Below are 227,692 nucleotides of genomic sequence, written 5' to 3' on the forward strand. Positions count from 1 at the left end.
GCTGAAGCCACTGCGGACAGCGCCCTCCATCGTGGCGGGCCAGCCGGTGGCGGTCCATGCCCCCGCCAGGTGGAGGCCGGGGGCGCGGGTGCCCGCGCCCGGCCTCAGGCGTCCCACTCCCGGGGCGGGTGCGAAGGTCGCGGTGCGCTCCCGGGTGACGAAGAAGTCGCGGATCCCCGCGCCGCGGGCGGCCGGGAGGAGTCGCTCGAGCTCGGGCAGGTAGCGCTTGCGCAGCTCGGCGACGGGCAGGTCGATCTCGTCCTGGGCCGCGGACTGGGAGAGTGCGAGGTACTGCCCCTCACCCTGGAGTCCCGACTGCTCGGTACGGTCGAAGACCCATTGCACGGGCGAGCCGATGGCTGCGAAGAACGGCCGGCGCAGCACCTTGCGGTCGTAGACGACGTGAACGTTGAGGATCGGCGCGTCGGCGATGTCCAGGAGGCGCCGGGGAGAGTCGATCGACCCGTCGGGCAGCAGCCCGTGGGCCTCGCCCTGGGGCACGGCGAGGACGACGGTCTCCGCCTCGATCACCTCGCTGTCCGTCCCGACGGCCCATCGGCCGTCGTCCGTCCGGGTGAGCGAGCCGACCCGGGTGCGCAGCTGGGTCCTGACGCCGGCCGAGTCGAGCGCCTTGCGGGCGAGGGTGTCGTGCAGCTCGCCCAGCGGGACCGCGGCCCAGCCGATGTCCGCGGCGCCCGCTTCGGAGAGCAGCCCCGTCTTGAAGACCATGGCGGCCAGTGCCATGGAGGCGTTCGGCGCCGTCGCGTTGAGCGTGGCGACGCCGACGAGGTCCCAGAGCGCCTCGATGGCCCGCTCGGACTGCCCGTGCCGTTGCAGCCAGGTCGCGAAGTCGATGCCGTCGAGCGCGGGGTCGGCCGGGTCGAGGCGGCCGAGTGCCAGTGCGGCCCGCGCGACGCCCGCCTTCTCCGCGAGCGAGAGGTGCGGGTACGCGGCGAGTCCGGCGGCGAGGTGCAGGGGTACGGGAAGTCCGGTGCGGCGCAGCCGCCCGAGCCGCGGTCCGGCCTTCCTTCCGACGTCGAGTACGGGCACGTCGAGGCGGTCCTGGAGCGGGGCGAGGTGGGCGCCGTCGATCCGGTCCAGGAACCAGCGGTAGCCGGTGCAGCAGCGCAGGTAGACGTGCTGGCCGTTGTCGACGGACAGCTCGCCGCGGCGGAAGGAGAAGGCCAGCCCGCCGAGCCTGGGGCGGCCTTCGAGCAGGGTCACGTCAAGCCCGGCGTCGGCGAGGCGGAGGGCCGAGGTGACTCCGGCCAGGCCGCCGCCGACGACGACCGCACGTGAACGGTTCGGGCCACTCATGCGTCCCCCTTTCGCCGGGCTGCGGGAGTCCGGGCCGTCCGGGCCCGGATCACGGAGATCGGAGACATCGCATTCAGGGACGCAGCAGACAGGTGGAGGGTTGCCCGCCCGGTACCGCTCGCGGGGCACATCAGACCCGCCCCCTGGCCGTCCGGCGGGAGATGTACCGCGCGTCCAGGCCCGACAGGCCGCGCACCGCGACGTAGGCCTTCTCGTGCCCGGGCAGGGAGACCCTTCCGCGCAGTACGGCCTCGGGATCGCGTTCGATCCGGTCGAGGAGGCGACGGTAGATGCCCGCCATGGCGGCGACACAGGCGCCGCTGCGCCGGTCCAGCATCGGCAGCAGCCGGTAGCCCTCGGCGAACAGGGCCCGGGCGCGCCGGACCTCGAAGTGCACCAGGCCGGCGAAGTCCGAGCCGGGCGGCGGGGTCGCCCGGTGGAATCCGGCGGAGCAACCGAACTTGGCGAGATCGTCCGCGGGCAGGTACGTGCGCCCGTTGCCCGCGTCCTCGCGGACGTCGCGGAGGATGTTGGTGAGCTGGAGCGCCAGGCCGAGCGTGTCCGCGTACTCCGCGGCACGGTCCGCACCCGGTGCACCCGGTTCCGTCCCGAAAACGCCGAGGCTGAGCCGTCCGATGGCACCCGCGACACAGCGGCAGTAGGTCCTGAGGTCGTCCCAGGTCTCGTAGCTCGCGCCGCGCACGTCCATCAGCACACCGTCGATGAGCTCGTCGAGCCCGCCGAGGGGCAGGGGGAACCGGCGCGCCGCGTCGGCGAGCGCGACGGCCACCGGGTCGGTGTCGTCCTCGTCGACCGCGCCGCTCCTGACCCGGTCGAGCAGGGCGCGGGTGCTCTCCAGCCGGGACCGCTTGGTCTCCGGGGCCAGGCCTCCGTCGCCGATGTCGTCGACCCGACGGGAGAAGGCGTACAGCGCCGACATGGCCTGCCGCTTGTCGTACGGCAGCAGCCTGATGCCGTACGCGAAGTTACGGGCCTGCTGTCCGGTGACGGCCTCGCAGTAGCTGTACGCGGCCTGTACCGGTGCCGACATGTACGTCGTCTGTCCCTCCACGGTCCGGCTCACCCCTCTCTGTGCGCTCTTCGCAGGACAACTCCCACTTCGCGCAGCAGTCTGGGCGCGGTGGGCCTGGGCGGTCCGGGCAGTACGTCGAACCCGGCGGCCGAGATCGCGGTGAGGGCGGCTCGCCCTCCGGCGACGAATCCGGCGAGCAGCAGCTTGAGCCTGCCGTTGACACTACCCACCAGGGGAATGCCTTCGTCCAGCAGGTCATGAGCGCGTTCCGCCTCGAACGCGACCAGGGCGCGCAGCGATGCGCCCCCGGACGGTACGGCCAGGTCTGATTCACGGACATGGAAGCGGGCCATGTCGTCGGCGGGGAGGTAGATCCGGTCGCGGCCGAGGTCCTCGGCGACGTCCTGCAGGTGCTCGGCGATCTGCAGCGCGGTGCAGACGGCGTCCGAGCGCCGGATCCGTTCGGGGCTCGAGGTGCCGGTGATCTGCAGGACCAGCCGGCCGACGGGGTTGGCGGAGAGCTCACAGTAGGCCTGGAGCTCCGCGTACGTCCCGTAGCGGCGGATCTTCTGGTCCTGCCGGTTGGCCTCGATGAGGCCGAGGAAGGGTTCGGGGGTGAGCGCGCAGCCTCGCACGGTGGGGCGCAGGGCGCGCAGCAGGGGGTGGCGCGGCACTTCGGCCGAGCCGGCGAAGACCCGGTGCAGATCGGCCTCGAGGGCGTCGAGCATGGCGAGCCGGTCCTCGGTCTGTCCGGGCTCGAGGCCGAGGTGGCGCGCGTCGGCGCCGCCGGGGGCGAGGTCGCCGTCACCGATGTCGTCGACGAGGCGGGCGAAGCCGTAGACCGCCATCAGGTCGTCGCGCCAGGCGCGGGGCAGGAAGAAGGGGGCCACGGGGAAGTTCTCGTCCGCGGCCTTGTCGAGCGTGCCGGTTGCGGCGGCGTCGGTACGCGCCTGCTGGGTACGGATCACTGCGTACCGCCCGACGCGGGGACGGCGAAACCACGTCGGAGCTGGAGATTTTCCATCGTTGCCGTCATATCTCCCGTTCTACACTGCCGACCCAAAACATCCCTTTTCGGACACGCCGCTCATTCTCCCGAGTGCGACGGGCTCACCAGGAGCGATGGGCGGGGGGCGTATCCCCCCACATTGCCGCGAATCAGCACCGGTACAGCTTACGTTGTACAGCGCACAAGCCTGCGCAGGGGTGCGACGCACCCCTGTACAACGCTTCGATCTCCGCCAACCTTCCCCGGATTCAGGGCAATTGACGTCATCCGCCGGGAGGAGATGGCCCCGCGAGCCGTCGCACGTCTCCGCTGCCCCGGAGCCGGACGCCGCAGTGGCCCCCGCCGCTGCACTCCGGCGAGGGCCACTCGGTCCTGCGGGACTACTTGCCGGTCTCCCGCTCATAGGCCTTGAGGACCTCGTCGGTGGAGCCGTCCATCAGGAGCTCGCCCTTCTCCAGCCACAGCACCCGGTCGCAGGTCTCCCTGATGGTGGTGTTGTTGTGGCTGACCAGGAAGACGGTGCCCGCTTCCTTGCGCAGCTCACGGATCCGCGCCTCCGAGCGGACCCGGAACTTGCGGTCACCGGTGGCGAGGGCCTCGTCGATCATGAGGACATCGTGGTTCTTGGCCGCGGCGATGGAGAAACGCAGCCGCGCCGCCATACCCGAGGAGTACGTCCGCATCGGCAGGGTGATGAAGTCGCCCTTCTCGTTGATCCCGGAGAACTCCACGATGTCGTCGTACCGCTCGTGGATCTCCTCACGGCTCATGCCCATCGCGAGACCGCCGAGCACGACGTTGCGCTCACCGGTCAGATCGCTCATGAGCGCGGCGTTGACACCCAGCAACGACGGCTGACCGTCCGTGTACACCTTGCCGTGCTCCGTGGGCAGGAGTCCGGCGATGGCCCGAAGCAGGGTGGACTTGCCTGAGCCGTTGGTGCCGATGAGGCCGATCGCCTGGCCCCGGTACGCGGTGAAGGAGACACCCCGCACCGCGTGCACCTTGCGGACGCCGCGCGGCTCGCCCTTGCCCCGGCGCATGATCCGGCTCAGCGCCGCGGTGGCGCTGCCCTTGCCGCCGCCCGTGCCGTTGACCCGGTACACGATGTGCACGTCGTCGGCGATGACGGTGGGGATGTGCCCCTGGGACGTTTCCTCAGCCACGGCCGTACCGTTCCTCTGCCTTCCAGAAGTACACAAAGCCGGCGACGCCCACCAGGAGCGACCAGGCGAGCCCGACGGCCCAGACGTGCTGCGGCAGGTTCTCGGAGCCGTAGCCGTCGATGAGCGCGAAGCGGACCAGGTCCATGTAGATGGCCGCCGGGTTGTACTGCAGCACGTCGGCGATCCACTGCGGCTTGCCCGCCAGCATGACCGGGATGGAGAACATGACGCCCGAGGCGTACATCCAGGTCCGCATGACGAACGGCATCAGCTGCGCCAGGTCGGGAGTCTTGCTGCCCAGCCGGGCCATGACCAGGGCCAGGCCCATGTTGAACAGGAACTGCATCGCCAGCGCCGGGATCACCAGCAGCCACGAGAGCGAGGGGTAACTGCCGAATCCCACCGTCACGGCCAGCAGCACGATCATCGAGTACATCAGCTGCTGGAGCTGCTGCAGCGAGAAGGAGATGGGCAGTGAGGCACGGGGGAAGTGCAGGGCGCGGACGAGGCCGAGGTTGCCGGCGATGGACCGCACCCCAGCCATGACCGAGCTCTGGGTGAACGTGAAGACGAAGACCCCTGTCACCAGGAACGGGATGAAGACCTCCTGGCTCATCCCCCTCGCGGTGCCCAGGATGAGTCCGAAGATCAGGAAGTAGACCAGCGCGTTCAGCAGGGGCGTGGCCACCTGCCACAGCTGGCCGAGCTTGGCCTGGCTGTACTGCGCGGTCAGCTTCGCCCTGGAGAACGCCAGGATGAAGTGACGGCGGCCCCAGAGCTGACGGATGTATTCGAACAGCCCGGGCCGGGCGCCGCTCACAGTCAGGCCGTACTTGGCGGCCACCTGGGACGCGCTGAGCCCCTCGTCGGCGGACGGTGGGGTGCTCAACGCGACCCCACCGTCGTGGGTTGTCTCACTCACAAGTTGAAACTCTCGTCTTCACAATGCGCAGCCGGTCGCGGGCGCGGCCAAGGCGGACAGGGTCCCGTACGAAAAATACGCCTCATGGTCTCAGAGAAGAGCTTCTCAGATCACAGGTGGTCGGCCCAGTCTGGTCAGCCGCCAGACTGTACGCCATTTCATGGGGCGCCGGGGACCGCAGGGCTTCGCCCAGCCTTCCCGGAAACCGCCGAACCACGCCTTGAGCGCGGGCATGGACGGCCTGCGGACCAGGGTGAGCAGCAGCCAGACACCGACGTACACGGGCACGAGCGGCGCGGGCAGGTTCCGGCGGGCGAGCCAGACCCGGTTGCGGGCCACCATGCGGTGATACACCGCATGCCGCGAGGGAGCGGTCGTGGGGTGGTTGAGCACCATGTCCGCGCGGTAGTCGATCATCCAGCCGGCGTCCAGGGCACGCCAGGCCAGATCGGTCTCCTCGTGCGCGTAGAAGAACTCGTCCGGCAGTCCGCCGACCTCGGCGATCACCTGGGTGCGTACGGCGTTCGCACCGCCCAGGAACGTCGTCACCCGGGACGAGCGCATCGGGTCGGAGGCACGCAGTCGCGGCACGTGCCGGCGCTGGGTGACCCCGGTGTCCGGGTCCGCGATACGGAAGGTGACGATGCCGAGTTCCGGATCCGTCCCGAAGGCCTGCCGGCACAGCTCGGCGGTGTCCGTGTTCGGCAGCAGCCCGTCGTCGTCGAGGAACAGCAGTGCGTCCACGTCGGCGCCGGAAGGGCCGAACGCCTCGATGCCGACGTTGCGGCCACCGGGAATGCCGAGGTTCTCGGGCAGTTCCACGGTCCGCACGCCCGCGGGGACGTCGGGGACCGAGGCGCCGTTGCCGACCACGACCACCTCGATCCGGTCGCCGTCCTGCTTGGCGACCGAGTCGAGGAGGGCGCGCAGCTCGTCCGGACGGTTGCCCATGGTGATGATGACTGCGCCGAGTTTCATGGGGGAGCTCACTTCAGCCTGCTGGACGCGAGGATCGACACCAGGTGCAGGACGGTCTGGAGAAGGGCGATGCCCGCCATGACGGCGACCGCGAGGCGGCTGAAGAAGAGGTCGTCCCTGACCGTGTCGAGGACGGCGACCACCAGGATGACCAGCGACGCCTCGATGCCGAGGATGAGCCGGTGGAACTTGAGCGCGCCGGCGGCCCGTCGGGCGAGCGCCATGCCGGAGGAGCGCGGCTCGGACGCGGACTCCTTGACGGGCGGCAGCCCGCCCTGGTGGCGCGCGACGCCGACGAGGTCGGTCTCGGCCTTGATCAGGATGGCGCCGAGCGCGGCGAGCGTGCCCAGGAAGGCCCACAGCCAGTCGACGCGCCCCGGGCCCCACAGGTCGGCGGCACGCAGGCCGAAGCCGACCAGCACCGCCGCGTCGCACAGATAGGCGGCCACCCGGTCCAGGTAGACCCCGCCCAGCGAGAACTGCTTCTTCCAGCGGGCCACTTCGCCGTCGACACAGTCGAACAGAAGGTAGAGCTGGACGGCGAGCACGCCGAGCAGGGCCCCGGGGATGCCCGGGACCAGCAGGGCGGGTGCCGCGAGCACGCCGGCGACGGTCATCACGTAGGTCAGCTGGTTGGGCGTGACCTTGGTGGTCACCAGGTGCCGGGTGATGCGCAGCGAGATCTCGCGCATGTAGAGCCGACCTGCCCAGTGCTCGCCACTGCGCCGGTCCTTCACGCCCGGAGGGTGCACGACCGGGCGGAGTTCAGCTATGGATGGCTTTTGCATAGTCGGCGTACGCGTCCCTGATCTGGTCGGTGGACAGGTTGAGGTGTTCCAGGATCGTGAAGCGTCCCGGGCGCGTCTGAGGGGCGTACTCGACGGCCCGCACGAACTCTTCGGCGGTGAAGCCGATGTCGTCGGGCAGCACGGGCAGCCCGTGGCGCCGCAGTACGGACGCCATGTGCAGCGACTCCTCGCGTGCGCCCCGAAGGTGCATGGCGAAGCAGGCGCCGAGGCCGACCTGCTCGCCGTGGCTGGCGGCACGCTTCGGGTACAGCAGGTCGAAGGCGTGGTTGATCTCGTGGCAGCCGCCCGAGGCGGGCCGGGAGTCCCCGGCGACCGACATCGAGATGCCGGTCAGGACGAGTCCCTCGGCCAGCACCTTGAGGAAGGCGTCGTCGCCGACGGTGCCGGGGTGGCGCAGTACGGCTTCGCCCGCCTGACGTGCCATGGCCGCCGCGAGTCCGTCGATCTCCTCGCCCTGGATCTCGTGGGCGAGTTCCCAGTCGGCGACGCAGGAGATGTTGGAGACCGCGTCGCCGATGCCCGAGCGCACGTAGCGTGCGGGGGCCTGGCGGATCACGTCGAGGTCGATGACCACCGCGATCGGGGTGGGGACTCCGTAGGAGCCGCGCCCGTTGTCGTTGTCCAGGGTCGCGACCGGGGAACAGAGCCCGTCGTGGGACAGGTTCGTCGCCACGGCGACCATGGGCATGCCGACCCGTGCCGCGGCGTACTTCGCCACGTCGATGATCTTGCCGCCGCCGAGGCCGACGACGGCGTCGTAGCGGTTGCCCTTGATGCCGTCGGCGAGCCGCACCGCGGAGTCGATCGTGCCGTCGGCGACCGGGTACCAGTCGGCCCCCGGCAGCACCGGAGCGAGCCGCTCGCGCAGGGCGCGCCCGGAACCGTCGCTGATCGCGATGGCGAGCTTGCCCGACGCGGAGATCCGCTGGTCGGCGAGGAGACCGGCCAGATCGTCCATCGCGCCGCGCCGGATGTCGACGACGACCGGGGACGGGATGAGGCGGGTCAGTACCGGCACGCGATCTCCCTGCCGCGGGCGAGGTCGTCGTGGTTGTCGATCTCGACCCAGGTGACCTCGCCGATGGGGGCCACGTCGACGGTGAAGCCGCGGTTCACGAGCTCCTGGTAGCCGTCCTCGTAGTAGAGGTCGGGGTCGCGCTCGAAGGTGACCTTCAGCGCGTCGGCGAGCTCCTCGGCGGCCTCGGGCTCGATCAGCGTGACGCCGATGTACTCGCCGGTCGCGGTGGCCGGGTCCATCAGCTTGGTGATCCGCCGCACACCCTTCTCGCCGTCCGTGATGACCTTCATCTCCTCGTCGGCGAGGTTCTTCACCGTGTCGAGGGCGAGGATGATCTTCTGGCCCTTGCCGCGGGCGTCCAGGAGGGTCTTCTCGACGGAGACCGGGTGCACGGTGTCGCCGTTGGCGAGGATGACGCCCTTCTTCAGGACGTCACGGGCGCACCAGAGGGAGTAGGCGTTGTTCCACTCCTCGGCCTTGTCGTTGTCGATGAGCGTCAGGCTCACGCCGTACGTCGCCTCGAACTCGGCCTTGCGGGCGTAGACGGCTTCCTTGCGGTAGCCGACGACGATCGCGACCTCGGTGAGTCCGACCTCGGCGAAGTTGGCCAGCGTCAGGTCCAGGACCGTCTTCTCGCCGTCCACGGGCACCAGGGCCTTGGGCAGCGTGTCCGTGTACGGACGCAGACGTCGTCCTGCACCGGCTGCCAGTACGAGGCCGATCATGCGAGTTCTCCTTCGTCGTGTACAGCGGGGGCCGAGGAGGACACCCAGAAGCGGATGGACTCCACGAGCACCACCAGAGCCACGGCCGCCGCGAGCGCGGTGAGAGCCGTGGTAAATCCTGAACTCCGGGTCAGTACGGCGGCGAGTACGGCCACGACCAGGGTCCGGCCCTCGTGCCCGCCGATGGTGCGCACCAGCCACCGGGGCGGTGCGCCGGTACCACCTCGGATGCGGTACACCGTGTCGTAGTGATGGTAGGCGACGGCCGAAACCAGGCCGAATGCCGCGGGAACGGCGTGCGGCACATCACTGCGGGCAGCCAGCACCAGAATCGTGCAGTACTCCGCGGCACGGAAGACCGGGGGTACGAGCCAGTCGAGCGCGCCCTTGAGCGGCCGCGAGACCGCGAGACCGGAGACGACCGCGTACACCGCTGCCGCGCCGACGGTCAGCCGGCTGCCGTACGGAGCGAACAGGGCTGCGGCGACGATCACCAGTGCGCCGACGAGGGCCAGCAGCGGGGCGATGAAGCCCCCGCGCGGGCGGCGGACCGCGCCGGCCACGGCCTGCGCGAGCGGTCCCGAGTCGGCGAGGTCGGCCAGTGCGACGGCGGCCCGGTCGGTGCGCTGCGCCTTGCGGGTCAGCGAGCGCAGCAGCCGTCCGGCCGTGGTGTAGCAGGCGGCCAGCGCGCATCCGACGAGCAGGGCGTAGAAGACGACACGGGGGGTGGTCACCGCGGTGAGCACGGCGATCATGGCCCAGCGTTCGCCGATGGGCAGGACTATCATCCGGCGCAGCCAGACGGTCCAGCCGACGCTGTCGAGCCGGTCCGAGAGCGCGGCGGTGGGGCTCGTGTTGGAGACCGCGTCGTGATTGGCCTCGTTGAACGAGAAGTCGACGACATGCCGGCAGGCCTGGAGCACCATCGCGCCGAGCGCGAGGACCCATACGTCGTCGCCGCCGCGGGCGGCACCGAGGGCGAGGCCCGCGTAGTACGCGTACTCCTTGGCCCGGTCGAAGGTGGCGTCCAGCCAGGCGCCCATCGTCGAGTACTGCAGTGAGTAGCGGGCGAGCTGCCCGTCGGTGCAGTCCAGGACGAAGGAGAGGAGCAGCAGTACCCCGGCCGCGACGTAGCCCGCGCGGGTGCCCGTCGCCGCGCTGCCGGCCGCGATGAGTGCGGTGATCAGCGAGGCGGTGGTGACCTGGTTCGGGGTGAAGCCCCGGCGGGCGCACCAGCGGGCGATGTAGCGCGAGTACGGGCTGATGAAGAACGTCGTGAAGAAGCCGTCGTGGGCCTTCACCGCGCTGCGCAGCCGTACGGCCTCGTCGTCGACGGCGTCGACGGCGGCCTGAGCGGCACTCCGGTCCTCGGGACCGGTGGGTACCTCGGCGGTGAGCGAGCCGAGCTCGGGGCGCTGCACGGCGGTGCCCTCGGCGTCCAGGGCGACGGCGAGCCGGCCGGGGACCGTGCGGTCCTCGGCGACGGTTTCGGCGCCGGTGGGCGCGACGGGGCTTCCCGCGCCCACGGCTGCCACGGCCCCGCGCAGGGCTCGGAGCAGCGCGTCCCGTGCCTCGGGCTGCGCGGTGAGCGCTCCGGGGACGGTGGCGGCGGCGAAGCGGGGGTCGGTCAGTCCGAGCCTGAGGGCATGGACGTGGCCGACGAAGCGTGGGTCCACGAGCGCGACGCGACGGCTCGCGGGGACCGCGGCGAGCAGTTCGGCGGCCTCGGAGGCGTCGGCTGCTGCCCGTACGTCAAAGCCGAGTGACCGCAGATCGTCCTCGAGCGACGATCCGGGTACCGGCGCACCGGTGAGGATGGCGGTCGACAGACGAACTCACTCCTTGGTGCTGACGGGAAAGGCGCGCGACAGTGCGGCCCTCGGGCGGGCCTGCGGCACGTCGGCTGAGGCTATCGGATGAACGGAAGACCGAGTTCACCGCCCGTTTGTGCTCCGTTCGGGCGAACCGGCCATCATGCGGCGCTGTTCGCGATCATCATCGTCGATCAGCACCTCGCCCCACAAACCGCGCAGGGCCAGCGCATAAGCTGACGCGTATGACGTGGTTGATCACAGGCGGGGCCGGTTACATCGGAGCACATGTGGCGAAGGCCATGACGGGGGCGGGCGAGAGAGTCGTGGTGCTCGACGACATCTCGACGGGCATCGAGGGGCGACTGCCCGCGGACGTTCCTCTGGTGCGCGGCTCGGCCTCCGACCGTGCGCTGCTGGACCGGGTGCTGGCCGAGCACGAGGTGACCGGTGTGGTGCACCTCGCGGCGAAGAAGCAGGTCGGCGAGTCCGTCGAGAAGCCCCTCGTCTACTACCGGGAGAACGTGACCGGGCTCGCCGTGCTGCTGGAGGCGGTGGTCGCGGCCGGTGTGCGGCGTTTCCTCTTCTCCTCCTCGGCCGCGGTGTACGGGGTTCCGGACACGGAGCTCATCACCGAGGAGACTCCGTGCGCCCCGATCAACCCCTACGGCGAGACCAAGCTGGCCGGTGAATGGCTGGTGCGGGCGACGGGCCGGGCGCACTCGGTCTCGACCGCCTGTCTGCGCTACTTCAACGTGGCCGGGGCCGCGGAGCCCGAACTGTCGGACACGGGGGTCTACAACGTCGTGCCCATGATCTTCGACCGGCTGACGCGCGGCGAGGCCCCGCGGATCTTCGGTGACGACTACCCGACGCCCGACGGCACCTGCGTCCGCGACTACATCCACGTCGCCGACCTCGCCGACGCGCACCTCGCGGTGGCCCGGAGACTGTCGGAGCCCGGCTTCGCCGGCGACCTGACCGTGAACATCGGCCGCGGTGAAGGCGTCTCGGTGCGTGAGCTCGCCGATCTGGTGAGCGAGGTCAGCGGCCTGCCCACGGAGCCCGTGATCGAACCGCGCAGGCCCGGTGACGCGGCCAGGGCCGTCGCCTCTGCCGCGCGGATGACCGAGGAACTGGGCTGGACGGCCCGGCGCGGGGTGCGCGAGATGGTCGAGTCGGCCTGGGAGGGCTGGTGCCTGCGCCACCCCGAGGCCCGCGCGAAGTAGCCCGCAGCACTCGGCCGACGCCCTGACCTGCGAACGTTTCCGCAGGTCAGGGCACATGACAACGGTGTTCAGTGCCGTGTTGCCCGGTACCCCCCGCCCGTAGTTCACTGGCCACATCGGGCGATCGCCGCCCGAGTGGTACGACGCGTTGCGGAGGCGTTCCCATGGGGGCTGGCCACGATCACGGGCACGCGCACGGAGGGCCGCCCCCGACGGGCACGGCCGCCGCCGCGTACAAGGGCCGGCTCAAGGTCGCCCTGGGCATCACGCTCGGCGTCATGGTCATGGAAATCGTGGGCGGGCTGCTCGCCGACTCGCTCGCGCTGATCGCGGACGCGGCCCACATGGCCACGGACGCACTCGGACTCGGCATGGCCCTGCTCGCGATCCACTTCGCCAACAGGCCCTCGGGACCCAACCGCACCTTCGGCTTCGCCCGCGCGGAGATCCTCGCGGCGCTGGCCAACTGCCTGCTGCTCCTGGGAGTCGGCGGCTACCTGGTCTTCGAAGCCGTGGACCGTTTCGTCACCCCGGCCGAGACCAGGGGCGGTCTGGCCATCGTGTTCGCCTCCGTCGGTCTGGTCGCCAACGTCGTCTCGCTGTCCCTGCTGATGCGCGGGCAGAAGGACAGCCTCAATGTGCGGGGGGCCTATCTCGAGGTCGTCGCGGACACCCTCGGCTCGGTCACCGTCCTGGTGTCGGCGGGCATCATCATGGCCACGGGCTGGCAGGCCGCCGACCCGATCGCCTCGTTGCTGATCGGCCTCATGATCGTCCCCCGTACGGTGAAGCTCCTGCGCGAGACGCTCGACGTGCTTCTGGAATCGGCGCCCAAGGGTGTCGACATGGCGGAGGTGCGCGCCCACATCACCGCCCTTCCCGGGGTGCTGGACGTCCACGACCTGCACGCCTGGACGATCACCTCCGGGATGCCGGTGCTCTCCGCGCACGTGGTCGTGCACCAGGAGATGCTGGACTCGATCGGCCACGAGAAGCTCCTGCACGACCTGCAGGGCTGTCTCGGTCATCACTTCGACGTGGAGCACTGCACCTTCCAGCTGGAGCCGAGCGGCCATGCGGAGCACGAGGCGAAGCTCTGCCACTGACCGGCACCGGGACCGGGACCGGGTGTTAGGGTCTCCGGCGTACGTTCGCGTGCGAAGCCCGTGAGAGTGAAGGAGCTGAGGTTGATGACTGTCGTGACGGCGGCTGCCCCGCGCAGCAATCGGTCCTTCCTCATCTCCCGGGTTCCGGGCTAGCGCCTCGGCTGTCTCCTCGTCGCCGCGTCGGCCGGAGCCCTCTCACCCAAGGGTTTCCCACGTTGACCGACCACCCGTTCCACGCTTTCTTCGCACTGCACCACCGGCTGCCCCGGCAGAGTCCGGGCTCCGACGCGACCACCCGGCGGCTGCTCGCCCTCGCGGGCCCGCAGCCTCGCCGCCCGCGCGTCCTGGACCTGGGCTGCGGTCCGGGCAGGGCCGCCCTGCTGCTCGCCGCCGAGGCGGGTGCCGAGGTGACCGCGGTCGATGTGCACCAGCCGTTCCTCGACGAACTGCGCGAGGCGGCCGAGGCACGTGGCCTCGGCGACCGGATCCACACCGTCCGGGCCGACATGGCGGACCTCGGCGGTCCCGGGTTCACGGACGGCACCTTCGACCTGGTCTGGGCCGAGGGTTCCGCGTACATCATCGGGTTCGACACGGCGCTTCGTGACTGGCAGCGCCTGCTCTCCCCCGGTGGCTCGATGGTGATCACCGAGTGTGTCTGGACCACGGACGCGCCGGCCGGCGAGGCCCGTGCGTTCTGGGAGCGGCACGGCTCCCTGCGCCCGGTCGCGGCCCACACGGCCGCCGCCGTGGCGGCGGGCTGCCATGTGCTCGGGGTGCTGCTGCAACCCGGGAGCGACTGGGACGAGTACTACGTCCCCCTCGCCGAACGGGCCGCGGCCGTCGATCCCTCGGCTCCCGGTATGGCGCAGGCCCTCGCGGCCACCGCCGAGGAGCTGGCGATGCGCCGCGACCACGGCACGGAGTACGGCTACGCCGGCTACGTCCTGCGGCCTGCCGACTCCCGGTGGCGGACCCGTCCGGAGACCGCGGCGGACCGCGATGCCGTGCACGCCGTCAACACGGCGGCGTTCCCGACGCGGGCCGAGGCCGATCTGGTCGATGCCCTGCGCCTGGATCCCGGCGCCTGGCTGCCCGGTCTCTCGTACGTGGCCGAGGCGCCGGACGGATCCGTCGCCGCACACGCGCTGCTGACCCGGTGCCGGGTCGGGGACGCGCCGGCGCTGGCGCTGGCCCCGGTGGCGACCGCGCCCCCGCATCAGCGCAGGGGTGCGGGCCGTGCGGTCGTGCGTGCCGTGCTGGACGCGGCCCGGCTGCGGGGTGAGCCGCTCGTGCTGGTGCTGGGCCATCCGCAGTACTACCCGGCGTTCGGCTTCGTACCGGCGTCGCGGTTCGGGATCGGAGTCGCTTTCGATGTTCCCGACGAGGCCCTGATGGCTCTGCGGCTCGACGATTCCGCCCCGGTGCCCACGGGCAGCATCCAGTATCCGGACGCCTTCGGGGTCTGACGCGGTGTCCGGTCCGCCGCGCCGTCAGGGTGCGTCGGACCGGACATGCCAGCACCCGAAGTACGGACAAGCGGCTTTTGTGCGGCAGACTTGTCCGGACTCGAGGGGTCCGGCGCACGAGGCCGGGAACCAAAGCGAAGGATGGGTATGCCGACCACACCAGCCACCGCGGCGCACAACTCGTCGAACGGCACAGCAGAAGCGATCATGCTCGAACTGGTCGACGAGGACGGCACCACCATCGGCATCGCGGAGAAACTCGCCGCCCACCAGGCACCGGGCCAGCTGCACCGGGCGTTCTCCGTGTTCCTCTTCGACGAACAGGGACGGTTGCTGCTGCAGCGCCGCGCGCTCGGCAAGTACCACTCCCCCGGCGTGTGGTCCAACACCTGCTGCGGTCATCCGTACCCCGGTGAGGCGCCCTTCGCGGCCGCCGCCCGGCGTACGTACGAGGAGCTCGGCATCTCGCCCTCGCTGCTCGCGGCCGCGGGCACGGTCCGCTACAACCATCCGGACCCCGTCTCGGGCCTGGTGGAGCAGGAGTTCAACCACCTGTTCGTCGGGATGGCGCAGGAGCGGCTGCGGCCGGATACGGAGGAGGTCGGCGAGACGGCTTTCGTGACCGCGGGTGAGCTCGCGGAGCGGCACGCCGCCGCGCCGTTCTCGGCCTGGTTCATGACGGTGCTGGACGCCGCGCGGCCCGCGATCAGGGAGCTGACGGGGCCTTCCGCGGGCTGGTGAGCGGCCGTCCGGCGGGGGCGGTCAGAACGGGGCCTTCAGCGGCAGCGCCGCCCAGATGATCTTTCCGCCACCCGCCGTGTGCTCCACGTCACAGGTGCCGCCCGCCTCCGCCGTGACCTCACGGACCAGCAGCAGGCCTCGGCCGCCCGTCTGCGCGTAGTCGGTCACCAGGGCGGTGGGGCGGTAGGGGTGGTTGTCCTCGACGGACACCCTGATCCATTCCGCCCCGATGGCCACCTCGACCGCGAGTTCGGGCGAGAGCAGTGCGGCGTGCTTCACGGCGTTGGTGACCAGTTCCGAGACGATCAGCAGCAGGCCCTGAAGGACGTCGTCCTCCACGGGCACCCCCTGCCGGTTCAGCAGGTCCCGCACCGCGTGCCGGGCTTGCGGCACCGAGACGTCGACGGCGGGGGCGGTGAAACGCCACACTCCCTCGTACGACACGGGATGGGCCGGTACACTCCCGCGGCTCTCCATAGACCGGCACCCGCTCTCGACTCGCACGTCACTGACTATCGAGTAATGAGTGTCGGGAACAGCTTGGTCCGGACCGAGCTTCTGACCACAAGTAGTCACTTATCGATGCAATGTGACCGAGCGGGTATGACAGCGTCAGGTGATTGGACTACTTCTCGTCCTCTTCGGGCGTCATCTGGTCCGTCACCAGGCTGACGATCCGTCGCCCGCCGATCCCGATCGCGATCAGCCCCAGCCCGTCGAACAGTAGGGCGAGTCCGCCGAAACGGCGGTGGAGCCTCCTGCCCTCGGTCGTGGGACCGGCCATCGACAGCTCCTCACGGTGCGTGCCCGCTTCGCGACCCCTTCTTGATCATGGGTACGGACCGTACGGATAGCATCCGGCGCATGGATCCCCGGGAGCAGGCGCGGCTGGTACACACCGTTGCCGACGGCGTCGCCACCGTCGTCATCAGCAACTCCGCCAAGCGGAACGCGATGAGCGCGGACATGTGGCGGTCGCTGCCCGGACTCCTGGAGCGGCTGGCCGCCGACCCGGCCGTACGGGTGCTGGTGCTCACCGGCGCCGGGGACACCTTCTGCGCCGGCGCCGACATCACCTCGCTCCGGGAGCCGGGCAGCCGTGCGCAGGAGCTCGCCGTGCGGGCCGAGGAGGCGCTGGCCGCCTTTCCCCGGCCCACGCTGGCCGCCGTGCGCGGATACTGCGTGGGCGGCGGCAGCCAGCTCGCGGCCGCCTGTGATCTGCGGTTCGCCGAGGAGGGGGCGTCGTTCGGGGTGACACCGGCCAAGCTCGGGATCGTCTACGCCGCGTCGTCGACCCGGCGGCTGGTCGCGCTGGTCGGCCCGGCGGCCGCGAAGTTCCTGCTCTTCTCCGGCGAGCTGATCGGCACGGAACGGGCCCTGCGCACGGGGCTGGTGGACGAGGTGCTGCCGACGGGCGGACTCGACGCCCGGGTGCTGGCGTTCGCGCAGGTACTGGCGTCGCGTTCGCAGCTGACCCAGGCGGCCGCGAAGGAGTTCGCCGACGGACGCGAGGACCGGGACGCGTACTGGGCGGAGCAGGCGCGCGGAAGCGGCGACACCGCTGAGGGTGTCGCCGCCTTCATGGAGCGCCGTACGCCCCGCTTCAGCTGGGTCACGGGACCTGGCCGGGCGGCTTCTACCGGAGGCTGAACCGGCTGCTCGTACGGAACTTCTCGACCAGGGCGGCCGGGGCCTTCTCGGGGGATCCGGCGTCGTAGGGCGGCTGGGGGTCGTACTCGGTGAGCAGTTGGACGGCCTGGGCGTGCTCGTCGCCGGCGATCCGGCCGAGCAGGGTGAGGCCCATGTCGATGCCGGACGACACCCCTGCGGCCGTGACGTACTTGCCGTCGAGGACGACGCGCTCACCGGTCGGCTCGGCGCCGTACTTCTTGAGGATGTCGAGGGCGAGCCAGTGCGAGGTGGCTCGACGGCCGTCGAGCAGTCCGGCCGCGGCGAGCAGCAGCGACCCGGTACACACCGAGGTCGTCCAGGTGCTGGTGGCATCGGCCGTGCGCAGCCATTCCAGCAGCGTCTCGTTCTCCATCTGGGCGCTCTGCCCGGGACCGCCGGGCACGATCACCAGGTCGGGCGCGGAGACTTCGGCGAGCGTACGGTCGGCGTGGAGCGCGAGGCTCCCGCTGTCGTTGCGTACGGCCCCGGTCCGCTCGGCGACGAAGACGGTCTCGGCGCCGGGGGCGCGGCTGAGGATCTCGTAGGGGCCCACGGCGTCGAGGGCGGTGAAGCGTTCGAAGAGCACGATGGCGATCTGCACGGTGTTCCTTACGTTGCGGGCGGGCTGCGCGTGCGTTGCTCAGGCGGGCTGGGAGTGGAAGCGGCGGCGGTATTCGGCGGGCGCCGTACCGAGTGCCTTGACGAAGGCGCGGCGCATGGCCTCCGGGGTGCCGTAGCCGCTGGCGCGGGAGATTCCCGCGACACCGTCGGTGGTGTCCTCCAGGAGCCGGCGTGCCTGTTCGAGGCGGACGCGCTCGACGTACCGGCCCGGGGTGAGGCCGGTCTCGGCCTGGAAGGCACGGGCGAAGTGACGGGGTGAGAGCCTGGCCCGGGCCGCCAGCGCCTCCACGCAGAGGTCGGCGTCCGGGTGCTCGGTGATCCAGTGCTGAACGGCCCGGAGGGGTTCACGGACGGCCGTCTGGGCGGTGAGCTGGGCGCTGAACTGGGCCTGGTTCCCCGGGCGCCGCAGGAACACGACGAGGTGGCGGGCCACCGCGAGCGCCACGTCGCGGCCGTGGTCCTCCTCGACGAGGGCCAGGGCGAGATCGATGCCGGCGGTGACACCGGCCGAGGTGGCCAGCCTTCCGTCGCGCACGAAGATCGGGTCAGGGTCCACCTCGACCGCCGGATGGTCACGGGCGAGCGTCTCGCAGACGGACCAGTGGGTGGTCACGCGGTGGCCGTCGAGCTGCCCCGCCTCCGCGAGCAGCAGGGCACCGGAACAGACGGAGACCAACTGCCCGGCGCGCGGGGCGTTCTCACGCAGCCAGTCGACCAGCGCCGGGTCGGGGGTGCGGGTCCCGGAGCCGCCGGGGACGAGGAGCATGTCGGGCACGTCCGCGTCGGCGAGAGCGCCGTCGGGGACCAGGGTGAGGCCGTTGGAGCAGCGGACCGGCGCACCGGTCAGGGAGGCGGTGCGCAGCTCGTAGGAGACACCAGGGGTACGGGACGCCCCGGCGAAGACCTCCATCGGGCCGCTCACATCGAGGCTCAGGACGTCCTCGAAGAGGACGACGAGTACGGATCGCTGCTTCATGTCTGCCATCCTGGGCGACCGGGCCCGATGGCTGCAATGACGAGTTCCCCACCTTTCCTGCCATACCGGGGGCGTGGGCCATGTCACTGCGGCGCCGGGGTTTTACGACGTACTGACCAGTCGGTAACGTGCAGGCATGAGTACTCTTCCGCCCCGCGCCGGGCGTCGCTGCCACAATTCGGTCAACCCCCTGCACTCCTGCGTCTACTTCTCCCCCGACCTGGGTGAGGAGTTCGGCAAGCTCGGCATCGACGACGCGCGGGCGGCCTACTTCGCCGCTCGCGGCGCCGCGCTGGGCGCCGTCGGGGCCGGGGCGGTCACGTCCACCTTCTACAACTTCAACCACGAGCTGGTGTCCCGCCACCTGCCCGCCGTGTGGTCCGTCGCCTCGCCCCAGGCGGCGCTCGACGCGCGGCTGCGCGCCGCCGACTCGACACTGCGCCGGTTGCTCGGCGAGGAGGCCGTCGCCTCCCCCGAGATGGCGGAGGCCGCCGGGCTGGCCCTGCGCGCCGCGGAGGCCTGCACCCGCCACGCCCGGCCGCTGTACGCCGCGCACGCCGACCTGCCGGTGCCGGACGAACCGCACCTGGCGTTCTGGCACGCGGCGACGCTGCTGCGCGAGCACCGGGGCGACGCCCACCTCGCCGCCCTGCTCGCGGCCGGTCTCGACCCGGTCGAGGCCCTGGTCAGCCACACCGCGACCGGCAAGGGCATGGCGCCCCGCTGGAACCTCGGCACCCGCGGCTGGCGGCGCACCGACTGGGAGGCGGCGGTGGAGCGGCTGCGCGGACGCGGCCTGCTGGACGACGCGGGCGAGCTGACGGATGCGGGCACCGCCCTCAGGGCCGGCCTGGAGGAGGCGACGGACCGGATGGACGCCGCGCCGTACGAGCACCTGGGCGCAAAGGGCGTGGAGCGGCTGACCGAGTTGGGGCGCGGATACCTGTTCGCCGCGGCGGCAGCCGGAGCGTTCCCGGACGGCCTCTTCGGAAAGGTCTGAGTCCCGGAACGTTTACGGGCCGTCGTCGGGGTCAGGCGCACAGCACACACAGACACCCCGACGAAGGAGAACACCATGCGCACGATCGCAGACGTCTTCCGCACCATCGGCTCCGCCGTGGGCACCGTGGTGACGCTCCCCTTCCGGCTGGTGGCCAAGGTCTTCGGCGGCGCGTCGCGCGGCGGCCGGACCCGGCGCGCCTGAGCGGGCGGTCCACGGCACCGCCCGACGAGGTCACGCGACACGGCACCCGGCCACCCGGCACAATGCAGGCGAAGGGGACCACACCGGATGTGGACCACTCCGTGGCACACAGCCAGCACAGCCAGTACGAGAAGGCGAGTCGGGAAAACCGTGACGACGTCCATCGAAGGCAGGATCGCCGAGGAACTCGGCGTACGTGAGCGTCAGGTGAAGGCGGCCGTCGAGCTGCTCGACGGCGGGTCGACCGTGCCGTTCATCGCGCGCTACCGCAAGGAAGCGACCGAGATGCTCGACGATGCGCAGTTGCGCACGCTCGAGGAACGACTGCGGTATCTGCGGGAATTGGAGGACCGTCGTGCGGCGGTCCTCGATTCCGTACGCGAGCAGGGCAAGCTCGACGCCGCCCTGGAGGCGCAGATCCGCGCGGCCGACACCAAGGCGCGGCTGGAGGACATCTATCTGCCCTTCAAGCCGAAGCGCCGTACGAAGGCGCAGATCGCGCGCGAGGCGGGTCTGGAGCCTCTGGCGGACGGACTGCTCGGTGACCCGTCGAAGGACCCGCTCGCCGCGGCCGCCGCTTTCGTCGACGCGGACAAGGGCGTGGCGGACCCGGCGGCGGCCCTGGACGGTGCCCGCTCGATCCTGACCGAGCGGTTCTCCGAGGACGCCGATCTGACCGGTGAGCTGCGTGAGCGCATGTGGTCCCGCGGCCGGCTGGCCGCGAAGGTCCGCGAGGGCAAGGAGGAGGCCGGTGCGAAGTTCGCCGACTACTTCGACTTCGCGGAGCCGTTCACCGCACTGCCCTCGCACCGGGCCCTCGCGATGCTCCGGGGCGAGAAGGAGGACGTGCTCGACCTGGTCCTCGAGCCCGAGGAGCCCACGGGCACCGAGCAGCCGGGCCCGTCGACGTACGAGAACATGATCGCCCGCCGTTTCGGTGTCGCCGACCGCGGCAGGCCCGGTGACAAGTGGCTGGGCGACACGGTGCGCTGGGCCTGGCGGACGCGGATCCTCGTCCATCTCGGGATCGATCTTCGGCTGCGGCTGCGTACGGCGGCGGAGGACGAGGCGGTACGCGTGTTCGCGTCGAACCTGCGTGATCTGCTGCTCGCGGCACCGGCCGGTACCCGGGCGACGCTGGGGCTCGACCCCGGCTTCCGCACGGGCGTGAAGGTCGCCGTGGTGGACGCCACCGGCAAGGTCGTCGCCACCGACGTCATCTACCCGCACGTTCCGGCGAACAAGTGGGACCAGTCGCTGGCCGCGCTCGAACGGCTGGCGAGGGAGCACGACGTCGATCTGATCGCGATCGGCAACGGCACCGCGTCCCGCGAGACGGACAAGCTCGCCGGTGAACTGTGCGACAAACACCCGGAGCTGAAGCTCACCAAGGTGATGGTGTCCGAGGCGGGCGCGTCGGTGTACTCGGCGTCGGCCTTCGCTTCGCAGGAACTCCCGGACATGGACGTGTCGTTGCGCGGCGCGGTCTCGATCGCGCGACGCCTGCAGGACCCGCTCGCCGAGCTCGTGAAGATCGATCCGAAGTCGATCGGCGTCGGCCAGTACCAGCACGACCTGTCCGAGGTGAAGCTGTCGCGCTCGCTGGACGCGGTGGTCGAGGACTGCGTGAACGGTGTCGGTGTCGACGTCAACACCGCGTCGGCGCCGCTGCTCTCGCGGGTGTCGGGCATCGGCTCCGGGCTCGCCGAGAACATCGTGGCGCACCGGGACACCAACGGCCCGTTCCGGTCCCGCCGGGCGCTGAAGGATGTGGCACGGCTGGGCCCGAAGGCGTACGAGCAGTGCGCGGGCTTCCTCCGGATCCGGGGCGACGACCCCCTGGACGCGTCGAGTGTGCACCCCGAGGCCTACCCCGTGGTGCGGACGATGGCGAAGACGACGGGCGGGGACGTCGCCTCGCTGATCGGCAACACCGGTGTGCTGCGCTCGCTGCGGGCCGACGACTTCGTGGACGAGAAGTTCGGCCTGCCGACGGTCACGGACATCCTCAAGGAGCTGGAGAAGCCGGGCCGTGATCCGCGACCCGCCTTCAAGACGGCCACGTTCAAGGAGGGCGTCGAGAAGATCGGCGATCTGGCCTCCGGCATGGTGCTCGAGGGTGTCGTCACGAATGTCGCGGCCTTCGGCGCGTTCGTGGACATCGGCGTCCACCAGGACGGCCTGGTACACGTGTCGGCGATGTCGCGGATGTTCGTCAAGGATCCGAGGGATGTCGTCAAGCCGGGCGACGTCGTGAAGGTGAAGGTCATGGAGGTCGACATCCCGCGCAAGCGCATCTCGCTGACGCTGCGGCTGGACGACGAGGCCTCGGGCGCGCAGGGCGGTGGGCAGGGCCCGCGGCGCGAGAGGAACGGGCAGGGCGACGGCGAGCGGCCGCCGCGCCAGCGGCAGGGCAGCCAGGGACAGCGCCAGGGCCAGGGCCAGCGGCAGGCGCAGGGTGGCCGTCAGGGTGGTGGCGGCCAAGGCCGCGACCGGCGTGGCGACGGCCAGGGCGCTGCCCCGCGTCCGGCCGCCGCACCGGCCAACAGCGCGATGGCCGACGCGTTGCGGCGTGCGGGGCTGACGGGTCCCGACCGGGACGGCCGTAAGCGCTGACGCGACGGAGCGGGCGGGCAGGAGCTCTTCCTGTCCGCCCGTTTCCTTTGCCTTCGTCCAGGGCCGCCCTGCTGCCGGGAACAAGACCGTTACATCCGACGGGTGTTGCACGAAGCATTGACATGTTCAGGACCCACCGCCACGCTGATGGCCAAGCGGAATGCAACCGGTTGCATTCCGACAGCCTGAGCCGCACACGTGGGAGCGAGACACCGAGCCCAGCGCCTCGCGCCCCCCACCGATTCCACCTGTTGAGAGGACTACTCATGTCCGGCACGCCGCGCTCCCCCACCCGCTCCGGTCCTGCCTGCACCGTCAAGGCCGAGCCGACCCCTGACGCCTGCCCAGTTGTGCAACCGGTTGCATAACTCCGGGGCCGCCCCCTGAACCGCACGGGCCGGACCGCGCGGACTAGGCTGAGGATCCTGGGGAGAAGTGTCGACCGGTACGCGGCGGGTGACCGAGCGGGCGGCGGCGCAGGGCGGGCAAGGGGAGAACCGTGGCCATGACCATCCGTGACGTCGCCCAGGCAGCCGGGGTTCATGTCTCGACCGTCTCCCGGGCGTTCTCGGCCTCCCACCTGGTCAAGCGGGAGACCCGGGACCGGGTGCTCGCCATCGCCGCGGAACTGGGTTACCAGCCCAACGAGACCGCACGCGCCCTGACCACGGGGCGCACCCGGAATCTGGGACTGATCGTCTCCGATATCGCCAACCCCTTCTACCCGCCGCTCATCAAGGCCGCCCAGGCGTACGCCAGGGTCCGCGGATACCAGGTCTTCGTGGCCGACACCGACGAGGACGTGGCTGCCGAGGAGGAACTGATCCAGACCCTGGCCCGCCAGGTGGACGGAGTGGTCCTGGTCAGCCCCAGGCTGGCCAACGACGTCATCGGCCGACTGAGCGGGGAACTGCCGTTCGTCCTGGTCAACCGGTCCGTGACGGGGCTGTCCGCCGTACTGATGGACGTGGCGCACGGCGCGACGCTCGCGGTGGAACACCTGGCCGGGCTGGGCCACGAGCACCTGGCCCTGGTCGGCGGCCCCCGTGGCTCGTGGACCAGCGCACAGATGCGCAGGGCCGCCGGCAGGGCGGCCGCGGACCAGGGGGTCAGACTGGACGTACTCGGCCCCAACCGGCCGACGCAGCACGGCGGCATCGCGGCGACGCCCGCCGTCCTGAGGACGGGAGCCACCGGGGTGATCGCCTACAACGACCTGGTCGCCATCGGACTCATCGAAGGGTTCGACGACCGGAACGTACGGGTACCGGAGGACATCAGCGTGATCGGCGTGGACGACACCGTGGCAGGCCGGCTGAACCGCCCCCGGCTCACCACGGTCGCCATGCCCACGGCCGCGGCGGGGCGGACCGCGGTCGATCTGCTCATCCAGACCGTGGAGACATCGGGCGGCGGACCGGCCACGGCACAGACGACCCTGGCGACCTCCCTGGTCGTCCGGGACTCCACAGCAGCCCCGGCGCACCCTGCCGACTGATACTCCGTACCAACTTCTTGACCGCTCGAAGTGGGTGACGTACCGTCACCTCAGTTCACATACACGAACCTGATTCACGTACTGAATTTTCTTTCGGAATCGGGAACGGCCTTCACCACCGCACCACACCACCGACAGGTGCCTGCGGACAATGCCGCAGGCGGTGAAAGGAATACCTAGTGCGCACAAAGAATCAGCACGTCAGGAGACGTGGCGGCCGCGCGGCCGCCTCCCTCGTGGCCACCGTCTCCGTGATCGCCGCAGGCCTCACGGCGCTGTTCGCGACGGGCTCGGCGACAGCCGCACCGGCGACCGGCTCGTACACACTGAAGAACGCGGCCAGCGGACTGTGTCTGGGCGTGCCCGGATCGAGCACCTCCGCCGGCGTACAGCTCGCGCAGAGCGCCTGCAACGCGGCCACCAGCCAGACCTGGAAGCTGACCGCTTCCGGAAGCGGCTACACGCTGGCCGCCGCGCACAGCTCCAAGTGCGCCGGGGTGAAGGATGCCTCCACCAGTGCAGGCAAGGCGGTGGAACAGCAGACCTGCAGCGGTGCTGCGACCCAGGTCTGGACGCTGACGGCGGTCAGCGGCAGCACCTACCGGGTGGTCAACAGCAACGGCGGCAAGTGCCTCAACGTGAAGGACAGTTCGACCGCGTCGGGCGCGCTGGTCCAGCAGAACTCCTGCGACTCGGTGACCAGCAAGAACTGGACCTTCACCGCCTCGGGCACGGTTCCCACGGACCCGCCCACCGACCCGACCGACCCGCCGACCGACCCGGGCTCCCGGCCGTCGTGGCCGACAGCCAACGGCAGCCAGGCCGTCTCCGCGACCATCGAGGTCTCGGGTACGTACGACGGTGGTCTGAAGCGCCTCTACGGCAGTGGTGACCTGGGCAGCGGCGGCCAGGACGAGGACCAGCCCCCGATCATCAAGCTGGCGGACGGCGCCACCCTGCAGAACGTCATCCTCGGCGCTCCGGCCGCGGACGGTGTGCACTGCGCCGGCACCTGCACCCTCAAGAACGTCTGGTGGGAGGACGTGGGCGAGGACGCGGCGACCTTCCGCGGCGGCTCCTCCTCGACGGTCCGTACGATCGACGGCGGCGGTGCGAAGCTGGCCGAGGACAAGGTCTTCCAGCACAACGGCGTCGGCACGCTGGTCGTCAAGAACTTCCAGGTCGACGACTTCGGCAAGCTGGTCCGCTCCTGCGGCAACTGCTCCACGCAGAACGCCCGGCACATCCAGCTCCAGAACATCTGGGCGACGGCTCCGGGCACCAGCCTGGTCGGCATCAACACCAACTACGGTGACACGGCACGGATCTCGGGCGTCACGATCTACGAGGACGGCGACCGTGACATGAAGATCTGCACCAAGTACAAGGGCACGACCAGCGGCGAGCCGAGCGAGATCGGCTCGGGCGCGGATGGCACGAACTGCATCTACTCCTCGTCCGACATCACCTACGTCGACTGAGGCGGCCCGTTCCGGGCCGACCGAAGCCGCCCCTCCGCGGGGCACATGACGGACCCGCCCTTCCCGGCAGCGACCGGGAGGGGCGGGTCCCTCGCCGTCAGCCGACCTCGACGACCTTGCCGTCGGCGACCTCGACCCGCCGGGTCGTGTGGACGGCTTCGAGCATCCGCCGGTCGTGCGTGACCAGGAGCAGCGTCCCGGTGTACGCGTCGAGCGCCGACTCCAGCTGCTCGATCGCGGGCAGGTCGAGGTGGTTCGTCGGCTCGTCCAGGACCAGCAGGTTGACACCCCTGCCCTGAAGGAGGGCGAGAGCGGCCCGGGTGCGTTCGCCCGGGGAGAGCGTCGTGGCCGGCCGCAGCACATGGTCGGCGCGCAGGCCGAACTTGGCGAGCAGCGTACGGACCTCGGCCGGTTCCGTATCGGGGACGGCCGCGCAGAAGGCGTCCAGCAGGCTCTCCGTACCGTGGAACAGCTTGCGCGCCTGGTCGACCTCGCCCACCACGACTCCCGAGCCGAGGGACGCGTGGCCGGAGCCGAGCGGGAGCCGGCCGAGCAGTGCGGCGAGCAGCGTCGACTTGCCCGCCCCGTTGGCGCCGGTGATGGCGACCCGGTCGGCCCAGTCGATCTGCAGGGTGGCCGGACCGAAGGAGAAGTCGCCGAGGACGACCGTGGCGTCGCGGAGGGTGGCGACGACGGAGCCGGAGCGCGGGGCGGAGGCGATCTCCATCCGCAGCTCCCACTCCTTGCGCGGCTCGTCGACGACGTCGAGACGCTCGATCATGCGCTGCGTCTGGCGGGCCTTCGCGGCCTGCTTCTCACTGGCCTCGCTACGGAACTTGCGGCCGATCTTGTCGTTGTCGGTGGCCTTGCGGCGGGCGTTCTTGACGCCCTTGTCCATCCACCCGCGCTGCATCTGTGCGCGGCCTTCGAGCGCGGAGCGCTTGTCCGCGTACTCCTCGAACTCCTCACGGGCGTGGGAACGGGCCCGCTCGCGCTCCTCCAGATAGGAGGCGTAGCCGCCGCCGTAGAGGTTGATCTCCTGCTGGGCGAGGTCGAGCTCGAGGACCTTGGTCACCGTACGCATCAGGAACTCGCGGTCGTGGCTGACGACGACGGTGCCCGCGCGCAGGCCGGACACGAAGCGCTCGAGCCGCTCCAGGCCGTCGAGGTCCAGGTCGTTGGTGGGCTCGTCGAGCAGGAAGACGTCGTAGCGCGACAGGAGCAGCGAGGCCAGTCCGGCGCGGGCCGCCTGGCCGCCGGAGAGCGCCGTCATCGGAAGGTCGAGACCGATCCTCAGTCCGAGGTCGGCAGCCACTTCCTCCGCCCGTTCGTCGAGGTCGGCGCCGCCGAGGGCGAGCCAGCGCTCCAAGGTTTCGGAGTACGCGTCGTCGGCACCGGGCGCGCCGTCCACGAGGGCCTGGGTAGCTGCGTCCATCGCGGTCTGCGCTTCGGCGACCCCGGTGCGGCGGGCGAGGAACTCCCGCACGGACTCGCCGGCGCGGCGCTCGGGCTCCTGCGGGAGGTGTCCGACGGTGGCGGTGGGCGGGGAGAGGCGCAGTTCGCCCTCCTCCGGGCGGTCCAGCCCGGCGAGGAGACGGAGCAGCGACGATTTTCCGGCGCCGTTGGCTCCGACGAGACCGATCACGTCGCCGGGCGCGACGACGAGGTCGAGTCCGGCGAAGAGTGTGCGGTCGCCGTGCCCGGCGGCGAGTTCCTTGGCGACGAGAGTGGCAGTCATCAGGGTGCCGATCCTAACGAACCGCGGCGGGTGCGGTCCCGGCGGACGACGGGTGCGGCTCCCGGTGCGGGGGGCGCGACGGCCTCAGGGGTCGACGGTCGCGATCAGCACACTCCCCGCACTGCGCGCCACGAGGGCGGAGCGCCCCTCCGCCACCCGTGCTCCCAGGGGAATCCGGTGCTCGCCGGCGGCGAGGACGCCGTCGAAGACCTCGTCGGTCCGCGTGCGGTGCAGCAGGTCGAGGCGGTACGCGACCAGGCTCACCCGGCAGGTCGAGCTGACCTCCAGGCAGGCCGTGCCGTCCGTGACGGTGAGCCCGAGCAGCCGCCTCCCGGAGGGTGGGGTACGGTCCAGCGCGTTCTCGATCCGGGCGACGAGGAGCGGGATCACGGGGGCGGTGCCGTCCACGTACGCGACGTCCGCGCCCGCCCGGCCGAACGCCTCGCGCACCGCGGTGCGCTCCGCGTCGGTGACGGCCCGGCCGAAGACCACGGCACCGTACCCGCGCAGTTCGGCGGCCGGCACCCCGGCGGCGTCCTGGGTGATGTCGGCACCGGTACCGATGGTGCGCAGGGCGGCCGCGAGCTTGGCGAGGACCGCGACGCGGGCCCCGATGAGCAGGACGCGACGCCGGGCGGCGGGCCCGTCCCGCTGTGCGTCCGTCGTGTCGTCCGCGGGGAGCAGTTGTTCGAGCTCGGTGCGGTACTGCTCGCCGTCGAAGCGGAACGGGCCGATCCCGTGGTAGCCGCCTCGTTCCAGGTCGACGGTCCCGTACGTCTGCCAGGCGAAGTCCCGCCACACGACATCCGTGCCGTCCCGTTCGATGACGGCGGTGACCGCCCCGCATGCGAGGCTCTCGCACTCGGGGCAGCCGTAGATCACATAGCGGCCGTCGGCCAGCGGGGCGTCGGCGTCGAGCAGCAGGCGCCGTACATGCGTGGCGAATATCGCCGGCGGTACGTCGGAGGCGAGCGGCGAGACCGCGTCGAGGTCGGACAGCTGGAACAGCAGCGGTCTGCCGTCGACGATGAAATCCATGAAATCGCGGTGCGCCTGGTAGCCACCGTCGGCCAGGACTCCCCCGGCCCGTATCGCCGGCGCAAGGCCGAACGTCGAGTACTGGGCTGACATGACAGGAGTGTTCCCACCGTGAGGCCGATGTGAGCACGGCTCGGGGATTCCGTTAGCGTCCGCCCAGGAGCGCGGCCGCCCCGAGGCCGCGGAAGTGGCAGGGGTGAGCGGTGTGACGGACGTGATCGTGGTGGGCGGCGGAGTCAGCGGGCTGACCACGGCAGTGGTGCTGGCGGAGCGCGGTCACCGGGTACGGCTCTGGTCACGGGACGCGGCCTCGGCCACGACGTCGGCGGTGGCGGGCGCCCTGTGGTGGCCGTACCGGATCGAGCCGGAGGCACTGGTCGGCGACTGGTCGCTGCAGTCGCTGCGGGTGTACGAGGAACTGGCCGCCGCTCCGGACGAGACCGGCGTCCGGCTGGTCCCCGGGGTGCACGGGGGAGAGCGGCTGACGGCGCTGGGACCCTGGGCACGCAGCCTGCGGAACGTGTCCGAGGTCGGCCAGGGACTGCGGGTGACCCTGCCCCTGATCGACATGCCGGTCCACCTGGACTGGCTGCAGGGGCGGCTGTCCGCGGCCGGAGGTGTGACCGAGCGGCGCACGGTGCGCGGCTTCGACGAGGCCGCCGCCGAGGCCCCCGTCGTGGTCAACTGCACAGGACTGGGCGCCCGCGGCCTGGTCCCGGATCCGGGGATGCGGCCGGTGCGGGGCCAGTTGGTGGTGGTGGAGAACCCGGGCATCGACGAGTGGTTCACCCTGGCCGACCCTGCTTCGAGCGCGACGACGTACTTCTTCCCCCAGCCGGGCGGGCTGCTGCTGGGCGGGACCGCCGAGACGGACGACTGGCGCACGGAGCCCGACCTCCGCACGGCCGAGGAGATCGTGGCACGGTGCGCGCGGGTGCGGCCGGAGATCGCCGGGGCCCGGATCACGGGGCACCGGGTCGGGCTGCGGCCTGCCCGGGACGGCGGGGTGCGGATCGAGGCCGAGGAGCGGCCCGGAGGTCGTCTGCTGGTGCACAACTACGGGCACGGCGGCGCCGGGGTGACGGTGGCCTGGGGCTGCGCGCGGGCTGCGGCCCAGCTGGTGGGCTGAGCCGCAGCGCCGGTCAGGCGGACGGGGCGTCCTTGTGCCGTTCGTCGCTGATGACCTCGGAGCCGGGGCCGATCCGGATCTCGAAGTCGCCGTCGTACTTGGCGTGGCCCTCGATCACCGCGGACTCGACGGCCTCCACACCGAACTCCTGGCGGACGATCTGCGGGTCCTGCCGCAGGTCCCGCATCAGGGCCACACACATGCCGATCATGACGATGGTGAAGGGCGCTGCCACCAGGATGGTCAGATTCTGCAGGCCGGCCAGGGCGTCGCCCTTGCCGTTGCCGATGAGCAGCATGACCGCGGCCACGGCGCCGGTGACGATGCCCCAGAAGATCACGACCCACTTGGCCGGTTCGCGCACGCCCTTCTGGGAGAGCGTGCCCATCACGATCGAGGCGGCGTCCGCGCCGGAGACGAAGAAGATGCCGACCAGGACCATCACCAGGATGCTCATCACCGTGGGGATCGGGAACTCCTGGAGGACGCCGAAGAGCTGCGCCTCCGGAGTGTCCCCGACGCCCTTGAGCCGCCCGGCCTCCTCCAGCCTGATCGCGGAACCGCCGAAGACGGCGAACCAGACCAGGCTGACCGTGCTCGGCACCAGGATGACTCCGCCGACGAACTGACGGATCGTCCGGCCCCGGCTGATCCTCGCGATGAACATGCCGACGAAGGGCGTCCACGAGATCCACCACGCCCAGTAGAAGACGGTCCAGCTCGAGAGCCAGTCGGCCACCTCGCCCTCGCCGGTCGCCTCGGTGCGCCCGGCGAGCTGGGCGAGGTCACCGAAGTACGCGGCGAGGGACGTGGGCAGCAGGTCCAGCACGATGATGGTGGGGCCGGCGACGAAGACGAACACCACCAGGATCAGGGCCAGCACCATGTTGATGTTGGACAGCCACTGGATGCCCTTCTCGACGCCGGACACGGCGGAGGCGACGAAGGCCGCCGTCAGGACGGCGATGATCGCCACGAGAAGTCCGGTGCCGGTCTGCTCCATCCAGTTGAGCTCCTGGAAACCACTGCCGATCTGGAGGGTTCCGAGCCCGAGCGAGGCAGCCGAACCGAAGAGCGTCGCGAAGATGGCGAGAATGTCGATGAACCGGCCACCGCCGCCGTGGGCGTGACGGGCCCCGATGAGCGGCTCGAACACCGCGCTGATCGTCTGCCGCCTGCGCCGCCGATAGGTGCTGTACGCGATGGCGAGACCGACCACCGCGTAGATCGCCCAGGGATGCAGTGTCCAGTGGAAGAGGGTCGTGGCCATGGCCGTCTGCATCGCTTCGGCGGCGTCGGCGGGGCGCGTGCCGGGAGGCGGATTGACGAAGTGGGCCAGTGGCTCACTCACCCCGTAGAACATCAGGCCGATTCCCATGCCGGCGCTGAACATCATCGCGACCCAGGAGACCGTACGGAATTCGGGCTTCTCGCCCTCCTGGCCGAGCGAGATCTTCCCGTACCGGCTGATCGCGAGCCAGAGGGCGAAGACGACGAACCCCGAGGCGGCCAGCATGAAGGCCCAACCACCGTTGTGGATGAGTCCGTTGAGCAGCCTGCTGGAGACGTCCTCCAGCGAGTCGGTGGCAATGGAGCCCCAGACCACGAAGGCTACGGTGAGCACCGCCGTGACGCCGAAGACCACCCTGTCGGTCGTGGGGCGCCGGCCGTCGTGCTGCTCAGCGGGAAGATCAGCCGTGACCGGCAGGTACTCCCCCCGCCCATCCGTTCTCTGCTCGTCGTGTGACACAAATGGCACCTTTCACGCAGTGCGAAAATTTCGCTCTCCGTAGGCAGTACCACACGCAACGTGCATCCCCGGGGTCAACAAGCCGTATCGGCTTGTCCATTTACGAGGTGATATGTGGCCCGCTCGTCCAGCAGGAGCGGGATCAGTTTGCGGGCCGGCTGGCGCAGCGACACGTACGCTCCGTCACCGTCGCGGCGAGAAGCCACACCGTGCAGGGCCAGTTCGTCCCCGACGTCCGCGTACTGGGCCGCGTCCAGCCGGTAGCCGCAGGGCGGGTCCTGGAGGGTCTCCCCCGGTTCCGCAGGATCGTTGTCGGCGCCGCCGAGGAAGACGGGACCCCGGTCGGCGAGACCCGCCAGACGGGCCGCGGCGGTGACCGTGGTGATACGCCCGTGGCGCTCCCCGGCGAACGAGAACAGACCACCGAGTGCCGCCTGCTGTGACTCGACCCTGCGCCGCTTGTTGAGTGCCGGGTCGGAGCGCTCGGCCTCGGTGAGCGCGTCGGTCCGCGACTCGATGAGCAGGCCGACCGCGTGCTTGATGCCCGCGGTGTTGCGCAGGATCCGTTCCTGGCCGTCGCCCGCGGTCTGCTTGATCGGGTCTCCGGTGACCGGGTCCGTCCAGATCCCGTAGAGGCCGCTGCTGTAGCCCGCTGCCGCGGCGGCGGGCCTGACGTACTGGTCGGCAAGGCTCCGGGCGGCGTCGTACACCCCGTCCGCCGCGTTGAGATTGCGCGACCACAGGACGAAGAGGTCCTTGTCGTAGTACGGCGGGGTGGCACCGTACTCGTGCAAGTCGTAGATGACATCCGGCTGTTGATCACGGATGACGCGCGCAACGGCCCGGCCCTCGGCCGTCCGCAGGGCGATGTGGTCACGGTTGATGTCGACGCCGTCGGAGTTGCCGCGGGTGTCCGCCGCACGTCCGTCAGGATTGGCGGTGGGCAGCACCAGTACACGCGTACGGGACAGGAGTGCTCGGGTCGCCCGGTCCTCGGCCAGGGCGAGATCACGGACGGCGGACAGACAGGCCTCACGGCCGGCCGGTTCGTCGCCGTGCTGGCTGCAGATCAGCAGTACGGTGCCCGCCGCCGGAGTGCGCTCTCCGATGTGGACGAGCCGCAGGGGGCGGCCCTCCTTCGTCGTGCCGATCCGTTCGACGAAGGTTCTCCCGCTCGCCCGGTCGACCTCGGCGAGGAAGGACTGCTCCTCCGCCTGCCCTGTCCACCGCTCACCCTCGCTGATCTCGAATCCGGTACGGGGCGCGAGGTGCGAGGCCTCCGCCGGCACGGTGGCGAACGGCACGGCCAGCGCGGCTGCCGCCACGATCACGCCCGAGTGACGCCGCAGCACGCGGCGGTCCGGGGAGCGGTGACGGAGTGCACGAGCGGGTCGGGGGATCACGAGCAACTGCCTCCCGGGTCCGGCTGGGCCGGGCCGCGGCGGGCCCGCCCGCGTAGCGGCGTGTGCGGAACGTACACCGGTCAACTCCCGGGCAACAGGGGGCGATCACCTGTCCGGCTGAAACAGCCGTGCGGCTAGGGTGGCCGCGTTCGTGTTCAGCCCGCCGGTGCCGGCCCCCTCCCCTCGCCGGGCACGCGTGTACGAGGAGCTTGCCTTGCCCGATCCGACCCGCGATCCGCAGCGTGACGCCCGGCCCACCCTGGAGGCCGTGGCGGCCCGCGCGGGCGTGTCCCGGGCGACGGCGTCCCGTGTCGTCAACGGCGGTGCAGGAGTGCGGCAGCCGCTGGTGGACCAGGTGCGCAAGGCGGTCGACGAGCTCGGCTACATCCCGAACCACGCCGCACGCACCCTGGTCACCCGGCGCAACGGTGCGGTCGCCGTGATCATCGACGAACCCGAGGTCAGGATCTTCTCCGACCCGTTCTTCTCCCGCCAGATCCGTGGGATCAGCCGCGAACTGACTGCGCACGACGCCCAGCTGGTGCTGCTCCTGGTGGAGGGCAGCGGCGACTTCGACCGCGTGACCCGCTATCTGGCCGGTGGTCATGTGGACGGCGCACTGGCCTTCTCACTGCACACGGACGACGAGCTGCCGTCGATCATCCGGCGGTTCGGTGTGCCGACGGTCTACGGCGGCCGCCCCGAGCGCCCGTCGCCGGGCACGGAAGCCGCCGCGCCGCCCGTGCCGTACGTCGACTGCGACAACCGGGGCGGCGCCCGTGAGGCCGTACGTCATCTGGTCTCGCTCGGCCGGCGACGGATCGCCCACATCGCCGGACCGCGCGACCAGACCTCCGCGCTCGACCGGATCGCCGGCTATCAGGATGTACTGCCCGACGCCGATCCTGCGCTGGTGGCGCGCGGCGACTTCACCACCGAGGGTGGCGCGCGGGCGATGGAGGAACTGCTGGCGGCCTGTCCGGATCTGGATGCCGTCTTCGCCTCCAACGACCTGATGGCTTCGGGGGCCCTGCGGGTGCTCCACGACCGGGGGATCCGGGTGCCGGAGGACGTGGCACTCGTCGGTTTCGACGACCTGGAGTCGGTGGCGGGGACCACCGAACCTCCCCTGACGACGGTCCGTCAGGACATCGAAGGAATGGGACGGTTGATGGTCCGGCTGCTCATGGAGCGGCTGAACAGCGGTACGGGCGAGTGGCCGGCGTCCGTGATCACCCCGACCGAACTGGTCCGTCGCGCCTCGGCCTGAACCCCCTGCCCCCGCGCTCCGCGTGCCAGGCGGCACGCGCGGTCCGGGCACGGGGCAGGTAGCGCAGCCGCTCGGGAAGCAGGGGCACCACCAGCCGGACCACGGCGCACAGCCGCCGGAGGTGCCGCTCCTGGGCCGCGGTCCAGTCGAGCCCGATCGCCTCGCGGGCGTCCGGCGGCATGAGCCCCACGGTGATGAAGCTGCGGAACCGGGCGAGCGGCGGGAGCAGGACCGGCCACATCGCTGCCAGCAGCAGCCGCACGGGCCACGGACCGCGGTCGGGTGGGGGTACGGGGCTGTCGACGGCGACCAGTTCCCGTACGACGGTGGTCGCCTCGATCTCGTCGGCCAGCATCTTGCGGTAGTACGGCCAGAACTCCTCGATCGTCTGCGGCATGTCCCGGTCATGGATACCGAGGATCCGGCCGACCTGGAGCCACTCGCGGTACAGGGCCCGCTCCTGCGCCCCGGTGAGCGGGCGGACCAGATAGCGCGCCGCGTGCTGGTAGACGGGGAAGCCGGTCGCATGCACCCACGCGTAGTTCGCGGGCGCGAGCGCGTGGTAGCGGCGGCCGCGGGTGTCGGTGCCCTGGATGGTGCGGTGCAGCTTCCTGAGCCTGCGCCCCTCCGCGGCCGCCTCCTCTCCCCCGTACACCCAGAGCTGGAGCGAGCGCAGGGACCGCTCGCCGCGCCCCCACGGGTCCGTACGGAAGACCGAGTGCTCGTCGACGCCCGCCCCGACCGCAGGGTGGGCGACCTGGAGGGTCAGGGCGGCGGGCAGCATGAGCAGCCCCCGGATGTCGCCGGCGAGGCTCCACAGGACGCCGCCCGGCGGGGGCGGGGCGGGGTCTCCTGCGCTGCTCATGCGGGGGCTCCCAGAGGTCGGCGGGTGCTCGGATCGGTGCCCGGGCCGTGTGTGTTCCAGTATGCGATCGCGAGCGCCCCGGCGGGCGGCGGGCGGCGGGCGGGGCACCGAGGGTGACCGGCCGGGCACCGTGCGCTGCCCTGAGGTCTTCGAATCTGTGTCAGCAGTGTTGACGCACCTCATGAAACAAGTCAATAGTATTTGTAACTTTGACTCTCCGGGTGAGAGGAACCCTCAAATGACCGACCCAGTACGCGATTTGAGGCTCACAGCAACCTGAACCGGCTCCACCCACAGAGGAGGTTGACCGCCATGGGCCGCTACAGCCGACTGCGCGAGATCCGCCGGATGGATCCCGCCCGCGACTGCGCCGAGATACTCCGGCTGATGTCGCAGTACGAATTCCCGTGGGACTACCGGCAGGGCATCAGCGTCGCCTTCCTGCGCGACTACGGCGTCCCGAGAATCTCCGTACTGCTCGACCGCACCCAGGAGTTCGAACGCAACGGCCAGAAACGCTACGACGACACCGTCCTGTTCGGATACGAGATGGCGGCCGAAGGCTTCGACTCCGAGCGCGCCCGCGCTGCCGCCCGGCATCTCAACCGCATCCACGGCAAGTACCGCATCCCGAACGAGGACTACCTCTACGTGCTGGCCACGACCGTCGTCGGCCCCAAACGCTGGATCGACCGCTTCGGATGGCGTCCCCTGTGCGCGCAGGAGTCCGGGGCGCTGGCGGAATCAGGGCGGCGGGTGGCCGTCATGATGGGCATCGAGGGCGCTCCCGACACGTACGAAGGGTTCGAGGAGCTGCTCGACTCCTTCGAGGACCGGATGTTCGCGTACGACCCGGCGAACCGCAGGGTCGCCAACGCCACCTTCCGGGTCATGGCCGCCTGGTACCCGGGCCCGCTGCGCCCCCTGGTGGCCAGACTCTCGCTCGCCCTGCTGGACGAGCCGCTGCTGAGGGCGCTCGGTTTCCCGGTCCAGCCCCGGTGGTTACGGGCGACGGCCACGCGGTTGGTGCGCACCCGGTCGCACGGGGTGCGTCTGCTGCCCGCCCGGCCGCGCTGGCTTCCTTCCCGTCCCAGGCCACGCAGTTACCCCTTCGGATACCAGCTCGACGACCTCGGCCCGCACTGGGCACAGAGCCGCCCGCTGGAACCCCTGCCCATGGAGAAGACATGACGACCCCGACGGACCATCACGTCCACGGCATCGAGGACATCCGCGCCGCGGTGGCACGGGCCAGGAACGCCGGCCGGAGCTGGGCCGCGCGCGGACCCCGTGAGCGGCGCACCGTCGTGGTGAATCCGGTGCGCGACATGGACGAGGCCGTCGAACGGGTCAACGCGTCGGCGTACTCGCTGGGTGCCGCCGTCTTCACCCGCTCCCGTGCGGCCGGGCTCGCGGTGGCCGGACGCCTCGACTCCGGTGCGGTGTCGGTCAATTCGGTGCTCGGCTTCGCCGCGATTCCCGCACTCCCGTTCGGTGGCGCGGGCGAGTCGGGGTACGGACGGATCCATGGCGAGGAGGGGCTGCGGGCCTTCGCGGCGCCGCACTCGGTCACCGTACGGCGGTTCGCACCGGCGGTGGACCTGACCTCGTTCACGACGCCCAGGGCGAAGGCCGCCCGGGCGGTCGAGCTCGGCAGGAAACTGCACGCCCGGTTCTGAGCGCGGTCACCCGGTGCTGAGGAGCGGCACCAGATAACGGCGGGCGAAGGCACGCACCTGCTCGTCGTCGTCGAGCTCGAAGCAGCTGACCGGATTGAGGAGGAAGGAGACGGTGATCCGCACCATCAGCTCGGCGACCGGCGTCGGATCCGTCTCCGGCCGGCCTTCCGCGCGCTGCGCATGGCGCAGCCGGTCGGTGAGATATCCGCGCATCGCGAGGAAGGCCGGACCGCTCTCCAGGGTGAGGAAGGGCAGCATGATCTCCGGCTCCAACCTCAACAGCCCGCCGACCAGCGGATGTTCGCGAATGTGCTGGAGGACGGCGACGAAGCCGGCGACGAGCCGGTCCTCCATGGTGGGCAGGGCGGCCACGGCGTCGTCGACGTCCATGACGAAGCGGCGGTACTCGCGCAGCAGGCAGGCCGAGACCAGGCTGTCCTTGTTGCCGATCCTCCGGTACACCGTCACCCGCGAGACCTTGGCCCGCTTGGCCACGTCGTCGACGGTCGAGCGGCGCAGCCCGAAGGTCATGAACTGCTCGCGTGCCGCGTCGAGGATCTGCTCGCTCAGCGCATCCGACGGCGGCGACTCGATCAGCGCGCGGGCCAGCATTGCCTCGTTCGTGCTCCGTGCCGACATGGGCCCTCCCCGTTCCACCGTGACCACTCAACCACAACGGCGACGGAACACAGATACCCAGAACGTCACTTTGTAACTTTCTCCCCTTCAGGAGGTACTCCGTGTCCATCGATCACGCACTCCCCCGCTCCCTCTCCGCCGAACAGAGGGCTTTCGTCGCCGCGTTGCGGGACTTCGCCCGGCGCGAATGCGGTACGCGCGAGCAGCGCGACGCCCTGACGGCCGAGACGGGCGGGCCGCATGCCCCGTCGCTCTACGCCCGGCTTGCGTCCGCGATCCGGAGTTCGAGCCCTTCCAGCGGCCGGCCCACCGATCCGAGCCGGAAGGCCGACGGGCTGTTGGTGGTGAACACCCCGACGGTCTCGGTGAGCCCCAGGCGTCCATGACGACGATGCCGAAGCCCGCCCAGAAGCGGACCACGTCCAGCGGCATCGGCGCGGAGGCGCTGGCCGTCCAGACCAGCCGGTCGAAGCCCGCGAGGGCGAGGATCGGGTCCAGGACCTCCGCCTTGGCCCGCCGGTACGCGGCCTCCAGCCCCGCGGGCGGCTCCTCGCCCCGTTCCCGGTACGAGACGTGTTCACGCGCCGTCCCGCCCGCGGCCTCGATCACCGCCCGCCGTTCCGCCGGTAGTCCGGCCAGGGCGGCCCGTACGCTTGCGGCGAGCTTCTCCCACACCCTCGGAACCCCGAAGAACTGAGCCCGACGCAGGGCGCCCGCGGTGGCCGCCACCGCCGCCGTGTCGGCGCACAGATGGACGTGCGAGGCCCGGAAGACCGGCAGGTAGATGCCCAGCATCCGCTCGGCGATATGGGCGAACGGCAGTAGCAGATGTGCTCGACGTGGTCGGGGAGCTCCACCACCTGGTCCAGGGCCAGCGCGTTGGCCACGACGCTGCGGTGCGTGATCGGGACGGCCTTCGGGTCACCGGTGGTGCCCGAGGTGTAGACGACCGTCAGGGGATCGTCCGCGCGTGACTCCCGCCAGGCCTTCTCGAAGGCGTCGGCCGTGTGCAGCCGCGCGCCCCGGTGTCGTGCAGGGACGTGTAGGCCGTGTGCGCCCCGGCCGCGTCCGGCTCCACCACGACGAGCTTCTCCAGCGGTACCGCCGGGTCCGCCAGCAGGGGCTCCCAGCGTCCCCGCTCCCGTGCGCCCTCGATGACCGCGAAGCGGGCCCGGCTGTGCCGGGCGATGTGCGCGGTCTGTTCGGGAGCGGCGGTGCCGTACACCGTCACGGGGACGGCTCCGAGGTGGGTGAGGGCCAGGTCGCTCAGCCAGTGTTCGGGCCGGTTGCCCATCATCATGAGGACCTGCTCGCCGCGCTCCACTCCGAGGGCGGCGTAACCGGCGGCGAGCACCGCGGTCTCCCGGCGCACTTCCTGCCAGGTGAGGGTGGTCCATCCCGCGTCGTCGCCCGCGGCGCGCCAGGACAGGGCGGGAAGCCCGCCGTGGTCCCCGGCGTTGCGCAGCAGCAGGGCCGGGAGGGTGAGTTGATCGGGTTCGGTGGGAAGTCGCAGGATCGTGGTCACGGCCGCCTCCTGTCGCCATCGGCCGGACCGCACGGTCCGTACCGGGGGGTGAGACTGTGCTTCGATGGTGCCGGACACTTTCACAACAGTGGTGAGACAGCAATACTGTTGCACCTGATTGGTGCGCAGGCACCGCAGCCGAGCGACCGGCGACAAGGAGCAGACATGGCGACCGGGACCGACGAGCCGACGCTCACCGTCGACGAACTGGCTGCGCGCGCCGGAGTCACCGTGCGCACCGTGCGTTTCTACAGCACCAGAGGGCTGCTGCCGCCCCCGGAAATCGGGCCGCGCAGGGTCGGGCACTACGGACCCGGCCATCTCTCGCGGCTCGCCCTGATCGAGGAGCTCCAGCACCAGGGCATGACGCTCGCCGCGATCGAGCGGTATCTGGAACAGTTGCCGCCGGACCTGAGCGCGCACGACCTGGCCATCCACCGGGCCCTGGTGGCCTCCTGGGCGCCGGACTCCGCGGAGGACATGCCGCGGGCGGAGCTGGAGCGGCGCGCCGGCCGGGCGCTCAGCGGCTCGGACGTGGACCGGCTGTCGGCGATGGGGGTGCTCGAGCGGCCCGGCGGTCCCGATGACGACACCTGCCGGGTGGATATCGGGCTGCTGCGGCTCGGGGTGGAACTTCTGGACGTGCCGATCGCGCACGAGACGATCCTGGCCGCGCGCACGGTCCTGATGGAGCACACCCGGTCGGCCGCCCATGAACTGTCACGGCTGTTCCGGGACGAGGTGTGGAATCCGTACCGGGAGCGGGAGCAGGACCCGCAGCACCTGAAGGCGATGAAGTCGCTGTCCGCCCATATGCAGCCGATGGTGCTGCAGGCACTGGTGACGGCGTTCCAGCGGTCGTTGAAGGAGGAGCTGCGGGCCGCGTTCACCGCGGAGTGAACGCGGCCCGTGCCGGTTGTCAGTCGTGGAAGGTCTCGCCCTTCTCCGCCTTCTCCAGGAGCAGGGCGGGGGGCAGGAAGCGGTCACCGTAGCGCTCGGCGAGCTGCCGGGCGCGCGCCACGAAGCCGGGCAGGCCGCCCTCGTACCCGTTGATGTACTGGAGCACGCCGCCGGTCCAGGCCGGGAAGCCGATGCCCATGATGGAGCCGATGTTGGCGTCGGCGACGGTGACCAGGACGTTCTCCTCCAGGCAGCGGACACTGTCCAGAGCCTCGGAGAAGAGCATCCGCTCCTGCATGTCGGCGAATGGGACGTCCGTGTCCGGCTTCACGAAGTGCTCGCGCAGACCGGGCCAGAGGCGTGCGCGCCTGCCGTCCTCGTCGTACTCGTAGAAGCCCGCGCCTCCGCTGCGTCCGGGGCGCTCGAACTCGTCGACCATCCGGTCGATGACGGCGTCCGACGGGTGCGGGGTCCACGTGCCGCCCGCCTCCTCGACGGCGCGCCGGGTCTCGTTGCGGATCTTGCGGGGCAGGGTGAGCGTCAGCTCGTCCATCAGCGAGAGGACCTTGGCCGGGTAGCCGGCCTGGGCCGCCGCCTGCTCGACGGACGCGGGCTCGACGCCCTCGCCGACCATCGCGACGCCCTCGTTGATGAAGTGACCGATGACGCGCGAGGTGAAGAAGCCGCGTGAGTCGTTGACGACGATCGGTGTCTTCTTGATCCGGCGCACCAGGTCGAAGGCACGGGCCAGTGCCTCGTCGCCGGTCTTCTCGCCCTTGATGATCTCGACCAGCGGCATCTTGTCGACGGGCGAGAAGAAGTGCAGGCCGATGAAGTCGACCGGCCGGCTGACACCCTCGGCGAGCACGGTGATCGGCAGGGTCGAGGTGTTGGAGCAGAGGAGCGCGTCGGGCTCGACGATGTCCTGGATCTCCTGGAACACCTTGTGCTTGAGCGCGGTGTCCTCGAAGACGGCCTCGATCACCGCGTCGCAGCCCGCGAGGTCGGCCGGGTCGCCGGTCGGGGTGATGCGGGCCAGCAGCTCGTCGCGCTTCGCCTCGGTCGTACGGCCCCGGGACAGCGCCTTGGCGAGCAGCTTCTCGCTGTACGCCTTGCCCTTGGCGGCCGCCTCGGTGGAGACGTCCTTGAGGACGACGTCGATACCCGCGCGGGCGCAGGAGTACGCGATGCCCGCGCCCATCATCCCGGCGCCGAGGACGGCGACCTTGCGGATCGGGCGCTCCGCGATGCCCTTGGGGCGGCTGGCACCGGAGTTGACGGCCTGGAGGTCGAAGAAGAAGGCCTGGATCATGTTCTTCGAGACCTGGCCGGTGACCAGCTCGGTGAAGTAGCGCGCCTCGATGGTCAGCGCGGTCTCGAAGTCGACCTGCGAACCCTCGACCGCCGCGGCGAGGATGTTGCGGGGCGCGGGCATGGGTGCGCCCGCGAGCTGCTTCTTCAGGTTGGCCGGGAAGGCGGGCAGGTTGGCCGCGAACTTCGGGTTGGACGGGGTGCCGCCGGGGATCCGGTAGCCCTTGACGTCCCAGGGCTGCTGCGACTCGGGGTGGGCGTCGATGAAGGCGCGGGCCTTGTCGAGCATCTCCTCGGGTGTGGCGGCGACCTCGTGGATCAGGCCGTTCTCCAGGGCACGCTGCGGGGTGTACTGGGTGCCCTGGAGGAGGACCTTGAGCAGCGCGTCGGCGATGCCCATCAGCCGTACGGTGCGGGTGACACCGCCGCCCGCGGGCAGCAGGCCGAGGGTGACCTCGGGCAGCCCGATCCGGGAGCCGGGGGCGTCCAGGGCGACGCGGTGGTGGGCGGAGAGGGCGATCTCGTAACCGCCGCCGAGCGCGGCACCGTTGATCGCGGCGACCACGGGCTTGCCGAGGGTCTCGATGCGGCGCAGGGACCTCTTGATCGCGGTGCCCGCGTCGAACGCGTCCTGCGCGTTCTCGGGACCGATTTTGATCATGTCCTTGAGGTCACCGCCGGCGAAGAAGGTCTTCTTGGCGGAGGCGTAGATGATGCCCCGGATGGAGTCCTTCTCGGCCTCGGCCCGGTCGGCGATGGCCTCGATGGAGTCCCTGAAGGCCCGGTTCATGGTGTTGGCCGACTGGTTGGGGTCGTCGAGTACGAGGGTGACGACGCCGGTCTCGTCCTGTTCCCAGCGGATGGTCGTGCTCTCGGTCATGTCTGTTCTTCTCCGTAAGCAGGGGTGGCCGGGGGACGGTCAGAGACGCTCGACGACGGTGGCGACACCCATGCCGCCGCCGACGCAGAGGGTCACGAGGCCGTAGCGCTTGTCACGCCGCTCCAGTTCGTCGATGAGCGTGCCCAGGATCATCGCGCCGGTCGCGCCGAGCGGATGGCCCAGCGCGATGGCGCCGCCGTTGACGTTGACCTTGTCGAGGGAGAGACCCATGTCCCGCACGAAGCGCAGGACGACACCGGCGAACGCCTCGTTGATCTCGACGAGGTCGATGTCGTCGATGGTGAGCCCGGCCTTGGCCAGCGCCTTGCGGGTGGCCGGTGCCGGTCCGGTCAGCATGATGGTGGGCTCGGATCCGGAGACGGCTGCGGAGACGATCCGGGCGCGCGGGGTGAGGCCGTAGCGCTCACCGACCTCCTTCGAGCCGATGGCGACGAGGGCGGCGCCGTCCACGATGCCGGAGGAGTTGCCCGCGTGGTGGACGTGGTCGATCTTCTCGACCCAGTGGTACTTCTGGAGGGCGACGGCGTCGAAACCGCCCATCTCGCCGATCGCGGCGAAGGACGGCTTGAGGGAGGCGAGCGAGTCGGCGGTGGTGCCGGGCCGCATGTGCTCGTCGTGGTCGAGGACGAGCAGGCCGTTGCGGTCCCTGACGGGTACGACGGAGCGGGCGAAGCGCTCGTCCTTCCAGGCCGCGGCGGCGCGCTCCTGGGACAGTGCGGCGTACTCGTCGACGTCCCTGCGGGAGAAGCCCTCGACAGTCGCGATGAGGTCGGCACCGATGCCCTGCGGGGCGAAGCCGGTCTCGAAGCTGGTCATCGGGTCCATGGCCCAGGCACCGCCGTCGGAGCCCATCGGCACGCGGGACATCGACTCGACGCCACCGGCCAGGACGAGGTCCTCCCAGCCCGAACGGACCTTCGCGGCCGCGAGGTTGACGGCTTCCAGGCCGGATGCGCAGAAGCGGTTCTCCTGGACACCCGCGACGGAGTCCGGAAGTCCGGCCGCGATCGCGGCGATACGGGCGATGTCGGAGCCCTGGTCGCCGAGCGGGCTGACCACGCCGAGGACGATGTCGTCGATGGCCGCGGGGTCGAGGTCCGGGAAGCGGGCCCGGATCTCGTGGATGAGGCCGACGACGAGGTCGATCGGCTTGGTTCCGTGCAGGGCGCCATTGGCCTTGCCGCGACCGCGCGGGGTGCGGATCGCGTCGTAGACGAACGCTTCGGTACTCAAGACAGCAGCCTTTCGAGGGTGGTTGCGCAACAGGGTCGGCGGGAGCCGGGTCAGCCGAGCAGCGAGCGGCCGATGATCTCCTTCATGATCTCGGTCGTACCGCCGTAGATGGTCTGGATGCGGCCGTCGGTGAACGCCTTCGCGACCCGGTACTCGGTCATGTAGCCGTATCCGCCGTGGAGTTGGAGACAGCGGTCGGCGACGCGCTTCTGCAGTTCGGTGGCCCACCACTTGGCCATCGAGGCGTGTACGGCGTCGAGCGTCCCTGCCGAGTGGTCGACGATGCACCGGTCGAGGAAGGCCCTGGTGACGGCGCACTCGGTGGCCATCTCGGCGATCTCGAACCTGATGTGCTGGAGCTTGGAGAGCGGGCGTCCGAAGGCTTCGCGCTCCTTGACGTACTGGGTGGTGATCTCCAGGAGGTACTCGGCCGCGGCGATCCCGGCGACCGCTATGCCCATCCGTTCCTGGGCCAGGTTGGTCATGAGGTGGATGAAGGCGCCGTCGAGCTCGCCGAGCAGGTTCTCCTTGGGCACGCGCACGTCGTTGAAGAACAACTCGGCGGTGTCCTGGGACTTCTGGCCGATCTTGTCGAGGTTGCGGCCGCGCTCGAAGCCTTCCGCCCCTCGTTCGACGACGAGCAGCGAGAGGCCCTTCGCACCGCCCTCCGGCGAGGTCTTGGCGACGACGATCACCAGGTCGGCGAGGATGCCGTTGGAGATGAAGGTCTTCGAGCCGTTGAGCAGCCAGTGGTCGCCCTTGTCCTCGGCGGTGGTGCGGATGCCCTGGAGGTCGGAGCCCGCACCCGGTTCGGTCATGGCGATGGCCGTGATGGTCTCGCCGGAGCAGAAGCCGGGCAGCCAGCGCCGCTTCTGCTCCTCGGTGCCGAGCCCGGTGAGATAGGGACCGATGATGTCGTTGTGCAGGCCGAGCGCCAGCCCCGCGACTCCGGCCCGGGTGAACTCCTCGGCCAGCACGGCGCTGTAGCGGAAGTCGGCGTTGCCGCCGCCCCCGTACTCCTCGGGTACGGCGAGGCCGAGCAGTCCCTGCCGGCCGGCCGCGAGCCATGCCTCGCGCGAGACGATGCCGTCCTTCTCCCACTGTTCGTAGTGCGGGAGTGCCTCCTTCGTCAGGAAGGTGCGGACGGTCTCGCGGAACGCGTGGTGCTCTTCGGTGAAGATCTGCCGCTGCACTTCAAGCCCCCTGGAGCCAGTTCTTGACGGTGGAGATCAGGCGGGCCGGCTCGGGGCCGACGGGCGTGACGTTGAGCATGGTGACGCCGGCCTCGCGGAAGGCCTCGATGCGGTCGCGTACGTACCCCTCGGGCCCGCAGAGCGACATGAGCTCGCAGAATTCGTCCGGGACGGCGGCCTCGGCCTCCTTCTTCTTCCCCGAGAGGTAGAGCTCCTGGATCGTGGCGGCCTCCTTCTCGTACCCGTAGGCGACGGCGAGGTCGTTGTAGAAGTTCTTGCCCCTCGCGCCCATCCCTCCGACGTACAGCGCGATCTGGGGGCGGGCGAGGTCCCTGAGGGCCGCGGCGTCGTCGCCGATGGCGAGCAGGCCTCCTGCGACGGTCTGCAGCGGGCCGAGTGCCGGATCGCGCTTCGCCGCCCCTTCGGCCAGGGCGCCGCCCCAGACCTGGCGGGCCTTCTCCGGGATGTAGAGGGTGGGCAGCCAGCCGTCGGCGATCTCGGCGGTCAGTGCCACGTTGGCGGGGCCGAGGGAGGCGATGTAGAGCGGAATGTTCTCGCGGACCGGCCGGGTGAGGATCTTCAGCGGCTTGCCGAGCCTGCCGCCCTTCTCCTTGGGCAGCGGCATGTCGGTGATGCCGTGGTGGTCGATGACCTCGCGGCGCCAGATCCGCCGGCAGAGCTCGACGGTCTCGCGGGTCCGGCCGAGCGGCTTGTCGTACGGCTTGCCGTGCCAGCCCTCCACGACCTGCGGGCCGGACGCGCCGAGCCCGAGCAGGGCCCGGCCGCCGGAGACCGCGTCGAGTCCGGCTCCGGTCTGGGCGATGAGGGCGGGGGTGCGGGAGTAGACGTTGAGGATCGCCGCGCCGATCTTCATGCGCTCGGTGCGGGCGGCCAGATATCCCATGATCGAGGGCGAGTCGAAGCCGTACGCCTCGGCGACCCATACGGCGTCGAGTCCGGCGGATTCCAGTGCGGCGACCTGGTCGCAGGCGGCGCGCGGGTCGCCCGCGTAGTTCAGCGGGAGGGAGAGTTCCATCAGTCGGTGCCGTCCTTCTTCGGGAGGGCCCGCAGGCTCGTCACGTCCCATTCGCGGGCCACGTCCTCGGTGTCCGCGCCGGGCCGGGCGGGCCCGCTGCGCACACGGGAGGGGGTGGCGGAGAACCGGGGAGCGGGCGCGGGCTGGGTGAGGCCGCCGTGCTCGACGTAGGTGGAGCGGGCGGCGAGGTGCGGGTGGTGGGGCGCCTCGCGGAGCGAGAGGACCGGGGCGACGCAGGCGTCCGTGCCTTCGAAGGTCTCGGTCCACTCGGCGCGGGTACGGACCCTGAAGCGGTCGGCGACGAGGGTGCGCAGATCCGCCCAGCGGCTGAAGTCGTTGCGGTCGGGGGCCTCGTCGACGATCCCGAGCAGCTTGCCGAACTGCTCGTAGAACTGCGGCTCCAGCGGTCCGACCGCCATGTACTCGCCGTCGGACGTCTCATAGCAGCCGTAGAAGGGGCAGCCGCCGTCGAGGAGGTTGGAGCCGCGCCGGTCCTGCCAGCTGCCGGCCGCCAGCATCCCGTGGATCATCGTGGCGAGGTGGGCGGCACCGTCGACGATGGCGGCGTCCACCACCTGGCCCGTGCCGCCGGGTGTGCGGGCGTGCTGGAGGGCGGCGAGCACACCGACGACGAGGTAGAGCGAACCGCCCGCGTAGTCGCCGACCAGATTGGCGGGAACCGTGGGCGGCTCCCCGGGTCTGCCGATCATGGAAAGGGTGCCGCTGAGTGCGATGTAGGCGATGTCGTGTCCGGCCCGTTCGGCCAGCGGCCCGTCCTGGCCCCAGCCGGTCATCCGCCCGTAGACGAGCTGCGGATTGCGGTCCAGACATGCGGCCGGCCCCACGCCGAGGCGTTCGGCGACGCCCGGGCGGTAGCCCTCGATCAGGATGTCAGCGCGCTCCACGAGGTCCAGGACCTGCCCCGCGCCGCCTTCGGCCTTGAGGTCGACGAGGACCGAGCGCTTGTTGCGGTTGGTGAGGTCGTACGCGGGATCGATCCCCAGCGCCGCGCCGCCGGGCCGGTCGACGCGCACCACGTCGGCGCCGAGATCGGCCAGGAGCATCGCGGCGAACGGTCCCGGGCCGATGCCCGCCAGTTCGACGACACGCACCCCGGCCAGTGGACCCTGCCCTGTCGTTGCCATCAAGCCCCCAGCGGTATGACACAACTGATGTAACATCGACGATGTTAAGAAGGCTCGGCGCTCCGCACAACCCTTTTGGCCGAGCAAGCGCTTAGTTCCTTCTCAGGGATCCTCTCGCACCGAGGCCCTCCCGGCTGCACAGCGCCACGAACCCCTCCGCTACCCTCTGCCTGCTACATCGGCGCCGGCCCCTGCGGAGGCACTCATGAACAGGCAGAACGGGGCAGAACGCCCCTATGACGTCATCCTTTTCGGCGCCACCGGCTTCGTGGGGACACTCACCGCCGAATATCTGGCGGAGCACGCACCGGACGGCTTCCGCTGGGCCGCGGCGGGCCGCAGCCGGGCCAAGCTCGAAAAGCTGCGCGACGACCTCGCCGCGATCGACCCGCGCTGCGCGGAGCTGCCCCTGCTGACAGCCGATGCCGACGACCCCGGCACGCTGCGCGAACTCGCCGAGTCCGCACATGTGGTGGCGTCGACGGTGGGCCCGTACGTCTGGTACGGCGAAGGGCTGGTGGCGGCCTGCGCCGAGGCGGGGACCGACTACGCCGACCTCACCGGCGAGGCGGAGTTCGTCGACCGGATGTTCCTGGAGCACGACACGAGGGCCCGCGAGACGGGTGCCCGGATCGTGCACGCCTGCGGCTTCGACTCCGTACCGCACGACCTCGGCGTCTACTTCACCGTCCAGCAGCTCCCCGAGGACGTGCCGCTGACCGTCGACGGCTACGTCCGCAGCAACGCCGTCTTCTCGGGCGGCACGTTCGCCTCGGCGCTCACCGCGATCGGCCGCGGCCCGCAGATGATCCGGGCCGCGAAGGAACGCCGTCTGCACGAGCCGCGCCTGGTCGGCCGCCGGGCCCGCGCCCCGCAGGGCTCAGCCCACTTCAGTCCGGCGACCGGAACGTGGGCACTGCCGCTTCCGACCCTGGACCCCCGTGTCGTGGAGCGGTCGGCGCGGGCGCTGGCGCGTTACGGCCCCGACTTCCGCTACCGGCACTTCGCCTCCGTGAAACACCTTCCGGTGGCGCTCGGCGGCACCGCGGCTCTGGGTGTGCTGACGGCGGCCGCCCAGATCCCCGCCGTGCGCGGCTGGCTGATGGACCGATACGAACCCGGCACCGGCCCCGGCAAGGAGCGCAGGGACCGCAGCTGGTTCACGGTGCGCTTCGTCGGCGAGGGCGGTGGCCGCCGGGTCTTCACCGAGGTGTCGGGCGGCGACCCGGGCTACGACGAGACCGCGAAGATGCTGGCCGAGGCCGCCATCTGCCTCGCCCTCGACGACCTGCCGAAGACATCGGGGCAGGTCACGACCGCCGTGGCGATGGGCGACGCGCTCCTGGAACGGCTGACGACCGCGGGTCTGGGCTTCCGCGTCGCGGCGGTGCTCTGAGGCGGGGCTCGGTTCCCTGGGCGTACGGGAGGGCGCCGGCCGGGTCAGAGCATCCAGGAGGCGAGGGTGCAGACCATGGAAACGGTCCAGGCGGCTCCCGCGACAACGCCCAGGGTCATACCCACGGCAACGCCGCGCTGGGACAGACGTACGGTTCCTGCGTTCATGGGGGGTGCGTGGTGGTCGATCATGTGTACCAGCCTGCCCCTGATGTTCGACGAACAACATCCGTTCATGTACTCAGATGGAAACAATCCCGGCGGCCGGGATCGGGCCGGCCGGGCCTTGGCAGCCGTGCCGGGGCGGACCGGCGGCGGCGGTCAGGCGACGGCCTCCCGCAGGGCCGCCCGGCACAGGGCGTCGGCCCGGCGCGTGGTCTCCGGCTGACGGAAGTCGCGCGCCAGCAGCAGTGTGTGGGCGCAGGCGTTGTCCAGGCCGGTGCGGTGGCCGACGGAGACGAAGACGGGCTTGGTGTCGTCCTGGGTGCGCAACGCCCGGCCGACCACCTCGTCCCCGTCCATGAGCGGGGTGGAGTCCCCGCGCCGGGGCCCCGGTGGCTCGTGGCGGAAGGTGAACGGATTCTTGGCGACGCCGATGACAGCGAGGCCGGTGAGGACGCCCAGATGGCTGGCGAGTCCGAACCTGCGCGGATGCGCCCGACCGTAGCCGTCGCAGACGACGAGCCCGGGGTCGACGGGCAGCGCCTCCAGCGCGGCGAGCACGGTCGGGATCTCCCTGAAGGCCAGGAGCCCGGGGACGTACGGGAAGGTCACCCGGCCCCGCGCGGTCGACTCGGCCACCACCTCCAGTGTCGCGGCGTCGAGGACGACGGCGGCCGCCACGACGACGTCCCGCTCGTCGTCGTAGGCGACGTCGACGCCGGTCACCCGGCCGGTGCCGGGCCGCGGCCCCGGTTCGTCGAGCACCACCCGGGTGCGCAGTGTGTCCTGGACGGCGCGTGCTTCGGCCTCGTCGGCGGGCATGGTGAAAGTCGTCATGGTGCGGTTGAGTCTAGGGACCCCGGGGCTTCCGCCGGTCCCGTAACCTGGCGATCATGTTCGTACTCGAGTTGACCTACACCGCACCGGTCGAGCGCGTCGACGCACTCCTGCAGGAACATGTCGCCTGGCTCGACACCCATTACACGGCCGGGGTGTTCATCGCCTCCGGGCGCAAGAACCCGCGTGACGGCGGCGTGATTCTCGCTGTCGGGGACGATCGCGCGCGGATCGAGGAGATCGCGGCGACCGACCCCTTCGCGACGCACGGGGTGTGCGCGTACCGGATCACGGAGTTCCTCGCGACGAAGACGTCCGAGGAACTGGCCCCCTACCGGCAGCAACTGCCCGCATAGGCGCGGTTATCCGAGCCGGGCGACGCGTCCCTTCTCGCCCGCGGCCCAGCAGCCGCCGTCGGCCACGCAGTTCACCGTGTCGTACGAGCCGGTGTCGACCGTCCTCCAGGTGCGTCCGCCGTCCAGGGTCAGATCCGTGCCGGTCGGGCCGACCGCAAGCGCCGCCGCCCTGCTGTGCGGGAGCCAGGTGACGCCCGAACGGTAGGCCGGTGGCGGGGTGCTGGCGGTCCGCCAGGTACGACCGCCGTTGCCGGTGACGGCCGCGGCGTCCGGCGAGGCCTGGTCCGCGCGGTAGTCGCCGCCGACCGCGATGCCGTGCGTGCGGTCGCGGAAGGCGAGGCCGAAGACTCCGCGCGCGGGGTCCCCGGCCGGGATGGGCGACGCGGTCTCGGACCAGGTCAGACCGCGGTCACCGGAGTGCAGCACCCGGGCGGTGTCCGCACCGCCGGTGGCGAGCCACACGTCCTTGGCGCCCGAGCTGACGAGGCACTGGCCGCTCGCCGCGAAACCGGCCTCGCCGGGGCGGGCGACGGGCATGCCCGCGTCGGGCAGCACCTTCCAGTTCCGTCCGCCGTCGGAGGTCGACAGGATGCGGAACTTCCCGTCCACCGGGTCGCTCATCGCCAGCCCGTTGCGGCTGTCGAAGAAGGTCAGGCAGTCGTAGAAGGCACGGGAGTCGCTGTTGCGGAAGGACTCGGTCCAGGTCGCGCCGCCGTCATCGGTGCGCAGGACCCTGGACGCCTCGCCCTCACCGATGGCCAGGACCACCGCCCGCCGCCGGTCGAAGGCCTCGATGTCGCGGAACTCCAGGTCCGCCGCTCCGGGCGGCGAGACGTCCCGCCAGTGCCGGCCCCCGTCGGCCGTACGCAGCACCGTGCCCCCGGACCCCGCGACCCAGGCGTCGTCGCGGCTGACCGCGGCGAGGCCACGGAAGCGCGCGTCCGTGCCCGTGTCGGTGAGCTCCCAGGCCGGCCGGTGGCCCCGTTCACGCTGCTCCGCGGGTGCGGCCTGCACCGACGGTACGGCCAGAGCTGCGGTCACAGCCGCACCGCACAGGCCCAGTGACATCAGTCGTCTCGTCTTCCCCATGGCCATCATGGCGCTGGAAGCTAGTCCACGGGCGGACCGCCGTCCAGGGCGCATCGGACGAAACGGGGCAGGAGGACGGAAGCCGACCGGCGGTGACGCAGCTCACGCCCCCTGCCAGTGCACGGATCGTGGAGTTCCGTCGTCTACTCCATTGCCGGGAACCGTTCATCCGACGCGAGAGGGAGCAGGTCTTGTCCAGCGTTATCGAGCAGTCCGTGCAGGCCCGCATGGTCGCATCCGCTCCGCGGATGGAAACCCTGCCCGCCACCCTGAGTTACGACCGCAAGGACCCTTTCGCCGTCCGCATGGCCTTCCCGGCTCCTGCGACCCTCGAGGGCACCGAGGTGGCCTGGGAGTTCTCCCGTGAGCTGCTCACGGCCGGGATGGACGGACCGGCCGGCGTCGGTGACGTCCGGGTGCGGCCTTTCGGCTACGACCGCACGGTCCTGGAGTTCCACGCCGTGGAGGGCATCGCCATGGTGCACGTCCGCACGTCGGAACTGCGCCGCTTCCTGAAGCGGGCCCAGTTGCTCGTCCCGGTGGGCGACGAGTACCGCTTCCTCGACCTCGACCGCGATCTTACGGATCTGCTCGGCGGGTCCTGACCCACGCGGCAGCGGTGGGTCCTGACGCACCGGGGCACGGCGGTTCCTGACCCACCGGGCCGCTGCCCCCGGGAAATGCGGTTGCGGAGCCGCAGGACCCGCTCGTAGCGTGAGTGCTGCCCTGTTGTCGTCGGATCGGAGAAGGACGTTGCTCCACATCTGAGGTGTCCGTACACCGTGCCGCGCGCGTGCTGTTCCGTGCGCGGGCCCGAGTGCGACCTCATGTGTACGAGCCGTTCTCCGAGTTTCTCCGACGCAGCCGGGAGACCTTCATGCCTGCACCCACGACACACATCACCTGTTCGTCCCTCTCCTTCGCCTGGCCCGACGGCGGCGACGTCTTCGAGGACTTCCAACTGGCGGTCGGTACTGGACGGACCGGTCTCATCGGCCTCAACGGCTGCGGCAAATCGACCCTGTTGCGTCTGATCGCCGGTGAACTCACTCCCACGGGCGGCCACATCACAACGGCCGGCGACATCGGCTACCTCCCGCAGAACGTCGTCCTGGACACCGCCCTGCGGGTCGACGCGGTGCTGGGCATCGCCGGGAAACGGAACGCTCTGCAAGCCATCGAGTCGGGCGATGTCCGCGAGGAGCACTTCACCGTGGTCGGTGACGACTGGGACGTTGAGGAACACGCCCGTGCCACGCTCGACCAACTGGGCCTCGCAGGTGTCGGGCTGGACCGGACCATCGGCGAGATGTCGGGCGGCGAGTGCGTGCTGCTGCGGCTGGCCGCGCTGCTGCTGGCACGTCCGCCGGTCCTGCTGCTGGACGAGCCGACGAACAACCTCGACCTGCGCGCCCGGGGGCGGCTGTACGACGCCGTCGACGCATGGACCGGTGTCCTGGTCGTCGTCAGTCACGACCGGGAGCTGCTGGAGCGGCTGGACCGGATCGCCGAACTGAGGGACGGCACGGTCACCTGGTACGGCGGCAGCCTGACGGCGTACGAGGAGGCGCTCGCCGTGGAGCAGAAGGCCGCCGAGCGGATGGTGCGGGCCGCGGAAGCCGATGTGCGGCGACAGAAGCGTGAACTGTCCTACGCGCACATCAAGTTGGCCCGGCGCAAACGGTACGGACAGAAGATGTGGGACACCAAGCGCGAGCCGAAGGCCGTCATGGGCCAGCGCAAGCAGACGGCACAGGAGTCGGCCGGCAAGCACCGCGTCCTGCATGCGGAGCGGCTGGCCGACGCGGAGGAGCGGCTCGGGGAAGCCGTCGAGGCCGTGCGGGACGACGACGAGATCCGCATCGAACTCCCGCACACCCAGGTGCATCCGGGTGGCGGGGTACTGGTGCTGCGCGATCTCGAACTGGCCCACGGCGCCCGGGTGCGCGGGGAGTTCGACCTGCGCGGCCCGGAGCGGATCGCGTTGGTCGGCCGCAACGGCTCGGGCAAGACGACGTTGCTGCGCACGATCGCCGGTGAGCTGGCGCCGCGGTCCGGAGAGGCGGTCGTCCATGTGCCGGTGGGCTTTCTGCCTCAGCGTCTGGACGTGCTCGACGACGGGCTGTCCCTCGTGGACAACGTGGCGCGGTACGCGCCGGGCGCCTCGGCCAACCGCATCCGGGCGAAGCTTGCGCACTTCCTGTTCAAGGGGGCCCGGGCGGACCTGCCCGCGGCGACGCTGTCGGGCGGGGAGAGGCTCCGGGCGACCCTGGCCGCACTGCTGCTCGCCGACCCGGCACCCCGGCTGCTGATGCTGGACGAACCGACGAACAGCCTCGACCTGTCCGGCGTGCACCGTCTCACCGCCGCGCTGGCGAACTACGAGGGGGCGCTGATCGTGGCGAGCCACGATCTGGCGTTCCTGCAGTCACTGGGGGTCACCCGGTGGCTGCTGCTGGACGCGGGCGAGCTGAGCGGAATCTCCCCCGCAGACCTATCCCGGATCCAGGGCGGTGAGGTATGACTTACCCCTCACCATCCGGCCCCGACCTGCGGATATAACGGTACGTAAACGGGCACCGCGAGGACCGGGCTTGGCTACGGCCTTACCGTCGCCTTAACCTACGGTCACGTAACCTACGAAGCCGTAGGTAATTCTCCCGTCCCCAGGAGCCCCCGTGACGATCACCTCTCCCCAACTCGGCAGTTCGAAGGCGTGGACCGACGCCCAGCTGCTGTACGCGCTGGAAGAGGTGGTGGAGAAGGAACTCAACCGCCATCTCAAGGTCGCCAAGGACTGGATGCCCCACGAGTACGTACCGTTCTCCGACGGCCGGAACTTCACCGGCGTCTTCGAGGACGGCGAAGCGTGGGAGACCAGCCAGTCCAAGGTCACCGACATCGGCAGGATCGCGCTCGTCGTGAACCTGCTGACCGAGGACAACCTCCCCAGCTACCACCACGAGATCGCCTCCCTCTTCGGCCGTGACGGCGCCTGGGGCACCTGGGTGCACCGCTGGACCGCGGAGGAGGGCCGCCACGGCATCGTGATGCGCGACTACCTGCTCACCTCGCGCGCCGTCGACCCGGACAAGCTCGAGGAGTTCCGCATGATGCACATGGCGGAGGGCTTCGAGTCCGACAACCGCCACTCCATGCTGCACTCCGTGGCCTACGTAGCCTTCCAGGAGCTCGCGACCCGCGTCTCGCACCGCAACACCGGCCACCAGTCGGGCGACCCCGTCTGCGACCGGATGCTGGCCCGGATCGCGACCGACGAGAACCTGCACATGGTCTTCTACCGCAACCTGCTGGGTGCCGCCTTCGAGCTCGCCCCGGACCTCACGATGCAGTCCGTGCGCGACGTGGTCGTCAACTTCCGGATGCCCGGTCACGGCATGCCCGGCTTCGAGCGCGCCGCCGCACAGATGGCCATCGGCGAGATCTACAACATGCGCATCCACCACGACGACGTGATCCAGCCCGTGCTGCGCTACCTCAAGGTCCTCGACATCGACGGACTCGGCCCCGAGGGCCTCAAGGCGCAGGAGGAGCTGGGTCTGTACATGAGCGGGCTGGACAGCGAGGCGTCGAAGTTCGACGAGAAGCTGGCCCTGCGCAAGGCGCGGATGGCGGCCCGCGCGAACGCCTGATCCCGCAGGACGGTGACGGCGCTCACTCGGGCGCCGTCACTTCCGCGTAAGCGGCGTCGCGCACTGCGCCACCGGGTGCTGGCGCAGTGCGCGCAGCTGGGTCCGCCAGGGCCCGGTCCAGTCGGTGCGCCGTCCCGCCGCCGCGGTGATCGCGGTGGCGAACAGCCCTTCGGCCGGACCGCCGCTCCCGGTGAGCCGGCCGGCGACGGCGAGCAGGACGTCCGTGTCACGGGCCGGTCGGCGAGGTCCCGTTCCGCCGCGTCGAGGAACGGGCCGGGATGGTGGCGTCCGAGCGCGGCCCAGCGGTCACCGAGGGGAAGAGGCCGGGCAGGAGCCTGTTCACGGTCGCGGTGGAGCGGCCCCGGAGCAGCCGGGCCGCCTCCGCGTCGCCCCCACCTCTCGCGCAGTGGCTCGATCGGCCGGTCGGCGAGCTCGGTACGGCCGTCGGTGACGACGGCCTGCAGGAGCCGGCGGCGTACGTCGGCCGGGGCGTCGGGCAGCGCCGTCTCGTACGCCGTGTCCGGTACGCCCGCGGAGAGTGCCGCCCGCAGGGCGTGTCCCCGCACGAACGCGTCCTCGTCTGCGATGCGGGCGGCCAGCCAGTCGCGGTCGCCGCCCACGGACGCGGCGACGACGGCGAGCCCGCGTTCGTACGGTCCCCCGGTCTCCAGCTCCTCCAGGACGGGACGCAGCACCCCGTCCGCGGTGAACCGCCGGGCGTGTGCCGCCACTTCTCTCCTGCGCTGTGGATGGGCGAGGGAATCCACGGCGTCGAGGAGAGCGCGGACGAGGGCGACTGGCCCGGCATCGGTCATGCGGCGATTCTGCCGTGCGAGGCCGGGCTGACCCCACAGGTTTACGGAACGTACTCTGTGCCGGGTGAAGCCAGTGACGCGTCTTGTTCTTTTCGGTGCACCTATCGCCATCGCCGTTTCTATTCTGTTCAGCAGCGGCGACTCCGAGCTGCCCCCGAGCTCCCCGCAGCCGACCGAGGCCGCTGAGGCCGCCGCACAGGCGGAGAGCCCCGGCCGGAGCGCCGAGAACGACGAGAAGATTGCCGGGCTGCCGCCCGGGCTGGCCGCTCCGGCCATGAAGGAGATCGCCTCCCAGCTGGTGGGCAGCGCGGAGGCCTCGACCCTGGACTGGCGCAGCCAGTACGGGGCGATCGAGGACGTCGGTGACGGAACCGGCTACACCGCGGGGATCATCGGTTTCTGCTCCGGCACGAACGACATGCTGCAGCTGGTCGAGGCGTACACGAAGGACCATCCGGACAATCCGCTCGCCCCGTTCCTCGAGGCGCTGCGCGAGGTGGACGGCACGGACTCGCACGAGGGTCTGGACCCCGGCTTCACCGACGCGTGGAAAGCGGCCGCCGAGGACCCGGCGTTCCGCACGGCTCAGAACACGATGCGGGACAGGCTCTACTTCGAACCCGCGGTGCGACTGGCGAAGCTGGACGGTCTCGGCACCCTGGGGCAGTTCATCTACTACGACGCGATGGTGCTCCACGGGCCCGGCGTCGAGGCGGACGGTTTCTACGGCATCCGGGACGCCGCGATGGCCTCGGTGGACACGGCGGCGGAGGGCGGCGACGAGGCGCAGTACCTCGGCGCGTTCCTCGACGAGAGCCGGTCCGCGATCCTGGCGCGAAAGGTCCAGCGCGACACCACCCGGATCGACACCGCGCAGCGGGTGTTCCTGCGGGAGGGCAACCTCGAGCTGAAGAAGCCGCTCGTGTGGCAGGTGTACGGCGAGACGTTCCGCATCCCGTAGGCGCACGGGCTCCGCGACAACCGCACGCGCGTCAGCGGCTGTCCGGCCGGTGCCGTAGCGGCTGTCCGGCCGGTACCGTCAGCCGCTGCTTCGCGCCGGGACGTCAGCCCTCGGCGCGGCGGCCCCTGCGGAGCCGGTCCCGCTCCTTCTCCGAGAGCCCGCCCCACACGCCGAAACGCTCGTCATGGGCGAGGGCGTACTCCAGACACGCCAGCCGTCCCTCGCAGGCGTTGCACAACTGCTTGGCCTCGCGGGTCGAGCTGCCGGGAGCCGGAAAGAAGAACTCGGGTCCGGCCTGGGCGCACAGTGCCGTCTCCTGCCAGGCGAGTGCGTCGTCGGTCATCATGGTGTTCATCGGCATGCGGCACACGGTGCCCCATGCCGATAAACAAGTGATCAACGAACCGTCAACGCACTCCGCGCCGATCGCGTCCGGTCAGCTCGACGGCATCGGCGCGGGCTTGATCACCGCGAACGCCGCGCCCGCGGAATCGGCGAGATTGGCGATCCTGCCGACGTTCTCCACGTCCATGGGGGCCAGGGTCACGCGGCCGCCCAGCCGTGTCGCATCGGCGAGCGTCGCGTCGACGTCCTCCACCGCGAAGTACGGAAGCCAGTGCGGCCCGGCAGCCGCCTCGCTGGGCACCTCGTCGATCTGGACGAGCCCGCCGAAGGAGGAGTCGGCGCCCGCGCTGCCTGCGGGCCGGACCATCGTGTAGGTGCCCCCGGGGTACGTCATGCCCTCGGTCTCCCATCCGAAGACCGTCCGGAAGAACGCGGCGGCCGCGGGCACGTCCGGGGTGTAGAGCTCGGACCAGATCAGCGAACCCGGCTCCATGATCATGCCCAGGCCTGTGTTCGTGCCCGGCTGCCACACGCCGAAGTACGCGTCGGCATTGTCCTTGAAGCCGCCCATGCGCCCGTAGTCGAGCACATCCATCGGAGGGAACGCCGCGGACCCGCCGGCCTTCTCCACCGCCCGCACGGTGGCATCCGCGTCGGGAGTCTGGAAGTAGACGGACCAGGAGGGCTTGCCCTGGTCCTCGGGCACCGTCATGACGCCGGCGACCGTCTTGCCCCGCAGTTGGTACGTCCCGTACCCACCGGTCTCGGGGCCGCCGGGCACCAGCTCCCACCCGAAGAGGCCCTGGTAGAAGGCCGTGGCCGCTTCGATGTCGGGTGTGCCGAGGTCGGTCCAGTTGGGGGCGCCGGTGACGAAACTGGGGTCGAGCATGGTGTGCTCCTCGGGCGAGTCGTAGGTCTCGCTCGCTCATCGTGCGGGCATTTCCCTGACCCACCGAGTCTTGCACCGGGCACTGACAACCGCAGCCCGCGCGGGGCGACCGGGTTCCCGCCACCCTGTGTCCCCGGGCCCGATGCGTGCCCGGCCGGACCGGCCGTGTGCGGCTTCGGTCCGGCCGGGCAGGGTGGACGTCAGCGTGTGACGCCCAGCGCCGGAAGCACCGTTTCCGCCACCCGGTAGGCCTCCTCCAGCAGCGGGTTCCCGGACAGGATGAAGGTGTCGACGCCGAGGTCCTCGAACTCCTTGAGGCGTTCGACGACCTGGGCCGTCGAACCGACCACGGCCGTGCCGGGGCCCGGCCGGAACAGGCTCATGCCCGGCCACATGTTGGGGTGCGTCTCCAGTTCCCGCGCCCTCGCCGGGACCTTGCCGCCGTGCTGGCGGAACTGGCGCTGCCAGCCCACGCCGTCCTCGCCCACCCGGTCGCCGAGCTGACGGGCGTACGTCGCCTCGCTCGTGACGTCCAGCAGTCGGTCGACCGCCGCCCATGCCTGGTCCTCCGTGTCGCGGACGATCAGGTGGAGACGCAGCCCGATGCGCAGGGTGCGGCCGTACGCGGCGGCCCGCGCCCGTACCCGCTCCAGCTTCTCCTTCAGCAGGTGCGGCGGTTCGCCCCAGGTGAGGAAGACGTCGACGTGCTCGGCCGCCATCTCGATGCCGGGGGCGGACGAGCCGCCGAACCAGAGCGGGATGTGCGGGTCCTGGACGGGCTTCAGCTCACGGAACGAGGCGCCCGCGTTCTTCAGGTCGTAGAAGCGGCCCTTGTGGTCGAAGACCTCTCCGGCCGTCAACCGCTTGACGATCGACCAGTACTCGGCGCTGAGTTCGTAGCGTTCGTCGTGCTCCACGTGGAGTCCGTACTCCTGGAGCGATTTCGTGGAGCCGTTGACGACGTTGAAGCGCAGCCGGCCGCCGAAGAGCTGGTCGAAACTCAGCGCCATCTTGGCCAGCAGCGTGGGCGAGACGAGACCCGGGTGAACCGCGAGCAGCGGTTTGAAGCGGGTGCTGGTGGAGGCGGCGAGGGCGCTGCCCAGCGGCCAGACGTCGTACAGGTCGGTGGCGAGCAGGGCGCCGCTGTAACCGAGCTGCTCCACGGTTCCGGCGAGCCGGCTGAGGTAGCCGAGGTCGGCCGGCCGCCGCCCCTCCGGCTCCCAGGGGTAGGCGCCTTCGCGCGGGATGATGTACCAGAGGACTTCGGTCGCCATGCCGCTCAGGCCGCCTTCGGGCCGGAGGCGGAAACGGCGCCGGCGGCCGCGGTGCCCGCGTGTGCCCGGGCGGTGGCGACCTCGACCGGCCGGTCGATGAACCCGGTGCGGTGGAAGATGTCCGCGGCTTCCTGCTGTTCGGCGATGAACGCGTCGCTGACGGACTCGATCTTCCACGGCAGGGCGCGCAGGGCGGTCTCCCAGTCGTCGGCGCTCCCGCCCAGGTCGGCGGCGGCGATCTCGGCGGCGGCACGTGGGTTGGCGGCTGCCCAGTCGTCGGCGCGCTGGAGGGCGCGGGTGAGCGCGTCGATGATCTCCGGCCGGTTCTCGGCGAGTTCGCGCCGGGTGAAGAAGACGGACCGGTCGGTGATCACGTCGCCGGTGGCGACGAGGGTGCGCAGCCCGCCGGTCCTGCGCGCGGCCGCCAGCTGCGGTCCCTGGGCGACCCATGCGGCGATGTCCCCGGAGCGCAGCAGCTGTTCGCTGTCGTCGGTGCTGCGGACCGCGGTGATGTCGTCGGCGTACGAGAGTCCGGCCTCGTCCAGGGCCTTGGCGATCAGATGGGTCTGCCAGGACCCGATGGCGAGGTGGACGGTGGTGCCCCTGAGGTCGGCGACCGTACGGACGGGGCTGTCCACCGGGACGAGGAGCGCGCCGTGCTCGGGGCGCGGGGCGGACACGGCGGTGTAGACGAGGTCGTGGCCGGCCGCCTGGGCGGTGACCGGCGGGGTGGATCCGGTGCCGCCGAAGTCGATGACGCCCTGGGCGAGGAGCTCACCGGTGCGGACCCCGTTGGTGTACGGGTGGAAAGCGACCGTCTCACCGAGAGCGGCCAGTTCCTCCTGGGCGATGCCGAGGCGGGAGAGGTGGTACAGGTGGAAGAGGGACGGGTTGCTGCTGTGGACACCGATGGTGATGGTCATTCAGATCACTCCGACTTCGGCAGTTTCGACGGGGGCGGGGGCAGGGGACGGTGAGGGGGCAGGGGCGGCATCGACGCCGAGGTCGTTCAGCAGCCGGCGGCGCAGGGCCGCGAACGCGGGGTCGCCGGGGTCCCGCGGCCGGTCGACGGCGACGGTCTCGTCGGTGACGAGCTTCCCGTCGCGCAGCACGGCGACGCGGTCCGCGAGCCGTACCGCCTCGTCGACGTCGTGGGTGACCAGGAGGACGGCAGGGCGGTGCTTGCGGCACAGCTCCCCCACCAGGTCCTGCATCTTCAGCCGGGTCAGGGCGTCCAGGGCAGCGAACGGCTCGTCCAGCAGGAGCAGTTCGGGCTCACGCACCAGCGCCCGGGCGAGTGCCACACGCTGTGCCTCGCCGCCGGAGAGCGTGGTCGGCCAGGCGTCGGCGTGCCGTTCCAGGCCCACTTCGGCGAGTGCTCTGAGTCCGTGGGCGGATCGGCTGCGCGGAAGGGCGACGGTCACATTGGCGAGGACCTTCTTGGACGGTACGAGGCGGGGCTCCTGGAAGACGATGGTGCGGGCCTCGGGGACGAGCACCTCTCCCCCGTCGGCTCCGTCCAGTGCTCCCAGGATGCGGAGCAGGGTGGTCTTGCCGCTGCCGCTGGCACCCAGCAGGGCGACGAACTCGCCCCGGGCGATGTCGAGCCGGAGACCGTCGAGCACGGCCCGGGTGCCGAAGACCCGGCGCAGTCCGCGTACCCGTACAGCGGGCCGCTGCGTTCGGTCGGTCATCGTGTCCCTCCTTGCGGGGACCGCCAGGGCATCAGGACGCGTTCCAGCAGTCGTACGAGGATGTCGGCGGCCAGGCCCAGGAGGCCGTAGATCAGGATGCAGACGGCGAGGATGTCGGTGCGTGCGTAGCTCTGCGCCTGCGACATCAGATAGCCGATGCCCGCGGTGGCGTTGATCTCCTCGGCGGCGATGAGGGCGATCACGCTGAGCGTCATGGACAGCCGCAGGCCGGCCAGGAGGGACGGCAGGGCTCCGGGCAGGACGACCTCCCGCACGATGGCGAGCCTGCTCATCCCGAAGCTGCGCATGGCCTCGACGAGCTTGGGGTCGGTGTTACGCACACCGCTCGACGTGGACACGTACATGGGGAAGGTGGTGGCGACGGCGATGAGCAGGATCTTGGCCGTCTCGTTGATCCCGAACCAGACCATGAACAGGGGGACCAGTGCGAGGAAGGGGATGGTGCGCAGGGTCTGGAGCGAGGAGTCGAGGAGCTCGTCGCCGATCCGGGTGAATCCGGTGGTGATGCCGAGGACCAGCCCGGCGGCGAGCCCGAAGAGCAGGCCGATCCCGGACCGGGTCAGGGAGGTGGTGAGCGCGTCGGGCAGCTGCCCGTTCCCCCACAGTTCCCCCACGGCCCGCAGGACCTCCGCGGGCGACGCCAGCACATCGGGGGTGAGCAGCCCGGTGGCGGAGGCCGCCCACCACAGCAGGAGCAGGGCCACCGGGCCCAGCGCGCGGACGGTCAGGGCGAACGGACGGCCGCGCGGCTTGCGGAGTTGGGGCCGGGGGGCGACGAGGCCGTCCGTGGCGGTCCCTTCGGAGACCGCGCTCATGTCAGCTTCTCGACGTCGAGGAGGTGAGCCGCGACATCGACCTGTCCCTTGGTGACCTTCTGTTCCGCGTAGAAGGCGGCGACGGCCTCGAAGCGTTCGATGTCCTCGGGGCCGATCGGGTCGACCGTGCCCCCCTTGGCGATGATCGCGGTCTGCACCTCTTCGGCCTTGCCGGTGACGGCGGTGGGACCGACGTCGGTGAAGACGTTCAGATAGGCGGCGGGATTCTTCTTCTGGCGGGCGCTGGCGTCGTGGAGGTACGCGTAGAGGGCCTTGACGATCTCGGGGTGCTTCTCGGCGAAGCCCGTACGCACCGCGTTCAGGCTGTAGTTGTCGGAGCCGATGGCGGCGCCGTCGGCGAGGAAGTGGGCCTTGCCGCTGCCGATCTCGGCCACGGCGTAGGTGGCCCAGACGGCCCAGGCATCGACCTTGCCCGCGTTGAACACGGCGGCGGTCTGGTCGGGGCGCAGATAGACCCGCTCGACCTTGTCCGCCGGGATGCCGGCCTTGGCGAGCGCCTTGAGCAGCAGGTACTCCCCGGTGCCCCCCTGGTTGACGGCGACCTTCTTCCCCACGAGACCGGCGACGGAGTCGATGCCCGAACCGTTCTGGACCAGGATTCCCTCGCCCGTCGCGTCGGGGTCGACGGCGGTGAAGAACTTGAAGCCGGGGCGCTGGGCGAGGGAGGTGACGCCCGAGGTGATGGAGCCGGTGGCGAAGTCGAGCTGGTCGGCGTTCATGGCCTGGGCGGCGGGCGCGAAGGGGCCCGCGCTGCCGGTCCACTCCACCTCGGCACCGGCCTTGCCGAGGGCCTTGTCGAGGCTGCCGTCCTTCTTGCCGACGGCGAGGACTCCGGAGTTGCCGGGGTCGGGAATGCGCACGGTGACGGTGCTCGCGGCGCCCGTTCCGCTGTCGGCCTCGGACGTGGCGCAGGCGCTGAGGGCCAGGAGCGCGGTGGCCGTGAGGAGTGCGGGGGCCAGGGCCGTGCGGCCCGGAAGGTGCGGGTTCATGGTGACAGTGGTCCTCGGGGTTCGGGGATGGACGTGGGGACGGGGTGGAGCCGTGCGAGGGCGGCTGCCCTGCGCAGCGGTGCGGGGTCGGCCCACGCCGCGACGTCGACCGGCTCCGGGAGGAAGCCGTGGGCGCGCAGCGCGGTCTCCTGCTCGGCGAGCAGGCCGAGCCGCTCGGCCGACAGGTCGGGGTGCAGGGTGAGATGGGTACCGGGGCGGTAGGCGCCCGCGACTCCGTCGGCGCCGGCTCCGGTCTCGGCTCCGAGGATGCGGTCGACCTCGGCGGGCTGTCCGGTGGCCCAGTCGGCCGCTCGGAGCAGGACGGCGAGGAAGCGGTCGACGAGCCCGGGGTGGTCGTCCAGCAACTGCTGGTGGACGGTGATGGGGCGGGGCGTTCCGTTGTTGACGCGGAACCGGCGGTCGGGCAGTTCGTCCAGTTCCACGGCGACCTCGGCGCCTGCCCTGCGAGCCGCCTCGACGGCGAGCGCACCCTTGACGTACACCGCGTCGACGTCGCCGCGCCGCAGCGCGTCGAGTTCGGCGGCCCACTGGCCGTGGTGCGCGTCGGCGGGCACGTCGACGAGTGCTGCGTCATCCAGGGTCAGACCGGCCGACCCGAGAGCGCCCTCGAATCCGCGCAGCGCCATGGCCCGCCAGAAGTCGATGGCCAGGGTGTGCGAGGGCACGGCGAGCCGCAGTCCGCGCAGGGCGTCGGCGCCCCTGATCCCGGATCCGGGAGCTACCAGTACGGCCTGGCGCTCCTCGATCCAGGTCAGACCGATCAGCCGGGTCCGCTCACCGCGTGAACGGGCCCACAGGGCGGGCACGTTGCCGCCCTCGCGGAACAGTCCCGGCAGGGCGTGGGTGAAGTGGGCGCCACGGTCGGCGTCGGGGTCGGCGTCCTGGAGGGAGCGCACGGCGATGCCGTCGGGGGCGAACTCGTCGCTGAGCCACCGCCGGTCGGCGGCGATGCCGGTCGCGGTGGGTACGGGACAGCGGGTGAACCAGAGGGTCCTGGGCAGGACGGCGGAGCGCGTCATGGAGTCTTCCCGAAGGGTCGGCGAAGCAGGAGGGGCGTACGGGCGCGGCGTCCGGCACCGGAACGGGCCGCGACCCGCGGGGACGCTCCGGAGGGATCACCGGATGCGGCAGGGCGGGGAGAGCGGCCGGCCCGGTCGGCGGGAGCGTCGGCGAAGAGGTGAAGGGGCTGCGGGGGTTCAGCGACAGGAGGCGCTGGAAACGCGTGCCAGGTCGATGTGGCGGCGCAGCGTGAGGGCGAGCCGGACCGGAGCTGTGGTGCCCGGGGTGGTGGCGCGGGGGCCTGCCATGGCACTGCTCCTTTCCGTTCACCGGTGGTGAGGGCTGAAGCCTGCCACGGGCCGACCCGTGCTCACAACTGGCTTCCCATCATGTGGGATTGACTATGAACGGAGTGTTTCACCGTCCCGCTCATCCCTCTCTTCCCTCCCGTAATGTGGCAACCATGGGAGCCTCGTTGGTCCCGTCCCCCCACGCGAGCGGAGAGTGGAACGACATGACCGAGGCCGCGGCGGTGCCCGCACCCGGCGGAGCCCAGGCAGTGCTGCGTGCGCTGGACGTCCTGCACTGCTTCCACGACAACGGCCCCGACCTGAGCGCCTCCGACCTTGCCCGGCGGCTGGAGCTCTCCGTCTCCACGGCCCACCGCCTGGCCCGCACCCTCCTCGGTGCGGGTTTCCTGGAGCAGGACGCGCGCACATCGCGCTACCGGCTCGGCCCCGCGGTGACCGAATTGGGCCGGCTCTCGTACCACCAGCGGGGGCTCCATCTGGCCGCCCCCGAACTGACCGACCTGGCGGAGCGCACGGGTGCGACGGCCGACCTGGCGCTGCGCAGCGGCCCGCACGCGGTGATCGTCGCCGGCGGCTCGGTCACCCCGCACTCGGGGCTGCGCAGGCCGCTGCACTCGACGGCGCTGGGCAAGGTCCTGCTGGCCTGGGCCCGGTCGGGCGAGGGCGGGCCTGCCGGGCTCCCGCCCCTGCGCGCCTTCACCGACCGTACGATCGTGGAACCCTCTCTGCTGCAGGCGGAGTTGGAGCGGGTACGGACCGAGGCGTACGCGCTCAACGACGGAGAGTCGGCGCTCGGGGTGCGCACCCTGGCCGTCCCCGTGCTGGACGGCTCCGGCTACGCGCGTTTCGCGCTCGCCGTGCGCGCCACCCCGTCCGTGATCACGGACGAACGGACGGACTGGTTCCTCGAACAGGCCCGGTCCTGTGCGCGCGCCCTGGAGGTGCTGCTGCTGACGCCGGCCGAACGCCGCCCGCCCGCCCCGTGATGGACGGCTCCGACGCATGCCCGTGCGACGATGTACCCCGCCCGGGAAGGTGACGGGCGCTCGGTCACCGAGAGGGCTGCGGGACAGAAGGACGCACATGACACAGGCCGGACCCTCGGGCGCGGACGCACCCACGGGGAGAGCCGCCCGTGAGCTGCTCGAGGAAGCGGACCGGCTCGTCACGACGGCCCGCGCCGTCCTGGACGACCACGCCCGGGCCGTCGACGGCGCACGCACCGCACTGGCCCCCCTTCTCGACTCCCTCGTCGGCCGGGAGCTGGCCGCCATCCCCCTCGCCCGGCTCGGGGACGTCACCGAGGGCCGGCTGCGGCTCGGCGCGCTGGAGCAGGCCGGTTACCTGACGGTGGGCCAGGTCCACGACACCGGGCGCTACGAGCTCCGCCAGATCCCCGGTGTCGGGGCGCAGACGGCGGACCGGGCACTGGCAGCCACCCGGCAGATCGCGCACGCGGTCCGGGACACCGTCGCCGTACGGATAGACGTGGACGGCTCGGACACTGCCACGACCGCGCTGCTCATCGCCCTGCACCGGCTCGTCGAGGCGGGCCCAGACGCACGCCGGGCCACGACCCTCGCCCGGCGGCTCGTCACGGACCTGGAACCGCCGCTCGCCGCCGCCGCACCGGCCCGCAGCCGGCTGCGCATGCTGTTCGCGGGACGGGCGGCCCGTGCGCAGGTGCTGGCCGCCGTCGCCTCCGTACGGTCCGCCGTCGAAGCGGCGGCCGCGCGCGAACTGCGGCTGCTGTTCGGCCAGGTCTCCGTCGATCTGCTGCGGGGACCCGCGTCCGGGGCAGCGGCGTGGGTCGACTTCGAGCTGCGGTCGGCCGAGTACTACAGCCTGCTCGCGGAGATGTCCGCCGTCGGACCCGACCGGGACGCCACCGAGGGCTTCCTGCCCGCCGGGATCGCGGACCGGGTGCGTGGACTGCGGCTCGACGACACACACCTGAGGGTGTCGCTGCGCGGCTACCAGTCCTTCGGCGCACGCTTCGCCCTCGCCCAGAAACGGGTGATCCTCGGGGACGAGATGGGGCTCGGCAAGACCGTCCAGGCCATCGCGGCGCTGGCCCACCTCGCGGCACGGGACGAGACCCACTTCCTGGTGGTGTGCCCGGCGAGCGTACTGATCAACTGGAGCCGGGAGATCCGTGCCCGCTCCACTCTGCGCGCCGTGCCGGTGCACGGCCCCGAGCGCCAGGACGCGTTCGCCGAGTGGCGCGAGAAGGGCGGCGTCGCCCTGACGACGTTCGACGCGCTGTACACCCTGCCCGGGGGGCCGGCCTGCGGGATCCGGCCCGGCATGGTGGTGGTCGACGAGGCGCACTTCGTGAAGAACCCCGGCACCCGGCGCTCCCGTGCCGTGACCGGCTGGACGGGCCACACCGAACGGGTTCTCTTCCTCACCGGTACCCCGATGGAGAACCGGGTGGAGGAGTTCCGGAGCCTCGTGCGCCAACTGCGTCCCGAACTGGCGCCGTCCGTCACCACCACGCACGGCGTCGCCGGATCGCACGCCTTCCGCAGGGCCGTCGCTCCCGCCTACCTGCGGCGGAATCAGGAGGACGTGCTGAGCGAACTCCCCGCAGTGGTACAGGCCGACGAGTGGGAGGAGTTCTCGGCAGGTGATCTCGAGGCCTACCGCGAGGCGGTCGCCGCCGGGCACTTCATGCGGATGCGCCGGGCCGCGTACGCGCGTCCTGAGACCTCGGCGAAGCTGAACAGGCTGTGCGAGCTGGTCACGGAGGCCGAGGACAACGGGCTCAAGGTCGTCGTGTTCTCGTACTTCCGCGAAGTTCTCCGGACCGTCGGGGAGGCTCTGGGCGAAGGTGTGTTCGGTCCGGTCTCCGGGAGTGTCCCGGCCGCGCGCCGACAGGGGCTGGTCGACGCGTTCGGCGCGGCCGACGGGCACGCCGTCCTGCTGAGCCAGATCCAGGCCGGCGGCGTCGGGCTGAACATGCAGGCGGCCTCGGTGGTCATCCTGTGCGAACCGCAGATCAAGCCCACGATGGAGCACCAGGCCGTGGCCCGGGCCCATCGCATGGGGCAGATACGGACGGTCCAGGTGCACCGGCTGCTCGCCGCCGACAGCGTCGACCAGCGCATGCTGGAGATCCTCGCGCGCAAGGACCGCCTCTTCGACGCGTACGCGCGGCGCAGCGATGTCGCCGAGGCGACGCCCGACGCCGTCGACGTGTCGGACGGGGCGCTCGCCCGGATCGTCGTCGAGGAGGAGCAGCGGCGGCTGACGGCCTGAGAGGCTGTCGGGTGACGTCCGTGGCTCAGTGCTCGTGGGCGTCCGCCGCGCCGGCCGCGTGGTGCGGCGGGTCGTAGCCGGGGACCGTGCCGTCGGCCTTGGCGACCAGGAACAGTCCGGCCATCCCCATGTCGGAGTGGCTCTGGACGTGGCAGTGGTACATCCAGGCGCCGGCTCCCACGTGTTCGCCCGCGATGACCTGGAAGCCGAACGAGTCGGCGGGTCCGCAGATCTTCGTGTCGACGACCCTGCTCGGGTCCTCGGGGCCGGCGAGCAGCCCGGTCCTGTTGTCCGCCCAGCGATGACCGTGGATGTGGAACGTGTGGTAGTACTCGCCGTGCGTGATCATCACGACTTCGACCCGGTCTCCCACCGTGGCCTCGAAGTTCGGGCTCTCGTGGGCGGCCTTGTTGTTGATCGTCATGTCGTTGAAGACGATCGTGAGCGTCTTGTCCGGCAGGATGTCCCCCTTGCGCCGGACGACGAGGGGCCCGTAGAGCCCCTTGCGGATGCCGCCCGTGCCGTGGTCCGTGCCGACGACATGGTCGTGGTAGTGCCAGTAGCCCGCGCTGCCCGCCCGCCAGGTGCCGTCCTTCCGGCGGCCCGGCGTGTGGGTGCGCCAGGTGTACGTACGGGTGCCGCCCGGTTCGACGTGGCTCCGGTTCATGCGGGTGCCGTCGCTCGCGATGTCGTAGTCGACGCCGTGGACATGGAGGCTGGCGTCGACGTCCGTGGTGTTCTGGAACTCGATGTGCAGGGTGTCGCCCTCGGTGATCTCGATGAGGGGTCCCGGAATCGACGCCTTGCCCTTCTCGAAGCCGTAGCCCATCGAGCCGTCCGCCAACTTCTCGGCGTACAGCTTGAGGTGGCGGACGGCTCCTCCCGCCGGGGCGGTCCTCGGCGGGTTCTCCGCCGAACTCGCCTGCACCGCGCCGAGTGACATCGATGTCACGCCGGTCGCCGCCGCCACACCGCCGCCCACCAGCATCCGCCGGTTGAAGGTCCTTCGGTCCATGTCGAACTCCCCACTGCGATACGGAAACTGACGCACTGTTCCCCGGGACGGCCCACACCGTAGCTGCGGGAACCATGTTTATCCACACTCAGGACAAAGTTCGTCCGATTGCTGCCATACCTATTGGCGAGTCGCGAAAAGAGGTCTAGCTTCATGCGCTGTTGCAGTGACCACACAGTTGCAGCGACCAGAGCAGTGACCAGAGAGGGGTGGGTGACCACATGCAGCGCACACCACATCACAGGTCCAGATCGCGGCGGGGCCTCGCGGCAGCGGTGGCGGCCGGCGCGCTGACCGCGTCCCTGCTGGGCGGCAACGCGGCCAGTGCCAGACCCTATCCGGATCCAGGACTCGTGGAACGGATGGCGACAACGTTGTCTCTCCCCTCGCCGCCGGGCGGGGCCGACGTCAAGGTGCTGGTCTTCCACGCCTCGGCGGGCGAGGAGTCGCCGACCGTGGACGCGGGGATCGCGGCCATCGAGAAGATCGGGCTCAGCGGCCCGGAGGCCGGACGCTTCAGGACCGTCGCCACCGACGACGCCGGGGTCTTCACCAAGGGCAAGCAGCTCGGCACGTACAACGCGGTCGTTTTCCTCACCGGCGGGGGCGACGTCCTCGACCCGGAGCAGGAAGCGGGCCTCGAGGCGTACATGGAGGCGGGCGGCGGTTTCCTCGGCATCCATGACGCGGCGCGCACCGAGCCGTACTCCGACTGGTTCACCGGCCTGGTGGGCGCCCGCCCCTCGGCGGACAGCCCGGCGAACGTCCAGCGGGCCACGGTCGAGATCGGGGACCGTCGACACCCGGCGACGAAGAACCTCCCGCTGGAGTGGAAGCGTCCCGACAAGTGGCTGAGCTGGAAGGACAATCCGTCCGGCGACGTGCACACCGTGGCCCGCGTCCGTGAGATCACGTACGCGCCGGGAGCGAGCGCCAACGGCTGGGACCACCCGGTCTCCTGGTGCCGCGACTACGACGGCGGCCGGTCCTTCTACACGGGCATGGGCGGTACGGTCAGCAGTTTCGCGGAGACGGACTTCCGCGACCACCTGCGGGGCGCGCTCGCCTGGACGAGCCGCATCTCCCAGGCCGACTGCAAGGCGACCATCGACGCCAACTACACGGCCGAGCGTCTCACCCAGCCCAACCAGCCCGGCCGGAACGACCAGATCGGCGAGCCGCACGGCCTCGTCACCGCCGGGGACGGCCGGGTCTTCTACATCGGGCGCGGCGGCGCCGACGGTGACCAGCCGGTCGTCACGGACTGGAACAACCCTGACATCGGCAAGGGCCAGGGCGAGATCCACGTCTACGACCCGGCGACCAAGAAGGTCACCCTCGCCGGCAAGCTGACCGTCTTCGGCAACAAGGGCGGCGGCGACGAGCTCGTCAAGGTGGAGGAGGGCCTGCTCGGCATCGAGCTGGACCCGGACTTCGCCACCAACGGCTGGGTGTACCTGCACTACACGCCGCACGCGAAGATCGACCGCGACAAGCAGATGGCGGTGCGTCAGGTCTCGCGCTTCACCTTCGACCCGGCCACGAACGAGCTGGACCTGGCGTCCGAGAAGGTGCTGCTGCACTGGCCGGTCCAGATCCACAGCTGCTGCCACGCGGGCGGCGGGCTGGCCTGGGACTCGAAGGAGAACCTCTACATCGCCACCGGGGACAACAACTCCTCGGGTTTCAGCGACGGTTACTCCGGAAACAACCCCCAGCCGAACTACAAGGGCGTCTCGTTCGCCGATGCCCGCCGCACTGCGGGCAACACCAACAACCTCAACGGGAAGATCCTGCGGATCCACCCCGAGGACGACGGCACCTACACCCTGCCGGAGGGCAACCTCTTCACGGGCGAGGAGCCGGACGAGGGCGGCGGCAGGACCCGCGGCGAGATCTATGTGATGGGTGTACGCAACCCCGCCCGGATCTCCGTCGACAAGGCCACCGACACACTGTACGCGGGCTGGGTCGGCCCCGACGCGGGCTCCCCCAGCACCACGTGGGGCCCCGCCAAGTACGACACGTTCGCCGCCATCACCAAGGCCGGCAACCACGGCTGGCCGTACTGCATGGGCAACAAGCAGCCCTACCGGGACCGCAATCTGCCCGATCCCACCAAGCCGCTGGGCTGGTACGACTGCGACGCCCCCAGGAACGAGTCGCCGAACAACGACGGCCTCGTGAAGCTGCCGCCGATCACGTCCAACACCATCTGGTACTCGCCCCAGGGCGGCGGCGTGGACTACCCGCGCGACGCCAACGGCATCCCGAGCTACAAGGTGGCCGACCAGAAGCAGCTCCTCCCCTGGCTCAAGGGCGGCGGCCAGGCCACGATGAACGGCCCGGTGTACCGCTACGACGCGACGAGCACGAGCGAGGCCAAGTGGCCCTCGTACTGGGACGGCAAGTGGTTCGTCGGTGACTTCTACGACGACACCCAGCCGCGGCACGCCGTGCTCACCGACCCGAGGACGGTCGGCAAGGGCGGCACGCCCACGCACGCCGAGTCCCTGAAGAAGATCATTCCGGTCGGTGCCGAAGGCATCCGCAACCTCATGGACTGGAAGTTCGCCCCCGACGGTTCGCTGTACGTCCTGGACTACGGGCGCGGCTTCTTCACCTCCGACTCCAAGTCCGCGCTGTGGCGCGTGACGTACAAGGGCGGCGGCCCGACCCCGGCCGCCTCCGACCTGGCCAGGAAGGCGGCAGCGCAGTGAGAGACCGTTCACTCCTCGCGCGACAGCGTTACGGACCCGCCCGGTTGTGGCTGGCCCTGCTCGGCTCGTTCCTGATGGTCCTGGGGCTGACGTCGACGGCCGCGTACGGGCGCGAGGACGACCGTCCCGCGGCCGCGGCCGACCAGGTACTCAACTGGACCGCGGGCGATCCCATCGACCACTACCTTTCGGCGCCCAGGACCGCGGTGGCCGGCCCGGCGACCATCGTCTTCGAGAACAGCACGGCCACGGGCAACACGACGGGCATGCCGCACACCCTGACCTTCAGCGTGTCGGACGTGGAGTTCAACAACGACGTCCCGCTGAACATCCTGGCCAACCCGAGTGACAGTTCGGGCGGCAAGCACAGCGTCGAGGTCACCCTCACGCCCGGCCGGTACTTCTACCACTGCACCATTCCCGGCCACGGCTCGATGCAGGGCATTCTCACCGTGACCGAGGGCGGCGGCGGTGAGGACACCACCGCGCCCGAGACCTCGGCGACGGTGGACGGCGACAGGAACGCCGACGGCGCGTACATCGGTCAGGCGACCGTCACCGTGGCGGCGACCGACGCCGGTTCGGGCGTGGACACCGTCGAGTACGCGATCGGGGCCGACGGCGCCTGGCAGCCGTACACGGCGCCCGTCGTGGTGAACGAGGTGGGGACGCACACGGTCCGCTACCGCGCCACCGACACGTCCGGCAACGCGGCCGCCGAGAAGTCCGTCGACTTCACGGTCGCTGCACCACCCACGGACGACGGGACTCCGCCGGAGACCTCGGCGACCGTCTCGGGCGAGAAGGACGACGCGGGCGCCTACCTGGGCATGGCCACGGTCACCGTGACCGCGTCCGACACCGGGTCCGGCGTCAACACCATCGAGTACGCGATCGGGGCGGACGGCGCCTGGCAGGCGTACACCGCACCCGTGATGGTGCACGAGGTGGGGACGCACACGCTCCGCTACCGCGCCACCGACACGTCCGGCAACGCGGCCGCCGAGAAGTCCGTCGACTTCACGGTCGTCGAGCCGCCGTCGCAGGATCGGACACCGCCGGTGACCTCCGTGGCGGTGGAGGGCGACAAGAACTCGGACGGCGCGTTCATCACCAGCGCCGAGGCCACGGTGACCGCCACCGACGCCGACTCGGGCGTGGAGAAGACCGAGTACTCGCTGGACGGGGGCCCGTACCTCGCGTACACCGCGCCCGTCATCGTGGACCGGGTCGGCTACCACACCTTCGCCCACCGGGCGACGGACAAGGCGGGCAACACCTCCGAGGCGAAGCAGGCGTCGTTCACGATCGCCGAGAGCGGCGGGGTGCCGGCGCCCAACTGCCCCGAGTTCGACGAGCGGCTCACCGTCATCGTCGGCACGGTCGACACGGGTGTCCCCAACCGGGTCACCGGGAACCGCTGCACGATCAACGAGCTGATCGAGGACGAGAAGGACTGGTCCTCGCACGCGCTGTTCCTCAAGCACGTCGACAAGGTCCTCGACAAGCTGCTCGCCGACGGGGCGATCGACGCCCGTGAACACAAGAAGATCTACCGGGCGGCCAAGCAGTCCGGCATCGGCCGGCCGGGCCAGGACGAGGGCTACCGCAAGCTGTTCGACGGCACCGCGGAGTCCCTCTCCGCGTGGCAGCACGTGGGCGGCGGGAAGTTCGGGCTCAACGCGGAGGAGGGGTCCATCACCAGCTCCACCTCGGTGGACGGGATGGGAATGCTGTGGTTCCCGGCCCGCCAGTACGGCGACTTCTCGCTGAAGCTCCAGTGGCGTGACGACGCGCCCGGTGCGGGCAACGCCAACGGCGGGGTCTTCGTACGCTTCCCGGACGTCCACGACCACCCGGAGGAGTCGCGCCCGGAGTGGGTCGCCATCAAGTACGGCCATGAGATCCAGGTCAACGACCGGCCCGACGGCGACATGTACAAGACCGGGTCCGTCTACGGCTTCGACCGCGTGGGCCTCGGCGGCGCCGGAGTCACACCCAAGGGCACCTGGAACGACTACGAGATACGGGTGGTGGACCAGCACTACTCGGTCTACCGCAACGGTGTCCTGCTGAACGAGTTCGACAACAACGGCGGTCAGCTCTTCGAGCCGCCGCGGGGCGACGACCCGGGTACCGACGGCCGGCGGTTCAGCACCGGCTACATCGGGCTCCAGGTCCACAGCACCACGGACGTCATCTCCTACCGCGACATCCGCATCCAGGAGCTCTAGCACCGGACAGCTCTCAGGAGGCCGCGGCCGCGTGCTCAGGCATGTGGCTGCGGCCTCCGGGGTGCCGGTGGCGCCACACCCAGAACACCGTGCAGGACACCAACGACCAGGCCGCGAGCACCAGGTACGGGAAGACGAACTGGTGGCCCTGGTAGTAGACCGCCGTGTGCTGGGCGTTGACCGAGGCACCCGGCGGCAGCCAGCGGCCGATGTGCCCGAGCAGTGAGGGCAGCAGCGGCCAGGACACCGCGCCGCCCGACGAGGGATTGCCGATCAGCACCATGACGCCCCAGGTGGGAATCATCGCCCAGCGCCCCATGAGGGTGTTGAACATGGTGAAGACCATGCCCGAAGTGAACATCGTGAGCGACAGGATCAGCCAGGACTGGACGAACGGCAGATCCACCGCGCCGAGTCCCCAGTCCACGACGGCCGCGATGGCGAAGCCGCCGAGGAGCGCGTAGCCGACTGTGAACGCGATGCGCTCCAGCGGGAGCAGCTCACGGGCGTGCACGCTGAGCTGGATCGCCCCGACGAAGCCGATGATGACGGCGGCGAGCGAGATGTAGAAGAGAGCCAGGCCGCGCGGGTCACCCCTCTGCAGGGGTTTGACGTTCTTGACCGTGAGGGGGATGCCGAGGGTGTCCGCGACCTTCACACCGGTCTCGGCGAGCAGTTCCGCGACGGTGGCGCCGGACGCCGCGGCGACATCCATCGCCACCCCGTCGCCGACCGTCCGAAGGATCACGAAGACCTTCTGTTCGTCCAGCGCCTGGCGTGCCTCGGCCCGGGTCCCGTACCTGTGCAGTTCCAGGGAGGTGTCGAGCGCCTTCTCCATGCCGTCGACGAACGCCCTGCCGCGCGGCACGTCGGCGCCGCTGAGCACCGCGGCCGGAATCCGGTGCGGGGTGGGGTTGGCCATCGCATAGGTGTAGGAGCCCGCGAAGAGCCCGGCCGCGGCGGCCAGGATGAAGAGCAGCACCAGCGCCGGGAAGTACGGCGACTGCTTGTACGCCTCCCACTTCTCGCGCCGTGTCGGGGGCCTGCCGTGCGCTCCGTGCTCAGCCGTCTGTCCGGCGTTCATGCCTCGTTGCCGTCGTCGTGCCGGGCGCGACTGGGCTGCACCCGCTTCGGTTCGCCGGGCATCTTCGGGTACTCCGGTGGATAGGGCAGATCGCCGAGCTTGTGCTCCTGCTCGTCACGCGTGGCCAGCTCCAGCAGCAGGTCCAGCCGGAAGGCGTGGTCGTCCATGTCGGCGTGCAGGTCCCCCACCTCGGCGTACCGCACGGGCATGGTCCGGATGTCGAAGTCGCGCGGCTCGGCGTCGTCGATCTCCTCCCAGCGCAGCGGAGCGGAGACCGGGGCGTACGGACGGGGGCGTACGGAGTAGGCCGAGGCGATGGTCCGGTCGCGGGCCGTCTGGTTGTAGTCGACGAAGATCCGCTCGCCGCGCTCCTCCTTCCACCACGCGGTGGTGACCCGGTCCGGCATACGGCGTTCGAGTTCCCGGCCCACGGCGATCGCGGCACGCCGGACCTGCGTGAAGGTCCACTCGGGCACGATGGGCACGAAGACGTGGATGCCGCGCCCGCCCGAGGTCTTGGGCCAGCCGCGCAGCCCGTGGTCGTCCAGGACGGACCGCAGTTCGTGGGCGGCCGTCACCGCATCGGCGTAGTCGGTGCCGGGTTGCGGGTCGAGGTCGATGCGCAGCTCGTCTGGGTGGTCGGTGTCGGCCCTGCGTACCGGCCAGGGGTGGAAGGTCAGAGTGCCCAGGTTGGCCGCCCAGAGGACGGCGCCGAGCTCGGTGGGGCACATCTCGTCGGCGTGACGGCCGCTCGGGAACTCGATGCGGGCTGTGGGGGTCCAGTCGGGGAGGTTCTTCGGCGCACGCTTCTGGTAGAAGAAGTCGCCCTCCACGCCGTCGACGAAGCGCTGGAGGGTGGTCGGCCGCTCGCGCAGGGCGCGGAGGATGCCGGGCCCCACGGCCAGGAAGTACTCGGCCACGTCCCTCTTGGTGTAGCCCTTCTCGGGGAAGTACACCTTGTCCGGGTTGGACAGCCGTACGGCCCGTCCGTCTGCTTCCAGCTCCACCGCTGCTCCCATGTCGGCCACCGTAGGCCGGGCCCACATATGCCGCATATCGGGAGACGCATTCCGCGGGACGGTCCAGAATCGGTTCATGGACCTGCCCGTGATGCCTCCCGTGAAACCGATGCTCGCCAAGTCCGTGTCCGCCATTCCCCCGGGTATGCAGTACGAGGCGAAGTGGGACGGCTTCCGGGCGATCGTGCACCGGGACGGCGACGAGGTGGTGATCGGCAGCCGGACCGGAAAGCCGCTCACCCGCTACTTCCCCGAGCTGGTCACGGCGTTGCGGGAGAACCTCCCGCCCCGCTGTGTGATCGACGGGGAGATCGTGGTGGCGCACGGGGGGCGGCTGGACTTCGACCGGCTGAGCGAACGCATTCATCCGGCCGATTCGCGGGTGCTGATGCTGTCCGAGCAGACTCCGTCCAGCCTGGTGGCCTTCGACATCCTCGCGCTGGACGACCGGTCCCTGCTGAGCACGGTGCAGACCGAACGGCGGGCCCTGCTGGAGACGGCGCTCTCCGGTGCGTCCGCCCCCGTCCACCTCGCTCCGGCGACGACGGATCCCGTCGTCGCCCAGGAGTGGTTCGAGCAGTACGAGGGCGCGGGGCTCGACGGGGTGGTCGCCAAGCCGCTCGACCTGCCCTACAAGCCCGACGTCCGGGCGATGTACAAGATCAAGCATGCCCGGACCGCCGACTGCGTGGTGGCGGGCTACCGCTTCCACAAGAGCGGCCCCGTGGTGGGATCCCTGCTGCTGGGGCTGTACGACTCCGAGGGCGTGCTCCAGCACGTGGGGGTCTGCGCGGCCTTCCCGATGAAGCGGCGCGCCGAACTCGTCGAGGAGCTGGAACCCCTGCGGATCGATCCCGCCGAGCACCCCTGGGCGGCCTGGGCGGACGCGACCGCGCACGAGGGGTCACGGCTGCCGGGGGCACCGAGCCGCTGGTCGGGAAAGAAGGACCTGTCCTGGGTGGCGATCGGCCCCGAGCGGGTCTGCGAGGTGGCATACGACCACATGGAGGGCGACCGTTTCCGCCACACCACCCAGTTCCGGCGGTGGCGGCCGGACCGCACCCCCTCCGGCTGCACCTACGGGCAGCTGGAGGAAGTGGTTCGGTACGACCTGTCCGAGGTGCTCCCGGCCGGCTGACGTTTCAGGCGGCGGGGGTGGCGCAGGGATCGTCCGTGGGTGCGTCGGAGGGCGACGTGGAGGGCGACGGGGTGGAGGGCGACGGGCCGGGCTCCGCGGACTCGGTCGGGCAGCCCGGCTGGGAGGTGCTGGGGTCCGGGTCCGGTGACGTGCTGGGGTCGGTGGTCGGGTCGGGCGACGTGCTGGGATCCGGATCCGTGGTCGGGTCCGTGGGCCCGGTGCCGGTGGGGTCGGGGCTGGGGCCCGGGTCCGTCGGGGAGCCGCTGGGATCCGGGGTGGCGGAGTCCGAGGGTGAGGGGCCGGGCGAGGTCGAGGGACCGGGTGTCCGGGTGGGCTGCGGGCCGATGACGATGCCGCCGTCGTCCGGCCGGCCGGGGCCGCCGACCGGGGCCTCGGGCGGAGTCCGGCCGCCCGCACCGGGGCTCCTCGGGAGCACGCCGCTGCCGTCGGCGACGGGGTGGGTGCCCTTGCGGTAGAACTCCAGCCAGGACAGCACCGTGCGCAGGTAGGTGTCCGAGTGGTTGTAGCTGAGGATCGCCCGGTCGAGGTCGCCCCGCACCGACAGGTTGCGCGCCCCCGCACACAGGTAGTGCCCGGCGGCGAGTGCGGCGTCGAAGATGTTGTTGGGGTCCTTGCGCCCGTCGCCGTTGCCGTCCTTCCGCCAGTGCGCCCAGGTGGAGGGGATGAACTGCATCGGTCCGACGGCACGGTCGTAGCGGGTGTCGCCGTCGTACGCACCGCCGTCGGTGTCCCGGATGTCGGCGAAGCCCGCACCGTTGAGGACGGGGCCGAGGATCGGGGCGAGTGTGGTGCCCGCGGCGTCGACCTGTCCCCCGCGCGCCTGCCCCGACTCGACCTTGCCGATCGCCGCGAGCAGCTGCCAGGGGAGCCGGCAGCCGGGGTCGGTACGGCCCAGCGCGTTCTCGGCCTTGTGGTACGCGGAGAGGACCGTCGCCGGAATGCCCGCTTCGGCCCAGGCCGGTGCGACGACAGGGTTCGGCTTCGTGCCGGACGTCGGCGGCTCGGGTGTCTTCAGCGGCGGCAGCTCCGTGTGGTAGCTGTCGTCGTTGGGCACCTGCGTCCAGACCACGTCGTCCGCTGCCGCGGCCTTCTTGTCGTCGGACCCGCCGACGAGCCCGGGTGCCTGGGACGCGGTGAGCGCGGCCATGGCGGCAACGGCCGTGGCCGTGCCGGTGAGTCCGCGGCGCATTGTTCCGTTGAACCTCATGCGTGCTCCCTCTCCCCCCGGGTCACTGGGTGAACGTGTCGATGGCGGAGATCCGCCAGGTGTCGCCGCGACGAACGGCGTCCACTGCGAACATGGCCGCCGCATAGGTCGTCTCGTCCGCCCTGCCCGTACGCGTGTTGCTCTGGTCGGCGAAGACCAGGAGCCGGGCCCGGTCGCCGTCGAGCCGTTCGACGCCGCTCTGGGTGACGGTCGTGGTGAGCACGAGCTTCTGCTTCGGCGCCTGCGCGCGTACCTCGGCGAGCATGTCCTTGTGCTGCTGCACCGCCCGGCCGACCAGATGGGTCCGTGCCGCCCGGTCGGACTTCGCGGGCGAGGCGTAGTTGTACGAGAACACGGCGCCGACCGCTTCGGTGATCTGGCCCTTCACCTCGCTGGTCCGGCTGATGTCGGTGAGGGCGGTGTTCTGCCGGCTCGGGTCGTCGCGCAGTGTGCCGGCGGAGGCGAACGCCCAGGCGGCGAAGGCGCCGAGGAGCACGGTGGCGGCACAGAGGACGGCGGGGAGCCGGATGCGGAGCCGGGGCGGGCGCCTGCGCAGGATCCCGGGGTCCTCGCCCGCGGACGTCTGTGCCGTATCGGCATCCTCAACGGCCTTTTCTTCCAGCTCGGTTGGACCTATAGCTGTGGCATCCGTGGCCGTATCGTCCGTGTCCGTGTCTGTGTCTGTGTCTGTGTCTGTGCCATTCCGTACGGGCTGCCGGTCGGGGGTGGCACGCCCGCGGGGCGGGGCGCCCGCCGTCGCGGCGGAGGCCAACCGTCGCTGGCGGTTGACGAGGTGACGGGTCGTCGACATCTCTCGGGTCCTCTCGAAGGCGGTGCGTTCCGGGGCGGCGGTGTCAGCCGGCGGTGTTGCCGACGGGCGCCTGGCCGAGGGCGCTGAGTTTCCACCCCTCGGAGGTACGGGTGAGCTGCCCGAGCATCCGGCTCTCCTTCACCGCGGGCTTGCCTTCCGGCGCGGTCACGGTGACCCGCAGTGCGACCATCACTCCGGCCTTCCCGGCCCGTTCGTCCAGCTCGGTCACCGCTCCCGACAGCACCTCGGCCGTGCTGACGGTCCGGGCCGCCTCGATCTGCTCGGCGAACCCGTCGCGTCCGTCCACGAGTTGCTTGTGGAGGTCGCCCGTCGTCGAGTCCTCCCAACTGTCGAGACCCTGATCGAGCTGCGCGTGGTCGAGCGTGTTCATGTTCTGCACGGCCTGCTCCCCCGCGGCCAGCGCGTCGTCGCGGGCCTGTGCGTAGGCCGCCGAGTCGTCGTGAGCGGCGTCGTACCGGGACCAGCCGCCCCAGCCCGCCGCGACCGCCGCCACGGCGGTCAGCGCGATCGCTGCCGCCACCAGCGGATTCCTCGTCGTCCGTACCCGTGCCATCGGTGCCTCTCCCCTACCTGGAGGTGATCTCGACGATCTGCCAGCGTCCGTCCCGCAGTTCGGCGGTGACGGACAGCTGGGCTGCCGCGGTGGTGGCGGCCTTCCCCTCACGCTCGTACACCTGGTCGAGAAAGACGAGCAGGTGGGCGCTGCTGCCGCTGAGTCGGGTCACTCCGGCCCGTACGACGTGGGTGGTGAGCGTCAGCTTCTGGTCGGTGGCCTGCTTCTCCACCTGGCCGAACAGTGCCGCGTACTGCTGGAGCGCCTTGCCCGCCAGCAGTTGCTTCGCCGACTCCTTCGTCACGGCGGTGGCCTGCGGGCTGTACGAGAAGACCTTTCCCAGCGCGTTGCTGACATCCCCCGCGACCCGGGTGGTCGCCGCCGTGTCGGTCAGCGCGCGGTTGGATGTGGCGGGGGTGTCACGGAGTTGCTGCCCGGCGACGAAGAACGCACCGCCGGCCACGAGCAGGGCGACGACCAGGACGGCGGCGACGGTTCGGGCCGGGCGTCCGCGGTTCGGTGCTGCCTTCTCGTCGGCCCGGGGCTCCGCCGTCCCCGCATCCGGGCCGGTGTCGATCGTGGTGCTCGGTACGGTGGTCCCTCCGGTCTGCCTCATGTGCCGCTCCCGACGGGTATCGCCTCGAGCGCCTTGATCTTCCAGCCGTCGCCGGTCCGGGCGAGGTTCGCCTCGAAGCGCTTGCGCTCCGTGCCGCCCTTTCCGGTGCGCGGGGTGACCTCGACGTCGACGGTCGCGATCATTGCGGCGGTCCCGGCGCGTTCGTCGAGCGCGGTGAGCGCGGCGTCGGTGACCTTCCCGCGTGCCGTGGCACCGGATTTCGTGAGCTCGCTCGCATCCTTCTTGCGGCTGCTCCTCAGCCCGTCGTGCAGAGGACCCGTCGAGGAGGCGAGCCAGGCGTCGAGCCCCGACGCGACGGTCGTGCCGTCCTTGCCGTCCATGGTGTTCAGCCGGGCGAGGTGCCGCTTCCCGTCGCCGAGAGCGGCGTCGCGGCTCTTCGCGTACGAGAGGGTGTCGTCGCCCCGCGCCTGCGCGTACGACCAGCCGCCGAGCGCGCAGATCAGTACGGCGGCGACGAGCACGGCCCAGCCGCTCAGGCGCTTCGTCCGGGCGTTCACTGGCCACCTCCGAGGCCCAGCAGACCGGCCATGCCCTGAGGCGCCGGCGACGTGTCGCCGGCGGTGCCGAACGTACCCGGGAGCCGGTCCCCGTCGGTGCCGGTGAGGAGCGGGCCGGGCACGGCCGGCTCGGGCACGGGCCCACCCCTGGGGGCGTTGGCGCTGCCGCGGACGTTGATCCCGGTGCCGGGCGAGGAGGCGCAGCGGGCCTTGGTGTTGACGGCGGGCGCCGGCGAGAGGTCGGTGCCCTCGCGGTAGGTCGTGGAGCCGTATCCGGCGGTGCAGGGCAGTGGTTCGAAGAAGGTGACCGACATACCGAACCGGGCACCGTCCTCGTCGACCGCACTCGCTCCCGCTGCGGCGACCGCGGGGACCTTCACCAGGAGTTCCTCCAGTCCGCGCTGCCGGGTGACGGCGACCTCGGAGGTGGTGAGGAGGTTGGCGACGACGACGCCGAAGCCTGGTTCCACGTCACGCAGCAGCCCGCTGATCTGTGCGGTCGCGTCGGGGGCGGTGGCGATCAGCCGGCGCAGATCGCTGTCCGATCCCTTGAGTTCCGCGGCAAGTTCCTCGGCGCCCGACGCGAAGCCCTTGAGGGCGTCGCCCTGTTCGGCCTGGGTACGCAGCACGGTCTCGCCGTCGGCCATGAGCTTCGTGGTCGTCGGCAGTGCCTCGTCCGCCGCTTCGACGAACTCGCTGCCGGTGTCGAGCAGGACCTGGAGGTCGTCGCCGCGCCCGTTGAAGGCCGCACCGAATTCCTCGACGACGGTGCGCAGCGCTTCCGCGTCGACGGACGCCGTCAGGTCGTTGACGCTGGTGAGGACGTTGGTGACGGGGGCGGGGATCGTGGTGTCGGCCTGGTCGATGACCGAGCCGTGCTCCAGGAAGGGACCGTCCGCGCGGGTGGGCCGCAGGTCGATGTACTGCTCGCCGACGGCGGAGAGGTTGGCGACGACTGCCTCCAGGCTGTCCGGGATGCGCGGTGCGTCGTTCTCGATGCGCAGCTCGGCCTCGACACCGTCGTCGGTGAGTTCGATCGGGCCGACCCTGCCGACGGACACGCCCCGGTAGGAGACGTTGGAGTGGGTGTACAGGCCGCCGGTCTGCGGCAGTTGGACCGTCACGGTGTAGTAGCTGCGCAGGCCGACATAGTGGCCGAGGTCGGCGTACCGCACACCGAGGTAGCCGAGTACGAGCACCGCGATGACGAGGAAGGCGATGTTCTTGAGGCGGGTGGCGAGCGTGATCATCGGCTGCTGCCCTCCGTGCCCGGTGTCGTGATCGAGGGAAGGGGCAGGGGAAGCGCCGCCTTCTGCCGGGCAGGTGGCGCGGTGGCGTCCGGGGTGAGAGCCGGGATGATCTGGGTACCGGGCATGGCCGTCACATCCAGGTAGACGTTGAGGTAGTCGCCCTTCACTCCGCGCAGCACCTCGTCGGTGAACGGGTAGGTGAGCAGCACCTGGAGGGAGTCGGGCAGGTCCTGGCCGGAGTCGGCGAGGGCCCGGAGCGTGGGGGCGATCGCCTTGAGGTCGGCGATCGTGTCGGCCTTGCTCTTGTTGATCGTCCCGACGGCGACGGTGGAGAGCGTGTCGAGCGAGCGCAGCATGGTCAGGAGCGAACCGCGTTGCTTCTCCAGGACCTTCATTCCGGGGCTCAGCCCGGTGAGGACGGTGCCGACGTCCTGTTTGCGGGTGGCGAGGGTGGCGGCGAGGCGGTTGACGCCGTCGAGCGCCTCGGTGATGTCTTCCTTGTGGTCGTCCAGGTTGGTGACGAGCGTGTCGACGCGGCTGAGCATCGAACGGATCTGGGGTTCCTGTCCGGCCAGTGCCTTGTTGAGTTCGGTGGTGATGGTCTTGAGCTGGTCGATGCCCCCGCCGTTGAGGAGCATCGACAGGGCGCCGAAGACCTCTTCGACCTCGGGGTTGCGGTTGGTGCGCGTGAGCGGGATCCGGTCGCCGTCCGCAAGGGCGCCCTCGGCCGTGCCGGCGGCGGGAGGTGAGAGCTGGACGTACTTCTCGCCGAGGAGGCTGGACTGTTCGAGGTGGGCGTACGCGTTGGCGGGCATCCTGATCTTCCCGTTGACCCGCATGGTGACCTTCGCGGTCCAGCCGCCGGGAGTGAGGGAGATCTTGGTGACCCTGCCGACTGCGACGTCGTTGACCTTGACCGAGGACTGCGGCGCGAGGCTGAGGACGTCCCCGAACTCGGCGGTGATCTCGTACGGGTCGTCGCCGAGGTCGGCGCCGCCGGGCAGCGGCACCTGGTCGATGCCGGAGAAGGAGGGCGTGTCGACGCCGGCGACGACGAGTGCGAGGCCGACGCCGACGGAGAGCAGGGCGGCGAGGCCCGTGGTCGCGCGCGCTCCGGGTCTGCGCAGGGCACGGCTCATCGGTTCGCCTCCTTCTTCTTGTCCGTCCCGGTCTTCCCCGGGGTGCCGTAGACGGTGCCGATCGCGGGCAGCGGCAGCACGGGCAGCGCCTTCTGCCGGGTGGCGTCCACCGGTGCCAGCCCTTCCAGGCCCGCTGCCTCGGCCTCGGTGAGCGGTCCGCCCATGGACAGCTCGTTGAGGTTCGTACGGCCGTTGAGAGTGCGGTTCGCCGGGTCGTAGGCGTTGAGTACGTTGGTCGCCGCGAGCGGCAGCGTGTCGAGGGACTCCGCGAGCGAGGCGCGCTGGTCGACCAGGGTCTGGGTGAGCGGCACCAGGAGGTCCACGTTTTCCTTGAGCGCGCCGCGGTGCTTCTGGATGAAGCCCTTGACCTGGCCGAGCGCCTTGCCGAGCTCCTTCAGGGCCGCACCCAGGTTCTTCTTGTCGTCGGCGAGGAATCCGGTGACGGAGTTGAGCTGCTGCTCGGCGGCGCGCACGTTGCCGTCGTTCTCCTTCAGCATCGTGGTGAAGGTCTGCAGGTAGGAGAGGGTGTCGAAGAGGTTCCCGCTGCTCCTGTCCAGCGTCTTCGTCGCTTTGCCGAACTGCTCGATGGAGTCCCCGATGGCCTTTCCGTTGCCGTCGAGGTTCTTCGCGCCGGTCTCCAGCAGTCCGGCCAGGGCTCCGTCCGCGTTGGCCCCGTCCGGACCGAGCGCCGTGGAGAGCTCCGTGATCGACTCGTACAGCTGGTCGACCTCGATCGGTGTCGCGTTGTTCGCGGCGGGCAGTACGGCGTGGTCCTCGATCTGCGCCCCTCCGCTGTACGCGGGGGCGAGCTGGACGTAGCGGTCGGCGACCAGGCTGGGGGCGACGACGACGGCGTGGGCCTCCTTGGGGACCTTGACGCCCTCGTCGAGCCGCAGGGTGACCGCGACCTCCTCGCCCCTCGGTTCCACGGATTCGACGGTGCCGACCTTCACACCCAGGATCCGCAGGTCCGAGCCGGCGTACACCCCGGTGGCCTGGTCGAAGTAGGCGGTGACCGTCGTCCTTCCGGCGTCGTCCATGGCCATCACACCGGAGGTGGCGGCCACGGCGACGACGGCGAGTCCGGCGCCGATGCCGATGATGCGTGCGGGTCTCATGTCAGCGGCCCCCTTGCTTCGGCGGCATGCAGTCGTCCTCGGGAAGGGTGTCGGCGGGCAGGTAGTCCTTCGGGACGACTCCGCACACGTAGTTGTCGAACCAGCGGCCGTTGCCGAGTGTGTTGCCTACGAGCCGGTTGTAGGCGCCGGCCATCGAGAGCACCTTGTCGAGGCTCTTTCGGTTCTTCACCAGGACGGCGGTGACCCGGCCGAGCGAGTCCAGCGTGGGTTTCAGCTGCTTGTTGTTGTCCGTGACGAGCCCGGTGAGCTGGGTGCCGAGGTTCCGGGTTCCTGTGAGCAGCAGATGGATGGAGTCGCGGCGGGCCTGGATCTCGCCGAGGAGCAGGTTGCCGTCCTCAAGCAGTGTCTCGAAGCTGCTCTTCTTGTCGGCGAGGGTCCTGGTGAGCTGCTTGCTGCCCTTGAGCAGGGTGGCGAGCTGCGCGTCGCGTTCGGAGACGGTCCTGGAGAGTGCGGAGAGCCCGTTCGCCGCGCTGCGCACGTCGGGTGGGGAGTCCTTGAAGGTCTCGGAGATCGTCTCGAAGCTCTGGGCGAGCTGGGCGGTGTCGATCTCCCCGATGGTCTCGCCGAGTCCGTTGAACGCCTGGGTGACGTCGTACGGGGAGGTGGTGCGGCTCGCGGTGATGCGGGAGCCGGGGTCCTGCGGGGCGTCGCCGAGCGGGTCGACTGCGAGGTATTTCTCACCGAGGAGGGTCTTGATGGCGATGCCGACGGTGGAGGCGTTGCCGATCCAGGCGTCCTTCACCTTGAAGTCGACCTTCACCTTGGCGCCGTCGAGCGAGACGCCGGTGACCTCTCCGACCTTCACGCCGGCGATCCGCACCTCGTCGCCGCTGTCGAGTCCGGCCGACTCGGTGAAGTCGGCGCTGTAGGTGGTTCCGCCGCCGATGAAGGGCAGCGCGTCGGCGCGGTAGGCGGCCAGCCCCAGGAGGGTCAGAACGAGGAGTCCGACGACGCCGACGGCCACGGGGTTGCGTTCCCGTACGGGCTTGATTCTCATGCCAGGCACCTCGGTTGGGTGATCGCGATGCCGGTGGGCGGGGCGCTGCCGTCCTCGGTGCTCACTCCGGAGATCTTGGCCTCGCACAGGTAGAGGTTGAGCCACGAGCCGTACGAGGTGAGGCGGGTGATCGCCTCCATCTTGGCGGGGGTCTTCGCGAGGAAGCTCTCGATCTGCGGCTGCCCCTTCTCCAACTGACCGGTGAGACGCCCCAGTTGCTTGATGTCCTCCTTGAGCGGCTTGCGTCCGTCCTCGAGGAGACCGGCGGTGACGGTCGTGAGCGCGCCCATGGCCGTGACCGCTTCGCCGAGCGGCTTGCGGTCGCCGGAGAACCCGGTGACGAGCTTCTGGAGGGTGACGACGAGGTCGTTGAAGCCCGCCTCACGGTCGTTGACGGTCTTCAGGACCGTGTTGAGGTTCTTGATCACCTCGCCGATCACCTTGTCCTTGGCCGCTACGGTGCCGGTCAGTGATCCGACGTGGGAGAGGATGCTGTCGACGGTGCCGCCCTCGCCCTGGAGCACCTGGACGATGGAGCCCGCGAGCTGGTTGACGTCCGGCGGGGACAGCCCTTCGAAGAGCGGCTGGAATCCGTTGAAGAGCTGGGTGAGGTCGAGCGCAGGGGTCGTACGGGAGAGCGGGATGGTCGCCCCCGCGGCGAAGCTCCTGCCGACGGGACCGGCGCCCTGGTCCAGGTCGACGTAGCGCTGGCCGACCATGTTGAGGTACTTGATCGACGCGGTCACGGAGGCGGGCAGCTTGCGGCCCTTACGGACGGCGAAGGCGACCTCGGCCAGGCGCTTGTCGGCCACCTCGATGGATTCGACCTGTCCGACCTTGACTCCGGCGATCCGGACGCTGTCACCGACGACGAGTCCGGTGGCGTCGGTGAACCTCGCCCGGTACGTCGTCGTGTCGCCGACGCCCGTATTGGCGATGGAGAGGGCCAGGACGGTGGTGGCCAGGACGGTCACCACGACGAAGACGATGGATTTCGCGAGCGGTCCCGCGAGGGAGCGGCGCTTCACTTGAGCTTCACCTCCGCACCGCGGAAGGCCGGACCGATGAGCACGCTGCTCCAGTCGGGCAGGGACTGCGGCTGCACTTTCAGTGAGGGGGCGATGAGTTCGTTGACGAGCCGGCTCTCCTGGGGGGAGTTGGGAATGCCCAGCGCGCTGTCGGCGGCGGGCGCGGTGGCGTCCGCCCCCGCTGCCGGGCCGGTGTCCGTGTCGGTGGCGGCGCGGGCGTCGGCGGTCGGGACCGTCCTGCCCACGTAGGGAACCGAGTAGCAGTGCGGGCCGCCGGTCGCGCTGTAGACCGGGGCATCCTTGCCCGCCACGTACTTTCCCTTCGACTTCACGGCCTTGAGGGTGACGTGGAGGCCGGGCTGATCGGTGCCCTTGCCGAGCGCCTTGTCCATGGCGGGGACGAATCCCGCCATCGTGCGCAGGGTGCAGGGGAACGCGTCCGAGTACTCGGCGAGGAGTTCCAGCGTCGGCCGGCCCGCGGCGGAGAGCCGGATGAGGTTGTCCTTGTTCCGCCGCAGGAACGACGTGACGTCCTGGGCGGAAGCTGTGGTGGAGCCGTACAGATCGGCGAGTTCCGCCTGCTGTTCGGCGATGGTGCCGCTGGTGGTGGTGAAGTCGGTGAGCGCGTCCAGGACGTCGGGGGCGGCGTCCGCGTAGAGGGTGCTCACCTTGACGAGCTCCTTGATGTCCGCGTTGAGCGTGGGCAGTTGGGGGTTGAACTCCTTGAGGTGGGCGTCGAGGGTGACCAGCGTGTCGCCGAGTTTGTCGCCGCGTCCCTCCAGTGCCTGGGAGACGGCGTTGAGCGTGGCGGCGAGCTTCTCCGGTTTCACCGCGGTCAGCATCGGCAGGACGTTGTCGAGGACTTCCTCCAGCTCGATGGCGTTGCTGGAGCGGTCCTGCGGGATCACTGAACCCGCTCGCAGAGTCTGTGCGGAGGGGACGGGCGGCGGTACGAGGGCGACGAACCGCTCCCCGAAGAGGGTGGTCGGCAGCATCTGTGCGGTGACGTCGGCCGGTATCTGCCCGAGCCTGTCGGGCTCGATGGCGAGGGTCAGGCGCGCCCCGTCGCCGTCGGCCTCGATGTCGCGCACCTGCCCGATGACGACCCCGCGCAGCTTCACATCGGCGTTGTCATGCATCTCGTTGCCGACGCTCCCGGTGCGTACGGTCACGGTGGCGTCGTCGCTGAAGTCCTTCTCGTACACCGAGACCGACACCCACACGAGCACGGCGGGCACGAGCACGAAGGCCACGCCGGCCATTCTGCGGCGCACCGTCTGCGCCTTGGACGAGGGCATCAGCCGGCCACCTTCACCGTTGTCGTCGCGCCCCAGATGGCGAGCGAGAGGAAGAAGTCGGTGACGCTGATGAGCACGATGGCGTTGCGTACCGACCGGCCCACGGCCACGCCGACCCCGGCGGGGCCGCCCGTGGCGTGGAAGCCGTAGTAGCAGTGGGCGAGGATCACCAGCACGCTGAAGATCAGCACTTTGAGCACCGACAGGAGCACGTCGTCCGGGGAGAGGAAGAGATTGAAGTAGTGGTCGTAGGTGCCCGCGGACTGACCGTTGAACAGGATCGTGATGTAGCGGGAGGCGAGGTAGGAGGAGAGCAGCCCGATCGCGTACAGGGGGATGATCGCGACGACGCCGGCGATGATCCGGGTGGTGACGAGGTAGGGCATGGACCGCACACCCATCGCTTCGAGCGCGTCGACCTCCTCGTTGATCCGCATCGCGCCGAGCTGGGCGGTGAAGCCCGCGCCGACGGTCGCGGAGAGGGCCAGCCCGGCCACGAGCGGGGCGATCTCACGGGTGTTGAAGTACGCGGAGATGAAGCCGGTGAACGCGGAGGTGCCGATCTGGTCGAGGGCCGCGTAGCCCTGGAGGCCGACGACCGAACCGGTGGCGAGGGTCATCGCGATCATCACACCGATGGTGCCGCCGATGACACCCAGGCCGCCGCTGCCGAAGGCGACCTCGGCGAGGAGCCGCTGGACCTCCTTGAGATAGCGGCGCAGGGTCCTGGGAATCCAGATGAGAGCCCGTACGTAGAAGGTGAGCTGGTCACCCGCCCGATCGAGCCGGCTGAGCATCGACACCGGTCAGCCCCCCTTCGGGGGGACGATCTGGAGGTAGATCGCCGTGAGGACCATGTTCACGAAGAACAGCAGCATGAAGGTGATGACGACGGACTGGTTGACCGCGTCACCCACTCCCTTGGGGCCGCCGCGCGGGTTCAGCCCGCGGTAGGCGGCGACGATGCCGGCGATGAAGCCGAAGATCAGCGCCTTGAGTTCGCCTATGTACAGGTCGGGCAGCTGCGCGAGGGCGGAGAAGCTGGCGAGGTAGGCGCCCGGTGTGCCGTCCTGCATGATCACGTTGAAGAAATAGCCGCCGAGCGTGCCGACCACGGACACCAGGCCGTTGAGCAGGACGGCGACGAGCATGGTGGCCAGGACCCGCGGGACGACGAGCCGCTGGATGGGCGAGACGCCCATGACCTCCATCGCGTCGAGCTCCTCCCGGATCTTCCGCGATCCGAGGTCGGCGCAGATGGCCGAGCCGGCGGCTCCGGAGATCAGCAGTGCCACGATGAGCGGGCTGGCCTGCTGGATGACGGCGAGGACGCTGGCGCCGCCGGTGAAGGACTGTGCGCCGAGCTGCTCGGTGAGCGAGCCGACCTGGAGTGCGATGACGGCGCCGAACGGGATCGAGACGAGAGCGGCGGGCAGGATCGTGACGCTGGCGACGAACCAGAACTGTTCGATGAACTCCCGCATCTGGAAGGGCCGGCGGAAGATCGCCCGGGATACCGCGACAGCGAGCGCGAACAGTTTCCCGGTCTCGCGCAGCGGGGCGACCAACCGTGAGGGCTGTCGCTGCCGCGGCGCCCTGTCCTCGGGTACCGGTGTCGTCGCGGGTGGCTCGGGCGGCCGCACGGGCAGCGGGGCCGTCACAGGCGCCCACCGCCCAGGGTCGGCGTGTAGCTGTTCATGATGGCCGTACGGGCGGCCTCCGGCAGCTGGCCCATCATGGAGACGACCCGCTCCCGGCGACGCAGCGCACCCTGCCGCACGGGCATTCCGGGTGAGGGCTCCAGCTGCGGTACGACGGTGCGCGGCACCGGGGCGTAGTGGTAGCCGTTCACCTGTTCCGCGGCGAGGGTGGCCGCGTCCTTCTCCTCGGACATGCCGATGGGTCCTTCGCGGCGTCCGGAGAGGAACTGGGAGACGACGGGCGTGTCACTGGTGAGCAGGACCTCGCGCGGACCGAAGGTGACGAGTTTGCGGCAGAAGAGCATGCCCATGTTGTCGGGAACGGTGGCCGCGATGTCGAGGTTGTGGGTGACGATCAGCATCGTCGCGTCGATCTGCGCGTTGAGGTCGATGAGCAACTGGGAGAGGTACGCGGTGCGGACCGGGTCGAGTCCGGAGTCCGGTTCGTCGCAGAGGATGATCTGCGGGTCCAGGACGAGGGCGCGGGCGAGGCCCGCACGCTTGCGCATTCCGCCGGATATCTCGCCGGGGAGCTTTTCCTCCGCACCGAGCAGTCCGACGATGTCGATCCGCTCCATGACGATGCGGCGGATTTCGGATTCCTTCTTGCGGGTGTGTTCACGCAAGGGGAAGGCGATGTTGTCGAAGAGTGAAAGTGAGCCGAAGAGAGCGCCGTCCTGGAACATGAGGCCGAAGAGCTTCCGGGTCTCCATGATCTCCCGCTCGGGACTGTTGACCATATCGACGCCGTTGATGAGGACGCGTCCCTTTTCGGGCTTCAGCAGACCGATGATGGATTTCAGGAAGACGGTCTTCCCGGTTCCGGAAGGACCGAGCATCACGCTCACCTCGCCGGCCGGCAACGTAAGACTGACGTCCTGCCAGATGTTCTGCTTGCCGAAGGACTTCGTCAGGCCCTCGACGACCACTTCGATTCCCATCGGCCCTCCTTCGAAGGTGCGGTGAACGACGTCATCTGTCAGCACTCCGGCTCTGAGAAATGCAAGGGCGGCTCGTCACACATGCACCGGGAGGCGCACGTTATGTCCGCCGAAACCGCCAGGACAAGCCGTTGAACAGCGGAAATCGTCGGACGTTGATCTCTGGGTGGATCACTTGTCACCGGATGACAAACCCACGTCCCGGGTTTGTCGGATTCTGCGCAAGCACTCCGAGTACGCCGGGGCCCCGCAGCCCCGGGGGGCCGGCACCACGAGACCCCGGCAGCGGGAGAACCTGGCCCCGGCGGGAGGGTTCGATGCCGGAGGAACTCCCGGAGGAGTCCGGGGCGAGGGGGCGCGACCAGGACTCCACGTACGTCGAACGAGCAGGCACGGACACGTTTCCGAGCTGCTCAACGGGGACGCTACGGGCCGGTAACCTGACTGCGCAATAGTGGTTCATAAAGTTTCTTCGCTCCGATTCCCCACCCAGAATTTCTTGTAGTCGACTGAGTAATCGGCCTGCCAAACCTGTCGGAAAGTGAGGCCTTCCGAGCGGGATGTCGGCATGGACCACGCCACTCCTGGCATGCCGAAGCCCGCCCCGATCAGGAATGATCCGGCCGGAGCGGGCCTGGAAAAGCACCGTGCGACAACCACGCGGGAACTGACGAACGGAGTGTGCCGCAGATCGGGCCTTCGGCGGACTACTTGACCGCTGAGTGCCAGTTCTGCGCGAGCACCTTGCCCGCATCGGGCAGGAAGAGGCCTGGGGCGGTGAGAGCGGCGTTGTAGGTCGACGCGTTGTTCAGCACGAGGCTGTTGTTCCCCGCGGCCGACGGGAGGCCGGTCTTCAGGTTCACGGCCCAGCTCAGACTCCCCAGGAGGCCGCAGCCGGTCGCCTTCGGCACGGCGAAGGCACTGTCACCCTGCTGGTTGTCGGTGAGTGCGAACCGGAGCATGTCCCCCTCATCGTTGCGCGTGCCGTTCCCGTCGAACCGCTGCACGGCGACGGCCGGGGCGGTGGTGTTCTGCGGACGCAGGACGACAGGGTCGGAAGCCGATCCGATGTAGCAGTGGGAGCCGAGAAGCGGGTTCTCCAGGTGGATCCGGATGGGCAGCTTCACGATCGGCACGCCGGTGGTGAGACCCGCCATGAGGTTGAACTCCGTGGGCGTGCCGGCCGACTCCACCGTTGCCGTGATCTTGTTCAGGCTCGCGTTCGTGATCTGGTTGCAGATGACCGAGATCACTGGGGTGTCGTCGCACATCAGCCCGAGCAGTCCACCGGGGATCTCCGTCGGTGCGCCCACCAGGGCGCCGCCCGCCGGCGGGACGACGGTGAAGGTCCCCGCCGTCGTGTCCTGGACGACCCCGAACTGCATGTCGTTGAACCCGGTGGTGGCCTCGGTGTTGCCGAGCTTTATGGAACCGCCGGGCGAGTAGGAGGACACACAGGAGGCGACCAGGTCCTGTCCGTCGGCCGCGAGCATGGCCGGGGCGTCGACCGGACAGCGGGAGAAGGGGGCCCAGTCCCCGTTGAGACTTGCCGAGGCTGACGCAGCCGAGGCGGGTGTGGTGCTCAGCGGAAGGGCGACCGCGATCGCGGTGACGGCGAGCCCGGCACGCCATCTCTTCGGGACAGATCTCATTGGTTCCTCAATTCATGGTCGAATATGCGGAGTTGCTGAATCGGCACTTGGCCGGGTGCAGTGCTGTACGGCATAAGGGTTGTCAGCGTTCCGCCACGGGAACGTTCAGCGGCTGCCGGTCCGCGGTGCACAGGGTCTCGTCGTTCACCATGGCTGCGCAGGGCGGGCCCTGGATCTGCTTCACATATCCGGACTTCCCCGAAATGGAGGTGGTGAAGAGGTCGTCGAGGTCCTCCCCGACACCGCAGCCGGAGAACGGCGGCACAGTGACCGACGAGGTGAGCGGCCCCCCTCCGGTGAGGGTGTACCCGGTGAAAATGAAGTCCTTGAAGAACACCTTCCCCAACAAGGTCAGCCGGAAGGGCTTACTGGTACGGCAGTTGGGGCCGACTTCCAGCGCCACTCCATTGACCTTGACGTCACGGAGACGAAGCGAGAGGTCCATGGTGATGACGGTGGACCCGAAGGTGTCGAGGCCGTTGAGGGTCAGATCCGAATGCACGTTGTAGATCGGCAGACCGTCGGCGTCCTTCTCCAAAGGCTGTTGGGTCATTTCCATCGTGGCCGTCGTGGGCATGAAGCCGAAGGTCAGAAAGGTCGTGGTGGCGGGTGGCAGCTGCGGTCGGCCGAGGTGGTCGACCATGGCGGTGGAGTCCTGGATCAGATGCGCCAGTCCGTCCGGGGATTCCTCGGGTGGCACGATGCCCTGTGGCCCCTGCAGGATCTTCGCGCAGGCCACCGGAAACTTCGCCGCACCCTTGAGCTTGGTGACGTTCGCGTATCCAGTGATGTAGGCGACCAGGTGGGACTCGTTCTCCGGATCGCCCAGACACTCCGGCGCCTCGGCGGCGGGTGCAGCGTCCCGGGCTCCTACCCTCGGCGCCGCCAGGTCGCTTTCACCACCGCCCTCACCCTGCCCCTCACCCGTCTCGGACGGCCAGGGCGCGGTCTCCTCGCCGCCGATGTTCACGCTCGCCAGCAGCAGATCCTGGTCGGCCACCGGCGTGCAGGTGAGGTCCAGAGGCGAGGACCTGGTCGGGGCTCCGTCGGCACTGACCGGAGTGAGTTTCACCGCCAGCTGCCCGGCGGTGAAGGTCAGACCGCCGGAGGCGGCGGCTGTCACCGAGGGGACCGCACCGGAGGCCGCCAGCGTGAGATCTCCCTTGCCGGGGACCGCCGACGGACCCTGGGTGTTGCCGATCCACACGGCCTCGGCAGAGTGGCCTTCCTGCGCCACGTCGACCGATAGACGTGTCTCCGCCACGACGCCCTTCGATCCGGCTCCGGGTACGGTGGTGGATTCGGCCCCGGCGGTGGGTTCGACCGGGGCCGGTGAGTCATTTCCGCCGGGGTCCTTCACCAGATCTGCCACGGCATCGGCAGGCAGGGCCAGCTCCGTCTTCACCTCACTCAACTGCACGGCTTCGCCGGCCTGCCCCCTCTCGGGGACGACCGCCGAGACCCGCGCCTCGATCTCCCTCTCTCCTGAGGGAAAGGCACAGGCATAGGCCAGCTCGACATCGATTTCGCGGTTACCCGCGGAGGCCTGTGCACCCGGGATCATTCCCGCCATCAGGACCCCGGCCAGAACGGCTCCGCCCCGTGCGGCCGCACGCCCACGACCCCGCCTCGATGTGCCGCGCATCGTCATCCTTCATGGATCCCTTCCCTCGATGGTGCGGTCGCACGGCGGGGGCCCCCGCCGTGCGACCGGCCGGCATCAGGGCTGCCGGACTGACCTCAGGTGCCGATGATGCTGGTGATGCCGTTCACCGAATAGGTGGCGTTGAACGTCGGGATCATCCCGACGGCGACGAGACCGGCGCAGGGCGCGGTCGCTGTGGTCACCTTCAGCTGACGCGTCGGCTGGGTCGAGATGATCTTGGTGCTCGTGGCCTTGAGCTTCTTGGTGCTGTTGACGTAGGAGGCGTAGACCGAGCCCTCCACGGTGAACTCGCAGGTGAGGACCTTGAGCTTCGCCTTGATGTTGCTGATGTAGCCGACGGTCGTGCCCGTGGCGGTGTTGTAGTCCTCGGCCCAGATCGCCCACGGCATCGTGGTGACCGGGGTGACGGGACCGAGGCCGCTCGTGCAGGGGGCGGTCGGCGGGTTCCCGAACGACGCCGCGTTGATGCTGGCGATGTTGGCCGGGTTGCCCGTCGCGCTGGACGCGACGCCGCTCGCCGTGGCCGTCGTACACGTCATCGGAATGCTGTTCACCGAGAGGACCACACTGGTCGACGAGGCCGTGAACGAGGCGGGGTTGGGCGAGACCGTCCACGTGGTTGCGGGGAAGGCCATGGCCTGGGTCGCGCTGAGCGCGAGGGCGGCGGAAGCGACACCGGTGGTGACGGCAAGCTTCTTGAGGGTGTTACGCACAGTTAGTTCCTCCGATTCGACAATGCGAGTGCACTGTTGCGGGGATTCGCGCGACTGGTCCTGCACAGGCACAGGAAGCGCGGCAGTGAACCGAGTTGCGTGGGGGCCGTGCTGTTGATTCAGCCACATACATTCTGTGACAGGGCGTGACGTTACTTGCGGGAAACTTGGAGCACAATCCCGGCGTCGAAATTGACTCCGGACATTCTTTTTCCTCGTCCGCAGGTCACTAATCGGGCCGGACCACTTGTCACTTGGTGCGCAATATTGGTCGCCGGAGGTCCGGTCGCTGCCGCGATCTCCATCCGGGCAGCCGCGGCTCCGGGCGCGTACGAGGCGAAGCATTCCCACCGTCGAGCAGTGCTCGCGATATCAACAACCCGCCGGCCGGCAACACGCACACACCCGTTACCCAGGGTTACTTTCTTGTCTCCAGGAGAGCATGCGTCCGAAAACATTGTCCGGAAGTGAGCAATGCCGCCCCCACCTGCACCGAAGCCCCACGATGAGGCGAAAGTAAGTGCCCCCTGCACTTCGATCTTGTGCAAATGGTGTGCACGTAGCCCGACTTGGTCTACCTTCGTCGCCGAAGTTGGTATACACCAGGCGGTCCGTGGGAGCGCTTCCCCCATTGCCCCACCCACACGGGCACCGGAGAGCAAGGGGACAGTCATGCCGAGACTCATTCAGCCGTTGGACACCGGCGACCCCCTGGGGCCGCTCCCTCAGGAATTCGCCGCGATCATGCGACCCGAACTGCCGAGCCTGATCAAAGAGATCGGCATGGAAGTCACCCGCGCCTATCCCGAATACGCGCAACTGCTGAACGGGCCCAATGGACAGACCATCAGGGTCGGCGTGGAACAGAGCCTGTCCTCGTTCGTCGACCTGGTCGCCGAGCCGTCCTCCTCGACGACGCTCCGCGACGACATGTGCCGGAGATTCGGGCGGTTCGAGGCGTACGAGGGCCGCACCATGGACGCCCTCCAGGGCGCCTACCGGCTGGGGGCGCGCATCGCTCTGCGCCGGGCGAAGAAGGTAGGCCGGAGCTACAACTTCTCCCCGACCCTGATGCTCAGCTTCGCCGACGCACTGTTCGCCTACGTCGACGAGCTTGAGTCACTGTCCCGCGAGGGCTATCTGGAAGTACAGGCCCGGTCCGACCAGCAGAGCGAAGCCATGCGCCGCCGGCTCCTGCACCTGATCCTGGCCGGCCGCCCGGTGCCGCGGACCGCCATCTCCGAGCTGTGCGAGCAGACCGGTTGGGCGCTGCCCGAGCAGGTGACGCTGGTCGCCGTACGCGCGCCCGCGGGCGTGGACCCCGCCGACCTCCCCCGTGACGTACTGGCCGATCTCGGCGACCCGCAGCCGCACTTACTGGTTCCGGGGCCGATGGACGACGCGCGGCGGCAGATGCTCGAACGCGCACTGATCGGCGCCCGCGCCGTCATCGGGCTGACCGTGCCGACGGCTTTCGCGTCCGACTCGATCCGGTGGGCCCGCCGCGTCGTCGAACTCATCGACACGGGCGTCATCGACGACACACCGGTAGTCCCGTGCGAGGACCACCTCATCACCCTGTGGCTCCTGTCCGACCCGGCTCTCCTCGACCAGCTCGCCCAGCGTGAACTGGCCCCGGTCTCCGGGATCAGCTCCACCCGGCGCGAGCGGCTGGTCGAGACCTTGCGGATCTGGCTCGACACCCGGGGCACCGCGGCGCAGATGGGCGAGCTCCTGGACGTCCACCCCCAGACGGTCCGCTACCGCATGCGCAATCTGGAGTCCATCTTCGGCGAGCAGCTGACCGATCCCCGGAGCAGGTTCTCCACCGAAGCCGTACTGCGGGCACTCCAGTTGCGCTCGCGCGGCGAGGAGACCCTCAACTGACGCGGCGAAGAGTCCTGATCACAGCCTTCCGTACGAGTCAACTTACCTGCAGGTAAAGCGAAATAGACGGTCAGTCCCAAACGGTTGCTACACGGAGACGTTCTCAACGAGAAACCCGGAACTGCGTCCCGTACACATGGAGGAGCAGGCAGCCCACCCGGCAGCCGCCCGCGCACCGCCTCCTGGCCGACCATCCGAGAGGGAACCCCCGATGACCGCCTCACACCTGCTCGTCCCCGTACCGATCCCGGACCGGGTCGCCGTGCTGATCGGGTCCTGCATCCCGCCGCACATCCTGCAGGCGGAGTTCGACGCCGACTGCGCGGCCCGCGAGGTCCGCAGGTTCCGTGGGCCGCGACTGGGGATCGAGGACCAGGCCGACCGTGAGCAGGCACTGTCCGAACTGGCTCGGGCCAACAAGGTGCTCGCCGCCCATCACCCCCGGCTCGCGGTGCTGCCGGGCGGCGCCTGGTAGTGCTTGCGAAGAGGCGACGACACCCTTACCTTACTCAAAAGTAAGTTTACTCTGGAGTAAGGAACTGGCGTGCCCGACGACACCAGCGGCAACCTCACCGACGACCTGGCCGGGCTCGACTTCGCGGCCGTCTCCCCCGAGGAGTTCGCGCGGATCATCAAGGGCCTGTCCGTCAAGCAGCTCGGCGAGGTCATGCGCGGAGAACTGCGCACCCGTGTACTGAGCGAGGTCTTCGGCCGGATGCGGCAGCAGTTCCGGCCCGAGACGGCCGGTGGGCTCAAGGCCCTGATCCGCTGGAAGATCACCGGTGAGACCGACGAGGTGTACGAGACCTCGATAGCCGACGGCCGGTGCGCCGTGAGCGAGGGCCGCTCCGACGGTGAGCCCCGTACGACGCTGGTGCTGGGCGATGCGGAGTTCCTCAAGCTCGTCTCCGGCAACGCCAACCCCGTGACGATGTTCATGACGCGCAAACTGAAGATCGCCGGTGACGTCGGTCTGGCTTCGGGACTCACCCGTTACTTCGACATCCCGAAGGCCTGAGCCCATGAGCTACTTCTCCCTCGCCCTCACCGAGGAACAGCAGGATCTCCGCAACTGGGTACACGGCTTCGCCGCCCAGGTGGTGCGCCCGGCGGCCGCCGAATGGGACGCCCGGGAGGAGACCCCGTGGCCCGTCATCCAGGAAGCGGCCCGGATCGGTCTGTACGGATTCGAGTCGCTGGCGGACATGTACGGGGACCCCAGCGGCCTCTCCCTCCAGATCGCCAACGAGGAGCTGTTCTGGGGCGACGCCGGAATAGGCATGGCGCTCTTCGGCACCTCGCTCGCCGTCGCCGGGATCTTCGCCTCCGGCACTCCTGACCAGCTCGCCGAGTGGGTCCCGCAGTGTTTCGGCGACGAGGACGACCCGAAGGTCGCGGCTTTCTGCGTCTCCGAGCCACAGGCCGGATCGGACGTCTCCGCCATGGCCACGAAGGCCCGTTACGACGAGGCCAAGGACGAGTGGGTGCTCTCCGGCCAGAAGGCGTGGATCACCAACGGCGGGATCGCCGAGATCCATGTGGTCGTCGCCTCGGTCGACCCCTCGCTCGGAGCCCGCGGACAGGCGGCGTTCATCGTGCCGCCCGGCACCGCGGGCCTGGAGGCGAGCCGCACCATCAAGAAGCTCGGCCTGCGCGCCTCGCACACCGCGGACGTCTTCCTCGACGACGTCCGCGTGCCGGGCCACTGTCTGCTGGGCGGCAAGGAGAAGCTCGACGCGCGCCTCGCCCGCGCCCGCGAGGGCGGCAACGCCAAGGGGCAGGCGGCGATGGCGACCTTCGAGGTGAGCCGTCCCACCGTGGGCGCCCAGGCGCTGGGCATCGCGCGGGCCGCGTACGAGTACGCGCTGGAGTACGCGGGACAGCGGGAGGCTTTCGGCCGGCCGATCATCGAGAACCAGTCGATCGCGTTCGCGCTCGCCGACATCCGTACCGAGATCGAGTCCGTACGTCTGCTGATCTGGCAGGCGGCCTGGATGGCCCGCAACGACCGGACCTTCGATGCGGGCCAGGGCTCCATGTCGAAGCTGCGCGCGGGTGAACTCGCCGTGTCCGCGACGGAGAAGGCCGTCCAGATCCTCGGCGGCGCCGGGTACAGCAGGGAACACCCCGTGGAGCGGATGTACCGCGATGCCAAGATCTACACGATCTTCGAAGGGACCAGCGAGATCCAGCGCCTGGTCATCGCACGGGCCATCTCCGGGCGCCACATCCGCTGAGCCCTTGCCGCTCAGTCGCCGACCGGGGTGAAGCGCACCGGGAGCGATCCCGGGCCCCTGGTGAACACTCCCTGCTCGGCCGGTACGAAGCCGTCGGCGAGCCGGAGGTCCGGCATCGCGTCGAGCAGCTGGTTCACCCCGGTCCCCACCTCCGCCCTGGCCAGCAGCGCGCCCACGCAGAAGTGCCGGCCGAGTGCGAACGCCAGGTGGTCGGCCGCGGCGGAGAACGCGGTGGTGCTGGTCAGGTCGGTGCGGAAGATGTCGAAGCGGTCCGGTTCGCGGTAGCGATCGGTGTCGCGGTTGGCCGACCCGATCAGGCAGGTGACAGTGGCTCCTGCGGGAACGGTGCCGCCGGTCAGCTTCACCTCGTGCGCCGTCTGCCGCATGATCATGTGGACCGGCGGGGTGTAGCGCAGGGTCTCGGCGAAGGCCCGGTCGATCAGTGACCGGTCCGCGCGGACTGCGGCGAGCTGCTCGGGGTGGGCCAGCAGATTGGCGAAGATCGAGGCGATGGCCTTGTCGGTGGTCTCCCCGCCCGCCGCGAGGAGCAGGCTGCAGAAGGCCTTGATGTCCTCGTCGCTCATCCGGACGCCGTCGACCTCGGCGGCGCAGAGCGCGGAGAGCAGGTCGTCGCCGGGTGCCTGCCTGCGCTCCTGGATGACCGGGATCATGTAGGCGGCGAACTCCTGGCGGGTCCGTTCGCCGCCCGCCCTGACATCGGGGTCGCCCGCGAGGTTGCCGAGGAAGGCGATGACGGTGGTGTACCAGCCGTGGAAGCGTTCGTGGTCCGTCCTGTCCAGGCCGAGCATGTCCGCGATCACCAGGACCGGGAAGCGCGTGGCGAAGGACTCCACGAGATCCGTCTCGCCGCTGTCCCGGAACGCGTCGATCAGCTCGCGGGCGTTGCGCTCGATGACGGGCAGGAACTTCTCCTGGAGGTCCGCGCCACGGAAGGCGGGGGCGACCAGGGCCCGGCGCACGGCGTGCTCCCGGCCGCTGAGCTGGAGGATCGTCCGGCCGTGGACGGGTTCGAGCTGCCAGTCGTAGTTCTCGGTGGTGAACTCCTGGGCCTTGTCCTTGAAGATCCGCTCGACGTCCTCGTACCGGGAGACGAGGTAACTGTCGGTGGCCTCGTGCCGGAGGAGCGGAGCGCTCTCGCGCATCGTGCGGTAGGCCCCGTAGGGGTCGGCGGCGAAGGCAGGAGAGAGAATATCGGGCAGTGGCAACGCTTGGGACACGTGTGACTCCTGTGGGGGCAGACATCATGACGTTCCAGGGTCGTGAACGAGCTTGCCCGACAAGGCTATTGACCGGCTGCCCGATCCACACCCCCCGGGGGAACGCCATGCACACCTCATCCACCGGGCCACGCGCGTCCGTGCTGTTCGTCACCGACCTCGCCTACGAGGCGCGCGGCCGCCGCTACTGCGACGAGGACATCTTCCTGACGTCCAGGCTGCGCGAGGAGTTCGATGTCGCGCTCTGTCACCCCCGGGACGCGGAGGCGCTGCTGGACGGGTTCGACGCGGTGGTCGTGCGCAACAGCGGCCCGGTGCTGCACTACCAGGAGTCGTACGACGCGTTCTGTGCGCGGGCACGGGAGAGCGGGTCCCTGGTCTACAACACGCTGGACGGCCGCGGAGACATGGGTGGCAAGCAGTATCTGGTCGATCTGAGCCGTGCCGGATTCCCGGTGATCCCCACCGTGGACCGTGCGGCCGATCTCGGGCTCCTGCCCGAGGCCGCCGAGTACGTGGTCAAACCGAAGCTCGGGGCGGACTCGGTGGGCCTGCGGTTCACCCGGGACCCGGAGCTGCCTGCGGGAACCGACGGCACACTGCTCGTCCAGCCGAGGATCGACTTCCGCTACGAGGTGTCCTTCTACTTCGTCGACCGGGACTTCCAGTACGCGCTCAACGCGCCGCACCCCGATCGGCGCTGGGTACTGGAGCCGTACACCCCGAGCCCGGCGGATCTGGACTTCGCGCGTCGCTTCGTGGAGTGGAACAGCCTCACGCACGGCATCCAGCGGGTAGACGCCTGCCGGACGGCGGAGGGCGAGCTGCTGCTCGTCGAGCTCGAGGACCTCAATCCGTACCTCTCGCTCGACCGTGTCACGGAGTCGGTCCGGGAGGCGTTCGTGGCGCGGATGAAGGCCTCCGTACGGGAGCTGCTCGCCTGACCCGTCCGGCCTTCGCCCGCATGCGTGGGACGGGCACCGGTGTGAGGGTGCAAGCGTGACCACTGCCAGCGAGACCGCCCCCGCCGTGCAGAGTGCCGCCGCTCCGCCCGTACTCGATCCCCGCCGCAGGAACATCGTCTTCGCGACGATCGTGCTCGGGATTCTCCTGGCGGCCCTGGACCAGACGATCGTGGGGACGGCGCTCCCCACCATCGTCTCGGACCTCGGCGGCGCGGCACACATGTCATGGGTCGTCACCGCCTATCTGCTGGCGGAGACCGTGGCGACGGTCCTGGTCGGCAAGTTCGGTGACATGTTCGGCCGGAAGCTGATCTTCCAGATCTCGGCGATCATCTTCATCACCGGCTCGTTCCTCTGCGGCCTGGCGTCGAACATGCTGCTGCTGATCATCTGGCGCGGCCTGCAGGGGATCGGCGCGGGCGGCCTCATGGTCACGTCGATGGCGCTCATCGCCGATGTCATCCCGCTGCGCGACCGGGGCAAGTACCAGGGGGCGATCGGGGCGGTCTTCGGTGTGGCCACGGTGGTCGGGCCGTTGCTGGGAGGGCTGTTCACCGACCATCTGACCTGGCGCTGGGCGTTCTACGTCAATGTGCCGATCGCGATCGCGGTCGTCATCGCCGCCGCCCGCAACATCCCGGCGGTGAGGGCGGCCGGACGGCCCGTCATCGACTACCTGGGCATCGCGCTGGTCGCGGTCGGTGCCAGCGCGCTGATCCTGGCGACGAGCTGGGGCGGCAACGAGTACGCCTGGGGGTCCCCGGTCATCATCGGCCTGTTCGTCTGCGGTCTCGTCGCGCTGGCCCTGTTCTGTGTGGTGGAGGTGCGGGCGAAGGAGCCGATGCTGCCGATGCGGCTGTTCCGGAACCCGGTGTTCACGGTCTGCTCCATCCTGAGCTTCATCGTGGGCTTCGCGATGCTCGGCGCGATGATCTTCCTGCCGACGTATCTGCAGTACGTGGACGGCGACTCGGCCACGCTGTCCGGGGTGCGGACCCTGCCCATGGTGATCGGGCTGCTGGTGGCCTCGATCTTCAGCGGCAACGTGGTCAGCAGGACCGGCCACTACCGGATCTTCCCCATCGTGGGTTCGCTCGTCATGGCGGTCGGTCTCTTCCTGCTCTCCCGGATGGGCCCGGACAGCGGGGTGTGGCTGGAGTCGCTGTACATGCTGGTCCTGGGCGCGGGCATCGGCCTGTCGATGCAGGTGCTGACGATCGCGGTGCAGAACACCGTCGACTACTCGGATCTGGGCACGGCGACCTCCGGCGTCACCTTCTTCCGTACCCTCGGCAGCTCGTTCGGTACGGCGGTGTTCGGCACGATCTACTCCAACGCGCTGACGCCGAACCTGGCGGAGGGGATCACCGAGGCCGCACAGGCAGGCGGTGACCCGGCGGTGCTGGCGCGGGCGGCGGAAAGCCCTCAGGCCGTGCACGCGCTGCCCGCAGAGCAGTCGGCTCCGCTGGCCCAGGCGTACGCGGACACGCTCCACACGGTCTTCCTGTGGACGGTCCCGGTCGCCCTCATCGGATTCGTCGTATCGCTCTTCCTGAAGCAGGTGAAGCTGCGCGACACCGCGCGGGCGAACTCGACCGACATGGGCGACGGCTTCGCCCAGCCGAGCACCGGGGACTCGGCGAAGGTGCTCGAGTTCGCCGTGGCCAGGATCCTGCACGAGGCAGGTCCTGACACGGCCCGGCGGATCGTCGCCGACTCCGACACACGCCTCGACATGGCGGGGGCCTGGGCGGTGATGCAGGTCGACCTCTTCACCCGGATGGTCGGCCACGCCGGCCTGCGCCTGATCGCCACCCGGCACCGGATCCCGCCGGAGGTGCTGGTGCCCGTCTTCGACCGGATGATCGAGGAGGGGTACCTGACCGGGAACGGCCCCCTCTTCACCCACACGGCGGCAGGCCGGCGGGAGGCCGCAACCATCTCCGACGCCTGGGGGCGCTGGCTCAACGAACGTCTGGCCGAGGACGGCGCCCGGCCCGACGACGGGCAGTTGCGGGCGGCGGTCGATGTGATCGCCAAGCGGCTGCTGGCGGAGGACCTGGCGCAGGAGCTGGCACCGGGACAGCGCGCGGTGGCGACGGTCTGATCCGGGCGAGGAGCTGCTCAGAGCTCCCAGGACCGGAGGCGGTCGCGGGCCTCCCACTCGGGGCGGAGCAGCGCGAGGGCCGCCAGGTCGCGGCGTCGGCCACGGTGCAGGCAGGCCGAGCGGCGTACGCCCTCATGGACGAAGCCCGCTGCGGTGAGCACGGAGAGGGCCCGGGTGTTGTCGGTGTGGGTGAACGCCTCGACCCGGTGCGTCGGCAGTTCGCCGAATGCCAGGTCGGTGAGCGCGTCGAGGGCGGCCACGCCGTGGCCCTTGGCCCGGTGCTCGGGGGCGAGCATCAGGTAGGCCTCGGCGGTGCTGTCGGCGGGCTGCTGGTCGTGCAGGGCTATGAGGCCGATCGGGGTGCCGTCCGGGAGGAGAACCAGGAAGTCGTCACGCGAGTCGTCGTCGAGGTTGCGCTCGATGCGCTCGCGGAGCCCGTACAGCGAAGTGGGCCAGGCCCCCGTCTCATGTGCGGCCGACGGGTCGGAGCGCCAGTGCTGGATGAGCTCGGCGTCCTCGATCTCCAGCGGGGTGAAGGCGAGGCCCCGGCCGCGCCAGCAGCGTGCTCGGTCGTCGTCCGGGTCCGGCGTGTCGTCGCTCATGCGCGGATCGTACGGGCGGCGGCGCGGCCGCGTACAACGGGTTTCTCAGTCGACGAAGACCGCCGCCGAGTAGACCCACAGCCCCTCGTGGCGGACGAAACGGCTCTGCTCGTGGAGCGAGTCGGGAGTGCCGTCGTAGGTGTAGCGGGCGCGGAAGGTGACCGTGCCCGTGGAGTGGAAGGCGCTGCCCTCGGTCGTGTCCAGGATGTCCAGGCCCACCCAGCGCATCGCCGGGTCGAAGTCGACGGCGGGCGGACGGGTGTCGGGGTGCCAGGTGCGCAGCAGGTACGCGGCGTCCCGGACGACGAACGCCGCGTACCGGCTGCGCATCAGTTCCTCGCAGGACCGGGCCTTGGCCGTGCCTGCGTGCAGGCGGCCGCAGCAGTCCCCGTAGGTGGCCCGGAGGCCGCACGGGCACGGGGACGCGGGGGTGATCTCCGGGGCACTCGCTCCGGGGGCGACCGTTCGCCGCGGGCGTGAGGGGCGTCGTGACATGCCTCCATTGTGACCCGCGTTCCGGAGTCCTTCGCGGACCGGGCGGCGGGTCCGGCCGTCAGGTCTTGCGTGCCACGCCCGCGTAGCCGGGGATCGGCTCGTCGCCCGGGACGTCGATGACCTCGCCGAGTTCCGGATGCCAGTCGGCGGAGAGCGAGACGCCCGGCTCGACGAGCTCGAGCCCGTGGAAGAACTCGGTGAGTTCGGCGCGCGAGCGGGGCCGCAGGGTCATGCCGCGTGCCTTGTACATGGCACGGGCCTGGGCGGCGCCCTCCGGGTCGAAGTCGCCGGTGGTCTGCGACAGCACCAGGTAGCTGCCGGAGGGGAGCTGTTCCACCAGCCTGTCGACGAGTTCGGCGGCGCCGTCCTCGTCGTCCAGGAAGTGGAGCAGCGCGAGCAGGGACAGGGCGATCGGCTCGGTGAAGTCGAGGACCTTGCCGGCCGCTTCCAGGATGGACTCGGGCCGGCGGGCGTCGGCCTGGATGTATTCGGTGGCGCCCTCTGGGGTGGAGCGCAGCAGGGCCGCCGCGTGCGCGAGCACGATCGGGTCGTTGTCGCAGTAGACGACGCGCGCGGCCGGGACGGCCCGCTGGGCGATCTGGTGGAGGTTCGGCTCGGTGGGTATGCCCGATCCGATGTCGAGGAACTGGTGGACGCCGTTCTCGGCGAGCCAGCGGGTGGCGCGGTGCATGAAGGCCCGGTTGACCCGGGCCATGTCGCGGCCGCGGGAGTCCAGCGCGAGCAGTTGCTCGGCCATCTGTTCGTCGACCGGGTAGTTGTCCTTGCCGCCGAGGAACCAGTCGTACATTCGCGCGGGATGCGGTTTGCTGGTGTCGATCTCGACGACTGAGGGGTCAATCCCGGTCATGGCGCGCTCCGTTGGTCGGCGGTAACGGCGAACAGCGTGTCGTGCGAAAATATATGGCGCTATGTCAGGTGAGAAGGAAGTCGGCCTGACCTGCCTTGGCCCCCTGGATGAAGGCGGCGATCTCGCCGTTGGAGTAGATGAGGGCGGGGCCGTCGGGATCCGCGGACTGGCGGACCGCCACTCTGCCGTCGGCCAGCTTCATGGCCTCGATGCAGTTGCCCCCGTTACCACCGCTCCACGGCTTGTACCAGCCTTCGGAGCCGAGATCGGCGGCCGGCATGCCGTTGTATATGTGGTTCATCACAGCTCCTTGCGGAAGTCCCTGAGGATTTCCTTCGTGCGTTGTGCAGTTGCGGCCTGAGCCGCCATACGGTCCATGACCTCGAGGTAGGAAGCCACCTCGGGGCGCGCGTCGAAGTACACGGCGCCGGTCAGGTACTCGCTGTACACCATGTCGGGCAGTTCGGGGACGGCGAAGCGGAAGAGGACGAACGGCCCGTAGGTGCCCGGGTGGTGGCCGGTCGCGAACTCCGCGATCTGCAGCGTCACGTTGGGCAGGGCCGTCGCCTCGAGCAGCCGGTCGACCTGACCCCGCATGGCGTCGGGACTGCCGACGGGACGGCGCAGGACGGTCTCGTCCATGACCACCCACAGTTTCGGCGCGTCCTCCCTGGTGAGCAGTGACTGCCGCTCCATCCGCAGCGCCACATGGCGCTCGATGTCCTCGGGCCTGGTCTGACCCACAGCCCCGGTACGCATCACGGAGCGCGCGTAGTCCTCGGTCTGGAGCAGACCGGGAACGAAGTGCGGCTCGTAGGTGCGCAGGAGGCTCGCGGCGCCCTCCAGGCTGACGTACATGCTGAACCAGTCGGGCAGCACATCGTGGAAGCGCTGCCACCAGCCCGGCCTGTTGGCCTCCTCCGCGAGTTCGACGAAGGCGTCGGCCTCCTCGTCCGAGATCCCGTAGGCCTTCAGGAGGACCTGGACGTAGGGGATCTTCAGCCCGACCTCGGCCGTCTCCATCCTGCGGATCGTCCCGGGAGCGACACGAAGCACCTTGGCAGCCTGGTCGCGGCTCAGACCGACGCGCTCCCGCAGATCCTGCAGACGCTTGCCGAGAACGACCTGGCCCACGGTCGGGGCGGACCGCGGTTCGCTCACTTCAGACCTCCCGATGCGCTGTTTGCGAGCAGTGTGCCATGCGCATGGCTCCATGGACACAGGCACTCTGAATTTTTCAGAGTGCCTCTTGCCAAGTGTTCATGTCAGAGAGAGAGTTGGGGGTGAACCAGTTCACGTAGTCGCGCCCGACCTCGTTTCACCACGGTGCGAAGCGTGACGCAGCCCCCACTGTGAGGAATTGGTCGTGGCACCTGGCAGTGCGCTCATCCCCCGGCTCATGGACCTCAGCCCCGGGACGGAAGCGCTCCGTTACTGCTTCGCGCTGTCGGCGCACCCCGAATCGGTGGCGGGTGCGCGGCGGCTGACACGGGCCCGGCTGGCCGAGTGGCGGCTGAACGGCGACGCCTACGACGCGGCGGTCCTGATCGTCTCCGAGCTGGTCACCAACGCCGTGGTGCACACCGCCAGCGCGCGCGTCGTGTGCGAGCTCCGCTGCTCCGACGGCCGGTTGCGCATATCCGTGCAGGACCAGGGACACCAGCCGGGCGGGCCACGGCTGTCCCTGCAGGCCGACGACGAGCACGGGCGAGGGCTGCTGCTGGTCGATTCCATGAGCGCCGCCTGGGGTTCCTACGACACGGGGAACGCATCGGGCCGCATCGTGTGGGCGGAACTGCCGCACCGCTCGGAGCAGCCATGCTGAAGAACGCCCTGTCCCAGCTGCTCGGAGCCCGTAGGTCCCGGACCCGTGAGAGCGCCGACGGACGTGTGAGGCTGCCGCTGCCGCCCTCACTCTCGGCGAGCCTCGGCTACGACGCCGTGGGTGTTCCCGCGCGGTACGGATTCCGGTTGATGTCACATCTGCCCCGTGCCGGATGCGTGTTCGCCGATGCGGACCAGTGGTGGTGGATCGTGCCGTCGGGTTCGGACCTCGATCTGGACTGGCCGGAACAGGCTTCGTACGCCACCGGCGCCTACGTTCCGGCCGGCCACCCCCGGCTGATCCACGCGCCGGACAGCCGCACGCCCTATACCCCGCCCATTCCGCTTTTCCTCATGGTGTGCCAGGTCACCGGGGTCGCACCGTCCTGGGCAGCGGCCGGCCGGCCGAGGGCCGTACCCGCTCCCTGAGCCCTGGAGTCCTTGGAAGGGGGGCCGAACGGTCAAGGGCGGTCGAGGTACGCGAGCCCCGGGTGGACCTGGGTGTATCCGTCGACGAGGCGGCGGGCCACCGATACGGAGTCGACCAGCGGATGCAGTGCGAACGCCCGCACGGCCGCGGCACGCGAACCGGTCTCCGCCGCCTCGAGGACCGCGCGTTCCACGGCCTTGACCGCCGTGACCAGGCCGACCGCGTGGTACGGGAGCGGGTCGACGGCGACGGGGTGTGCGCCGTTGGCGTCGACCAGGCAGGGCACCTCGATGACGGCGTCCGCGTCGAGCACCGAAAGGGTCCCGCGGTTGCGGACGTCGAGGATCAGCGAGGTCCGTTCGTTACGGGCGACGGCCCGCATGAGGGCGAGCGCGACCTGTTCGTAGCCGCCGGACTCCAGATCGCTCTCCTCGCGTTCACCGGCCCCTGCCACGTCCCGGTTCTCCGCCATGTACGTCGCCTCGCGTTCGGCACGCGTGCGGTCCCAGGTGGCCAGCGCCGGTGCGGCCGGGTCCTTCATCCGCGCGTAGAAGCCCTCCTGCTGGTCGCGGAGGAACGCGCCGCGGGTCTGGTCGGCGTCCTGATAGGCGCGAACCGCTTCCCGGTTGAAGTAGTAGTAGTGCAGGTACTCGTTGGGAACGGCGCCGAGGGAGCGCAGCCAGTCCGTGCCGAAGAGCCTGCCCTCCTCGAACGAACCGAGCAGCGCCGGATCGGCGAGCAGCCGGGGGAGCTCGTCGCGGCCCTCGATGTGCAGCCCGCGGACCCACCCGAGGTGGTTGAGCCCCACGTAGTCGATCCACGCCCGGTCCGGGTCGGCGCCGAGGACCCGGGCGATCCGGCGGCCGAGGCCCACCGGCGAGTCGCAGATCCCGATGACCCGGTCGCCGAGGTGCCGTGACATGGCCTCGGTGACCAGGCCCGCCGGATTGGTGAAGTTGATGACCCACGCGTGCGGTGCGAGCCGGGCGATGCGCCGGGCGAGCTCGACCGCGACGGGGACGGTGCGGAGCCCGAACGCGATGCCGCCGGCTCCGACCGTCTCCTGGCCCAGGACGCCCTCGTCGAGCGCGACGCGTTCGTCGGCGGCGCGGCCTTCCAGACCACCGACCCGGATGGCCGAGAAGACGAAGTCCGCGCCGCGCAGGGCCTCGTCGAGGTCGTCGGTCGCGACGACCGCGGGTGCGTCATGGATGCCGCGGGCCTGTTCGGCGAGGACCCTGGCGACGGCGGTGAGCCGACCGGTGTCCGTGTCGTACAGGGTCACCCGGGACACGCGGCCCTCGGCGTGATCGCCGAGCAGCGCCCCGTACACGAGAGGCACCCGGAATCCGCCACCGCCAAGAATTGTCAGCTTCACGCTGCTCGATGGTACGGGGGCGGCTGCGGCCGGGGGCGCGACGCCCCGGGCCCGGAGGCCCGGGGCGTCCGGTGCGTCAGTAGCCGTTCCACCAGCGGGTCACGGCCTGCCAGATCCTCGCGGGCCCGCTCCGCTGTGCGGGAATCGCGGGGGCGGTGACCTGTGCGGCCGACGGATCCTCCCGGCGCGCGGCGGCCGGTGCGGCAACCGGGCCCGCGCCGGGTGCGTAGCCGGGTCGCGGTCCCGGCCCGCCGGCCGTCGCGGGCCTCGGCACGGCCGGCGACGACACCTCCCGGTCGGTGCGGGGCCGCGGCCGTGCCGACATCGATGTCCGCGGGTCCGCGTCGACCTCCTGCTGCGGGCTCGGCGCGAACTTCACCGGCAGGTCCACCAGATGGCGGCCCATGATGTTGCCGATCCAGTCCAGCTCGCTCTCGTCGACGGCGAGCTCGAGGTCCGGCAGCCGCATCAGCAGTGCGTCGACCCCGACATCCGCGATGGCACGCCCGATGTCCTGGCCGGGGCATTCGTGCGGGCCGCCACTGAAGGCGAGGTGGGCGCGGTTGCCCTCCATGTTCGCGGTGAGGTCGGGCCGTACCGACGGATCGGTGTTGGCCGGCGCGATCCCGACGAGGAGCGCGTCACCCGCCTTGATCTGCTGGCCTCCGAGCTCCGTGTCGCCCACGGCCCAGCGGCCGAAGACGGCGGTGAACGGCGGCTCGTCCCACAGGGTCTGCTCCACCGCTTCGGGCACGGTCATGTGGCCACCGCTGAGCCGGGCGCGGAAGCGTGGGTCGGTCAGCACCATGCGTACGACGTTGGCGATCAGGTTCGCGGTCGATTCGTACGCGGCGATGAGGATGAGCCGAAGGTGCTCCGCGACCTCCACGTCGCTGAGCCCCGCGGGATGCTCGACGAGCCAGCCGGCGAAGTCATGGGCGGGGGCGGCGCGCCGTCGCTCGACGAGCCTCGTCAGCGCGGAGAGCACGTAGGCGTTGCTCTGCACGGCCGTGGCGGTGCCCCGGGTCATGTCGCGGGCGGCCTGCACCAGCCGGTCGTTGTACTCCTCGGGCATGCCGAAGATCGCGCACATCACCATCATCGGCAGATGGTCGGCGAACTGGCCGACGAGCTCGGCGGAGCCCTTCTGGCAGAAGTCGTTGACGAGGCGGTTGCTGAAGCGGTTGACGTGCCGGCGGACACCGCGGGTGTCGATCCGCGCCATGCTGTCCGTGACCGCGCCGCGCAGTCGCTCATGGGCGTCGCCGTCGGCGAACACGCAGACCGGCTGCCAGGTGAAGATCGGGGCGAGCGGGTGGTCCGGAGCGACACTGCCGTCCTGCAGCGCGCTCCAGCGCCGGGAGTCCCGGGAGAACTGCGAGGGCGTCCTGGTCATGTGGAGGTTCTCGCCGTGGCCGAGCACGAGCCAGGCGGGTACGTCTCCGTGCAGCAGCACCGGTGCCACCGTGCCGTGTTCGGCACGCAGCTTGTCGTAGAGGCCCGCGGGGTCGTTCTCCGCCTCGGGCCCGTAGAACCGGCGCAGTCCGCCCGGGCCTCGGCCCGTCCCGTGGGCCGGGCACTCCGGCGGGGGCACCGGCCCCGTGGCCGCTCCGGGTTCGTAGTGGAAGGGGGTTGTCACAGTCGCTCCAGGGATCGGGCTTCCAAGGTCGGGCGGGGGGGGTGCGGGGCGGGGTGCGCACAGGTGGGGGCCTGGGCAGCCCGCGTCCCGCCGTCAGGCGAGGGGAACGGCCAGGCTGTGCAGATAGCGCATCAGGGTCATCAGCACATCGCGGCTGGAGGCACGCAGGCGGGCGTCGCAGTCGATTATCGGGACCTCGTCCGGCAGGTCGAGGGCGTTGCGCAGTGCCTCGACCGGGTGGTGGGGCGCGTCGGGGAAGGTGTTGACGGCCACGACGAAGGGCACACCGCGCTCCTCCAGCCGGCCGATCACGTCGAAGCTGACCTGGAGCCTGCGGGTGTCGATCAGGACGACGGCTCCGAGAGCTCCTTCGAACAGTCCGTTCCACAGGAACCAGAAGCGTTCCTGGCCGGGGGTGCCGAACAGATAGAGGATCAGTTCCTCGCTGAGGCTGATCCGTCCGAAGTCCATGGCGACGGTCGTCGCCGTCTTGCTCTCCACCCCGACGTTGTCGTCCACTCCGACGCCGGCCTGGGTCATGGTCTCTTCGGTCGTCAGGGGCCGGATCTCGCTCACCGAGCCGACCATGGTCGTCTTGCCGACCCCGAAACCGCCGACGATGACGACCTTCACCGCAGCCGTGGCCGTGGTGGGAAGGACGTCCTCGCTGCGGGGGCCCGTGATCGTGTCAGAGCTTCTGAAGTCCATGCATCACCGCTTCGAGGAGGGACCGGTCCGGAAGTGCGGCGCGGACGATGGGCGCGCGCGATTCGATCAGTTCGGTCGCCAGGAGTTCCGTGAGGAGCGAGGTGACCACGCTGAAGGGCAGGCTCAGATAGGCCGAGATCTCGGCGACGGACAACGGCGCCCTGCAGAGCCGCAGGATCGCGGCCTGCTCGGGCTGGACCGTGGGCGACGGTTCGGCCTGCGCGACGACCATCGTGACCAGGTCGAGCGCCGCCCTCTCACCGTCGGTGTCACCGGTGATCACATACAGCCGTTCCGGGTCGTTCAGTGCCGGATCGGCCTTTCGGCGTTCTCGTCGGGGAGCACTCATCCGGCCTGCCTGTCATGTCGGGGCGGGCTCGTCAGGTGGGCTCCGATCCGGACGACCATGTCCCGCATGCGGGCTCCGACCAGTCCGGCATCGACGGTCTCGCCGGCCAGCACCGCGAGGTACGCGCCGGTGCCGGCGGCCATCAGGTAGAAGAACCCCCCGGTGACCTCGATGACGACGAGCTTCATCAGCCCGTCGCTGTAGGGGATTTCGGTGGCGACCGCGGCGGCCAGACTCTGCAGTCCGGCGCAGGCCGCGGCGAGGCGGTCGGCGACATCGGGGTCGCAGCCGTGCCGGGCGATGCGCAGGCCGTCCGAGGAGAGCACCACGATCTGGTGGATGCTCGGTACGTCGTCGGCCAGTTCCTTGAGCATCCAGTCCATGTTTCCCCGCTGCTGGATCACTTCAGGTCTCCCTTGTCCCACGCATCGTCAGAGTCTTCGCCGGTCTTCGGTTCCTGAGGCACGCCGTTGACGGCCTGGGTGAAGGCCTCCAGCCAGAGACCGGGCGGCGGTTCCTGGCCGCCAGGCCGTCCGCCGCCGTGCCCGCCCGATCCGTTGTGCACTCCGGCTGCGGGCTCTGCGGCCGGGGCCGCGTGCTGCTGCGGGAGGTTGTGCGAGCCGAGCGGGGCGCGACCGCGGCTGCGGCGCTGGGGGAGCCCGCCCTCGGTCCACTCCGTGACCACGATTTCGTCGTCACCCGTGGCGGACGCCGCGGCGGCGGGACGCGAGGAGGAGGCGGAGGAGGTTCCCGGTGCGGATACCGGCGCGGACGCGGACCCTGCCAGGGGCGCACCGACCGACGGTACGGGGCCGGTGGCCGCGGGGCGTGTCCTGCGCTTGCCGGGCGGCGGTACGACGTGCTGGAGCTGCGACATGTCGAGCGAGCTCTGGGGCCGGGAGGTGGCGCCGATGCCGTGCGCGATGCCGGGAGCGGGCCCGGTGGTGATCATGTCGCGCGGAACGATGAGAACGGCACGGACACCGCCGTACGCGGACTGCCGCAGGGATACCTGGAGTTGGTACATCCTGGAGAGTCGGCCGACGACGGCCATGCCCAGTCGGGGGGACTCCCCCAGGTCGTTCATGTTGATGCCGGCCTGGGCCTGGGCGAGCATGTTCTCGGCCCTGGCGCGGGCCTCCTCGCTGAGGCTGACGCCACCGTCCTCGATCTCGATGGCGATGCCGGTCTGCACCTCGACCGCGGTGACGTGCACCCGGGTCTGGGGCGGTGAGTAGCGTGTCGCGTTGTCGAGGAGTTCCGCACAGGCGTGGATGAGCGGTTCGACGGACGTGCCGACGATGGCGACCTTGGCGATCGAGTGCAGGTCGACGCGCTGGTACTCGAGGATCCGGGACATGGCGCCGCGCAGCACGCTGAACAGCGGTACGGGCTTGGGCCACTGGCGGCTGGGGCGGGCACCGCCGAGCACGGCGATGGAGTCGGCGAGACGCCCGATCAGCGCGGTGCCGTGGTCGATGCGGAGCAGGTCGTCGAAGACCTCGGGGTTGCGCCCGTGATGGTCCTCCATCTCCCGCAGCTCACTGGCCTGGCGGTGGACGATCGCCTGGACGCGGCGGGCGACACTGACGAAGGCGCGCTGCGCGGAGTCACGCATCGCCTCTTCGTTGTCGATGATGTCCAGGACCTGGAGGACCAGGGCGCGTTGCGCCTTGGAGAGGTTGCGGTAGGTCTCGTCGGCGTCGACGACGTCGCGCATCACCTCCTGCGGCGAGTTGCTCGCGCGCAGCCGGCGGATCGCGGCGGGCAGGAGCTCCTTGGTCAGCCGTACGGTCTCCTGGTCGTGGGCCGCGAGGCGGTGTTCCAGGAAGGCGATGCGCTGTTCGTACGCCGCGCGCTGGACGCGCATCGCGCGGCGGCGGCGGTTGAGTTGGACGGCGAGCACGGCGACCACGACCGTGGCGGCCGCACCGCACCAGACGACTGCCGTCCGCGCGTCCCCGGTCAGCGGCACCGCACCGGCGGCGGTGGCGCAGGCCATCAGCAGTACGGGCAACAGCGCGGCGCGGACAACGGGAATGTCTCTGCTTGTCGGCGGTTCTTCAACACGAACCATCTAAACCCTCTGGCGGTTGATTCGGGAGGTATCCGCACGTGCGCGGACAGTTATGAACAAGTGCTCGAATTCATATCAACTCGACTTCACTGAGCGTGAGCCTAGCCAGATCAGAACAGGGCTTCGGCACATTCACCCAACCCCCTGCACGAGCACTCCGGCGGTAATACACTCACCAGGTTTTGCACTCAACGCCGTCATGCGTGCGCAGGGAGTAACGGAATACAGGAATCGACTGAAAGCAGACCCCTGCGTCCTTCCGTGCGGGACAAGCTGCAGACCGGCCGGCCGCGTGGTGGACGCCGGAAAGCCGAAGTCCCGCATTCGAAAGGCACATGTGGGCGAATATTCGAGACGCACACGAAACCCTGAACACCGCAGGACGGGACAAGGGCACATGCGATCGAATCGGATCGAAAGGAGCAGATTCGTGATCGACGGACGGATGTACGGGGAGGTCTCCGCGGCAGTACCGACGGCACGGGGCTACACCATCGAATCGCTGGACAGCGGTCTCCGGCTGATGCAGCTGTTCCTCACGCAGGACAGCCTCACCGTCTCCGAAGCCGCCCGCCGCCTGGGCATCGGGAGGTCCACCGCGCACCGCGTGCTCAGCACACTGGAGGGCCGCGGCTTCGCGGTCCGCGACCCGTCGGGGCGGGGGTACGAGGCAGGGCCCGAGCTGTTCCGTCTGGGCCAACCGGCCGGCTTCGGCACGGAGGTGCGCGCACATCTCGGAGCCGTACTCGACGAAGCCGTGCGGCGCACCGGGGAGACCGTGCAGAGCGCCGCTCTGATCGGGGATCAGGTGATCGTCACCGACGGCCGCGAGTCCCCGCACCCGGTGCGCGTGATGCTGGAGACGGGGAGGGCCCACCCCGCCCACGCCACCGCCGCCGGAAAGGTGCTGCTCTCCCGGATGACCGTCGACCAGGTCTGCGCCCTCTACCCGCAGGAGCGGCTGCCCGCGCTCACCGCGCACACCCTCGTCTCCCGGACCGGGCTGCTGGACGAACTGGCGGAGGTCCGTGAGCTCGGCCGGGCCTTCAGCCGGGGCGAGTCGGTCCCGGGCCTGGCCGCCGTCGCGGTGCCCCTGGCCGTAGCGGGTCGGCGCGACCGGCTCGCCCTGAGCGCGTCCGCACCCGCCGACCGCGGCGGCGACGCGGCACTCGCCGAACGGGCGGCGCAGCTGCGGCAGTCGGTCGCGCTGACGACGGAGACGACCTGACCGGCCCACGCGTGGTCGGTGGCGATCACCGGTGCGGCTACCGCGCCCGGGTCGGCGGCGTGACCGCCCGGGTCAGCGGCGGGATCCGCCGATGCGGCCTTCCAGCTGCACGAGCAGCTCGCTGAGCTGCCCGCTGAGCCGCGTACGGGTCCGCTCGTCGAGGCCGGAGAGGACGGTGCGTTCGTAGGCGAGCTGTTGGGGTAGCAGCCGGTCGACCAGCTCGCGGCCCTCGCCGGTCAGCCGGACGTGTGCGACCCGGCGGTCCCGGTCGTCGCCGCGGCGGTCGACGAGGCCGCCCTCCTGCAGGGCGCGGAGCCGCTTGGTCACCGCGGCGCCGGAGGAGAAGGTCTCGCGGGCCAGGTCACCGGGGGTGAGCTCGCGGTCGGTGCGGCGCAGCGCGCCCAGCAGGTCGAATTCGGCGCGGGTCAGCCCCGCGGCGCGCAACGGCGCGTCCTCCGCCTGCTGGAGGAGGGCGGCGCATCGGTTGATGCGGCCGATGAGTTCCATCGGTCCGGTGTCGAGCTCCGGATTGACGGCGTGCCACTGCCGTACCACCGAGGCCACGATGTCGTCGGTCACACCGCTCCGTTCTCCGGGGGCGGGGTGCTCACTCCCCGCCGTTGTGCTGTCGCCGCGAGCGTACGGTGTCCCGCGTGCTCCGCCGCCAGCATCTCCTCCTCGGGCAGGGCGCGCTGCCACCACTCCCCTGCCGCGATGTCACCGGCGTCGCGCAGTTCGACGAGGGAGGACGTCAGCCGCCTGCGGGCCAGGTCGAGCGCGAGGGCGTCGGAGTCCGGGTGGGCGATCAGGTCCTCGGCACGGCCGCGCGCCTCCGCGGTTGCGGTGAGGGCCTGTTCGACGCGGCCCGCGGCACGGCGGTTGGGGACGGCGATCGCGACGAGCAGTCCGACCGCCGCTCCCAAGAGCGTGTCCAGGGCGCGGTCGGCGATGAGCCCTCCGGCCGGGTGGGTGTCCGCGAATTCCATGACGAGCAGGGCCATCGGAGTGACGGCGATGGAACCGAGCCAGTAGTTCCGGGTGATCAGGGCCTCGGCGGCGAAGTTGAACGCCAGGACGCACATGATGAGGGCGAGCGGGCCGATCCTTGCGACCGGGATGACGGCGGCGAGGACGAGGACGCCGACGAGGTTCCCCACGGTGCGCTGCACGGCCCGGCTCCAGGTGAGCGTCACGTTGGGCTGGTACACGGACGCCGCGGTGACGACGGCCCAGTACGGGTGGCCCACACCGAGAGCCGAGGACGCGTAGCCGGCGAGTGCGCAGCCGATCAGCGTACGGAGGGCGATCGGCAGGACCGGGGAGCCGGGGGCGAGTGCGCGCAGGAGCGCGCGCCGGGCCTCGCGCCTCCCCCGCCCGGTCCGCCGCGCAGCCCGTTCGGCGTCGATCCCGAAGAGGTGCCCGACGGTGCCGGGGGCGGGCGGAGGGTTCGGCACCGGCCCGCGTGCCCGCGTCATCGTCGCCCAAGCAGTCAGTTGCCCGGGGCCGGGCACGGGGCCGGGAGCGCCGGCGAGGGTCCGCTCCGCGTGGACCACGAGGCGTTCGAGTTCCTGTCGTACGGGGGTGGGGCGCCCGGCGGCGAGCAGCGCCTGCCAGGCGGCGTGGACGGCGGCGACCGCGGCATGACGGGTGCGCGGGCCGGGCTCGGCCGCGTAGGCCGCGGCGGCGTCGAGTGCGCGGGCGGTGGCGCGTCGCTCCGGGCCTTCCCTGCGCCACAGGGCCGGCCCGACGGTGACCAGCCAGGAGAAGGCTCCCGCCGCCAGCGCCAGGGCGAGGTGCCCCGGGATCCGTCCGGGTTGCTGCGGGGCGAAGAGCGAGGCCGAGGTGACGAAGGTGAAGATCAGGTTGCCGGGCGGGCCGATGCGCGAGGCGTCGCAGAAGGTCTTCTGTACGGCCGCGAGCAGCGCGCCGACGGTGATCAGCACGGCGGTCGAGTCGGTGGCCGAGGCGGCGAGCAGGGCGACGGCGAGGCCGGCGACCATGCCGAGGACCACGCGAACGACGGTGTGCGCCCTGCGCGCGTACGGCAGGTTGTGCCCGTACAGCGCACACAGCGAGCCGGCCATCGTGTACATCACGAGGTCGAGGCGGTCCATCGCGTACAGCAGCAGATTCGGCACCGCGGAGGCGACGACCACGCTCAGTGCGGGCTTGAACCAGATCTCCGCGGGGCTGTTCAGCCGCAGGGTGCCGGTTACCGGCAGCCTGCGGACGGACGGCTTCCGGGGGCGCACTGCTGTATCACTCACCTAAATACGTTAACAGGTATTACACCAGTAAACGACAATCGTCCGGTAGCCCCTCCACCCGTGCGGCCATAGCGTTCTGCACAACAGCTGTGAACGCGCCCTGCCGCTCGCCCCTGGAGGAATGCGCATGACGCTCGTCGAACCGGTCCCCGGTCGCCCCTGCTGGGTCGAGCTGAGCACCTCGGACGTTCCTGCCGCCCAGGCGTTCTACGCCGCACTGTTCGGCTGGCGGTCCGAGACCGACCCGCGCCCCGAAGCGGGCGGGTACACGATGGCGCGCCTCGGCGAGGACGCCGTCGCCGCGCTCACCCCTTCCTACCGACCGGACCAGACGCCCGCCTGGGCCGTGTCCTTCGCGACCGAGGACGTCGACGCCACGGTCGACGCCGTGCGCTCGGCCGGCGGCACACTGCTCGTCGGGCCGATGGACGTGTTCGAACAGGGCAGGTTCGCGGTGGTCGCCGATCCCTCGGGCGCGGTGTTCTCGCTCTGGCAGGCACGCGCCTTCGCCGGCACGTCCCGCTTCAACGAGCCGGGCACGCTGGGCTGGGCCGAGCTCCGCACTCCCGATCCGGCCGGCGCGCTCGCCTTCTACCCGACCGTGTTCGGCTGGACGGTCAACGCCTCGGAGCAGTACACGCATTGGGGTGTGGACGGTGACGACTTCGGCGGCATGACGGCGATGAGCGGGGACGAGGCGCAGGAGACGCCGCCGCGCTGGATGCCCTACTTCGCGGTCCCGGACGTCGGGACGACGGCCGCCACCGCCCTGAGCGCGCGCGGCGACCAGCTCATGCCGCCGAGGCGCCTGCCGGGCGGGCGGTGGATCGCCGTGCTCCGCGATCCGCAGGAGGCGGCGTTCGGCATCCATACGCCGTAACCGCGTGCCCCTGCCGGCCGACATCCACACGCCGTCACCGCGTACCCCTGCCGGCCTGCACGCGTCCTCAGCGGCCGGCGGTCCGGACGTCCTCCGGCACCCGCAGGCTCTCCGCCGCGTCCGACACCCTCCGCATCAGGTCGAAGAGCACCTGCTGCTCATCGGCGGAGAGCGGGCCGAGGAAGACCTGGTTCATCCGCGCCGTGCGCACCGCGAGTCTCCGGTGCGTACGGACACCGTCGTCGGTGAGCCGCAGGAGGAAGCGCCGCCCGTCGTGCGGGTCCCTGACCTTGTCCAGCAGTTCCCGGCGCAGCAGCCGGGTGATCACCTCGGCGACGGTGGACCGGTCGAGCCCGACGCGCTCCCCCACCGTCCGCTGGTCCAGCCCCGGCTCGGCGGTCAGGGCGTTGAGCACGGCGAACTGGGGAGAGGTGATCTCCTCCGAGACGATGGTGTTCCACAGCAGATGGTGCGCCTGCTGAAGTCGCCGGGCCAGATGCCCGGGATGGCTGCTCAGGTCGACCGCGGACACGGCACCGTCCTCTTCTGCGCTTCTGTTCCTCACTGAGATAAGCAGTGTACTGAGCCTCTTGACTTCAGCAACATGCCATGCGTAGCTTCACTTCCATCGCATATTAATCAGTACACTGAGCATTATCGGCCGAGCCGCAACTCTCACGGAGCCGTGACATGACCGCACGTGACACCGCCCACCCGTTGCCCGACGGGCTGAGCCAGCAACAGATCGACTTCGAGGTGGCCCGGGTCCAGGCCGCCGCCCCGGCGGGTGCGCACCATCCGCCGCGCGACTACCCCCCGTACCGCAGCAGCCACCACCGCCATCCGCACCGGCCGCCGGTCCCCGTACGCGACCCCGAGGCGGTCGAGCTGTCCGGACCCGCCTTCGGTGTCACCGACGTGACCGCGCTGGACCGCGATCTGACCGCGCAGCACCCGGGCGAACCGCTCGGCGAGCGCATCACCGTCCAGGGCCGGGTCCTGGACCGCGCGGGGCGCCCCGTGCGCGGGCAGCTCGTCGAGCTGTGGCAGGCCAACGCCTCCGGGAGGTACGCCCACCAGCTCGACCGGCACCCTGCTCCGCTCGACCCCAACTTCACCGGCTTCGGACGCTGTCTGACCGATGACGAGGGCGGCTACGCGTTCACGACGATCAAGCCGGGCGCCTACCCCTGGCGCAACCACGTCAACGCCTGGCGCCCCGCGCACATCCACTTCTCGCTGTTCGGCACGGCGTTCAGCCAGCGGCTGATCACCCAGATGTACTTCCCGGGCGATCCGCTCTTCCGTTACGACCCGGTACTCCGCTCGGTCACGGACCCCGATGCCCGTGAGCGGCTCGTCGCGTCGTACGACCACGATCTGTCCGTCCCCGAGTGGTCGCTCGGCTACCGCTGGGACATCGTCCTCGACGGTCCGGGCGCCACCTGGGCCGAGGAAGGCCGCGACCGATGACGTATCTCCCCCCGACACCGTCCCAGACCGTGGGCCCCTTCTACGGATACGCGCTGCCCTTCACCGGAGGCGGCGAGATCGCTCCGGTCGGCCACCCGGACACGGTCACCGTGCACGGGGTCGTACGCGACGGCAGCGGGGCCCCCGTTCCCGACGCCGTCGTGGAGACGTGGCAGCCCGCTCCGGACGGATCGCGCACCGGGCGCCCCGGGTCGCTCCGCCGTGACGCGGCCGCGGGCCGGGTCGTCGGGCGCAACGGTGTGGACTTCACCGGTTTCGGCCGGGTGCCGACCGACGCGGACGGGCACTGGGCTGTGCGGACCCTGCCGCCCGGCGGCGTCCCGTACCTCTGTGTCGCGCTCTTCGCCCGTGGGCTGCTGCACCACGTCCACACCCGCGTCTACCTCCCGGACCTGCTCGAACGGGGCACGGGGACCGCGGACCCGCTGCTGGAGTCGCTGGAGCCCGAGCGCCGGGCCACACTGATCGCGACACACACGGACCCGCGTACCTACCGCTTCGACATCCGTCTCCAGGGCGAGGGCGAGACGGTCTTCCTGGAGTTCAGCTGATGTACGAGAGCGATGCCGGGCTCCTCGCCCCCGGCCGGGCCGGCTCCCCCGCCGAGACCGCCACCGGCGACCGCGCCTTCCTGCAGGCGATGCTGGACGCCGAGGCGGCGCTCACCCGCGCCCAGGCGGTCTGCGGCCTCGCTCCTGCCGGGGCGGGTCGGGCGGTGACCGCCGCAGCCGACGCGGACCGCTTCGACGTACGGGATCTGGCGCTGCGGGCCCGGTCCGGCGGCAACCCGGTGATCCCCCTGGTCGCCGATCTCACCGCGGCCGTCGAGAAGGACGTCCAGCCGTACGTGCACCGGGGCGCGACCAGTCAGGACATCCTCGACACGGCCGCGATGCTGGTGGCGGTCCGGACGCTGGCACTCGTCGTCGACGACCTGCGACGTACGGCCGACACACTGGAGGAGCTGTCCGCCGCACACCGCGACACGCCCATGCCGGGCCGCACCCTGACCCAGCACGCCGTGCCCACGACGTTCGGCCTCAAGGCGGCGGGCTGGCGGTCGCTGGTGCTCGACGCACGGGACCGGCTGACGGCGGTACGCGACTCGCTGCCCGTCCAACTCGGCGGCGCGGCAGGCACCCTGGCCGCCTTCGGGGCCTTCTCCCCGGACGGCCGCAGCGATGCGGGGCTGCCGCTCGTCACCGCGTACTCACGGGAACTGGGCCTGGCCGAACCACTGTTGCCCTGGCACACGCTCCGCACCCCGATCGCCGATCTCGCGGGCGCGCTCGCCTTCACCGCGGGCGCTCTCGGCAAGGCGGCAGCCGATGTCCTCGTCCTGTCCCGTACCGAGATCGGTGAAGTCGCCGAAGGACGGGGCGGGGGCTCGTCCGCCATGCCGCACAAGGCCAACCCGGTCCGGGCCACCCTGATCGCCGCCGCGGCCCGGCGCGCGCCCGGACCGGCCGCCACCCTCTACGGTTCGCTCGCCGCGGAGGACGAACGGCCGGCCGGCGCCTGGCACGCCGAGTGGGAACCGTTGCGGGACCTGCTGCGGCTGGTCGGCGGGGCCGCCCGCGATGCCGCGGCACTCGCCGAAGGGCTCAGGGTCTCCCCCGCCGTGATGCGGGACCATCTGCCGGTCACCGGCGGGCTGATCGTCTCGGAGCGGCTGGCCGCGGTCGCCGCCGGCCGAGTGGGCCGGGCCCGCGCCGGGGAGATCCTGGCCGGAGCGGCCCGGCGCTCGCGGGACGAGGGCAGACCCCTCGCGGACGTGCTGGCCGGCGAGCCCGCGTTCGCCGGTCTGGACCTCGCCGCACTCACCGACCCGGACCGGTACACCGGCGCCGCCGGCCCGCTCACCGACCGCGCCCTGGAGCGCCGATGACCACGACTCCCGCCCGCCTTCCGCACCACCGCGCCGAGGGGTCCCCCTCGGCGCCCCCGCTCCTCCTCGGCCCGTCCCTCGGCACGTCCACGGCGCTCTGGGACGGCGTGGCGCCGGAACTCTCCGCGGGCCACCGCGTCGTGCGGTGGGACCTGCCCGGGCACGGAGGGTCGCCCGCCGGGCTGATCGGCCCCGGCGCCGACGTCGCGGATCTGGCCGGACTGGTCCTCGCCCTCGCCGACTCGCTGTCCCTGGACCGCTTCTCGTACGCCGGGGTCTCGCTCGGCGGCGCCGTGGGGCTCTGGCTCGCCGTCCACCGTCCTGAGCGGATCGACCGGCTGGCCGTGGTCTGCTCCTCCGCCCGCTTCGGCGACCCCGGCGCCTGGCGTGAGCGGGCTGCCCGCGTGCGCGCCGAGGGCATCGGCCCGGTCGCGGAGGGCGCCGCGGCCCGCTGGTTCACCCCCGGGTTCACCGCGCCGGAGCTGCTCGACGACCTCCTGGGCACCGACCCGGCGGCGTACGCCGCGTGCTGCGACGCGCTCGCCTCGTACGATCTGCGCTCCCGGCTCTCACAGGTGCGGGCGCCGATTCTGGTGATCGCGGGCCGCGAGGACCCCGCGACCCCGCCCGCGCACGCCCGGGAGATCGCCGACGCTGTTGCGGGGGCGATGCTCGTCGAGCTGCCGCGCGCCTCGCACCTGGCGCCGGCCGAGCGCCCCCAGGCCGTACGGGAGGCCCTGCGCGCCCACTTCGCTCCCGCGGAGCGCGGAAGCGGGACGGAGGTGCGGCGCGAGGTGCTCGGCGATGCGCACGTCGACCGGGCGCAGGCCGCCACGACGCCGTTCACCGCCCGGTTCCAGGACTTCATCACCCGCTACGCCTGGGGCGAGATCTGGACCGACCCGACACTGTCCCGGCGCGAGCGCAGCCTGATCACGCTCACGGCACTCGTCGCGCACGGGCACCACGACGAGCTGGCGATGCACGTCCGCGCGGCCGTGCGCAACGGGCTCGGCCCGGAGGAGATCGGTGCGGCGCTCCTGCAGACCGCGGTCTACTGCGGGGTTCCCGCGGCGAATTCGGCGTTCGCCGTCGCCAAGCGGGTGCTGGAGGACATGGAGGGCCCGGACGACGTCCGGGCCTGACACGAGACGGCAGAACGCCCCGTCCCGCACCGGGTGTGCGCGGGCGGGGCGTTCCGTGCCTGCTCAGCCGAAGCCGCGGGCGTCCTGCTTGAGTGCGGTGTCGACGGTCAGGGCGGTCGCCACGACGAGGCTCAGCAGCGGTTCGGGCAGCTGGTAGTGGATCTGCAGCACGTAGTTGTCCGCCGTGGTGAACATCGTCTTCGCGAGGCCTTCCCAGGTCTTGGTGATCCGGGCGATCTCGGCGTCGTTGTGGTCGACGATGGCGAAGTTCCAGGCGCGCCAGTTCTCCGCCTTGATGGCGCCGACCTTCTGGCCGTTGACCATCATGGCAAAGTTGATCTTGCCGATGGCGTTCTGCTGGACGATCTCACCGACGGGCTGTCCGTCCGGACGCTGCACGACGACCCGGGACTTGATGAACTTCGCCGGGCGGGTCAGGAGCAGCTGCGGCTGACCGTAGGCGTCGCGGATCTCCAGCCGGTGCGTCAGGTACTGGTCGATGCTGGAGACGAACCTGAGCACCTTGCGGAACGCGCTCTGTCCGACCTGGATGACGGAACCGACGGTGTTGCCCTGCTGGTCGAAGACGCGGTACTCGTTCGTGACCTCGATCAGCTTGGCCTTCTGGTTCACGACCAGGACCTGCTGGTTGAACAGCGACCCGGCGCCGGGAGCACCCTGCTGAGGGGCCGCCTGCTGCTGGGGGACCTGCTGCTGCGGGGCCATCTGCTGCTGGGAAACCTGCTGCTGCGGGGCCATCTGCTGCTGGGAAACCTGCTGCTGCGGGGCCATCTGCTGCTGGGAAACCTGCTGCTGCGGCACCGCGGCCTGGGGCTGCACGGGGGCCTGGCCGGCGGCGGGAGCCTGGGCCGGATGCGTGTGTTCGGTCCACTGCGAGCCGTCCCAGTAACGCAGCAGTTGGGGTGCGCCATGGGGATCCGGATGCCAACCCGCAGGTATGTTCGATTGCGTCGTCACCGGGGCACACTATCCTGCCAAGCTGTGGACCACACTCATTGAGATCTCACGCACCCGTACGATGGCGGCGATGACCAGACGGACTGAGCGGACGGACCGGCGACGGGGCGGGGTCACCCCGTCCGTCGTGCTGGGCTGGGTGCTCGTCCTCATGGCCGTGTTCTTCTGCTGCTCGCCGTCCGTCGCGGCCGCGCCCCGCGCCGACGTACCTGCCGCGTCCGCCGTCCGGGCCTTCACCCCGGTGCCTGCCGCGTCCCTGTCGGTCGTCACGGCCTACGCCCCGGGCGAGCGCGGGCTCGGCAGCTCCTGTCACGGCGTGACGGACCACTCGACGGCCGTCGTGCTCCCGTGCCCGGGCGCTCCCGCCGCTCTCCCCTGCACCTCGGCCCTGCCCCTGGCCGGTCCCCTCACCGGCGCCGCGGTCATCCGGGGGCCCTCCAACGACGGTGCGGGCGCCGTCGATCATCTCCGTCTTCAGGTCCAACGGATCTAGGAGCCTGGCTCCTCCCGGTCGCCGCGTACGGCGCCGAGGGGGGCCGCCCATGCCTCGTTCCCCCGCATCGCGCGCTTCCAGCGCCTGCGTTGTTCCGTTCCCCGTGAACCCGATGAACCCGAGGACCCGAGATGGCTTCCGCCAAGAACCAGAACAGCCCTGCCTCAGCCCGCCGCGCCAAGCTCGAGGAGGCCCGCCGCAAGGAGCGGGCCCGCGAGCGCCGCAGCCGCATCATCACCATCAGCGCCGCCGTCGTCGTCGTCGCCGGACTCGTGGCGGGTGGCGGGTATCTGATGACCGCCGCCGACGAGCAGGACAAGGCCGAGGAGCAGGCCAGGACCTCCCCCGTCACGGGTGAGCGGTCCTGGGACAAGCTGAAGCAGAACCACGTCCAGAAGCCTGTCGACTACCCGATGAACCCGCCGGTCGGCGGTGACCACAACCCGGTCTGGATGAACTGCGACGCCGACGTCTACACCGAGGCGATACCGAAGGAGAACGCGGTCCACTCCCTGGAGCACGGCGCCGTCTGGGTCACGTACAACGAGAAGGCGAAGGACGCCGACATCAAGGCGCTCGCCGAGCGCGTGTCCAAGACCCCGTACTCCCTGATGAGCCCCGTGGCCGACCAGAAGGATCCGCTGATTCTCAGCGCCTGGGGCAAGCAGGTCACGGTGAAGAGCGCCACCGACGCACGCGTCGGGCAGTTCTTCACCAAGTACGTCCAGGGTGCGCAGACCCCGGAGCCGGGTGCCGCCTGCAGCGGCGGGATCGCGAAGTGACCTCACCCGTGCGCGCCCCCCGCTCGCTGGTGGCGGCGGGCGCCGTGGTGTTCCTCGTGGCCGTGGGGCTGGTGCTGCTGATGGTCGTACGGCCGTCCTCGGCGTCCCCGTCGGGACAGCCCTCGTCGGGTTCCGGGGCGTCCGCCCCCGCGGAGGACTCTGCCGATGTGGGATTCGCCCGGGACATGTCGATCCACCATCAGCAGGCGGTGGAGATGGCGTTCGTCGTCCGGGACCGCACGGACGACGAGGACGTACGGCGGCTCGCGTACGACATCATCAACACACAGGCCAACCAGCGCGGCATGATGCTCGGCTGGCTGGAGACCTGGGGCCGGCCCAAGAGTTCGGACCGACCGCCGATGGGGTGGATGGGGCACGCCGCCGCACCCGGTGCCGACGGCGCTCTGATGCCCGGCATGGCCACCGACACCGCACTCGACCGGCTGCGCGCGGCCGGGGGCAGGGACGCCGAAGTGCTGTTCCTCCGGCTGATGACCGTCCACCACCGTGCGGGCGCCGAGATGGCCCGGGCCGCGGCGGACGCGGCGGGCACGGAGGAGATCAGGAACCTGGCGGCGGGCATGGCCCGCGCCCAGGAGTCGGAGATCGCGCTCATGGCGGACATGCTGAAGGCCAGGGGCGCACGGCCCTGAGCCCGCGGACAGCGACGGCCGGGGCACGGTGGCGCACCACCACCGGGCCCCGGCCGTCGCACGGCCCGTCGCGAATTCACCTCCCGCCCACGCCCCGCTCACCAACCCGACACCGGAGCACCGCCCCGTCACCCGACACTTCCTGACGAGTCATGGACATGTCCCTCTCACGACAGGAAGCATTCGTGCGCATGCACCGCTCCTCGCGTCTGACCGTCACCGCCCTCCTGGGTACGGCACTGATCACCCTCGCCCCGCTGTCCCCCGCGCAGGCACGGTCGCTGCCGGCCGTCGGGGCGTCGTCGGAGACGACGGCACTGTACGACGACGAGGCGGGCGGCAACGCCAACGCCGACGACCCGGCGATCTGGCGCAACCCGGCCGACCCTGGGCGCAGTCTGGTCGTCGCCACCGCCAAGGAGGGCGGGCTCCGGGTCTACGGGCTCGACGCCGCCCTCGTCCAGTCGATTCCGGCGCCGGCGCCCGCGACCGAGGACGACGCACCGGGCAGGTTCAACAACGTCGACCTCGTCACGGGGCTGCGCACCCCGGCCGGCCGAGCCGACGTGGCCGTGGTGAGCGACCGGGGCAACGACCGCCTCCGCATCTACCGCATCGACCCCTCGCGCCCCGGGAAGCCGCTGACCGACATCACGGACCCGGCCGCCGCCCCGGTCTTCTCGGCGGACCAGGCCGAGATCAACGACCAGCGCACCGCGTACGGTCTGGCCGCCTGGCAGGACCGCCGCACGGGCCGTTCGTACGCCGTCGTCAGCCGCCGCAACGCCACCGAGCTCGCGCTGCTGGAGCTGCGGCCGACGGCCGCGGGCACGGTCGGCTACCGCACGGTGCGCACCCTCACCCTTCCTTCGTCCTTCCGGCTCCCCGACGGCACCTCGTGGACCCCGTGCGGTGAGCCGGGCGAGCTGCCGCAGGTGGAGGGCATGGTCATCGACCCGGCGAACGGTGTGCTCTACGCCGGCCAGGAGGACGTCGGCATCTGGCGTGTCCCGGCCGGTCTCGACGGGCGCCCGGTCCTGGTCGACAAGGTCCGGGAGTACGGCGTCCCCGGGACGTACGACCCCGCGACCGAGGACTGCACGCCCGGAACCGACCCCGGTTTCGGCGGCGAGCGACTGGCCGCTGACGTGGAGGGTCTGACTCTCTTCCGGGAGGCGGACGGCGACGGCTACCTCATGGCGTCCAGCCAGGGCGACAACACCTTCGCCCTGTACGACCGCGAGGTCTCCGAGCACAACGAGTACGAGGGCGGGTTCCGCGTCACCTCCGTGTCGGCCGACCTCGACGGCAGCGAGGAGTGCGACGGTGCCGCCGTGCTGAACGAGCCGCTGGGCGCCCGCTACCCGCGCGGCCTGCTGGTGGTCCAGGACGGGCACGAGACATCCGCGTCGGGCGGCGAGGAAGGCCGGGAGAGCACGGGGTTCAAGTTCGTCGACCTCGGTGCGGTGACCGACGCGGCGGACATGTAGGACCGCCCGGCATCAATGGTGGGACGCGCCGGCGGGAGCCGTCGCGTCCCACCATGCCGCCCGGCCCGACGGGAACCGGGGGCCTCACGTCTCCCCCCGCTTCGCCGCCTGGATCTGCTCGTACACATGGGTGCGCAGCTCCGCGAAGCGGGGCAGTACACGGGTGGTCAACTGGTCCCGCTCGTCAGGGAGATCGATCTTCACCTGCTCCCGCACCACCGTCGGTGCCCCGGAGAGGACCAGCACCCGCTGCCCCGGGTACACCGCCTCGTCGATGTCGTGCGTCACGAAGAGGACGGTGATCCCGAGTTCCTGCCAGAGCCCACGCACCAGGTCCTCCAGATCGGCGCGGGTCTGGGCGTCCACGGCGGCGAACGGCTCGTCCATCAGCAGGACTTCCGGCTCGTAGGCGATGGCCCGCGCGATCGCCACGCGCTGCTGCATACCGCCGGAGAGCTGCCAGGGGTAGGCGCCGCCCGCGTCCGCGAGACCGACGGCGGCGAGGGAGCGCTCGACGAGCTCGTGCCGCCGCGCCCTGTCCAGGGTTCTCTTCTGCCGAAGCGGGAGGCCGACGTTGTCCCGTACCCGCATCCACGGGAACAGGCTGCGCCCGTACTCCTGGAAGACCACGGCCATTCCGGGCGGCGGCCCCGTGACGCGGGTGCCGTTCAGGTGCATCTCACCGGACGTGGGCGTGAGCAGCCCGCCGACGCACTTGAGCAGGGTCGTCTTGCCGCAGCCGGACGGGCCGACCAGGCAGACCAGTTCGCCCGGTGCGAGGGTGAAGGTCAGATCGCGCACTGCTTCCACCCGCCGCTCCTGGCCACGGCCGCCCGGATCGAGGCGGACCTCAGGGTCGTACCGCAGGGTGCCGCGCGCACACGCTGACCGCGGCCCGCCACCCGCGGGCCGGACGGGCCTTCCTGAGGTCCGTACACGCGTACGCCATCGCATAGGCTCGTCGACGATATGAAGAGCTACCTCACACCACTGGGGTCCAAGGCGGACAAGGACACGGTGCGACGGCACAACCTGAGCCTCGTGCTGCGCGCGGTACGGGACGAGGGCGAGGCCGGCGAGGCGACCAGGGCCGGGGTGTCGGCCCGGGTGGGGCTCACCAGGGCCGCGGTGTCCTCCCTCGTCGAGCAGCTGCTGGACAGCGGTTTCGTCACCGAGTCGGGCAAGACGTTCAGCGGGCAGGCGGGACGCCCCGGCACCGCGCTGAAGGTGGCCCGTACCGGCCCCGCGGGCCTCGGCGTGGAGATCAACATCGACTATGTGTCGGTGTGCGTCGTGGACCTCGCGGGAACAGGCCGGGTCCGGCAGACCGAGCACCTGGACAACCGCGGCGCCCCGCCCGGCGAGGTGCTGGCGAGGGCCGCCGCGATCGCCGCCCGCACCCTGGACTCGGCGCGGGAGCAGGATCTGTACCCGGTCGGGGCGACGCTCGCGCTGCCGGGACTCGTCTCGGGCGGTTCGGTCCGCCAGGCGCCCAACCTGGGCTGGAACCGGGTCGCGGCGGAGGACCTGTTCGCCGAGGCCCTGGGCGGGCTGCGCCCCGGTGCGCCCGAGCTGCCGGTGCGCTCGGAGAACGAGGCGAATCTGGCGGCGCTGGCGGAGCTGTGGTTCGGCGGGCTCGGTTCGGTCCGCACCTTCCTGTATCTGACGGGCGAGATCGGTGTCGGTGGCGCCCTCGTGCTCGACGGCGAACTCCTGCGCGGTGCGCACGGGTTCGCCGGGGAGATCGGGCATGTGGTCCTGGACCCGGCCGGTCCGGAGTGCCGGTGCGGCTCGCGCGGCTGCCTCGAGCAGTACGCCGGGCAGACGGCGCTGCTCCGCTCGGCAGGGATCGAGGAGGCCGTCGGTGGGGCCGCCGGGGTGATGGAGCTGGAGCGCCGTGCGCAGGCCGGCGAGGTCCGGGCGCTCACCGCCATCGCCGAGGCGGGCCGGATGCTGGGCCGCGTCCTGTCCGGCGCGGTGAATCTGTTCGACCCGGACGCGGTGGTGCTCGGCGGGATCTACCGGGGCCTGATGCCATGGCTCTCGCCGCCGGCCGACGATGAGCTCACGGGCCGCGTGGTGTCGGGCCTCTGGTCGCGGGGCGGCGGCCGGCTGCGCGCGTCGTCCGTGGCGGGTGACGCGGCACGGGGCGCGGCGGCGCTGGTGGTGCAGGACGTGCTGGCGGATCCGGTGGCGTACGCAGGGCCCGCCCGGCTGGAGGCCTGACCCGCTGTACGGGGCCGGGCCCCCGTACAGGATTGCTTCACCTGTACGGGGTCGAGGAGCCCCGTCCGGCAGGGCCCGCTCCGGGTCAGGACGTGCCCGCCCCCGTGCCCGGCATCCGTCAGCGCACGCCCAGCAGGTGGTCCATCGCGAGCTGGTCCAGGGCCTCGAACGCCATGCCGCGCTCGGCCGCGGCGGTGACGTCGAACTCCTCGTACGCCGATCGGTCCGCGAGCAGCCCCGCGACGCCGTCGGCAGCGGTGGGCAGGGCCAGCTCGTCCAGGCGGGAGGCGGTCAGGGCCTCCTGCACGGCCGGGTCGGCACGGAAGGCCGCGGCGCGCTCCTTGAGGATCAGGTAGTTGCGCATGCAGCCCGCTGCGGAGGCCCAGACACCGTGGTGGTCCTCGGTGCGCGGCGGCTTGAAGTCGAAGTGGCGCGGACCCTCGTAGCCGCTCTCCAGCAGGTCGACGAGCCAGAACGCCTGGCGCAGGTCGCCCGCGCCGAAGCGCAGGTCCTGGTCGTACTTGATGCCGGACTGGCCGTTGAGGTCGATGTGGAAGAGCTTGCCCGCCCACAGGGCCTGGGCGATGCCGTGCGGGAAGTTGAGGCCGGCCATCTGCTCGTGGCCGGTCTCCGGGTTGACGCCGACCAGCTCGGGGCGCTCCAGGCGCTCGATGAAGGCCAGGGCGTGCCCGATGGTCGGCAGGAGGATGTCGCCGCGGGGCTCGTTCGGCTTCGGCTCGATCGCGAAGCGGAGGTCGTAGCCCTGCTCGGTGACGTAGTCGCCCAGCAGGTCGAAGGCCTCCTTCATGCGGTCCAGCGCCACCCGGACATCCTTGGCGGCACCGGACTCCGCGCCCTCGCGACCGCCCCAGGCCACATAGGTGGTGGCGCCCAGCTCGACGGCCAGGTCGATGTTGCGCAGGGTCTTGCGCAGTGCGTAGCGGCGTACGCCCCGATCGTTCGCGGTGAACGCGCCGTCCTTGAACACCGGGTGTGTGAAGAGGTTGGTGGTGGCCATCGGCACGATGAGGCCGGTGGCGTCCAGAGCCTGGCGGAACCTCTTGACGTGGCCCTCGCGCTCCGTGTCCGTGGAGCCGAAGGGGATGAGGTCGTCGTCGTGGAACGTCACACCGTAGGCGCCGAGCTCCGCCAGCCGCTGGACGGATTCGACCGGGTCGAGCGCGGGACGGGTGGCGTCACCGAACGGGTCGCGGCCCTGCCAGCCCACGGTCCACAGGCCGAAGCTGAACTTGTCCGCAGGGGTGGGCGTGAAGCGTTCCGTCATCGTCTGTCCGCCTTCGCATGCGTCGGGTCCGGCACCGGCCTCCCCGGCCGGATCAATTTGTTCAGTCGCATGACTAATCATGCACGGGGCACCCCGCCGACGTAACCCCTCGGACGACGAAACGGGGGCCGCCTCTGTTCCCCGCAGCGTCGATCACGTAATTTGTTTGTCGCACAACCAAAATCTGCGCGACCCCTTGCGTACGACCGGAACCCCTGCACGAGAAGAGGTAGCCCATGCCGCCGCGTACCGTCGTCATCGGCGTGGACAGCTCCACCCAGTCCACCAAGGCGGCCGTCACCGACGCCGAGACGGGCGAGCTGCTCGCCGTAGGCCGCGCCCCGCACGTGGTCACCGGCGAGGGCGGGGCGCGCGAGAGCGACCCCGAGGTCTGGTGGCGGGCGCTGTGCGACGCCGTCGCCGCCGGGCTCAAGGAGTCCGGGCTCTCCGCGTCCGCCGTCACCGGCATCGCCGTGGCCGGACAGCAGCACGGCCTGGTCGTGCTCGACGAGACCGGCCGCCCGCTCCGCCCGGCCCTGCTGTGGAACGACACCCGCTCCGCCCCGCAGGCCACCGCCCTCACCGCCGCACTCGGCGGACCCGAGGCCTGGACCGCCCGCACCGGCTCCGTGCCGGTCGCGGCGATGACCGCGTCCAAGTGGCAGTGGCTGCGCGAGAACGATCCGGCGAACGCCGCCGCGGCCGCAGCCGTGCGGCTGCCCCACGACTTCCTGACCGAGCGGCTCGCGGGCACGGCGGCGACGGACCCGGGCGACGCCTCGGGCACCCTCTGGTACTCGACCGCCACCGGCGCCTACGACGCCGAGCTGCTCGACCTGCTCGGCCTGGACGCCTCACTGCTGCCCCCGGTCGCCGCCACCGGCGCGACCCGGATCGGCTCGCTGACCGCTGCCGCTGCCGAGTCCCTGGGCCTGCCGGCGGGGATCGCCGTCGCAGCCGGTACCGGTGACAACATGGCCGCCGCGGTCGGCCTGGGCCTCGGCGGCGCCGGCCTCCTGGACCACCCCGTCCTCAGCCTCGGCACCTCCGGTACGGTCTTCGCCGCGTCCCGGGCCAGGCCCGCCTCCACGGCCCTCTCCGGGTTCGCCGCGGCGGACGGCACGTACCTCCCGCTGGCCTGCACGCTCAACTGCACCCTCGCCGTCGACAAGGTCGCCACCCTGCTCGGCCTGCACCGCGACGACGCGACGCCGGGCGGCGCGGCGGTGCTCCTCCCCTATCTGGACGGCGAACGCACCCCGGACCTGCCCACGGCGTCCGGCCTCCTCACGGGACTCCGGCACGACACCACCCCGCAGCAGCTGCTGGGCGCCGCCTACGAGGGTGCGGCCTTCACCGTGCTGCGCGCGCTCGACGAACTGCTGCGGTCGTGCGGTCTGGACCCGGCCGACCCCGATGTCGCCGGCCGGCCGCTGCGGCTCATCGGCGGCGGCGCCCAGGGCCGCACCTGGGTGGAGACCGTGCGCCGTCTCTCGGGGCGGCCCCTGATCGTGCCGGGCAACGGCGAACTGGTCGCACTCGGCGCCGCGGCTCTCGCCGCGTCGGCGGCCGGCGGCGGGGACCCGGTCGCGGTGGCGACCCGCTGGAACGAGAAGGCCGAGGACACGCAACTCCCGCCCGTGGAAAGGGACACGGAGACGTGGGAGCGGGTCGGCTCGGTGCTGGAACGAGCGTCCGGGCCGCTGCTCGGCGGCTGAGTCCGGGTAGTGAACAGGCGTCCCGCGTACTGCTTTTGGGGATGACCGCGGATCTTCAATAGGATCCGGCGATGATCACAAGAAAACGGCTGACGGCCGGGGTGTGCGTGCTGCTCGCCACCTTGGCCGCCGGGCTCGGCACCGCGCTCCCGGCCGCCGCCGACGAACCCTCCTCCTCCGCATCGCCCAAGGTCGAACTGGTCCTTGACGTCAGCGGTTCCATGCGCGCCCGTGACATCGACGGCCAGTCCCGGATATCCGCCGCCAAGCAGGCGTTCAACGACGTGCTCGACGCGGTTCCCGAGGAGGTGCAGCTCGGCATCCGGACGCTCGGCGCCGACTACCCGGGCGACGACCGGAAGACCGGCTGCAAGGACACCAAGCAGCTCTACCCGGTCGGGCCCCTGGACCGCACCGAGGCCAAGGCCGCGGTCGCCACACTGGCGCCGACCGGCTGGACCCCGATCGGCCCCGCCCTCCTCGGCGCGGCCGACGACCTCGAAGGCGGTGACTCCACCCGGCGGATCGTCCTGATCACCGACGGCGAGGACACCTGCGGCCCGCTCGACCCGTGCGAGGTCGCGCGCGACATCGCGGCCCGTGGGATCCACCTGGTCATCGACACGCTGGGCCTGGTGCCCGACGCCAAGATCAGGCAGCAGCTGACCTGCATCGCCGAGGCCACCGGCGGAACCTACACAGCCGTCCAGCACACCGACGAACTCTCCGGTCGCGTCAAACAGTTGGTGGACCGGGCCGCCGAGCCCGTCGTCGTCCCGGTGGCGACCGAGGGCGCGGGCAGCTGCTCCGAGGCACCCCAGCTGAAGGCCGGTCTGTTCACCGACCGCCAGGAGTTCGGGAAGCACCGCTGGTACCGGGTGGACGTGCTCCCCGGTGAGGAGCTGCGCGCCTCGGTGAGCGTGGCCGCGGACCGCGCCGTCAACAACGACTACGGCGTGCTGCTGCGGGCGGTGACCGCGCACGGGCGCGAGATCGTCCGGGGCGCGGAGTCCGGCACCGGACGTACGGATGTCATCTCTTCCGGTCTGCGCTACCCGAAGGCCGAACAGGACGACACGGACAGCGACATGAAGCCCGCCGCAGAGACCGTCTGCCTCCAGCTGAGCAACTCCTTCTCGGCGCCCGCGTCCGTGAAGACCACCCCCGGCATGCCCGTCGAGCTGACCATCGACCTGGTGGCCGCGCCCGACGACACCGCCGACGCGGCCGCGTTCGGACTCGGCCGTGGCTGGTGGCTGCTGGGCGTCCTGGTCCTGACCGGGCTGGTCGCCGGCCTGCTGACCGGCTGGATCTCACGCTGGCGCGTCGCCGTATGGAGGACCAACTGATGCGTACCCCCCGCAGGAACACCGTGATGCACGCCTGTGCGGTCGCACTGCTCGCCGGAGTCACCCTGTTCACCTCGACGGGCGGTGCTGTCGCAGACGACCCGTCGGCGAGCGCGAGCCCCGCCGGGGACGGCAAGGCCGGACCGACCGAGGCGGGCACCACCTTCCGTACCGCCACCGCGATCCAGCAGGACATGACCGCCACGGCGGACGCCTCCACGGGTGACTACCTGTACTGGGTGTTCCCCGCCGACACCGGTCAGCGCCCCACCGTCCGGGCGAAGGTCACCCTGCCCGAAAGTGCGGCCAGGCACGGTGCGTCGACCTGGCAGGTCGACGTGTACGACGGGCTGCGCCGCCGCCAGGCCTGCATGTACGGCCACCAGACCAGGAAGGCAGCGGCGGACGCGGAATCCGTCGAGCTGTCCTGTGTGCTGCGCACGGTGCGGGCCTGGTCCGAGCCCTGGGCGGACGACCCCCTGCCCGGCAGCTACTACGTACGCCTGACGGTCGTCGGCGCGGCCGAGGAGGACCTGGGCCTGCCGGTCCACGCCGAGACCGAGGTGACCTCCGTCGACAGCGGCGGCGCGCACGACGTGGGCGGCGAGCTCGCCGAACCTCTCGTGCCGGGCGCGTCCTCCATCGAACAGGCCGTCGACACGGGCGAGGGCACGGACAGGCCCCGGGTCTCGCTCGGCAGCGAGCCGGAGGACGGCTGGGCCTCCGGCTGGTGGACCGACCGCTGGCTGTGGACGGTGGGCGGCGGCGTACTCGCGGCGCTGGCAGCCGTGTTCGGCTACGGCCTGACCCGCGGCGGCGGCCGTCCTTCCCGGGTCCCGCCGGGCGTCTGACGCGTTTCGCAGCCGGAGGGCCGCCGACCGGGCTCTAGGCCCCGGTCGGCGGCCCTCCGGCGTGTGCGGGCATCACCTGGCGGAGTCCGCCGAGGAGATGGGCCCGGAAGGCCGCGTCGCGGTACGCCTCGCGGGTGTGCCCGAGAGCGGTGTAGAAGACCCGGGCGCCGCCGTACTCATGGGTCCAGACGAGCGGGTGGTCCGCACCCATGCCCCCTCCGTCGTACGAGGACTCGTCGGCGGAGGCGAGCACCCGCACGGTGTCGCGCGGGAGCGTCCGGAAGTCGTACCACTCGTCGGTGAAGTCCCAGCGGGGCCCGAGGTGCCGGGTCGCCGGGTGGTTCCGGTCCGCCACGAGGACGGTGCCCGGCTGGAGCGCGGGGTGGCGTGCGAAGCGGGCGCCGAGGAGCTCGCCGTAGAACGGCCAGCCGTACTCGGTGCAGGCCGCGGCGTGCACGCCCATGAATCCGCCGCCCGCCGCACAGTGGGCGCGGAGCCCCTCGCGGCCCTCGGGGGTGAGGACGTCGCCGCTGGTGGAGAGGAACACCACGGCCCCGTAGGCCGCGAGGCCGTTCTCGAACACCTCCGGGCTCTCCGTCGCGTCGACGGCGAAACCGTGGTCCGCGCCCAGCTCCCGGAACGCGGCGATGCCGTCGGGTATCGATTCGTGCCGGTAGTCGGTGGTGCGGGTGTACACCAGGACACCCGGCAGGCCGGTGGTGGGCATCGACGGCTCCTCGGACGAACGGACACGGCAGGCCCTGCGGCCCCGGTGCGCCACGATGCGAAACGGTCTTGCACGGTGGGACCGACCGGGTTTGGCTGATCGTATGCAGCAACCGCTTTCTCTGACACGGCAGCTCTCCGCCCTCGACCACCGCTACCGGGGCGAACACCCCATCCGCACCCTCGGCTACCTCCTGCGCCCCGACCGGCGCAGGCTCGCCCTCGGCGTGGCCGCGTTCATCGTCAAGCACAGTCCCATCTGGCTGCTGCCGCTGATCACCGCGAACATCATCGACGTCGTCGTCCAGCACCGCCCGGAGCGGGAGCTGTGGGCGAACGCGGGCGCCCTGCTCTTCGTGCTCGTGCTCAACTACCCGCTGCACCTGCTGTACGTGCGCTGCCTGAACGGCAGTGTGCGGCGCATGGGCACCTCGCTGCGCGACGCGCTCTGCCGCCGGATGCAGCAGCTGTCCATCGGCTACCACTCCAGGACGAGCGCCGGGGTCCTGCAGGCCAAGGTGGTGCGCGATGTGGAGACCGTCGAGCAGATGGTCCAGCAGTCCGCCGACATGGGGCTGGCCGGCATCGTCACGCTGACCGGCGGTCTCGTCGTCATCGCCGTACGGGTGCCGTCCTTCCTTCCGGTGTTCCTGGTGGTCGTCCCGCTCGCCGCCCTCCTGGTCATGAAGCTGCGGTCCCGGCTGCGCAGTCACAACGAATCGTTCCGCCAGGAGGTCGAGCAGCTGTCGGCACGGGTCAGCGAGATGACGAGCCTGATCCCCATCACCCGGGCCCATGGCCTGGAGCACGCGGCGCTGGGCCGTGTCGACGGCTCGCTCCGTCAGGTGCTGCTCGCAGGTCTGCGCCTCGACCTGCTCAACGGCCGCTTCGGCGCGCTCGCCTGGATCCTCCTGAACTCCCTGGGTGTGGCCTGCCTCGCGGGCTCGGCCCTCGTCGCGTACCACGGCTGGCTGCCGATCACCGCGGGCGACGTCGTCATGCTGAGTGCCTTCTTCACCACGCTCACCGGGTCGATGTCCACATTGCTGAGCCTGGCCCCGGTCATCAGCAAGGGCCTGGAGTCGGTCCGTTCGGCCGGCGAGGTGCTCGAGGCACCCGACCTGGAGAACAACGCGGGCAAGGACCTGGTGGACCGGGTCGAGGGCCGCATCGACTTCGAGCAGGTCGGATTCGCGTACGAGGGCTCGGGCGGCGCCGCCGTGGAGGACTTCACCCTGTCCGCCCGCCCGGGCGAGACGGTGGCGCTGGTCGGAGCGTCCGGCGCGGGCAAGTCGACCGTTCTGAACCTCCTCATCGGCTTCATCCGGCCAACATCGGGGCGGATCCTGCTCGACGGCACGGACATGGCGACGCTCGATCTGCGCAGCTACCGGCAGTTCCTGTCCGTGGTCCCCCAGGAGTCGATCCTGTTCGAGGGCACCATCAGGGACAACGTCACCTACGGCATGGGCGATACGGACGAGGGGGCGGTCCGCCGCGCGCTCGCGGACGCCAACGCGCTGGAGTTCGTCGAGTCACTGCCCGACGGCATCCACACGGTCGTGGGTGAGCGCGGCGCACGGCTCTCGGGCGGGCAGAAGCAGCGCCTCGCCATTGCCCGGGCCCTGATCCGCGATCCGCGGGTGCTGATCCTGGACGAGGCGACGTCCGCCCTGGACACCCGGTCGGAGGCACTGGTCCAGGAGGCGCTGGCCCGGCTGGTGCACGGCCGCACGGTGTTCGTGGTGGCGCACCGGCTCTCCACGATCCGGGCGGCGGACCGCCTCGTGGCGATGGACCGGGGCCGCGTGGCCGAGGTGGGTACGCACGAGGAGCTGGTGCGCGGGGGCGGGGTGTACGCGGGGCTCCAGCCGAAGCGGCCGGCATAGGACCGTCGCGTTCGAACACCTGTCAGGCTGAGGGCTACGCTCAGCAACTCACGTACTCCATAAGGCAGATGACGGGAGTCCCTCATGTCCACGGAAACCGGTGCGGCTGTCGATGCCGAGCCGCGCCGTCATACGCTCGTACCGGGTCCGAAGGGCCTGCCCCTCCTGGGGAGTCTGCCGCAGTTCGGGAAGGACCCGCTCGCCTTCTTCGAGCGGCTGCGCGGCTGCGGGTCCATGGTGAGCTGGCGCTTCGGCCGCAACGACTGCGTGTTCATCTCCGACCCCGACTGCATAGGCGAGCTGCTCACGGAGACGGAACGCACCTTCGACCAACCGCTGCTGGGGATCGCGTTCCGCACGGTGATGGGCAACGGCGTGGTGGTCGCGCGCGGTCCGGACTGGCGGCGCAAGCGTTCGCTGGTGCAGCCGTCGGTCCGTCCCAAGCAGGTGAAGTCGTACGCGTCGACGATGACGGCCTGCACGGTGGACCTCGCGGACACCTGGTCCGGGGGCGAACGCATCGACATCAAGAGGGAGATGGCGGCCCTCACCCAGAAGATCGCGGTCCGCACGATCTTCGGCGTGGACACCCCGGCGGACGCCGAGTCGATGGGCCGGGCGATGGACATCGCACAGCAGGAGATCGGCAAGGAGTTCAGCGGCCTCGGCGCGATCCTGCCCGACTGGGTGCCGACGCCCGGCCGGGCCAGGATCAAGAAGGCCGCTGCGGTGATCGACGCCGAGGTCGGCCGGGTGGTGGCCCGCCACCGTGACGGGGACGGCGAGCGCCCCGACCTGCTGAGCCGGCTGCTCACCGCGGTGGACGAGACCGGCGCGCACCTCACCGACGAGGAGATACGCGACGAGACGGTCACCCTGTACATCGGCGGGCACGAGACGACCAGCTCGACGCTCGTGTGGGCGTGGTACCTGCTGTCCCGCAACCCCGAGGCACGGGCGGCGCTCGCCGAGGAGCTGGACCGGGTGCTGGGCGACCGGGAGCCCGGCATCGACGACTACGCGCAACTGACCTACGCCCAGGCGGTGGTGAAGGAGACCCTGCGGCTGTATCCGACGATCTGGCTCGTCACGGGCATCGCGAAGGAGGGGGCCCGGATCGGCGGCGTCCCGATGCCGGAAGGCACCCGGGTGTGGAGCAGCCAGTGGGCGACGCACCGGGACGAGCGCTGGTTCCCCCGGCCGGAGGCGTTCCGTCCGGAGCGCTGGGACCCGGAGCACGGGGACGAGATCCCGGAGTACGCCTGGTATCCGTTCGGCGGCGGCCCACGGGTCTGCCTCGGCACGCGCTTCGCGATGGTCGAGGCGGTTCTGGTCCTCGCCGTCCTGGCGCGCCGTTTCGAACTGGAGGTGGACCCGGGCGTGATCAATCCCATGCCGACACTGACGCTGCAGCCGGACCGGGAGGTCTTGGCGACGGTACGGGCGCGCCGAGCCCCTCAGGGTTGACCTGAAGCTTACTTGAGGTCATAGCGTTCCATGCACAGGACCCGACTCCGGAGGCACTCGCATGGACATGGAAGTCACGGCGTGGACATCGCTGCACAGCACGATGAACGCGCAACAGGACCGCAGGCCCTTCTCCCGGGCGACGCTGCGCCGCATCGCGGCGTTCGCCCGGCCGCACCGGGGGCGGATCCAGCGCTTCCTTCTCCTCAGTGTGGCCACCGCGCTGCTCGCGGTGGCCACACCCGTGCTCGCCGGACGCGTCGTCGACGCGATCGTGCAGGGCAGGGACACCGGTACGGTCACGCGGCTCGCGCTGCTCATCGCCCTGATCGCCGTTTCGGAGGCAGGGCTCGGTCTCCTCACCCGGTGGCTCTCCGCCACGCTCGGCGAGGGGCTGATCCTCGATCTGCGCACCGCCGTGTTCGACCATGTGCAGCGGATGCCGGTCGCCTTCTTCACCCGGACCCGGACCGGTGCGCTGGTCAGCCGGCTCAACAATGATGTGATCGGCGCCCAGCGGGCCTTCAGCAGCACCCTCTCCGGCGTCGTCTCCAATTCCGTCACCCTGCTGCTGACCCTGGCCGTGATGCTCACGATCTCCTGGCAGATCACCCTGCTCGCCCTGGTCCTGCTGCCGGTGTTCGTCGTGCCGGCCCGCCGGATGGGTTCCCGGATGGCGGCGCTGCAGCGGGAGGCCGCCGGTCACAACGCGACCATGGGCACGCAGATGACCGAGCGCTTCTCGGCGCCGGGCGCGACCCTCGTCAAGCTCTTCGGCCGCCCCGCCGACGAGTCCACCGCGTTCGCCGCCCGCGCGGGCCGGGTCCGCGACATCGGCATCCGTACGGCCATGCTCCAGTCCACGTTCATCACGGCGCTCACCCTGGTGTCCGCCCTGGCCCTCGCGCTGGTCTACGGACTCGGCGGCTACTACGCGCTGCGCGGCAGCCTCGAGCCCGGAGCGGTCGTCGCCCTGGCCCTGCTGCTCACCCGTCTCTACGCCCCGCTGACGGCACTGGCCGGTGCGCGCGTCGAGGTGATGAGCGCTCTGGTGAGCTTCGAGCGGGTCTTCGAGATCCTCGATCTGAAGCCGCTCATCGCCGAGAAGCCGGATGCCCGCCGGGTGCCGGACGGGCCGGTGTCCGTGGAGTTCGACGGGGTGTCCTTCGGCTATCCGTCGGCCGACAAGGTCTCCCTCGCCTCGCTGGAGGAGGTCGCCACGCTCGACTCACGGGGCGGTACGCAGGTGCTGCACGACGTCTCCTTCACCGCCCGGCCCGGACGGATGGTCGCACTCGTCGGTTCGTCCGGCGCGGGCAAGTCGACGATCGCGCAGCTGCTGCCGCGGCTGTACGACGCCGATGCGGGCTCCGTACGGCTGAACGGCGTCGACGTACGCGATCTGACCGCCGACTCCATCCGCGAGACCCTCGGCATGGTCACCCAGGACGGGCACCTCTTCCACGAGTCGGTGCGCGCCAATCTGCTCCTGGCCCGGCCGGAGGCGACGGAGGACGACATCTGGGACGCACTGCGCCGGTCCCGTCTGGACGGCCTCGTGGCGTCCCTGCCCGAGGGCCTGGACACCGTGGTCGGCGAGCGCGGCTACCGGCTCTCCGGTGGCGAACGGCAACGGCTCACCATCGCACGACTGCTGCTGGCCCGTCAGCGGGTCGTCATCCTCGACGAGGCGACCGCACACCTGGACTCGACGTCCGAGGCGGCGGTGCAGGAGGCCCTCGCCGAGGCCTTGGAGGGCCGCACCGCACTGGTGATCGCCCACCGGCTCTCCACGGTGCGGGCCGCCGACCTGATCCTGGTCATCGAGGAGGGCCGGGTCGCCGAACGGGGCACGCACGAGGAGCTGCTGGCCGTCGGAGGACGGTACGAGGAGCTGTACCGCACCCAGTTCGAGCGGCCGGGGAGCGAGGAGGCGGCCCGGTCGATTGCCTGACCGCCGCATCCCACGGACTCCGGTCGGTGCCCCACCGTGCGGCAGGGAACTCGCAGTGGCCGGGGCCTGATCGCTGCCCTCGGCTCCGGTCCTTCACCGCTCACCGGGGGGCACGCTCATGGCCAGGAGCGCGGCGTCGTCGTCGAGTCCCTCGCCGAACGAGTCCAGGAGCGCGGTGAGGGCTTCGACGGCACCGGGGGCCGAGGTGGGTGCGAGGGACCACGCGAAGTCCAGGAGCGCTTCGTCGCCGTAGCGTTCACCTGCGTTCCCCGTACGCGCCTCGGTCAGACCGTCGGTGTAGAGCAGCAGCGTGTCACCGGGGCCCAGGCCCATGGTGGTTGTGGTGAACTGCGCGTCCGGCACGACGCCTACCAGCTGGCCGCCCGGCGTCGGCAGGTAGTCGGCGCCGCCGTCGGCACGCAGCAGCACGGCAGGGGGGTGGCCGCCGCCGGCCAGGACGACATGGAATCCCACGTCGTTCCCCAAAGGTGTGAGCAGGCCGAAGATCACCGTGCAGAAGGTCGGTTCGTCTTCATGGAAGTGCTGGTCGAGCGCGGTGTTGAGGTTGCCCAGGACCGTGGCCGGTACCGGATCGGAGACCGCTGCGGCTCGCAGGGTGTAGCGCACCAAGGACGTCACCACTGCCGCCCCCGCACCCTTGCCGCGCACGTCCCCCATGAAGAAACCCCAGCGTCCGGCGGCCAGCGGGAACAGGTCGTAGAAGTCACCGCCCACCTCGTCGGGGGAGGCGAACTGGTAGTGCGCGGCAACGTCCAGGCCCGGAACCGGTTCGAGAGCCGGCGGGATCAGGGTGCGCTGCAGGGTCGTGGCAAGGCGCTGGAGGCGTTCGCGGTCGTGCTCGGCCTCCTGCCGGGCTCGCAGGAGTTCACGCTCGTAGGCACGCCTGTCCCGGGCGTCCAGGAGGGTGGTGCGGATCAGCAGGGGTTCGCCGTCGCTGTCCCGCTTGACGGTGGAGGTGACCAGGACGGGCAGTCGGCTGCCATCGGCGGCCTTGAGTTCCAGGGCGATACCGTTGACCTCGCCCTGCATCCGCAGCAGCGGTGAGAAGTGCGTCTCGTGGTACAGCCTGCCGCCGATGGTCAGCAGGTCGGAGAACTGCCTGTGGCCGACCAGTTCATCGCGACGGTAGCCGAGCCATTTCAGCAGGGTTCCGTTGACCTTGGCGATCCGCCCGTCCATCAGCGTGGAGAGGTAGCCGCACGGCGCGTTCTCGTACAGGTCCTCGACGCTGTCCTCCAGCAGAGCGGAGAACGACAGCTGCTCCTGGTCCCGGTCCCCCGCCGCCCACAGCCCATCGGTCCCGTCGTCGCCCGGGGACACCGTCACCGCCCCTGCACGAAGGCGATGATCGCCTCGGCCGTCTCCTCGGGGGCGCTCAGCTGGGGGCAATGGCCCGTCGAGTCCAGAGTCACCAGTTCACTGCCGGGGATCTGTGCGTGGACGAAGGCCCCCACCTCGCGGGGGGCGATCGTGTCGTGCGCGCTCTCGGCGATGAGCGTCGGCACGGTCACCTTGGCGAGATCCGCCCGGTTGTCGGACAGGAAGGTCGCTCTCGCGAAGACCCGGGCGATCTCCGGATCCGTTCGGCAGAAGCTGTTGGTCAGCTCCTCGCCCAGTTCGGGACGCTCCGGGTTTCCCATGATCACCGGTGCCATCGTCGCGGACCAGCCCAGGTAGTTGCTGTCCAGCGACTCGAGCAACTCGTCGATGTCCTGCTCGCTGAAACCGCCCCGGTAGTCGCCGTCATCGATGTACGACGGCGAGGGGGTGAGGAGGACCAGCCCGTCGAAAAGCCCGGGCTCCTGCACGGCGGCGAGAACACCGATCATGGAACTGACCGAATGCCCGACGAAGGTCAGGGGACCGAGGCCGAGCTCCTGGCAGATCTCGATCACGTCCTGCGCATAGCCGTCCAGGGTGGAGTACCGCTCGGGGCTCCATGCGGACACATCGGAATGCCCGGCCCCCACATGATCGAAGCGGACCACCCGGAAGTGCTTGTCCAGTGCGGGCGCGACAAGACGCCACAGGTTCTGATCGCATCCGAATCCGTGGGCGAGCATCACCACCGGGCCGCTCTCCCGGCCCGTCACCAGTACCCGGTTCCTCTTCCGCACGTCCATGAGACCATCCTGGCACCCCCGGCACATGACGGCCTGGTCTGCCGGAGGAAGGCCGCCCACCCGCGTGGATCACGCTGAGTGACCGCGTGGGCACGTACGTCGGGAGCGCGGTTTCACTGCTGCCCCGGTCACCGCCCGGATCACGCTGCGCGAGGGCGGCCGCCGACGAGTGTTCCTGCGATCACCGAGACTCGGCCCGTTGGCCTGCGCCACTAGGTGGAGCGGAGCTCCGCCGGGTGCGTCGCAGGAGCGGCAGCGACGTCGCCGCGGCCGGCAGGCAGGCAGGCCGCGTAGACGGCCACGGGGACGAGGAGCGGGAGCAGCGGCGGGGAGCCCGCGCCCACGAAGCCTGCGTACGCCAGGTACACCGCCGTGCCCCCGACGCCCGCGAGCAGGAGCGCCGGTGCCAGTGGGAGCGCGGTCTCCAGGAGCGCGGCCCTGGCCAGGACCGTGCGCGGCACCCCGGCGGCGGCCTGGACGGCGAGGCCCCTGGGGCACGCGAAAGGGCCTCAGCCGTTCGCGACGTGTGCCGCGGCGGCTGAGGCCCCGTCCGGAAGGAGGCACCCGGCTCAGGTCACCGGACCAGCCACTTCTTCCACACGTCGGGGTTCTCCTCGATCCAGCGCTCGGCTGCCTCACCGGGCGCCAGCCGCTCGGAGGCGATCATCTCGGAGACCTCGTTCTGGTCCTTCTCCGACCAGTTGAACTTCTTCAGGAAGGCCGCGGCCTCGCCGCCCCGCCGGGAGAAGTCCGCGTTGAGGTACTTCTGCAGCGGCGTCTGCGGGTACGCGCAGTCGATGTCGGCCGGGTCCTTGGCGCCGCACGCATCGGTGTACTCGGGGAGCTTCACCTCGACCATCGGCACCTCGTTGAACAGCCACTGCGGCTGGTACCAGTAGCTGAGGAAGGGCTTCTTCTCCTTGGCGAACTGCTGGATCTGGGTGATCTGCGCGGCCTCGGAGCCGGCGAAGACGACCTTGTAGTCCAGGCCGAGGTTCTTCACCAGGGCTTTGTCGTTGGTGACGTAGGACGGTGAACCGTCCATCAGCTGGCCCTTGTCACCGCTCTCCGGCGTGCGCAGCTCGTCGGCGTACTTGTCGAGGTTCTTCCACTCGGTGACGTCGGGGTGCTCGTCCGCCCAGTACGTGGGCACGTACCAGCCGATGTGCCCCGTGACGCCGAGGTCGCCCCCGGGGACGATGGTCTTCTTGTCCTGGACGTACAGCTTCTCCTGGTCGGGGTGGCCCCAGTCCTCCAGGATGGCGTCCACCCGGCCCTGGCTGAGGGCGTCCCAGGCGGGGACCTCGTCGGTCTGGACGAGGTCGACGCGGTAGCCCAGTTCGTCCTCCAGGAGCTTCTGGGCGACGGCCACGTTGGCCTGGGCGCCGACCCAGGACTGCACGGAGAGCGTGACGGTCTTGATGTCGGCGGGGGCGGCGAACGGGGACGCCTGCTTCGTCATGTCCGCGGCACCGCAGCCGGTGACGGCCAGCAGGGCTGCGGCCGAGGCGACGATCGCGGATGTGCGCAGGTGTGCGCGGGTACGGGTGCGAGCCATGTCAGCTCTCCTTCCGGCGGCGTCGGGTGGTGGGCTGGGTGACCCGGTCCAGCATCAGCCCGAGGCAGACGATGGCCGCACCGGCGACGAGGCCGGTGGCCAGGTCGCCCTGGGCGAGGCCGAACACGACGTCGTACCCGAGTGCGCCGGAACCCACGAGACCGCCGATGATGACCACCGCGAGGACCAGGACGACGCCCTGGTTGACGGCGAGCAGCAGGGCGGGCCTGGCCAGCGGGAGCTGGACCTGGCGCAGTTGCTGTCCGGGGGTGGCGCCGAGCGAGCGGGCGCACTCCATCGCGGCGGGGTCGACGCCCCGCAGCCCCTGGGTGGTGATGCGGACGACGGCGGGCAGCGCGTAGACGACGGCTGCCGCGGCGGCGGGGGCGCGGCCGACGCCGAAGAGGGCGACGACCGGGATGAGGTAGACGAACTGCGGCATGGTCTGGAAGACGTCGAGGACGGGGCGCAGCAGCCGTTCGAGGCGTTCGCTGCGTGCGGCGCCGATGGCGATGGCGAAGCCGAGGACCAGGGTGACCGCGACGGCGGCGAGGACCTGGCTGAGCGTGTCCATCGACGGCTCCCAGACGCCGAGGACCCCGATGGCGGCCATGGCCAGCACGGCCGTCAGCGCGGTGCGCCAGGTGCCGATGGTCCAGGCGAGCGCGGCGACGACCAGCAGGACGGACCACCAGGGCAGGCCCTGCAGTCCGCTGCGCAGCGGGTTGAGGATCCAGTCGGTGAAGTGGGCGGCCCAGTCGGCGGTGCCGCCGATGACGGGGACGCCGGTGTACAGGTGGTCGACCATCCAGTCCTTGGCGGTGTTGACGGGGCCCGCGATGGCCACGATCCCGCTCTCGGGCCAGATACGGCCTCCGGTGAACCGCCCGGCGACGGCGACGGCGGCGGCGATCACCGCGGCGAGTCCCCAGCCCCGCAGCCCGCGCAGGGCGACGGGCCCGGTGGGTTCCGCGCCGATCCTCCGGCCGGCCGCCTCGGTCGTACGGTCAAGGACCACGGCGAGCAGCACGATCGGGATGCCCGCGGCGAGCGCGGCACCGACGTCGACGGAGGACAGCGCCTGGTAGACGCGGTCGCCGAGGCCCCCGGCGCCGATGATGGACGCGATGACGGCCATCGAGAGGGCCATCATGATCGTCTGGTTGAGGCCGAGGAGCAGTTCCTTGCGGGCCAGCGGCAGCCGTGCCGTCAGCAGTCGCTGCCTGCCGGTCGCACCCAGCGAGGCCACGGCCTCCATGACGCCGGCGTCGGCGCCGCGCAGACCGAGCGCGGTGAGCCGTGCCATCGGCGGTGCCGCGTAGACGACGGTCGCGAGGGCCGCGCCGGGCACGCCGATGCCGAAGACCAGCACGACGGGCAGCAGGTAGGCGAAGGCGGGCAGCACCTGCATGGTGTCCAGGACGGGCCGCAGAACCCGGAACGTGCGGTCCGAGAGCCCGGCGGCGAGCCCGAGGAGCATCCCGAGCACCACGGAGGCGAGCACGGCGACGATCATGAGCGCGAGCGTCTGCATGGTCGGTACCCACATGCCCAGCAGGCCGCAGACGCCGAAGCAGAGGGCGGCGGTCAGCGCGAGCCGCAGTCCGGCCACCCGCCAGGCGACGACCGCGGCGAGGGCGGTGACACCGGCCCAGCCGAGCGCGAGCAGCACCAGGTAGACGCCGCGCACGGACAGGACGACGGCGTTGCTGATGTGGCCGAAGAAGTAGAGGAACAGCGGGTGGCTGTCGCGGTTGGCGATGATCCAGTCGTTGACCTCGCCGAGCGGCCCGGTCAGGTCGACGGTCAGGGCCGCGGGCCAGACTCCTCCGCCCCACCGCGCGTGGAGCAGCGGGACGGCGACTGCGGCGATCGCCAGCAGGATCAGGAGCTTGCCGAGTGCGGGGCGGCCGCGCAGGGCGGCGAGGGGGCCGCTGCCCGGGGGGACTGCTGCGGCCGTGGTGGCGGCCTGGGCGGTTGCCATCAGACGCTCACCTCGCGGGCCCCCGTGCCCGCGACCACGTCGAGCAGGCAGGCGTGGTCGACGATGCCGACCAGCCTGCCGCCGTCCATGACCCGTGCTGTCCGGTCACCGGAGCGGGCGACCGCCTCTATCGCCTCGAAGACGGTGGCCTCGGGGCGCAGTGCCGGGCCGTGTTCGCTCTCTCCGGCGGCCGGGGGGCGCATGGCGGTGGAGACGGTGAGGACCTGTTCGCGCGGTACGTCGCGTACGAACTCGCGCACGTAGTCGTCGGCAGGCGACCCGACGATCTCCTCGGGGGTGCCGAGCTGCACGATGCCGCCGTCGCGCATCAGGGCGATGCGGGTGCCCAGGCGCAGTGCCTCGCTCAGGTCGTGGGTGATGAAGACCATGGTGCGGCCCTCCTCCTTGTGCAGCCGGACGACTTCGTCCTGCATCTCCCTGCGGATCAGCGGGTCGAGCGCGCTGAACGGTTCGTCGAATAGGAGGACGGACGGGTCGACGGCGAGCGCGCGCGCCAGTCCGACGCGCTGCTGCTGGCCACCGGAGAGCTGGGCCGGGCGGCGGCTCTCCAGACCTGTCAGGCCGACCTTGTCCACCAGCTCGGCCGCCTTGGCCCGGCGTTCGGCCTTCCCGATGCCCTGGATCTCCAGGCCGTAGGCGACGTTGTCCAGGACGGTGCGGTGGGGCAGCAGTCCGAAGTGCTGGAAGACCATCGCGGCACGGTGGCGGCGCAGTTCGCGCAGCCGGGTGCGGTCCATGGCCAGGACGTCCTCGCCGTCGATGGCGACGGTGCCGCTGGTGGGCTCGATCAGCCGGGTGAGGCAGCGTACGAGGGTGGACTTGCCGGATCCCGACAGGCCCATGACGACGAAGACCTCACCCTTCTTGACGTCGAAGGAGACGTTGCGTACGGCGGCGGTGCAGCCGGTGCGTGTCCGCAGTTCGGCTGCGGGCAGTTCCGCGTGCTCACTGCCCGGGATGCGGTCGGCCTTGGGGCCGAAGACCTTCCAGAGGTCGCGGACGCTGAAAACAGGGGTAGTGGCTTCGGTCATCGGACATCGCCTCCGGCGGTCGGGGCTGCTGAGAGCAGTTCGGCGCACTTCTCGCCCACCATGAGCACGCCGATCATGGGATTCACGGCGGGCATGGTCGGGAAGACGGACGCGTCCGCGATACGGATGCCCTGCAGGCCGCGGATGCGCAGCTGGGGGTCGACCACCGCGGCGGCGTCCTCCCGGCCGCCCATCCGGCAGGTGCCGGCCGGGTGGTAGACGGTGTGCGCGACCTTGCGGGCGTACTCGCTGATGTCCTCGTCGGAGGTCACCTCGGGGCCCGGGCACACCTCGCGCGTGAGCCAGTGGGCCAGGGGTTCGGTCTTCGCGATCTCGCGGGCGAGCTTGATCCCGTCGACCAGGGTGCGGCCGTCGTAGTCGTCCTCGTCCGTGAAGTAGCGGAAGTCCAGGGCGGGTTTGACCTCGAGGTCGGCGCTCGTGAGGTAGAGCCGGCCGCGGCTGCGCGGCTTGGGGATGTTCGGGGTCATCGACACCCCGTGCGCGGGCTTCTCGTAGCCGAGGCGCTCCGGGTTGTCGGTGAAGGGGATCTGGTAGAAGTGGAACATCAGGTCGGGGCCCCGGGATTCGGGATCCCGGCGGACGAACAGGCCCGCGTCCGAGTCCATGGCGGAGTTCTCCGGGATGGGCCCGTCGGTCTCCCAGACGATGACCGACTCCGGGTGGTCGAGCAGGTTCTCGCCGACGCCCGGGAGGTCGTGGACGACGGGGATGCCCAGGTCCTCCAGGTCCTTCGCCGGTCCGACTCCGGAGTGCATGAGCAGCCGCGGGGTGTCCACCGCGCCCGCGCAGACGATGACTTCACGGGCCGCGCGCAGCAGCACCTCCTCGCCGTCCTTGGTACGCACGTGCACTCCGGTGGCTCGGTTGCCCTCGAACTGCAGCCGGTACGCCCAGGTCTCCAGCAGGATCTCGAGGTTGGGGCGGTCACCGGCCTCGATGTGCGGGTGGAGGTAGGCGACGGACGCGGACGACCTCTTGTTGTTCTCCGGGTGGTAGGCGAGGTCGAAGAAACCGGCACCCTCGTGGAAGGGCTTGCTGTTGAAACTGTCGACGCGCGGGACCCCGGCCGCCGCCTGCGCCGCGTCGACGAAGTCGCGGGCGATGGCGTTCCTGTCCTTCTCGTCGACCGGCACGATGTTGTTGCGCAGCCGGGCGAAGTACGGGTCCATGGACGCCGCGTCCCAGCCCTCGGCTCCCGCCTCGGCCCACTCGTCCCAGTCGCCGGGCAGCGGCTTGAAGCTGATCAGCGTGTTGTGCGAGGAGCAGCCGCCGAGGACCCGGGCCCGGCTGTGCCGGATGTGGGAGTTGCCGCGCGGCTGCTCTGTCGTGGGGTAGTCGTAGTCGAGGTCGCCGCCGAGGAGCCCGAGCCAGCGGCGCAGGGTGAGGACGTCGTCGCGGTCGATGTCCGTGGGGCCGCCCTCGATGACCGTGACGGTGACGTCGGGGTCCTCGGTGAGGCGGGAGGCGATCACCGAGCCGGCGGTGCCGCCGCCGACGATCACGTAGTCGACAGGTTCGGGGCGTGCGGTGCGGGGGGACGGGGGCATCGTTCACTGCTCCTTCTGCAAGGTGCTTGCGTGTGCGTGGTGCTGCGGACAGCCGGGGGTACGTCCGGTGGACGGTGACCGGTTCAGCCCGCGAACCAGCGCTGCGGTCGCGGGTTGAGGTTCTGGTAGATGTGCTTGGCCTCGCGGTACTCCGCGAGGCCGGTGGGCCCGAGTTCACGGCCGGTACCGGACTTGCCGAAGCCGCCCCACTCCGCCTGCGGGAGGTACGGGTGGTAGTCGTTGATCCAGACGGTGCCGTGCCGCAGCCGTCCCGCGACGCGTCGGGCACGGCCCGCGTCGGTGGTCCATACGGCGCCCGCGAGCCCGTAGTCCGTGTCGTTGGCGAGCCGGACGGCCTCTTCCTCGGTACGGAAGGTCTCGACGGTCAGGATCGGCCCGAAGGTCTCCTCGCGGACCACCCTCATCTCCCGGTGGCAGCCGTCCAGGACGGTGGGCCGGTAGAAGTAGCCGCTCGCGGGCCGTACGTCCGAGGGTTCGGGGCGGGCGCCGCCCGAGCGCACGATCGCGCCCTCCTCGCGGGCGGAGGCGACGAAAGCCTCGACCTTGGCGAGCTGCTGGGCGGAGACGAGAGGCCCGCATTCGACGCCGTCGACCGTGCCGCGGCCGAGCCGGATCGCGTCGGCGCGGCGGGCGAGCTCGGTGACGAAGCGTTCGGCGACCGACTCCTGGATGATGAGCCGGCTCCCGGCGGAGCAGACCTGGCCGCTGTGGAAGAACGCCGCGTTCAGGGCCTGGTCGACGGCGGTGTCGAAGTCCTCGTCGGTGGCGCACGCGTCGGCGAAGACGACGTTGGGGTTCTTGCCGCCGAGTTCCAGGGCGACCTTCTTGACCGTCGGTGCGGCTGCCCGGGCCACCTTCGTACCGCTGGCGAGGCCGCCGGTGAAGGAGACCAGGTCCACGTCCGGGTGCTCGGAGAGCCGGGCTCCGACGGGGTCGCCCGCGCCGGTCACGAGGTTGGCCGCGCCGTCCGGCAGACCCGCCTCGGAGAGCAGCCGGACGAGGTGGACCGTTGAGAGCGGTGTGACCTCGCTGGGCTTGAGCACGAAGGTGTTTCCGGCGGCGAGCGCCGGGGCGATCTTCCAGCTGGCCTGGAGCAGCGGGTAGTTCCACGGGGCGATCAGGGCGCAGACGCCGACCGGCTCGTGGACCACGACGCTGTGGACGTCGGGGTCGCCGGCGTCGACGACCCGGCCGCCGCTCTCGTTCATCACGAGGTCGGCGAAGTAGCGGAAGGCGTTGGTCACGTCGTCGACGTCGACGCGCCCTTCCTCCAGGGTCTTGCCGGTGTCGCGGCTCTCGGTGATCGCGATCTCCTCGCGGTCCCGCTGGAGGAGGTCGGCGACCCGGCGCAGCAGCCCGGCGCGCTCGGCGACGGGCCGGTGCGGCCAGGGGCCGTCGTCGAAGGCGCGGCGGGCGGCGGCGACGGCCGCGTCGGTGTCGTCGGAGCCGCCCTCGGCGACGTGGGCCAGGACGGTGGCGTCGGCAGGGTCGAGGATCTCGCGCGTCGCGCCCGACGCCGCGGCCTGCCAGGCGCCGTCGATGTGGATGGTGTCCAGCACCGTCGCGGGATGAGCCGACGAGGGGTGAGCCGACATGTAGTGGTCTGCCTTCCGTGCCTGAATCGCTCCGCACCGGTCCGGCCGAGCACTGTTCCGCGCGGACGCACCGGGATGAGGGCGCACCAGCGGCCTGGACACCTGTCCGGCCCGGCGGAATGTATGCCGAGAAATTCACTCTGAGTGACATGACTCACTGCCGTACCCCTGGTAACACGGAAAGGCCCGCCGTCGGCCCCTGGGATGGGGCCGACGGCGGGCCGTCGTGCGGGTGGGCGGCGGATCAGAGGACTGTCACGGTCCCCGTCCCCTCCCCCGTCGCTCCGGACTCCACCACGGTGACGCGGTACGGACGGTCGGTGCCCTCGGCCACGACGTGCACGCCCGAGGCGTCCCGTACGACGCGGAAGGCCGCCGCGCGGGCACCGGTCAGGTCCGGCACGGTGACCGTCCGCTCACCGTCGCCGTCACCGGAACCGAACACCCGCAGGGTGAGGCCGTCCAGCCAGTCGCTGTCCGGGCGCTGGTCGTCGGCGCCCCACGGGAGCACCGCCCCGTCCCTGACCAGCAGGGGCAGGCTGTCGAAGCCGTGGGTCTCGTGGCGCCAGGCGGGGCCGGTGATCCGTTCGCCGGTGAGCAGCGACGTCCAGGTGCCCTCGGGGACGTAGTACTCGACCTCTCCGTCCTCGGTGAAGACGGGCGCGACCAGCAGGTCGGAGCCGAGCATGTACTGCCGGTCCAGGGTGCGGGAGGCCGGGTCGCCGGGGAACTCCACCAGCATGGGGCGCATCATCGGGACGCCCGTGCGGTGCGCCTCGGCCGCCACCCCGTACAGGTACGGCATCAGGCGGTGCTTGAGCAGGGTGAACTTCCGTGCCACGTCGACCGCTTCCTCACCGAACGCCCACGGCACCCGGTAGGAGACGTTGCCGTGCAACCGGCTGTGCGAGGACAGCAGACCGAAGGCGAGCCACCGTTTGAAGACAGCCGGGTCGGGGGTGCCCTCGAAGCCGCCGATGTCGTGGCTCCAGAAGCCGAAGCCGGACAGGCTCAGCGAGAGGCCGCCGCGCAGCGACTCGGCCATCGCGGTGAACGAGGCGAAGCAGTCGCCGCCCCAGTGGACCGGGAACTGCTGCCCGCCCGCCGTCGCGGAGCGGGCGAACAGCACCGCCTCGCCCGTTCCGCGCTCCTTCTCCAGGAGCTCGAAGACCGTGCGGTTGTAGAGCTGCGCGTAGTAGTTGTGCATCCGCTCGGGGTCGGAGCCGTCGTGCCAGACCACATCGGTCGGTATGCGCTCACCGAAGTCCGTCTTGAAGCAGTCGACGCCCTGGTCGAGCAGCACGCGCAGCTTGCTGTTGTACCACTCGCGGGCTGCGGGGTCGGTGAAGTCGACCAGCGCCATGCCGGGCTGCCACAGGTCCCACTGCCAGATGTCGCCGCTGGGCCGCTTCACCAGGTACCCGAGTTCGGCACCCTCCGCGAACAGCACGGACTTCTGCGCGATGTACGGGTTGATCCACATGCTGATCCGCAGCCCGCGCTCCTTGAGCCGGGTCAGCATGCCCTCCGGGTCGGGGAAGACCTCGGGGTCCCACAAGAAGTCCGACCACTGGTACTCGCGCATCCAGAAGCAGTCGAAGTGGAAGACGCTGAGCGGGATGTCGCGCTCGGCCATCCCGTCGACGAACGAGGTGACGGTCTCCTCGTCGTACGACGTGCAGAACGAGGTCGTGAGCCAGAGACCGAACGACCACGCGGGCGGCAGCGCGGGCCGGCCGGTCAGGGCCGTGTAGCGGGCCAGGACCTCCTTCGGCGTCGGGCCGGCGACGATGTAGTACTCCAGCGACTGGTCCTCGACGCTGAACTGCACCTGGCCGACGGACTCCGAGCCGATCTCGAAGGAGACCTTGCCGGGGTGGTTGACGAAGACGCCGTAGCCGCGCGAGGAGAGGTAGAACGGGATGTTCTTGTACGCCAGGTCGCTGCTGGTGCCGCCGTCGGCCTGCCAGATGTCGACGGTCTGGCCGTTCTTCACGTACGGCGTGAAGCGCTCACCGAGCCCGTAGACGTTCTCGCCGACGCTCAGGGCGAGTTGGGCGACCATGTGGTGGGCGCCGTCGGGTGTCGTGGCGAACGCCGTGCCCTTGGGGTCGACACCGGTGAGGCGCCGGCCGTCGGCGTCGAGGAAGGCCATGCCCCAGGGGCCGTCGCCGTCCATGCGCAACGTCAGGGGCCCGCTGGTGAGTTCGGTGACCGCGCCGTCCCGGCGGGTGCGGGCGGCGGGAGAGGTGCCGTCGCCGGGCAGGAGGGCGAAGTCGGGCCCCCGCCGGGCCTTTCCGGCATGGTGCGTGACCCGTACGCCGATGACGCCCTCGGCCGGCGAGAAGCAGTCGACGGTGATCAGAGGGGTGTTGAGCGTGTCGCCGCGTGCGGCCACCCGCTTGACCGCGGCGTACGCGGTGAACCGGTCGGCCTCGACGCGCAGATCGCGGATCTCGGTCGCATAGGAGGCGCGGACGCCCTCACGCATGAGCCAGAAGCCGTCGGTGAACTTCATGAGGACTCCTTGTCCGGGGGCACAGGGAAACGGTCGGGGGGTGGGGGCGTGCGGCACGGTCGTCACGCGGTGAACCCGAGTCCGGCCAGACGTACGGATCCCTGCAGGGTGACGCGCACGTCGTGCACCCCACGGGCGTCGAGCGCGGCCTCGACGGTGCGGTAGTCGTACGGTCCTGTGGTCGCCGGGACCACGATCTCCGCCGTTCGCCCGTCCACCGTCACCGTGACGGATCCGGCACCCGAGGCGGACGCGGTGACCGCCTGCACACCGGCGCCGAAGTCACAGGCGCGGAAGAGTAGTTGGCCGATTCCGTCGACGGCCGCGACGGTGTCGCCCACCACCTTCGTACGGTCGAGGATCTCCGTACCCTGCTGCTCGTCGTAGTCGGCGGCCTCCAGTCCGCGTTCCACGACGGGGCGCGGGCCGGACGCCTCGCCGTCGACGATCGCGGTGGCGGTGAGCCGGATGTCGGTGCTGGAGGCCCCGGCCAGGATCTCGTAGGCGCCCGGCTCGACGGTCCAGCGGCCGTGCGCCACGCTCCAGTGGCCCAGCTCCTCGACGGGCACGAGGAATTCGACGCGCTCTGCGGCACCCGCCGCGAGGTGCACCCGGCGGTGGCCCACCAGTCGGCGCAGCGGAAGGTCCGCCGCGGAGTCCGCCGCCCGGACGTAGAGCTGGGCGACCTCGTCGGCGGCGACGGCGCCGTCGTTGGTGACGCTCAGCGAGACCCGCAGACCCTCCTCCTCCAGCGCCGTCCGCAGGGCGGAGTAGGTGAAGTCGGTGTAGGCGAGGCCGTGTCCGAACGGATAGAGCGGGGTGCCGTCGAAGTAGAGGTACGTCTGCCGCGAGCCGATGATGTCGTAGTCGAGCAGACCGGGGAGATCGTCGTCACAGGCGTACCAGGTCTGCGGAAGCCGTCCGGCCGGGGACACGTCGCCGGCGAGGATCCGGGCGAGCGCGGTGCCCGCGGCCTGGCCGCCGTGGGCGGTCCAGAGCAGGGCGGGCAGCTCTGCCGCCGCGTCCGTGACCGCGTACGGGTAGGCGGAGGTGAGGACCAGGACGGTGCGCGGGTTGGCGGCGTGCGCGGTGCGCCACAGCCGGTCCTGCTGGGCGGGGAGGGCGAGCGTCGTGCGGTCCTCGGTCTCGCGGCCGTTGATGTGGGGGTCGTTCCCGGCGACGACGACGACCGTGTCGGCGGCTGCGGCGACCCGGGCCACGGCGTCCTCACCGCGTTCGACGGTCTCGGTCTCGAAGACCGTGCCGCGGGCCGCGGGAATCCTTTCGCCGGACTCGGCAACCTTTGCGCCATCGGCGGCGACAGTGACGTACCCACCCGTCCCGATGTGCAGAAGGCGGTGTCCGCCGTCGTGCCCCTCCACCGCTTCCAGGCGGAACGTCTCCTGGACGACCCAGCCGCCCGGCTCGTCCGCGGACGCCCGTACATAGCCGTCGTCGGCGACGGAGAGGTACAGGCCTTCGTCGGTACGGAAGGTGAGAACACCCTCGCCCCAGTCGACGAGGGCGAGCTCGGTGGCCGTCCCGCCGCAGGTCAGCGGCGGCAGGTCGGTGCGGCCGGCGAGGAGTGCGGGGTCGAGTGCGCCCTCGGCGCCACGGGTCTCGCCGTCGGTCGCCGCTCCGGCCTCGGGCACCCTCAGCCAGCCCTCGGCGCACTTCAGCCGGACCCGGTCCGCACCTTCCGCGAAGAGGACGTTCTCGGCGCCGTACCGCTCACGGAGTCCGTCGAGCGGGGTCGAGCGGTGCAGGAGTGTGCCGCTGTACCAGTCGAGCTTGCAGGCGTCGGCGAGCAGCCCGACGACGGCGACGGTCCGGCCGTCACGCGGCTCGAGCGGCAGCAGTCCGTCGTTCCTGAGCAGCACGACGGACTGCTCCGCGGCCTCCAGCGCGAGTGCCCGGTGCCCGGCCGTGTCGAAGTCGGCGGGGCCCGCGTACGGGTCGAGCTCGGGGTCGAACTCTCCGAGCCTGAAGCGCAGTTCGAGGATCCTGCGGACCGCGTTGTCGATGTCCTCCTCGTCGAGCAGGCCCTTGGCGAGCGCGTCGTGGATGCGTCCGGTCATGACGGTGGAGTCCTGGCCGTGGTCGGTGAAGCTGTCGACACCGGCCTTCAGGGAGGCGGCGGTGGCTTCCTCGTGGGTGTCGAAGTAGTGCTCGGAGTCGACCAGGTTGGAGGGCGCCCCGGCGTCCGAGCAGACGACGAGCGGCTGTTCGGTCCAGCTGCGCAGCTCCTGCGAGAGGAGCGGGGAGACGTGGTTGGGGCGGCCGTTGACCAGGTTGTAGGCGGGCATGACGCCGGCCACCGCACCTGCCTGCACCGCGCCGCGGAAGGCCCGCAGGTCGTATTCGTGCAGGACGCGCGGGCGGACCGAGGAGGAGGCGGTGTCACGGTCGGTCTCGTTGTTGTGCGCGAGCCAGTGCTTCAGGACCGGGGCCGTGCGCCAGTAGAGGGGGTCGTCACCCCGCAGCCCCCGGGTGTAGGCGACGGCGATCGCGGAGGTGAGCGCCGGGTCCTCGGAGTACCCCTCCTCGCCTCGGCCCCACAGCGGGTGGCGCAGCAGATTCACTGTCGGGGCCCAGACGTTGAGCCCCACCCGGTCGTCCTCGGCGCGCTTGGCCCGCACCTCGTTGCCGACGGCCTCACCGACGCGCCGGACCAGCTCGTCGTTCCAGGTCGCGCCGAGCCCGACGGCCTGCGGGAAGACCGTGGCGGGGCCCATCCAGGCGACTCCGTGCAGGGCCTCCTGTCCGGTACGGAACGACCCGAGGCCCAGCCGCTCCACCGCGGGTGCGAACTGGTGCAGCATCGCGATCCGCTCGTCGAGCGTGAGCCGCCCGAGGAGATCGGCGGTGCGCAGGGCGAAGGTCAGCTGCGGGTCGCGGAAGGGAAGCGGATGGTCCGTCACGTGCGGGTCCCCTTGGAAAGGTGGGAGGTATTCACGGCTGGCGCGCCTCGAAGGATCTTCGAAGCGCTTCGATGCTCTGCGCACAATCCGCAGGTGTCAAGGGTGCGAGCCGAGCGCTGCGCGCGCCCGGGCCTCGTTCCACCAGGAAACGGTTAGGAAACAGGTCCGAGGAATCTGGAAACCGACTCTTGTGCGGTCGGATGGCTTCACTTAATCTCGCTGCAACATCGAAGCGCTTCGACGACACACTTGATCGACCCGCTTCGCCTCAGCCGGTGCAGTGCTGCCGGCTCGGCCGGTAACGCCCGCTACCTCAAGACACAGGAGCCGGACGGCACTCGCCACCGCCGGACTGTCCTGGTGCACCACGAAGGGTTGACGCAATGACGCCGAACTCCCCCTCCGTCCCGAGCCGGAGGAGTTTCCTCGCCTCGACCGCGGTCGTCGCGGCAGCTGTGGGCGGGGGCATCCCGCTCCTCGCCGCCTGCGGCGGTTCGGGCAGCAGCTCGAAGAACGAGGGCACCACCACCGGCAAGAAGCTGAAGGACGTGCTTCCCGCCTACGTGCCGTCCGACGTGGTCACCCCGGACATCCCCAGCAAGAACGGTTCGGCCGCCGGTTTCACCACCGCGCTGCCCGCCGCTCAGCTCGCCGTCTCCGTGCCGAAGAAGCTCGGCAAAGGCAGCGAGCTGAGCATCCTGGCGCCGCTGTGGGGCACCTCGCCCGGTGAGGGCAACCCGTACTGGACGGCGATGGACGAAGGCGCCGGCGTCAAGGTCAAGTGGCAGAACCAGGACGGCAACACCTACGGCCAGAAGCTCGGCGCCGTCCTCGCGTCCAGCAACATCCCGGATGCCGTCGTCGTCCCCGGCTGGGAACTGAACGGTAAGATACCGAGCGCCATCGCCAACAAGTTCGCCGACCTCGGCCCGTACCTCTCCGGCGACAAGGTGAAGGCGTACCCGAACCTCGCGGCCATCCCCACCGGCGCCTGGCAGCGGGCGGTCTTCGCCGGCAAGCTGCGCGGGCTGCCGATGCCGGCCGAGGCGACGCCGAACATCACCCCGTTCTACCGGGCCGACATCTTCGAGGAGAAGGGCTACTCGGTCCCCACCACCACCCAGGAGTTCTTCGACCTCTGCAAGGAGATCAACGCCCCGAAGAGCAAGGTGTGGGCGTGCGCCGACATGACGTGGTCGGCGTTCAACTTCTTCGGGGCCCTGCCGGAGAAGCCGTACTACTGGAAGCTCGTCGACGGCAAGCTGGTCAACCGCTACGAGACGGACGAGTACCTCGAAGCCCTGGAGTGGTCGCGCTCCCTCTACTCGGCCGGCTTCGTGCACCCCGACGCCAAGGCGGAGCAGGGTGACCTGGGCAACGTCTTCGCCTCGGGCAAGATCCTCATGTACAACGCCGACATCTCCGACTGGTACGGCAAGACGGCGGTCCAGCGCCTGGACAACCCGAAGTTCAGGATGGCGGCGATGGACATCTTCGCCCACGACGGCGGCACCCCCGTCCTCTACGCGGCCTCGCCGTCCAACATCTGGTGCTTCATCAACGAGAAGGCCGACAAGAAGACCATCGAGGACATCCTGGCGCTCGCCAACTACACCGCCGCCCCCTACGGAACCAAGGAGCAGCGTCTGCGGGCGTACGGCGTCGAGGGCACCCACCACACGCTCAAGGACGGTGTCCTCACCAAGACGGAGCTGGGCAACAACCAGGTCTTCGCGACCTACGAGTACATCGCCTCCCCCGCTCCCTTCCGGGCCTTCGCCGACCAGCCCGACGTGGCCAAGGGCATGGTCGAGTGGCAGCAGCGCCAGGGCGCCCACGTGAAGAAGCCGCTCTTCTACGGGATGCAGATCCAGGAGCCCGCCCGGTACGCCGAACTCAACGCCCAGTTCGAGGACCTGGAGAAGGACATCGTCCGCGGCCGCAAGAAGATCAGCGACATGCAGCAGAACGTCTCCGACTGGAAGACCAAGGGCGGCGACAAGCTTCGCGACTGGTACAAGAAGCTGCTCGACGAGACCGGCGAGTCGGCCTCCTGACATGTCACTGAGCACAGAGGACCGGCGCGCGCGGGCGACACGGACGCCGCCGGTCGAGACGGGCGGGGCGGAACGGCGCAAGCGCCGGGCGGCCGGGGGCATCACCCTGCGTCACCGGCTCCGCCGGGACCGCACACTGATCCTGATGACCCTGCCGGCGATGCTGCTCCTGCTGGTCTTCGCGTACATCCCCCTGGCGGGCAACGTCGTCGCCTTCCAGGACTACGACCCGTACATCGCGGACAACGCGTTCCAGTCGATGGCGCAGAGTCCGTGGGTCGGCCTCGAGTGGTTCCAGCAGATGGTGAACGACCGGCTGTTCTGGTCGTCGCTCCAGAACACGCTGGTGATCTTCCTGCTCCAGCTGACCCTGTTCTTCCCGGTCCCGATCCTGCTCGCGCTGTTCATCAACAGCTTCGTGCGCCCCCGGGTCCGGGCGGTCGCCCAGGCGATCCTGTACCTGCCTCACTTCTTCTCCTGGGTCCTGGTCGTCACCGTGTTCCAGCAGATGTTCGGTGGCGCGGGGCTCATCGCGCAGACACTGCGCGACCACGGTCACGACGGCATCGACCTGATGACCGACCCCGGTCTGTTCAAGTTCCTGATCACCTTCGAGATGATCTGGAAGGACGCCGGCTGGGGCGTCATCGTCTTCCTGGCCGCCCTGGCCTCCGTCAGCCCCGATCTGTACGAGGCGAGCGCGATGGACGGCGCGAACCGCTGGCGGCGGATGTGGCACATCACGCTGCCCGCCCTGCGCCCGGTCGTCGCCCTGCTGCTCGTGCTCCAGGTCGGCAACGCACTGACCGTCGGATTCGAGCAGATCCTGCTCCAGCGCACGGCCGTCGGCCCGGGGGCGTCCGAAGTCCTCGACACCTACGTCTGGAACGTCGGCATCACCTACGGCAACTTCAGCTACGCGGCGGCCGTCGGAATCATCAAGGGAATCTTCGGTCTGCTGCTGGTCCTCGGGGCCAACAAGGTCGCTCATCTCATGGGCGAGCAGGGGGTGTACAAGAAGTGAGCAGCCTGCTCGCCGGTATCACCGGCATCGCCGGGGTGAAGCCCGGAACACGCGGCCGTCTGCGTCCCGCGTGGGAGGAGGAACCGTCGAAGGCGGGGCTCGCCTCCAAGGGCGTCGTCCTCGTGCTGGTCTGCCTGGGCGTCCTGTTCCCGCTCTGGGTCGTCGTCGTCACCAGCCTGTCCTCGGTGAAGACCATCACCGAGACCGGCGGCCTGGTCGTGATCCCCCGCGGCATCACGTTCGTCGCCTACCAGGAGCTCCTGGGCGGCGGCCAGGTGACCCGGGCGGCTCTGGTCAGCATCGGCGTGACCGTCGTCGGGACGCTCTTCAGCATGACGGTGTCGATCATGTGCGCGTACGGTCTCTCGCGCACCGGGTCCGTCCTGCACCGGCCGCTGCTGATCTTCATGCTGGCCACGATGTTCTTCGGCGCGGGCCTGATTCCCACCTATCTGGTGGTGCAGGGGCTCGGCCTCACCGACTCGTATCTGGCGCTGATCCTCCCGAGCGCCCTGAATGTGTTCAACATCCTGGTCCTGCGCGCCTTCTTCATGAGCACGGCGCAGGAACTCATCGAGAGCGCCCGTATCGACGGGGCCGGCGACGTCCGCATCCTGTGGCAGATCGTGATGCCCCTCTCGCGGGCCGTCATCGCGGTGATCACGCTGTTCTACGCGGTCGGCTACTGGAGCGCCTGGTTCAACGCGTCGATCTACCTCAGCGACCCGGACATGCTCCCGCTCCAGAACGTGATGAACCAGCTGGTCATCAAGCAGGAGAGGCCCACCGGCCTGGCCCAGGTCATCAACACGGGCCATCTGTCACCGCTCGCCATCCAGATGGCGGTCATGGTGCTGGCGCTGCTGCCGGTCGCGGTCCTGTCGCCCTTCGTGCAGAAGCACTTCAAGGAAGGCATGCTCACGGGCGCGATCAAGGGCTGAGACCGCCTCGCCGCACGTCCCGAACTCCCGAACAGCAGGACCCCACCACTCCCACCCGAAGGTGTGTCCGTCATGCGCGCTTCGTCCGTCCCGCAGCCCGAACCCGCACAGGAGAACGCGCCCCGGCGCCGTACGGTGCTCGCCGGTGCGGCCGCGCTGACGGCCGCCGTCGCGCTGCCCCTGGCCGCCCCGGCCGCGGCGGCCGGGAGGCCCAGGAAGTCCCAGCCGCACCGCTGGCGCACGGCGGCGATCGGCGGGACCGGTTTCGTCACGGGCATCCTGTTCCACCCGGCCGTCCGGGGCCTGGCCTACGCCCGTACGGACATCGGAGGCGCCTACCGGTGGGACGACGGCCGGGCGCGCTGGACGGCGCTGACCGACCACCTCGGCTGGGACGACTGGAATCTGCTGGGTGTCGAGGCCATGGCCGTCGACCCGGCACACCCGGACCGGCTGTACCTGGCGCTCGGCACCTACGCGCAGTCGTGGGCAGGTCCGGGCGCGGTGCTCAGATCCGAGGACCGGGGTGCCAGCTGGGCGCGTACGGACCTGACGGTACGGCTGGGCGCCAACGAGGACGGCCGGGGCGCGGGCGAACGGCTCCTGGTCGACCCTCGCGACAGCGAGACGCTCTGGCTCGGCACACGGCACGACGGGCTGCTTCGCTCCACCGACCGCGGGGCGACCTGGGCCGCCGACACCTCGTTCCCGGCGGCCGCGTCGGCGAGCGGCCAGGGGGTCACGCTGCTGGTGGCGGCGGGCCGCACCGTGTACGCGGGCTGGGGTGACGGGGGGACGGCTCTGTACCGTACGGCCGCCTCCGGCGGCTGGGAGCCCGTTCCCGGTCAGCCGTCCGCCGGGACGGCCTCGTCGAAGGTCCCGATCCGTGCCGCGTACGACGCCGGCACCCGGGCGCTGTACGTGAGTCACGCGAACGGCCCCGGGCCCAACAACCAGACGGACGGCTCGGTGCACCGGCTCGACACGGTCACCGGCACCTGGACGGACGTCACCCCGGTCGCGCCGGCGGCCGCGGACGCGTTCGGCTACGGCGGAGTCGCGGTCGACGCCACCCGCCCCGGCACGGTCGTCGTCTCCACGAACAACCGCTGGGGTCCGGTGGACACCCTGTTCCGCTCCACGGACGGCGGCGCGAGCTGGACCTCGCTCAAGGACACGGCGGTCCTCGACGCACAGGAGACGCCCTATCTGAAGTGGGGCGGTGAGACCCCGAAGTTCGGCTGGTGGATCCAGGCGGTGGCCGTCGATCCGTACGACTCCGAGCACCTCGTGTACGGCACCGGGGCGACGATCTTCGGGACGCGCGACCTGGTCCACTGGGCGCCGGAGATCCGAGGTCTGGAGGAGTCGTCGGTGCGGCAGCTGATCGCACCTCCGTCGGGCGCCCGGCTGCTGAGCGGGCTCGGTGACATCGGCGTGATGTACCACGACTCCCTCACCGCCTCCCCCTCGCGGGGCATGGCGTCGAACCCCGTCTTCGGGACGGCGACGGGACTCGCCCTGGCCGCGCTCAAGCCCTCGTACGTCGTACGGACGGGCTGGCCGTCCGGCTCGGACTCCGCAGGAGCGTACTCGCAGGACGGGGGCGCGAGCTGGCAGCCGTTCGCCTCCCAGCCCGCGATCGCCGGCTCCGCTCCCGGACCGGTGGCGGTGTCCGCCGACGGGGCGACGCTCCTCTGGTCGTTCGTCCACTGGGACGGCACGAAGTACGCCGCGCACCGCTCCACGGACGGTGGCGCGACCTGGGCCGAGATCTCCACGTTCCCCAAGGGCGGCGCCCCGGTCGCCGACCCGCTCGACCCCGCCCGCTTCTACGTCTACGACACGGACACCGGCGCGGTGTTCGTCTCCTCGGACAAGGGCGTCACCTTCACCCGGGGAGCTTCCGGGCTCCCGTCGGGCGATGTGCAGTTCCGGATCGCCGCCGCGCCCGGCCGCTCCGGCGACCTGTGGCTGTCGGCCAAGGACAACGGGCTGCTGCGCTCGACCGACGGCGGGCTGACGTTCACCGCGGTGGCCGGCTGCCAGGCCTCGCACGCCCTCGGCTTCGGCAGGGCCGCCGGGAAATCGCGCCGCGGCCATAGAGCCCCTTACCCCGCGGTCTTCCAGACCGGACGGGTGTCCGCCACGCACGACGGTGTCGCCGTGCTCCGCTCGGACGACGCGGGCAGGACCTGGGTCCGCATCAACGACGACTCGCACCAATGGGGGTGGACCGGTGAGGTCATCACCGGTGACCCCCGCATCCACGGCCGCGTCTACCTGGGCACCAACGGCCGCGGCATCCAGTACGCGGACCCCGAATGAGGAACGAGAAGTCCATGCCGTCCCTGCACGACGCCACCCGTGGCCGCATTCTCTTCGGAGGCGACTACAACCCCGAGCAGTGGCCCGAGGAGGTGTGGGCCGACGACGCCCGGCTGATGAAGGAGGCGGGGGTCAACTCCGTCACCGTCGGCGTGTTCTCCTGGGCGAAGATCGAACCCCGCCCGGGTGCACGGGAGTTCGGCTGGCTGGACCGGCTGATGGACCTCATGCACGCGCACGGCATCGGTGTCGTCCTCGCCACCCCGACGGCGTCGCCGCCGCCGTGGATGGGCGCACTGCACCCGGAGACCCTGCCGCGCGCCGAGGACGGAACGCTGGTCTCGTACGGCTCGCGCCAGCACTTCTGCCCGAGCTCGCCGGTCTACCGCCGCTACGCCGCCGCGATCACCGAGGACCTCGCGGCACGGTACGCGGACCATCCGGCGCTCACCGTGTGGCACATCAACAACGAGTACTGCACGCACTGCTGGTGCGACGAGACGGCTGCCCACTTCCGCCGCTGGCTGGCCGCCCGCCACCCCGGCCTCGACGCGCTCAACGAGGCGTGGGGAACGGCATTCTGGAGCCAGCGCTACGACAGCTGGTCGGAGATCCTGCCGCCCCGCCGCGCCCAGTACATGAAGAACCCGGCGCAGGTGCTGGACTTCAAGCGGTTCACCTCCGACGCCCTGATGGAGTGCTACGTCGCCGAGCGGGACATCGTCGCCCGGCACACCCCGCACATCCCTGTGACGACCAACTTCATGCCGCTGTGGTCGGGCCAGGACGCCTGGGCCTGGGCGGAGCAGGAGGACGTCGTCTCCGTCGACGTCTATCCGGACCCCCAGGACCCGCAGGGCGGCCAGTACAACGCCATGCTCGCCGACATGACGCGGTCGCAGGCCGCGGGCCCGTGGATGCTGATGGAACAGGCGGCGGGCCCGGTCAACTGGCGCGGGGTCAACCACCCCAAGCCGGCCGGCCTCAACCGGCTCTGGTCGCTTCAGGCGGTGGCGCGGGGCGCGGATGCCGTCTGCTACTTCCAGTGGCGGCAGTCCCGGCAGGGATCGGAGAAGTTCCACTCCGGGATGCTCACCCACGCGGGCGAACAGGGGCGCGTGTTCCGGGAGATCAAGCAGCTCGGCGCCGAACTCGCCCAGCTCGGCGCCGAGGTGAGCGGCACGCCCGTGCCGGCCGAGGTCGCGGTCCTGCACGACTGGGACGCGTGGTGGGCGAGCGCCCAGGAGGGCCGGCCGTCCTCGCTCGTGTCGTACCCGGATGTGGTGCAGGCGTGGCACCGGGGACTGTGGGAGAACGGGACCAGGACGGAGTTCGCCCGCCCCGAGGCCAACCTGACCGCCTACCGCATGGTCGTCGTACCGCAGCTCTACCTGCTCGGCGACGCGGCGATCGACAACCTCGTCTCCTACGTGCGGGGCGGCGGCACCCTCGTCTGCGGGTTCTTCACCGGAATCGCGGACGCCGACGACCGGATCAGGCCGGGCGGCATGGACAGCCGGCTGCGCGAGCTGCTCGGGATCCGCACGGTGCACGAGTGGTGGCCGCTGGACGCGGGCGCGTCGGTCGAGTGCGACGGCTTCAGCGGCAGCCTGTGGTCGGAGGAGCTGGAGCCGGACAGCAGGGCGGAGACGGTCTCCGCCTACCGGGGCGGCGAACTGGACGGACTGCCCGCGGTGCTCCGCAAGGGCACGGCCTGGTACGTGTCCACGCTGCCCGAGCCGGAGGCCCTGCGCGAACTGCTGGGCCGGGTGGCGGCCAAGTCGGGCGCACGCCCCGTGCTGGAGGGGCTGCCGGCGGGGGTGGAGGCGGTGCGCCGCGGCTCCCTGCTCTTCCTGCTCCACCACGGCCGGTCCACGGTGACGGTCATGGTTCCGGGCCGCCACACCGATCTCCTCACGGGTACCGGGACCGACGGCAAGGTGGAACTGGGCCGGTACGGCGTGGCCGTCCTCAGAGACGCCTCCGCATGATCGACGGCACGTGGGAGCCGCGCCCCGCCGCCCGCTGGGAGGACGCCTTCCTCAGCGGAAACGGCCGTCACGGGGCCATGGTGTACGGCGATCCGGCGGACGACCGGGTCATCGTCAACCACCACACCCTGGTCCGGCCGAACGGCAGCGAGGAGGCACGGCCGCCGGAGCTCTCGGACCGGCTGGGCCGCCTCCAGGACGCGCTGCTCGCCGGGGACACCACGGCGGCCGAAGAGTTCGGCGCGGGGCGTCCGCTGGCGTGGGTGCAGCCCTTCCACCCCGCGTTCCAGACCCGCGTCCGCCGGAGCCGGGGACTGCACGAGGCGGTCGCCGGTTACCGGCGCGAGGTCGACTTCACGACGGGCGAGGTCAACGCCTCCTACGAGGCCTGGCGCAGCCGTGTCTTCGTGTCGAGGGCCGACGACGTGATCGTCCAGCACATCACGGACCTCGGACTGACCGCCGACCTCGTCCTGGACCACGGCCTGCCGGGCGCTCCGGCGCACCTGGCGGTCGGCCGCTCGACCGTGCTGACCCCGGACGGCGCCAAGATGGCGTTGCGGGTGGGCTATCCGGGCAGTGACCTCACCTACACGGGGGTCACCGTCGCCACGGTGGACGGCGGCAAGGTGTCCGTCGCGGGCGAAGGCATCCGGGTCGAGGGTGGGCGGAGCCTCACACTGGCGACCCGGGTCCGGCGCGGGGTCGGGCACCCCGACCTCTGCGCCCTGTGGGCGGATCTGCCGCACGAGGCCTACGCCACCCTGCTCGCCCGCCATCAGCCGCTGCACCGCAAGGCGTTCGGGCGCACGACGCTGACGCTGCGGGACGCGGTCCAGGACCGGGATCTGCCCGGCAGCGAGCTGGTCGGCAGGCCGCGGAGCCCGGCGCTCCTGGAGCGCCTCTTCGCGGCGGGCCGCTACCATCTGCTCTCCTCCTCGGGGCTGCTGCCGCCCCGCCTGACCGGGCTGTGGACCGGCGACTGGGACACCGCGTGGTCCGGGGCGTTCACCACGAACGCCAACCTCAACCTCCAGATCTCCTCGGCCGCCGCGGCCGCCCTGCCGGAGGTCACCGAGGCCCATGCCGCCCTGGTACACGGCCAGTTGGCCCACTGGCAGGACAACGCGCGTGCGATCTTCGGCGCCCGCGGCATCGTCGCCCCGTCCCATACGGACGGCGAGTCGGGCCACACCCGGCACTTCCAGCGCGCCTACCCGCTGCACCTGTGGACGGCGGGAGCGGACTGGCTGCTCCAGCCGCTGCTCGAACACGCCGAGGTGACGAGCGGCACGACGGATTCCCGTCTCACCGCCGCGCTCGTCGAAGCGGCACTGTTCTACGAGGACTTCCTCACCCGCGAGGACCCGGACGGCCGCATCGCGATCGTGCCGTCCTACTCCCCGGAGAACCGCCCGGCGAACGCGAGCTGGGGCACCGTCAACGCCACCATGGACATCGCCGCCGCCCGTCACGCCCTGACCACGGCCGCCGACCGCGCCGGTGACCACCCCTCCGCCGACCGCTGGCGGGAGCTCGCGACCCGGCTCCCCGGCTATCTGGTGAACGAGGACGGGGCGCTCGCCGAGTGGGCGTGGCCGGGGCTGGAGGAGACGTACGACCACCGTCACCTCAGCCATCTCTACCCGGTGTGGCCGCTGGACGAGATCAACCCGTACGACACACCGCGACAGGCGGCCGCCGCGCACCGCGCCCTGGAGCTGCGGGGCTCGGAGAACGACTCCGCCCACGGCCATCTCCACCACGCGCTGATCGCGGCACGGCTGCGCGACCCGTCGCGGGTGTCCGCCGCTCTGGACGCGGTACTGGCGGGCGACTTCTTCCACGACTCGCTGATGAGCGCGCACTATCCGGCGCGCAACGTCTACAACGCCGATGCGGCGCATGCGCTGCCGGCCGCCGTCATCGAGGCGCTCGTCCAGTCGGCGCCCGGCCGCCTGGTCCTTCTTCCCGCCGTTCCCGAGACCTGCCCCGCCGGCGAACTCCGCGGCATCCGGACCAGGTTCGGCGCCGGGCTGGACCTCAGCTGGTCCGCCCAGGGTGCGACGGCGGTCCTGCACCCGACCCGCGACGCCCGCGTCGACGTACGCCCGGGACACGGGCTCGTACTCGTCGCGACCGGCACGGACGACCCCGAGGCTCCGCTGGACCTCACGGCCGGCGTGGACCGCGTCCTCACCCTGAGACCGCGGTAGCGATTCCCCCCACCCATGGAAGGGACACCATGGCACGACGACGCACCCTGACCAGGCTCCTCCTGGCCCCCGCGACAGCGGCGGCCGCCCTGATCGGCTTCGCCTCGGCACCGGCTCACGCGGTGATCTGGTCCTCATCGGACCAGTGGGGCAACTACACCACGTCCGACGGCTACATCCTCTACAACAACATCTGGGGCTCCGGAGCGGGCGCGCAGACGGTCTGGGCCAACTCCTCCAGCAACTGGGGTGTCTGGGCCGACCACCCGAACACCGGCGGCATCAAGTCGTACCCCAACGCCAAGAAGATCGTGAACAAGCCGATCACGTCGCTCTCGTCGTTGACGAGCAACTACAACGTCACGGTCCCGTCCTCCGGCGCCTACAACACGTCGTACGACATCTGGGACACGGACTACGACTACGAAGTCATGCTCTGGGTCAACTACAACGGCGCCGTCGGCCCGCTCGGCACCTCGCAGGGCAACGTGAGCCTGGGCGGCCACACCTGGGCCGTCTACAAGGGCGACAATGGCGCCAACCAGGTCTTCTCGTTCCTGCGGACCTCGGACTCCTCCTCCGGCACCGTGAACATCCTGCCGATCCTGAAGTGGATCAAGGACACCAAGGGCTGGTGGGGCAACGAGACCATCGGCGACGTCCAGTTCGGCTACGAGATCACCTCCTCGCAGGGCGGTCTGGACTTCAGGACCAACTCGTTCAAGGTCTCGTCGAGCTGATCCCCGGGGCCCTCACGTACGGGCGGAGCCGGTCCCCGCGGGGACCGGCTCGTCCGGTTCGAAGGGGTTCAGGCCGGAGCTGGACCTGTGCTCGCGCGTACGGTCAGCTCGGGTGCCAGCAGCTCGACCTCGTCCGTGCCGCGGCCCGCGAGCTTGGCCACCACCTGCTCCACCGCCCCGCGCCCCATCTCCTGCGCCGGGATGGCGACGGACGTGAGGCGGACCGAGGCTTGTGTGGCCACCTGTTCGGGGCAGATCGCCACGACGGAGACGTCCTCGGGCACGGCACGGCCCTGCTGCTGGAGGAGGTTGAGCAGCGGCTCGACGGCGGCCTCGTTCTGGACGATGAAGCCGGTCGTGCCCGGCCGCTCGTCGTAGACCCTGGCCAGGGTGCCTGCCATCGCCGCGTACCCTCCCTCGCAGGGCCGGTGCAGGACCCGCACTCCCGTCTCCTGCGCCTTCGCCCGTATCCCGTCCACCGTCCGCTCGGCGAAGCCGGTGTGCCGCTCGTAGACGGCGGCGGCTTCACCGATCACCGCGATCTCACGGTGTCCGAGACCCGCGAGATGCTCCACGCACAGTGCCCCCGTGGCCTCGAAGTCGAGGTCCACGCAGGTGAGTCCGGCGGTGTCGGCGGGCAGGCCGATGAGGACGGCGGTCCGCCCGGACTCCCGCAGCAGCGGGAGCCGCTCGTCGTGGAGTTCGACGTCCATCAGGATCATCGCGTCGGCGAGTGAGCTCCCCGCGATCCGCCGGACCGCGGCGGGGCCCTCCTCCCCGGTGAGGAGGAGGACGTCGTAGCCGTGCGTCCGTGCGGTCGTGGCGACCGCGATGGCGATCTCCATCATCACCGGCACGTACATGTCGGTGCGCAACGGCACCATGAGCGCGATGATGTTGGACCGGCTGCTGGCGAGGGCTCGCGCCCCCGCGTTGGGGTGGTAGCCGAGCTGCTGGATGCTGTGCTCCACCCGCTCGCGGGTGGAGGCGGAGATGGACCGCTTCCCACTGAGGACGTAGCTCACCGTGCTCGCGGAGACTCCGGCGTGCTGGGCGACCTCGGCAAGCGTGACCATTCAGCTCTCCATCACAGATGAGGACCGAAAGGAAACCTGGTGAAGCGCTTCGACAGCGTCCACTTACGGTTCCCTTTACACTCTGACATGCATAGACACCGTGGAGCCTAGACTCGCTCACAGGGACTGTCCAGAGTGGCGTCGAAGCGCTTCGATCGTATGGATCCCCGGCTGCTTCCAGCACACCGTGACTCAGGATGCCGACGGTGTCCACCCGGCCAGCCAGTCGGCGGTCTCCTGGGCCGTGGCCTGGGAATCCGAGAGCTGCGGCCGGTTGCTGCTCGCCGAACCCGCGCCCGGCCCGGTGTTCTTGTACTCGGCGAAGCGGTCGTCCTTCCAGGAGAAGCCGCTCATGTCGGTCCACGGGGCGGATTTGATCGCGGCACCGAGCGTGGTGTTGCGGAAGGTGGCCATCGGGTCGAGGGAGGCGTCGCCGCCCGCGTGCCAGGGCCGGCCGAGGTAGAAGCTCGCCGCGGAGACGTCCCCGTTGACGGTCGAGTTGTTGATCAGGAAGCCCTTGCGGTCCGCGGCGGTACTGGGTGCGGCGATGTAGCCGGCGGAACTGCCGTCCCATCGCTTCTTCAGGGTGATGACGGACTTGTCGATCACCGCGCTGGCCCGCCCGAAGATGAAGTCGACGTTGCCCACGACGTAGGAGTTGGTCATGTAGACACGGCCGAGCGTCGCCTTGGACGAGGTGTCGAGCAGCAGGGTGTCCTGGTCTCCGGTGACGATGACGGAGTCGAGGAAGACCTTGTCCGCGGCGGTGCGCAGGGCGACGGCCTGCAGTCCGCTCATGTTCTGGTTGGCGGCCTCGTCGAAGTCGTTGGAGATCGTGAGGTTGCGGGCCTGGAAGCCGTTCGCCTCGGCTGCGACGGTGGCGCTGCCGCTCGTGCCGTAGGTACCCGACCCGTCGGGTTTCTGCGTGCCGGAGGCGTTGTTGTAGACGATGACGGTGTCACCGCGGCCGGATCCGCTCCCCTGGAGCGTCACGTTCTGCTTGGTGGCGGGGATCTTCACCGTCCCGCGATAGGTACCGGGCTTGATGGAGACGATGACGCGCGCGGTGTTGCCCGCCGGTATCGCGTTCACGGCGGCCTGCACGGTCGTGTACTGACCGGTGCCGTCCTTGGCCACGGTGAGGGTGCTCGCCGCCGCTGCGCCGGACGCCGACCCGTGCGCCTGCACCGACACGACGGCCACGAGCGCCGCCGCTCCCGCCACCAGGGCGCGGCGCTGTCCGGGGGCGACCGTGGTACGTCGTCGATTCGCTGCCATGACCTGGTCCGTTCCGTAGGGAAGAGGTGGGGGTTCCTGGCAGTAGTCGCCACGACGGCCCGAAAGGTTGCCGCTTCACGTAACTTGCGGCGGCACGGGTTCCAGGGGCGGGTGCAGCTTCACGCGCCGCCGCCTCACACCCTGCGGAACCGCAGGTCCCGTTCTTGGACCTGTCCACGGGGTCCCGCGGCCCGCAGCACCACATCGAGCGCACCGGCCGGATCGGCCGCGTACACGTTGCTGAACCAGGCCATGTTGGCCTCGACGACCGCCCACCGCTCGGTGTCCCCGCCGCCGGCACCCCGCATCCGTCCGACGTCGACCACCACGCCGCTGGGCAACGTGGCCCCGTATGCGTCCGCCAGCCGCCCCGCGAAGTCCCGGATCCCGGTCTCCTGCGGGTGCCCTTCCAGCGGTGCGGCGTCCAGTCGGCCGAAGGTGGCGTACTGGGAGCCGGCCCGAATGGCTCCGTCGAGCAGGAAGAGCCTGAACTCCGCCGCCCAGGTCACCACTTCACTGACCTGGACCAGGGGATCGCTCTCGGGCGAGGGCACCTGGAGCGCGCTGCCGTCCGCGTACACGGCGGCAGGGAAGCTCTTGTCGGTGGGCGGTTTCACGAAGACGGGGCCCTTCTCGCGGCGGGCCTCCGACAGCTTGACGCGCTTGATCCTGCGCCCGGTGAAGGCGTACGGCAGAGCGTCCAGCCAGCCCTCGTCCGGTTCCAGGAGTGATGTCCCCAGGGGCCCGGCAACCTCCGCGGCGAAGTGCGGGCCGCCGTAGTAGTGCGCGCGCCCGCTCCCCCGCAGCCGGTCCTGGATTCCGTCGCGGGGCAGGATCACGACCTCCATGCCGCGGTCGTGCGCCGCGTCCGCAAGGAGCCCGGCCGTCGTGGAACGGTGCGGGGCGAACGCCAGGAGAGGGACCATACGACCGCAGCCTAGAGCCTCTCGTGAGAGAGGAACCCAGGGTCCGGGTGGCGGCCCGGACCCTGGGTCCTGTGGGGGGATCACGCAGCGCTCGCGGGGCCTCAGGTTGCCGGAGTGAGCTTCCACTGCTGGCAGTTGTTGTTCAGCCACGACCACTGCCGTACGTCCGTACCGTCGGCGGCCGAGCAGTCGGCCACGTCGGCGACCTTCCCGCTCGCCCGGTTGACGATGCGTACCCAGCCGCCGGCCGCCGTGGTGACGAGGCCGAAGCGCTGGCAGGTGTTGTTCAGCCACGACCACTGGCGCAGGTCGGCGCCGTCGGCCGCGGAGCAGTCCGCCGTGTCGAGCACCTTGCCCGAAGCGACGTTGACCAGACGGCTCGTGTCGTCGCCCTGGTCCTCGATGCGCCATTTCTGCTGTGTACCGCCGTTGCACGTCCACTGCTGGACGTTCGCCCCGTCGGCGGTCGACGAACCGTTCACGTCCAGGCACTTCCCGGTGGCCCTGTTGACCACCGTGTACGCGGTCGGCGTGGCCGCGCTCTCGCCGGAGGGCCCGGCCAGTGTCGTACCGAGTGCGACGGGCGTGCCGAGGTTCGGCGTCCCGTCACTGTTCCACGTGAACTTCTGTGCCCGCGCCGTCCGCCCGTTGTCGCAGCCGTCGGACGCCGAGTCGTTGGCGTGGTAGACGATCCAGCTCTCCGTGCCGTCGGGTGAGGTGAAGAAGCCGTTGTGCCCCGGCCCGTACACCCCGGCGGCGTTGTTGCGCTGGAAGACCGGAGTGGACTTCTTCGTCCAGGAGGAAGCCGAGAGCGGATTGGATCCGGTCAGGGTGAGCTGCCCGAGCTTGTAGTCGGGGGTCCAGCAGCCGCTGGCGGAGTAGACGATGAACGTCTTCCCGCCGCGCTGCAGCACTTCGGCGCCCTCGTTCACCGTGCCGCCCGACTTCTCCCAGTCGTACGTCGGCGTGGAGATCGTCGAGAACGAGCCGCTGAGCGTGTACGGGTTCGACATCGGGGCGATCACCAGGTTCTGCGTACCGCCGCCGCTCGCACTGCCCAGCAGGTACATCGAGCCGTTGAGCGTGAGCACGCTCGGGTCCAGCATCCAGGTGCTGCCGAGCTGGTTCCTGTACGTGTACGGGCCCATCGGGTCCGTACCCGCGCTCTGCAGCACGTGCACCCGCTGCGTGGGGTTGTAGTCGGCGATGTTCTGCCCGGCGACGAAGTAGAGGTACCAGCGGCCGCCCGAGTAGTGCAGTTCGGGTGCCCAGATGTTGCAGCAGCGCGAGGCGGCGTCGCCCTGCCAGACCTGCACGCTCGGCGCGGTCGCGAGCCCGGCGAGGGTCGGCGACTTGCGCATGGTGATGACGTCGGTCCAACTCGTCGCCACCAGGTAGTAGTTGCCGTCGTGGTACGAGATCCAGGGGTCGGCTCCCTTCTGCGCCTTGACGGGATTGGTGTACGGACGCCCCTCGGCGGCCTGCACGGAGGAGGTCTCGGACGGTGCCGCCTGCGTGGAGGCCGGCTGCCCCAGCGCGAGGGCCAGCAGGAGGGCGCTCAGCAGGGTCAGTAGGCGACGGGCCATCCGCTGCTCCAGTTCAGTAGGTTGACGCCGAGCTTCGGGGTGCCGTTGTCCTGGCCGTCGTAGTAGTGGTAGACGAGCAGGTCACCGTCGGAGTCGGCGAGGATCGACTGGCCGCCGGGGCCGATGTACCGGCCGTGGGACTCCATGACCGGGGTGCCGCCGTTGCTGCGCATGTTCACGCCGTTGCGGTCGTAGTAGGGCCCGGTGACGCTCGTCGCCCGGCCCACCTTGATCTTGTAGGTGGAGCTGGTCCCCGCGCAGCAGGTGTCGTACGAGGCGAAGAGGTAGTAGTAGCCGTTGCGCTTCACGATGGAGGGCGCCTCGACCGCCTTGGTACCGGTGGGGCGGGAGGCGAGCGAGCGGCGTGCGGTGTCTCCGGCGTACTGCTTGCCGGTCGACGGGTCGACGCGGATCATCTTGATCCCGGTCCACCAGGAGCCGAAGGACAGCCACCACTTGCCGTCGTCGTCCACGAAGAGGTTGGGGTCGATGGCGTTGTAGTCGCTCGACGAGTTCGAGGTGTAGACGATCCCGTAGTCGCTCCAGCTGCCCGCCTGGCCGGTCGTGGAGGCCGCGAGGCCGATGGCCGACGTGTTCGACCCGAAGGACGAAACGGCGTAGTACATCAGGTACTTGCCGCCGCGGTAGGAGATGTCCGGGGCCCACGGGTCCGACGCGGAGGAGTAGTTCTTCCACCAGCTCGGCTTCGTCGTGAAGGCGTTGCCCGACCGGCCGAAGGCGGTGCGGTCGGTGGAGGTGCGGAGCTGGAGGCCCTCTCCGGTGGAGTAGAGCAGGTACTGGCCGGACGTGCTCCGGATCATGGTGGGGTCGTGGACGACGATGTCGCCCTTGACGACACCGGGGTTGGGGTACGCGGACGCGCTCGTCGGCACGAGCGCCAGCAGGAGTGCGGCGGGCAGGGCGGCGAGGGCCCTTCGCGGAATTCTTGTCGGGATGCGGCTCATCAGGAGACCTTCTTCGGTCGTGTCGGGGTACCCGGCAGTCGTCACCGAGGGCCAGGAGGTTGCCATGCGCATGACATTGATCTGTTCGACGTGCCGAACGACGCTCGTAACTTCGGACGGGCGGCCAGGACGGGACCGTAGAATCGAACGCACCTTGCGTCAACGGATTGAGCGCGCATTCGACGAAAACCCGGACTCTGTCCGGTATCACGAACGGACCGGCCCGCCCGGATCGGGCGGTACCGGCCGAACGCACCTGTTCCTGGAGCTGGTTGGCTACAGCCCGTAGGTGAGGTCCCCGCGACCCGTGTGCTGCGGATCGGGTGCGCTCGTCGCGCACAGCGGACCGCCCTCGGTTCCCACGTTCACGAGGCCGGTCGCCTCACCGCCGAGGCCGACGAAGCGCAGCGCGTGCCAGCGCGGCAGCCAGTACACGCGCCCGCGGTGGCCCGTGAGCAACTCCCGCAGATCGGCGGGAGCGTGCGTCCACACCTCGGGCAGGCCGCCGGGGTGTTCGAAGGCCGCGCGCAGAACCAGCCATCCGTCGTCGCGGACATCGCCCGCGGTCAGCAGGAGTTCCACGGCCTGGCCGGGTTCCTGTACGCACTTCTTGGCGTGGATCCAGTGCACGTGGTGGCCGGGCGCGTAGCGCACGCAGGCGTCGTGGTGAATGAGGTGAGGGAGCATGGCCGTTGTCGCCTTCCGGGGTCCTGGACCCCGGGGGCCTGTCCCCGGTGGTCCGCTGTTCCCCGCACGGTGCCGCGCGGAGCGGGTCGTCACCCGGAGCACCCGCAGCGGAGCGGGGTGCCGTCCAGCGAGCCGGGGCTTTCCACTGGAACTCATGACCCGTCAAAAGCGTAACAGGAGCCGTGAGGGCGTCGGGGTTCGCACACCACCCCCGCGTACGGGCGCGATGCCTCCCGCCCGTACGCGTCCACGCCCTCGCGCAGGTTCTCCTGGTCCGACCCGCCTCAGCCGTGCAGCAGGACGGGGAAGGCCTCCATGTCGTTCTGCGTCATCACCGGCAGCTTGCGGATCTCGTCGTCCGGTATCGCGAGCCTGAGCGCGGGGAAGCGCGCGAAGAGGGCGGGGAGTGCGATGCCGGCCTCCACCCGTGACAGCGCGGCACCGGGGCAGATGTGGGGGCCGTGGCCGAAGGTCATGTGCCGGATCGGTGTCGGACGGGTGATGTCGAAGGAGTCGGCGTCGTCGCCGTGCTGTTCGGCATCGCGTCCGATGACCCGGTAGGAGATGACGACGCCCTCTCCCTCGGCGATCACCTGGTCGCCGACCTGGATGTCCTCGGTGGCGAAACGCATCAGCAGGTGCGTGGTGGGCGTGTCCCAGCGCAGCGTCTCCTCGACGACCGTCTCCCACGAAATCTCCCCGTCCAGCACCATCCGCAGCTGGTCGGGGTGGGCGAGCAGTGCGCGTACGGCGTTGAGGATGAGCCCGATCGTGGTCTCGTGCCCGGCGGCCACCATGGCCTTGAGGTTGCCGACGACCTCCTCCTCGGTGAGGGGCTCGCCTCCCTCGTCGGCCAGGATCAGGGCGCTGGTGAGGTCGTCGGTGGCCCGCGCTGTCTTCTCGCGTACGAGGTCCGTGTAGAAGACGTCCAGTTCACGCAGCAGCGCCAGGCGCTCCTCCTGCGGGGTGAGCATGGAGAAGAAGGCCTTGTACTGCTTCGTCAGCATCGGGAACTGGTCCTCGTCCACCCCCATCAGCAGCCCGACGACCCGCATCGGCAGCGGCTGGGCGAAGACGGCCTTGAGATCGACGACCCCGTCCTTGCCCTGCTCGGCGAGGGCGTCGAGGAGCTCTTCGGTGAACTTCTCGATGGCGGGGCGGACCGCCTCGAGCCGACGCGGGGTGAGCGCCTGGGAGGTCTTCGTCCGCAGCCTCCGGTGCTCGCCGCCGTCGACCGTGAACATGGAGCGACCGGCGTCGATCATTCCGATCAGGGGCCACGCGTGGGTGACCTCACCGCTCCTCCACAGCCCCCAGGCGTCCAGGTCCTTCACCAGCCGCGGTTCGACGAGCAGTTGACGTGCTTCGGCGTGCCGCGTGACGGTCCACGCGGGGACCCCCAACAGCTCGATGCGCGCGAGCGGGCCCGCCTGGCGCAACTGCTCGGTCTCACCGTCGAGGTTCTGGACCATGGGGTCGATGACCACGGTCGCGTGAGGGCAGTTCACAGCAGATCTCCTGTCGTACGTACGGGAGCGAAGCGGACGGGGAGCGCGTTCATCCCGCGCAGGAAGGCGGACGGCCGCCGGACGAGGTCCTTCTCGGCGACGGCGAGTTCGAGATCGGGCAGCCGGTCGAGGAGGACCTCGATCCCGGTACGGGCGATGATCTCGGCAATCTCCTGCGCGGGGAAGGGGCAGCGGTACTCACCATGGCTGAAGGCCAGGTGCGCGCTGTTGCTGCCGTGCCTCGTGGCACCGTCGGACCCCAGGTCCTGGCGTACGAGGGGGTCGGTGTTGGCCGCCCCCAGACCGAGCAGCAGCATGTCCCCGGCACGGATCGTCCGTCCGCCGAGCTGGGTGTCGCGGACCGCCCAGCGGCCGGCGAGGATCTGGGTCGGGCTCTCTTCCCAGAGGACCTCGTTCATGGCGTCGCCGACGCTGCGCCGGCCACCGGCGAGCGAGTCGGCGAACTGGTCCTCGGTGAGCATCAGCCGCAGGGAGTTGCTGATCCAGTCGGCCGTGGTCAGATGGCCGGCGGCGGTGATGGCCATGAGGTCGAGCGCGTACTCCTGATCGGTGAACGGCTCCGGGTTCGCGAGCATCCGGGAGGTGACGTCGTCCCCGGGCGCGGCCCGCTTGACCGCCACGAGCCGCTGCATGTGCTCGGCGAACCGCCCGTACGCCTCCTGCGCGCCGGGCCCCCCGTCGGCCAGGTCCTTCAGGACCCGGGCGATGTCCGCTCCTTCGGCGTCGGGGAAGCCGACGAGCCGGGCGAGGACGAGCAGGGGAAGCGGTTCGGCGAACTCGGCGACGAGGTCGGCCGTGCCCCGGCTGCAGATGTCGTCGATGAGCCGGTCAGCGAGCTGCTCGCAGTGCCCCCGGATCTCGAACGGATCGGCGCTTTCGAGCGCGGGCACCACCATCTCGGCATGCCGCCGGTGTTCGGCCCCCGCGGTGAAGTAGATGGACGGCATCGGACGGCCGACCATGGGGAGCAGTGGCCAGTCCTCGGGAATGTGCTCCCACTGGTTCCACAGCCCGACATCCCTCGGGAACAACTCGCCGTCGCTGGTGACCTGGTGGAGCTCCCGGTATCCGACGACCAGCCAGGCCGGGAAGCCGCCGGGGAGCTCGACCGGCACCACGGGCCCGTACTCGTGCCGCATGGTCCTGTAGAGGGCCTGCGGAGCGGTGTGGAACTCCGGGCCGCTCAGCGGTACGGGGGCGGTGGCGGCGTGCGCGGGGCAGCCACCGCCGGATGCGGGCGCGGCGGACGGAGGAGGGGTCGTCATCGTACGGACTCCTGGGAGACGGCTTCGCGCGTTGCGGCCATACGATCAACGCGGGACCACTATAAGGAGGTTGAGTGAAGCATCGGGCGCCAATCGCGCCGATTTCCGACCTTTAACGATCACGTCATGCCCGGTCTGGTTCGCGAATGATCGAAAACGGACAGATCGCGCTCCGGGGCACCGGCGTGCCGTACGGAGTCAGCCGGCGCGCGCCGAGACCTGCCGCCGCGCCCGGCGGGCAGTTCGGAAGCGGTGATGGCTGGCGGCCGTTGCTGCGGCGCTCGATCACGGGGGGAATCACCGAGGGCGCCCCGGAAACCTGAACGGGCCTTTTCCAAGCTCGGGTTGAGCAGGTCGAGTATGAAGTGAGGGTGGCGACGAGGGCAGGATTCGAACCTACGTCCACCCGGGATCAGAGCCGGGCGCTCCTCCACAGAGCTTCCTCGCCGCCACGTCGATCATGGCCGGGGGGCGCCATTTCGGGCAACCGGATTTCCCGAGGTGCTGGGGCCGTCGATCACAGCCACTCCCTCACCGCCGCGCGTTTGCCCTTGCCGGAGAACACTCCGGCGGACCGGAGGGCACTGGCCATGAGCGGGTCCCTCACGGCAACACCATGGACCAGTTCGGGCGTCCGGCGGAAGGCGACAGCTTCGACCGTAGGCCTGGGGGCCGTCCAGGCACCGGCGACCGGGTCCATCCGATGCCGCGCGCAGACCTCCTCGACCAGTGAGCGCGGGCATTCCCTCTCGCCCCGGAGCACTTCCCAGGGCAACGGCAGCTCTGCCCAGATGTAGGTGTCGGGGTGCAGCCCGCCGCCGCTCATGCGGTGCCAGTACGCCACATCGGCAGCCATCAGCCGGGGCACCTTGCCCGGGCAGACGCGATCCAGGATCTTGTCCTGGCCCAGCTCGGACAGGATCGCGAACCAGTGGGCTCGGGCCGCGTTCCACGCCTGTGCGGCCTGGTTCCATGTCGATGAGTCGTCGCCGCGGCGCACGATCATCGTGTCGCGCTCCAACGGATGCCGGTTCCAGGCGTCCTCCAGCAGTTCCGCGACCTGGCGCAGGAAGCCGTTCCACCGGACCAGCAGGTGGGTGAGGTCCTCGTCGGACACCTCGCTAAGCACCTCCGACGTGGGATGCACGTGCGCGACCGCAGACCAGCAGGTCCGCTCAGGATGCGCGCGCAGGCGCTGGAACAGTGCGTCGGCGACCTCGTCGTAGACCTGGCGCTGCCGGCCGTTGGTGAACACACTGCGCATGTAGCCCCGCGCCGTGAAGTACGCGATGAAGGCCGCCGTGTCCGGATCCGTGGCGAAGAGGCCGTACGGCAGTGCGTGGGCGAGCGCTCCCTTGCCCGTCATGGTCACCTCGCGGCGGCGTTGCTCGTGAATCAGCCGCGCCAGCTTCGCCTCCGTACGGCGCAGGAGACGGAAGCGCTTGTTGTACTGACGCTTGGAGACCTCGCCGAGACCGGCGGCAGCTCGCTCGGCCCGGTCGAGACGGTCCACGCCGAAGTCGTTCTGTCCGTACGCGCGGCCTATGGTCTCGCCTGCACGCCGGATGACTTCCTCGATCCGGTCCGGATCGTCTCCCTCACTGTCCGGGAGCTCCGCCACGTCCATGAACAGGTCGGCCACACGGCCGAGTTGACGCTGTGCGCCGACGGGGCGGGCGAAGTCCTCCCGCATGGAGGTGTAACCGTGCCAGACGTTGCGCAGCGAATGCTCGGCGGCCTTCGCGAGTGCCGCCTCCGCGGTCGCGTCGAGTTCGGTGCCCTGGGCCGCGTACAGATCCTGGATGAGCCGGGCCACATCCTCCGGACGCCTGCGCAGTGTGAGCGAGGCGTGCAGTTCACGGAGGAGTTCTTCGACTGTGGGCGACGGCATGAGCGTCACCTTGTCATTCCTCGGCCACGTGCCCAACTGGATATCCGCAGGCGGCAACCGCGGATTCCCACCAGCAGGTCGTTCGTTCCGTGGCGATGTCGCCGACCGGAACTCCACCCTGTGAAAGTCTGCTCATGAATGGTCGGGTTTCCCCATCCGGCCTTGCGGGTGCTGCTTACCCCCGAGTAACAACATGATCATGAACCTCTTCAGCCGCAGTTCCACCCTCCGACGCACAGCGGCACCGACCGCCCCGGTGGCCCTCACGGCCCCCGCGGCCGCGGTGGTGCCGGATCCGGCCCTGGCGGCCCTCACCGGAGAGTGGATGATCGACCCCGCACACAGCAGGATCGGGTTCTCCGTGCGGCACGCCATGGTGACGACGGTGCGAGGCTCCTTCGCGGAGTACGAGAGCCGCCTCTACTTCGACGGCCGGAACCCGGCCCGTTCCAGGGCCCAGATCGCACTGGCCACCGCGAGCGTCGACACGGGCGTGGAACAGCGTGACGCCCATCTGGTCGGCCGTGACTTCCTGGACGCCGCGAGGCACCCGCGGATCACCTTCACCAGCACCGCTGTGAAGATGGCGAACAAGGAGGTCTTCCGCATGACCGGCGACCTGGCCATCAGGGGAATCGCCCGCCCCGTGGTTCTGGACCTCACCTACATCGGTTACGTGACCGACCCGTTCGGGTACGAGCGGGTCGGCTTCGACGGCACCACCACCATCAACCGCTCGGACTGGGGCCTGACGTACAACGCGCGGCTGGCCGAGGGCGGCGCCATGGTGAGCGAGAGGCTCCGCCTCCAGTTCGACATCGCCGCTATCCGAGCCACGGGCTGACCCCGGAACGTCGCTCCGGGACCCAAGGCTCCGAATACGCCTTTGGCGCCAACGGCGTACACGCCACCCGGCTGACGTCGGCCACCGGCCGAGCGGCACCGAGCAAGCCCCTTGCACGCTTCGACGACATCTCGATCCGTGCCGCCGTTTGCCCGCCTGGCGGCCCCTCGGCCGAGTCACCGGAGTCGGTCAACTTCCCCGGACACCACCTGCGGCAGCAGGACGGGGAGGTGTGCATCGGCGCACCGACGACACCGCCTATCGCGCCGACGCAACGTCGCGACGCGTACCCGGACTCTCCGACCGGTCCCTGGCGTCCTTCGAGTCCCGCCGGCCGGCCGGAAGCCACCGTCCGGCCCTGGTGGCCTGGTTGGCCCGGCGGAGTCATGTACGGCCGGACCCACCCTTCGGGCCCGTACTGCGGCCCGCCCTTGTCACCACATCAGCGCTCTTCACGCACGGCGGATATCCCGTCCGAGGGCGCGTCGACCGTCCCTGAGGCCCCTTCCGCAGAGGGAAGTTGTCTGATGAGTCGACGTCTCATCGCCCCTGGAGGGGGTACGGAGGTGAGCATGGCTCTCGTGAAGCGTGTTGCTCTTGCTCCTCGTGCGGTGCGGCAGTTTCGGCGCGTCCGCTCGGTATACGTGGCGGGGATGCTGCTGTCGGCCCTCACCCTGCTCTCCTACAACGATGCGGATACAGGCGGGCGGCAGACGGCGATCGCGGGCGTCTTCCTCGTGGTGTTCGCCGGGCTCCTCACACTGACCACAGTGCAGCTGTGGCGGCACGGGCGGACCAAGCATTGCAGTACGGCGAAGAGGCTCACCCGGCTCAGCATCTGACCGTGGACGGCAGGCATGACTCCCCCGCGCCCGGCTCGCCGTCCGCACCCCGCGAGCGCCGGTCCGGGCGCTGCCGACTGGCCCGAGCCCGCCGACCTTGCGCGTGGACGCCCCCGTAGCGCCCTGAGCGCAGGACGGCACGGTGAAGGTCCTCGACTTCGGGATAGCGGCCATCCTGCGCACGGACGTCACCAAGCTGACCGCGACCGGCAGCCCGATCGGGACGTACCAGATCCTCGACGTCGACCCCACCCGGCGCCGGATCGCACTGTCGCACAAGCAGGAACTGACCGTCGCCCCAGAGGGGCACCGTCATCCTGGCGAGGGCGCCGACTCGATGCACCCCACGGCGGTCGTGCAGAGGACTGCGGACATCAGCGCAGACGACTACCGAATCCGACAGGTCAGCCGGCTCCGCGACCTGACACGTCTGCCCTGACCACCGCGCCACCGCCGAAGCCCACGGGGGCCGGGTCCTCAGCGACCGCCCAGATCGGCTGCGAGGTCCGCATCGCGCATGCCGGGGAAGGCGTAACCCTCGGCCTCCTCCCACGGGACGTCGAGGTCGTCCAGGTGCACGCGCCACTCCGCTCCCGGGAGGGCACGGCGGAGCTCGGTGACCGAGCCCAGCACATGGTCGAGCACCGGCAGCACCCGGTCGGGATCGAGCGGCATCTTGGTGGACCCGGCCACCACCTCGTCCGGTCGGCTGTCATCGCTGTCGTACAGGTACAGGCTCTCCTGGTCCTCGTACGGGAAGGACGCCATGTGGGCGGCGACGATGCGCTCGACAGCGGCCGTCTCGGCATCCGTAAGTGGGATCGCCCGGCTCGCGCAGTAGTACAGGGAGACGCTCATGGCCCGAGCGTACTGAGGGGGTAGGACAGCCACCGGACACCCCATCCGGTCGGCTCGCGGCTGCCTTTCCCTTCAGCGGCTGAGTTGTCGCCGAGGGGCCTGGAATCCTGTGGTGGGATGGCGCCGTGAGCCGCACCGTGGAAGAGACCAACCGTCGCATGCTCCGGGCAAGGGACGCGATGGACCGTGCGTACGCGCATCCCCTGGGCGTACCGGCACTGGCCAGGATCGCCCATGTGTCACCGGCGCACTTCGCCCGCACCTTCCGCGCCACCTTCGGCGAGACTCCGCACCGCTATCTGCAGCGGCGCCGTGTCGAACGGGCGATGTTCCTGCTGCGGGAAAGCGACCGCAGTGTCACGGACATCTGTTACGAGGTCGGCTTCGGCAGCACCGGTACATTCAGCCGCACGTTCCGCGACATCGTCGGCCGGTCGCCGAGGACGTACCGCAAGGAAACGGCTGCCATGAACGTGCCCACGTGCTTCACGAAGGCATGGACGCGGCCGAGTGGCTGAACGCCGGTGCGACCCTCCGACCGGGACCGACGGCTGAGCGGTTTTGGATAAGTTTTCGACGGGACTGCCGACTAGCGTGATGCACATGTTCAACGCAATCACACACTCACAGATCTTCGTCCTCGACCAGGACGAGGCCCTCGACTTCTACGTCGGCAAGCTCGGCCTGGAAGTGAACGCCGACGTCGACATGGGCTTCATGCGCTGGCTCACCGTCAGCGTCCCCGGCCATCCCGACCGCCAGGTCCTGCTGGAGAAGCCGGGCCCTCCGGCGATGTCCGAGGAAACAGCCGAGCAGGTCCGCGAACTGCTGACCAAGGGTGCGCTGGGCAGCGCGCTCATCCTCACCACGGAGGACTGCCGCAAGACGTACGAGACGTTGCTTGCCCGGGGCGTGGAGTTCACGGATGAGCCGACGGAGCGCCCGTACGGGATCGACTGCGGCCTGCGCGATCCCTTCGGCAACCACCTCCGGTTCACCCAACTCAAGGCCTGAAGCGCGGCAGGGGCGCCCGGATCGCAGCGGTAGTCACGCCGGCGCCACCGGTCGCCCGGCCCGACACAGAGCGACCGGGACACGGCCGTCCGGAGGCCGGGGAGGCTGCGTTGGGCTTCGCCGACAACCCCGCCGACGAGCGGGACGTGCACCGCCCGGCCGCCGAGCGTGCATCGGCGAGGGCGGCGAACTGACCGCGCGTGCGGAGGAGAAGAACACCACGGCATGCTCAAGGGCCTGCTGGGCTCTTTCGTATCCGAGCGGATCACCGTCACCTGCGCCTGACTGCCGCGGTCCCGGCCGTCAGGGCGCGAGCCCGACCGTCCCCCGGAAGTGCGGGCACTCCATGAAGTCCTCGTGCTCGCAGGCGAGCGCGCACTCGATCAGGTCCAAGGACGCCTGCGCGGCGGCGATCCTGGAGCGCAGCGCCTCCGCCTCCCCGCGCAGGACCGACCGGCGCGCGCCGGGAGCGGACGCCGAGACCAGCGTGCGGATGGCGTCGAGGCCGAGCCCCGCCTCCTTGCCGCGCAGGATCACCGCGACCCGGACCGCGTCCTGTTCGCCGTAGCGGCGGCGGCCGGCCACGTCGCGGGCCGGGGCGAGCAGCCCTTCCGCCTCCCAGTGGCGCAGCACGTGCGTGGCGAGACCGAACCGCTCGGCCAGGACTCCGATACTCAGGACAGCCGTCAGGGAATCGCTTGACTTCATGTCGGCATTAAGTCGCAGCCTGGCGTCATGGACAAGGACACGAAGAACCTTCTGCGCGTGCTCGACGCCGTCGACCACTCACCCGGAGCCGCCGAACTACGCTCGCTCACCTATGCGTTGCTCCGCGGGCCCGTGGACGGGACCGTACTCGACGCCGGCTGCGGGGCCGGGCGCGCGGTCGGCGACCTGACGGCCTTGGGAGTGGCGGCCGAGGGCGCCGACCTCGACGAGGGCATGATCGAGGCGGCCCGCGACCGGCTGCCGGGCGGGACGTTCCGCGTCGCGGACGCCTGTGACCTGCCGTACGGCGACGCCTCCCTGGCCGGGTACCGGGCCGACAAGCTGCTGCACACCCTCCCCGACCCGACACGGGCGCTGGCCGAGGCGCGGCGGGTGCTCAAGCCGGGAGGGCGGGCGGTGCTGGTGGGGCAGGACTCGGACACGGCGGTGATCGACTCCGACGACGCGGCCCTGACCCAGACCATCGTCCGGGCGAGGGCCGCCCTGGTCGCCAGTCCCCGTGCCGCGCGCGCCCACCGGAACCTGCTGCTGGACGCGGGGTTCCACGAGGTGCGTGTGGAGGTCCGGACGGCCGTCTTCACCGGGCTGGAGCTGCTGCCCATGGCGACGGGTCTGGCCGAAGCGGCCGCCGCGGCGGGCGGCGTCCCTGCGCGCGAGGCCAAGGCGTGGATCGCCGAACAGCGCGACCGGGCGGTGCGGGACAGGTTCTTCATGGCGGTGCCGTTCTTCCTCGCCTCCGCCACCGTTCCGCGCGACTGAGCGGGAGCACCACCTCGGGCCGCAGCCGTCGCGGCGGCCCGAGGCACGGCGGCCTCCGACGCCGAGGCGTGCGCTGCCTGGTGGAAGCCGGGGTGTGGTGCGGGTAGCCCTCCCGGATCAGACCTGCCGCACCACCCGCACGCCGAAGCCGTAGGAGCCGAGGGCTTCGGCGATCCCCATGAAGAGCAGGCTGTAGTGCTCCTGGCCGCGCGCGGTGGTGATGCCGCCGAGGTCGAGGAGCGATTCCGAGGGCCACCCCAGGTCGTTCAGCAGTGCGCCGGCCGTGACCTTGGCCTCTGCGTCGTCGCCCGACAGGAAAAGGGTGCTGGGGCCCTCGACCGAGTCCGGTGCCACCATGAGCCGGGCGTCGACGGTACAGAGCGTCTTGACGACCCGTAGGTCCGGGAACGTCCGCTGGATCTCCTCGCCCAGGCTCTCCACGGGGTGGGAAAGGGTGTTGTCCTCCCCGAAGCCGACCGCGACGTCGATGAGCACTTTGCCGGCCAGGGCAGGCGCCCCGACTCCCCCGAGCAGCGCCACTGACGCGGTGCCGGGTGTCGCGTTGACCAGCACCTCCGCACCGGCCACGGCCGCCGCCGTGTCCACGACCGGGATGTCGTCCCCCACCGCGGATGCCAGTTCGGACCGCAGTTGCGCGTCGTCAGGCCGCCGGGACCCGAGAACGACGTCGTGTCCCGCTCGGGCCCAGCCCATGGCCAGCGCGCGCCCTACATGGCCCGTTCCTAAGATTCCGATTCTCATGGTCGTAACGCTATGCCGGGCCGTCCCGTCGTCGCCTCGTCCCGAAGACCGGTCTGCCCTCCCCCATCAGCCCTACGTCTCGGGCCCCGGCCTGGCCGGTAGGGATAACCCCCCGCTGAGGACGCCGGGTCGCCGCAATGCACAGACACCTGTGCACAGACGACTGTGTAGGCATGCCACAGCAACCCGGTGCACCCTGCCCCGCAGAGCCGGAACGTCCGTCCCCTGCGCCCGTCGAGATCGGCGATCTCGCCACGCTCAAGGCGCTCGCCCATCCGCGCCGTCAGCGTGTGCTCGAGCACCTGACCCTGCACGGTCCCGCCACGTCGGCGACGCTCGCCCGGGCCCTCGGGCTGAACACGGGGTCGACGAGCTACCACGTGCGCGAGCTGGCCAGGTACGGCTTCGCCGAGGAGGCGGACTTCACAGACGGGGCGGAGGTTGCGGCCTCCGGGCGCCGGGAGCGCTGGTGGCGTGCCGTACCCGGTGACCGCCGCTTCCCGCCGCGCAGCCGTCAGAGCCCTGAGACGCGGCACGTCATGGACGAGCTGAACCACCATGCGTACGCCGCCGACCTGGACCTCTTCGAGCGTCTCCGGCGAGACGCGGACGACGGCCCGTGGGCGGACGCGTTCCCGTACTCGCGCGGCTCCGTCCGGCTCACGCTGCCCGAACTCCGGGAGTTCTTCGAGGAGTACATCGCCCTCCTCAACCGATACAAGCGGCCCGATTCCGAGACGCCGCCCGGCGCGCGCACCCTGCTCACCCGGTTCCTCGCCTTCCCCGCTCCCGGGCCCACGGCGGACGCCGGCACGACCGGAGCCGGCCGGGAAGACGCCCACGTATCCCACAGCGGAGAGGCAGACCCCTCATGATGCTGCGCTACGCCCTGAAGACCGTCCGTGCGCGCAAGGCCGGCTTCGCCGGTGCCTTCGTCGCCCTCATGTGCGCAGCAGCCATGATCACCGCATGCGGCACCCTCCTGGAGACCGGGCTGCGCGGGACCATCCGCACCGAACGCTACGCCGCGGCTCCGGTCATGGTCTCCGCCGACCAGAACGTCCACCGGACCACCGTCACGCAGAAGAAGGGCAAGACCAAGGTCAAGCACAAGGCCAAACCCATCGCCGAACGTGCCTGGCTCCCCGCAGACATCGGGCAGACCCTCGCCGGGACTCCCGGCATCGGCCGAGTGATCCCCGAACTCACCTTCCTGGCCCAGCCGCTGACCCCGGGCGGTACCGGAGACAGGGCCACATACGGGCACGACTGGGCGTCCGCCGAGCTGACCCCGTACCGGCTGACCGCGGGCTCCGCCCCGCAGGCGGCCACCGATGTGGTGATCGACCGCTACCTCGCCGAGCGCGCCCGCCTGGAACCCGGGGACCACCTCACCGTCCAGTCGACGCAAGCTCCGCGCTCCTACCGCGTCTCCGGTGTGGCCGCCCCCGCCAGAGTCGTTGCCAACCAGACGTCCCTGTTCTTCTCCGCCCCGGAGGCCCTCCGCCTCGCCGACCGCCCCGGGCAGGTGACCGCCTTCGGTGTCCTCCCGGCCGCAGGGACCGACACCCGTAAGGGACCGCTGGTACGGGCAGTAACCGAGGCACTGCACGGAACCGGTGCCCAGGTCAGCACCGGCGACGCGCGGGGGCCGGTGGAGTTCCTGGACGCCGCCGCCGGGCGCGTCAAGCTGGTCAGCATGGGTGGGGCGATGGCCGGCACCTCGCTGCTCGTGGCGGTCCTCGTGGTCGTCGGGACCTTTGCGCTCACCGTCCAGCAGCGCCACCGCGAACTCGCCCTGCTCCGCGCCATCGCCGCCACCTCCGGACAGATCCGCAGGCTGCTCGGGCGCGAGGCCCTGATCGTCGGAGCGGCCGCGGGCACGGCCGGAGCCCTGGCGGGCCTTCCTCTCGGCGGGTGGCTGCACGGCAGGTTCGTCGGTCTGGGCGCCGTGCCCGCCACACTTCAGCACACCGTCAGTGTGTTCCCGGTGCTCGCCGCCGTCGCCGCGACCCTGTTCGGGGCCTGGGCGGCCGCTCGGATCGCGTCCCGCCGGGTTTCCCGGATCCGGCCGGCCGAGGCACTCGCCGAAGCGCAGGTCGAATCCACCCGGCCCGCGTGGGGCCGCCTCGTCGCCGGCCTGGTGCTGCTGGCCGGCGGCGTCGTCCTCGTCGCGCTGCTCGGCGTCCTGCACACCGAGCCCGCGTCGACTCCGGTGACGTTCCTCGCGGTCGTCGTCCTGTCCACGGCTGTGGCGCTGCTCGGGCCTCTCCTGGTCAGGGGAGCAGCCTTTCTCCTCGCCGGGCCACTGCGGGCGGCCGGCCACGGCGGCAGACTCGCCACCGCCAACCTCCGCGGGAACGCCGTCCGTATGGCCTCCGTCGTCACTCCGCTCACTCTGCTCGTCGGCATGACCTGCACGGTGCTCTTCGTACAGCCGACGCTCGGCAACGCCGCCCGCGCCGAGACCCGCGAGGGCATCCGAGCCGACTGGGTTGTCGCGTCCCGGGGCCCGGGCATCCCGTCCGAGGCGGCACACCGACTGCGTACGCACGACGACGTCGTCACGGAGGTGGTCGGTACGACGGTCAGGGTCGGCCTGGACACGTACACGGCCCAGGGCGTCACTCCGGCCGGTCTCTCCCGCACCTGGGACCCGGACATCACCGCCGGCTCGCTCGACAGGCTCACGCAGAGCACTGTCGCCGTCAGTGAACTGGCCGCAGCTCGACTCCGTTTGAAGCCCGGAAGCACCCTGGAGCTGACACTCGGCGACGGCACACCCGCCACGCTCACCGTCGCCGCCGTCTACGCCAGAGGCCTCGGCTTCGGAGACCTCACCCTCGCGCACGATCTGGTCGCACGCCACGTGGACAACCCGCTCTCCTCCTCCCTCCTGGTCGGCACGGACCGTACGCAGGCAGACGTCGCGACCACACTGCGGCAGTTCCCTGGCCTCACGGCACTCTCCCCGGCCGCCGCGGACACCATGCTGGCGCAACGCCAGCAGTCCGCCTCCGAGGTGAACCTCATCGCGATGGGGCTCGTCCTGGCCTTCACCGCCATCGCCGTCGTCAACACACTCGCCATGTCCGTCTCCGAGCGCATCCGGGAGTTCGCACTGCTACGGCTCTCCGGGGCGACCCGCCGCCAGGTGCTGCGCATGCTGCGTATCGAGGCCCTGTCCGTGCTCCTCCTGGCCACCGCGCTCGGCAGTTGCATCGCCCTGGCCATCCTGACGGCGTTCAGCGTCGGCATGACGGGCCGGGCGGCGCCGACCGTCACGCCTCTCACCTACGTCGCAGTCGTCGCCGGAGCCGGACTGCTCGCGCTCATCGCAACGTCCGTGCCGGGCCGCCTTGCACTGCGGGTTAGGGCAGTGACGGTGGCGACGGCCAGGGAATAGCGTCCGCCGGGATGATCTTGCGTTGGTTGCGGACGCGGTCCGTGACCGGCCCGGCCGTCTACCTATCCGGCAAGGTTGAGGTGGTGCAGTCGCGCGATGCCGAGCATGGCGTGGTGGACGCCGTCGCCTTTGAGGCACCTCCTCGTCTGCGCCCAGAGCTACAGCGCCGCGCTGGGACGCGAGCAGTTCTCCGCCGTGCTCCTGGGGCGGGTCGACACCCGCACCTGGAGCCAGGCGGCCCCGCAGGTCGCCACCGTCCCGAGGGCCGGCACCCTCCCGGGCCGCTTCCACGCCGGGGGAGTACCGCGGTGATCCCGGGGCGGTGGTCCGGGTTGACAGTGGCCGGTCCGCTCCCTAGCGTTCGGTCCACTACCTGATTCGCATTCACATACACGGACGACATCTAAGGTGGACATCGTGGCAGAGCAGCAGCGTCGCGTCGTGGTCTCCGGCGGCGGCACCGGCATCGGCAAAGCGACCGCGGCCGCCTTCGCCGCCGGCGGGGACCGGGTCATCCTCCTCGGCCGGCGCGAGGACGTCCTGCGCTCCGCTGCCGACGAGATCACCGGTGACCACGGCAAGGGCAGTGCCGACTTCCACGCCGCGGACCTCACCCAGCCCGAAGAGGTCCGCCGAGCCGCCGCGTTCATCACCGCGGACGGCCCGGTGGACGTCGTCGTCACCAACGCCGGGGGCAACGTCGTCTCCGGCGGTGACGGCACCCTGGAGGGCGTCGCCGACGGCTATCTGCGCAACTTCGCCGCCAACGTACTGACCGCGGTGCTGCTCACCGAAGCGCTGCTGCCGCACGTCGTACGCCCCGGCGGCCGGATCGTCCACCTGTCGTCAATCGCAGCCCTGCGCGGCCCCGGCTCGTACGGCGGCTCCAAAGCGGCCCTGCACGCGTACACCTTCGAACTCGCCCAGCGGCTCGGCGCCGAGGGCATCACCGTGAACGCGGTGGCCCCGGGCTTCGTCGGCGACACCGAGTTCTTCGGGGACCGCGCCACACCGGACTTCGTCGCGGCCCGGGTCGCACAGTCCCTCACCGGCAAGCCGGGGCAGCCCAGCGAGATCGCGGCCGCGATCCAGTACCTGGCGTCACCCGCCGCCGGGTACACCACCGGTCAGATCCTGCACGTCAACGGCGGGGCGATGCTGGGCCGTTAGGCACTGTCTCTCGGATGTCCGGACGTGGGTGGGGTGTTGGGGCCAGGCCGGCTTCATGGGTCGTGGGGATCTGACGAATGCGGAGTGGGATCGGCTGGAGTCGCTCGTGCCTCCTGGTGGTGTGCGTGGTGGTCGGTGGAGCGACCACCGTCGGGTGATCAATGGGGTTCTCTACCGGGTGCGGACCGGCGTGCAGTGGCGGGATCTGCCCGAGCGGTTCGGGCCGCGGGAGACGGTCTATAAGCGACATCGTCGCTGGTCAGCGGATGGGACTTGGCAGATGCTGCTGTCCCGCAGTCAGGCAGTCGAGGACGCGTCGGGCGGGATCGCCTGGGACGTATCGGTGGACTCGACAGCAGTGGGAGCCCACCAGCACGCCGCCGGCGCGAGGAAGGTGTCCCCGGCCGCCGTCTCTCAAAGGAGGGCCGAGCGCGGGACGAACCAGGTCGATCCGGTACTGCGGAACCTGGCCGCCCATCTGGAGGGGGCGGTCAGATCGGTGAATGCCTGGGACGTTCCCGCGGCGGATTCACCGTCGGTCCCGCAGTCCGCCCGGATCCGGAACTACTGGCTGGGCGGGAAGGACAACCACCCCGTCGACGAGGCGGCCGGCGACGCGTACAGCGCCGTCCTCCCCGGTATCGTCACGATCGCCCGCAGCAGCCGCGCCTTTCTGAGCCGCAACATCACTCATCTGGTCACCGAGGCGGGCATCCGGCAGTTCCTGGACGTCCGGACCGGCCTGCCGACCGGGGACAACACCCACGAGGTCGCCCAGCGGCTCGCGCCCGAGACCAGGATCGTCTACGTCGACCACGACCCGATGGTGCTCGCGCACGCCCGCACCCTGCTCACCTCCACACCCGAGGGAGCGACCGCCTACATCGACGCCGAGCTGACCGACCCCGACCGCATCCTCGCGGTGGCCGCCGAGACGCTGGACCTCACCCGCCCCACTGCCCTGATCCTCAGCAAACGTCCTGGGTCACGTCGCGGACTACGACCAGGCGCGCGCCATCGTCACCCGCCTGATGGACGGTCTGCCGTCCGGTAGCTACCTCTCCATCAACGACGGTTCACGGGGCACCGACGCCGACTACGAGCAGGCCCAGGACGCCTACAACGAAACCGGTGCGGTCCCGTACTTCCTGCGCCCCGTCGACAAGATCGAGGGGTTCTTCGACGGTCTCGATCTCCTGGACCCCGGAGTCGTCCCGGTCCCGTTCCGGCGCCCGGCCCCCGACGCCCCGACCCCGGAGCCCATCGGCGAGCACGGCGGCCTCGCACGCAAGCCCTGGCGATCAGAGTGCCGCAGAACGGCCTCCCGGCTTCTGCCAGACGGAGACGTGTGACCTGCTGGACGCGGTGAAAGGTGCTTCGTTCCAGTCGTCCCACCGTTCGGCCAGGTCCAGCCCGGCGAGCCTGGCCATCAGGTCGAGCTCGGATGGCCAGACATAGCGGTGGGGCGAGAGGAACGTGGATCCCCGGCCGTCCACGATCGTGTAGTGGTGGGAGACCACCTGCTGGTTCACCACGTCGTACGTGTCGAAGCCGACATGATGCTCACCGATGTGGAACGGGCGCGCGGTCTCGCCGGGTGGCAGCCGCTGCAGTTCTGGGACGAAGACCTCGATCACGAATCGGCCGCCCCGGCGCCAGGTGCCCCGCGGCGTTGCGGAAACACGCGATCTGCTCCTCCTGGGAGAGCAGGCAGGTGATGGCGTTGTAGACGAGGTAGACCAGGCTGAACGTGCCCGGCGCCCGGCAGCTCGTCATGTCTCCTGCGGTCACCACCACATCGCGCCCGCCGGGCTTCCTGGCAAGCTCCCGGGCCATCGGCTCCGACTTCTCGATCCCGGCGACTCGAACGCCTCGCGCGCTCAGCGGCAGCGCGACGCGCCCGGTTCCCACCGCGAACTCCAGCGCCTGTCCATGACCGGCACAGCGCGCGAGAAAGTCGACCGTGGGGCCCAGGACTTCGGGCGTGTACATGTGCGCCGATGACTCGTCGTATCCCTGTGCCACCTGTTCGTTCCACACGTCCGCATCCATGCGGCCGAAGGCTGCCAGGCGGCGCGGTGTGCGAGCCACCGGATTTCGCTCCGAGAAGCCGCTACGGCCCCGAGTACGGCAACGCGCGTAGCCCGCCGGAACCGGCAAGTCGCCACCTGTCCTCGTGCGGTGGAGCAGCCTGAGGAACGGACGATCGCGGCCATTGACCTGTCAGCAGCGTTTCCGTCCCGGCTGGCGGGTGACGTACGGAGCGTCTCGGCGGTGATGCCGGATGCCACGTACTCGCCGGCGGATCCCTTCCGGGTCGACGTGCAGGGCGAGACGGTCGCCATCCCCTCGCGCCTCTATCGGCACGAGCCGGCTGCCGGCTGGGAGGCTTCCCTGACCCCGCCCCAAAAGGTGATCGCGCGCTGCCTGTACTCCCGCCACAGTGACGGCTACGTCCGCCAGCGGCACATCGAGCAGGTCCTGGAATCGAGCGAGCCCTGGGTCGCCCCGTTCGTCGTGCAACTGGCCGGCGAGTACGTTCTGGAGATCCTTGAGGCGATCGGGCATGGGCTTCCTGGGCTCGCCGTCCCGGGCTCGGTCCAGCGCAAGCTCTACGGTGAATTCGTCGCCCGGAACCCCGCGTTCTTCGTGCGCACGGAGCGCCGGGCGGTCAACTACTGGGCGTGCCATTACCGCTGGAAGTACGCCGCGTTCGGCACGTATCCGGGGCCCGCCCTGTTGGAGGCGTTCCGGACGGCCGCGTCGGAACACACCGGCACGCGGTGGCCGCGCAACACGCCTCCCCCCGTCTGAGGACGTGGGTTGATGCGCCCCGAGGCCGGTCAGCGACCGCTGTCCGCGCATTCGTCGCTGTTGCCGCCGCTGCGGCACTGATGCCCCTGGAAACCTCGGTCGTTCGCAGGCGGGGCACCGGGATCCTGCGGGGCGCAGGGCACTCCGGCCGGTGTCGGGCACTGCGGGAGCGGCGCAGGATGGGCCCGCTCGTGCTCGGCCGTCCCCACGGCAATCGTGGCTGCCAGCACGAGGGCGCCGACCAGCAACTGCAGCGACCCCGCGAGCGGATGGCCCGAGCGGAGGAACAGCCCGGCAACCACGAAGACCGCCAACGTGAACGCACCGAGCCAGAGGACCGGGACCCAGTCCATCGGGGGCGGTCCGACGTGCCCCGGTGATTCCATCTTCTGTCTCGTCGACTCGGCCCAGCCCCGCATGCCCAGCGACAGGGCTATCAGGAAGGCGACAGGGAGCTCGACGATCAGGGCCAGCACGGTCAGGCACCCACCCCCGAGGCTGCCGCCGGATTCCGGGGCATTCGGGATACGGTGCGCGACCCCAGGCAGTACCGGGGCGCCGGAACCAGGCTCTGTGGTCATGGACGTACCTTCGTACGGAACCACGCACTCCACGCCGCCGTCCGCCAAGGCGAGACCGAGTTGTGCCCTCCCGTATCGGAGCGCGAGGCCGTCCACTGCATCCATGGCCGCGAGCCCCACGCCCCGATGCACCTGTGCGGCACTGGGAGCCTGTCGAGCCGACCTGGACGACTTCGTCGCCTGGGCCCTGGAGGGCGCGTCGTTCCCCGAGCCTACGATCCGCCCCGCAGGTACTGGGTCGGCGGCTGGACCGCTCCGCAGTACCTCGCGCAGTCCGTCGGATCGACCGAGTGACCGCGCCCTCATGCGGGTGCGTGCAGACTTGGGCCGCTGTCGGCGCCGTTGCCCGGGCGGCCTCCGGGCGCGTTTGCCCCCTTCCAGTACCCCATAGCGGAGGCGGGCAGCACCCCGGCGAGAACCTTGGTGGCGCCCCGGAAGACCACCGGGTCGAAGCCGTCTTCCTCCGCAGGCCCGACGGCGACCCGGATGAGCTCGGTGGCCACGCCGAGGACGACGCACAGACCGGGCTGGAATGGGTGGAGCGGGAGAAGGTGCCCTGTCTCGACCTGCTGCCCCACCGCCTGCGGGGCCCGATCGCCGGCCTTGCCCACGGCGCGCCCTCCGCGCGCTACCTCCGCGACATCGCCTGACGCCTCGACAAGACGGCACGTCACGCGCCTGAGCAGGGGAATTCGAACTACTCCTCTCCTGAGCGTTCCCGTGATCTGGGTGGCACTACCGGTGTACCGTCAGGTTCAGCTGTCATGGTTCCGAAGTACCGGTCGCCCGTGAGTGTGCGCACGGGCGTTTCTGCTGTTCAGAGTCTCTGAGGACCAAGGCGATCACCTCCGGTTCCCGCACGGTGCGGGAAGCGACTTCCCATCCCCTTGGAGGGCGAAATGGCAAGCGGAACCGTCAAGTGGTTCAACGCGGAAAAGGGCTTCGGCTTCATCGAGCAGGACGGCGGAGGCCCCGACGTCTTCGCTCACTACTCCAACATCGCCAGCTCGGGCTTCCGTGAGCTCCAGGAAGGTCAGAAGGTGAACTTCGACGTCACCCAGGGCCAGAAGGGCCCCCAGGCGGAGAACATCACCCCCGCCTGAGCTTGCATCTCCACGGCACCCGCCCCGCGATCCCTCGCCGGGCGGGTGCCGTGCGTTCGGGGATGCTGCAGAGCCGCCAGAATGCCCGCAGCCGCGCCTCCTACCCGGGCGGTTGGCCGTAACATGGCCAGGCCGCCGCACCGCTCCAGCGCGAGTCAGCCGGGTTTGGGGTACCGGCTGCCTTCCTCCGGGGCTCCACGCATGTCCGCCGACTGCTCCGCGGCACCCGTGTGACGGCCCTGCCACCTCGCTGGCTGCTGGGCCGTCTTCATACCGCGGCTGATGACGGAACGGTCACGCGCCGCCACGTCGGGCCATGCCCCGGTTCGTTGGACCCGGGGCATGGAGCAGAAAACCGTTTCGCCTCCACGGCAGCGATCCGCAGGGCTGCCCGCGGCGTGCTTGCCCGCGTCGGACACCCCGGTCTACGACGCCCTCAAGGAGTTGTGGCTCCCCGAGAACCTGGAGGTACCCCGACCCTCTGGGATGCCTTTCGGCGGCCAACACCGGATGGACGCCGACGACATGTTCTCCCGCGCGTAACCCCCACAGCCGCCGTGGTGGGGTCACTGCCGCACAGCGTCCACCAGTCTTCCCCACTGTCCGGATCGAACGCCGCCACCCTGGAAAGCAGCCGAGTCCGGGCGACGACCCGGATCGCATGTACGCCCCTGCCTAGAGGGCGGGGGATCGCGGTGTTGCTGCTTTTTGGTCGTGCTCGATCTCTGAGCGTTCCTGGGCGATCTCCCGGGTGAGGAAGAAATTGAGTACGGTCCGGATGGCTGCGACGGCTGCCAGCTGCCCGATTTCGGTGAAGCTGGGGGCGACCGCGGTGCGCAGGACGTCTGCGGCGAGCTGGAACTCCAGCCCCAGTACGAGGAAGCGTCCGAGGCTGAGCCGGATCTTGTTGAACTCGGTGATGAAGGAACGCCTACGGAATGCGGTTGTGGCAAAACGGACGAAGGCCCAGATGGCGCCGGTGAAGATGATGAGTGCTCCGGCGGCTTCGATCACGTGGACGAGCCACCCGATTACGTCCCGCACCGTGGACTCGGACAGCAGTTCTCCCGGCAATGACATCCGAGCCGTCTACCCCCCGCACGGCCGTCCTACCTGTGCGCAGACGGTTACGCGAGGAAGAACCGCGGCGAAGGCTTGAGACCGATAGTGCATGAACTGGGCAGGCCGAAGCATGCGTAGGAGATGGAATGCGTGATGTACGAGGAGCGGTCGGGCCAGTCGGAGACGGTGGAATGCGGGCTGGAAGAGGAAGCCTGCCGGCTGGTACTGCAGCAGCTGCGCGGACTGGGCGACGGCGAGTTCGCCTGGGTGCGTCTGATCGACCCGGCCGAGGCAGAGCTGATGCACCTGGCGAAGGAGCTGGGCCTGCATCCCCTGGCGGTCGAGGACGCGGTCCAGGCTCAGCAGCGCCCCAAGCGCGAGCGTTTCGGCGATGTCCTGGCCATTGCGCTCAAGACGCTCTGGTACGTCGATGCGGAGGCGGCGGTGGAGACCGGGGAGTTGATGGTCTTCGTGGGCCCCCGCTATGTGCTCACCGTGCGGCACGGTGCGGCTGACCCGGTCACCGAAGCCGCCCGCCGGCTCGAAGCCGACCCCGACATGCTGCGCTGTGGCCCGCTGTCCGTTCTCCATGCCGTCCTCGACGTGGTCGTAGACGCCTACAGCGATGCCGCGGCCAAGGTGCGGGCCGCGCTCACCGAACTGGAGGACTGCGTCTTCTCCACCTCCCGCGTGGACCACACCGAGGCGATCTACTCCCTCAAACGGGAGGTGCGGGAGTTCCGGGACGCGGTACAGCCCCTCGGCCCCGTCCTGCGGGGCCTCCTGAGCAGCGCCGGCCAGGACGGGCAGGGCCATCCGCCGAAGGTCCTGCCCTACTTCCGAGATGTTGCGGACCATCTGGGCCGCACCGACACCGAGGTCCGGTCGCTGGACGAGCTGCTGAACTCGGTCCTGGACGCCCAACAGGCGCGGGTGGGTACCTGGCAGAACGACGACATGCGCCGCATCTCGGCCTGGGCAGCGATCTTCGCGATCCCCACCATGGTCGCCGGTGTCTACGGGATGAATTTCGAGCACATGCCCGAGCTCCGCTGGAGTTACGGCTATCCGCTCGCGCTCGGCCTCATGGCGCTGGCCTCCGGGCTCCTCTACCGCGCCTTCCGTCGCAACGGCTGGCTCTGAGCCCAACCTGCCGCACGGGAACGCGTGAAGGAGCAGGGGCGCGTCAGTCGAGAGGGACTTCGCGGGCGCTGGCATGACTGTCAGTGACGGTCAGGACGGTGTGTGCGCCGGTCATCTCAAGGAGGTGGACCCCAGTTGGTTCTGCAAAGGGCCGGCCAGGACGAGGCGTCCGCTGCGGCCGATGGTGCAGCAGGTTGAGCAGGGAGGAGTCGGCGCAGGTCACGTTGGACATGTCGAGGACGACGCGCCGGACAGCCGGGTCGGTCATGGCGGCCTCGCCGACCGCGGCCAGCGGGGCGCCGGTGCAGACACCCGGTTGCCGCCAGCAGCCGGCCTGGTTCGACGACTCTGGTCTGGAAGCCGGCCGCTTCCAGGATCGCGGCCAGGGGCTGTCGTGTGCCTGGTGCAGGCCGGGCAGTGCCGTACGCCGTTCCAGATCGTCCTCGCGTCCGACGCAGGAGAGGGCGCGCACAGTGGCCCGCGGTTGCCACCCCGGTAGCACCCTCTCGCCGTCGCGTGCTTGCAGGCTCAAGCCCTCTGCGGGGCGTTCGGTTGTCCTCGAGGAGCCGTTGGCTATCGTGCACGCCCGTCACTGTAGGAGATCCGCCGTTCGGGTGCCGAAGGTCTCTTTCGAGACAGAGCCGGCGCAAGGGGGGTGCCTCTCCACCGAGCGCTGTGACAACTACGCGGGTCGTGGGCTCAGCTGCCGGAGAGTGTCGGGCCGGTCGGGGCGGACAGCGTCTGGTGGGCGTGGGGGCAGGGCGCCGCGGCAGAGGTCGCGGAAATCTGCATCCGGCGCAGGAGGTCGCGGGTGGTGCGCTTGCGCAGCGAGCTGCGCCAGGCGAGTCCCGGGTGGCGGGAGCGCAGGTGTGAGAGAGCGCGAGTGCCGAGACCGGTGCTGTGGAAGCGCTCGTCGATCACGACGGCGGTGATGACGCCCTGGGCGCAGTTGGTGCAGATCCGGTACTGGACTTGGCCGACGACCTGGCGGATGTGGACGAGGAGCAGACATTCCTCGCCCGGCCCGGACCGGTCCGGGATGTGTGTGGAGAGGAAGTCGATAGCCCGGTACACGAGGAGCCGGCGGCGCAGGCGGCCGGGGACACGGCCGCGACGGGAGTGCCTGGCGGCGCCCTGCCGGGGCGGCGGTGCCTGCGCTGTTGGGGCTGAGCCGAACAGAGTGCTCGCGGGACGCGCATGTTGTCCGTGCATGAGGTCTCGTGTGCCCACTGATGCGGGCGATACCCGCCCCAGAGGTCAGCACGCCGACGGTGGGCACGCCCGCCCGCCCGCTGACGCGGTGACGCGGGGCCGAGGAGCGGCGCTCGATCACAGACTGCGGGGTGACGCCCGGTATCTATCGGTGCCGGCGCCCGCCGTCGCGGTACGGGTGCAGGGAGGTGAGCTTGTTCCCGTACTGCTCGAGGTCGGCGTCGGTTCCCGCAGGGTCAGGTCCAGGAACGAGGTATGCAGCTCTGCCACGCGTTCGTGGGCGGCATCCGCGCTGGTGGATTGAGGCGCTGTACGCCGCCAGGGTGCCTTCGCGGCGCTGGCACCGTGTGTGTCACGGACTGCGCGGGTTGCCCACCATCGGGCGAGCACTACGGCGGTGGTGAGAGCGGCGGCTGCGTGAAGCGCGGGGTGCGCGGCCACGACTTCCTCCATCGTTTGCTGACTACGGGGGCCTGGCGGCGCCGGCCCTCAAGACGAGGCCGACGCCGCCGGTTGACGGGTCAGCCGGGCCAGGTGCCGGTCAGGCGCCGGGTGGTGACGGCGCCGGCCCGGGCGACGGCGGCTTTGACGACGGCGAAGATCGCTCCTTGCAGTGCTGCTGCGATCAGGACTTCCTGCCAGGTGCGGTGCTCGTCGGTGGCGTCAGGGCATCGTCGTGGCGCCCGAGCATTTTCCACGCCTGTTTGAAGGCGGCGCCGGCGATCATGCCGCTCGTGGCACCGAGCGCCAGGCCGACCGGCATGTAGCCGATCTTGGATGCTTTCACCGGCACCTGCGGCTGCGACGCACGAGCAGGAAGACGACGAGGGCGGCAGCCGCGGCAAGCAGGGGGGTGCGGTTGGCCTTCGCCGTCGCCGCGGCCGACTCGGCCTTCTCGCGGACCGGGTCCGGGGTCTTCTCGGCGGCGAGCTGCCCGGCCCGGGTGGCGGCGTCGCGGACCTGCGTAGCGGCCTGGGCCGCCTTGTCCAGGACCGGATCGGGCGTCTTGTCCTTGACCAGCTGGGCGGCCTGCGCCGCCTTGTCCCGGATCTGGTCAGTGGCGAGGGTGGCCTTCTCGGCGGCCTGTTCCTTGATCTCGGCCGCCTTCTCCTTGGCCTGCGCCTTGACGTCGGCCTTGGCCGCCAGCGCCTCCACGGTCTGGCCGAGCTCCTCGCGGGTGTGCTCGACCTGCCTGCGCAGCTCCTCGGGGCTGGGCGCGGCTTCCTTGTCGCCCGGGGAAGGGGTGCTCATCGGTGTGCTGCCTCCTTGATCTCGGCCACGTCGGCCTTGATGCTGTCGATGGCCTGCTCGGGTGCGGGGGTGCCGGCCTTGGTGATCTGTTTCTTCCCGGCCGCGGCCATCCCTGCGGCGATGGCCGCCAGCAGAGCGGCGATGATCAGGGCCGAAGCCCATACCGGCAGGAGCAGGGCGAGGGCCGCGATGATGGCGCCCACCAGGGCCTGGGCGGCCAGGATGCCGACCAGGCCGGCGCCGCCGAACAGACCGCCGCCCACGCCGAAGCGTTTGCCCTTCTCGGTCATCTCCGCCCGGGCCAGCCGCATCTCCTCGCGGACCAGCTCCGAGATCTGCTGCGATGCCCGTGATACGAGGTCGCCCGCTGATTCCCCGGGGCTGCTGTGGTCCGGGCCCCGTCCAACGGCGCTCATACTCTTCACCTTCCGCATGGTTCATCCGGTTGTGGCGTGATAGCTGCACGATGGGCGCCGTTCGCATCGCCTGCGCGGCGCCGCGCCGGTCAGCGGCCCGAATTGGCGCCGGTGTCATCCTGGATCGCGCTTGACGGAGTCGATGCCGCTCAGGCAGGACCGATGGGTCTCGTAGTGCTCTCGCTGGTCACGATGACCTGCCCGTTCATTGCGATCAGAACGAAGTGATAGCCCTTGCCGGGCTGGTGCCGGACCTCGAACGAGCCGCCATGAAAGACCCCTCCCTGGTTGAAATGTGCACGCTGTCGTTCACGGCGCGTCTACCCCGCGAACAGCCGCTCACCCACTCGCAGCTAGGGGCACGCCAAGCGGTGGACCAGGAGTCGGGGCGCCCTTCGCACCAGGGCGGCCGCGGCCAGGCCGATGACGGCGCCGGCCGCGACGTCCGAGGGGTAGTGGGCGCCGCTGTGGACCCGCTCCAGGGCCACCGCAACGGTCGGCACGGCGCAGGCAGCACCGGCCCACGGCCAGGAGAGCGCGACGGCCGCGGTGAACGCCACGGCGGCCGCGGTGTGGCCGGAGGGGAAGGATGAGCTGTCGGGCCGCTCTTCGACATCGTCGTGCGGAATCCACTCCTTGGGCGGCCGGCGCCGCTCGACGAGCTGCTTCGCGACCCCGTTCGACAGCAACTCCCCCAGCGCCACGGCCGTGATACCGGTAGCCGCCGCCTTACGCCCCCGGCGGCCCCCGGCGGCCGCCATGATCACGGCCGCGGCCCACCATAACTTCGTGTGCTCGACAGCTTCCTCGACCGGCGGAAGCACCTGTCGGGCCCAAGCCGAATCCCAGGCGGCCATCCGTCTCGTCAGCCGATGATCACCATTGCGCAGGACATCCAGGATTTCCATGCTGCGCTGCTTCCCCGCCCGCGCTTGTTCTACGCACCGCTCACTCCAGGCCGCGGCGGTCCTCATCACTCCACTTACGGGTGTCCCGGGGCTCGACATAAGGCTCCTCGTCCTCGGGCAATCCGCCGGCGATCGCCCGCTGCCGGACCATTTCCGCATCGAACTCCAGCCCGAGGAGGATGGCCAGGTTGGTGATCCACAGCCACACCAGGAAGACGATCACGCCCGCCAAGGTGCCGTACGTCTTGTTGTACGAGGCGAAGTTCGCGACGTAGAACGCGAAGCCGGCCGAGGCGACCATCCAGATCACCAGCGCCAGGAAACTGCCGGGGGTGACCCATGTGAACCCACGTCCCTTGACGTTCGGGGCCGCCCAGTACAGAAGCGCGATCATGATCGTGACGAGCAGGACCAGGACCGGCCACTTCGCGATCGACCACACCGTCAGGGCGGTGTCCCCGATACCGAGCGCGGCGCCCGCCTGCCGGGCCAGGCCACCGGTGAAGACCACGATCAACGCGCTGACCACGGCCAGGATCATCAGGGTGATCGTCAGGGCGAGGCGCAAGGGCAGGACCTTCCACACCGGACGCCCCTCGGGCACGTCGTAGACGGCATTCGAGGTCCGGATGAACGCGGCCACATAGCCGGAGGCCGACCAGATCGCGACGGCCGGACCCACGATCGCCAGAAGGGATCCGACGCCGCTGTCGCCCTGCAACTGCTGGACGGCGTTGCTGAGCACGTCGCGGGCCGAGCCGGGGGTGAGCTTCTGGAGGTTGTCCAGGACCTGCTTGGTCGCCGACTCGCCCGCGATGCCGAGCAGAGACAAGAGCACCAGCAGGGCCGGGAAGAGAGCCAGCACCCCGTAGTACGTCAGCGCCGCGGCCCGGTCGGTGAGCTCGTCATCCTTGAACTCCTTCAGCGTGCCGCTCAGCACCGCCATCCAGGACCGTTTCGGCATGTCCGAAAGCTGATCCGGGGCCCGCTCCTCGACCTGCTCATCGGGACCCACGTTCCCGGACCCGCCCGCAGTGGGCTCGGTGCCTCCACCGTGCTCTGGTTTCGGTGTACGTGTCATACCTGGCGGCTGTCCACTCGCGCCCCTCCCATGCACCCAGCGCGCCCAACTCGGCGACCAGGTAGCGGAACCCGCATGTGAGGAGGGTTCCGTCGGGCGTGGTGGCGTGCCCGACGGCTTGCTGCTCCAGCAGCCCACCGCTCGGGCGCGCTCTCGACGCTGACTGCCCGCCCGAACGGAATTGACCCATGATTTCGGTGCTTGAATGCACCTCTTGGCATGTCATTCGGCTGCCTAGTGTGGAGATCACGAGGTTGGGGCGAACGCCCCGGGACCCGGACACCACGTAGGGAGTGCCTGATGAACACCGCCGCACTGAAGCCCGTACTGACCCGTTCCGCGACTGCGGAAACCACCAGTGACCCGAGCAGCGTGATGACCCTGCTCGCCGATTACGGGACCGACGGGAGCTCGCTCACCAGCTACCGCTCCTCCTTCGCCAGGGGCGCGGTCGGTGCCCCCGCCCACTTCCACACGAAGGCCTCGGAGCTGTTCTTCGTCCTGGACGGGTCGCTCCAGGTCCTCGTCGACGACACGGTCCAGGTCCTCGACAAGGGAGACTTCCTCCTCGTTCCGCCCCACACCCCGCACGCCTTCGCCGCAGCCCCTGGCGCCGAGGCCGACGTCCTGTTCGTCTTCAGCCCCGGGATGCCCCGCTTCGACTACCTTCGCCTTCTTGGCCGGGTCATGCGCGGTGAAGCCGACTTCCAGGAGATCAAGGACTCTTCCGAGCAGTACGACAACCACTACGTCGACAGCCCCGCCTGGGACGCAGTCCTCAAGGCCGTCAAGTAGCCCGAAAAGGCGAGGCCATCGCCACAACCGGTGCCAATAATTGCGGACATGACCATCTCAGGCAGAAGAGCTGAAGTGTTCGTCGGCGGCGCACCCGACCGCCGGTTCACCGGTCCTGCGACCGGAGACGAGCGGCGCATGCTCCTTGGCTTCCTCGGAGATCACCGCGCGACGCTGGAGCTGAAATGCGCCGGCCTGGGAGCTGAACTGTCCCAGCGGTCCGTGGAGCCGTCCACGCTCTCCTTGCTCGGCCTTGTCCGGCACCTCGCCGATGTGGAGCGCCGCTGGTTCCGGAGGGTGTTGGCCGGGCAGGACGCTCCGCCCCTCTTCTCCTCGGAGGATGACCCCGACCGGGACTTCGACGGCGCGGTGTCCGACCCGGCGGCGGTCGCGGCGGCGTGGGAGGCCTGGCGGGCCGAGGCAGTGTTCGCCGAGAACTTTGCCAGGCAGGCGCCGCACCTCGACATCTCGGGTGATGACGCGTGGCGGGGAACCGTGTCGCTGCGCTGGGTGCTCATCCACATGATCGAGGAGTACGCCCGGCACAACGGGCACGCCGACCTGCTCCGCGAGCGGATCGACGGCGCCAGGGGCCTGTAAGTAAGTCCGGGCTACGGGCCGGTGGCCCGCCGTCCGACAGCGGCCGCCGCCCCGGCCGCCGTACTCGTACTCGTACCCGCGCCCGCGCCCGCGCCCGCGCCGCAGCCTGCCGCATCTCCGCTCCGGACACCGCCCCGGCGACCCCTGTCGACCCGCCCACCGAACGTGATGTCCAGGCCCTGGTCAGCCACCTGCGCGACCTGACGAGGCTGCCGTGAGCGAGCAGCACCCTCCCGCGTCTCCCCCAACTCCGGCCTTGGAGAAGGCGCCCACGGACACCAGGTCGATCTCAGTATCCGTACTCAGGCCCGAGTCGGTGGGCTGGGCACACCATTGACCGCATGCTCACCTGGGTAGCAGACGGCGTCCTGGCAGTCCTGCTGACAGTGCTGGAGGTGGCGGCCCTGGTCGCGTTCTGGTTCGCGGAAGGCCTCAAGCAGTGGGCGGCCGGGGGCAAGCAGGTCGTCGGCTGCAGGATTCGGCTCTGGCTGGTGCTGACCGCCGGGCCGGCGGGACTGGCGGGGGTCAGTTACGGGGCTGTCCGGGCCGGACTTCCGGCGACCGGCGTCACGCAGGCCCTCGTCGCCGCCGCACTTGCGGGAGTTCTGGCGCTGGGGGTCGGTACGGAGTGCTCCCGATGGGCTGCCCGGGCCTTCCGCGGAACCAGTGCCGGGCGTCGGGGCCTGCGCGACAGGGCCCTGTAGCCCCGGTCCCGGGCAAGCACTCCGGCCTTGGCCGTGGGAACGGCGCCGCGGGCGAGAAGGTGCTGAACCATCTGCGGATTTCCGGCTGCGGATGCCCACTCGATCGGCGTCCGGCCCTTCGTGACGAGGTGGAGTCTGCACCGTGGTCCAGCAGGAGGTCCACGATCTCCGTGCGCCCGATGCCGGATGTCACGTTGAACATCAGGGCGTTGCCGTCCCGCGACGGTGTGTCGGGGTGGACGCCGGCATCGAGCAGGATGGCGACCATCTCCGTACGGCCGTTGGAAGCGGCCGAAGTCAGCGGCGTGATTCGCCGTATTCGTGCCCAGGGTCGGGGTCCGCGCCGACCTCGACGAGCACGCGAACCAGGAGGTCCACCGCACTCTCGCTGTCCACTTCTTGATCATCTCAAGTTGCTGTGCCAAGGGAATGGAGTGCGTCCCCCTGGGAGGCCGGGAGCGCGGCGTCAGAGCCAGGGCCCCGCACAGAGTGGTCACAGAAGTGCCATACGATGCGCACATCAGCTCGTAAGTTCTCCGTTTGAGGATGCACACGTCATGTCTTTCGGTGCCACGTCCCGTTCCCTGCGCGGTATATCTGTTGTCGTCGCCCTTCTCGCGATCGGTGCGGCGGGATGCTCCGACGCCATCGACAGTGCCAAGGACGGCGCGAAGAAGGTCGCCCGCCAGCGCTCGGTCTTCTCGCTCAGCCCCGGCGACTGCTACAACCCGAACAGCAAGGCCGAGACCGAGGAATTCGCGATCGAGATCGTGCCGTGCGAGGAGGCTCACGAGGGCCAGGTCGTCGGCGAGTTCACGATCGACGAAGAGGGTGCCTACCCGGGTGACGACGAGGTCGCGGTGATCGCCGACGAACGCTGCCCGGTCGAGGCGCAGAAGTTCGCCCCGGACAGCTGGGCGCTCCCCCAGGGGGTCGACGTCTTCTACTACCACCCCACCAAGGAGAGCTGGGCGACGGGCGACCGCGGTGTGAGCTGCGCCTACACCAAGGAGTCGGGCAAGCTTTCCGGCTCGCTGAAGAGCGCCCCCCTCAAGGCCGACCAGCTCGCTTACCTCAAGGGTTCGAACGGCGTCTACGACGCCCTGTGGATGAACCAGCCCGAGGCCGACCAGATCGAGAACGACCTTCCCGGCTACAAGAAGCAGGCCAAGGCCGTCGCCGCCGCGCTCGACACCCACCTCAAGGGTCTGCGGAACATCGAGCAGCCGGAGACCGGCAAGCTGCGCGCGAAGCTGGAGGAGGCCGCCGGAGCGTGGAAGAAGGCCGCGTCGGCCGGCGACACGGACGCCTTCTACATCGCTTACGACATGGCATTCACCGGCATCGACCCCAGCAAGACGGTGGCCGCCCGCAAGGAGCTGAACCTCGCCACGACGGTCCCGGCCGACGAGGCCGAGGTCTGGGCCGGCTGACCTCCTGCGCCCACTCGCTCCTCAGGTGGCGCTCCGCTCGCTCGCCTCGCGCAGGGTGCGGTCCACCGCGCGGTCGTACGCCGCGTCCGGTGGACCGTCCGGGCTGCCCGGGCGACCGCTGCGCAGGAGTTCGCGCCAGCGCTCCTGGCTCCAGTCCGCAGGGGCCGTGGTGCGCATGAAGTCCTCGACCAGGGTGCGGAAGCGCACCGGGTCCGCGTGGAACGGGAAGTGGCCCGCGCCCTCGAAGATCTCCAGGCGGCTGCCGGGCATCGCCGCATGGGCTCCGTAGGCGTGCTCGACGGGGACCACGCTGTCCCGGGATCCCCACAGCAGGAGGGTGGGCATGCCCTGGGTCAGGTAGCAGCGGTCCAGCATGGTGACCACCTGGCCCCGCCAGTCGACCACCGCCCGCAGGGTGCTGATGAAGGCGCTGCGGGACGTGGCGTCGGGGAGTGCGTCCACGAGGTGGAGCAGCTCTCCGGCGTCCTGGCCCAGGTCGGTGTCGAGCAGTTTGATCAGCCGGGTGAAGAGGCCTACCTGGCCGCGCATGCCGGGCAGGCGCAGCATGGACAGGAGCAGGTCGACACCCGGCAGGGACACCGCCCGCAGGACCGGGTTGACCTCGCGTCCCACCCCGCCGGCGCTCACGAGGATCAGGCGGTCGGTGCGTTCGGGGTACTGGTACGCGAACTGCATGGCCACACCCCCGCCGAGCGAGTGGCCGACCAGGGTGGCGCGTTCGATGCCGAGAACGCCCAGGAGGTCCCTGATCCCGTTCGCGTAGGCGGCCACCGAGTAGTCCGCCCTGGGCTTGTCCGAGGCGCCGTGGCCGAGGAGGTCCGGGGCGATCACCGTGTGGTTGCGGGCCAGGTCGGGGATCAGGTCGGCCCAGGTCGCCGAGGAGTCGCCGATGCCGTGGATGAGCAGGATCGCGGGGCCCGATCCCGCCATCCGGTACGCGCGGCGGTAGCCGTGGATCACGCGGTGGTGCAGCAGGCCGTCCTGCCCGCCCTTTTCCGCGACCGGGTGCAGCCGGCTCACGCGCGAGGGGGACATGGAGGGGGTCGGGGCCAGGGACGTTCCTGGTTCGGGGTGGGGTGCGCCGGCCATGGATCGCCTCCGGTTCCTCCGATCGGACGGTGTCCGGATCGGACGGTCTCTTCTCTGACAAGTCCCGGTCTTCATCAGACGGTCTTCTGCTCGGACGATTCCTGAGCGAGCGTAGAAAGCTCCGGATCCCAGGCGGTTTCCGGGACGTTTCAGGCAGCGATCGGAGTGGCGGGCGCGTGCGGGACCGGTGCCGGCGGCCGGGGCGGGAAGCCGTAACACGCGCGTAGCAGTTGCGGGCGTCGGCGCCCCCTATGATCGCCCCAGCACGCCCTCCGCCGACGACTTCTCCTCGTCGGCCGTGGTGCCGTGTGTCTCCCTCTCCCCGACCTCTCCCCGACCGGGTACGGCCGACGCGCCGCCCTGTCCGCGACCCCTGGAAGGCGGCCTGAATGGTCTCTCCCGTACGTATCTGGCTCAACCGCACGTACGCGGAGAACGTCTTCTTCATCGATCAGCTCCGGGACAATCCGGAGCAGCGGCCGGTCGCGATTCATGCCACCCACGGGGATCCCGACTCCCCCGTTCTCGCAGCGGCCGACACCGCCGCGCCCGAACCCGAGGGGCTCTCCCCTGCCGGCTATGTCGAGTTCGCGCTGGACCAGTGCGCCAGGCGTGCCGTCGACGTGTTCGTTCCCGTCCTTCACCAGGCGGCGATCGCCGCGCACCGTGCGGAGTTCGCCGCACTCGGTACCACGCTGATCGCCCCGCCCGCGGAGGCCGCCGCGCTCTTCCAGGACAAGGCGACCGCGTACGAGACGGTCGCGGCGGCCGGAATACCCGTGCCTCCGTGGTGGCGGGTACGCACCGAGGACGAGCTGCTCGCAGCAGTCGAGGCGATCGAGGCCGACGGCGGCAAGGCCTGCTTCAAGCCGGCTGCCGGTGCGGGCGGGGTCGGTTTCCGCATCGTCACCCGGGCTCCGTTCTCCCTGCTCCACCTGGGCGGGTTCCCGAGCCCGTACGTACCGCTGGACCTGATCGTCGAGGCCCTGCGCCGCAGCGACCGGTCCGTGGACTGGCTCGTGATGCCGCGCCTGGACGAGCCGGAGGTGTCCGTCGACTGTCTCACCGGGCCGGACGGCGTGGTGCGGATGGCTGTGGGGCGTACGAAGAACGGGCGCCGTCGCGGGTTCACGCTCCGCCCGTCGTGGATCGAACCCGCTCAGCTGATCGCCCACACGTTCGGGCTGCACTGGCTGACGAACATCCAGTTCCGTGTGTACGACGGCCGGCCCGTCCTGATGGACGTGAACACGCGCCCGGCCGGCGGACTGCACCAGCTGTCCCAGTGCGGTCTGAACGCGCCCTGGGCGGCGGTGAGTCTGGCACTCGGCAACGACCCCGGCGATCTGACCCCGGCCTTCCTGGGCGAGGACTACTCCGTGATCGCGGGGCCGCGTGCGCTCCGGCCGGTGGTACTGCCCGTTCAGCGTTCGGAGGAGCCCGGCATCGGCCTCCCGGCAGCCGGCGAAGTCCCCGCGACACTCTGACGTGCTCCGTACGACACCCCGGGGTGCCGGCGCCCGTGGAATCGGAAGCGTCCTGGCATAAATTGCCTTGCCTGCGCGGGGGCGATTCGCCAGGCTGGGGCGCATGCCGGGACAGCGGAAGCGCAAGCGGGAGGCCGCCGGGCGGGCTGCGGCGGACCCCGGCTCCGCGGGGCGCTGGGAGGTCGTCTTCGAGACCCAGGACGAGGCCGACTGGCGGGCGTACGTACGTCGTGTCCGTGCTGGGCGGGAGGTCGACCTGTCGATGCTTCGCCTCGACACCCTGTGCGGGCGTTCGGTACATCCGACCACCTACTGGCTGAGCAGGTTCGTGCCCTGCGACGACCACCCTTAGCGGCCGCCGTGGGGGTGTTCCAGGTCCTCGGCGACCGGTTCTGCCCCAGCCCCGCACAAGGGGTTTTCGACCCTGATTCCACCCTGCCGCCGCACCGTGGGACCAGTGATCCGTTCCGCCGCCGCGCCACCGACTGGGGGGTATCTCCCAGGGACCACTGGGGGATACCCCCCACCGAAGTCGGGGACTACCCGGGTCGTTCGGATGACGCGCTGTCCCTAGGTTCTGAGGTGGAATCGAAGCACCGTCCCAGCACCCCTCCGGAGGATCCCCGTGACCGCCCCCTCGCCCCGACCCGACGATCGGCCGACGCGCACAGCCCGCTCGCTCGTCGCGGCCTTCGTGCGTTTCGTCGTCTGCGGCGGCGGCGTGGGGCTCGCCTCCAGCGGGGTGCTCGTGCTGCTCAGCGGGTCGATGCCGATGATGGTCGCCAACGCGATCGTCACCGTCGTCTCGACCGTGATAGCGACCGAGCTGCATAGCCGGGTCTCGTTCCGGAGCGGTCGCAGGGGTTGGGGCGTCCACCTGCAGTCCGGGCTGACAGTGGCCGTGAGCTACGCGTTCACCACGGGGGCGCTGCTCGTTCTGCACGCCGTGCACTCCGCGCCCTCGGCGCTGCTGGAGCAGGGTGTCTACCTGTCGGCCTCCGCGTTGGCCGGGGTGGGGCGCTTCGCGTTGCTGCGGATCGTCGTCTTCGCGCAGTCCGCGGCGCCTGCGAAGGATGCCGCGCTCGGCAGGGCCTCCGTGGCCATGGCCGCGTGACGACGACACACGCGACGTGTCCCGCCCGGCGCTGCTCCGCTGCCTCACCGCCACCCTCCCGAGGAGCGATGACATACCCGTCATGACAGGTCAGGCCGTGTTTTCGTAGGACGGACAGCACGGTCCCCGAACCTTGTTGGGCCCCTGGGCCGACTCCCGCATTCACCCTCATGAATTACGCCGAGAACGTCGATCATGATGCGGTGCTGCGCGCACGGATGCTGCTGCTCGGATCCGGAAGGATCACCATCGACGAGGAGATCGACGCGTACCGGGTACTCGCCCGGGTGAGCCCGGCCGTCTACCTGCCGCGCCTCGCCTCGGAACTGGTGACGTACGGCTACCGGGAGCTGCAGGACCCGGAGCTGCGGCTGGCGCTGCGGACCGAGGCCGCCGCTGCCGCCAGGGCGATGGACCGGGCGGAGCCGAGGCGGGCGCCGAACTGGCCGTCCTTCAGCGCCGACTGACGATCCGCTCGTCGATGTACTGGGAGTCGCGCACCCATCTGTTCGTCGACCCCGTGCGCCCCCTGTTCGACGAGGGGGTGGCCCTCACCCGCCGACTGGCCGAGGTGGACGGGGCACAGGTTCGCATCCCGCCCGCCCGGGCCCTGACGGATCGATCGACCCTGCTGATCGCGGGGAAGCGGTACGGCGAGGCGCTCGCCGACTTCCGGGAGGCCGTCGACCTGCTCGACCGGTGAGGGAAGCCGTGAAAAGGGCTCCTCTACGATCAACCGCGTGTGCGCACATGTGATAGTCGCGGAAGACGACGCGAAGCAGGCCGAACTCGTACGCCGCTACCTCGAACGTGAGGGGCACGCGGTCACGGTGGTGGGGGACGGCCTCGCGGCGCTCGAGCAGGTCCGGCAGGGCACGCCGGACCTGCTCGTCCTCGACGTGATGATGCCCAGAGCCGACGGCCTGGACGTCATTCGCGTACTGCGCGCCGAGGAGAGGGACCTGGCGGTTCTCATGCTGACCGCACGGGCCACGGAGGACGATCTGCTGCTCGGGCTCGACCTGGGCGCGGACGACTACATGACCAAGCCGTACAGTCCGCGCGAGCTGATGGCCCGGGTGCGTACGCTCCTGCGGCGCACCCGACGCGGTACGGGTCCGGACGAAAGCGGTCCGGGCGAGGGCGGGGTGCTGCGGGTGGGAGCCCTCACCGTCGATCCCGTACGTCACGAAGTGGCGGCCGACGGGGTGCGGATCGAGTGCACGCCGGGCGAGTTCCGGCTGCTCGCGGCGATGGCCGCCGAACCCGACCGCGTCTTCACGCGGGAGCAACTGCTGGCGGAGCTGCACGGGTTCGACCGGTACATCAGCAGCCGCACCGTCGATGTGCACATCATGAACCTGCGGAAGAAGATCGAGCACGCACCCCGCCGACCGGTCCGGCTGCTCACCGTGTTCGGCGTCGGCTACAAGCTGACGGATCCGGTGAAGGATGCCTCGCGTGCGCCGGGCCGGTGAGGACGACCGGCACCGGCTGCCGCTCCGCAAGAGCCTGCTGGGCCGTCTGCTGGCCGTGTCGGCGCTCGTCGCCGCCTGTTCGGTGGCCGCCACCGCGTGGCTGGCGGTGCAGACCACGTCCGGCGCGATCGAGCAGGAGCAGGGGCAGAACCTCACCGCCGACACCCGTATCCACGACACCCTGCTCGGTTACGCGGCGGCGCACCCCACCTGGGACGGTGTCGGGGCCACCGTGCGCGAGCTGGCCGACGAGTCGGGCCGGCGGATCACGCTGACCACGCAGAGCCGGGGGATCCTCGCCGACTCCGCCGACGACTCCCCTCCCCCGCCGGCCCTGCCGCCCCAGGCATCGGCGGTCGTGGACCCCCTGTCCGTGGACGCAGCCCTGTCGTCCGGGGCCGGATCCGTGACGACCGACGTGGGGACGAAGTCCCGCAGCGACCGCGTCGACCCCCGCGCCGTCGGACCGTTCCGGCTGCCCGACGCCGAGCGTGCGTCGCTGCTGCGCACCGCCGAAGAGGTCGCCAAGTGCCTCAATCGGTCCGGCATCGCCTCGGACGTCGTGGAGGGGCCGAGCGGGCGCCCCCGTGTCCAGGACGTGGGCAACGATCCCGACCGCTTGCAGGGCACCCGCTGCACGACGGAAGCTCTGGACCGCCCGACCCCGACCGAAACGAAGGCGCTCAGTGCTTTGAGCCGGTTGGCCAACGCCTGCCTGAGCCGGCAGAGCCGCGAGCCCGTCCGGCTCGGCCTCGACCTCTCCTGGGACACGGCCGGCGAGCCCTTCCCGGTCGCGGAAACAGCCGTGCCGACGCCGGTGCCGAGCCGCGCCCCCCGGGAGGCCCAGGTGGCTCCGTCCCCTTCGCCCACAGCTCTCACCAGTGAGAACGACCGGGCCATCGCCTCGTGCGTCGGCGTCGCACGCCGGGAACAGCTCAGCTCCTACGTCGCCCCGCCCGCGTTGCTGTTCATCAGCGACCCCGGCGGCGGCGCCGTTCCCGCCTTCGACCTGTCGCCGGCGAACACGGCCAGGATCACGGGGGTCGCGGCGCTCGTCCTGGCACTCACCGTGGGCGCCTCCGTGCTCGCCGGGGCCCGGCTCGTACGGCCGCTGCACGCGCTCACGGGAGCCGCCCAACGGATGCGCGACGGCGAGGACTCGGCACCCGTGGTGGTCGCGGCCGACAACGAGATCGGCCGACTGGCCGCCGCCTTCAACGACATGTCCGCACACCGTGCACGGCTGGAGGAGCAGCGCAAGGTGATGGTCAGCGACGTCGCCCACGAGCTGCGCACCCCGTTGAGCAACATCCGCGGCTGGCTGGAGGGCGCGCAGGACGGGATCGCCGAGCCCGACGCCACGTTCATCTCCTCGCTCCTGGAGGAGGCGGTGCAGCTCCAGCACATCATCGACGACCTGCAGGACCTGTCGGCGGCGGATGCGGGGGTACTGCGCCTGCACCCCGAGCCGGTACGGATCGAGGAACTGCTCGCCCATGTCGCCTCGGCCCACCAGGCCCAGGCCGACGCGGCGGCGGTCGGTCTGACGGTGGCCGCCCCGACCGCCGGACCACCCCTGCCTGCGCTCACCGCCGACCCGGTGCGGCTGCGGCAGGCCGTGGGCAACCTGGTCTCCAACGCCGTACGCCACACCCCGGCGGGCGGGCGGGTGACACTGCGCGCGTACGCCTCCGGGGCCGAGGGGGAGGAGCGGGTTGCACTGGAGGTCGCCGACACCGGCAGCGGCATTCCGCCGGAGGACCTGCGGTACGTCTTCGACCGCTTCTGGCGCGCCGAGAAGTCCCGCAGCCGACGCACCGGAGGCAGCGGGCTGGGCCTGGCCATCGTCCGCAAGCTCGCCGAGGCGCACGGCGGGACGGCCGACGTGGTCAGCACGGTGGGTGAGGGATCGGTCTTCACCCTGCTGCTGCCCCCGGCTGTCCCCGAACCCGAGGTCCCGGCCCTGATGGGATGAACACAGCGTCCTGACAGCTTCCACACAACTTCGTTCCAGTCTGTCGGCATGCCCGGCGCCCGATGCGCATTCGCGTGCGGGCCCCACCAAGGCCGGGCTGGAATCGGAGTCCTTCACATGTCCACTCGTTCGACCCTGCGCACCGCAGTCCTCACCGCCGTCGCCGCGGGCGCGGTCCTCGTCCCCTCGGCCGCGGCCGTCGCGGACGACGCCACCCCCAAGCCGGTGCCGACCGCCGCCGAGCGCACCGCCACACCCAGCCCCGCGCCGGAAGAGGCCGAGCCCTCCGCGGCGCCGGCCCCGGCCGAGGAGTCCAGGAGCAGGGTGACGCCGCGGGGCGGCGTCGCCGCCGGTGAGCGCGCGGCCACGGAGACGGGATCCGGCACGGCGCTGTACGGCTCGGCGGCGGGGGCGGCCCTGCTGGCCGGCGTCGGCACGTTCGTGCTGCGCCGCCGCTCCGCACACCGCAACTGACCTGCCACCGGGTGGCGCCGCTCCGCGTGACGGGGCGGCGCCACCTGCTGTTCCACCCGACCCCCTACGCCCGGAGCCACCATGCCCCGTACCGCACAAGCCCTCCGCCGAGCCCGCATGACCTCGGCCGCCGCCGCTCTGATCCTGCTCCCGCTCGCCGGCTGCTCATCCTCCACCGCGGCGCATCCGCCCGCGGCGGTCACGTCGGTCTCCGGGGCCTCGGAACCGCCGAACGCTCCGGAATCCCCGAACGCACCGGCTCCCGCGCAGATCTCCATCCCCTCGATCGGGGTGACGAGTCAGCTGATGCGGCTGGGACTCAACGCGGACGGCACCGTGGAGGTTCCGCCCGCGGACAAGGGCATGACGGCTGGCTGGTACGCGGGAGGGGCCGTACCCGGGGAGCCGGGCGCCGCTGTCGTCATCGGCCACAACGACACCCGGTTCGGCAAGGCCGTCTTCCACGACCTCAAGAAGATCGCCTTGGGTGCGGACATCACGATCCTCAACGGGCTGGGCGAGCGTACGCACTTCACGGTCACGGGCACCGAGACCGTCAGCAAGAGCGTCTTCCCCAGTGAGAAGGTCTACGGAGAGACCGGCGCCCGCGTGCTCCGGCTCATCACGTGCGACGGCTCGTTCGACGCCGAGGGGCACCCGGTGGACAACCTCATCGTCTACGCGACGCTCCGCTGACGGGAACAACGGACGCCGCCGGTTTCCCCGTTCCGACCTGTTCGTACCGCTGCCGCAAGGCGTCGTACATCCCACCTCTACCCACGAGTAACTCCCCCTGGTTTGATGGGCGTCACCGCTCCGGACCCCACACCAGGAGAGCCTGTGCCGCACACCTCCATCCGCCGTGTCTCCGGCGCGACTCTGGCCGCCGCGCTCGCCGCAGCCACGCTCGCGCTCAACGCCCCGCAGGCAGCGGCGGCGGACACCGCGCCGCTGCGCGTCCTCACGTACAACACGTTTCTCTTCAGCAAGACCCTGTACCCGAACTGGGGCCAGGACCACCGGGCCGCGGAGATACCGAGGACGGCCTTCTTCCAGGGCAACGACATCGTCGTGCTCCAGGAGGCGTTCGACAACGCCTCGTCGGACGCCCTGCTCCGGAACGCCTCCGCCCAGTACCCGTACCGGACGCCGGTGGTGGGACGGAGCAAGAGCGGCTGGGACGCGACGAGCGGGGCCTACTCGGCGACGACCCCGGAGGACGGCGGCGTCACCGTGCTGAGCAAGTGGCCGATCCTCCGCAAGGAGCAGCACGTCTACAAGGACGCCTGCGGAAGCGACTGGTGGTCCAACAAGGGCTTCGCGTATGCCGAGTTGAACGTCAACGGCGCCCGTGTGCACGTGGTCGGGACCCACGCGCAGTCGACCGACCCCGGATGCGGGGCGGGCGAGGCGGCCCGGATGCGCAGCCTGCAGTTCAGGCAGATCGACGCGTTCCTCGACGCGAAGGACATCCCCGCCTCCGAACAGGTCCTTGTGGCAGGCGACTTCAACGTCGACTCGCACTCCCCCGAGTACGCGTCGATGCTCGACGACGGCGGTCTGGTGGACTCGGACGCCCGCACCGGACACCCGTACTCGTTCGACACCCAGGACAACTCGATCGCCGCCGAGCGCTACCCCGACGACCCCCGCGAGGACCTGGACCACGTCCTGCACCGCGCGGGCCACGCGAAGCCGTCCGGGTGGACGAACCACGTGGTGAAGGAGAACAGCGCGCCCTGGACGGTGAGCAGTTGGGGTACCGCCTACACGTACACGAACCTCTCCGACCACTATCCGGTGGTCGCGTCCGGCCAGTAGGGACGCAGGGGACAATCGGACGGGTGGGGGAAGCCGCACGCGGTGGGAGGGCGCACCGCGCTCCGGCCCTCCTCCCGCCCGGCCCGCCGTCGCGCACCCCGAAGGACCGTCCTCTTGAGCCCTGAGCCCCCGCCGTTCCAACTCGTCCCGGGCGCCGCCGGATCACCGGTGCTGCTCCACGTCCCCCACTCGTCCCGAGCCGTCCCCGCGCACGTGCGCGACGGAATCCTGCTGGACGACGGAGCGCTGGAGCGGGAGCTCGACCACATCACGGACGCGCACACCGCCGCACTCGCCGCCCTGGCCCGCGAATCCTGCGCCCAGGCACCCTGGCAGTTCGTCAACGGTCTGTCGCGCCTCGTCGTCGACCCCGAGCGGTTCCCCGACGACCGGGAGGAGATGCTGGCCGTCGGCATGGGCGCGGTCTACACGCACACCACTCTCCGCGAGCCTCTCCGCAAGGCCGGCGTGGACCCGCAGCCGCTGCTCGACCGCTACTTCCATCCGTACGCACGAGCGATGACGGAGGCGGTCGACGAACGGCTGGCCGCCACGGGGCGTGCGGTGGTCATCGACGTCCACTCCTACCCGAGCACGGCGCTCCCGTACGAGCTGCACGGTGCCGGTCCGCGCCCCCCGATCTGCCTGGGCACCGACAGCTTCCACACACCGCCCGGCCTGCTGGCCGGGGCCGAGGCGGCGTTCGCCGGGTTCGGGGGCACGGGGCTCGACAGTCCGTTCCCGGGTGCATATGTGCCGCTGAAGCACTACGGGAAGGACAGCCGGGTCAGCGCGCTGATGATCGAGATCCGCCGCGATCAGTACATGACCGAGCCGGGTGGCCCCGCGGGGCCGGAGCTGACGGCATTGGCGGCCGCGCTGGCGGAGCTGGTGGACGGGCTGTAGGCAGTTCCTGACGACCCGGCCGCCCCCCCTCAGCCTGCCGCGTCGGGGGCGGCGTCGGGGGACGGGCTGTGCTCGGCGGCCCAGGAGGCGAGGATGCGCAGCCCGTCGTGCGAGGGGGTGCCGGGCTCCGCCGTCCAGACGACGAGCTGCTGGTCGGGGTCGGTCGTGGCGGTGAGCGTGTCCCAGTCCAGGGACAGCTCGCCGGCGATCGGATGGTGGAGCGCCTTGGTGCCCACACCGAGGGTCGTGACCTGGTGGGCGGCCCACCACTGGCGGAAGTCCGGATCCTGGACGGAGAGCTCCCCCACGAGGGCGGTGAGCCTGGGATCGTCCGGGTACTTGGCGGCTTCCATGCGCAGTTGGGCGACGCAGGTGCGGGCCACGGTCTCCCAGTCGGCGTACAGCGTCCGCATGGCGGGATCCGTGAAGAGGATCCTGACGTAGTTCCGCTGCTTTTCCGGGACCTTGCCGAAATCCGTGACGAGGGTGGCGGCCAGTGAATTCCACGCGATGACGTCCATACGGCGTCCCAGGACAACGGCCGGGGTGGCACTGAGATCGTCCAGAACCCGCCGCAATTGCGGTTGCACTTTCTGTCGCGCACGCCGCCGGGGCCGCCCGTTCTCCTTGCCGGCGAGGCCGAAGAGGTAGTCGCGCTGGTCGTCGTCCAGGTGGAGGGCCTGGGCGAGCGCCCTCAGCACAGGGGTGGACGCCTGGATGCGCCCCTGCTCCAGACGGGTGTAGTAGTCGGTGGAGATCGAGGCCAGCTGGGCAACCTCTTCCCTGCGCAGTCCCGGAACCCTGCGCGGGCCGCCGCTGTCGGGCAGACCGACGGTACGAGGGCTGAGCTCGCTGCGGCGGACCTTGAGGAACTCGCCCAGCTCGTTCAGGTGTGCGTCGGAGGTCATGTGTTCCAGTCTGGCACCGGCCGGCCGCTGTGAGAGGGGGAGAGATCTCTCCCAGGATGTTTCTCTCCCCGGAGGAAAGTCTCCCCTTTGCGGACGCGCAGCCGGGTGTAAACCTTGGTGGAGCGGCCGGAAATCGGCAGTGTTTCCCGAGGAGAAGGCGCCCCATGGAATTGGTGAAGCAGCAGCCCACGGCAAAGGCCCCGACCGAATGGTTCACCGGCGATGTGTGGTTCGACGTCGTTCACGCAGGCCGTGAGCCCTCCCGGATGCGCGCCAACATGGTCCGCTTCGCCCCGGCGCCCACACCGCCTGGCACCACCACGCCGTCGGCCAGACCCTGCACATCGTGTCGGGGATCGCACTGATCGGCACCCGGGACGGCACGGTCCTCGAGGCGCACCCCGGGGACACCGTGACCTGCCCGCCCGGTGAGGAGCACTGGCACGGCGCCGTGCCGGACCGGTTCACGGAGCACCTCGCGCTGTGGGAGGGCGTCGGGGGCGACCGTCCGGAGACCACGTGGCTGGAGAAGGTCACCGACGAGCAGTACGGCGGCCCGCGCACAGCCGGCCGCTGACATCGGACAGTGCCCGGCGAATGGTCCCGGGGCCGCCGTCCTCCCCCGTGAGCACCACCGGAGAAGAGACCCCCATGCGAGCAACATTCATGTACGGCGCCGGCGACGTGCGCGTGGAGAACGCGCCGGACCCGGCCCTCCAGCACCCGACCGACGCGGTCGTGCGCGTCGTGCGCTCCTGCGTCTGCGGCAGCGACCTGCACCCCTTCCACACGATGGCGGCCTCCGACGGTCCGGCCCCGATGGGCCACGAGTTCCTCGGCGTCGTCGAGGAACTGGGCGCGGACGTCTCCGGCCTCCGGCGCGGCGACCTGGTCGTGGCACCGTTCGCGTACGCCGACAACACGTGCGACCTGTGCCGGGAGGGCCTGCACACCTCCTGCCCACAGGGCGGGTTCTTCGCTTCCGGCGGCGTCGGCGGCGCCCAGGCCGAGGCGGTGCGTGTCCCGCAGGCCCAGGGCACCCTGGTCAAGCTGCCCGTCGGGGAGGACTCCCCGCTGCTGCCGTCCCTGCTGACCCTGGCCGACGTGTACGGCACCGGTTACCACGCCGCCAAGCAGGCCCGCGTCGACGCGCGCACCACGGTCACGGTTGTCGGCGACGGAGCGGTCGGTCTGATGGCCGTCCTGTCCGCGAGGCAGCTGGGTGCCGAGCGGATCATCCTGATGGGCCGCCACAAGGACCGCACCGATCTCGGGCGCTTCTTCGGCGCCTCGGATGTCGTCGCCGAGCGCGGCCAGGAGGGCATCGAGAAGGTCCGCCAGCTGACCGGCGGGCAGGGCACCCACACGGTGCTGGAGGCCGTGGGCCACATGCCCGCCTACGACATGGCCGTCGGCGTCGTCCGGCCCGGCGGTGTGATCAGCCGGGTCGGCGTACCGCAGTACGAGGAAGCGGCGATCGGCTTCGGCAGCCTCTTCGGCCCGAACATCACCCTCACCGGCGGCCCGGCTCCGGTGCGCGCCTACATCGACGAGCTGCTGCCCGCGGTGCTGGACGGCACGGTGGACCCCGGGCGGGTCTTCGACCGCACGGTGCCCCTGGACGAGGTGGCCGAGGGCTACGGCGCGATGGACCGGCGTGAGGCGCTCAAGGTGCTCGTCACTCCCTGACGTTGCGCGACGCCGGGCGCGGGACGGGTGGGCGACCGCCCTGCGCCCGGGCGTCATGCGAGAGGGCCCGCTCCCTGGCCGATCCCTTGCCTCCGGCGTCGCAGCGAGGGAGAGGGCCCGCGGTCTCCTACGGCCGGGCGTAGGGCCGGGTCATGATCTCCATGTTGTGGCCGTCCAGGTCGTCGAAGTACGCGCCGCGGCCGCCGAACAGCCGGTTGATGTGGCCGGGTTCGGTGTGGGCGGGGTCCGCGTAATAGGTGACGCCCAGCTTTTCGAGGCGGCCGATCATGGCGTCGAACTGCGCGTCGGGCACGAGGAACGCGTAGTGCTGCCCCTGGATCGGTTCGTCCCGCTTCTCGTAGTAGTCGAGCGTCACGCCGTTGCCGAGGTCGACGGGCAGGAACGGGCCGAACTGACGGCCCACCTCCAGCCCCAGGATCGTGGCCATGAACTCGGCCGACAGGTGCCGGTCGGTGGCGTACACGGCGGTGTGGTCGAGCTGGACTGTGGTGACACCCTGCTCGGGTGCGTACTGGCTGCACATCTGTGACAACTCTCCGGTTCGTGGGTTCCGTTGGGACGACGGCGCCGCAGGCGGGCACCGGACGGACGACACGGAGGGAGGGCGGGGCTCGCGCCCGCCACGCGGTCATGCCAAGGCCGGGCGCCTCTCTCGTACATGGCCCATGGCCGACCCGGCAGTCACGCGGCCGATCCTAGCGCGTCCCTCCCCGCGCCTGCCGGGCGGCGGATATCTTCGCGTCCATGGACGACTCGGCATCGCTCCGGCGCGCAGACGGCCCCGTCACCCGTGGTCGCCTCGTCGAGGACCTGACCGCGCTCGGTCTCACCGGCGGTGACGTCGTGATGTTCCATACGCGGATGTCCGCGATCGGATACGTGGCGGGCGGCCCTCAGACGGTCATCGACGCGCTCGGCGACGTCGTCGGGGACCACGGGACCCTGATGGTGACGTGCGGCTGGAACGACGCCCCGCCCTACGGCTTCACCGAATGGCCGCAGGCGTGGCAGGACGCCGTGCGCGCGGAGCATCCCGCGTACGACCCCGAACTGAGCGAGTCGGACCACGACGTGGGCCGTCTGCCGGAGGCACTGCGCCGGCGGCCGGGCGCCGTCCGCAGCCGCCACCCCGACGCGAGCTTCGCCGCACTCGGTGCCGCCGCTCCGGCGCTGATGGCCGACCACCCCTGGGACCACCCGCACGGCCCCGGCAGCCCGTTGGCGAAACTGGTCGCCCTGGGCGGCCGGGTCCTTCTCCTGGGTGCCCCGCTGGACACCCTCACGCTCCTGCACCACGCCGAGGCGCTCGCCGTGGCACCGGGCAAGCGGTTCGTGGACTACGAGCAGCCGATCCGCGTCGACGGGCGGCGGACCTGGCGGCGGTTCCGCGACATCGACTCGGAGCACGGCGCCTTCGACTACTCCTCCGTCGTGTCCGGGGGCCAGGATCCGTTCGAGGCCGTCGTCGTGGACATGCTGGCCGCCGGAATCGGCCGCAGGGGCCAGGTCGGCGCAGCGAACAGCCACCTCTTCGAGGCCGTCGAGGTCGTGCGCTTCGGTGTCACGTGGATCGAGGAGAAGCTGGGTGGAACGCCGTAGCCCGGCCGACCCGCTGCAGCCGCGTCCGAAGCGGTGTCCGTTGACGAAAGGAGACCCCGGTACGGCCCGGCGCCCCGCGTGTGCGGCAGGGGGACGGAGCGCCATGCGCGGGCGTAGGCGGGCGGCTCGGCACTGCCCGTCACGAGGACGGCCACCGGTGTCCGGCGTGCGGCTGCCCTGATGGCCCCGGGCGTGATGCTCGTATCGTGCCCGCTGGTCTGACGCGAGGAGCAGCCGGCGTAGTACGCGATGGGGACGGCTTGCTCCCCGCTGACCACGCACGGTGGACGGACCCCGAGCCGGTTCAACGCGCCGGCGACGGCCGCGTAGTCGGCGCTCGTGGAGTGGCTGCTGGCCGCCACCCGGCTGAGGACCTGGAGCTGAACGGCGAGGTGACTTGCGAGGACCACGGTGAGCAACGCGACGCCCACCGGCCGATGGGCGTCGCGCGCCCGTGTGAACAGGTGGATGACGCATTCGGCCACGGGTACGGCCAGCAACGCGTAGGCCGGGAGGAGGAACCGGGGTGCGGAGTACTCGATGAGGAAGAGGTACGGGACGGCCGATGAGCCCGCGGTCGCCGTTGCCACCACGGCTGCGGTGCCCCGGCCCGCACGGCGCGCGACGACTGTTCCCCGAAGGGCGAGGAAGGGAACCGCTACCCACCACACGGCCGTTCCCGGGCGCTTCCACGGAATGTCGCAGGGACGGCAGAGGGTGCGCCCCTCCAGGGATCTCACCTGGTCGTCCACCGCCGTGTTCCATCCCAGGCCGCCCTGGATCTCGCTGGCCCGGTGCAGTCGGGCACGTACGCCCCCGTGGTGTGCGTATGCCTCGACCACCCATGGTGCGCAGCCCGCCAGCAGTCCGACCACGAGCGCGGCGCACAGGTCGGGGCGCCGCCGGCCGGGCACCAGGACCGCCACCAGGGCCAACGGCAGCGTCAGCCAGACCCCGTCGGCGGGGCGCATCAGCGCGACCAACGCCACGGCGGCCCCGGCCCCGACGAGCTCCCCGCGTCCACCGGCGCCGCCCACGGCTCTCACGACCCAGCCGGCGGCGGCCAGGGCTCCCAGCGCGCACCAGAGGTTCGGCATGGCCATCGGGCCGTAGAACAGGGTGGGCCACAGCCCGGCGAACAGTGCGCCCGCGCCCACGAGTACGGCGGCGGAAAGCACCTTCCGCCAGACCCACAGGGCGACGACCAGCGCGGCAGCGGAGAGCAGGGCGAGGTAGATCCGCAGCACGGTCGCGGAGGTGGTGAGGGTGGCGACCGGAGCGACGAGGTAGGAGATGCCGCGCGCACGGGGCGCGCTGAAGAACGCGGGCGGGGCGTTGCCGCCGACCTGGCTGACGTAGACGGTCTCGTCCCAGGCCAGCCCCGACCCCGGTACGACGACGGCCAGTTGGACGACGACGAAGACCACGGCGACCGCGATCAGCCACGGCAGCGGGCCGGAGGGCCGCCTGTGGAGCTGAAGGGTTACGGTCCTCGGCGTCGAGCGCAGTGGCCGACACTCCTGCATACCGCTCCCCTTCGTGACAGAGTCACCCAAACGCGACAGGGCAACCCTGCCCGAAGCCGCGTCCGGACCAACGGGGGCGCGCCGATGCGGAGCAACCGGAGCCGAAAGGCGTCGACTTGCATCTCCCGGCAGGAAGGGCGACGCCCTGCGCGCGAGGCCGTGGCGCCGGCGAACCAGGCCGGCGGCACGATCCGTTCGTCCCCACTCCGATGCGGAATACCGTGCCGCCGAATGTCAGAGCCTGCGTCTAGGGTCGTCGCATGATCAGCTGGATACGGGATTCCTTCCCCCACGACGAGGTGAATCTCGTCCTCGCCCGGGGCATATCCGTCGACACCCTCACCAGGGGCCTTCGCGACCGGCAGCGCGAAACGCTCGCGTCCGGCGAAGCCGACGGGTGGGCGTGGGCGGTGCACCCCATGCACAACTGGGAGATCGAGGACTACGACGACGTCGACTACGACGCCCTGTGCCCGGACGACGTCGAGATCGTCGTGTTCGTGACCGAGCCGTGCAGCGCCAAGGGCTTCCCGCCCGCGTTCGGCTACCACCGGGACGGGCGCCTGGTCCTCTGGTTCAGCTTCGAAGACGTCGAGCAGCGGGTGGGCGCGAACCCGGACCACTTGTCCGCCGAGCTGCTGGACGCGGGCGTCATCGGCCCCGACAGGGAGTGCGGACACCAGGAGGACCAGGGTCACGACTGTTTCGACCACCACTACGACGATCACGCACGTCTGGTGAAGGTGATTGCCGGCTACTTCGCCCTGCCCTCGCCGCCCCTGTCCGCGGGGGTGGTATCGACGTGACCTGGCTGACCCCGAACACCTTCGTCACCTTCTGCAAGGGCATGACCCTGCCCGCTGTCTCGGCCGTCTTCGCCCAGGCAGATCGCCCCGCCGTCGCCTCCGGCGAGTCGTCCGGCTGGGTATGGGTGACGCACGACGCCTACGCCGCCCAGGACCGGGAGTCCGCCTGGGAGCTGGCGCGGAACATCACCGGCTTCCGCCACGCGGACCGGGCGAGCGATCCGGATGGCGTGGAATCCGTGTTCCTCGCGTCCACACCCGCGTGCCCGTGCCCGCACGGACAGAACTACATGGTCCCTCACTGCCCCGAGCACCCCTTCCAGTTCGCCTACAGTCGGGGCGGGTTCGAGCAGACGTACTTCAACCTCGGCGGGCGCCGCGAGTCACGGCGTTCGGGAGCCATGGCCGACCTGTTCGTACGCGAGTTGCTGGATGCCCGGATCGTCGGGCGGGACACCCCGTACGACACCGACCCCGGCTTCAATGCCGACGGCGCCCGCACGGTGCGGATCATCGCCGCCCGCCTCGGGCTTCCCTCACCGCCGCTGGATCTCGGGTCCGTGGGCGCACGGGCGTGAGGCGGTGACCGCGGGCGGCTACCCGATGTCGACGACTCGTGCCCACGCGGGCGGCGAGTCCGGGACGTAGTCGGGATCGTCCTCGTCCCACCCTCCCTCGCCCGCGTCCCGCCGGGGGAACAGGCCGACCACCGTCCGGCACGCCGGTTGCGCACTCGGCCAGGGCGTCTGCCCGTCGGTCAGCACCACGATGACGTCCGGCCGGGGCTGCGTCCGCAGCGCCTTCGCGAAACCTGTCCGCAGATCCGTGCCGCCACCGCCGACCAGCGGGATCCCCTCGGCACGGCACAGCGGGTGGACGACCCGGGCGGACGCATCACAGGGCAGGACACTGACCAGATCACGGCGGCCGCCCACGGCACGGGAGATCGCGGCGACTTCGAGGAGAGCGCTGCCCAGTTCGGCGTCACTGACCGATCCGGAGGTGTCGATGACCACGGAGACCCGGGGCGGTGTGCGCCGGAGGCTCGGCAGGACGACGCCGGGCATTCCGGCCGAGCGCCGTGAAGGGCGGCCGTAGGTGTAGTCCTCGCCCGCTCCCGCACCCGACGTGGCCGAGCGGACAGCGGCCCCGAGCAACTCCCGCCACGGCTGGGGCGGGTGGAACGCCTCCTCCGCCCACCGCTGCCACCCCTGAGGGGTGTCCCCCGGACGGCCGGTGATGCCCTGCGCCACCCGGAACCGCACCGCGTCCCGTTCCTGCGCGCTGAGGCCGTACGCGCCGTCCGGACCCAGGTCCCACTCCCGCTCCAGTCCGTCGGCGCCGCTGCCGCAGTCCAGCCAGGCGAGACCCTCCGTGTACGGCCCCAGCCGGAACTGGCGGAGGTAGTCCTCCATGAGCTGACCCTCGGAGAGTCCCAAGGTCCCCGGCCGGACGGCGCCTTCGGGCCGAACCAGCCCGTCACCGAACGCGTCGTCGTTGATCTCGCAGTCGGCGGCGATGTTCATCCGCAGCCGTTCGCCGGGGCCGGTCAGCCCTCTTTCCCGTGCGACCCGGTCACTGCGCCCGTGGTGGTCGCGCAGCAGGTGCGACACCTCGTGCACCCATACCCCGGCCAGTTCCTCCTCCGATGTGCGCGCCACGAACGCCGGCGAGACGTAGCAGCGCCAGTACCGGTCGACGCCCATCGTCGGCACCCGCCACGACTCCACGGTGTGCAGGGCGAACAGCGCCGTCGCCAGGTAGGGGCGGGCCCGGGCGGCGTGCAGCCGGGCGGCGAAGAGCTTGTCGAGGTCCAGTGCCCCCGTTGCTCCCGGATTCATCGGCGGGCCTTGGTGGCGACCGCGGCCCGGGCAGCGGCGTGGTCCGCGCGCCGGGACATGGACACCACTCCGGCGAGCCGTTCGATCGACGCGGGGACGTCCCAGTTCTCCTGCCGCAGCGAGGCCAGCGTGGTCGCGGGCACCACCACCAGATCCGGGGCTCCGGTCTCCAGCGCCCTGACGAGGAGCGCCCACGCCGCATCCCAGCGGGACCGGTCCGGGCGGTTGCGGACCGCCGCCACCACACCGTCGAGCACGGCCTGGCGCAGATCGCCCCTCTCGGGGAGGGCGGCGCCCGCCGGGTCGGCGAGGAGTTCCTCGGGGTCGGGGAGGTCCATCCGGTCCAGGCTCGCCAGCAGCTCCAGCCCCGGCCCGTCCCCGACAGCACCCCTGACCAGCAGGGACAGTACGTCGCGGGAGGAGCCGGCCGCGGTCGCGAAGGCGATCAGGCACAGGGTCATGTCCCAGCTCCGGGGCGAGGGCCAGGGGCCGCCCCTGCGCGTTTCGCTGCTGGGCAACTGGTGCACGAGCTTGGGGCGGGCGGCGAGGAGCCCGCACACCGCGCGGCGGGCGAAGTCCACGGCCTCCGAGAGCCTCCCGGGGTCGAGCTGCGGCAGTGTGGCGCGGGGCCACGTACCGCCGAGGCCGCGCACCACGACCTCGTGGTCGTGATGCCACTGGAGGTGGACGAACCGGTTGGCCAGCGGCGGGCTCAGTTCCCAGCCGTCGGCAGCCGAGGACCGCGGGTTCGCGGCGGCCACGATACGGACGCCCGGCGGCAGTTGCAGGGCGCCGATCCGCCGTTCAAGCACGAGGCGGAGCAGGGCGGCCTGAACGGCCGGCGGCGCGGTGGACAGCTCGTCCAGGAACAGCAGCCCCCGGCCGGCCCGTACGAGGCGCACCGCCCAGTCCGGCGGGGCCATCGGGACACCGTTCGCCGCGGGGTCGTCACCGACGATGGGAAGCCCCGAGAAGTCGGACGGTTCGTGGACGCTGGCGATGACCGTGGTCAGCGGCAGGTCCAGGGACTCGGCGAGTTGGGTGATGGCCGCCGTCTTCCCGATCCCGGGCTCACCCCACAGGAGTACGGGCAGATCGGCTGCCACGGCCAGCGTGAGGGCCTCCAGCTGTTCGTCGGGGCGCGATTCCGTGGTGGTGTCGCGCAGCAGGGCCATCAGCCCGTCGGCGACGACGAGTTGGGAGAGGCGGGCTCGGTCGGTAGGGGTGGCGTTCGTGACGGGCGGCGTGCAAGTGGACATGTGTGATCACCTTGTGTGTTCGTGGTGGGGTACGGCGAGAACCGGGAAACGAAGAAGAACGGGGCGAAGGAGGACGGGGGTGCAGGGCGTGGGGACGGAGGTCCCCCGGGTCAGCGGGGGGTCAGGTGGCGCGGACGCGAACGGGGGTCGCGGAGTAGGACGTGGTCCGGGCGGTAGCGGACCGGGCCCGGTCCGATCAGGTCCGCCCTGAACAGGCCGTAGGTGATCCGCCGTTGGGCGGCCGCCTCCAGTTCGTCCCGCAGGGCACCGCTGCGCAGCACCGCCCCGGGACCCAGCAGGCCCTCGACGACGGCCAGCGCACCGGCGGTGTCACCGTGGTCGAGCCGTTCGCGGACGCCGGTGAGGCAGTCCGGACGACGGTGCGCCTCGTCGATGGCCCGCAGGCAGGGAAGCGGGGTGCCGGTCAGTGCGACCAGCAGTTCCTCCCTGCGGATCTCGACCGGGTCGTGGTCCAGCGGTGCGAGTACCCCGTCCACCAGGCCGATCCGGTGCTGAGCGCCCCGGCAGTCCACGAGCCGCGGCTGTCCAGCCCCGTGCGGGGCCGGCGACGGCCCGGCCGGTACGTGGTCAGGTACGAGTGCCGCGACGACCAGCGGGTGCAGCCGGTCGGCCTCGACCGCGCCGGTACGCAGGAGTTCGAGGTCGGGCAGTACCCAGGTCGCCGCGTCCGGGAGGACCGGTGGAGCCGGTGCGCCGTCAACATTCCTCGTCTCGGCGATCCGCACGAATGGCGGGCCGGGACGGTCCGCGTCCGCGAGGACGTGCAGGTGGAGCCGGTACCGGCCTCCGAGGCGCACGGCGACGGTTCCGGACGTCCGCCCCTCTGCCTGGAGCAGCATCCGGGCCTCGTCCGCCCACCGGTCGACGGCGCAGGCGCGCCCCTGCGGCACCAACTCCAGGCCGTCCGGGTCCTCTGCGGGGCGGCCGAGGGGTTGCCGGCCGGCCCCGGAACGGATCCGCAGCTCGCCGGTTCTGCGCGCGTCCCACAGGTGGCGGTGCAGGTCGAGGCGGAACCGTGGGTTCGGATGAGGATGCGGATGGCGGCGGGCGCCCGCACCGGCGTGGGATCCGTCCCACAGGGCGAGGCTCATCCGTTGACCCGCATCCGCCCAGGCCGGCGGGGTCCGGACCACGAGGTGCAACGGGCGTACGCCGTCGTTCCGCGCGGCCTCGTAGCGGGCCAGGGCGATCGTCACACCCGGGCGCAGCAAGCCGTGCGGACCGATCCTCGGCATGTGCCAGCGCAGCAGGTCGGGTGCCAGTTGGCGCAGGTCGGCCCGGATCCGGGCCGCACGTTCCTGACCGTGGAGTCGCGCCACGGACCGTAGGTCGAGATCGACGTCGACGCCTGCGGCGGCGCACGCTCCTGCCCAGTCCCCGGCACGACGGCGGGCGGTCGCAGTCTCGATCATGGAGGGCGGCACGGCGAACTCGCGCACGCGCGGCCAGTAGGACGGGAGGGATTCCCCATGCGCGGTCTGAGTGAGCATCAGCACTCACCTTGCGTGGACGGGTCCCCCAATCTGTGACTGGAGTATGTCTTCATCGCGGGGCAGCCTAGCGCCCTCCCCGCCGGGCTGCCAGACATTTCCGTCCGCTCGCGCCGCGTCACCCGGCTGCGGGGATGCCTCGCCCCGATCCCGTAGGGGCAGGGGCCGAAATCCGTACGGGCCTCGACCGAAGTCGTACGGCCGACGGACGGTGGTCCTAGGTCTTCAGCCCGTTACGCCGCGTACGTGTCTTGCCTAGCGTCCTTGCCATGGTTACGACAGGCATTCTCGACGAGGCACTCCAGCGGCTGCACAGTTCGGGGCCGGAGCGGCTCGGGCGGCTCACCAACCACGCGCCGATGGCCGTCGAAGCCCTGGCCGCGCACGGTCGATCCGGGTCGGTGCACCGGTGGCTCGACCTGTACACACCCAAACTCGAGGAGTTCCCTTCCCGGTTCGAGGCCGTCACGGCCGGCAACTGGCAGTCGGCTCTGGGCGATTCGCGCCGTGCCGCCGACTGGATCGATCACTTCGGCCGGGAGGTCGCCGACCGCCCCTGGCGTGACGTGCTCGCCGAGTGGTGGCCCCGTCTACTGCCGGGCATGTACGGCGGTTCGACGCACCCGGTGATCCGGGTGGGGCACGCCGTGCGCACGCTGCTGGCCGCCGAAGGGAACGAGGCGGATGGGGCCGGCGGGGTCACCGGGCCGCGACTGACCGAGCTGGCCCACGGACTCGGCTACTGGGCCGCCCGCTTCCACCCCGTCGCGGGCCTCGCCCCGCTGCCCGGCACGGACACCGCGGCCGCCGCCCTCGACGCGGTGGCCCCGATCGCCGAACGCGACGGCGGCTTCACCGCCAGGCTCGGCCGCGTCACGGGGCTGCCGGTGTGGGCGACAACGGTCACGGACCCGGACGAGGCGCACGACCGCCTCACCGAACTCGTGCGGGCGGCCACCCACCGGTACGCCACGCACGGGCACGGCGAGGAGACGATGCTGGTCCACGCGGCCACGGCCCCCAACGCCGTACTGCGGACCCTGCCCGCACTCCCGCGTGTCCTGTGGGCACCGAGCCTGCGGGCCGCCTGGACGGCATCTGCCGCGGTGACCGCCATGTACGCGCCCGACGCCCCCGTCGCGTACAACCCGCCGGGCGCCTTCACGCCCGAAGAGGTCTTCGAACGGGCCATGAGGCACGGCGACGAACACGTCATCAAGCTGACCGACACGGCTCTCGACGTCGGCGACGAGCGGGCACTGGCGGCTGCCCTGCGCTCCATCGAGCTGAGCGAACCGCTGGTCGGGCCGCGATGATCCGTCCGGTTCATGGGTCAACTCGACCGGAGCTCGCGCGAGATGACGGTTCAGGACGCCCTCGTCCCTTCACAGTTCGGCGACCTGTGCGGCGGTCGGGAAGGACGCCTGCGCGCCCTGCCCGGTGACGGCCGCCGCGCCCACCCGGACGGCGAACGCGGCAGCCCCCGCGAGCTCCTCGCCGAGCCCGAGGCGCCAGGCCGGCGCGGCCGTGAACGCGTCGCCCGCGCCGGTGGTGTCGACCGCGTCGACCTCGGGGCTCGGTACGCGGACGCAGTCGGCCGTCCGGCCGTCGGCGACCAGTGCGCCCGCCGCGCCCAGCGTGACGACGACCGAGCGCGGGCCGTGCGTGAGCAGGGTCCGTGCCCAGTCCTCCGGTGCGGGGCCCGCCGTGTCGCCGAGGATGCCGAGGACGTACCGCGCCTCGTGCTCGTTGACCACGAGCGGGTCGCAGGCCGTCAGTACGTCCTCGGGCAGGGCCGCGGGTGGGGAGGGGTTGAGGACGAGACGGGTTCCGGGGGCGAGGGAACGCGCCGTCTCAGCGACCGTTTCCAGGGGGATCTCCAGCTGTACGGAGACGACCCGGGCCGCGCGGAACAGGGGGCCGGCAGCCTTGATGTCCTCGGGGGTCAGCCGTGCGTTGGCCCCCGGGGAGACGACGATGCTGTTGTCGCCCGAGGGATCGACGGTGATCAGGGCGACCCCTGTGGGCGCCCCGCCGACGAGGACTCCGCCGGTGTCGACTCCCGCGTGCTGCTGCGATTCCAGCAGGAGGCGACCGTGGGCGTCGTCGCCGACCCGGGCCAGCAGCGCCGTACGCGCCCCGAGGCGGGCGGCGGCGACGGCCTGGTTGGCTCCCTTGCCGCCCGGGTGGACAGCGAGGTCGGAGCCGAGCACCGTCTCCCCGGGTGCCGGGCGGCGCTCGACGCCGATCACCAGGTCGGCATTGGCCGAACCGACGACCAGTAGGTCGTAGCGGACGGGGGCGGAGTCCTCGTTCTCGTACATCAGTGGTGCTGCCCTCCTTGGGCCTGCGGGTCGGGAGAAGGCGGCGGCGTCCCGCCGGGTGACGGCCTCGACCGGCACCCAGACCGTGCTGTCGGCCTTCTTGTGGGTCGGCCCGGGGATCAGTGGTCCGGCAAAATCAGTCGACACGATTCCCCTGGTTCGAGGGAGACCGTCCGGTCGGGGATCTCGACGGAAAACGGCGCGCAGTCGGAGGGAGGGACGCTGACGTCGAGCTGCCCGGACCGCATGCGCAGCCGTACCCCCCAGTGGCCTCGATAGCGCAGGGCAAAGCTGTACTCGCTGAGTTCGGGGAGGGGTACAGGGTCGAGACGCAGTGCGCCGGATCCTGTCTCGAGGCCTGTCAGTCCGCGTTGGACCAGGTCGAGGGTGCCGGCCATGGCGCCGAGGTGGATCCCCTCTCCCGTGGTCCCGCCCTGCAGATCCGCGATGTCGCCCTCGATCGCTTCCCGGCAGAACATCCAGGCATCGGCTCGGCGCGCGCGTGCGAGCACCCAGCCGTGGACCAGTCCGCTCAGCGTGGAGCCGTGGCTGGTGCGCTGCAGGTAGTAGTCGACGGTGCGGCGCCACATCTGCTCGTCGAGATCGTGCCCGAGCCGGCGGAACAGACGCCGGAGCTCGTCGGGCCGGAAGAGGTAGCCGAGCATCAGCACATCGGCCTGCTTCGACGCCTGATAGCGATTGACGGTGTCGCCCTCCGCTTCGAGGATCCGGTCGAGGCGTCTGATGTTCCCGTGACGGGCCCGGTAGCCCTCCCAGTCCAGTTCCGCGAGGTCGCCGTATCCGTCGAACTGACTGATGACACCGGCGTGGAAGGGGACGTGGAGCTTGCGGGAAACGTCCTCCCAGCGCTCCAGTTCACCGGACTCCAGCCCGGTCCGTTCGAACAGTTCCCGGCGGCGCGGTTGGGGAAGGGTGCGCAGCACGTCGAGGGTGCGGGCGAGCACCCAGGCAGCCGTGACATTGGTGTACGCGTTGTCGTCCAGCCCCGGTTCCTTCGCGCCCGGGTAGGCGTCGTGATATTCGTCCGGGCCGACGACACCGCGGATCCTGTAGCGGCCCAGACCGTCGTCGTGGACGGCGGACGACGCCCAGAACCGGGCGATCTGGAGGAGCATCTCCGCGCCCTTGGTGTGCAGGAACTCCGTGTCCCCACTGGACTCGCAGTATTGCCACACGTTGTACGCGACGGCGGAGCCGACATGGTGCTGGAGCCGGGAGTGGTCGGGCAGCCATCGGCCCGAGTGCGGGTTGAGATGCAGTTGCTGGGTCTCCTCACGGCCGTCGCTGCCGCTCTGCCACGGATAGAGCGCGCCCTTGCGCCCGATGTCGCGGGCGGCGGTGCGGGCCTGTTCGAGCCGCCTGTGGCGATAACTCAGGAGCCCCTGTGAGACCTCCGGGAAATGCAGGTTGAGGAACGGCAGGACGAACAGCTCGTCCCAGAAGACATGACCGCGGTAGGCCTCGCCGTGCAGTCCCCGGGCCGGGACGCCGACGTCCAGGTCCGCGGTGTGCGGGGAGAGGGTCTGCAGCACGTGGAAGAGGTGGAGCCGCAGGATGCGGCCGGTGTCACCGGCGACGTCCAGTCGCGCTCCGCGCCAGAGTTGCCGCCAGGCCGTTCGGTGCGACGTGAGCAGCGCGTCGAAGCCGGGTGCGCTGCCCACGCGGTCGACCGCTGCCCGCAGCGGATCACCGATCGCCGGGTCCCGGGAGGTGTGCAGGGCAACGGTCTTGTCGACCGTGGTGGGACTGCCCTGCAGCAGGGGGAGTTCGAGGAGTTGCGCGGCACGCAGTTTGGTGTGGCGGTCGGAGCTCTGCGTGAGGGGCCCGTTCACCGTGGTGCGGGAGGCCATACCGACATGGATGTCGGAGGTGCTGGTGCGGCAGCGCAGCCACACGGTGTCCGCGGCGGCACTGCCGGTGTCGACCTGGGTCAGGTGGTTGCCGTTCAGCTGCCGGTAGCGGTCCACTCCGGAGTTCGTCACGGCACCGTCGATCGCGGTCTCGACCTCGAGGTCGCCGGACCAGTTCTCGGCGGTGAACTCGGTGCGCAGGGCGGCCAGATGAGGATGTGCCATGTGGACCAGGCGCAGTTGCCGCACGTGCGTCCTGCGCCCTTCGTCGTCCTCGTACCGCACATGCCGCTCCAGGGTTCCGGACCGCAGGTCCAGGGAGAGACGGTGGTCGAGGAGTGTCGCCGTGTCAGGTGCGAGCCACGGGACGGGGGCATCGCCGGCGGCTGAACGGAAGTGCACCGGAAGCCAGTTGGGCAGGTTGACCATGTCCTCGTTCTCGACGCGCCGTCCGGCCACCTCGGAGATGAGGCGGTTGTAGCAACCCGCCACGTAGGTGCCTGGGTAGTGC

General features: G+C 70.6%; 200 protein-coding genes, 1 tRNA gene, 13 pseudogenes and 1 riboswitch (2 of these 215 only partly in view). Of the genes and pseudogenes, 96 read left to right on the plus strand and 118 right to left on the minus strand.

The annotated features are described in order from the left end of the window. The 10 genes from hpnE to OG844_RS14385 form a co-directional block, all read right to left on the minus strand. Nucleotides 1-1,317, minus strand: the 5' portion of a protein-coding gene (gene hpnE / locus OG844_RS14340) for a hydroxysqualene dehydroxylase HpnE (RefSeq protein WP_406390437.1). The gene continues 66 nt to the left of window position 1, outside the view; the window shows 1,317 of its 1,383 coding nt (coding positions 1-1,317); it begins with the start codon at nt 1,315-1,317; the stop codon falls past the left edge of the window. Between the two features lie 130 nt (nt 1,318-1,447). Then, on the minus strand, nt 1,448-2,368 hold the full coding sequence (gene hpnD, locus OG844_RS14345; RefSeq protein ID WP_406390439.1) for a presqualene diphosphate synthase HpnD: 921 nt from the start codon (nt 2,366-2,368) through the stop codon (nt 1,448-1,450). 29 nt (nt 2,369-2,397) lie between these two features. Then, complete coding sequence (hpnC, locus tag OG844_RS14350; RefSeq protein ID WP_406390441.1) at nt 2,398-3,318, minus strand: squalene synthase HpnC; 921 nt, start codon at nt 3,316-3,318, stop codon at nt 2,398-2,400. 421 nt (nt 3,319-3,739) lie between these two features. Next, entirely contained in the window at nt 3,740-4,525 is a 786-nt protein-coding gene (locus OG844_RS14355; protein ID WP_406390443.1) for an ABC transporter ATP-binding protein, read from the minus strand. After that, on the minus strand, nt 4,518-5,447 hold the full coding sequence (locus OG844_RS14360; RefSeq protein ID WP_406390445.1) for an ABC transporter permease: 930 nt from the start codon (nt 5,445-5,447) through the stop codon (nt 4,518-4,520). The genes OG844_RS14355 and OG844_RS14360 overlap by 8 nt, the downstream gene beginning before the upstream one ends. Before the next feature lie 105 nt (nt 5,448-5,552). Next, the gene (locus OG844_RS14365) at nt 5,553-6,425 is read right to left on the minus strand and encodes a glycosyltransferase family 2 protein (protein ID WP_406390447.1); all 873 of its coding nucleotides are present in this window, start codon (nt 6,423-6,425) and stop codon (nt 5,553-5,555) included. 8 nt (nt 6,426-6,433) lie between these two features. After that, nucleotides 6,434-7,213, minus strand: coding sequence for a CDP-alcohol phosphatidyltransferase family protein (locus OG844_RS14370; RefSeq protein ID WP_406390449.1), 780 nt, complete (start codon nt 7,211-7,213; stop codon nt 6,434-6,436). Then, nucleotides 7,191-8,252, minus strand: a complete 1,062-nt coding sequence (locus tag OG844_RS14375) for an iron-containing alcohol dehydrogenase family protein (RefSeq protein WP_406390451.1) — start codon at nt 8,250-8,252, stop codon at nt 7,191-7,193. The genes OG844_RS14370 and OG844_RS14375 overlap by 23 nt, the downstream gene beginning before the upstream one ends. Continuing rightward, a complete protein-coding gene (locus OG844_RS14380; protein WP_406390453.1) occupies nt 8,240-8,977 on the minus strand; it encodes a sugar phosphate nucleotidyltransferase in 738 nt (245 codons plus the stop codon). The genes OG844_RS14375 and OG844_RS14380 overlap by 13 nt, the downstream gene beginning before the upstream one ends. Next, a complete protein-coding gene (locus tag OG844_RS14385) occupies nt 8,974-10,749 on the minus strand; it encodes a DUF5941 domain-containing protein (protein WP_406396128.1) in 1,776 nt (591 codons plus the stop codon). The genes OG844_RS14380 and OG844_RS14385 overlap by 4 nt, the downstream gene beginning before the upstream one ends. Nucleotides 10,750-11,033: 284 nt before the next feature. Here OG844_RS14385 and galE point away from each other — a divergent pair, with 284 nt between their 5' ends. The 4 genes from galE (at nt 11,034) to idi (ending at nt 15,333) form a co-directional block, all read left to right on the plus strand. Then, nucleotides 11,034-12,017 (plus strand): UDP-glucose 4-epimerase GalE, encoded by a 984-nt coding sequence (gene galE, locus OG844_RS14390; RefSeq protein ID WP_406390455.1) that lies wholly within the window; start codon nt 11,034-11,036, stop codon nt 12,015-12,017. Nucleotides 12,018-12,181: 164 nt separating this feature from the next. Beyond that, on the plus strand, nt 12,182-13,123 hold the full coding sequence (locus tag OG844_RS14395; protein WP_406390457.1) for a cation diffusion facilitator family transporter: 942 nt from the start codon (nt 12,182-12,184) through the stop codon (nt 13,121-13,123). Nucleotides 13,124-13,338: 215 nt separating this feature from the next. Beyond that, nucleotides 13,339-14,592 (plus strand): GNAT family N-acetyltransferase, encoded by a 1,254-nt coding sequence (locus tag OG844_RS14400; protein ID WP_406390459.1) that lies wholly within the window; start codon nt 13,339-13,341, stop codon nt 14,590-14,592. A gap of 147 nt (nt 14,593-14,739) precedes the next feature. Continuing rightward, nucleotides 14,740-15,333, plus strand: coding sequence for an isopentenyl-diphosphate Delta-isomerase (gene idi / locus OG844_RS14405; RefSeq protein ID WP_406390461.1), 594 nt, complete (start codon nt 14,740-14,742; stop codon nt 15,331-15,333). 21 nt (nt 15,334-15,354) lie between these two features. Here idi and OG844_RS14410 read toward each other — a convergent pair whose 3' ends face one another. Continuing rightward, entirely contained in the window at nt 15,355-15,810 is a 456-nt protein-coding gene (locus OG844_RS14410; RefSeq protein ID WP_406390462.1) for an ATP-binding protein, read from the minus strand. Between the two features lie 148 nt (nt 15,811-15,958). Continuing rightward, a pseudogene (locus tag OG844_RS14415) lies at nt 15,959-16,075 on the minus strand (HdeD family acid-resistance protein); the annotation flags it as partial. Between the two features lie 122 nt (nt 16,076-16,197). On the opposite strand from OG844_RS14415, the gene OG844_RS14420 reads away from it, so the two are divergent. Beyond that, on the plus strand, nt 16,198-16,983 hold the full coding sequence (locus OG844_RS14420) for an enoyl-CoA hydratase/isomerase family protein (protein WP_406390463.1): 786 nt from the start codon (nt 16,198-16,200) through the stop codon (nt 16,981-16,983). Here the strand turns inward: OG844_RS14420 and OG844_RS14425 are convergent. Together OG844_RS14425 and OG844_RS14430 are read right to left on the minus strand one after the other, a co-directional pair. Further along, entirely contained in the window at nt 16,970-17,605 is a 636-nt protein-coding gene (locus tag OG844_RS14425) for a DJ-1/PfpI family protein (protein ID WP_406390465.1), read from the minus strand. The two genes, OG844_RS14420 and OG844_RS14425, sit on opposite strands and share 14 nt — an antisense overlap. Before the next feature lie 39 nt (nt 17,606-17,644). Then, a complete protein-coding gene (locus tag OG844_RS14430; protein ID WP_406390467.1) occupies nt 17,645-18,601 on the minus strand; it encodes a GlxA family transcriptional regulator in 957 nt (318 codons plus the stop codon). A 136-nt stretch (nt 18,602-18,737) separates the two neighbouring features. On the opposite strand from OG844_RS14430, the gene OG844_RS14435 reads away from it, so the two are divergent. From OG844_RS14435 to OG844_RS14460, 6 genes and pseudogenes are all read left to right on the plus strand, one after another. After that, nucleotides 18,738-19,601 carry an SCO6745 family protein gene (locus OG844_RS14435; RefSeq protein WP_406390469.1) on the plus strand — a complete coding sequence of 288 codons (864 nt, stop codon included), beginning with the start codon at nt 18,738-18,740 and terminating at the stop codon, nt 19,599-19,601. Nucleotides 19,602-19,676: 75 nt separating this feature from the next. Continuing rightward, nucleotides 19,677-19,805, plus strand: a complete 129-nt coding sequence (locus tag OG844_RS14440; RefSeq protein WP_351170283.1) for an LPFR motif small protein — start codon at nt 19,677-19,679, stop codon at nt 19,803-19,805. Nucleotides 19,806-19,955: 150 nt separating this feature from the next. Next, nucleotides 19,956-22,421: a Tex family protein gene (locus tag OG844_RS14445; RefSeq protein WP_406390470.1), complete on the plus strand. Its 2,466-nt coding sequence runs from the start codon at nt 19,956-19,958 to the stop codon at nt 22,419-22,421. A gap of 505 nt (nt 22,422-22,926) precedes the next feature. Next, nucleotides 22,927-23,919, plus strand: a complete 993-nt coding sequence (locus tag OG844_RS14450) for a LacI family DNA-binding transcriptional regulator (protein ID WP_406390471.1) — start codon at nt 22,927-22,929, stop codon at nt 23,917-23,919. Between the two features lie 251 nt (nt 23,920-24,170). Continuing rightward, nucleotides 24,171-24,641 (plus strand): annotated as a pseudogene (locus OG844_RS14455) (RICIN domain-containing protein); the annotation flags it as partial. Between the two features lie 69 nt (nt 24,642-24,710). Further along, nucleotides 24,711-25,400: pseudogene (locus tag OG844_RS14460) on the plus strand (pectate lyase); the annotation flags it as partial. Between the two features lie 97 nt (nt 25,401-25,497). Here OG844_RS14460 and OG844_RS14465 read toward each other — a convergent pair. Further along, nucleotides 25,498-27,138, minus strand: coding sequence for an ABC-F family ATP-binding cassette domain-containing protein (locus tag OG844_RS14465; protein WP_406390473.1), 1,641 nt, complete (start codon nt 27,136-27,138; stop codon nt 25,498-25,500). 84 nt (nt 27,139-27,222) lie between these two features. Further along, on the minus strand, nt 27,223-28,269 hold the full coding sequence (locus tag OG844_RS14470) for an oxidoreductase (protein WP_406390474.1): 1,047 nt from the start codon (nt 28,267-28,269) through the stop codon (nt 27,223-27,225). 112 nt (nt 28,270-28,381) lie between these two features. Between OG844_RS14470 and OG844_RS14475 the strand changes: the two genes are divergently transcribed. Next, entirely contained in the window at nt 28,382-29,305 is a 924-nt protein-coding gene (locus OG844_RS14475; protein ID WP_406390476.1) for an FAD-dependent oxidoreductase, read from the plus strand. A gap of 13 nt (nt 29,306-29,318) precedes the next feature. On the opposite strand, the gene OG844_RS14480 is transcribed toward OG844_RS14475, so the two are convergent. Further along, nucleotides 29,319-31,055, minus strand: a complete 1,737-nt coding sequence (locus tag OG844_RS14480) for a BCCT family transporter (RefSeq protein WP_406390477.1) — start codon at nt 31,053-31,055, stop codon at nt 29,319-29,321. Nucleotides 31,056-31,129: 74 nt separating this feature from the next. Then, nucleotides 31,130-32,464, minus strand: a complete 1,335-nt coding sequence (locus tag OG844_RS14485) for a M14 family metallocarboxypeptidase (protein WP_406390479.1) — start codon at nt 32,462-32,464, stop codon at nt 31,130-31,132. A 208-nt stretch (nt 32,465-32,672) separates the two neighbouring features. Here OG844_RS14485 and OG844_RS14490 point away from each other — a divergent pair, with 208 nt between their 5' ends. Further along, entirely contained in the window at nt 32,673-33,728 is a 1,056-nt protein-coding gene (locus OG844_RS14490; RefSeq protein ID WP_406390480.1) for a LacI family DNA-binding transcriptional regulator, read from the plus strand. Here the strand turns inward: OG844_RS14490 and OG844_RS14495 are convergent. Continuing rightward, entirely contained in the window at nt 33,691-34,593 is a 903-nt protein-coding gene (locus tag OG844_RS14495) for an oxygenase MpaB family protein (protein WP_406390481.1), read from the minus strand. The genes OG844_RS14490 and OG844_RS14495 overlap by 38 nt on opposite strands. Before the next feature lie 312 nt (nt 34,594-34,905). On the opposite strand from OG844_RS14495, the gene OG844_RS14500 reads away from it, so the two are divergent. Together OG844_RS14500 and OG844_RS14505 are read left to right on the plus strand one after the other, a co-directional pair. Then, a complete protein-coding gene (locus tag OG844_RS14500; protein ID WP_406390483.1) occupies nt 34,906-35,784 on the plus strand; it encodes an oxygenase MpaB family protein in 879 nt (292 codons plus the stop codon). 113 nt (nt 35,785-35,897) lie between these two features. Beyond that, a pseudogene (locus OG844_RS14505) lies at nt 35,898-36,272 on the plus strand (aldehyde dehydrogenase family protein); the annotation flags it as partial. A 6-nt stretch (nt 36,273-36,278) separates the two neighbouring features. Here the strand turns inward: OG844_RS14505 and OG844_RS14510 are convergent. Further along, nucleotides 36,279-36,911, minus strand: a complete 633-nt coding sequence (locus OG844_RS14510) for a TetR/AcrR family transcriptional regulator (RefSeq protein ID WP_406390484.1) — start codon at nt 36,909-36,911, stop codon at nt 36,279-36,281. A 101-nt stretch (nt 36,912-37,012) separates the two neighbouring features. On the opposite strand from OG844_RS14510, the pseudogene OG844_RS14515 reads away from it, so the two are divergent. Next, nucleotides 37,013-37,180 (plus strand): annotated as a pseudogene (locus OG844_RS14515) (acyl-CoA dehydrogenase); the annotation flags it as partial. A 2-nt stretch (nt 37,181-37,182) separates the two neighbouring features. On the opposite strand, the pseudogene OG844_RS14520 reads toward OG844_RS14515, so the two are convergent. Continuing rightward, nucleotides 37,183-38,436, minus strand: a pseudogene (locus tag OG844_RS14520) (AMP-binding protein); the annotation flags it as partial. A 165-nt stretch (nt 38,437-38,601) separates the two neighbouring features. Between OG844_RS14520 and OG844_RS14525 the strand changes: the two are divergent. Then, nucleotides 38,602-39,336: a MerR family transcriptional regulator gene (locus OG844_RS14525; protein ID WP_406390485.1), complete on the plus strand. Its 735-nt coding sequence runs from the start codon at nt 38,602-38,604 to the stop codon at nt 39,334-39,336. A 19-nt stretch (nt 39,337-39,355) separates the two neighbouring features. Here OG844_RS14525 and OG844_RS14530 read toward each other — a convergent pair whose 3' ends face one another. The 5 genes from OG844_RS14530 to OG844_RS14550 are packed head-to-tail and all read right to left on the minus strand — an operon-like array spanning nt 39,356 to nt 46,155. Next, a complete protein-coding gene (locus OG844_RS14530; RefSeq protein ID WP_406390487.1) occupies nt 39,356-41,527 on the minus strand; it encodes a 3-hydroxyacyl-CoA dehydrogenase NAD-binding domain-containing protein in 2,172 nt (723 codons plus the stop codon). Nucleotides 41,528-41,566: 39 nt separating this feature from the next. Further along, entirely contained in the window at nt 41,567-42,781 is a 1,215-nt protein-coding gene (locus OG844_RS14535) for an acetyl-CoA C-acetyltransferase (protein ID WP_384612840.1), read from the minus strand. Between the two features lie 50 nt (nt 42,782-42,831). Next, nucleotides 42,832-43,974, minus strand: a complete 1,143-nt coding sequence (locus OG844_RS14540) for an acyl-CoA dehydrogenase family protein (protein WP_406390488.1) — start codon at nt 43,972-43,974, stop codon at nt 42,832-42,834. A gap of 1 nt (nt 43,975) precedes the next feature. Next, nucleotides 43,976-45,010, minus strand: a complete 1,035-nt coding sequence (locus OG844_RS14545; protein WP_406390490.1) for an LLM class F420-dependent oxidoreductase — start codon at nt 45,008-45,010, stop codon at nt 43,976-43,978. After that, complete coding sequence (locus tag OG844_RS14550) at nt 45,010-46,155, minus strand: CaiB/BaiF CoA transferase family protein (RefSeq protein WP_406390491.1); 1,146 nt, start codon at nt 46,153-46,155, stop codon at nt 45,010-45,012. The genes OG844_RS14545 and OG844_RS14550 overlap by 1 nt, the downstream gene beginning before the upstream one ends. Before the next feature lie 205 nt (nt 46,156-46,360). Between OG844_RS14550 and OG844_RS14555 the strand changes: the two genes are divergently transcribed. Beyond that, nucleotides 46,361-47,551: a saccharopine dehydrogenase family protein gene (locus OG844_RS14555; RefSeq protein WP_406390492.1), complete on the plus strand. Its 1,191-nt coding sequence runs from the start codon at nt 46,361-46,363 to the stop codon at nt 47,549-47,551. A gap of 44 nt (nt 47,552-47,595) precedes the next feature. Here OG844_RS14555 and mmpA read toward each other — a convergent pair whose 3' ends face one another. Next, nucleotides 47,596-47,742, minus strand: coding sequence for a morphogenic membrane protein MmpA (gene mmpA, locus OG844_RS14560; RefSeq protein ID WP_384612830.1), 147 nt, complete (start codon nt 47,740-47,742; stop codon nt 47,596-47,598). Nucleotides 47,743-47,871: 129 nt separating this feature from the next. Continuing rightward, nucleotides 47,872-48,549, minus strand: a complete 678-nt coding sequence (locus tag OG844_RS14565) for an endonuclease V (RefSeq protein ID WP_406390494.1) — start codon at nt 48,547-48,549, stop codon at nt 47,872-47,874. Nucleotides 48,550-48,605: 56 nt separating this feature from the next. Here OG844_RS14565 and OG844_RS14570 point away from each other — a divergent pair, with 56 nt between their 5' ends. Next, nucleotides 48,606-48,905, plus strand: coding sequence for a YciI family protein (locus OG844_RS14570; RefSeq protein ID WP_406390495.1), 300 nt, complete (start codon nt 48,606-48,608; stop codon nt 48,903-48,905). Nucleotides 48,906-48,911: 6 nt separating this feature from the next. Here OG844_RS14570 and OG844_RS14575 read toward each other — a convergent pair whose 3' ends face one another. Continuing rightward, on the minus strand, nt 48,912-50,003 hold the full coding sequence (locus OG844_RS14575) for a WD40/YVTN/BNR-like repeat-containing protein (RefSeq protein WP_406390497.1): 1,092 nt from the start codon (nt 50,001-50,003) through the stop codon (nt 48,912-48,914). Nucleotides 50,004-50,185: 182 nt separating this feature from the next. Between OG844_RS14575 and OG844_RS14580 the strand changes: the two genes are divergently transcribed. The 4 genes from OG844_RS14580 to OG844_RS14595 all read left to right on the plus strand — a co-directional run bounded on the left by OG844_RS14580 (nt 50,186) and on the right by OG844_RS14595 (nt 55,423). Further along, on the plus strand, nt 50,186-50,599 hold the full coding sequence (locus tag OG844_RS14580) for an SsgA family sporulation/cell division regulator (protein ID WP_406390498.1): 414 nt from the start codon (nt 50,186-50,188) through the stop codon (nt 50,597-50,599). Between the two features lie 272 nt (nt 50,600-50,871). Further along, entirely contained in the window at nt 50,872-52,518 is a 1,647-nt protein-coding gene (locus tag OG844_RS14585) for an ABC-F family ATP-binding cassette domain-containing protein (protein WP_406390500.1), read from the plus strand. A gap of 154 nt (nt 52,519-52,672) precedes the next feature. Next, nucleotides 52,673-53,647, plus strand: a complete 975-nt coding sequence (locus OG844_RS14590) for an acyl-ACP desaturase (RefSeq protein WP_406390501.1) — start codon at nt 52,673-52,675, stop codon at nt 53,645-53,647. A gap of 888 nt (nt 53,648-54,535) precedes the next feature. Beyond that, nucleotides 54,536-55,423 (plus strand): chitosanase, encoded by an 888-nt coding sequence (locus OG844_RS14595; RefSeq protein ID WP_406396130.1) that lies wholly within the window; start codon nt 54,536-54,538, stop codon nt 55,421-55,423. Nucleotides 55,424-55,526: 103 nt separating this feature from the next. Here the strand turns inward: OG844_RS14595 and OG844_RS14600 are convergent, their stop codons facing one another. From OG844_RS14600 to OG844_RS14635, 8 genes are all read right to left on the minus strand, one after another. After that, entirely contained in the window at nt 55,527-55,784 is a 258-nt protein-coding gene (locus tag OG844_RS14600; protein ID WP_406390502.1) for a WhiB family transcriptional regulator, read from the minus strand. 75 nt (nt 55,785-55,859) lie between these two features. Next, on the minus strand, nt 55,860-56,657 hold the full coding sequence (locus OG844_RS14605; RefSeq protein WP_406390503.1) for a VOC family protein: 798 nt from the start codon (nt 56,655-56,657) through the stop codon (nt 55,860-55,862). A 200-nt stretch (nt 56,658-56,857) separates the two neighbouring features. Next, complete coding sequence (locus OG844_RS14610; protein WP_406390505.1) at nt 56,858-57,931, minus strand: LLM class flavin-dependent oxidoreductase; 1,074 nt, start codon at nt 57,929-57,931, stop codon at nt 56,858-56,860. Between the two features lie 5 nt (nt 57,932-57,936). Beyond that, entirely contained in the window at nt 57,937-58,854 is a 918-nt protein-coding gene (locus tag OG844_RS14615) for an ABC transporter substrate-binding protein (protein WP_406390507.1), read from the minus strand. After that, complete coding sequence (locus OG844_RS14620) at nt 58,855-59,625, minus strand: ABC transporter ATP-binding protein (protein ID WP_406390508.1); 771 nt, start codon at nt 59,623-59,625, stop codon at nt 58,855-58,857. Continuing rightward, complete coding sequence (locus tag OG844_RS14625; RefSeq protein ID WP_406390509.1) at nt 59,622-60,461, minus strand: ABC transporter permease; 840 nt, start codon at nt 60,459-60,461, stop codon at nt 59,622-59,624. Before OG844_RS14625 ends, OG844_RS14620 begins: the two co-directional genes overlap by 4 nt. Next, nucleotides 60,458-61,471 carry an NrtA/SsuA/CpmA family ABC transporter substrate-binding protein gene (locus OG844_RS14630; protein WP_406390510.1) on the minus strand — a complete coding sequence of 338 codons (1,014 nt, stop codon included), beginning with the start codon at nt 61,469-61,471 and terminating at the stop codon, nt 60,458-60,460. The genes OG844_RS14625 and OG844_RS14630 overlap by 4 nt, the downstream gene beginning before the upstream one ends. After that, entirely contained in the window at nt 61,468-62,511 is a 1,044-nt protein-coding gene (locus tag OG844_RS14635; RefSeq protein WP_406390512.1) for an ABC transporter substrate-binding protein, read from the minus strand. Before OG844_RS14635 ends, OG844_RS14630 begins: the two co-directional genes overlap by 4 nt. A gap of 494 nt (nt 62,512-63,005) precedes the next feature. On the opposite strand from OG844_RS14635, the gene OG844_RS14640 reads away from it, so the two are divergent. After that, nucleotides 63,006-63,788 (plus strand): IclR family transcriptional regulator, encoded by a 783-nt coding sequence (locus tag OG844_RS14640; RefSeq protein ID WP_406396131.1) that lies wholly within the window; start codon nt 63,006-63,008, stop codon nt 63,786-63,788. Between the two features lie 97 nt (nt 63,789-63,885). Beyond that, the gene (locus OG844_RS14645; protein WP_406390513.1) at nt 63,886-66,063 is read left to right on the plus strand and encodes a DEAD/DEAH box helicase; all 2,178 of its coding nucleotides are present in this window, start codon (nt 63,886-63,888) and stop codon (nt 66,061-66,063) included. 25 nt (nt 66,064-66,088) lie between these two features. Here the strand turns inward: OG844_RS14645 and OG844_RS14650 are convergent, their stop codons facing one another. After that, nucleotides 66,089-67,078 (minus strand): multicopper oxidase domain-containing protein, encoded by a 990-nt coding sequence (locus OG844_RS14650; RefSeq protein WP_406390515.1) that lies wholly within the window; start codon nt 67,076-67,078, stop codon nt 66,089-66,091. A gap of 221 nt (nt 67,079-67,299) precedes the next feature. On the opposite strand from OG844_RS14650, the gene OG844_RS14655 reads away from it, so the two are divergent. Both OG844_RS14655 and OG844_RS14660 read left to right on the plus strand, forming a co-directional pair. Next, nucleotides 67,300-69,798, plus strand: coding sequence for a ThuA domain-containing protein (locus OG844_RS14655; protein WP_406390517.1), 2,499 nt, complete (start codon nt 67,300-67,302; stop codon nt 69,796-69,798). Further along, nucleotides 69,795-72,032, plus strand: a complete 2,238-nt coding sequence (locus tag OG844_RS14660; RefSeq protein ID WP_406390518.1) for an OmpL47-type beta-barrel domain-containing protein — start codon at nt 69,795-69,797, stop codon at nt 72,030-72,032. Before OG844_RS14655 ends, OG844_RS14660 begins: the two co-directional genes overlap by 4 nt. Nucleotides 72,033-72,045: 13 nt before the next feature. On the opposite strand, the gene OG844_RS14665 is transcribed toward OG844_RS14660, so the two are convergent. Then, nucleotides 72,046-73,116: an ABC transporter permease gene (locus OG844_RS14665; RefSeq protein WP_406390520.1), complete on the minus strand. Its 1,071-nt coding sequence runs from the start codon at nt 73,114-73,116 to the stop codon at nt 72,046-72,048. After that, nucleotides 73,113-74,123, minus strand: a complete 1,011-nt coding sequence (ligD, locus tag OG844_RS14670) for a non-homologous end-joining DNA ligase (protein WP_406396133.1) — start codon at nt 74,121-74,123, stop codon at nt 73,113-73,115. Before ligD ends, OG844_RS14665 begins: the two co-directional genes overlap by 4 nt. Nucleotides 74,124-74,211: 88 nt before the next feature. Here ligD and OG844_RS14675 point away from each other — a divergent pair, with 88 nt between their 5' ends. Next, nucleotides 74,212-75,273, plus strand: a complete 1,062-nt coding sequence (locus OG844_RS14675) for an ATP-dependent DNA ligase (RefSeq protein WP_406390522.1) — start codon at nt 74,212-74,214, stop codon at nt 75,271-75,273. A gap of 4 nt (nt 75,274-75,277) precedes the next feature. Here OG844_RS14675 and OG844_RS14680 read toward each other — a convergent pair whose 3' ends face one another. The 17 genes from OG844_RS14680 to OG844_RS14760 all read right to left on the minus strand — a co-directional run bounded on the left by OG844_RS14680 (nt 75,278) and on the right by OG844_RS14760 (nt 92,543). Continuing rightward, nucleotides 75,278-76,501, minus strand: a complete 1,224-nt coding sequence (locus OG844_RS14680; protein ID WP_406390524.1) for a lytic transglycosylase domain-containing protein — start codon at nt 76,499-76,501, stop codon at nt 75,278-75,280. Between the two features lie 22 nt (nt 76,502-76,523). Continuing rightward, nucleotides 76,524-77,312, minus strand: a complete 789-nt coding sequence (locus OG844_RS14685) for a hypothetical protein (protein ID WP_406390526.1) — start codon at nt 77,310-77,312, stop codon at nt 76,524-76,526. 43 nt (nt 77,313-77,355) lie between these two features. Next, a complete protein-coding gene (locus OG844_RS14690; protein WP_406390528.1) occupies nt 77,356-77,886 on the minus strand; it encodes a nuclear transport factor 2 family protein in 531 nt (176 codons plus the stop codon). A gap of 13 nt (nt 77,887-77,899) precedes the next feature. Continuing rightward, nucleotides 77,900-78,502 (minus strand): hypothetical protein, encoded by a 603-nt coding sequence (locus OG844_RS14695; RefSeq protein ID WP_406390530.1) that lies wholly within the window; start codon nt 78,500-78,502, stop codon nt 77,900-77,902. Then, nucleotides 78,499-79,020 (minus strand): hypothetical protein, encoded by a 522-nt coding sequence (locus OG844_RS14700; protein WP_406390531.1) that lies wholly within the window; start codon nt 79,018-79,020, stop codon nt 78,499-78,501. The genes OG844_RS14695 and OG844_RS14700 overlap by 4 nt, the downstream gene beginning before the upstream one ends. Beyond that, complete coding sequence (locus OG844_RS14705) at nt 79,017-80,270, minus strand: MCE family protein (RefSeq protein ID WP_406390532.1); 1,254 nt, start codon at nt 80,268-80,270, stop codon at nt 79,017-79,019. Before OG844_RS14705 ends, OG844_RS14700 begins: the two co-directional genes overlap by 4 nt. Next, nucleotides 80,267-81,409 carry an MCE family protein gene (locus tag OG844_RS14710; protein ID WP_406390534.1) on the minus strand — a complete coding sequence of 381 codons (1,143 nt, stop codon included), beginning with the start codon at nt 81,407-81,409 and terminating at the stop codon, nt 80,267-80,269. The genes OG844_RS14705 and OG844_RS14710 overlap by 4 nt, the downstream gene beginning before the upstream one ends. After that, nucleotides 81,406-82,527, minus strand: a complete 1,122-nt coding sequence (locus tag OG844_RS14715) for an MCE family protein (RefSeq protein WP_406390535.1) — start codon at nt 82,525-82,527, stop codon at nt 81,406-81,408. The genes OG844_RS14710 and OG844_RS14715 overlap by 4 nt, the downstream gene beginning before the upstream one ends. A 1-nt stretch (nt 82,528) precedes the next feature. Next, the gene (locus tag OG844_RS14720; RefSeq protein ID WP_406390536.1) at nt 82,529-83,545 is read right to left on the minus strand and encodes an MCE family protein; all 1,017 of its coding nucleotides are present in this window, start codon (nt 83,543-83,545) and stop codon (nt 82,529-82,531) included. Next, the gene (locus OG844_RS14725; RefSeq protein WP_406390538.1) at nt 83,542-84,573 is read right to left on the minus strand and encodes an MCE family protein; all 1,032 of its coding nucleotides are present in this window, start codon (nt 84,571-84,573) and stop codon (nt 83,542-83,544) included. The genes OG844_RS14720 and OG844_RS14725 overlap by 4 nt, the downstream gene beginning before the upstream one ends. Further along, nucleotides 84,570-85,871, minus strand: coding sequence for an MCE family protein (locus OG844_RS14730; protein WP_406390540.1), 1,302 nt, complete (start codon nt 85,869-85,871; stop codon nt 84,570-84,572). The genes OG844_RS14725 and OG844_RS14730 overlap by 4 nt, the downstream gene beginning before the upstream one ends. Then, on the minus strand, nt 85,871-86,668 hold the full coding sequence (locus tag OG844_RS14735; RefSeq protein ID WP_406396135.1) for an MlaE family ABC transporter permease: 798 nt from the start codon (nt 86,666-86,668) through the stop codon (nt 85,871-85,873). Before OG844_RS14735 ends, OG844_RS14730 begins: the two co-directional genes overlap by 1 nt. Before the next feature lie 9 nt (nt 86,669-86,677). Beyond that, nucleotides 86,678-87,532: an MlaE family ABC transporter permease gene (locus OG844_RS14740; RefSeq protein WP_406390541.1), complete on the minus strand. Its 855-nt coding sequence runs from the start codon at nt 87,530-87,532 to the stop codon at nt 86,678-86,680. Beyond that, the gene (locus OG844_RS14745) at nt 87,529-88,512 is read right to left on the minus strand and encodes an ABC transporter ATP-binding protein (RefSeq protein WP_406390543.1); all 984 of its coding nucleotides are present in this window, start codon (nt 88,510-88,512) and stop codon (nt 87,529-87,531) included. Before OG844_RS14745 ends, OG844_RS14740 begins: the two co-directional genes overlap by 4 nt. 707 nt (nt 88,513-89,219) lie before the next feature. Beyond that, nucleotides 89,220-90,164, minus strand: coding sequence for a hypothetical protein (locus tag OG844_RS14750; protein WP_406390544.1), 945 nt, complete (start codon nt 90,162-90,164; stop codon nt 89,220-89,222). 82 nt (nt 90,165-90,246) lie between these two features. Continuing rightward, entirely contained in the window at nt 90,247-91,809 is a 1,563-nt protein-coding gene (locus tag OG844_RS14755) for a DUF6801 domain-containing protein (RefSeq protein WP_406390546.1), read from the minus strand. Between the two features lie 95 nt (nt 91,810-91,904). Further along, the gene (locus OG844_RS14760) at nt 91,905-92,543 is read right to left on the minus strand and encodes a hypothetical protein (RefSeq protein ID WP_406390547.1); all 639 of its coding nucleotides are present in this window, start codon (nt 92,541-92,543) and stop codon (nt 91,905-91,907) included. Nucleotides 92,544-93,215: 672 nt separating this feature from the next. Here OG844_RS14760 and OG844_RS14765 point away from each other — a divergent pair. From OG844_RS14765 to OG844_RS14780, 4 genes are all read left to right on the plus strand, one after another. Continuing rightward, nucleotides 93,216-94,430, plus strand: a complete 1,215-nt coding sequence (locus tag OG844_RS14765) for a helix-turn-helix domain-containing protein (RefSeq protein WP_406390548.1) — start codon at nt 93,216-93,218, stop codon at nt 94,428-94,430. 211 nt (nt 94,431-94,641) lie between these two features. Then, nucleotides 94,642-94,905: a hypothetical protein gene (locus OG844_RS14770; RefSeq protein WP_406390549.1), complete on the plus strand. Its 264-nt coding sequence runs from the start codon at nt 94,642-94,644 to the stop codon at nt 94,903-94,905. 69 nt (nt 94,906-94,974) lie between these two features. Further along, the gene (locus OG844_RS14775) at nt 94,975-95,448 is read left to right on the plus strand and encodes an SCP2 sterol-binding domain-containing protein (protein ID WP_406390550.1); all 474 of its coding nucleotides are present in this window, start codon (nt 94,975-94,977) and stop codon (nt 95,446-95,448) included. A gap of 4 nt (nt 95,449-95,452) precedes the next feature. Beyond that, nucleotides 95,453-96,667 (plus strand): acyl-CoA dehydrogenase family protein, encoded by a 1,215-nt coding sequence (locus OG844_RS14780; protein ID WP_383177896.1) that lies wholly within the window; start codon nt 95,453-95,455, stop codon nt 96,665-96,667. An 11-nt stretch (nt 96,668-96,678) separates the two neighbouring features. Here OG844_RS14780 and OG844_RS14785 read toward each other — a convergent pair whose 3' ends face one another. Beyond that, the gene (locus OG844_RS14785) at nt 96,679-97,905 is read right to left on the minus strand and encodes a cytochrome P450 (RefSeq protein WP_406390551.1); all 1,227 of its coding nucleotides are present in this window, start codon (nt 97,903-97,905) and stop codon (nt 96,679-96,681) included. A gap of 107 nt (nt 97,906-98,012) precedes the next feature. On the opposite strand from OG844_RS14785, the gene OG844_RS14790 reads away from it, so the two are divergent. Further along, on the plus strand, nt 98,013-98,849 hold the full coding sequence (locus tag OG844_RS14790) for a hypothetical protein (RefSeq protein WP_406390552.1): 837 nt from the start codon (nt 98,013-98,015) through the stop codon (nt 98,847-98,849). Nucleotides 98,850-98,904: 55 nt separating this feature from the next. Beyond that, nucleotides 98,905-100,977 carry an MDR family MFS transporter gene (locus OG844_RS14795; protein ID WP_406390553.1) on the plus strand — a complete coding sequence of 691 codons (2,073 nt, stop codon included), beginning with the start codon at nt 98,905-98,907 and terminating at the stop codon, nt 100,975-100,977. A gap of 17 nt (nt 100,978-100,994) precedes the next feature. Here the strand turns inward: OG844_RS14795 and OG844_RS14800 are convergent, their stop codons facing one another. The 5 genes from OG844_RS14800 to OG844_RS14820 form a co-directional block, all read right to left on the minus strand. Next, nucleotides 100,995-101,579 carry a GNAT family N-acetyltransferase gene (locus OG844_RS14800; protein WP_406390554.1) on the minus strand — a complete coding sequence of 195 codons (585 nt, stop codon included), beginning with the start codon at nt 101,577-101,579 and terminating at the stop codon, nt 100,995-100,997. A 45-nt stretch (nt 101,580-101,624) separates the two neighbouring features. After that, the gene (locus OG844_RS14805; RefSeq protein WP_406390555.1) at nt 101,625-102,074 is read right to left on the minus strand and encodes a YchJ family protein; all 450 of its coding nucleotides are present in this window, start codon (nt 102,072-102,074) and stop codon (nt 101,625-101,627) included. A gap of 58 nt (nt 102,075-102,132) precedes the next feature. After that, nucleotides 102,133-102,942 carry an SAM-dependent methyltransferase gene (locus OG844_RS14810; protein WP_406390556.1) on the minus strand — a complete coding sequence of 270 codons (810 nt, stop codon included), beginning with the start codon at nt 102,940-102,942 and terminating at the stop codon, nt 102,133-102,135. 64 nt (nt 102,943-103,006) lie between these two features. Next, nucleotides 103,007-103,243, minus strand: a complete 237-nt coding sequence (locus tag OG844_RS14815; RefSeq protein ID WP_030573999.1) for a DUF397 domain-containing protein — start codon at nt 103,241-103,243, stop codon at nt 103,007-103,009. After that, nucleotides 103,243-104,103, minus strand: coding sequence for a helix-turn-helix domain-containing protein (locus tag OG844_RS14820; RefSeq protein ID WP_406390557.1), 861 nt, complete (start codon nt 104,101-104,103; stop codon nt 103,243-103,245). The genes OG844_RS14815 and OG844_RS14820 overlap by 1 nt, the downstream gene beginning before the upstream one ends. A gap of 205 nt (nt 104,104-104,308) precedes the next feature. Between OG844_RS14820 and OG844_RS14825 the strand changes: the two genes are divergently transcribed. After that, the gene (locus OG844_RS14825; RefSeq protein WP_406390558.1) at nt 104,309-104,767 is read left to right on the plus strand and encodes an ATP-binding protein; all 459 of its coding nucleotides are present in this window, start codon (nt 104,309-104,311) and stop codon (nt 104,765-104,767) included. Continuing rightward, nucleotides 104,761-105,195: a hypothetical protein gene (locus OG844_RS14830; RefSeq protein ID WP_406390559.1), complete on the plus strand. Its 435-nt coding sequence runs from the start codon at nt 104,761-104,763 to the stop codon at nt 105,193-105,195. The genes OG844_RS14825 and OG844_RS14830 overlap by 7 nt, the downstream gene beginning before the upstream one ends. 32 nt (nt 105,196-105,227) lie before the next feature. Here the strand turns inward: OG844_RS14830 and OG844_RS14835 are convergent, their stop codons facing one another. From OG844_RS14835 to OG844_RS14860, 6 genes are all read right to left on the minus strand, one after another. Then, nucleotides 105,228-106,574: a 6-phospho-beta-glucosidase gene (locus tag OG844_RS14835; RefSeq protein WP_406390560.1), complete on the minus strand. Its 1,347-nt coding sequence runs from the start codon at nt 106,572-106,574 to the stop codon at nt 105,228-105,230. A 76-nt stretch (nt 106,575-106,650) separates the two neighbouring features. After that, entirely contained in the window at nt 106,651-108,213 is a 1,563-nt protein-coding gene (locus OG844_RS14840) for a cytochrome P450 (protein ID WP_406390561.1), read from the minus strand. A gap of 93 nt (nt 108,214-108,306) precedes the next feature. Further along, the gene (locus OG844_RS14845) at nt 108,307-108,921 is read right to left on the minus strand and encodes an ATP/GTP-binding protein (RefSeq protein WP_329205476.1); all 615 of its coding nucleotides are present in this window, start codon (nt 108,919-108,921) and stop codon (nt 108,307-108,309) included. Further along, a complete protein-coding gene (locus tag OG844_RS14850) occupies nt 108,902-109,270 on the minus strand; it encodes a DUF742 domain-containing protein (RefSeq protein WP_329205478.1) in 369 nt (122 codons plus the stop codon). Before OG844_RS14850 ends, OG844_RS14845 begins: the two co-directional genes overlap by 20 nt. Next, entirely contained in the window at nt 109,267-109,674 is a 408-nt protein-coding gene (locus OG844_RS14855; protein WP_406390563.1) for a roadblock/LC7 domain-containing protein, read from the minus strand. Before OG844_RS14855 ends, OG844_RS14850 begins: the two co-directional genes overlap by 4 nt. Then, nucleotides 109,671-111,347: a sensor histidine kinase gene (locus OG844_RS14860; RefSeq protein WP_406390564.1), complete on the minus strand. Its 1,677-nt coding sequence runs from the start codon at nt 111,345-111,347 to the stop codon at nt 109,671-109,673. The genes OG844_RS14855 and OG844_RS14860 overlap by 4 nt, the downstream gene beginning before the upstream one ends. A 430-nt stretch (nt 111,348-111,777) precedes the next feature. Here OG844_RS14860 and OG844_RS14865 point away from each other — a divergent pair, with 430 nt between their 5' ends. Continuing rightward, nucleotides 111,778-112,575, plus strand: a complete 798-nt coding sequence (locus OG844_RS14865; protein ID WP_406390566.1) for an IclR family transcriptional regulator — start codon at nt 111,778-111,780, stop codon at nt 112,573-112,575. Nucleotides 112,576-112,647: 72 nt separating this feature from the next. On the opposite strand, the gene OG844_RS14870 is transcribed toward OG844_RS14865, so the two are convergent. Together OG844_RS14870 and OG844_RS14875 are read right to left on the minus strand one after the other, a co-directional pair. Next, nucleotides 112,648-113,154, minus strand: a complete 507-nt coding sequence (locus tag OG844_RS14870) for a MarR family transcriptional regulator (RefSeq protein WP_329205487.1) — start codon at nt 113,152-113,154, stop codon at nt 112,648-112,650. Then, nucleotides 113,151-114,842 carry an FUSC family protein gene (locus OG844_RS14875; protein WP_406390568.1) on the minus strand — a complete coding sequence of 564 codons (1,692 nt, stop codon included), beginning with the start codon at nt 114,840-114,842 and terminating at the stop codon, nt 113,151-113,153. Before OG844_RS14875 ends, OG844_RS14870 begins: the two co-directional genes overlap by 4 nt. A gap of 127 nt (nt 114,843-114,969) precedes the next feature. On the opposite strand from OG844_RS14875, the gene OG844_RS14880 reads away from it, so the two are divergent. Continuing rightward, complete coding sequence (locus OG844_RS14880) at nt 114,970-115,722, plus strand: VOC family protein (RefSeq protein ID WP_406390569.1); 753 nt, start codon at nt 114,970-114,972, stop codon at nt 115,720-115,722. Between the two features lie 67 nt (nt 115,723-115,789). On the opposite strand, the gene OG844_RS14885 is transcribed toward OG844_RS14880, so the two are convergent. Then, on the minus strand, nt 115,790-116,254 hold the full coding sequence (locus OG844_RS14885; protein WP_406396137.1) for a MarR family winged helix-turn-helix transcriptional regulator: 465 nt from the start codon (nt 116,252-116,254) through the stop codon (nt 115,790-115,792). A 158-nt stretch (nt 116,255-116,412) separates the two neighbouring features. Here OG844_RS14885 and pcaH point away from each other — a divergent pair, with 158 nt between their 5' ends. From pcaH to pcaD, 4 genes are read left to right on the plus strand one after another with little or no spacing between them, the layout of a single operon-like run. Continuing rightward, entirely contained in the window at nt 116,413-117,195 is a 783-nt protein-coding gene (pcaH, locus tag OG844_RS14890) for a protocatechuate 3,4-dioxygenase subunit beta (protein WP_406390571.1), read from the plus strand. Further along, nucleotides 117,192-117,767 (plus strand): protocatechuate 3,4-dioxygenase subunit alpha, encoded by a 576-nt coding sequence (pcaG, locus tag OG844_RS14895; RefSeq protein WP_406390573.1) that lies wholly within the window; start codon nt 117,192-117,194, stop codon nt 117,765-117,767. Before pcaH ends, pcaG begins: the two co-directional genes overlap by 4 nt. Continuing rightward, entirely contained in the window at nt 117,767-119,104 is a 1,338-nt protein-coding gene (gene pcaB, locus OG844_RS14900) for a 3-carboxy-cis,cis-muconate cycloisomerase (protein WP_406390575.1), read from the plus strand. The genes pcaG and pcaB overlap by 1 nt, the downstream gene beginning before the upstream one ends. Continuing rightward, nucleotides 119,101-120,249, plus strand: coding sequence for a 3-oxoadipate enol-lactonase (gene pcaD / locus OG844_RS14905; RefSeq protein ID WP_406390577.1), 1,149 nt, complete (start codon nt 119,101-119,103; stop codon nt 120,247-120,249). The genes pcaB and pcaD overlap by 4 nt, the downstream gene beginning before the upstream one ends. Before the next feature lie 63 nt (nt 120,250-120,312). Here pcaD and OG844_RS14910 read toward each other — a convergent pair whose 3' ends face one another. Further along, a complete protein-coding gene (locus OG844_RS14910; RefSeq protein WP_406390579.1) occupies nt 120,313-121,227 on the minus strand; it encodes a phospholipid scramblase-related protein in 915 nt (304 codons plus the stop codon). Nucleotides 121,228-121,288: 61 nt separating this feature from the next. On the opposite strand from OG844_RS14910, the gene OG844_RS14915 reads away from it, so the two are divergent. The 4 genes from OG844_RS14915 (at nt 121,289) to OG844_RS14930 (ending at nt 124,648) form a co-directional block, all read left to right on the plus strand. Beyond that, nucleotides 121,289-121,720, plus strand: coding sequence for a hypothetical protein (locus OG844_RS14915; RefSeq protein ID WP_406390581.1), 432 nt, complete (start codon nt 121,289-121,291; stop codon nt 121,718-121,720). Between the two features lie 131 nt (nt 121,721-121,851). Next, nucleotides 121,852-122,502, plus strand: a complete 651-nt coding sequence (locus tag OG844_RS14920; protein ID WP_406390582.1) for a DUF3105 domain-containing protein — start codon at nt 121,852-121,854, stop codon at nt 122,500-122,502. Continuing rightward, nucleotides 122,499-123,158 carry a DUF305 domain-containing protein gene (locus OG844_RS14925; protein ID WP_406390583.1) on the plus strand — a complete coding sequence of 220 codons (660 nt, stop codon included), beginning with the start codon at nt 122,499-122,501 and terminating at the stop codon, nt 123,156-123,158. The genes OG844_RS14920 and OG844_RS14925 overlap by 4 nt, the downstream gene beginning before the upstream one ends. A 158-nt stretch (nt 123,159-123,316) precedes the next feature. Further along, nucleotides 123,317-124,648 carry a phytase gene (locus tag OG844_RS14930; RefSeq protein ID WP_406390585.1) on the plus strand — a complete coding sequence of 444 codons (1,332 nt, stop codon included), beginning with the start codon at nt 123,317-123,319 and terminating at the stop codon, nt 124,646-124,648. Nucleotides 124,649-124,732: 84 nt separating this feature from the next. On the opposite strand, the gene OG844_RS14935 is transcribed toward OG844_RS14930, so the two are convergent. Further along, nucleotides 124,733-125,458 (minus strand): ABC transporter ATP-binding protein, encoded by a 726-nt coding sequence (locus OG844_RS14935; protein WP_406390587.1) that lies wholly within the window; start codon nt 125,456-125,458, stop codon nt 124,733-124,735. A 159-nt stretch (nt 125,459-125,617) separates the two neighbouring features. Here OG844_RS14935 and OG844_RS14940 point away from each other — a divergent pair, with 159 nt between their 5' ends. Then, on the plus strand, nt 125,618-126,874 hold the full coding sequence (locus OG844_RS14940) for an ROK family protein (RefSeq protein ID WP_406390588.1): 1,257 nt from the start codon (nt 125,618-125,620) through the stop codon (nt 126,872-126,874). Nucleotides 126,875-126,992: 118 nt separating this feature from the next. Here the strand turns inward: OG844_RS14940 and xylA are convergent, their stop codons facing one another. Continuing rightward, on the minus strand, nt 126,993-128,159 hold the full coding sequence (xylA, locus tag OG844_RS14945; protein WP_406390590.1) for a xylose isomerase: 1,167 nt from the start codon (nt 128,157-128,159) through the stop codon (nt 126,993-126,995). Between the two features lie 236 nt (nt 128,160-128,395). Between xylA and xylB the strand changes: the two genes are divergently transcribed. The 3 genes from xylB (at nt 128,396) to OG844_RS14960 (ending at nt 132,077) form a co-directional block, all read left to right on the plus strand. Further along, nucleotides 128,396-129,877, plus strand: coding sequence for a xylulokinase (xylB, locus tag OG844_RS14950; protein ID WP_406390591.1), 1,482 nt, complete (start codon nt 128,396-128,398; stop codon nt 129,875-129,877). 71 nt (nt 129,878-129,948) lie between these two features. Further along, the gene (locus OG844_RS14955) at nt 129,949-131,226 is read left to right on the plus strand and encodes a VWA domain-containing protein (RefSeq protein ID WP_406390592.1); all 1,278 of its coding nucleotides are present in this window, start codon (nt 129,949-129,951) and stop codon (nt 131,224-131,226) included. Then, a complete protein-coding gene (locus OG844_RS14960; protein WP_406390594.1) occupies nt 131,226-132,077 on the plus strand; it encodes a hypothetical protein in 852 nt (283 codons plus the stop codon). Before OG844_RS14955 ends, OG844_RS14960 begins: the two co-directional genes overlap by 1 nt. Nucleotides 132,078-132,111: 34 nt before the next feature. Here the strand turns inward: OG844_RS14960 and OG844_RS14965 are convergent, their stop codons facing one another. After that, a complete protein-coding gene (locus OG844_RS14965) occupies nt 132,112-132,804 on the minus strand; it encodes a ThuA domain-containing protein (protein WP_406390595.1) in 693 nt (230 codons plus the stop codon). Nucleotides 132,805-132,907: 103 nt separating this feature from the next. Between OG844_RS14965 and OG844_RS14970 the strand changes: the two genes are divergently transcribed. The 3 genes from OG844_RS14970 (at nt 132,908) to OG844_RS14980 (ending at nt 138,113) form a co-directional block, all read left to right on the plus strand. Then, on the plus strand, nt 132,908-134,692 hold the full coding sequence (locus OG844_RS14970) for an ABC transporter ATP-binding protein (protein WP_406390597.1): 1,785 nt from the start codon (nt 132,908-132,910) through the stop codon (nt 134,690-134,692). Between the two features lie 84 nt (nt 134,693-134,776). After that, nucleotides 134,777-136,159: a cytochrome P450 gene (locus OG844_RS14975; protein ID WP_406390598.1), complete on the plus strand. Its 1,383-nt coding sequence runs from the start codon at nt 134,777-134,779 to the stop codon at nt 136,157-136,159. Between the two features lie 61 nt (nt 136,160-136,220). Beyond that, nucleotides 136,221-138,113 carry an ABC transporter ATP-binding protein gene (locus OG844_RS14980; protein WP_406390599.1) on the plus strand — a complete coding sequence of 631 codons (1,893 nt, stop codon included), beginning with the start codon at nt 136,221-136,223 and terminating at the stop codon, nt 138,111-138,113. Nucleotides 138,114-138,206: 93 nt separating this feature from the next. Here the strand turns inward: OG844_RS14980 and OG844_RS14985 are convergent, their stop codons facing one another. The 10 genes from OG844_RS14985 to OG844_RS15030 form a co-directional block, all read right to left on the minus strand. Continuing rightward, the gene (locus OG844_RS14985; protein ID WP_406390600.1) at nt 138,207-139,460 is read right to left on the minus strand and encodes a PP2C family protein-serine/threonine phosphatase; all 1,254 of its coding nucleotides are present in this window, start codon (nt 139,458-139,460) and stop codon (nt 138,207-138,209) included. Further along, on the minus strand, nt 139,457-140,257 hold the full coding sequence (locus OG844_RS14990) for an alpha/beta fold hydrolase (protein WP_406390601.1): 801 nt from the start codon (nt 140,255-140,257) through the stop codon (nt 139,457-139,459). The genes OG844_RS14985 and OG844_RS14990 overlap by 4 nt, the downstream gene beginning before the upstream one ends. A 212-nt stretch (nt 140,258-140,469) precedes the next feature. Continuing rightward, nucleotides 140,470-140,718: a hypothetical protein gene (locus OG844_RS14995; protein WP_406390603.1), complete on the minus strand. Its 249-nt coding sequence runs from the start codon at nt 140,716-140,718 to the stop codon at nt 140,470-140,472. A 113-nt stretch (nt 140,719-140,831) separates the two neighbouring features. Beyond that, entirely contained in the window at nt 140,832-141,815 is a 984-nt protein-coding gene (locus OG844_RS15000; protein ID WP_406390605.1) for an ABC transporter substrate-binding protein, read from the minus strand. 1 nt (nt 141,816) lies between these two features. Beyond that, on the minus strand, nt 141,817-143,799 hold the full coding sequence (locus OG844_RS15005; RefSeq protein ID WP_406390607.1) for an ABC transporter permease: 1,983 nt from the start codon (nt 143,797-143,799) through the stop codon (nt 141,817-141,819). After that, entirely contained in the window at nt 143,799-144,851 is a 1,053-nt protein-coding gene (locus OG844_RS15010; protein WP_406390609.1) for a glycine betaine/L-proline ABC transporter ATP-binding protein, read from the minus strand. The genes OG844_RS15005 and OG844_RS15010 overlap by 1 nt, the downstream gene beginning before the upstream one ends. Then, on the minus strand, nt 144,848-146,419 hold the full coding sequence (locus tag OG844_RS15015) for a GMC family oxidoreductase (protein ID WP_406390611.1): 1,572 nt from the start codon (nt 146,417-146,419) through the stop codon (nt 144,848-144,850). Before OG844_RS15015 ends, OG844_RS15010 begins: the two co-directional genes overlap by 4 nt. Nucleotides 146,420-146,502: 83 nt before the next feature. After that, on the minus strand, nt 146,503-148,035 hold the full coding sequence (locus OG844_RS15020) for an aldehyde dehydrogenase family protein (protein ID WP_406390613.1): 1,533 nt from the start codon (nt 148,033-148,035) through the stop codon (nt 146,503-146,505). Nucleotides 148,036-148,279: 244 nt separating this feature from the next. Then, on the minus strand, nt 148,280-150,553 hold the full coding sequence (gene yicI / locus OG844_RS15025; RefSeq protein WP_406390615.1) for an alpha-xylosidase: 2,274 nt from the start codon (nt 150,551-150,553) through the stop codon (nt 148,280-148,282). A gap of 62 nt (nt 150,554-150,615) precedes the next feature. After that, entirely contained in the window at nt 150,616-153,474 is a 2,859-nt protein-coding gene (locus OG844_RS15030) for a glycoside hydrolase family 3 C-terminal domain-containing protein (protein WP_406390617.1), read from the minus strand. A gap of 383 nt (nt 153,475-153,857) precedes the next feature. Here OG844_RS15030 and OG844_RS15035 point away from each other — a divergent pair, with 383 nt between their 5' ends. The 7 genes from OG844_RS15035 (at nt 153,858) to OG844_RS15065 (ending at nt 164,771) form a co-directional block, all read left to right on the plus strand. Then, a complete protein-coding gene (locus tag OG844_RS15035; protein ID WP_406390619.1) occupies nt 153,858-155,531 on the plus strand; it encodes an extracellular solute-binding protein in 1,674 nt (557 codons plus the stop codon). A 1-nt stretch (nt 155,532) separates the two neighbouring features. Beyond that, nucleotides 155,533-156,555, plus strand: coding sequence for an ABC transporter permease (locus OG844_RS15040; protein WP_406390621.1), 1,023 nt, complete (start codon nt 155,533-155,535; stop codon nt 156,553-156,555). A 17-nt stretch (nt 156,556-156,572) separates the two neighbouring features. After that, nucleotides 156,573-157,496, plus strand: a complete 924-nt coding sequence (locus OG844_RS15045; protein ID WP_406396139.1) for a carbohydrate ABC transporter permease — start codon at nt 156,573-156,575, stop codon at nt 157,494-157,496. A 72-nt stretch (nt 157,497-157,568) separates the two neighbouring features. Then, nucleotides 157,569-159,824 (plus strand): WD40/YVTN/BNR-like repeat-containing protein, encoded by a 2,256-nt coding sequence (locus OG844_RS15050; RefSeq protein ID WP_406390622.1) that lies wholly within the window; start codon nt 157,569-157,571, stop codon nt 159,822-159,824. 14 nt (nt 159,825-159,838) lie between these two features. Continuing rightward, entirely contained in the window at nt 159,839-161,815 is a 1,977-nt protein-coding gene (locus tag OG844_RS15055; protein ID WP_406390624.1) for a beta-galactosidase, read from the plus strand. Continuing rightward, a complete protein-coding gene (locus OG844_RS15060) occupies nt 161,812-164,031 on the plus strand; it encodes a glycosyl hydrolase family 95 catalytic domain-containing protein (protein WP_406390626.1) in 2,220 nt (739 codons plus the stop codon). The genes OG844_RS15055 and OG844_RS15060 overlap by 4 nt, the downstream gene beginning before the upstream one ends. 29 nt (nt 164,032-164,060) lie before the next feature. Then, nucleotides 164,061-164,771 carry a glycoside hydrolase family 12 protein gene (locus OG844_RS15065; RefSeq protein ID WP_406390628.1) on the plus strand — a complete coding sequence of 237 codons (711 nt, stop codon included), beginning with the start codon at nt 164,061-164,063 and terminating at the stop codon, nt 164,769-164,771. 68 nt (nt 164,772-164,839) lie between these two features. On the opposite strand, the gene OG844_RS15070 is transcribed toward OG844_RS15065, so the two are convergent. From OG844_RS15070 to OG844_RS15115, 10 genes and pseudogenes are all read right to left on the minus strand, one after another. Then, nucleotides 164,840-165,847: a LacI family DNA-binding transcriptional regulator gene (locus tag OG844_RS15070; RefSeq protein ID WP_406390630.1), complete on the minus strand. Its 1,008-nt coding sequence runs from the start codon at nt 165,845-165,847 to the stop codon at nt 164,840-164,842. A gap of 192 nt (nt 165,848-166,039) precedes the next feature. Then, nucleotides 166,040-167,011 (minus strand): annotated as a pseudogene (locus tag OG844_RS15075) (pectinesterase family protein); the annotation flags it as partial. Between the two features lie 248 nt (nt 167,012-167,259). Continuing rightward, a complete protein-coding gene (locus OG844_RS15080) occupies nt 167,260-168,051 on the minus strand; it encodes an ATP-grasp domain-containing protein (protein ID WP_406390632.1) in 792 nt (263 codons plus the stop codon). Between the two features lie 101 nt (nt 168,052-168,152). Beyond that, nucleotides 168,153-169,637, minus strand: coding sequence for a family 43 glycosylhydrolase (locus OG844_RS15085; protein WP_406390634.1), 1,485 nt, complete (start codon nt 169,635-169,637; stop codon nt 168,153-168,155). Next, nucleotides 169,619-170,602, minus strand: coding sequence for an arabinan endo-1,5-alpha-L-arabinosidase (locus OG844_RS15090; RefSeq protein WP_406396141.1), 984 nt, complete (start codon nt 170,600-170,602; stop codon nt 169,619-169,621). Before OG844_RS15090 ends, OG844_RS15085 begins: the two co-directional genes overlap by 19 nt. Before the next feature lie 276 nt (nt 170,603-170,878). Beyond that, entirely contained in the window at nt 170,879-171,289 is a 411-nt protein-coding gene (locus OG844_RS15095; RefSeq protein ID WP_406390636.1) for a hypothetical protein, read from the minus strand. A gap of 49 nt (nt 171,290-171,338) precedes the next feature. Next, a riboswitch (SAM riboswitch) is annotated at nt 171,339-171,449 on the minus strand. A gap of 124 nt (nt 171,450-171,573) precedes the next feature. Beyond that, complete coding sequence (locus tag OG844_RS15100; protein ID WP_406390638.1) at nt 171,574-172,797, minus strand: cytochrome P450; 1,224 nt, start codon at nt 172,795-172,797, stop codon at nt 171,574-171,576. Then, nucleotides 172,794-174,083 (minus strand): cytochrome P450, encoded by a 1,290-nt coding sequence (locus OG844_RS15105; RefSeq protein WP_406390639.1) that lies wholly within the window; start codon nt 174,081-174,083, stop codon nt 172,794-172,796. Before OG844_RS15105 ends, OG844_RS15100 begins: the two co-directional genes overlap by 4 nt. 372 nt (nt 174,084-174,455) lie before the next feature. After that, nucleotides 174,456-174,531 (minus strand) — tRNA-Gln (locus OG844_RS15110). Nucleotides 174,532-174,600: 69 nt separating this feature from the next. Beyond that, nucleotides 174,601-175,974 carry a hypothetical protein gene (locus OG844_RS15115; RefSeq protein ID WP_406390641.1) on the minus strand — a complete coding sequence of 458 codons (1,374 nt, stop codon included), beginning with the start codon at nt 175,972-175,974 and terminating at the stop codon, nt 174,601-174,603. Between the two features lie 199 nt (nt 175,975-176,173). Between OG844_RS15115 and OG844_RS15120 the strand changes: the two genes are divergently transcribed. The 3 genes from OG844_RS15120 to OG844_RS15130 all read left to right on the plus strand — a co-directional run bounded on the left by OG844_RS15120 (nt 176,174) and on the right by OG844_RS15130 (nt 178,099). After that, the gene (locus OG844_RS15120; protein ID WP_406390642.1) at nt 176,174-176,818 is read left to right on the plus strand and encodes a YceI family protein; all 645 of its coding nucleotides are present in this window, start codon (nt 176,174-176,176) and stop codon (nt 176,816-176,818) included. Between the two features lie 572 nt (nt 176,819-177,390). After that, on the plus strand, nt 177,391-177,660 hold the full coding sequence (locus OG844_RS15125) for a hypothetical protein (RefSeq protein ID WP_406390644.1): 270 nt from the start codon (nt 177,391-177,393) through the stop codon (nt 177,658-177,660). Nucleotides 177,661-177,802: 142 nt separating this feature from the next. Continuing rightward, nucleotides 177,803-178,099 (plus strand): hypothetical protein, encoded by a 297-nt coding sequence (locus OG844_RS15130; protein WP_406390646.1) that lies wholly within the window; start codon nt 177,803-177,805, stop codon nt 178,097-178,099. A 38-nt stretch (nt 178,100-178,137) separates the two neighbouring features. On the opposite strand, the gene OG844_RS15135 is transcribed toward OG844_RS15130, so the two are convergent. Further along, on the minus strand, nt 178,138-178,518 hold the full coding sequence (locus tag OG844_RS15135; RefSeq protein WP_406390648.1) for a hypothetical protein: 381 nt from the start codon (nt 178,516-178,518) through the stop codon (nt 178,138-178,140). Nucleotides 178,519-178,676: 158 nt separating this feature from the next. Between OG844_RS15135 and OG844_RS15140 the strand changes: the two genes are divergently transcribed. Continuing rightward, nucleotides 178,677-179,036, plus strand: coding sequence for a helix-turn-helix domain-containing protein (locus OG844_RS15140; protein ID WP_406396143.1), 360 nt, complete (start codon nt 178,677-178,679; stop codon nt 179,034-179,036). 85 nt (nt 179,037-179,121) lie between these two features. Then, nucleotides 179,122-179,532, plus strand: coding sequence for a VOC family protein (locus OG844_RS15145; RefSeq protein WP_406390650.1), 411 nt, complete (start codon nt 179,122-179,124; stop codon nt 179,530-179,532). A 303-nt stretch (nt 179,533-179,835) separates the two neighbouring features. Here the strand turns inward: OG844_RS15145 and OG844_RS15150 are convergent, their stop codons facing one another. Next, nucleotides 179,836-180,240, minus strand: a complete 405-nt coding sequence (locus tag OG844_RS15150) for a MerR family transcriptional regulator (RefSeq protein WP_406390652.1) — start codon at nt 180,238-180,240, stop codon at nt 179,836-179,838. Between the two features lie 27 nt (nt 180,241-180,267). Between OG844_RS15150 and OG844_RS15155 the strand changes: the two genes are divergently transcribed. Beyond that, nucleotides 180,268-181,020 (plus strand): methyltransferase domain-containing protein, encoded by a 753-nt coding sequence (locus tag OG844_RS15155; protein ID WP_406390654.1) that lies wholly within the window; start codon nt 180,268-180,270, stop codon nt 181,018-181,020. Between the two features lie 117 nt (nt 181,021-181,137). On the opposite strand, the gene OG844_RS15160 is transcribed toward OG844_RS15155, so the two are convergent. After that, on the minus strand, nt 181,138-181,782 hold the full coding sequence (locus OG844_RS15160) for an NADPH-dependent F420 reductase (RefSeq protein WP_406390656.1): 645 nt from the start codon (nt 181,780-181,782) through the stop codon (nt 181,138-181,140). A 173-nt stretch (nt 181,783-181,955) separates the two neighbouring features. Here OG844_RS15160 and OG844_RS15165 point away from each other — a divergent pair, with 173 nt between their 5' ends. The 6 genes and pseudogenes from OG844_RS15165 to OG844_RS15190 all read left to right on the plus strand — a co-directional run bounded on the left by OG844_RS15165 (nt 181,956) and on the right by OG844_RS15190 (nt 187,710). Continuing rightward, a complete protein-coding gene (locus OG844_RS15165) occupies nt 181,956-182,657 on the plus strand; it encodes a helix-turn-helix domain-containing protein (RefSeq protein ID WP_406390658.1) in 702 nt (233 codons plus the stop codon). After that, nucleotides 182,654-185,188, plus strand: a complete 2,535-nt coding sequence (locus OG844_RS15170; protein ID WP_406390660.1) for an FtsX-like permease family protein — start codon at nt 182,654-182,656, stop codon at nt 185,186-185,188. The genes OG844_RS15165 and OG844_RS15170 overlap by 4 nt, the downstream gene beginning before the upstream one ends. 96 nt (nt 185,189-185,284) lie before the next feature. After that, nucleotides 185,285-185,500, plus strand: a complete 216-nt coding sequence (locus OG844_RS15175; RefSeq protein WP_406390662.1) for a hypothetical protein — start codon at nt 185,285-185,287, stop codon at nt 185,498-185,500. Nucleotides 185,501-185,605: 105 nt separating this feature from the next. Then, nucleotides 185,606-186,358 (plus strand): SDR family NAD(P)-dependent oxidoreductase, encoded by a 753-nt coding sequence (locus OG844_RS15180; RefSeq protein WP_406390664.1) that lies wholly within the window; start codon nt 185,606-185,608, stop codon nt 186,356-186,358. A gap of 55 nt (nt 186,359-186,413) precedes the next feature. Then, nucleotides 186,414-186,782: pseudogene (locus OG844_RS15185) on the plus strand (IS5 family transposase); the annotation flags it as partial. 75 nt (nt 186,783-186,857) lie between these two features. Beyond that, nucleotides 186,858-187,710: pseudogene (locus tag OG844_RS15190) on the plus strand (SAM-dependent methyltransferase). Here the strand turns inward: OG844_RS15190 and OG844_RS15195 are convergent. Next, nucleotides 187,660-188,410, minus strand: a pseudogene (locus tag OG844_RS15195) (methyltransferase domain-containing protein). The pseudogenes OG844_RS15190 and OG844_RS15195 sit on opposite strands and share 51 nt — an antisense overlap. 129 nt (nt 188,411-188,539) lie before the next feature. Between OG844_RS15195 and OG844_RS15200 the strand changes: the two are divergent. After that, nucleotides 188,540-189,172 (plus strand): hypothetical protein, encoded by a 633-nt coding sequence (locus OG844_RS15200; RefSeq protein WP_406390666.1) that lies wholly within the window; start codon nt 188,540-188,542, stop codon nt 189,170-189,172. A 29-nt stretch (nt 189,173-189,201) separates the two neighbouring features. On the opposite strand, the gene OG844_RS15205 is transcribed toward OG844_RS15200, so the two are convergent. Together OG844_RS15205 and OG844_RS15210 are read right to left on the minus strand one after the other, a co-directional pair. Then, nucleotides 189,202-189,753, minus strand: a complete 552-nt coding sequence (locus OG844_RS15205) for a DUF6234 family protein (protein WP_406390668.1) — start codon at nt 189,751-189,753, stop codon at nt 189,202-189,204. Between the two features lie 302 nt (nt 189,754-190,055). After that, nucleotides 190,056-190,427, minus strand: coding sequence for a hypothetical protein (locus tag OG844_RS15210; protein WP_406390670.1), 372 nt, complete (start codon nt 190,425-190,427; stop codon nt 190,056-190,058). Between the two features lie 225 nt (nt 190,428-190,652). Here OG844_RS15210 and OG844_RS15215 point away from each other — a divergent pair, with 225 nt between their 5' ends. Further along, entirely contained in the window at nt 190,653-190,856 is a 204-nt protein-coding gene (locus OG844_RS15215; RefSeq protein WP_327364317.1) for a cold-shock protein, read from the plus strand. A gap of 675 nt (nt 190,857-191,531) precedes the next feature. Here OG844_RS15215 and OG844_RS15220 read toward each other — a convergent pair. Further along, entirely contained in the window at nt 191,532-191,936 is a 405-nt protein-coding gene (locus OG844_RS15220; RefSeq protein ID WP_406390672.1) for a DUF1622 domain-containing protein, read from the minus strand. A gap of 135 nt (nt 191,937-192,071) precedes the next feature. Here OG844_RS15220 and OG844_RS15225 point away from each other — a divergent pair, with 135 nt between their 5' ends. Beyond that, nucleotides 192,072-193,061, plus strand: a complete 990-nt coding sequence (locus OG844_RS15225) for a magnesium and cobalt transport protein CorA (protein ID WP_406390674.1) — start codon at nt 192,072-192,074, stop codon at nt 193,059-193,061. Between the two features lie 699 nt (nt 193,062-193,760). On the opposite strand, the gene OG844_RS15230 is transcribed toward OG844_RS15225, so the two are convergent. The 6 genes and pseudogenes from OG844_RS15230 to OG844_RS15255 form a co-directional block, all read right to left on the minus strand. Next, nucleotides 193,761-194,273, minus strand: a complete 513-nt coding sequence (locus tag OG844_RS15230; protein ID WP_406390675.1) for a hypothetical protein — start codon at nt 194,271-194,273, stop codon at nt 193,761-193,763. A 521-nt stretch (nt 194,274-194,794) separates the two neighbouring features. Continuing rightward, nucleotides 194,795-195,060: pseudogene (locus OG844_RS15235) on the minus strand (DUF4235 domain-containing protein). Beyond that, a complete protein-coding gene (locus OG844_RS15240; RefSeq protein WP_406390676.1) occupies nt 195,057-195,524 on the minus strand; it encodes a DUF3618 domain-containing protein in 468 nt (155 codons plus the stop codon). Before OG844_RS15240 ends, OG844_RS15235 begins: the two are co-directional and overlap by 4 nt. Further along, nucleotides 195,521-195,940, minus strand: coding sequence for a phage holin family protein (locus OG844_RS15245; RefSeq protein ID WP_406390678.1), 420 nt, complete (start codon nt 195,938-195,940; stop codon nt 195,521-195,523). The genes OG844_RS15240 and OG844_RS15245 overlap by 4 nt, the downstream gene beginning before the upstream one ends. Nucleotides 195,941-196,293: 353 nt before the next feature. Continuing rightward, nucleotides 196,294-196,848: a phosphatase PAP2 family protein gene (locus OG844_RS15250; RefSeq protein WP_406390679.1), complete on the minus strand. Its 555-nt coding sequence runs from the start codon at nt 196,846-196,848 to the stop codon at nt 196,294-196,296. A 40-nt stretch (nt 196,849-196,888) separates the two neighbouring features. Continuing rightward, a complete protein-coding gene (locus OG844_RS15255; RefSeq protein WP_406390681.1) occupies nt 196,889-197,929 on the minus strand; it encodes a YihY/virulence factor BrkB family protein in 1,041 nt (346 codons plus the stop codon). Between the two features lie 300 nt (nt 197,930-198,229). Here OG844_RS15255 and OG844_RS15260 point away from each other — a divergent pair, with 300 nt between their 5' ends. The 3 genes from OG844_RS15260 to OG844_RS15270 all read left to right on the plus strand — a co-directional run bounded on the left by OG844_RS15260 (nt 198,230) and on the right by OG844_RS15270 (nt 200,028). Next, the gene (locus OG844_RS15260) at nt 198,230-198,724 is read left to right on the plus strand and encodes a cupin domain-containing protein (RefSeq protein ID WP_406390682.1); all 495 of its coding nucleotides are present in this window, start codon (nt 198,230-198,232) and stop codon (nt 198,722-198,724) included. A gap of 48 nt (nt 198,725-198,772) precedes the next feature. Then, nucleotides 198,773-199,324 carry a DinB family protein gene (locus tag OG844_RS15265; protein ID WP_406390683.1) on the plus strand — a complete coding sequence of 184 codons (552 nt, stop codon included), beginning with the start codon at nt 198,773-198,775 and terminating at the stop codon, nt 199,322-199,324. 341 nt (nt 199,325-199,665) lie between these two features. Next, the gene (locus OG844_RS15270; RefSeq protein ID WP_406390684.1) at nt 199,666-200,028 is read left to right on the plus strand and encodes a hypothetical protein; all 363 of its coding nucleotides are present in this window, start codon (nt 199,666-199,668) and stop codon (nt 200,026-200,028) included. 187 nt (nt 200,029-200,215) lie between these two features. Here the strand turns inward: OG844_RS15270 and OG844_RS15275 are convergent. Then, nucleotides 200,216-200,347 (minus strand): annotated as a pseudogene (locus tag OG844_RS15275) (hypothetical protein); the annotation flags it as partial. A gap of 238 nt (nt 200,348-200,585) precedes the next feature. Between OG844_RS15275 and OG844_RS15280 the strand changes: the two are divergent. Next, nucleotides 200,586-201,461, plus strand: coding sequence for a septum formation family protein (locus OG844_RS15280; RefSeq protein WP_406390686.1), 876 nt, complete (start codon nt 200,586-200,588; stop codon nt 201,459-201,461). A 21-nt stretch (nt 201,462-201,482) separates the two neighbouring features. Here OG844_RS15280 and OG844_RS15285 read toward each other — a convergent pair whose 3' ends face one another. Next, nucleotides 201,483-202,517 (minus strand): alpha/beta fold hydrolase, encoded by a 1,035-nt coding sequence (locus OG844_RS15285; protein ID WP_406396145.1) that lies wholly within the window; start codon nt 202,515-202,517, stop codon nt 201,483-201,485. A gap of 443 nt (nt 202,518-202,960) precedes the next feature. Between OG844_RS15285 and OG844_RS15290 the strand changes: the two genes are divergently transcribed. The 11 genes from OG844_RS15290 to OG844_RS15340 all read left to right on the plus strand — a co-directional run bounded on the left by OG844_RS15290 (nt 202,961) and on the right by OG844_RS15340 (nt 211,826). After that, entirely contained in the window at nt 202,961-204,058 is a 1,098-nt protein-coding gene (locus OG844_RS15290) for an ATP-grasp domain-containing protein (protein WP_406390688.1), read from the plus strand. A gap of 103 nt (nt 204,059-204,161) precedes the next feature. Then, the gene (locus OG844_RS15295) at nt 204,162-204,410 is read left to right on the plus strand and encodes a hypothetical protein (protein WP_406390689.1); all 249 of its coding nucleotides are present in this window, start codon (nt 204,162-204,164) and stop codon (nt 204,408-204,410) included. Between the two features lie 273 nt (nt 204,411-204,683). Next, complete coding sequence (locus OG844_RS15300; RefSeq protein WP_406390691.1) at nt 204,684-205,172, plus strand: hypothetical protein; 489 nt, start codon at nt 204,684-204,686, stop codon at nt 205,170-205,172. A gap of 170 nt (nt 205,173-205,342) precedes the next feature. After that, complete coding sequence (locus OG844_RS15305; protein ID WP_406390693.1) at nt 205,343-205,639, plus strand: hypothetical protein; 297 nt, start codon at nt 205,343-205,345, stop codon at nt 205,637-205,639. Between the two features lie 14 nt (nt 205,640-205,653). Next, a complete protein-coding gene (locus tag OG844_RS15310) occupies nt 205,654-205,875 on the plus strand; it encodes a hypothetical protein (RefSeq protein WP_406390694.1) in 222 nt (73 codons plus the stop codon). A gap of 49 nt (nt 205,876-205,924) precedes the next feature. Next, a complete protein-coding gene (locus OG844_RS15315) occupies nt 205,925-206,650 on the plus strand; it encodes a response regulator transcription factor (protein ID WP_406396147.1) in 726 nt (241 codons plus the stop codon). Then, a complete protein-coding gene (locus OG844_RS15320; RefSeq protein WP_406390696.1) occupies nt 206,625-208,625 on the plus strand; it encodes a sensor histidine kinase in 2,001 nt (666 codons plus the stop codon). Before OG844_RS15315 ends, OG844_RS15320 begins: the two co-directional genes overlap by 26 nt. A 117-nt stretch (nt 208,626-208,742) precedes the next feature. Further along, nucleotides 208,743-209,099, plus strand: a complete 357-nt coding sequence (locus OG844_RS15325; protein WP_406390697.1) for a hypothetical protein — start codon at nt 208,743-208,745, stop codon at nt 209,097-209,099. Nucleotides 209,100-209,180: 81 nt separating this feature from the next. Then, nucleotides 209,181-209,795, plus strand: coding sequence for a class F sortase (locus tag OG844_RS15330; RefSeq protein WP_406390699.1), 615 nt, complete (start codon nt 209,181-209,183; stop codon nt 209,793-209,795). 144 nt (nt 209,796-209,939) lie between these two features. Next, nucleotides 209,940-210,920 (plus strand): sphingomyelin phosphodiesterase, encoded by a 981-nt coding sequence (gene sph, locus OG844_RS15335; protein ID WP_406390700.1) that lies wholly within the window; start codon nt 209,940-209,942, stop codon nt 210,918-210,920. A 114-nt stretch (nt 210,921-211,034) separates the two neighbouring features. Next, complete coding sequence (locus OG844_RS15340) at nt 211,035-211,826, plus strand: N-formylglutamate amidohydrolase (protein WP_406390702.1); 792 nt, start codon at nt 211,035-211,037, stop codon at nt 211,824-211,826. A gap of 29 nt (nt 211,827-211,855) precedes the next feature. Here OG844_RS15340 and OG844_RS15345 read toward each other — a convergent pair whose 3' ends face one another. Beyond that, nucleotides 211,856-212,734: a helix-turn-helix domain-containing protein gene (locus OG844_RS15345; RefSeq protein WP_406390703.1), complete on the minus strand. Its 879-nt coding sequence runs from the start codon at nt 212,732-212,734 to the stop codon at nt 211,856-211,858. Between the two features lie 164 nt (nt 212,735-212,898). Here OG844_RS15345 and OG844_RS15350 point away from each other — a divergent pair. Beyond that, a pseudogene (locus OG844_RS15350) lies at nt 212,899-213,311 on the plus strand (cupin domain-containing protein). A 74-nt stretch (nt 213,312-213,385) separates the two neighbouring features. After that, nucleotides 213,386-214,423 carry an alcohol dehydrogenase catalytic domain-containing protein gene (locus OG844_RS15355; RefSeq protein ID WP_406390705.1) on the plus strand — a complete coding sequence of 346 codons (1,038 nt, stop codon included), beginning with the start codon at nt 213,386-213,388 and terminating at the stop codon, nt 214,421-214,423. A 127-nt stretch (nt 214,424-214,550) separates the two neighbouring features. Here the strand turns inward: OG844_RS15355 and OG844_RS15360 are convergent, their stop codons facing one another. Then, entirely contained in the window at nt 214,551-214,967 is a 417-nt protein-coding gene (locus OG844_RS15360; protein ID WP_406390706.1) for a VOC family protein, read from the minus strand. 221 nt (nt 214,968-215,188) lie between these two features. Here OG844_RS15360 and aac(3) point away from each other — a divergent pair, with 221 nt between their 5' ends. The 3 genes from aac(3) to OG844_RS15375 all read left to right on the plus strand — a co-directional run bounded on the left by aac(3) (nt 215,189) and on the right by OG844_RS15375 (nt 218,953). Then, on the plus strand, nt 215,189-216,043 hold the full coding sequence (aac(3), locus tag OG844_RS15365; RefSeq protein ID WP_406390708.1) for an aminoglycoside 3-N-acetyltransferase: 855 nt from the start codon (nt 215,189-215,191) through the stop codon (nt 216,041-216,043). A 1,786-nt stretch (nt 216,044-217,829) separates the two neighbouring features. Continuing rightward, nucleotides 217,830-218,375, plus strand: coding sequence for a hypothetical protein (locus OG844_RS15370; RefSeq protein WP_406390709.1), 546 nt, complete (start codon nt 217,830-217,832; stop codon nt 218,373-218,375). After that, complete coding sequence (locus tag OG844_RS15375; protein WP_406390711.1) at nt 218,372-218,953, plus strand: hypothetical protein; 582 nt, start codon at nt 218,372-218,374, stop codon at nt 218,951-218,953. The genes OG844_RS15370 and OG844_RS15375 overlap by 4 nt, the downstream gene beginning before the upstream one ends. Before the next feature lie 18 nt (nt 218,954-218,971). On the opposite strand, the gene OG844_RS15380 is transcribed toward OG844_RS15375, so the two are convergent. The 3 genes from OG844_RS15380 to OG844_RS15390 all read right to left on the minus strand — a co-directional run bounded on the left by OG844_RS15380 (nt 218,972) and on the right by OG844_RS15390 (nt 222,986). Beyond that, the gene (locus OG844_RS15380; RefSeq protein WP_406390712.1) at nt 218,972-220,216 is read right to left on the minus strand and encodes a DUF2201 family putative metallopeptidase; all 1,245 of its coding nucleotides are present in this window, start codon (nt 220,214-220,216) and stop codon (nt 218,972-218,974) included. Then, a complete protein-coding gene (locus tag OG844_RS15385) occupies nt 220,213-221,475 on the minus strand; it encodes an AAA family ATPase (RefSeq protein ID WP_406390714.1) in 1,263 nt (420 codons plus the stop codon). The genes OG844_RS15380 and OG844_RS15385 overlap by 4 nt, the downstream gene beginning before the upstream one ends. Before the next feature lie 110 nt (nt 221,476-221,585). Beyond that, on the minus strand, nt 221,586-222,986 hold the full coding sequence (locus tag OG844_RS15390; RefSeq protein WP_406390715.1) for a hypothetical protein: 1,401 nt from the start codon (nt 222,984-222,986) through the stop codon (nt 221,586-221,588). Nucleotides 222,987-223,255: 269 nt separating this feature from the next. Here OG844_RS15390 and OG844_RS15395 point away from each other — a divergent pair, with 269 nt between their 5' ends. Continuing rightward, nucleotides 223,256-224,302 (plus strand): questin oxidase family protein, encoded by a 1,047-nt coding sequence (locus OG844_RS15395; RefSeq protein WP_406390717.1) that lies wholly within the window; start codon nt 223,256-223,258, stop codon nt 224,300-224,302. Between the two features lie 69 nt (nt 224,303-224,371). Here OG844_RS15395 and OG844_RS15400 read toward each other — a convergent pair whose 3' ends face one another. After that, nucleotides 224,372-225,310, minus strand: a complete 939-nt coding sequence (locus tag OG844_RS15400; RefSeq protein ID WP_406396149.1) for a ribokinase — start codon at nt 225,308-225,310, stop codon at nt 224,372-224,374. Nucleotides 225,311-225,429: 119 nt separating this feature from the next. Beyond that, a protein-coding gene (locus OG844_RS15405) for a glycoside hydrolase family 65 protein (protein WP_406390719.1) crosses the window boundary here: on the minus strand, nt 225,430-227,692 show its 3' portion. 131 nt of this gene lie beyond the right edge of the window; only the last 2,263 of its 2,394 coding nucleotides appear in the window; the start codon falls outside the window, past its right edge; its stop codon occupies nt 225,430-225,432.

The sequence above is a fragment of the Streptomyces sp. NBC_00887 genome (assembly GCF_045207585.1).

What these genes read in the sequence shown, in the direction of transcription:
- hpnD (WP_406390439.1), bottom strand. Translation starts at nt 2,368, where the DNA reads ATGTCGGCACCGGTACAGGCCGCGTACAGCTACTGCGAGGCCGTCACC.
- OG844_RS14365 (WP_406390447.1), bottom strand. Translation starts at nt 6,425, where the DNA reads ATGAAACTCGGCGCAGTCATCATCACCATGGGCAACCGTCCGGACGAG.
- OG844_RS14370 (WP_406390449.1), bottom strand. Translation starts at nt 7,213, where the DNA reads ATGCAAAAGCCATCCATAGCTGAACTCCGCCCGGTCGTGCACCCTCCG.
- OG844_RS14380 (WP_406390453.1), bottom strand. Translation starts at nt 8,977, where the DNA reads ATGATCGGCCTCGTACTGGCAGCCGGTGCAGGACGACGTCTGCGTCCG.
- galE (WP_406390455.1), top strand. Translation starts at nt 11,034, where the DNA reads ATGACGTGGTTGATCACAGGCGGGGCCGGTTACATCGGAGCACATGTG.
- OG844_RS14395 (WP_406390457.1), top strand. Translation starts at nt 12,182, where the DNA reads ATGGGGGCTGGCCACGATCACGGGCACGCGCACGGAGGGCCGCCCCCG.
- idi (WP_406390461.1), top strand. Translation starts at nt 14,740, where the DNA reads ATGCCGACCACACCAGCCACCGCGGCGCACAACTCGTCGAACGGCACA.
- OG844_RS14410 (WP_406390462.1), bottom strand. Translation starts at nt 15,810, where the DNA reads ATGGAGAGCCGCGGGAGTGTACCGGCCCATCCCGTGTCGTACGAGGGA.
- OG844_RS14420 (WP_406390463.1), top strand. Translation starts at nt 16,198, where the DNA reads ATGGATCCCCGGGAGCAGGCGCGGCTGGTACACACCGTTGCCGACGGC.
- OG844_RS14430 (WP_406390467.1), bottom strand. Translation starts at nt 18,601, where the DNA reads ATGAAGCAGCGATCCGTACTCGTCGTCCTCTTCGAGGACGTCCTGAGC.
- OG844_RS14435 (WP_406390469.1), top strand. Translation starts at nt 18,738, where the DNA reads ATGAGTACTCTTCCGCCCCGCGCCGGGCGTCGCTGCCACAATTCGGTC.
- OG844_RS14440 (WP_351170283.1), top strand. Translation starts at nt 19,677, where the DNA reads ATGCGCACGATCGCAGACGTCTTCCGCACCATCGGCTCCGCCGTGGGC.
- OG844_RS14450 (WP_406390471.1), top strand. Translation starts at nt 22,927, where the DNA reads ATGACCATCCGTGACGTCGCCCAGGCAGCCGGGGTTCATGTCTCGACC.
- OG844_RS14465 (WP_406390473.1), bottom strand. Translation starts at nt 27,138, where the DNA reads ATGACTGCCACTCTCGTCGCCAAGGAACTCGCCGCCGGGCACGGCGAC.
- OG844_RS14470 (WP_406390474.1), bottom strand. Translation starts at nt 28,269, where the DNA reads ATGTCAGCCCAGTACTCGACGTTCGGCCTTGCGCCGGCGATACGGGCC.
- OG844_RS14495 (WP_406390481.1), bottom strand. Translation starts at nt 34,593, where the DNA reads ATGAGCAGCGCAGGAGACCCCGCCCCGCCCCCGCCGGGCGGCGTCCTG.
- OG844_RS14500 (WP_406390483.1), top strand. Translation starts at nt 34,906, where the DNA reads ATGGGCCGCTACAGCCGACTGCGCGAGATCCGCCGGATGGATCCCGCC.
- OG844_RS14510 (WP_406390484.1), bottom strand. Translation starts at nt 36,911, where the DNA reads ATGTCGGCACGGAGCACGAACGAGGCAATGCTGGCCCGCGCGCTGATC.
- OG844_RS14525 (WP_406390485.1), top strand. Translation starts at nt 38,602, where the DNA reads ATGGCGACCGGGACCGACGAGCCGACGCTCACCGTCGACGAACTGGCT.
- OG844_RS14530 (WP_406390487.1), bottom strand. Translation starts at nt 41,527, where the DNA reads ATGACCGAGAGCACGACCATCCGCTGGGAACAGGACGAGACCGGCGTC.
- OG844_RS14545 (WP_406390490.1), bottom strand. Translation starts at nt 45,010, where the DNA reads ATGGAACTCTCCCTCCCGCTGAACTACGCGGGCGACCCGCGCGCCGCC.
- OG844_RS14550 (WP_406390491.1), bottom strand. Translation starts at nt 46,155, where the DNA reads ATGGCAACGACAGGGCAGGGTCCACTGGCCGGGGTGCGTGTCGTCGAA.
- OG844_RS14555 (WP_406390492.1), top strand. Translation starts at nt 46,361, where the DNA reads ATGAACAGGCAGAACGGGGCAGAACGCCCCTATGACGTCATCCTTTTC.
- mmpA (WP_384612830.1), bottom strand. Translation starts at nt 47,742, where the DNA reads ATGATCGACCACCACGCACCCCCCATGAACGCAGGAACCGTACGTCTG.
- OG844_RS14565 (WP_406390494.1), bottom strand. Translation starts at nt 48,549, where the DNA reads ATGACGACTTTCACCATGCCCGCCGACGAGGCCGAAGCACGCGCCGTC.
- OG844_RS14570 (WP_406390495.1), top strand. Translation starts at nt 48,606, where the DNA reads ATGTTCGTACTCGAGTTGACCTACACCGCACCGGTCGAGCGCGTCGAC.
- OG844_RS14575 (WP_406390497.1), bottom strand. Translation starts at nt 50,003, where the DNA reads ATGATGGCCATGGGGAAGACGAGACGACTGATGTCACTGGGCCTGTGC.
- OG844_RS14585 (WP_406390500.1), top strand. Translation starts at nt 50,872, where the DNA reads ATGCCTGCACCCACGACACACATCACCTGTTCGTCCCTCTCCTTCGCC.
- OG844_RS14600 (WP_406390502.1), bottom strand. Translation starts at nt 55,784, where the DNA reads ATGCCGATGAACACCATGATGACCGACGACGCACTCGCCTGGCAGGAG.
- OG844_RS14605 (WP_406390503.1), bottom strand. Translation starts at nt 56,657, where the DNA reads ATGCTCGACCCCAGTTTCGTCACCGGCGCCCCCAACTGGACCGACCTC.
- OG844_RS14610 (WP_406390505.1), bottom strand. Translation starts at nt 57,931, where the DNA reads ATGGCGACCGAAGTCCTCTGGTACATCATCCCGCGCGAAGGCGCCTAC.
- OG844_RS14615 (WP_406390507.1), bottom strand. Translation starts at nt 58,854, where the DNA reads ATGACCATCACCATCGGTGTCCACAGCAGCAACCCGTCCCTCTTCCAC.
- OG844_RS14620 (WP_406390508.1), bottom strand. Translation starts at nt 59,625, where the DNA reads ATGACCGACCGAACGCAGCGGCCCGCTGTACGGGTACGCGGACTGCGC.
- OG844_RS14625 (WP_406390509.1), bottom strand. Translation starts at nt 60,461, where the DNA reads ATGAGCGCGGTCTCCGAAGGGACCGCCACGGACGGCCTCGTCGCCCCC.
- OG844_RS14630 (WP_406390510.1), bottom strand. Translation starts at nt 61,471, where the DNA reads ATGAACCCGCACCTTCCGGGCCGCACGGCCCTGGCCCCCGCACTCCTC.
- OG844_RS14635 (WP_406390512.1), bottom strand. Translation starts at nt 62,511, where the DNA reads ATGACGCGCTCCGCCGTCCTGCCCAGGACCCTCTGGTTCACCCGCTGT.
- OG844_RS14640 (WP_406396131.1), top strand. Translation starts at nt 63,006, where the DNA reads ATGACCGAGGCCGCGGCGGTGCCCGCACCCGGCGGAGCCCAGGCAGTG.
- OG844_RS14645 (WP_406390513.1), top strand. Translation starts at nt 63,886, where the DNA reads ATGACACAGGCCGGACCCTCGGGCGCGGACGCACCCACGGGGAGAGCC.
- OG844_RS14650 (WP_406390515.1), bottom strand. Translation starts at nt 67,078, where the DNA reads ATGGACCGAAGGACCTTCAACCGGCGGATGCTGGTGGGCGGCGGTGTG.
- OG844_RS14655 (WP_406390517.1), top strand. Translation starts at nt 67,300, where the DNA reads ATGCAGCGCACACCACATCACAGGTCCAGATCGCGGCGGGGCCTCGCG.
- OG844_RS14665 (WP_406390520.1), bottom strand. Translation starts at nt 73,116, where the DNA reads ATGAACGCCGGACAGACGGCTGAGCACGGAGCGCACGGCAGGCCCCCG.
- OG844_RS14675 (WP_406390522.1), top strand. Translation starts at nt 74,212, where the DNA reads ATGGACCTGCCCGTGATGCCTCCCGTGAAACCGATGCTCGCCAAGTCC.
- OG844_RS14680 (WP_406390524.1), bottom strand. Translation starts at nt 76,501, where the DNA reads ATGAGGTTCAACGGAACAATGCGCCGCGGACTCACCGGCACGGCCACG.
- OG844_RS14685 (WP_406390526.1), bottom strand. Translation starts at nt 77,312, where the DNA reads ATGTCGACGACCCGTCACCTCGTCAACCGCCAGCGACGGTTGGCCTCC.
- OG844_RS14690 (WP_406390528.1), bottom strand. Translation starts at nt 77,886, where the DNA reads ATGGCACGGGTACGGACGACGAGGAATCCGCTGGTGGCGGCAGCGATC.
- OG844_RS14695 (WP_406390530.1), bottom strand. Translation starts at nt 78,502, where the DNA reads ATGAGGCAGACCGGAGGGACCACCGTACCGAGCACCACGATCGACACC.
- OG844_RS14705 (WP_406390532.1), bottom strand. Translation starts at nt 80,270, where the DNA reads ATGATCACGCTCGCCACCCGCCTCAAGAACATCGCCTTCCTCGTCATC.
- OG844_RS14710 (WP_406390534.1), bottom strand. Translation starts at nt 81,409, where the DNA reads ATGAGCCGTGCCCTGCGCAGACCCGGAGCGCGCGCGACCACGGGCCTC.
- OG844_RS14715 (WP_406390535.1), bottom strand. Translation starts at nt 82,527, where the DNA reads ATGAGACCCGCACGCATCATCGGCATCGGCGCCGGACTCGCCGTCGTC.
- OG844_RS14720 (WP_406390536.1), bottom strand. Translation starts at nt 83,545, where the DNA reads ATGAGAATCAAGCCCGTACGGGAACGCAACCCCGTGGCCGTCGGCGTC.
- OG844_RS14730 (WP_406390540.1), bottom strand. Translation starts at nt 85,871, where the DNA reads ATGCCCTCGTCCAAGGCGCAGACGGTGCGCCGCAGAATGGCCGGCGTG.
- OG844_RS14735 (WP_406396135.1), bottom strand. Translation starts at nt 86,668, where the DNA reads ATGCTCAGCCGGCTCGATCGGGCGGGTGACCAGCTCACCTTCTACGTA.
- OG844_RS14745 (WP_406390543.1), bottom strand. Translation starts at nt 88,512, where the DNA reads ATGGGAATCGAAGTGGTCGTCGAGGGCCTGACGAAGTCCTTCGGCAAG.
- OG844_RS14750 (WP_406390544.1), bottom strand. Translation starts at nt 90,164, where the DNA reads ATGAGATCTGTCCCGAAGAGATGGCGTGCCGGGCTCGCCGTCACCGCG.
- OG844_RS14755 (WP_406390546.1), bottom strand. Translation starts at nt 91,809, where the DNA reads ATGCGCGGCACATCGAGGCGGGGTCGTGGGCGTGCGGCCGCACGGGGC.
- OG844_RS14765 (WP_406390548.1), top strand. Translation starts at nt 93,216, where the DNA reads ATGCCGAGACTCATTCAGCCGTTGGACACCGGCGACCCCCTGGGGCCG.
- OG844_RS14770 (WP_406390549.1), top strand. Translation starts at nt 94,642, where the DNA reads ATGACCGCCTCACACCTGCTCGTCCCCGTACCGATCCCGGACCGGGTC.
- OG844_RS14780 (WP_383177896.1), top strand. Translation starts at nt 95,453, where the DNA reads ATGAGCTACTTCTCCCTCGCCCTCACCGAGGAACAGCAGGATCTCCGC.
- OG844_RS14790 (WP_406390552.1), top strand. Translation starts at nt 98,013, where the DNA reads ATGCACACCTCATCCACCGGGCCACGCGCGTCCGTGCTGTTCGTCACC.
- OG844_RS14800 (WP_406390554.1), bottom strand. Translation starts at nt 101,579, where the DNA reads ATGAGCGACGACACGCCGGACCCGGACGACGACCGAGCACGCTGCTGG.
- OG844_RS14805 (WP_406390555.1), bottom strand. Translation starts at nt 102,074, where the DNA reads ATGTCACGACGCCCCTCACGCCCGCGGCGAACGGTCGCCCCCGGAGCG.
- OG844_RS14810 (WP_406390556.1), bottom strand. Translation starts at nt 102,942, where the DNA reads ATGACCGGGATTGACCCCTCAGTCGTCGAGATCGACACCAGCAAACCG.
- OG844_RS14815 (WP_030573999.1), bottom strand. Translation starts at nt 103,243, where the DNA reads ATGAACCACATATACAACGGCATGCCGGCCGCCGATCTCGGCTCCGAA.
- OG844_RS14830 (WP_406390559.1), top strand. Translation starts at nt 104,761, where the DNA reads ATGCTGAAGAACGCCCTGTCCCAGCTGCTCGGAGCCCGTAGGTCCCGG.
- OG844_RS14845 (WP_329205476.1), bottom strand. Translation starts at nt 108,921, where the DNA reads ATGGACTTCAGAAGCTCTGACACGATCACGGGCCCCCGCAGCGAGGAC.
- OG844_RS14850 (WP_329205478.1), bottom strand. Translation starts at nt 109,270, where the DNA reads ATGAGTGCTCCCCGACGAGAACGCCGAAAGGCCGATCCGGCACTGAAC.
- OG844_RS14860 (WP_406390564.1), bottom strand. Translation starts at nt 111,347, where the DNA reads ATGGTTCGTGTTGAAGAACCGCCGACAAGCAGAGACATTCCCGTTGTC.
- OG844_RS14880 (WP_406390569.1), top strand. Translation starts at nt 114,970, where the DNA reads ATGACGCTCGTCGAACCGGTCCCCGGTCGCCCCTGCTGGGTCGAGCTG.
- pcaH (WP_406390571.1), top strand. Translation starts at nt 116,413, where the DNA reads ATGACCGCACGTGACACCGCCCACCCGTTGCCCGACGGGCTGAGCCAG.
- pcaG (WP_406390573.1), top strand. Translation starts at nt 117,192, where the DNA reads ATGACGTATCTCCCCCCGACACCGTCCCAGACCGTGGGCCCCTTCTAC.
- pcaB (WP_406390575.1), top strand. Translation starts at nt 117,767, where the DNA reads ATGTACGAGAGCGATGCCGGGCTCCTCGCCCCCGGCCGGGCCGGCTCC.
- pcaD (WP_406390577.1), top strand. Translation starts at nt 119,101, where the DNA reads ATGACCACGACTCCCGCCCGCCTTCCGCACCACCGCGCCGAGGGGTCC.
- OG844_RS14915 (WP_406390581.1), top strand. Translation starts at nt 121,289, where the DNA reads ATGGCGGCGATGACCAGACGGACTGAGCGGACGGACCGGCGACGGGGC.
- OG844_RS14920 (WP_406390582.1), top strand. Translation starts at nt 121,852, where the DNA reads ATGGCTTCCGCCAAGAACCAGAACAGCCCTGCCTCAGCCCGCCGCGCC.
- OG844_RS14930 (WP_406390585.1), top strand. Translation starts at nt 123,317, where the DNA reads ATGTCCCTCTCACGACAGGAAGCATTCGTGCGCATGCACCGCTCCTCG.
- OG844_RS14940 (WP_406390588.1), top strand. Translation starts at nt 125,618, where the DNA reads ATGAAGAGCTACCTCACACCACTGGGGTCCAAGGCGGACAAGGACACG.
- xylA (WP_406390590.1), bottom strand. Translation starts at nt 128,159, where the DNA reads ATGACGGAACGCTTCACGCCCACCCCTGCGGACAAGTTCAGCTTCGGC.
- xylB (WP_406390591.1), top strand. Translation starts at nt 128,396, where the DNA reads ATGCCGCCGCGTACCGTCGTCATCGGCGTGGACAGCTCCACCCAGTCC.
- OG844_RS14955 (WP_406390592.1), top strand. Translation starts at nt 129,949, where the DNA reads ATGATCACAAGAAAACGGCTGACGGCCGGGGTGTGCGTGCTGCTCGCC.
- OG844_RS14960 (WP_406390594.1), top strand. Translation starts at nt 131,226, where the DNA reads ATGCGTACCCCCCGCAGGAACACCGTGATGCACGCCTGTGCGGTCGCA.
- OG844_RS14965 (WP_406390595.1), bottom strand. Translation starts at nt 132,804, where the DNA reads ATGCCCACCACCGGCCTGCCGGGTGTCCTGGTGTACACCCGCACCACC.
- OG844_RS14970 (WP_406390597.1), top strand. Translation starts at nt 132,908, where the DNA reads ATGCAGCAACCGCTTTCTCTGACACGGCAGCTCTCCGCCCTCGACCAC.
- OG844_RS14975 (WP_406390598.1), top strand. Translation starts at nt 134,777, where the DNA reads ATGTCCACGGAAACCGGTGCGGCTGTCGATGCCGAGCCGCGCCGTCAT.
- OG844_RS14980 (WP_406390599.1), top strand. Translation starts at nt 136,221, where the DNA reads ATGGACATGGAAGTCACGGCGTGGACATCGCTGCACAGCACGATGAAC.
- OG844_RS14990 (WP_406390601.1), bottom strand. Translation starts at nt 140,257, where the DNA reads ATGGACGTGCGGAAGAGGAACCGGGTACTGGTGACGGGCCGGGAGAGC.
- OG844_RS15000 (WP_406390605.1), bottom strand. Translation starts at nt 141,815, where the DNA reads ATGGCTCGCACCCGTACCCGCGCACACCTGCGCACATCCGCGATCGTC.
- OG844_RS15005 (WP_406390607.1), bottom strand. Translation starts at nt 143,799, where the DNA reads ATGGCAACCGCCCAGGCCGCCACCACGGCCGCAGCAGTCCCCCCGGGC.
- OG844_RS15010 (WP_406390609.1), bottom strand. Translation starts at nt 144,851, where the DNA reads ATGACCGAAGCCACTACCCCTGTTTTCAGCGTCCGCGACCTCTGGAAG.
- OG844_RS15015 (WP_406390611.1), bottom strand. Translation starts at nt 146,419, where the DNA reads ATGCCCCCGTCCCCCCGCACCGCACGCCCCGAACCTGTCGACTACGTG.
- OG844_RS15020 (WP_406390613.1), bottom strand. Translation starts at nt 148,035, where the DNA reads ATGTCGGCTCACCCCTCGTCGGCTCATCCCGCGACGGTGCTGGACACC.
- yicI (WP_406390615.1), bottom strand. Translation starts at nt 150,553, where the DNA reads ATGAAGTTCACCGACGGCTTCTGGCTCATGCGTGAGGGCGTCCGCGCC.
- OG844_RS15035 (WP_406390619.1), top strand. Translation starts at nt 153,858, where the DNA reads ATGACGCCGAACTCCCCCTCCGTCCCGAGCCGGAGGAGTTTCCTCGCC.
- OG844_RS15040 (WP_406390621.1), top strand. Translation starts at nt 155,533, where the DNA reads ATGTCACTGAGCACAGAGGACCGGCGCGCGCGGGCGACACGGACGCCG.
- OG844_RS15050 (WP_406390622.1), top strand. Translation starts at nt 157,569, where the DNA reads ATGCGCGCTTCGTCCGTCCCGCAGCCCGAACCCGCACAGGAGAACGCG.
- OG844_RS15055 (WP_406390624.1), top strand. Translation starts at nt 159,839, where the DNA reads ATGCCGTCCCTGCACGACGCCACCCGTGGCCGCATTCTCTTCGGAGGC.
- OG844_RS15060 (WP_406390626.1), top strand. Translation starts at nt 161,812, where the DNA reads ATGATCGACGGCACGTGGGAGCCGCGCCCCGCCGCCCGCTGGGAGGAC.
- OG844_RS15065 (WP_406390628.1), top strand. Translation starts at nt 164,061, where the DNA reads ATGGCACGACGACGCACCCTGACCAGGCTCCTCCTGGCCCCCGCGACA.
- OG844_RS15070 (WP_406390630.1), bottom strand. Translation starts at nt 165,847, where the DNA reads ATGGTCACGCTTGCCGAGGTCGCCCAGCACGCCGGAGTCTCCGCGAGC.
- OG844_RS15080 (WP_406390632.1), bottom strand. Translation starts at nt 168,051, where the DNA reads ATGGTCCCTCTCCTGGCGTTCGCCCCGCACCGTTCCACGACGGCCGGG.
- OG844_RS15085 (WP_406390634.1), bottom strand. Translation starts at nt 169,637, where the DNA reads ATGGCCCGTCGCCTACTGACCCTGCTGAGCGCCCTCCTGCTGGCCCTC.
- OG844_RS15090 (WP_406396141.1), bottom strand. Translation starts at nt 170,602, where the DNA reads ATGAGCCGCATCCCGACAAGAATTCCGCGAAGGGCCCTCGCCGCCCTG.
- OG844_RS15095 (WP_406390636.1), bottom strand. Translation starts at nt 171,289, where the DNA reads ATGCTCCCTCACCTCATTCACCACGACGCCTGCGTGCGCTACGCGCCC.
- OG844_RS15105 (WP_406390639.1), bottom strand. Translation starts at nt 174,083, where the DNA reads ATGACGACCCCTCCTCCGTCCGCCGCGCCCGCATCCGGCGGTGGCTGC.
- OG844_RS15115 (WP_406390641.1), bottom strand. Translation starts at nt 175,974, where the DNA reads ATGCCGTCGCCCACAGTCGAAGAACTCCTCCGTGAACTGCACGCCTCG.
- OG844_RS15120 (WP_406390642.1), top strand. Translation starts at nt 176,174, where the DNA reads ATGAACCTCTTCAGCCGCAGTTCCACCCTCCGACGCACAGCGGCACCG.
- OG844_RS15125 (WP_406390644.1), top strand. Translation starts at nt 177,391, where the DNA reads ATGGCTCTCGTGAAGCGTGTTGCTCTTGCTCCTCGTGCGGTGCGGCAG.
- OG844_RS15135 (WP_406390648.1), bottom strand. Translation starts at nt 178,518, where the DNA reads ATGAGCGTCTCCCTGTACTACTGCGCGAGCCGGGCGATCCCACTTACG.
- OG844_RS15140 (WP_406396143.1), top strand. Translation starts at nt 178,677, where the DNA reads ATGCTCCGGGCAAGGGACGCGATGGACCGTGCGTACGCGCATCCCCTG.
- OG844_RS15145 (WP_406390650.1), top strand. Translation starts at nt 179,122, where the DNA reads ATGTTCAACGCAATCACACACTCACAGATCTTCGTCCTCGACCAGGAC.
- OG844_RS15150 (WP_406390652.1), bottom strand. Translation starts at nt 180,240, where the DNA reads ATGAAGTCAAGCGATTCCCTGACGGCTGTCCTGAGTATCGGAGTCCTG.
- OG844_RS15155 (WP_406390654.1), top strand. Translation starts at nt 180,268, where the DNA reads ATGGACAAGGACACGAAGAACCTTCTGCGCGTGCTCGACGCCGTCGAC.
- OG844_RS15160 (WP_406390656.1), bottom strand. Translation starts at nt 181,782, where the DNA reads ATGAGAATCGGAATCTTAGGAACGGGCCATGTAGGGCGCGCGCTGGCC.
- OG844_RS15165 (WP_406390658.1), top strand. Translation starts at nt 181,956, where the DNA reads ATGCCACAGCAACCCGGTGCACCCTGCCCCGCAGAGCCGGAACGTCCG.
- OG844_RS15170 (WP_406390660.1), top strand. Translation starts at nt 182,654, where the DNA reads ATGATGCTGCGCTACGCCCTGAAGACCGTCCGTGCGCGCAAGGCCGGC.
- OG844_RS15175 (WP_406390662.1), top strand. Translation starts at nt 185,285, where the DNA reads ATGCCGAGCATGGCGTGGTGGACGCCGTCGCCTTTGAGGCACCTCCTC.
- OG844_RS15205 (WP_406390668.1), bottom strand. Translation starts at nt 189,753, where the DNA reads ATGACCACAGAGCCTGGTTCCGGCGCCCCGGTACTGCCTGGGGTCGCG.
- OG844_RS15215 (WP_327364317.1), top strand. Translation starts at nt 190,653, where the DNA reads ATGGCAAGCGGAACCGTCAAGTGGTTCAACGCGGAAAAGGGCTTCGGC.
- OG844_RS15220 (WP_406390672.1), bottom strand. Translation starts at nt 191,936, where the DNA reads ATGTCATTGCCGGGAGAACTGCTGTCCGAGTCCACGGTGCGGGACGTA.
- OG844_RS15225 (WP_406390674.1), top strand. Translation starts at nt 192,072, where the DNA reads ATGTACGAGGAGCGGTCGGGCCAGTCGGAGACGGTGGAATGCGGGCTG.
- OG844_RS15230 (WP_406390675.1), bottom strand. Translation starts at nt 194,273, where the DNA reads ATGCACGGACAACATGCGCGTCCCGCGAGCACTCTGTTCGGCTCAGCC.
- OG844_RS15240 (WP_406390676.1), bottom strand. Translation starts at nt 195,524, where the DNA reads ATGAGCACCCCTTCCCCGGGCGACAAGGAAGCCGCGCCCAGCCCCGAG.
- OG844_RS15245 (WP_406390678.1), bottom strand. Translation starts at nt 195,940, where the DNA reads ATGAGCGCCGTTGGACGGGGCCCGGACCACAGCAGCCCCGGGGAATCA.
- OG844_RS15250 (WP_406390679.1), bottom strand. Translation starts at nt 196,848, where the DNA reads ATGGAAATCCTGGATGTCCTGCGCAATGGTGATCATCGGCTGACGAGA.
- OG844_RS15255 (WP_406390681.1), bottom strand. Translation starts at nt 197,929, where the DNA reads ATGACACGTACACCGAAACCAGAGCACGGTGGAGGCACCGAGCCCACT.
- OG844_RS15260 (WP_406390682.1), top strand. Translation starts at nt 198,230, where the DNA reads ATGAACACCGCCGCACTGAAGCCCGTACTGACCCGTTCCGCGACTGCG.
- OG844_RS15265 (WP_406390683.1), top strand. Translation starts at nt 198,773, where the DNA reads ATGACCATCTCAGGCAGAAGAGCTGAAGTGTTCGTCGGCGGCGCACCC.
- OG844_RS15270 (WP_406390684.1), top strand. Translation starts at nt 199,666, where the DNA reads ATGCTCACCTGGGTAGCAGACGGCGTCCTGGCAGTCCTGCTGACAGTG.
- OG844_RS15280 (WP_406390686.1), top strand. Translation starts at nt 200,586, where the DNA reads ATGTCTTTCGGTGCCACGTCCCGTTCCCTGCGCGGTATATCTGTTGTC.
- OG844_RS15285 (WP_406396145.1), bottom strand. Translation starts at nt 202,517, where the DNA reads ATGTCCCCCTCGCGCGTGAGCCGGCTGCACCCGGTCGCGGAAAAGGGC.
- OG844_RS15290 (WP_406390688.1), top strand. Translation starts at nt 202,961, where the DNA reads ATGGTCTCTCCCGTACGTATCTGGCTCAACCGCACGTACGCGGAGAAC.
- OG844_RS15295 (WP_406390689.1), top strand. Translation starts at nt 204,162, where the DNA reads ATGCCGGGACAGCGGAAGCGCAAGCGGGAGGCCGCCGGGCGGGCTGCG.
- OG844_RS15305 (WP_406390693.1), top strand. Translation starts at nt 205,343, where the DNA reads ATGAATTACGCCGAGAACGTCGATCATGATGCGGTGCTGCGCGCACGG.
- OG844_RS15310 (WP_406390694.1), top strand. Translation starts at nt 205,654, where the DNA reads ATGTACTGGGAGTCGCGCACCCATCTGTTCGTCGACCCCGTGCGCCCC.
- OG844_RS15320 (WP_406390696.1), top strand. Translation starts at nt 206,625, where the DNA reads ATGCCTCGCGTGCGCCGGGCCGGTGAGGACGACCGGCACCGGCTGCCG.
- OG844_RS15325 (WP_406390697.1), top strand. Translation starts at nt 208,743, where the DNA reads ATGTCCACTCGTTCGACCCTGCGCACCGCAGTCCTCACCGCCGTCGCC.
- OG844_RS15330 (WP_406390699.1), top strand. Translation starts at nt 209,181, where the DNA reads ATGCCCCGTACCGCACAAGCCCTCCGCCGAGCCCGCATGACCTCGGCC.
- OG844_RS15345 (WP_406390703.1), bottom strand. Translation starts at nt 212,734, where the DNA reads ATGACCTCCGACGCACACCTGAACGAGCTGGGCGAGTTCCTCAAGGTC.
- OG844_RS15355 (WP_406390705.1), top strand. Translation starts at nt 213,386, where the DNA reads ATGCGAGCAACATTCATGTACGGCGCCGGCGACGTGCGCGTGGAGAAC.
- OG844_RS15360 (WP_406390706.1), bottom strand. Translation starts at nt 214,967, where the DNA reads ATGTGCAGCCAGTACGCACCCGAGCAGGGTGTCACCACAGTCCAGCTC.
- OG844_RS15370 (WP_406390709.1), top strand. Translation starts at nt 217,830, where the DNA reads ATGATCAGCTGGATACGGGATTCCTTCCCCCACGACGAGGTGAATCTC.
- OG844_RS15380 (WP_406390712.1), bottom strand. Translation starts at nt 220,216, where the DNA reads ATGAATCCGGGAGCAACGGGGGCACTGGACCTCGACAAGCTCTTCGCC.
- OG844_RS15385 (WP_406390714.1), bottom strand. Translation starts at nt 221,475, where the DNA reads ATGTCCACTTGCACGCCGCCCGTCACGAACGCCACCCCTACCGACCGA.
- OG844_RS15390 (WP_406390715.1), bottom strand. Translation starts at nt 222,986, where the DNA reads ATGCTCACTCAGACCGCGCATGGGGAATCCCTCCCGTCCTACTGGCCG.
- OG844_RS15395 (WP_406390717.1), top strand. Translation starts at nt 223,256, where the DNA reads ATGGTTACGACAGGCATTCTCGACGAGGCACTCCAGCGGCTGCACAGT.
- OG844_RS15400 (WP_406396149.1), bottom strand. Translation starts at nt 225,310, where the DNA reads ATGTACGAGAACGAGGACTCCGCCCCCGTCCGCTACGACCTACTGGTC.